Here is a 230686-nt window from a genome sequence, read left to right on the forward strand (position 1 = left end):
CGAGCAGCGCCTGATGACGCTGACGCAGGGCTTGCCCGTTGTTGACGCGGTTATCGGTCACCCGTTTGCTGAGGTAACTGAGAAAAGGTTGCACGAATTCAGGCTGGTTCCTGTCCTGCGCCACGATGTTGGCATCCGGGCTGACATTGCCCAAGGCTGCATGGAAAGTCGCTGCAGAGATGCCCTTAGCCAGTGCTTCGATGCGCAACTCATCCAGCCATGCTGCAAACCCGGTCTGTGCCTGGGCGGTGTTCGCCAGCCCTGCCATCAGGGTTGCCAGTAGCAATAGCAGCCTGATCAGCGCACGCCATGTGGAACGTGCAGGCCACACTGGGTATGCGAAATAGGCCTTCAAGAAAGATGTGGGTTGCATGTGTGTCAGTCTGTGCCTGATTATACGACTAAGCTATTGTATCCATCCGGCGGCCTCGCCGGGTGTAGCGTCCATATTAGCCGCAAATCGCACGGAGACTGAGATGCATCGTTTGATTCCTGCTTTAGCCAGTCATGGCACCACCTTGTTGCTGGGCTTCGCCTTGGGGATCTACCTGCTGCCCATCCTCACCGCACCCGATTCCCCGGCTACGACCAGCCTGACGCAAGTGCAGCAGAGCGCGCGTTACACGGCCACACTGCGCCGTGATCTCAAAGGCAGCGATCCGCTGCATTGGGGCGAAGGGAAGTTGTATGTGAAGGACGATACCATCGCGCTGATGGGCAAGCTGGCGCCTGGCCCGGATTACAGGCTTTATTTATCGCCACACTTCGTGGATGACCGTACGGGCTTTCTGCGCCATAAAGCCGACATGGTACAGATCGGCCACATACGCACCTTCAACGATTTTCTCGTAGATGTTCCGCAAGGCATTGATGTTTCAAAATTTAATACGGTTATTGTCTGGTGCGAATCATTCGGTCAATTCATCACGGCTGCGCAGTATCAAGGCTTGCGCTAGCATCAAAGCCTGCACCAGGCCGCTCCCAGCGATTGAGGCCGCTTAAAAATCGCCTTTGCGTGCCTTGTCGATGATGTCGATGAGCACACGTTCCAGCTCCAGTGCCGCTTTTTGTGCACGTTCGGTCGGGTTCTTGATACTTTTGAGGTCGAAGCTGGGGCGATCCAGCGCCATATAAAGCAGGCCTTTGCTCTGGTAGATGGCGATGCGGCACGGGGCGAACACCACGAACTCAGGGTGGTCCAGCATGATCTCGGCGCCCAGACCCAGATTACAGAAAGCACGCACCTCCAGTGGCCCTTCCGGCGTCAGGCCACGCTGTTTCATGTGATCGCCAATAGGGAAATTGGCTGGATTGACGAAATTGTTGCCGTCCGCGTTGGTTTTAAGGCTGTCCACGACATCGTCATAACTTACGCCGGGCTCGACCGGCACGATGTAGACAGCGCTATTCTGATCTATGGGCGGTAGCGCAGCGGCGGCGTGCGCGCTTGCAGCAGCCCCGAATGACATCGCCAGTAGCGACGCGAGCAATACAGGGGTCATCGCTGCGAGAGTGTTGCCGAGTCTGGGCATGGTGCTAAGCCTCCATGGATGAACGGGTGCGCGTGGCTCAGGCTTCCATGGCCGCGATGACGGAACGTCGGTCCAGATGTGGAGCCAGTAGCTGGATGAAGCCGTACATATAGCCACGCAGGTAACCATCACGCCGCACGCCTATATAAGTCGTGCTGGGTGGAAAAAGCTTACTGGCATCCAGCATGGCCAGATTGCTGTCGCGCTCGGCATCATAAGCCATGTGCGCGACCAGCCCCACCCCCAGCCCCAGGCTGACATAAGTTTTGATCACGTCAGCGTCGATGGCGGTCAGCACCACATTGGGTTGCAGCCCCTGCTCACTGAACACACGGCTGACCAGCGAGCTGCCGGTAAAAGCAAAGTCATAGGTGATGAGCGGGTAGTCAGCGATCTTTTGCAAGGTCAGCGGCGTGTCATCGATGAGCGGGTGCCCGTGCGGTACCACCAGGCAGCGGTTCCACTGATAGCAGGGCAGGCATAACAGCTTGTCGTAACTGCTGATGGCTTCAGTGGCGATGCCGATATCAGCTTCGCCACTGGCCACTTGTTCCGCCACTTGGGTCGGATTGCCCTGATGCAGGTTGAGCTTCACCTGCGGGTAAAGCTCCATGAACGCTTTGACGGCTTTGGGCAGGCGATAGCGGGCCTGGGTGTGGGTAGTGGCGACCGTCAGGCTGCCGACTTCTTCACGCGTGAATTCTTCTCCCACGCGGCGGATGTTCTCCATTTCGTGCATCACGCGCTCGGCCATCTGCAAAATGGTCTTGCCGGGTTCGGTGAGGCCGGTCAGCCGCTTGCCATTGCGCTGGAAGATCTGCAGATTGAGCTCGTCCTCCAGCAGCTGGATCTGTTTGCTGACGCCGGGCTGTGAGGTGTGCAAGGCCTCTGCTGCCGTCGAGATGTTGAGTCCCTGGCGCGCCACTTCGCGGATATAGCGTAATTGATGCAATTTCATGCTGATGTTCCAACCCCGGTCATGTCACACCTTTATATAACAAAATTCACTACATGCATATCAAACTATTATTTAGATTATAAAGCGCCAACTGGTATATTGCGCGCCATATCAGTTTCAGCCAGCACACGCGAGCCGTCAACGGCAGCAAGGACAGTATGGAAATCGGTTATATCTTCTCCGGCCTGATGGTCGGCATCCTCGTCGGCATCACCGGTGTGGGTGGTGGCTCTTTGATGACCCCGCTATTGGTGTTTTTGTTCAATTTTTCGCCCGCGGTGGCGGTGGGTACCGACCTGTTGTTCGCTGCGCTCACCAAGACCGGCGGAGTGTGGGTGCATCATGGCAAACATGGCTCGGTGGACTGGAAGATCGTGCGTCACCTGGCCTACGGCAGCCTGCCGGCCGCTGGCCTCACCATCTGGCTGCTGCATGTGCTGGAAAAGAACAGCAAGGACATTTCCGGCCTGATCACCTTTAGTCTGGGGGTGGCGCTGATCCTGACCTCGATCGCCGTACTGATCCGCGCCTACCTGCAGCGCAATGCACCGGCGCTGACCGATGAAAGCAATGTGGGCCGGTTTGGTGACCGGCAATTGGGCGTTACCATCGCGGTCGGCTTTGTATTGGGGGCGCTGGTCACGCTGTCTTCAGTAGGTGCTGGCGCTCTTGGGACCGTCGCCCTGTTCTTCCTGTATCCACGCCTGCCCACGCTCAAAGTGGTGGGTACGGACCTGGCCCATGCGATCCCGCTGACCGCCCTGGCCGGAGCCGGTCACTGGGGTCTGGGAAATGTTGATTTTGTGCTGTTGGGCAGCCTGCTGATCGGCTCGCTGCCAGGTATTTGGCTGGGCAGCCATCTGAGCGCCCGGATTCCTGATAAAATATTGCGCCCGTTACTGGCACTGCTGCTATTGTTGATCGGGCTAAAATTTGTTTTGAAATAATGCGATAAGAATCGATACCCCACTCCATGTATAAATATGACGAAATTGACCAGGCCATCGTGAACGAACGTGTCGCGCAGTACCGCGACCAGACACGTCGTTATCTGGCTGGGGAACTCAGCGATGAAGAGTTCCGTCCTCTGCGCTTGCAGAATGGCCTCTACATCCAGCGCCATGCCCCCATGCTGCGCATCGCCATCCCCTACGGCACACTGGCCTCCTACCAGCTGCGCAAGCTGGCCGAGATCACCCGCCGCTATGACAGGGGCTATGGTCACTTCAGTACGCGCCAGAACCTGCAACTGAACTGGCCGCGCCTGGAAGACACCCCGGACATCCTCGCCGAACTGGCCACCGTGCAGATGCACGCCATCCAGACCTCAGGCAACTGCATACGCAACATCACCACCGACCAGTTCGCCGGCATCGCCCCGGACGAGATCATCGATCCACGCGCCGTGGCCGAGATCATGCGTCAGTGGAGCACCTTCCACCCCGAGTTCGCGCTGTTGCCGCGCAAATTCAAGATCGCGGTCTCCGGCAGCCAGCAGGACCGTGCCCTGGTGCAGGCGCACGACATCGGCCTGGAGTTCTTCTATGACGCCGATCACAAGATGGCGATCAAGGTATGGGTAGGTGGCGGCCTGGGCCGCACGCCTATCCTGGGTACCGTGATCAACGAGCAGCTGGAATGGCAGCATGTGCTGACCTATTGCGAAGCCATCATCCGTGTTTACAACCTGCATGGCCGTCGTGACAACTCTTACAAGGCGCGCATCAAGATCCTCGTCAAGGCACTGGGCATTGACGAGTTCCGCCGTCAGGTGGATGCGGAGTGGGCCCACCTCAAGGATGGCCCCAACACCATCACCGAGGCCGAGCTGGAGCGCGTTGCGCACCACTTCACACGCATGCCGTATGACACCCTGCCCGCTCACGATGCCAGCTTCGACGCCGCCATCGCCAGCAATCCGGCCTTTGCTGCCTGGGTGAAGCGTTGCGTGCATGCGCACCGTGAACCGGGCTACCGCGCTGTGACACTGTCGCTCAAGCCACATGGCGTGGCACCGGGCGATGCCACCACCGAGCAGATGCAAGTGGTGGCCGACCTGGCCGACCGTTACAGCTTCAATGAGTTGCGTGTGTCGCATGAACAGAACCTGATCCTCACCGACGTGCGCCTCGGCGACCTGTATGCCTTGTGGGAAAACGCACGTGCGCATGGCCTGGCCACACCTAACATCGGCTTGCTCACCGACATCATCTGCTGCCCCGGTGGCGATTTCTGCTCGCTGGCCAATGCCAAGAGCATTCCCATCGCAGAAGCCATCCAGCGTCAGTTCGACAATCTGGATTACCTCCATGACATCGGCGATCTGGAACTCAACATCTCGGGCTGCATGAACGCTTGCGGACATCACCATATCGGTCATATCGGCATCCTGGGTGTGGATAAGGACGGTTCCGAGTGGTACCAGGTCACCATAGGCGGCAAACAAGGTTCGGACGCCAGCCTGGGCACCGTGATCGGCCCTGCGTTCTCGGCAGACGAGATGCCCGGTGTGGTGCAGCGTCTGATCGATGTGTATATCGCGCAGCGCAGCGATGAAGAACGCTTCATCGACACCGTGCGCCGCATCGGCGTGGCCCCGTTCAAGGAATATGTCTACGCTGACAAGGCAGGCAAAAAGGAAGCGGCTCATGTCTAACGCCACGCCCAAACAACTGATCCATGGCAACCAGATCGTGGCCGACGAATGGACGCTGGTCAAACTGCCTGTGCTGGGCGAAGAAGTCGTGCGCAAGCAGGCTGGCAAGGTCGTGCTGTTCAAGCTGACCGGCGAGCCCGGCGCCAGCGCCGAACAGATCGCGGCTACCGAGATCCCGGCCAGCGGCAAGGTCATCGTACCGTTGTCGGTCTGGCTGGCCCGCAAAGCCGAATTGCAGGAGCGTCTGGCCAAAGGCGAGCTGGGGGTGTGGCTGGCTACGCACGAGGTCGTGGAAGCACTGGCTGCCGACCAGGCTGATCTGAACGTGTTTCCGCTGATCGCCGTGTTCGTCGAGCGCTTTGCCGATGGCCGTATCTTCTCCATCGGCAATCTGCTGCGTACACGTCATGCTTACAAGAATGAACTGCGTGCTTTTGGCGATGTGCTGCGCGACCAGTTGTTCTTCCTCAAGCGCTGCGGTTATGACAGCTACCTGATCCGTGCCGACCGTTCCGCAGAAGATGCGTTGGCCGGCCTGCAGGACTTTACCGAACCGTATCAGGGCGCTGTGGACCTCGCGGAGCCGGTGTGGCGCCGTCGTCAGCGTAACGGCGCAACGGCCTGAGCATGAGCGGCGAAGTCAGTATGTTGCGCCCTGCAGCCAGCAACCCGGCCATCCGTCCGGCGTTGACCGATGCGCTGCGCGGCAGCGTGGCGAGCAAGACGGCTGAACTGGTGGCGGCCTTGTCGAGCGCAGTCGACGAGTTCGGTACAGAGGCGCAGATCACCTTTGCCAACAGCCTGGGTGCAGAGGACATGGTGCTCACCGATGTGATCCTGCGCAATGCCCTGCCCATCGAGATCTTCTCGCTGGACACCGGCCGTTTGCCCGTGGAGACCTACGACCTGATCGCCGAGGTGGAAAGCAAGTACGACACCCGTCTCAAGCTGTTCTTCCCGCAATCGGCACCAGTCGAGCAGTATGTGCGCATGCACGGCATCAATGCCTTCTACACCTCGATCGAACTGCGCAAGGCCTGCTGCCACATGCGCAAGGTAGAGCCCTTGCAGCGCGCCCTTAAAGACAAGAAAGCCTGGATCACCGGCATGCGTGCGCAGCAGTCTGCAACGCGTACCGATCTGCCTGCGCGTGAGTACGACGCAGGCAATGGCCTGGAAAAACTCAATCCGCTGGCGCAGTGGAGCGAGCAGGAAGTCTGGGCCTATATCCACCTGCACGCGGTGCCTTATAACAAGCTGCACGAGCAGTTCTACCCCAGCATAGGGTGCGCGCCGTGCACGCGTGCCGTCGCGCTGGGCGAAGACATACGCGCTGGCCGCTGGTGGTGGGAAGACCCCACCTCCAAGGAATGCGGCCTGCACGTCAAGAAATCACCATAGAAACCGATATGACCACTCAAACAAAACAACCTTTATCGCATCTCGACTGGCTGGAAGCCGAGGCCATCCACATCCTGCGTGAAGTGGCTGGCCAGTGTTCCAACCCGGTATTGCTGTTCTCGGGCGGCAAGGATTCGCTGTGTATCCTGCGTCTGGCCGAAAAAGCCTTCCGTCCTGGCCGCTTCCCCTTCCCGCTGCTGCATATCGATACCGGCCACAACTATCAGGAAGTGATTAACTTCCGTGACCAGCGCGCAGCGGAACTGGGCGAACGTCTGATCGTGCGTTCGGTTGAAGACTCCATGAAACGTGGCACCGTGGTGCTGAAGTCGCCGGACGAACCACGCAACAAGCATCAGTCGGTCACCCTGCTGGAATCCATCGAGGAATTTGGTTTTGACTGCTGTATCGGTGGCGCACGTCGTGACGAAGAAAAAGCCCGTGCCAAGGAACGCATCATGAGTTTCCGTGACGAGTTCGGTCAGTGGGACCCGAAGAACCAGCGCCCCGAGCTATGGAACCTTTATAACGCGCGCAGCCACAAGGGCGAGAACATCCGCGCCTTCCCGATCTCCAACTGGACCGAGATGGACGTGTGGCAATACATCGAGCGTGAGAACCTGCAACTGCCCAGCATCTACTTCGCCCATCAGCGCGACGTGGTGATGCGCGGTGGCGCCATCGTACCGATCAATGTGCCGCTAGCCAGTGGCGAAGTGATCAACCAGCCCAAGGCCGGTGAAGAAGTCATCAACATGCAGGTGCGCTTCCGCACCGTGGGCGACATCACCTGCACCGCGCCGGTGATCAGTGATGCTGACAATGTTGAAAAGATCGTGCTCGAGACAGCCACCACCACCATCACCGAGCGTGGCGCAACGCGTCTGGATGACCAGACCTCGGATGCCTCGATGGAACAGCGCAAAAAAGAAGGTTACTTTTAAGATGTCCAATTTCGTACCACTCAATGATGTGCAAGCAGCACAGCACAACGACAGCCTGCTACGTTTCATGACCTGTGGCAGTGTCGATGACGGCAAGAGCACCCTCATCGGCCGCCTGCTGTTCGACACCAAGACCATTCTGGCTGACACGCTGACCCAGATCGAAAAGACCTCCAGAAAGCGCGGCATGGAAGCCGTGGACCTTTCGCTGCTCACCGACGGCCTGCAAGCCGAGCGCGAGCAAGGCATCACCATCGACGTGGCCTACCGCTACTTCAGTACCGGCACGCGCAAATACATCATCGCCGATGCGCCAGGTCACGAACAGTACACGCGCAACATGGTCACCGCTGCATCCACGGCCAATCTGGCCATCATCCTCATCGATGCACGCAAGGGTGTGCTCACGCAGACGCGCCGCCACTCTTTCCTGGCACATCTGGTCGGCATCCCGCATATCGTGGTGGCCGTCAACAAGATGGACCTGGTCAATTATGACCAGGCTGCCTATGACAAGATCTGTGCGGATTACCTGGCGTTCGCCACCGAGATCGGCCTACAGCGTGCGGGACACGACATCCAGTTCATCCCCATGTCAGCACTCAACGGCGACATGATCGTGGACCGTGGCGATGCCATGGACTGGTACCAGGGCCCGACCATGCTGGACATGCTGGAAGTGGCACCGACCGCGCACTCCGAGCGCGATGAACCGTTCCGCTTCCCGGTGCAGTTCGTGTGCCGTCCGCATGCATCGGATGATCCTGAGCTGCATGATTTCCGTGGCTTCATGGGCCGTGTGGAATCCGGTGATGTCAGCGTGGGTGACGCCGTGACCGTGCTGCCTGCTGGACATAGCTCCAAGGTGAAAGCCATCCTGCTCGGCGAACAGAGCCTCAGTACCGCCAGCACCGAACAATCCGTCACCCTGCTGCTGGAAGACGAGATCGACACCTCCCGTGGTGACATGATCGTCAAGAGCGATCAGACCCTGGAGCCGGTGAAGCAGATCGAAGCCATGGTGTGCTGGTTGTCGGAAACGCCGCTTTCCGCCGCACGCACCTACATCATTCGCCATACCACGCGCGAATCCAAGGCCAAGGTCGGCACCATCAGCTACAAGGTGGATGTCAACACACTGGAACAGCTGCCTGCGCAAGGCCTGGCCATGAACGACATCGCACGCATCAGCTTCCGCCTGGCACAGCCCCTGATGGTGGATGCCTACAGCGTGAACCGTGCCACGGGGGCGTTCATTGTGATCGATGAATCCACCAACAACACGGTTGGCGCCGGGATGATCATCTGAGTTTTTACCAGATCGCCAAAATTCATTAAAATAGCGCCCAGGCCAGCATGCGGCGTACGCCATTAGAGGAAAAACCATGACTTATGTAGTAACCGAGAACTGCATCCAATGCAAATACACCGACTGCGTGGACGTTTGCCCGGTGGATTGCTTTGTGGAAGGCCCTAACTTCCTCGCCATCAATCCGGATGAATGCATAGACTGCACGCTGTGCGTGGCGGAATGCCCGGCAGAAGCCATCTTTGCTGAAGATGATGTGCCGGCTGACCAGCAGGAATACATCGCGCTCAACGCGCGACTGGCGCAGTTGTGGCCCACGATCACCAGCCGCAAAGAGCCGTTGCCAGACGCCGATGCCATGAACGGCGCAGCAGGCAAGCGTGAGCTTCTGGTTGAATGATCGCACTGAAGCGGTTGATTATTAAATAATATCAAAATAAAAAAGGAGGCGAATGCCTCCTTTTTTACGCCTGCCGTACTGTACGGCTACCCGCCTTCAACCACTCAACGCTGCAGGAGAAACTTGCTCTGGCAGTGCATAGATGGCCGGCAGGTTGCGCCACCAGCCATAGACATCCATGCCGCAACCGAACACATAGCGATTGGGCACCTGCAGACCGACATGATCGGCCCGGATCGGCTTTTCATGCCCGAGCAACTTCTCGGCCAGCACCGCGATCACCACGCGACTCGCGCCCTGCTCCAGGCATTTCTCGCGTATGGCCGCCAGCGTATGGCCTTCATCGAGAATGTCATCGATGAGCACCACGGTGCGATCCTTGACGTGATGCGAGGGCAACACCTTCCATAACAAGGTCTGGCCCTGCGTCTGGTTGTGATAGCGACTGGCCTGCACGTAGTCGAACTCCAGCGGAAAATCCAGCAAGGGCAACAACTGTCCGGCCAGCACCACGGCGCCACCCATCACACACAACACCAGAGGCTGACTGTCGTGCAGTGACAGTTTGAGCGCAGCTGCCAGTTCGGCGATGGCCAGGCGCACGGCTGCCTCATCATGGATAAGGTCAGCGTGGGCCAGGTATTGCGCGGGAGGCAAGGTGGGGTCGAACAGCGTCATCGTCAGAGCACTGGGTTCACAGCATTCACAGCCCGGATTTCAGCGAGCGCATGTAGTGCATGAACTCATCGCCGATCTCGTCATGCTTCATCGCGAACTCCACGTTGGCCTGCACATACCCCAGCTTGCTGCCGCAATCATAGCGTTTGCCGTGGAAACGGTAGGCCAGCACCTGCTCATACTGCATGAGGGCTGCGATGCCGTCGGTAAGTTGCAATTCACCGCCCTTGCCCGGTTTGATGTTCTCCAGGCAATCGAAGATGCGTGGCGTCAGCACATAGCGCCCCACCACAGCCAGATTGGATGGCGCCTCTTCAGGCTTGGGTTTTTCCACGATGCTGTTGACCGTGAGCACGTCAGTGGAGACAGCGCTCGCGTCGACGATGCCATAGCTGGCGGTGTCCTCGGGCGCGACATCTTCCACCCCCAGCACACTGCTGCCCTTTTGCTGGTACAGCTCGACCATCTGCTGCATGGCAGGCGTTTGTGCATCGATCAGGTCATCTGCCAGGATCACCGAGAACGGCTCATTGCCGACCACGGATTTGGCAGTCAATACCGCATGCCCCAGGCCCAGTGCTTCCGCCTGACGCAGGTAGATGCAGGTCACGCCCTTGGGAATGATGCTGCGTATCATCTCCAGCATCTTGGTCTTGCCGCTGGCCTCCAGCATCGCTTCCAGCTCGAACGACTTATCGAAATGGTCCGGGATGGAGCGCTTGTTACGGCCGTTCACGAAGATCAGCTCCGTGGCACCGGCCGCGATGGCCTCTTCTACTGCGTACTGGATCAATGGCTTATCAACGATAGGCAGCATCTCCTTGGGGCTGGCTTTGGTGGCAGGCAGGAAACGCGTGCCCAGGCCAGCGACAGGAAATACGGCTTTGGTGATTTTCGACAATTTCATGGCTCCCTTGTTTTGTTATTCCAGTTGGATTGTAGTCGATTTACTTTGGGTGCTGCTGCTGAAGCGCATCACCAGGAACCGCCAGTATAACGTTTGATGTCACGCAACTGACGTTTGGTCGGGCGTCCGGCGCCGCGTTCACGTTGCGCATGGTCGGCTTCACGGGTGATAGCGGCTGCCTCGCGTTTTGCCACACTGGCGGCGGTTTCTTCGTAGAGCAAGGCCGCCTCAGGCGCGCCTCGCCGCTGGTTGGACAATGCGCGCACGGTGACCTCGATATCCATGTCCTTGTTGCGTATGGACAGTGTCATGCCGATGCGCATCTCGCGGGCCGGTTTGACACGGTCGCCATCGATATGCACTTTACCGCTGTCCACCGCGTCGGTGGCCAGACTGCGTGTCTTGAAGAAACGTGCTGCCCATAACCACTTGTCCAGGCGGCATTTGTTGTCTTCCTGATCGTTGTCTTTATCGGTTTTTTTCATGGTCGATCAGGGACTGAATGGCTGGCTGGATATTCATGGCGGGGCTCTGACTCAAGGCGTGAGCGCGACACGGTTGTGGTGGTGGTACTCACGCAGGCGCTGCAAAGTGTCGTGCGCCTGACGCAGCAAGGTGCCCTCGGCATAGTGACCATGTCCATCCGGCGCACCTATGGGCATGGGGCTCAGGCAGGCCAGACCGTCCAGCACATCGCGCATGCTGTACAGATGGAACTGGCCCGCCGCCACCGCTTGCTGCACTTCAGCATCCAGCACCAGATGGCCCAGATTGCTTTCCGGGATCAATACGCCCTGCTCTCCATCCAGGCCCAGTTGCTGGCACAAACGGAAATAGCCTTCGATCTTTTCATTGACGCCACCGATGGCCATCACATCGCCGTGCTGGTTCAGCGCGCCGGTCAGGGCCACGCCCTGACGCAGCGGCACGCACGCCAGTGCAGACAGCAAGGCATACAGCTCGGCACAGGAGGCAGAGTCGCCTTCCACACCGTGATATTCCTGCTCGAACACCAGGGCAGCATTGAGAGACAGCGGTGTCAGCGCCACAAACTGACTGGTCAGCCAGCTTTGCAGGATGAACAGGCCCTTGTCATGATTGGGCCCGGTCATCTCCACTTCCCGGTCGATGTTGATGATGCCGGCCGCACCTGCGCTGCAACGCGCCGAGATGCGCACCGGCGAACCGAAGCTGGTGTCACCCAGATCGATATGGGTGAGGCCATTGATCTGGCCGATGGCTTCACCAGTGACGCGGATCAGGATCTCGCCATCTGCGATGGCGTCACGAAAGCCCTGTTCAGGCAATGCCGAGCGCAACCTGCGCTGCTGCATGGCATCTGTCACATGGGCAGCCTGGATCTGTGGCGACTGCTGCTGTAGCGCGATAGCTGCGCTCTCGATCAGCCATTGCTGCAATTCGCCAAAATGCGTACTGAGGCGGCGCTGATCCTCTATCTTGCGGTGCATGGCTTGCAGCAACACGACGACGGCGCCCGTGCTGCAGGCAGGTAGTTGCAAGGCCTGGCAGCGTGCCCTCAACCAGGCAGCGACGGCACGGTAGTTATCCGCATTGGCCGGCATGCGTTCGCTGAAATCCACCTTGACCGGGAAGAAACCGGCCAGCTCCGGCAGGGTGTCGTGTAACTGATCACGCTCTTCTGCAGTGGCGATCAGCACGATCTTGACATCCAGAGGCAGCGGCTCGGGTTTCACTGCCAGTGCGCTGGCGTGTTGCCCGGAAACCGTCTCTTCCAGCTGGATACGACCATTGCGTAGCACACGCAGCAGGCGGCCCAGCAGGTTGTTGTCTGTATCAGCCAACAGGTCGCTCAGATGCAGCAGCAGCATGCCGCCATGCGCCCGCAACAGATTGCCTGCACGCAAACGCAGCACATCCGCCTGGTTTTCCGAGGCATCACAGCCACCGAACAGTGAGGCCAGGCTGGGATCATCGTCGTGCAGCACGGGCGCACCGCCGTTGCTGCATAGATAGCGTTGATCCACCAGCAGATTGGCGCGGTATCGGTTGAGGCAGACTTCAAGCTGGTTCTCGGGCTCACTGCTGAGGTGTAGCTGCTGCAGTTGATCCAGCAGATCCTGACGCAACTCGGCCAGCCAGCCCTCGAACGCTGCAGCTTGCAAGAGGTGGGCACTGTGCTCGCGCTTGAGTTGCGCGATACGCGCATCCAGCAAGGCGGCCACGGACTCCAGTGCACTGCTGCCAGGCCCGGCCTCTGCGACCGGCGTTTTCTCTGATCTGGCACCCGGTTCCATGCCTGCTGACGCTTCCTGCCATTGCCCCAGGATATGACGCGCCAATTCACGCGTCATCTGCTCCAGCCCGCTACGCAGCAGGGCGCCGCTGGCAGCCTGCATAGGCAGGGCCAGAGGTTTCTCAGGCGCAGAGAAATGATGCAGGTAGACCAGGTCTGCCGCAGCAGGCCAGTCGGCAGCGATGCGGCGCATGGCGCTCAGCATCAGCGAGGTGCGGCCACTGCCAGGCTCCCCTTCCACCAGCAGGTGCATGCCAGGCTGGCGCAACTGCAGGCCGAATTCGGCCGCTTGCCAGGCGCCTGGCTGCCCTATCCAGGTGCTGTTGTCTGCAGGCGTGTCCGCTGGCTCCAGCCAGGCCGGATCGATGGCCACACTCAATTGTTCCGCTGCCAATCTGTTCAGCATGTGTAGTCCTATTGTGACTGCCAGCGCTGTTTGGCACTGTCATCGCTGCTACGGGCTTCGACCCAGCGCTCGCCACTTGCGCTGGCTTCCTTCTTCCAGAACGGGGCTTCGGTCTTGAGGTAATCCATGATGAACTCACAGGCCGAGAAAGCATCGCCACGATGTGGGCTGGTGGTGACCACCAGCACGATCTGGTCCTGCGCCTGCAGACAGCCATAACGGTGGATGACCAGGGCGTCATGCAGTGCCCAGCGCGTGGCAGCCTGCTGCACGATGGCCTGCAAGACTTTTTCGGTCATGCCCGGGTAATGTTCCAGCGTCAGCGTGGAGACTTCGGCACCCTCGTTGATGTCACGCACTTGACCGATGAAGGCCACCACTGCGCCGGTGTCGCGACGGGAAAGACGCAGACGGCTGATCTCTGCGCCCGCATCAAAATCCTCAAGCTGAACGCGCACTTCCACGCTCAACCCCCTGTCACAGGTGGAAAAAATGCCACCTCGTCGCCCGCCTTGATGACCGCCTCGGTGCCAACCAGCGCATGATTGATGGCCGCACGTATCGCTTGCTGCCCGGAGAACATGGTCTGCCAGGCATCGCCCCGGCTGGCCAGATGCTGCATCAGGGCGGCGACAGTATCCACACCTTCGGGCAGCTGCAATTCCTCGGTGGAATATTTCAAAGATTCTTTTAGACGGGCGAAATAGAGGACGGTGATCTGCATGTGGGGCGGCTTTAAGCTGGTCGTGATGGGGAGATTAGTCGTTATCGCTATCGCTGAGTGGTAGCGCCGGCGTGATGCCATGGCTTTCCAGCTCCACACGCTCGATGCGCGCAAAACGGTCGGTGATCTTGCGGCTGCTGATGTGCACGTCTTCCACATCCTTGCTGGCCTGCTGGATATGCGTGGCCAGCTTCTTCATGCGCTCGTCGAAGCGCGCAAAGTCCTTGCCCAGCTTGCCCAGCTCGTCCTGGATGATATGCACCTGCTTGCGCGTCTCGGTATCTTTCAACACCGCACGTGCCGTGTTCAGCACGGCCATCAAGGTGGTGGGCGACACGATCCAGACCCGTTTGACCTGTGCGTATTCGACCAGATCTCGGTGGTGCGCGTGGATCTCGGCGAACACCGCCTCGGCTGGCAGGAACATGACGGCGCCGTCCGAAGTCACGTTGGGGATGATGTACTTGCTGGCGATGTCGTCGATATGCTTGCGTACGCCGCTCTTGAACACGGCAGCGCTGGCTTTTTCCGCGCCCTCCAGGAACATGGCTTCGTAATTCTCCAGCGGGAATTTCGAATCCACCGCCACCAGACCGGTCGGTTCCGGCAGTTTGAGCACGCAATCGGCACGCGTGTTGTTGGGGAATGTGTACTGGAACTCAAAGGCGTTCTCCGGTAGCAGGTTGCGCACCAAGCCTTCCAGCTGTACTTCGCCAAATGCGCCACGTGAACGCTTGTCGCCCAGCAACTCCTGCAGACTGACCACGTTGGTGGCCAGGCCGTCGATCTTCTTCTGCGCTTCATCAATCTTGGTCAGGTGCGTCATCACATTCAGGAAGGTCTCGTTGGTCTTCTTGAAGCCCTCGTCCAGGCGCTCCGACACCTTGCCACTGATCTGTTCCAGACGCTCTTCCACCACCTTGGTCAGCACTTCGATGCGCTGGCTGATCTGCTGGATGGCGTTGCCCATGGTGGTCTGGATCAGCGCCTGCTCGGCCTTGCCCTGCTCGGCCAGGGTGATGTGCAGCTTTTCCAGTATGTTTTCACGTGTCTGCGCCAGACTTTGCCCTTGCGACATCTGCAAAGCCTGCATGGCTTCGCGCGTCTGGGTCAGCTCCTGAGTCACCGACAGCCGCAGGCGCTCGTTGCTGTCCAGCACGGCCTGATTCAAGCGGTCGCCCAGTTTGTTGAGGCCATCGTTCAGGTCACGCAACATGGCTAGGTGACGTTGTTCCAGCTGCTGCATCAACAGCGTGTCATTGTCGTTGCGACGCAGCAGCTTCCAGGCCAGCCAGGCCACGGTCAGCAGGTTGACGCTGACGATCAGGAGTAACATAGTTTGGGTCATATAGAGCCAAATTATACCGCACGGCGGCCACGCTCACCGCAGTGCCGTATGCCCAGCGAACAGGCTAACTTCAAATCATGGCCTGTTTGTGCCAAACTCGCCCATGATCGACTTGATCTCAAGGGTGAGGATGCCGTGACCAAACTGAAACTGCTCATCGGCCAATGGCTGGCCAATTTCACGCGACGGCTGCAGAACAACTTTTATCTCTACCTCGCCGCGCTGCTCACCGTGTTCGTCCTGCTGGACGCCAGCGTGTTCCATGTGGGCGAGAACATGCGTCAAAAAGCCTTCGATTTCATGGTGCGGCATCGCGTGGTGGCGCCTGCCCCGGATCAAGACATCGTCATCATCGACATCAACGAGGCCAGCCTGGCCGCCATGGCCAAGGAATATGGGCGCTGGCCATGGCCACGCCAGGTGTTCGGCGAATTCGTGGAGAACATACAGACCCAGCAGCCACGCGCCATCGTGTTCGATGTGCTGTTCAGCGATGCCGACCTGTTCAACCCGGATAGCGATGCCTATTTCAATGAGGTCATCGCGGGCACCGACAATACCTACTTCCCGTTTCTGCGCTTGCCCGAAGCACATGACAAGCTCAGCCAGGTCCGGCCCGGCATGATCCCCGGCCTGCACGAGGCCGTGCCTGGCCAGTCAGACCCCAATGCCACCATCGCCGTGGTGCTGCCGCACTTTGATGCGGCGGTGCAATCCGGGCGGCTGGGCACACACAACATCTACCCGGACAGGGACGGCATCGTGCGCGAATACCGCCTCTACCGTGATGATTACGGCTGGCGGCTGCCTTCACTGCCTATGACGGTAGGTCTTGGGCTGGCCTACCCGCTACCGGATGTGGACAAGGTGTTGCTGAACTGGCGCGGCAAGCCGTTCAGTTATCAGTACGCCACCTTCAGCGACGTGTTCCAGGACATGGCCAGCAAGGTCAAGCAGCGCCCAGCCGAAGAGTTCAAGGACAAGATCGTCATCATCGGCTCCACCGCTGCCAGCCTGGGAGACATCAAGGCCACTGCCATGGATAAGACATTTCCGGGCGTGGAGATCCTCGCCACGGCCATCGACAATGTCAAACATGACGACTATCTGTGGGTGTTGCGCGGCAGCCTGCCCTATGTGCTGATCAGCTTGCTGCTGATCTGGCTGACCACGCTGGCGTTCTATATCAATATGGACCGCGACAAACTCACCAAGCTGTTCTCGGGCACGCAGATCGGCCTGCTGGTGCTGTCCTACATCGGCATCAACCTGGCCGATGCCTATCTGGATTTCACCGGGCCCATCGCCTGGGCAGTGATGTATTTCAGTGTGGCCAAGATCTACGCACTGGCCAACGACCGCGCCTTGCAGCGCTGGCTGGCGTATGGCGTCAAGGCGGGGGCCGGTACCACCCATGCGCAGCTGATGCCGGTCATCGTCGAGAGCCGGGAGCCCTTGGGCGATGCGCTGCTCAAAAAACTCAAGCGCAAGATCGAGCTGGCCAGCCGCACCCCGTGCAATGTGGATATCATCAAAACAGCGCAAAGTGGCATCTGGGGCCTGTTCGGTGACATGGTCCTGGTGAGCTGGACTTATGCCGAGACCGAGGCGGCCTACGCTGCCCAGGCAAAACAGGACGCCAGCCAGCTGGCGGCACAATTGTCGGTGCTGGTCGCCAGCCTGGGTTTGCCAACCGACACCCTGGTGCGTCATGCCATACACGACTGCACGCTGGCCGGGGAACAGACCGCCAGCCAGTGGCGCACCCTGTTCGCACAGGCCATCATCCGCCTGGAACATGATGAAACCCCGCTGAATGCCAGTACCACAGCCTCACCAGCGTAAGAACTCAAAAGGAGCAACCATGGATATGCGAACTTTGCTGGGCCTCGCCCTGCTACTGCCGATGCTGGCAGTGGCCGCCGAGACCGGTACCGCACTCAAGGACGACAGTCTGCGTGCCGAACCCTACGCCGATGCCAGGCTGAGCGGGAAATTCACGCGCGGCGAAAAACTGGAGATCACCGGCAAGCAAGGGGCCTGGCTCAAGGTCAAGACCGCCAAGTCCACCGGCTGGGTACGCTTGCTGTCCGTCAAACGTGGCAGCAGCACAGCGGGCAGCAGCGCAACCGGCGTGCTCAATGTGGCCAGCGGTCGCGCTGGCACCGGCCAGGTGGTATCCACTACCGGGGTACGCGGCCTGAGCGCCGAGGAACTGAAGGCCGCCAGCTACAACGCGGCGGAAGTACAGCTGCTGGAAAGTTACACCGTCACTCAGACACAAGCGCAGCAATTCGCCGTCAGCGGCAAGCTCGGTGCGATCGAGTTCAAGGGCCTGGCGGCCAGCAAGGAGGCAGAATGAAACCCCGTCACGCACTATTGCTGAGCACACTGCTTTGCTCTGGTCTCGCGGTGAGCAGCCAGGCGCACGCTTTTGATCTGGGTAATGCGCTCAAGGACGCCGTCAAACAACAGACTGGCGGTGCAGCCACGGCTGGCAGTGAAGTGCAGACTCCGGCAGGCAGCGCTGCCACGCAAACCAGCTTCAACTGGAAGAGCCCTTCCGCTGAAGAGGAGATGGCGCTGGGTCGCCAGCTTGCCGGCAACCTGCTGGGTGCTGCGCCGCTAGTCAAGGACGCCAAGTTGCAGGCCTATGTGAACCAGGTCGGCCGCTGGGTCGCGAGCCAAACCGACCGCCAGCAGCTGGCCTGGCATTTTGGGGTGATCGACAGTGACGACCTCAACGCCTTTGCCACGCCAGGCGGTTACATCCTGATCACCAAAGGCTTGTACCGTAAACTCGATAACGAAGCTCAGCTGGCTGGTGTGCTCGGACATGAGGTCGCGCATGTGGTGAAGAAACACCATCTCAAAGTGTTGCAAAAATCACAGCTGCTCAATCTGGGCGCCAGCGTCATCGGTGACAAGGTAGGCAAAGGCAATCAGACCATAGACAAGGTGATAGGCAGCGGTGCCGAGATGATGGCGCGTGGCCTGGATAAAGATGCCGAATATGAAGCAGACCGCGTGGGTGTGGCCCTCAGCGTGCGCGCTGGTTACGACGGCTATGGCCTGCCCGAGGTGCTGCAGACACTGGGGCAGGTCAATCAGAGCGACGACAGTGTGACCTTGCTGTTCAAAACACATCCGTCGCCGGAAGACCGGCTGACCCGGCTGGGGGACGCGATCGGCAGCCGCCTGGACGGCGTGAACGAGGGCAAGTTGCTGGCAGACCGTTTCTATCGCCTGCCCAAGTAAGATGGCAACTCTGCACCTGCTACTAGACGTGCTGCCAGTCGGGGTCTGATGCGTCATCATCACGCTTGCATTGCAAGTAACTAGCCGATTTGCGGATTTGTGTGGTACCTTGAATAAAAAATGAGCACAAGACAATCAAGTGCCAATTGTTGTGACTGTGGCGTTTGCCATGGTGTTTTGAGAATAATCCGGGGTTGATGCACTATTTATTAACATGCTGTTTATCAACACAATAGGAGTATTCAAATCATGATCGTCAAACGTTTGTTAAGTCTTTTCGTCGCAAGCTCCATCCTGTTCACCGGTAGCATACAGATCGCGCAAGCGGCCATGGTCAGCTCCGAGCAGGTTGCACAGTCTGCTGGCCTCGCCAGTGCCGAGCAGGACCGTGAGCGTATCTATGCGGCCTTGACACGTGAAGACGTGCGCAGCGAGCTCATCAAGCGCGGTGTGGATCCGCTGCAAGTCGAGCAACGCGTCGCGGCCCTGACCGATGAAGAAGCCAGCAAGATGGCGAACCAGATCGAAAACGCGCCTGCCGGCGGTATCATCGGCGCCATCGTGTTCATCTTCGTGTTGCTGCTGGTCACGGACATCCTCGGCTTCACCAAAGTCTACCCGTTCACACGTTCCATACGCTAAACCAAGCCGGGCCAGTATGTTGTTGCAGATCCGCACCCGCATACTGGCTTTTGCGTTTCTGCTGCTAGGCAGTTTACTGAGTGCTTGCGCTGCGCAAGGCGTGCGTGAAGTCACCCAGAATACCCAGTTACCCAGACAGCACGAGCTGACCGCAACTCCGTTCTTCCCGCAAGCACTTTACCAATGCGGCCCGGCTGCCCTCGCTACCACCTTGAATGCCATCGATATCAAGGTCAGCCCTGAACAATTGACGCCCGAAGTCTATATCCCCAGTCGTCAAGGCAGCCTGCAGGTCGAGATGCTGGCCGCTACACGCAGGCACGGCGCCGTGGCTTATGTGATCCCTGCCAGGCTGGAAGCCTTGCTCCACGAGATCAGCGCTGGCAATCCGGTGCTGGTGATGCAGAACCTGGGCTTGTCGTTCGCCCCTTCCTGGCATTACGCCGTGGCCATCGGCTATGACCTCAACAAGGAGCTGGTCTGGCTGCGTTCCGGCACGTTTGAGCGCTTTGAAATGACGCTAAGCGCCTTTGGGCGCACTTGGGCCAGAAGCCAGCACTGGGCCTTTGTTTCCCTGCCGCCGGGCCGACTGCCGGTCAGCATCGATGCCGATGCAGCGGCCAGAGCACTGGTCGCGTTTGAAAAGAACGCCCCCGCGAGCGCAGCAGAACAGGCTTATGCCGCGGCCGTGCAGCGCTGGCCGGAGCACCTCGTACTGCTGATGGGCCTGGGCAATAGCGCTTACCGCAACAAAGATCTGCACAAAGCACAGCAGGCCTTGTTGCAGGCCACACAGCATCACCCCGCCTCTGCTGCGGCACATAACAACCTGGCCACCGTGCTGCTGGAGCAAGGGCAAGGGCCACTCGCCAGGGCGCATGCCGAACAGGCATTGCAGCTGGCTGCACAGGACCCGGCGCTCAAACAACAGATTGAGCAGACGCTGGCGGACATCCAGACCAAGCTGGATGAGCTGGACGCGTCCAGCAAGTGAACTCCCAGTGAACTCTAAGTGAACTCCCAGTGAACTCTGCGCAGCGATGCAGTCATATCAATAAGCAGCGCTTTTATTACCAGGCTTGAACTGCTAATACGCTTGAACTGGTTTTAAGCTATTTCTGACGCCTTCTGTGTTTGAGCGTCTTGTCTCCCTCCGAATACTCACGCCACCGGCTGCCAGTTAGCCCGGTGTTTTGACAGACCTATTGTAAAAGTTAAAGGAACGACTGATGCAGATCACCCGTACCGCACTTGTGACCCCCCTTCTCACTGGACTCCTGTTTGGACTTTCCGCGTGTGGCGATGTCGCCCAGTTGCCTGTTTCCGCAGGCATAGGCCCTGACCCTACTTTGCCGCCGCCCAGACAGACGCTGATCCCCACCGTGAAGACCTCGCCTGCCGTGGGCTGGACCAGCGCTGCCCGACCTGCCGTGGCAGAAGGTCTGCAAGTCACGGCTTATGCCAGTGGCCTGGCCCACCCGCGCTGGCTGTACCGCTTGCCGAATGGCGATATGCTGGTGGCAGAAGGCACGGCGCCGCCCAAGGGCGATACCGGCTTCAGCATCAAGCGATGGGTAGCCAAAATGGTGATGAAGAATGTGGGTGCCAGTGTGGCCAGCCCGAACCGGATCACGCTGCTGCGGGATGCAGATGGCGATGGCAAGGCCGAGCTGCGCTCCACCTTGTTAGAGGGCCTGCACTCGCCGTTCGGCATGGCGTTGGTCGGCAATGACCTGTACGTGGCCAACGCCGACGCCATCGTGCGCTTCCCGTATCAGAGCGGTCAGACCCAGATCAGCGCAGCGGGTGAAAAAGTCATCGACCTGCCCGGCCTGCCACTCAACCATCACTGGACCAAGAACATCATCGCCAGCCAGGACGGCAGCAAACTGTATGCGACGGTAGGCTCCAACAGCAACATCGGCGAGAATGGCATGGACATCGAACAAGGCCGTGCCGCCATCTGGGAGATCGACCTGCAAAGCCGCGCGCATCGTATCTTTGCCTCAGGTCTGCGCAATCCCAACGGCATGATGTGGGAACCCCAGACCGGCAGCTTGTGGACGGTGGTCAATGAGCGCGACGAGATCGGCAGTGACCTGGTGCCGGATTACCTGACCTCGGTCAAGGATGGCGGCTTCTACGGCTGGCCCTACAGTTATTACGGCGATGTGGTGGATGAGCGCGTGAAACCGCAACAGCCGGAGCTGGTCGCCAAGGCCATCAAGCCGGATTATGCGCTGGGTGCGCACACCGCCTCACTGGGCCTGAGCTGGTCTGAAGGCGACAAGTTACCGCAACAATTTCGCAGCGGCGCCTTCATCGGCCAGCACGGCTCCTGGAACCGTAACCCGCAAAGTGGCTACAAGGTGATCTTTGTGCCCTTCAAGGACGGCAAACCAGCGGGTGAGCCGGTCGATGTGCTGACCAGTTTCCTCAGTGCGGACGGCAAGGCACAAGGGCGGCCGGTCGGCGTGGCCTTCGATGCGCATGGCGCCTTGCTGGTGGCAGATGACGTGGGCAAGACCATCTGGCACGTCACTGCCAAAACAAACTAAGGTTGGCGAGCTTAAGCTCGGCCATCTTAAGCTCGACCAGCTGCGGCACTCCTCCCGGAGGATGCAGCTGGCCAGACCTGCCTAGCTGAACACCTGATGCCACAAGGCCTGCACGGCCTTGACGTGCAGGTCCACGTCCTGCCTGGGCAACTGCGCTTTGCTTTGCCCCTGCAGGCGGATGGCATGCTGCAAACGCCTGTATTCGATATAGGCATCGGCCACCTGTTGCGCCAGCTTCGCCTCCACCAGACCCAGCTCCGCCATGCGTTTAAGCAGCGCGACATTACCAATATTTTCAGTCAATTGCGGCAATTTATTCGCGTGCTTCAGCACCAGATACTGCACCATGAACTCCACATCGATGATGCCGCCACGGTCATGCTTCAGATCGAACAGTTTGGAGGCGTTAGGATGGCCCGCGTGCATCTTTTCGCGCATGTCGACCACCGCCTGTTTCAACCCGGCCGGTTCACGCGCTTGCCTCAATACGGCATCGCGGATCTGCTCGAAGCGGCGACCAATGGCCGCATCCCCGGCGACGAAACGCGCTCGCGTCAAGGCCTGATGCTCCCATAGCCAGGCTTTGTGGCGCTGGTAATCCTCGAACGCCTCCACCGTGCTGACCAGCAGGCCGCTGGCACCGTCCGGGCGCAGCGCCAGATCGGTTTCGTAAAGCATGCCGGCCGAGGTCAGGCTGTTGCACCAGTTATTGATACGCTGTGCGAAACGCGCATACACCTCACCGGCGCCGTCCGCGGCATCGTCGTACAGAAAGATGATGTCCAGATCCGAGGCGTAACCCAGCTCTCTGCCCCCCAGCTTGCCATAGCCTATGATGGCGAAGGCCGGCACATCGCGGTGTTTGCCGCGCAAGGTCGGCCAGATCACCGCCAATGTCGTTTGCAGAACGAGTTCCGCCAGTGCGCTCAGGTAATCAGACAGGGTACGCAAAGGCAACTCACCTGCCACATCCTTGACCGCAAAGCGGAATACCCAGGCATGCTTGAAATGGCGCATCACGTCCATCTGGCGTTCCACGTCGCCTTCCACCTCGCTCAAACGACGTTGCAGCTCGGCACGCATCAGGCTGAAATCGGGAGCGCTGTACAGGTTGCGGGTATCCAGCAGCTCATCGAGCAGGATGGGGTGCTGCGACAAGTACTGAACCAGCCAGGGGCTGGCCGCCGCCAGCTTGATGATCAAACCCAGCGCATCCGGATACTCTGCCAGCAAGGCCAGATAGCTGGCACGGCGGCAGATGTTCTCCAGCAGGTCACTCACACGTAGCAGCACCTGATCCGGCAAGGGTTGTGTGCCTGCCTGCTGGATCAACAGCGGCATCACACGATCCAGCCGCTGGCGGCTCAGCTCGGGCAGGCTGCGGTAGCGACTGCTGGCGCGCAAGCCCTGCAGCCGCTGGTAACTGACCGCCGCTTCCTGATAGCCCAGCGATTGCAGCAATGCCTGCGCAGCTGTCGCCTCCATCAGTCCCAGCCAGAGCTGGTTGGGGCCATGGTCGGCCGCCACCCTGGCTTCGGCGGGCTCGTCGAACAATTCATTGAAATGCTGCTGCACGCGCTGACGGTGCACATCCAGCGCTGCCCGCAAGGCTGGCCAGTCGGCATGGCCCATCGCCAGCGCGATGCGTGCCTGCCCTTCTGCATGCTTGGGCAGCTCCTGTGTCTGCGCATCTTCCACATACTGCAGGCGATGTTCCAGATTGCGCAAGTAGCAATAAGCCTCGCGTAGCTCGGTCACCACTTCAGCCGCAAGCAGCCCTTTTTGTTCCAGCAAGGGCAGCACCGCCAAGGTCGGCTTGATCTGCAGGCTGGCATCACTGCCGCCGCGGATCAACTGGAACACCTGGGCGATGAATTCCACTTCGCGTATGCCGCCTGGCCCCAGCTTGATGTTGTCGAACATGTCGCGGCGTGCCACGTCACGCTGGATCTGCAGTTTGAGGTCGCGCATGGAGGCGAACGCACCGTAATCCAGGTATTTGCGGAACACAAAGGGCTTGAGCAGCGTGGCCAATGCCTGCGGTGGGCCAGCCACGACACGCCCCTTGATCCAGGCATAGCGCTCCCATTCGCGCCCCAGGTTCTGGTAATAATCTTCCAGCATGGCCAGGCTGCAAGCCAGCGGCCCTTCCGAACCATATGGACGCAGGCGCATGTCCACACGGAACACAAAACCATCCACGGTGGTTTCGTCGATGGCGGCGATGAGCTTCTTGCCCAGGCGCGTGAAGAACTCGCTGTTGCTGATGGGTTTGGTGGCGTCCGTCTCACCGTCTTCTTCGAACGCAAAGATCAGGTCGATATCGGAGGAGACATTCAACTCGCCGCCGCCCAGCTTGCCCATGCCCACCACGATCAGTTGCTGTGGCTGCCCCGTTTCGCCGATGGGCTTGCCATAGACGGCTGTCGTCCATGGCATCAAATGCTGCAAAGCGTGTTGCACGCACACCTCGGCCAGCGCGCTGATCACCTGCATCACCTCGTTGAGGTCACCCAGCCCGTTCAAATCGCGCGCCATCAAGCTCAGCATCACACGCTGGCGTAACTTGCGCAGCGCACGTTTCAGCTCCACTTCATTGCTGACCGGGCATTGCGCCAGCCAGTCGCGCATGGCATCGGCATGCCAGGGTTGATGCAGGGTTTGCAGCAGCTCGGCGAGCAAGCTGGCATCGCTGTTAAGCAGACGCTGCGCATAGGGGCTACAGCGCACCAGATGCTGCAATCGGGCGATATCTGTATGCTCGGCAGCGCTGGTGTTCAGCAAGGTGTTCAGATCGGTCATGCGTGTATCCGGCGTTAGAGTCACGGTTGATTATATGCAGAAGTCGGGCTCCGGAATTGACTATTGCCCGTTTTGACAGCGCCTAGTTGTCAAATCAAATTCAGGTTAATGACTTTTTAGTAGTCGCTATCTGACCTGACAGATACCGATTTGACAGAAGTGACTGTCCGATTAAATCGGAACTACTACAAATAATAATAGAGTCAGGCACGATATTGAGGTTGCGTTGTTTCTCTGAATATCGTGCCTGACTCTATTATTGTTACGCGTAGATCTGCATTAGGCCATGCGCTCTTGTCCAATGCAATCAATATAAATATAATGATTGCGTTGATATCTTTAATTTATTGAGGCAATCATGGCTAGTGTTACTATAAGAAACCTGCCCGATGAAGTGCATCGCGCGCTTCGCGTACGGGCTGCCACACATGGGCGCAGCACAGAGGCCGAAATCCGCGACATTCTGGAAATGATCGTCAAACCGCCAGAACGCATCAAGCTCGGTTCGTTGCTGGCTTCCATCGCCCGCGAGGCGGGTGGCCTGACTGATGCTGAAGCCGAGGGCTTCAATCAGCTCCGTGACAAGATCCCGGCTGAACCAATGAGGTTTGAATGATTGTCCTGGATACCAACGTCATCTCCGAGCTATGGAAAGGCGAGCCAAATCCAAACGTGCTGGCCTGGATCGATGCGCAAACTGTTGAAACGCTCTACCTGTCTGCCATCACGGTAGCCGAGCTGCGTTTTGGTCTGGCAACAATGCCGGAAGGCAAGCGGCGCGCAATCTATCAAAAGCGCTTGGAACAAGAGGTTTTGCCGACGTTTGCGGGCAGAGTGCTGCCCTTTGACCTGGATGCTTCGCAGGCCTATGCCGACTTGATGACACGGGCGAAGGCAGCAGGGAAAGCCATCGGCAAGGAAGACGGCTATATCGCCGCCACGGCCTTTCTGGGGAAGCTCACGGTGGCCACTCGCGACACCAGCCCTTTTGAAGCAGCAGGGCTTAATGTCGTCAACCCTTGGACAGCTGCGATTTGACCCAGGCTAGCACCGCAACCCGGCGCGGCTAAATAGCCGCAGACTACCTGACATTAACTGCACATTGGTCAGGCTGCAGCATCCCCTGCTTAAGGTATCTACCAAACACTAGGTAAGAAAACTGACCTTATTATTACTCCTCAGCGTGCTTGGCAGCGCTGGTGTTCAGAGCGGCTGCAGCCTGCCCGCTGCTTTCGGGTAAAATGGCGTTTTGCCTTAAACCTACAGCATTCGACACCCTCATGAGCAGCCTTAACTCCGAAATACAGCGTCGTCGCACTTTCGCCATCATCTCGCACCCGGATGCGGGTAAAACCACCCTCACCGAAAAGCTGCTGTGGTTCGGCGGTGCGATCCAGGTGGCTGGTGAAGTGCGTGGCCGCAAGGCCGCACGCCACGCCACCTCGGACTGGATGGAGCTGGAAAAGCAGCGCGGTATCTCGGTCACCTCCTCGGTGATGCAGTTCCCCTACCGCGAACACATGATCAATCTGCTGGATACGCCGGGCCATGACGACTTTTCGGAAGACACCTACCGTACACTGACCGCGGTGGATTCGGCGGTGATGGTGATCGACTCGGTGAACGGCGTGGAAGCGCAGACCATCAAACTGCTGAATGTGTGCCGCATGCGCGACACGCCCATCGTCACCTTCATCAACAAGCTGGACCGTGAATCGCGTGCGCCCATCGAGCTGCTGGATGAGATCGAATCGGTACTCGGCATGCAATGCGCGCCGATGACCTGGCCTATCGGCATGGGCAAGAGCTTCCGTGGTGTTTACAACCTTTACACGGATAGCATTGCCTTCTTTGATCCGCATGCGGAAAAAGGCACGTCCGAGACCATCAAGGGGCTGGATAACCCACGCCTGGACGAACTGATCGGCCGTCAGGCCGACGAGCTGCGCGTGGACATCGAACTGGTACGCGGCGCTTCGCATGTGTTCGACAAGGATGACTACCTCAGCGGCAAACAGACGCCGGTCTACTTTGGCTCGGCCATCAACAACTTCGGCGTGCAATCCCTGCTGGATGCGGTGGTTGACCTCTCGCCTGCTCCACTGGCACGGCAGACCGCCACACGTCCGGTGGCACCGGACGAAGCCAGGTTCTCCGGCTTTGTGTTCAAGATCCAGGCCAATATGGACCCCAAGCACCGCGACCGCATCGCCTTTTTGCGCGTGTGCTCGGGCCGCTTCGAGCGTGGCATGAAGATCAAGCAGGTATCCACAGGCAAGCTGCTGTCCGTGAACAATGCCATCACCTTCATGGCACAGGACAGAACCACCATGGACGAAGCCTATTCGGGTGACATCATCGGCATCCCCAACCACGGCACCATCAAGCTGGGCGACACCTTCACCGAGAACGAAGCACTCAAGTTCATCGGCATCCCCTCCTTCGCGCCCGAATTCTTCCGCCGTGCACGTATCAAAAATCCGATGAAGATGAAGCAGTTGCAGCTTGGACTTAAACAACTGGCGGAAGAAGGTGCCACGCAACTGTTCCGCCCACTGCTATCCAACGACCTCATCCTGGGCGCAGTAGGCACGCTGCAGTTCGACGTGGTGGCGCACCGCCTGGAGCATGAATACAGCGTGGACGTGGTGTTCGAATCGTTCGACTGCTCAACAGCGCGCTGGCTGCGTGGCTCGGAAACCGACTTGAAAGCCATTGCCGACAAGTACGGCTTCAACGTGGCACTGGATGGCGCTGATGAGTATGTCTATCTGGCGCCTAACCGCGTCAACCTGCAGATGGCGCAGGAACGCTACCCGGATGTGAAGTTCTTGGAGACCCGCGAGATCTTCTAATCGCGAGATTTTGCCGGAATGTGGCGGACGGCTGAGGTGGGCACAGCACACTTGTCACTGCACTTGTCACTGCTGTTGCATTTCAGGACATCGGGTCAACAGCTTGATCTGCCATCAGTTGACTGATAGGTATGCACTGGACTAAACTTAGTCCGGTCATATCAATTGAAATCCTGCTATGTTAACCGTCAACATCCATGAAGCCAAAACCCAGCTCTCACGCTATGTAGACCAGGCTGCGGGTGGCGATGAGATCATCATCGCGCGCGCTGGCAAGCCCATCGCACGCCTGGGGCCATTAGATTCAGACCAAACCAAGCAACGCCTACTCGGCTTGGGTAAAGGTAAACACCAGTTGCCCGATGATTTTGATCGGCTGCATCAGGGTGAAATCCAGGCCATGTTTGAAGCCGCCTGAGCCACATGCCACAACAGACCTACCTGCTTGATACCAATATACTGTTATGTGCGCTCATTTCTCCTGAGCGCTTGAACGTAGAAATTCAACAAGGACTCATCGACAGTCAGAATGTTATCTACTTCAGCGCAGCAAGCATCTGGGAGATCGCCATCAAGGCTAGCCTAAACAAGGCCAACTTCGATTTTTCTGCTGCTGACATCCAGTATCTGGCGATAGAGACCGGTTTTACCGAATTACCCGTTCATGCGTCCCATACCTTGGTGCTTTCAACGCTGCCTTTGCATCACCGTGATCCATTTGACAGGTTGTTGATTTCCCAAGCGATGGCCTTGCCGGCCTACCTACTGACCAGCGATGCCCTGCTTGGCCAATACTCCGAGCTGGTAAAAATCACCACGATCAAATGAAGTTGGGTGGTGCACTTCAGGCTCCTGACAGATTCCTCTTGTTTTTGATGCGTCGTTTGTAGGCGACTGCCTACGCTTGACAGCGTTGACGTGAAAATTAGTAACAGCTTCTAACGTTAAAGCCCGCGTCTGCGGACTTTATTATGTTGCTATTGCGAAGCCGGGCTATGCGCAACTGCTTGTCACCCAAGTCAATATAGTTGCGCAGCCTGCTCCACCACCACTGCATACAGATCACGCGTTGAGGCCAGTGCTGCGGCCTGCATTTGCGTAGCGGGGACCACCACGCCTGCCTCTGTCTTGATGGCACGTGTCGCCGTCGCGTTGGCGACAACGGTAGCGACATAGCCCAGATTGAAGGCGCCATGTGCGGTGGAGTTGATGCACATGTGCGTCATGAATCCGGCCAACACCAGGCTGTTGACGCCCAGGGCTTTCAGTGTGGCATCCAGCTCGGTATGGATGAAGGCATTGGGATAATTCTTGGTGATGACGGTTTCACCCGCGACAGGCGCCACTTCATCCGAAATGGCGCCGATACGCGCAGTGATGTCATAGGGGCTGCCCACACCGCCATCATGTTGGATATGGATGACCGGCACGCTCAGTTCGCGCGCTTTTTGCAAGAGCAGTTGCGCCTGTTTCAGCGCTTCTTCCACGCCTTCCAGCTGCATGGTGCCTTCACGGTAGGTATTCTGGCAGTCGATCAGGATCAGCGCGCTGTCCTTCAGCTGGCCCGGCTGGTGACCGAGACCGACAACGTCACGCAAAGTAGTCAAACTCATGGGGTGTTCCTCCGTATGGATGGGCTGATGCCCGGTTTGTTGTTCGGGCTGCCTTGTATTGCTGGCCGCTTGCTGCCGTCACCTAGCCTGCGCTTTCCACCGGGATCTTTTCCAGTACCGCCCACTCTTCATCAGTGAACAGGCGCGAGCGGATCAGAAAATGCCGGCCCGTGCCCTGCTCCAGGGAGAACTGGCCGCCATGGCCGGCGATCGCGTCCAGCGTCATGTGGGTGTGCTCCCAGTATTGGAACTGGAATTTAGCCATGTAAAACGGCACGCCATGCACCTCCCCCACCTTCACATCAGACGAGCCCACCAGGAATTCACCGTTCTTCATGCACATGGGCGCGCTGCCTTCACAGCAGCCACCGGATTGATGGAACATGAGATCGCCGTGTTTGGCGCGCAGATCGTCGATCAGGGCCATGGCAGCCGGTGTTGCAGTGATGCGGGATATTTCCATGTAACACTCCTTGCAGGGATGGTAGCCTTAAAGATCAGCCAGACTAAAGAGGGGATGGTGTCCCTCGAATGAACAACAGGGGCGACATTGTCATCACACAATATCGCCCCTGTTCTGTTTGCATCACGCTTTGCAGCGTTTAGCGTCGCTTAGAAGAAGCCGAGCGCATTCGGGCTGTAGCTCACCAGCAGGTTCTTGGTTTGCTGGTAGTGATCCAGCATCATCTTGTGGTTCTCGCGGCCGATACCGGACTGCTTGTAACCACCGAACGCCGCGTGAGCGGGGTACAGATGGTAGCAATTGGTCCACACACGACCCGCCTGGATACCGCGACCCATGCGGAAGGCACGTGCACCGTCACGCGACCACACGCCAGCGCCCAGGCCGTACATGGTGTCGTTGGCGATAGCCAGTGCTTCGGCTTCGTCCTTGAAGGTGGTCACGGACAGCACCGGTCCGAAGATCTCTTCCTGGAAGATGCGCATCTTGTTGTGGCCCTTGAACACGGTGGGCTCGATGTAGTAACCCTTTTCCAGGCCGTTCAGCGTGGACTGAACACCGCCGGTCAGCAGCTCGGCGCCCTCTTCCTTGCCCAGGTTGATGTAGGACATGATGATCTCGACCTGCTCGCTGGAAGCCTGCGCACCTATCATGGTGGAACCGTCCAGCGGATTGCCCTGCTTGATGGCCTTCACACGTGCCAGTGCACGCTCCATGAACTTCTCGTAGATGGATTCCTGGATCAGTGCACGGCTAGGACAGGTACACACTTCGCCCTGGTTCAGCGCAAACAGTGCGAAGCCTTCCAGACACTTGTCGAAGTAGGCATCGTCAGCATCCATGATGTCTTCAAAGAAGATGTTGGGGGACTTGCCGCCCAGTTCAAGCGTGGATGGAATGAGGTTCTGCGAAGCGTACTGCATGATCAGGCGACCGACCGAGGTAGAGCCGGTAAACGCAATCTTGTTGATGCGTGAGCTGGTCGCCAGTGGCTTGCCAGCCTCCACACCGTGGCCGTTGACCACGTTGAGCACACCGGGTGGCAGCAGATGACCGATCAGCTCCAGCACGATCAGGATAGAGGCGGGGGTCTGCTCGGCCGGCTTCATCACCACGACGTTGCCCGCCGCCAGTGCAGGGGCCAGTTTCCAGGCCGCCATCAGGATAGGGAAGTTCCAGGGGATGATCTGCCCCACCACACCCAGCGGCTCGTGGAAGTGATAGGCCATGGTTTCGTGGTCGATCTCGCTGATACTGCCCTCTTGTGCACGGATGGCACCGGCAAAATAACGGAAGTGATCGATGGCCAGCGGGATGTCCGCATTCATGGTTTCGCGGATCGGCTTGCCGTTATCGATGGTTTCAGCGATGGCGATGGTCTCCAGATTCGCTTCCATGATGTCAGCGATCTTGAGCAGGATATTGGAACGGGTGGTAGTGGAGGTCTTGCCCCAGGCTTCACGGGCAGCATGGGCGGCATCGAGTGCCAGGTTGATGTCTTTCTCGTTGGAGCGGGCGATCTGACAGAACACTTCGCCATCGACAGGACTGATGTTGTCGAAATACTGACCATCGACCGGGGCCACCCATTTTCCGTTGATGTAGTTGTCGTATTTGGCCTTGTACGGCATCTTAGGGCTTAATTTTTTAAGGCTTTCCAGTCCCATTCTCATCTCCTAGTTGAATTCATTTTTTAATTGGTTCGCCACGGTCAGAAATTCAAGTCTTATATAAGACCGATATGAACAATAGGATATATCCACGGCAACAAATAATCAAATACATTGTGCAAAAAATAATTTCCGCTGCACCCACAATGACTTGGCACAACCTTGATCAGGGTTGCGCTCGCACGAAGCGGCTGATCTCCTCCAGTAGCGTGCTGTCGCCGCGCAATGGCTTGGCCAGACGCGCCACCATGTCGATATGGCCATAGTCCGCATATTCCACCAGCTGTACTGCATTGCCTTGCGCTTTCAACTTGGCCGCCATGCGGATGCTGTTGCGCGGCCACACCGTGCCATCCTTCATCCCCACCATCAACAGCATAGGCGGATGCGATTCGCCTACGAAGTTGATCGGCTGCGAACGCCATTGTTCCTCGGCTGCACCAAAAATGGTGTTCAGACGCTGGGTTTTAAGCGGTAGAAAATCATAAGGGCCCGCCAGTCCGATCGTGCCGCGTATCTGCTGGGTACGCATGTCCACCATGGCCAGGTAATCCGGGTTCACGCTCAGCATCACGGCGATGTGGGCACCGGCAGAATGCCCGGCCAGGAATAAACGCGCCGGGTCGCCGCCAAACTGCTGGATCCCGGTGCTGACCCATTTGGCCGCGAGCGCAGGGTCCTGCATAAAGGCCGGGAACAGCACATCGGGATAAACCCGGTAATCCGGGATGACCACGATAAACCCCTGCGAACTCAGCGCCTCACCGACAAATTTGTAATCTGCGCGCTCACCGGATTCCCAGCTGCCACCGTAATAGAACACCACCACGGGTGCAGGCGTTGCGGGGTCACGCTGTTTAGGGACATAGATATCCAGTTGCTGGCGCGGCAATGTGCCATAAGCCACCGTGCTGAGCTGATATGCACTGTCTGGAATGAGTGCGTTGAGTGTTTTGACTGGCGAGCAGCCTACGCCGGACGTGACGGCGATGGCCATCACCCCCAGCATGCGCTGTAAGGATTTTTTTACCGTCATGGGGCTACACTGCTGGAGTAAAGTATGCGCAGTTTAGCACTGACATGTTTTGGCTAGCACTGCGAAACAGGGTGAATCGCATAAATATATTGCGCGCTACTTTTTATCGGGAGCGCGTTATGAAGTGTGCTCTCCAGGTGGTTGGGAGTAGTGGCCTGCAATAGTGGATTGATTGTGTAGGACGCACCCACTCGCGGTGCGCCGAAAATTGATAAGGCGGACTGCCAAAGGCGAGTCCGCCTTATTTATTGTGCTAGATGACCAGCGGCTGCCTTTGCTGCAGCTTCACGTCTTCCAGTTTCACATCCACCGTGCCGATCTCGATGCCCAGCAATTTCAGCAAGGGATCGAGTAGCGTGGTCGCGATGGCCACCAGCAACGGGCGCACCAATGTGTTGACCACACCACCTACCAGGCCGAGCAGATCCAGCCCCAGCACAGAAACCGTGATGGCATTCTGCTGACCCAAGGCATTCGCCAGTCCACTACCCAGCTGCGAGTTACTCGACTGCAGCTGCGGCAGGTTGGCACGTATCGGATTATCCACCTCGAATGTCATGCTGGTGGCCGTGCCATTGGCGATGGGCAGATTGAGTGAAACCGTGGCCAGGCCGAGCAGCACACTGGCAGGCCCACTACCCGCATTATTGGTGAGGGTGAGCGCCGCCAGTCCAGGTTCTGCGTCGATTATCACTTCGGTACTGCTACCACCATTGGTACGGTTGATCGCTTGCAGGCTGGCACTCCCCTGCGCTACTTCCAGATTGAGTTTCAAGTCCAGCACGCCGACCACGAAAGCACCTGCTTCGGCACGTACCTGAGCGGTGCTGACCGTTGTACAAGCCAACCCTGTCAACCCGGCAGGCGGGCCTACCACTACTTTGGAAGGCTCGATGACACGCACCAGCGCATTGACGCCCACGATAGAGCCAATGTTGATGCCCAGCGGCACTGTGATGGCATTTTGACCATTGGCCACGAACACGGTTGTAGTGATCAGGGACAGCAGATTGATGCTGGCGTCGACCACCGCGTTGGGATCCGGGTGCGTGATGCTAAGCACATCGCCCACATTCAAATTAAGGTCCCGGTTCACTGCAGACACCAGGGCCTGCACATCCTCCGAAGCCAGCAGCGCCGCCTCACCAGATTGCGCTGCGGCGTAAGAGATCAGGTTAAGGAATTCACCTACGCTGGTATTCAGAGCCAACAAGTCTTTCACATTGCCTATGCTGCCATCGGCACGCACCAGGTCCAGCAGCTTGATATTGGTATCCGCGAGGCCGCGATACGAGACCAGATCCAGATTGACATTGCCCCCCAGCACGCTAGTGAACAAGCCATTCAGCAGCGCTGACTGCTGGGTATCCAGCCGCAGGGTGCTGGTACCTACACTGAAGGTAGCCACTGGCGTATTAGCCAGTGACACGGCCACCGTCTGCAAGGTGATACGACGATTGAACAAGCCACCGGCTACGATACTGGCTGGCACGTCTTGTGTGAGGATCACTTGTACGGCCTGCGTACTGCCTCCGGGCGTGAAGGCACGTACCCCGCCGCTGGTCGAGCCCAGCAGCACACTGTTGGGGCTGGACGAGACACTACCACCGAAACCGTTGGCCGCTGCCGCCTGCTGAGCTGCTGCGATCACCTCGTCCATGCTACTGGCACAACCGATCTGGCGTGCCGCTTCTATGGCCGCGATGTCGGTTGCCGACTGCAGTTGGCGTTGCTGCATCCACAAGCGGCCGCTATCGAGCGCCAGCACGGCGAACAACACCAGCAGCGTCAACATGAGCACGCCCATGATGGCGGCAGCACCGGATTGACGCTGCCTGGATGTCTTGTTAGTTGGCCGCATTGTCAACAACGCCAGGCAGTCGGTACTGGGCCGGGATGGGGTGCGTGAAGCTCTTGAGGTAGCGTTCATTGATTCTCTCCATCACGGGGCCAGACAACTGCTGCGGTTTGTTGGAGGCGGCTTTGCCGCTGGTTTGCAGATCCAGCCATGCACGCGTTTGTACCTGCTCGTCCTTGGCATAGAAATCGTCGGCTTGAGCAAGCGTCATCAAAGTGAGGCTGGCGGCCATCATCAGGGCCAATCGGGTCATCGTTTTCATCATTCAATACTCCATTGCAAGGTGGTGGAAAGGATGCCAGTGCAGACCGTACCGCCCTGACATTCCGTGTTCTGATATTGCACGGTCTTTTCCGGCAGACTGGCGATGCGGGTCGGTGCTACAGCCTGTGCTGGATTGTTTGCTGGCATCTGCGCTGCCGCGGTTTTCTGGGTGGCAGGCATCAAGCGGCTCAGTTGCTCGGCATCCACGCCGTAGATCTCGGAAAAACGCCTGGCTTTTTCATAATGGCCCTGCTCTATCATCAGGCTGAGCAGATTGTTGACGGCCAGGCTGTTGTTTCTATCCAGCTCGATGGCGGTCAGGTATTCCTGCAGCGCGCGCTGCTTGTTACCACTTTTCATCAAGGCATAACCAAAATCACCACGGATCACGCTGTCGATGGGCGCCAGACTGGCCGCTCTGCTCAGGTATTTGGCAGACTCGGCATGCTGATTCTGCTGACTCAGCACCAGACCGATCCCCTGATAGGCATACGCCGCTACGCAACTCCCCAGCAGTTGCTGATAGAGCGCAGTGGCTTGTACCAGGCTGCCCACCTGGCGCAAGCTGTTGGCACGCAGCAGATCAGCACGCGGCGACTTGATGGCCGCGGCGTCCAGGAACGCGATGGCGGCATAGGATTTACGGTCCTGCAGCACCTGGGCGATCATATCCAGCTTGCTGTTGTCCTCAGGCTTTAATACTTCACACGCCTGGATACGGCCAGCGGGTTCCGGAAGCGTACTGGCCACTTCTGCGCTGGCCTCGGTGGCTGCCTTGGTAGGGACGACCGGGCCGCCCAGCGGCGCTGCCTGCAAGGTGTTGCTGAGCAGCAGTGCGCTGAAACCGGCTAACGTTTTAGTGAACTTCATTGCCATCTCCTTAGATTGTGCCTAGTGCCTTGACCAGTGACATGAAGCCTGGGCCAGCGATCAGCAGCAACAGCGCCGGGAACATGAAGATCACCATGACCATGGTCATCTTCGCCGACAGCTTGCTGACATACTCGCGCAGGTCACTCATCTGGCGTTCTTGCATCATGGTCGTGTAGTTGGCCAGCGAATCACGTACATTGCCGCCATACTGGGTGACCTGGCGCAACATGGCGACGGTATCGCTCAATTCATCCAGGGCGATGGCCTCTGCCATCTTGGACAATGCCTCGCCTCTGTCCTGACCTGCCATGATGCGTGCAATCACCTTTTGCAATTCCTGTGCCATGTTGGGCACGAGGTCTGTCCCCTCTTCTGCACACACCCGCAAGGCATGCTCCAACGACAAGCCGGAGTCGAACAGCATGCGCAGCATATGCAGCAGCGGCACCAGTTCACTACGGATCGCCTTCAATCTGGTTCTGGCGCGAACCACCAGCAGCCGCTTCAAACCCAGATAAGCTGCGGCAAAGCCGAGCAAAGGGTAGGAGGACTGGGTCAGCAGCGAACTGCCGGTGGGCACCAGAAGCAGCCAGGCCAACAAGGCCATGACCGGTGGCAGCAACAATAAAGCGCTGCGAAAAATAAAACGGATACGTTCGCTGCCCCAACCGGCCTGCATCAACAAGTGACCAATTTCGTCATCTTTGGACGAAGCTGATACCTCCAGCTTGTTGAGCATCCAGTCCAGGCTCATGGGCCAGCGGGATGGATTGAGATGAAAACTGTCGTCCACGTTGCGGCGGAACACGTCTTCGAAGCGTTGCGACACCTGACGCGATTTGTGGGCTGCACGGTCCAGCACCAGCAAGGCCAGCGCGCACAGTACGCAGATGGAAACACCCCAGAGCAATGGATTCATGATGCGGTCCTATACACTTTTCAACATACGCCAGAACACAAAGATGCCCGTCAGCTGTAACCCCAGCGCAGACCAGAACACATAGATACCCGTCGGGTCTTTCAGCATGCCGTCCAGGTAAGCCGGATTCATCAGGTGGATATAGCCCACGATGGAGATCGGGATCAGCGACAACACCCAGGCCGACACCTTGGTCTGGCCGGTCATGCTGGCCAGTTCGCGTGCAGCCTGTTCACGCTGACGTATCATCAGCATGATGCTTTTCAGCAGGTCCTTGGCCGAGGTGCCGTACATATTGCTGATGCGGATGGCCAGCGCCACCAGACCCAGTTCATGCTGGGCATGCAGCTTGGCAGCGTCCTGCAGGGATTCGGTGAAGCTGGCACCCAGATCAGTAGCACGGATCACCGGCAGCAGTACGTCCCGCAAAGGGATAGGCGTCTCGTCCACTACGGCGCGGATCGCGCCTTCCACGCTGCGGCCAGTGCCCAGGCTGCGCAGCACCTGGTCGATGAAGGCCGGTATCTGCGCCAGCATCTGCTGGCGACGGCGTTGCAAACGCACATAAGGGATCACGAAACCGAGCACGAACACGCCAGCTAGCAAGGCCAGCAGCGCCATCGGCCCGTCCAGCAACAGCTGGGTGACCGCCACCAGCAAGGTCAGCAACAGCAAGGCCAGCAATTTATGCTGGGCGCCGGGTTCGAAACCCAGGTAGATGGATACCTTCAGATGCATCTCTTCGGCGAAGCTGCGCTGCGCCACACTGCCATCCGCCATGGTCACGTCTTTAGGCAGGGCCAGCGTGAACTGGTCCATCATCTTCTGGCGCAAGCGCTGCTTTTCGCTGATATGCAGGAACATGAATGCCGCGATCAGCATCATGGCGGCAACGCCCAGGAATAGCATGAAGATCATGATATCGCCCTCACCATGCCATGCAGCTTGGCCTTGCTGGGGGTGACCGGGTAGCTGATGAAGCGGTCGGCCTCGGCGTCGTAGCCGTACAGCTCGTTGATCACGAAACGGTCATCGCGCAGGCCGACGATCTCGGCGATGGAAGTGATCTTGCGTTTACCGTTGGGCAGGCGCGAAATCTGGATCACCACTTCGATCGCTGCCGCGATCATCTTGCGCAGCGTGACTTCTGCGCCCTGAAACCCCGCCAGGCCGGCCAGCATCTCGATACGCAGCAGAGCGTCGGTGGGGCTGTTGGCGTGCACGGTACTCATGCAACCATCGTGGCCGGTGTTCATGGCCTGCAGCATGTCCATCACTTCCTTGCTGCGCACCTCACCCAGGATGATGCGGTCAGGGCGCATACGCAGCGCATTACGCACCAGCTCGTGGGCGGTGATCTCGCCCTGCCCTTCGGTGTTGGCCGGACGGGTTTCCAGACGCACCACATGGTCATGGTCCAGCTTGAGTTCTGCGGCATCCTCGATAGTGACGATGCGCTCGTCTTCAGGAATGGCGCGGCTCAGCATGTTGAGCAAGGTGGTCTTGCCAGCACCCGTGCCGCCACTGATGATGACATTGACACGGCGGCGCGAGGCTTCTTCCAGGAAATCACGGATATTGCGGTCCATGCTGCCGAACGAGATCAGGTCGTCCGAGGTGATCGGGTCCTTGCGGAACTTCCGGATCGACATGCAAGGGCCGTTGAGTGCCAGCGGCGGGATGATGGCATTGAGGCGGCTGCCATCCGGCAGGCGCGCATCCACGGTCGGACTGGCTTCGTCGATACGACGACCCAGCGGTGCCAGGATGCGACGGATCACGCGCAGCACATGCTCATCGTCGATGAAGCGCAGCTGGCTGCGCTCCAGTTTGCCAAAGCGCTCGACGTAGATGTGGCGCGCACCATTGACCAGGATATCGTTGATGTTGTCATCGCGGATCAGGCTTTCCAGCGGGCCATAGCCGGCCAGCTCGTCTATCATCTCCTCGGCCAGCATCTCCAGGTCATAGGCACTGACCACCAGGCCCTTGGTGACCACATAGTCGCGCACCTTGCCGTTGACGTAGGCCGCGATCTGCAAGCGCGACATGTCGAACAGCTCTATCCTGTCCTGTTCGATCTCGGTGATGAGATGGTTGTGCAGGATGAACTTGATGTCCTGATAATGATCGGCCGATTTAAGCTCGTAACCGAAATTCGATAATTGCAGTGCCATGGGAATGTCCTCGCCTGTGCCAGTCGAAATTAACGGTAACGTGCAATCATTTGCGTCAGGCGTTCCAGCCCGCTGCTCTTGCGAGCTGGCTGGCGGCCACTCAGCACAGCCGTCAATTCACGCAAGCTGGTCAGATAGGGGTCGTTGGGGGCCGTGACGAACATGCTTTCGCCGGAATTGGTCGCCGTGAGGCGGGCCATGCCTGAAGGCGGCATGGTGGCCAGCAGTGGCAGGTCGAACGATTGCGAGATGCTGTCGCAGTCCGGCAGCAGGCTGGGCAGGTAACGGTCCACCACCAGGCCGGCGTTCTGCAGCTGTACCTTGTTTTCGCGCAACTGCTTGAGCAGTTCAAAGTTCTTCTTGCAGCTGGGCAGGCTCTGCTCGGCCAGCATGATGGTGTTGTCCACATTGGCCAGCACCACGGAAAGGAAATCCAGGCGGGTCACCGCACCGACGTTGATGACGATCTGCGAGAAATAACGACGCATGGTGCGCAGCATCATGTAGATATCCGCAGAGGTGAACTGCACGTCCTGCCCGCCCTCTTCCGGCATGGCCAACACCGCCAGACCGGATTTGTGCTTGCTGAAGCCGGTCTGGATCAGCGTGGCGTCCAGGCGACGCAGATTGCGCAACGCGTCCAGGAAGCTGTATTTGGTGGAAAGCCCCATGTACAGCGTGCATTCGGAATGCGGGATACCCAGATCGATCAGCAAGGTCGGCTCCTGCTGCTGCATGGCGATGGCCAGATGCGCAGCCAGGAAAGGCGCGTCGTTGTTGGGACGAGCACTGATGATGGCGGTGATCTTGCCAGCCACTTCGTCTTTCGGAGTGGCAGAGACGCCATCCCGGTTGAATTGGCGGCCCAATACGGCCAGCAGCTCGCTGGAGCGCATGCCCATCTTGATGAAGTCACGCACACCGGCCCGCATGATCGCCAGCAACAGGTTCTCGTCGGCTGCCTTGGCGATGGCCAGGACCGGCAAGGAGGGGCGGTTGGCGACCAGGCTTTCGATCAGCGACAACTCCACACGCAGGTCCTTGGGCGACAGATCGGTGACCGTGCTGCCGGTGCGTGTGTCCTGCGACTGCAGGTGGATCAGCACCGCATGCGCACTCGCGGCATCGACAAGTTGTGTGATACGTTCAATATCGTTCGTATCTACCTGAATAATATTGGCTGTGTCGGCACACACTTCATTCAGCCAATCCTGGCAAGGCTGATTGCTGCTGACCAGTACATAGTTTTTCTTGACGTTCATGGCTTACCTCGACATTCCGCTGGTGGTGGCTTCAGGGATGCCGCTTCCGGAGAAGAAGAAATCGCTGAAGGATGGTTTGTAATCGTGATAGGCCTTGCCTGGCAGATCTGGCAACTTGGCATCGGCCGCGATAGGACGGATCAGGCGTGGGGTCACCACCATCAGCAGCTCCTTGTCTTCACGGTCGAAGCGCTTGGAGGTGAAGAAGGCGCCGATGACCGGGATACTGCCCAGGCCCGGGAACTTGTCCAGATTGTTGATGGTGTTACGGCTGACCATGCCGCTGATGACGAAGCTTTCGCCATTGCCCAGCGATACGCTGGTATCGGTACGGCGTACACGCAGGCCGGGTACCGAGACACCGCCGGTTTGTACCGCATTGGCAAAGTCCAGCTCACTCACCTCTGGGGATACCTTGAGGTAGATGCGCTCGTTATCGAGCACGGTAGGTGTCAGCATCAGACGTACGCCGTATTCTTTGTACTGGATGGTGATGGCGCTATCGCTGCCTGCACCGCGACGGATAGGCACCGGGAATTCACCACCGGCCAGGAAGGTCGCCGTCTGGCCGGAGATGGCAGACAAGGAAGGTTCGGCCAGCGTGTAAGCAAACCCGTTCGATTCCAGGATACTCAAGGTGCCCAGCAAGCCGGAGCCGAAGTTACCCAGTGCCACGTTAAAGGCGTTCAGTACCGGCAGAAAGCCGGAAGCGCTCTGGAACGAGAAGCCGTCTGCCGTGGAGCTCACGCTGTTCAGGTTGCCAGGGGCAGACACGGCCAGTGTGCGGTTACCGGAGTTACGACCTGCGAACAGACCGAAGCGCATCACGTTCTTGCGGCTGACTTCCACCACTTTGATGTCGATCTGCACATGGCTGTCAAAATCGGCTTTACTGGCGTTCAGCGTCGCGGCCGGGTCCTGCTTGAGCGCTTGCAGTGCCAGCGCATGGCTGTCCAGGGAACTCGCAGAACCGGTCAGGGCAACCGATTTGCCTGCGGCTGCCACATCCAGCAGCGGATCCACCGTGGTGGTTTCCAGCGCTTCTTTCTCCAGGTTCACCGGGCGTTGCACATTCAGTTGCAGGATATGGCTGGGCTGGGCCGATTTGCTGTCATCCCATAGTTTGACTTCGGTGCTACCCAGGCCCTTGCCGGTGATCATCAGACTGCCGGGCGAGGTGATGGTGACGCTGGCCACTGCCGGGTCGGACACCGCCACGCGGCGCAGTGACTTGCCGTGCTGGTAGATCTGTTGCTGGCCGACATCGATATCCAGTTTTTCATTGGCACTGGCATCGAAGGCCATCAGGGTGGCTGCGGTCAACAATGTGACCAGCAGCGCGGTCCGCATCCAGCTGCCCGGATGCAAGGTTTGGACGTTGGTGTTATGGGTGTTCATCTTAGTTTTCCTTGAAACTGATGGTTTCGGTTTTGTCGCCGCTGTGCAGGATCACCTGGGTGCTTTTTTGCACAGGCTTTCTTGCCGGGCTGGAGGCCAGCTTGCTGGGGCCAGGTGCTGCCACCACGGCTTTCTTGCCGTCCGCAGCGGCCAGTTCAGCCAGGCTGATCTGACGACTATCCACGGTCGCTTCCAGCGGTGTTGGCGGCTCGGCACCGCGCAGTGCCAGGCGCAGCGAACCGGTATTGGCAGCCAGCATCAGGCGTGTCATGTCGAATTCCTTGACGGCCAGCACGGCGGAGCGACTGGCGGCACCGGACTTCTCATTGGAGCGCTCGCTGGATTTGGGCTTGCCTGCGCTGAGCGCATCGTCCTGTCCCAGCAAGCTGTTCTGTTCGGTATTTTCAGTGGTTTCTGACTGGGCTGTGGCTTGCAGATCCGGGCCATAACTCAACACCCGTACGTCCTGCAGCACCACTTGCGCATTGGTTTGCTTGACCGCCTTGTCGGTCTTGTTCTCTGCTTCCAGGAACAGCAGCACATCCACATGGTCACCGGGCTTGATATGGCCACCCACGCCGACCACCTCGTCCACCTTGATGGCAATGCCACGCTCACCCGGCTTGAGCATCTCTGCAGCAGGACCCAGGTCCGGCAGCTGACTGGTCAGCACCGGCGACCCTGCTTCGATCTGGGCGATGGTCATCTTGCCTATCAGTTGCGACTTGCTGGAAAACGTCATCAGGTTCTTTTGCTCCACCATGCGCACCGACAGATCGGTTTCCTTGAGCACTTCACCGGCAGGGATGGTCTGCTCGACCACCACCTGCGGATAGGTCATGGGCGGTGCTTTGACGATGACAGGCTCGGCTGGACGTTCGCTGAGACGCAGGCCGAACCAGCCGGCAGCAACCGCACCGATGACCAGCAGCAGTGCGACGATTCTTAGAAAATTGACAGTCATGTTGAGATTCTCGCTATCAGATAAAAATGTGAACTAGAACAACCGTAGAACGGCGGTTCCACGAAGTTGGCTAGGCAAAGGCAGCATGGGGCGACCATTCGGCAGATTGAAACTTGGGAGGATGGGCTGGCCGCTGTAGTCTGCATATTCCACGCGCACGGTCAGCACATTGGCGGTCACATCCACTTGCACACGGGAGTTACCAGCGCCTAATACTTTTTGTTTGATGCCGTCAGGCAGCCACACCAGGCTGTTGCCCACGGTGGTACGCACTTGCGGAATGACGCCAGCACTGATGTATTCACTGTCGCTGGGGAATGCCAAAGGATCGACAGCGATCGCTGCCCGGGCACCCTCTTCAGAAGCATGAGCGAACGAGGCTTGTAGCAGGAACATCAGGGAATAATTGATGATGGCGTAGAACAAGGTGAAGATCAGCAGGAAGATGATGGCGAATTCGATCGCCACTGCGCCACGCTGACTCTTGGCTAGCCCTGCCCGCCTGTTACTTTGATTATCTGCTTTGCGCATGATCAACTTCCCAGCCACTTTCCGCTCAAAATAAGCAGTACCAACAACACACATATCAAGCCGGCAATGATGGCGAACTGAAGTGCACTGACGGGGGTTCTGTTGATACTGCGCCGCACTGCACTTTGTTTGATACGTTGCCACATCCGACCTGCCCTTTAACTCATTACGAGTGGACATAGGCAAGCTCTGTGCCAATGGGGAATTTCGATGCTGAGTGTGGCTGAAAAGCCTGATCTGGCGCGGTTTCAAGCCGCAAACGCCGACGAATGCAGTGGTCTGCGTAGATGGCCGTAATCATCCGGCTCGCTGACGCGACTGGTCAGCGCAGGACCAGCGGTGTCAGCTGGTCATCGATATGACAAAAACTGTCACTTGATGCACAAAGCGGTCAGCCCTGATTCCACTTTGGCCCGCTTGAGCCTGCCTGGTGAGATGGGGGGGATGGTGCTGGCAGTCTCATCTGCGCGATGAGTTAAGCCATAAGTGAAAACAGGTGTCATCGCAAACAGCTGTGGCACGTTAGCTGCATCTATTGCTTGATGCCATGTGTGGTATGTGCGAACTGCCTACGCCAGCCAACTGTCATGAGGGTTTCATGACATCGCCACATGCCAGCGGCAAGCTGTGCGCAGTTTTTTGATTGAATGATGTGAATCATTTCCACAGAAACGAATCACAGACAGCACTGAATATCCTTCAGTGTGACATTTGAATTCCCAAAAGGAGTGTTTTGATGCAAGCCATGCTACATCCGGTCGATAACAGCAGATTGACCGACCTGCGTTCCCAACTGATTGCCGAACAACATGCGGCCACTGCGCTGATCGAACTGGCGCTGATGAAAGAATCCAAGTTGAAGGAATCAAACGACCAGGCCGAACGTCAGCGGCTGGTCAGCAGCATCACCGCTTTTTGCGATTGCGTCTGAGTCAGCGCTCTGAGCCAGCGCTAAACCGCAACAACTGGCAGAGCCAGTCATTTCATGCGCTGACGGCAAGTTGCCATCAAACCAGCCAGCGCCGGTTTGACAGCATGCGAGCCTTAGCGTGATTTAATTAGTTTGATTTAATTAACGTGATTTAAGCTGTTCCGTCAGATGGGGTGCCAGCAACTGGATCATCTGCGCGAACACCCTGGGGTTGGCGGCCACGATGTTGCCGGTCTCCAGCCAGCCTTCGTTACCTTCAAAGTCACCCACCATGCCACCGGCCTCCTGGATCAGCAGACCACCTGCTGCCACGTCCCATTTGGACAGGCCGATCTCCCAGAAACCGTCATACCAACCGGCAGCCACATAGGCCAGATCAAGCGCCGCAGCACCAGGGCGACGCAGGCCAGCGGTTTTTTTGACCATGTCCTTGAACATGCCCAGATACGCCTCCAGATGCGTGAAGTCACGGAATGGCAGACCGGTGCCGATCAGCGAATCCTGTAGCTTGGCGCGATTGCTGACGCGGATACGTCGGTCGTTGAGGAAGGCGCCACGGCCCTTGGTGGCCGTGAACAGATCGTTACGGTTCGGATCGTAGACCACGGCCTGGGTCAGCTGACCCTGTTGTTGCAGCGCGATGGAGATACAGTATTGCGGCAGGCCATGCAGGAAATTGGTGGTGCCATCCAGTGGATCGATGATCCAGACGTTGTCGGCATGCACATTGGTGTCGCCACTCTCCTCACCGATGAAACCATGATCAGGATAGGCATCCTTGAGGGTCTCGATAATGGCGGCTTCGGCCGCATGATCGACCTCGGTGACGAAGTCGTTATAGGTCTTGCTGCGGATCTGCAGCGCGCCGATGTCCTGGGAAGCGCGGTTGATGATGGTGCCTGCGCGGCGGGCTGCCTTGACGGCGTTGGTCAGTATGGGATGCATGTGGGGTTCCGCTATTGCCCGGCCGATTCGGCGGGCGCGATTGAAAGAACTGCTAAAATGCTATTTTAATGGCTAACGTCCCGACCTCCAAATATCATGTCACTTGAAGCTCAGCCGCTAGTTCGGCCGCTAGACCAGTTGCGTATTGTACTGTGTCAAACCAGCCACCCCGGCAATATCGGCGCTGCCGCGCGCGCCATGAAAACCATGGGCATTCACCAGCTCTACCTGGTGAAACCGGAAGCCTTTCCGCACGAGCATGCCACCGCCATGGCCACCGGCGCTGCGGATCTGCTGCAGACCGCCATCGTGTGCGACAGCCTGGAACAAGCCTTGAATGGCTGCGCGCTGGCCATCGGCCTGAGTGCACGCAAGCGCCAGTTATCGCACGAATTGTTGCCTGCTCGCGAGGCTGCACAACGTGCCTGCTCGATTGCGGCCCAAGGTCAACAAGTGGCACTGGTGTTCGGTACCGAGATGAGCGGCCTGTCCAACGACGAACTGGACCATTGTCAGCTGCTGGCCATGATCCCGACCAACCCGGCGTTCTCCTCACTGAATCTGGCCGCCGCCGTACAGGTGCTGTGCTATGAGCTGCGCATGAGTGCCGGGCTGTCCACCGTGACGCCAGCTGTTGCCAATCCGCTGGCGACCAGCGATGAGCTGGAAGGCTTTTACACACACCTGGAGCAAACCCTGATCAAGATCGGATTCTTCGACCCGAACGATCCCAAGAAACTCAGGCAGCGCATCCGCCGCATCTATGCGCGCGCGCAGCTGGAAAAAGAAGAAGTGAATATCCTGCGCGGCATATTGAAGCTCACGCAGAACCCCAGGCCACCGGAGGGCCTCTAAGCCTTATGTTTAAACTGATCAGCGAAGATATTTCGATTGTATTCGAGCGTGACCCTGCCGCGCGCACGCGCTGGGAGATCATCACCACCTACCCCGGCGTGCATGCCCTGCTCATGCACCGCCTGTCGCACTGGCTGTGGCGCCAGCGCCTGTACTGGCTGGCACGCTTCAGTTCACACTTCGCGCGCTGGGTGACCGGCATCGAGATCCATCCAGGCGCCAGCATAGGCCGTCGCGTGTTCATCGACCACGGCATGGGAGTGGTGATTGGCGAAACCGCCATCATCCATGACGACTGCACGCTGTACCACGGCGTCACGCTGGGCGGCACCTCCTGGAACAAAGGCAAGCGCCACCCCACGCTGGAACAAGGCGTGGTGATAGGCGCAGGCGCCAAAGTACTTGGCCCCATCACCATAGGCGCAGGCGCCAAGATCGGCTCCAACGCGGTGGTGGTCAAGGATGTACCGGCAGGCGCCACTGCAGTCGGCATTCCGGCACGCATCCTGGAAGATCAGGACAAGCATAAACAACGTGATGACATGGCCGAGAAGATCGGCTTCTCCGCCTATGCGGTCAGCGACAATATGAACGACCCGATGACCAAGGCCATCCACGCCCTGCTCGACCACGCCGCCAGACAGGACGAGAAGCTGCAGGCCATGACCGAACAACTGGCCAAACTGGGCGCTGACGTGGCCACGGATGTCGAAGTCGGCAAGGCTTTCGATGTGAACTACCTCAACAAAATAGTTGACTAAAGTGTTAGGGTATTTTAGAATCCAGTTCTTATTTTAGGCACTGAAACCCGCGCCAGATCTGCAGTTCCAAGCAATGGTCGAAGCTGGTTCTACCGCCTGAACACTTTAGGAAAACGAATGCGTTTAACCACCAAAGGCCGCTTTGCCGTAACGGCCATGCTCGACTTGGCCCTGCACGACGCTGACAAGCCCGTGACCCTGGCTGGTGTGAGCGAGCGCCAGAGCATTTCGCTTTCCTATCTGGAACAATTATTCAGCCGTCTGCGTCGTGGTGGTCTGGTCAAAAGCGTGCGCGGCCCGGGTGGTGGTTACCGCCTGGCCAAACTTCCCCACGAGATCACCGTGTCGCAGATCATCGCTGCTGTCGATGAACTCATCGACGCCACGCAGTGCGGTGGCGAACAGAACTGCCATGACCACAAGCGCTGCATGACCCATGAACTGTGGGCCAGCCTCAATCACAAGATCCTCGAATACCTTTCCGGCGTGTCGCTGGCCGACCTGGTCGCCACGCAGCGCGAAGGCAGGAAGATCACCATGACGGCCCGCGCCTGCGCGCCCGGCAGCAAAGCCGCTGCTCAGGCACATGACGCCACAAGCAATGTAGCCGCCACCATCGATGCGCACATCGCCGCTGCCTGAGTCCATGAGCGCCACCAACCACTATTTCGATCACAACGGCACAACGCCACTGGATGCGCGGGTGCTGGAAGCGATGCTGCCGTTCCTGAGCCAGCAACACGGTAATGCCACCAGTCGCCACGCCTATGGACGCGGTGCTCGTCATGCCATCGACCAGGCCAGAGCGCAGGTCGCGCAGGCTGCCGGTGCGCATCCGTCGCAAGTGATCTTTACCGCCGGTGGCACCGAGGCCAACAATCTGGCCATCACCGGCATCAGCCAGGCAGCAGGCATTGGCCATATCGCCATCAGCAGCATCGAGCACCCCTGTGTAACCCGCCCTGCCGAAGCGATGCAGGCACGTGGCTGGGCATTGAGCCGGGTGCCTGTGGATGCGGATGGCAACATCACGGCAGCGGCGGTGCAGTCGGTACTCAACGCTGCGCAAAACCAGCATAGCTTGCTACTGTCCGTGATGCTGGCCAACAACGAGACTGGCGTGATCCAGGATATCGCCGCCATCGCGGAGACCGCACGTAGCCACGGTGTGGCGGTGCATACGGATGCCGTGCAGGCACTGGGCAAGATCAAGGTGGATTTCGCCGCACTGAACGTGCATGCCATGACCTTGTCTTCACACAAGGTCAACGGTCCGCAAGGCGCAGGCGCCCTGATCGTGGATAAACGCATCGATATCCAGCCGGTACTGCTGGGTGGCGGTCAGGAAAAAGGCTTGCGCAGCGGCACCGAGAACCTCGCCGCCATCGTCGGCTTCGGCGCTGCCTGCGAACTGGTCAGTGCCGAATTGTTGCAACGCACCGCGCGCTTGCGCCAGATGCGCGAGCAGCTGGAAACCGGGCTCGCCAGCCTGGGTGCACAGTTGTTCGGCGCCGCTGCCGAACGCCTGCCTAATACCAGCTTCTTTGCCGTACCAGAGATCGACGGCGAAACGCTGGTGATGGCGCTGGACCGCAAAGGCTTTGCGGTGGCCAGTGGCTCCGCCTGTTCCAGCGACAGCGGCGAACCCAGCCATGTGCTGCTGGCCATGGGTGTACAGCCTGACCTGGCGCGTGGCGCCGTGCGCGTCAGCCTGGGCGTGAACAACACCACAGAACACATCACCGCGTTCCTGCACACCTTGCAGAGCGAAGTGAACCGACTTAAAAGACTAACTGCGATTGCAGTCTGAGGAAAAGCAATGAGCGTACATACCCCGATCTACCTGGACTACTCTGCGACTACGCCTATCGACCAACGTGTGGCCGAGAAGATGATTCCGTTCCTGACCGAACACTTCGGCAACCCGGCTTCGCGCAGCCACAGCTTCGGCTGGACCGCAGAAAAAGCCGTGGAGAACGCACGTGACGAAGTGGCCAAGCTGGTCAATGCCGACCCGCGCGAGATCGTCTGGACCTCCGGCGCCACCGAATCCAATAACCTCGCCATCAAGGGCGCGGCCAATTTCTACAGCGGCAAGGGCAAGCACATCATCACCGTGCAAACCGAGCACAAGGCGGTCATCGACGCGGTGCGCGAGCTGGAACGTGTCGGCTTCGAAGCCACTTATTTGCAACCGGAAGCAGACGGCCTGGTCGATCTGGAAAAGTTCAAGGCCGCCATCCGTCCAGACACCGTACTGGCCTCGGTAATGATGGTGAATAACGAGATCGGCGTCATCCAGGACATCGAAGCGATCGGCAAGCTCTGCCGTGAGCATGGCGTGATCTTCCACGTGGATGCGGCACAAGCCACCGGCAAGGTCGCCATCGACCTGGAAAAGCTGCCAGTCGACCTGATGAGTTTCTCCGCACACAAGACATACGGCCCCAAAGGCGTGGGCGCACTGTATGTACGCCGCAAGCCGCGTATCCGTATCGAGGCACAGATGCACGGTGGCGGCCATGAACGTGGCATGCGCTCCGGCACCCTGCCCGTGCACCAGATCGTCGGCATGGGCGAAGCGTTCCGTATCGCACGTGAAGAGATGGAGCTTGAGAACGCACGGATCCGCCGCCTGCGTGACCGCCTGCTGAACGGCCTGCTGGAGATCGAGGAAGTCTATGTCAATGGCGACCTCAAGCAACGCGTGCCGCACAACCTCAACATCAGCTTCAACTATGTCGAAGGCGAATCGCTGATCATGGCGGTCAAGGACATTGCCGTATCCTCCGGTTCGGCCTGCACCTCGGCCAGCCTGGAACCCTCCTATGTGCTGCGCGCACTGGGCCGCTCCGACGAACTGGCGCACAGCTCGATCCGCTTCTCCATCGGCCGCTTCACCACCGAAGAAGATGTGGACTACACCATAGACCTGATGAAGAGCAAGATCGGCAAGCTGCGCGAACTGTCGCCGCTGTGGGAAATGTATCAGGACGGCATAGACTTGAATTCCGTCCAATGGGCAGCACACTAATTAAAATGCCGTGAAAAATGAAAAGTGAAAAGTGAAAGGCGAAACCCATGCGGTTTACATTTCACGTTTCACATTTCACATTTCACTGCGACTGAATAAGGAGCATCAAAATGGCATATTCCGACAAAGTACTGGATCACTACGAGAACCCACGTAACGTGGGCTCCCTGGACAAGAACGACCCGCACGTGGGGACCGGCATGGTGGGCGCACCGGCTTGCGGCGACGTGATGAAGTTGCAGATCAAGGTCAACGACGCTGGCATCATCGAAGATGCCAAGTTCAAGACCTATGGCTGCGGCTCGGCGATCGCATCCAGTTCGCTGGTGACCGAATGGCTGAAGGGCAAGTCTCTGGATCAGGCCGCCGAGATCAAGAATTCCGCCATCGCGGAAGAGCTGGCGCTGCCGCCGGTCAAGATCCACTGCTCCGTGCTGGCAGAAGATGCCATCAAGGCAGCCGTTGCTGACCTCAAGTCCAAACAACCTAGCTCGACTCAAGCCAGCAATCAAGCCACCAAGGAAGCTGTATAAGCAATGGCCATCACGCTGACTGAAACTGCTGCCAGCCGCGTACGCAAGTTCCTCGACAACCGGGGCAAAGGCATAGGCCTGCGCCTGGGCGTCAAGACCACCGGTTGTTCGGGCATGGCCTACACGCTGGAGTTCGTGGACGAACTGCATGAAGAAGACCTCGCATTCGAAAGCCATGGCGTGAAGGTCATCATCGACCCCAAGAGCCTGGTCTATATCGACGGCACCGAGCTGGACTTCACCAAGGAAGGCCTCAACGAAGGCTTCAAGTTCAACAATCCGAACGTGAAGGGTGAATGTGGTTGCGGTGAAAGTTTCACCGTCTAGCACGGTGTACCCTGCCCGCGTCGCCTATGTCACCACGTCCTGCCCAGAACCACTTTGCGCTGTTTGACCTGCCTGCGCGCTTCGCCATCGATCTGGATGCGCTGAACCAGCGCTACCGACTGATCCAGGCAGAAGTGCACCCGGATCGCCATGCCTCCAGCCCGCCTGCCGAGCGCCTGCGCTCCATGCAACTGGCCACGCAGGCCAACACCGCCTACCAGACGCTGAAACAGCCGACAGCACGTGCGCGTTACCTGCTGCAGCTGCATGACATCGATACCGAAGAAGAGCGCAACACCGCCATGCCGGCGGATTTTCTGATGCAGCAGATGGAATGGCGTGAAGCCATAGAAGAGGCTGATGCAGATGCGGATATAGCAGCGCTGGACAGCCTGCTAAACGAGATCAAAGCCACCGGCAAGCAATGGCAGCAAGACTTGCAGCATGCCCTGGATGTAGCGCAGGACTGGCCGGCCGCTGCTGCCATCGTGCGCAAACTGAGTTTTACCGACAAGCTGCAGGACGAGATCCTGCACGCCATCTCCAGACACGAAGACTGAACCCTCATGGCCCTGTTACAAATCGCCGAACCCGGCATGAGCGCCGCCCCGCACCAGCACCGACTCGCCATAGGCATCGATCTGGGCACCACCAATTCGCTGGTCGCCACCGTGCGCAGTGGCATGAGCACCGTGCTGCATGACGAACAGGGCCACGCCCTGCTACCTTCGGTCGTGCATTACCGCCCGGATGGCGAGGTCAGCGTGGGCTATCCTGCGCAGGCGCAACAAAGCCTGGACCCCAATAACACCATCGTCTCCGCCAAACGCTTCATGGGACGCGGCCTCAAGGACATCGGCATCACCACCCACCTGCCCTACCGCTTTGTGGATGCACCCGGCATGGTGCAGCTGGAAACCCGGGCGGGCATCAAGAGCCCGGTGGAGATCTCGGCCGAGATCCTGCGCACCCTGAAAGCCCGCGCCGAAAAAGCCCTGGGTGGCGAGCTGACCGGCGCTGTGATCACGGTGCCTGCCTATTTCGACGATGCACAACGCCAGGCCACCAAGGACGCGGCGCGTCTGGCTGGCCTGACCGTCTTGCGCCTGCTCAATGAACCCACGGCAGCGGCTGTCGCCTACGGCCTCGACAATGCATCCGAAGGCGTCTATGTCATCTATGACCTGGGCGGCGGCACGTTCGATATTTCCATTCTGCGTCTGTCGCGTGGCGTGTTCGAAGTGCTGGCCACCAATGGCGATTCTGCCCTGGGTGGCGATGACTTCGATCAGCGCATCTATTGCTGGATCCTGGAACAGGCCAGGCTCGCGCCGTTGAGCGCGGCTGACACGCGTTTGCTGCTGACCAAGGCACGCGAAGCCAAGGAATGGCTCACCGATCATGCCGAAGCCCGCATCACCAGCCTGCTTGGCAGCGGCGATGTGATCGACCTCACGCTGGACAGTACCACCCTGAGCGTGCTGACGCGCCAGCTGATCGCCAAGACACTCAGCCCCACCCGCAAGGCATTGCGCGATGCCGGCCTGGAAGTCAGTGACATCAAGGGCGTGGTGATGGTGGGTGGTGCCACGCGCATGCCGCAAGTGCGTCAGGCGGTGGCGGAGTTCTTCGGCCAGGCGCCTCTTACCAATCTGGACCCGGACAAGGTGGTGGCGCTGGGCGCTGCCATCCAGGCCAATATGCTGGCCGGCAACCGCAGTGACGATGACCTGCTGCTGCTGGATGTGATCCCGCTGTCGCTGGGCCTGGAAACCATGGGTGGCCTGGCTGAGCGCATCATTCCGCGCAACGCTACCATCCCCGTGGCGCGGGCGCAGGATTTCACCACGTACAAAGACGGCCAGACCGCCATGAGCATCCACGTGGTGCAAGGCGAGCGCGAACTGGTGTCGGACTGCCGCTCGCTGGCGCGCTTCGAGTTGCGTGGCATTCCGCCCATGGCCGCCGGTGCGGCACGCATACGTGTCACCTTCCAGGTCGATGCCGATGGCTTGCTGTCGGTGACGGCACGCGAACAAGGCAGCGGCGTGGAGGCCAATATCGTGGTCAAACCGTCTTATGGTCTGGATGAAGACCAGATCACCGAGATGCTGCGCGCTTCCTTCGGCTCCGCCGAACAGGACAAGCAGGCGCGGGCCTTGCGTGAAGTGCAGGTGGATGCACAGCGCCTCATCGAAGCCATCAGCGCCGCGCTGCAAAAAGACGGCGCCACACTGCTCACGCCACAACAACAACACCAGATCGAAACCGCCGTGGCCACGCTGCATCGCCTGAGCCAGGGCGAAGACGCCGATGCCATCAAGGCCGCCAGTGACGCGCTCAACCATGCGACCGAAGCCTTCGCTGCGCTGCGCATGGACGCTTCGGTGAAACAGGCGCTGGCCGGCCAACACCTCAACACATTGGAACTCTAGTCATGCCGCAAATTATCGTGTTGCCTCACGTCGAACTCTGTCCGGACGGCGCAGCCTTTGAAGCCACCGCCGGTTTATCCATCTGCGAGAACCTGCTGGAGCAGGACATCGACATCGACCACGCCTGTGACCGGGTGTGTGCCTGCACCACCTGCCATGTCATCGTGCGCGAAGGCTACACCAGCCTGCCGGCAGCGGAAGATCAGGAAGAAGACCTGCTCGACAAGGCCTGGGGCCTGGAGCCCAACTCCCGTCTCTCCTGTCAGGCCATCGTGCAGCAGGCCGATCTGGTGGTGGAGATCCCCCGCTACTCCATCAACATGGCCAAAGAAGGTAAAGGCTAAGCCAACCTCGGGCGACAAGCCCGGCAGCCTGCATAAACAAAAAGCCAGCGTGGTCTCTTGTGGAGGCCAGCTGGCTTTTTTTCGCCTTGGATGAAAGCGGTAAACGTAATTACAAAACGGTAGCGCTATTACTAGGCGTCAACGCTGTTACATGGCAGCGACGACCTGATCGCCCATTTCGGAACAGGACACACGCGTCATGCCAGGCTCAAAGATGTCGCCGGTGCGGTAACCAGCGGCCAGTACTTTCTTGACCGCATTCTCGATACGCACAGCGGCAGCTTCGTTGTTAAAGGTGTAACGCATCATCATCGCGGCAGACAGGATGGTGGCCAGTGGGTTGGCCAGGTTCTTGCCGGCGATGTCCGGTGCGGAACCATGCGAAGGCTCGTACAAGCCCTTCTTGGATTCGTTCAGCGATGCAGAGGCCAGCATGCCGATGGAACCGGTCAGCATGGACGCTTCGTCGGACAGGATGTCACCGAAGATGTTGCCGGTGACCATCACATCGAACTGCTTGGGGTTGCGGATCAGCTGCATGGCGGCGTTGTCCACGTACATGTGGCTGAGCTCCACTTCCGGGTATTCCTTGGCCACGTCGATGACGATCTCTTTCCAGAACTCGGTGGTTTCCAGCACATTGGCCTTGTCCACGGAACACAGTTTCTTCTGGCGCTTCATGGCGATGCCGAACGCCACGTGGGCGATGCGGCGCACTTCGGCTTCGGTGTAGACCATGGTGTTAAAGCCTTCACGCTCGCCGTTTTCGTTGACACGCATGCCACGTGGCTGACCGAAGTACACGTCACCGGTCAGTTCACGCACGATCATGATGTCCAGGCCCGCCACCACTTCCGGCTTCAGTGTGGACGCATTGGCCAGCTCCGGGAACAGCACGGCAGGACGCAGGTTGGCGAACAGACCCAGATCCTTGCGGATGGCCAGCAGGCCGCGTTCGGGGCGCAGCGGACGGTCCAGCGTGTCGTATTGCGGGCCGCCAACGGCACCCAGCAGTACGGCATCGGCTTCACGGCAGATCTTCTGTGTGAATTCCGGATACGGATGGCCGTAGGCGTCATAGCCTGCGCCGCCCAGTGGCGCTTCCACGAACTCCATGTCCAGGCCTTCAGCGCGCAACACATCCAGCACGCGGATCGCCTGCGTCATGATTTCCGGGCCGATGCCATCACCTGGCAGAACTGCAATCTTCATTTTCAATTCCTTCAATTATCGAATCAATTGTAGGGCGCAATAACCAGAGGGCATTGCGCCGTGTTGTCCTTATTGAGCGTCATGCGGCGCAATGCGCTGCGCTTATTGACGCCCTACTAATCAGGCAAACAACCAGGGCTGCGCTGTCTTGTGTTTAGCCTCAAACGCCTTGATCTCGTCAGCATGCTGCAAGGTCAGGCCGATCTCGTCCAGACCATTCAGCAAGCAATGCTTGCGGTGCGGCGTGATGTCGAACTTGAACGAGGCGCCAGACGGTAAGGTCACGGTCTGCGATTCCAGATCGACATTGAGCTTGTAGCCTTCGTTGGCGAAGCATTCAGCGAACAGCTGATCCACCGTCTCTGCCGAAGCAACGATAGGCAGGATGCCGTTCTTGTAGCAGTTGCCAAAGAAGATGTCGGCGAACGAAGGTGCGATCACCACGCGGAAGCCGTAGTCGTCGATGGCCCAGGGCGCGTGTTCGCGGCTGGAGCCGCAACCGAAGTTGTCGCGTGCCAGCAGCACTTGCGCGCCTTGATAACGTGGCTGGTTCAGCACGAAGTCCTTGTTGAGTGGACGCGTGCTGCAATCCATGCCGGGCTCGCCGTAGTTGGTGTAACGCCATTCATCGAACAGGTAAGGGCCGAAGCCGGTGCGCTTGATCGACTTCAGGAACTGTTTGGGGATGATCGCGTCGGTGTCGATGTTGGCGCGGTCTACCGGGCAAACCAGCCCATGTACTTGCGTAAATGCTTTCATGTCGGTTCCTTTCTTATACCTGCTTGTCTTATGCCTGGCTGCGGATATCGACGAAGTGACCGGCAATGGCGGCAGCGGCTGCCATTTCCGGGCTAACCAGGTGAGTACGCCCACCCGGACCCTGACGGCCTTCAAAGTTACGGTTGGAGGTGGAGGCACAGCGCTCGCCTGGTGCCAGACGGTCGGCGTTCATGGCCAGACACATGGAGCAACCAGGTTCACGCCACTCGAAACCGGCTTCCGTGAAGATCTTGTCCAGACCTTCTTCTTCGGCCTGGCGCTTGACCTGACCAGAGCCTGGTACCACCAGTGCCAGCGCGATGCTGCTGGCGACCTTGCGGCCCTTGATCACACCAGCGGCGGCACGCAAGTCCTCGATACGCGAGTTGGTGCAGGAGCCGATGAAGACCTTGTCCAGTTTGATGTCGCTGATCGGCATGTTGGCGGTGAGGCCCATGTACTTGAGCGCATTCTCGATGCTGGTGCGCTTGGTCGGGTCGGTTTCCTTGCTCGGGTCCGGCACGGTGGCGCCTATAGGCAGCACTTGCTCGGGCGAGGTGCCCCAGGTCACTTGTGGCTGGATATCGGCGCCATTGATCTCGACCACGGCGTCGAACACGGCATCTGCATCGGAATGCAGCGTCTTCCAGTACTCAACCGCAGCGTCCCAGTTCGCGCCCTTGGGTGCATGGGTACGGCCCTTGAGGTAGGCGGCGGTCTTGTCGTCTGCCGCCACCATGCCAGAACGTGCACCGGCCTCGATGGCCAGGTTGCACACCGTCATACGGCCTTCCATGGACAGACCGCGGATCACCGAACCTGCATATTCGATGGCATAGCCGGTACCGCCTGCGGTGCCGATACGGCCGATCACGGCCAGCGCCACATCCTTGGCGGTCACGCCAGCACCCAGCACACCGTCGATCTTGACCAGCATGCTCCTGGCCTTTTTGGCGATCAGCGTCTGCGTGGCAAGCACGTGTTCCACTTCCGAGGTGCCGATGCCATGCGCAAGCGCACCGAACGCGCCATGCGTGGAGGTATGGCTGTCGCCGCACACCACGGTCATGCCGGGCAAGGTGGTTCCGTTCTCGGGGCCGATCACGTGGATGATGCCCTGATTCACGTTCTTGAACGGGAAGTAGACCAGCGCACCGAATTCCTTGATGTTGCTGTCCAGGGTTTCCACCTGCAGACGCGACACCGGGTCTTCGATGCCCTTGTCCCAGTCCTTGGTCGGCGTGTTGTGGTCGGGGTTGGCCACCACCGAACTGTCGCGCCACAGTTTGCGGCCCGCCAGACGCATGCCTTCAAAGGCCTGCGGGCTGGTCACTTCGTGCACCAGATGACGGTCGATGTACAGCAGACAGGTGCCATCCGATTCTTCGCGCACCACATGGGAATCCCACAATTTGTCGTAAAGCGTTTTACCAGCCATGACAACTCCTATTAAAAACATATACTTGAACACACTCTCTACAGCAAAACATCTGCCATAGCAGCATCACAGGCGCACAGCATAACCAAGTATGAATACCCTTACAATAATAGCGTTTATACTAGTACTGGAATTAACACCCTGAGAGCATCATGGATACCCGACGCAAAGAACTAGGCGACTTCCTGCAGGTATTGCGGCAACGTTGCGCACCGCAGGATTTCGGCTTTCCGGCAGGCAGCCGACGCCGCACGCAAGGCCTGCGCCGCGAGGAAGTGGCGCAACTGGCCAGCATCAGTCCCACCTGGTACACCTGGATAGAACAAGGACGTGAAGTCAACGTGTCTGCCGAGGTGCTGGACCGCCTGGCGCAGGTGCTGAAACTCACGCGCTCGGAACGCGATTATCTGTTCGAGATGGCAGACAGGCGCGATCCGGCCGGTAGCAGCCATGACGAGCTGGATGAAGCACCGCAGATCCTGGTGGCCATGCTGGCGGACATGCAGATCCCGGCTTACCTGATGGGTCGCACCTGGGACCTGCTGGCCTGGAACACACAGGCAGCCATGCTGTTTACAGGCTGGCTGGATGTGGTGGACCAGCAAAGCCCGCAACGCCCCAACCTGCTGCGCTTCGTCTTTCTGCTACCCGAAGCGCGAATATTGGTGGATCAATGGGAGGTGCGTGCCAAACGCATCGTGGCGGAATTCCGCGCAGACTGTCGCAGCCGCCTGGAAGAACCGGCCCTGCAACGTCTGGTGAATGAACTGACCCAAAGCAGCCCGGAATTCGCGCTGTTCTGGCAACAGCACGATGTGCTGGAACGCCAGGGTGGCGAACGGGGCTTTCATCACCCGCAGCTAGGCGACATCACCTTCCAGCAGTTCACCTTGCACCCCGTGGATCAGGAGCAACTGAAACTGGTATTGCTGAAGCCCATGAATTGCTGAAGCCCATGAATTGCTGAAGCCCATGAATTGCTGAAGCCCATGAATTGCTGAAGCCCATGAATTGCTGAAGCCCATGGACCACAGCCGGGATTGACGCCGCTGGCAAACAACTGACGCAGGCTCAGGCCGTAAGCGCCTGCCGCTCCTGATCACGCACCAGCTTGTATTCGATGGAGTCGATCAGCGCGCGCCAGGAAGCATCGATGATGTCTGTGGATACGCCTATGGTGGTCCAGCCTTCGAACTGGTCACGCGATTCGATCAGCACGCGCACCTTGGCGGCAGAAGCCTGGTCGGAATCCAGCACGCGCACCTTGTAATCGGTGAGCTTGATGTCCTTGATGGCAGGGTAGAAACGCTCCAGCGCACGGCGCACGGCTTTGTCCAGCGCATTGACCGGGCCGTCGCCTTCGGCTGCCGTGATCTCCTGCTGGCCATCCACGGAGATCTTGATGGTGACCGAGGAGTTCATGCGGTTGAGCGCGGGCTCGTGGATATTGACCTTGTATTCATGCAGGTCGAAGAACGGTTGATGCTTGCCCAGCAGCTTGCGCACCAACAACTGGAACGAGCTTTCTGCGGTTTCGAACTGATAGCCTTCGTGTTCCAGCTCTTTCAGTTTTTCCAGCACCAGCTTGGTCTCGTCCGAATCCTTGCCCAGCGTAGGGTCTACACGGTGCATGCGTGCCAGCAAGGCGCTGCGGCCCGCCACTTCCGACACCAGGATATGGCGCGCATTGCCTACCAGTTCCGGGTTGATATGCTCGTAGGAGATGGGGTTCTTGGTGACCGCATCGATGTGCATGCCGCCCTTGTGCGCAAAGGCATCATTGCCTACATAGGCCGCCTTCTCGTTGAAGGTGGCGTTGGCGATCTCGCTGACGTAACGCGCGGTCGAGGTCAGCGTGGCCATGCTTTCAGGCGGGATGCAGGGCAGCCCCAGCTTGAGTTGTACATTGGGGATAATGGCGCAGAGATTGGCGTTGCCACAGCGCTCGCCTATGCCGTTGATGGTGCCCTGTACCTGACGCGCACCGGCTTGCACCGCCGCCACCGAGTTGGCCACGGCCATCTCGGAATCGTTGTGGCAGTGGATGCCGATCTGCACCTTGGGGAAACGCGCCACCACTGCCGCTGTGATGGCATGGATCTCGCTGGAAAACGTGCCCCCGTTGGTATCGCACAAGCACAGTGCATCAGCGCCCGCGCTGGCGGCGGCCTGCAGACTCTGCATGGCGTAATCGGCATTGGCTTTGTAGCCATCGAAAAAGTGTTCGGCATCGAACACCACTTCCTTGCCGTGCCCTTTCAGGAAGGCGATAGTATCCGCGATCATGGCCAGGTTCTCTTCCAGCGTGGTGCGCAGGATGTCGGTGACCTGATAATCCCAGCTCTTGCCGAAGATGGCCACAGCGGGCGTGTTGGCAGCCAGCAGGGAGCGCAGGTTGTTGTCGGACTCGACCGCCGCTTTGACCTTGCGTGTGCTGCCAAAGGCGATGATCCTGGCATGTTTGAGTTTGAGCTCGCCTATGCGCTGGAAGAACTCCATGTCCTTGGGGTTGGAGCCCGGGTTGCCTGCCTCGATATAGCTGATGCCAAGCTGGTCCAGGCGCTGGACGATCTTCAGCTTGTCTTCGACCGAGAAGGAGATGCCCTGCGCTTGCGCACCATCACGCAGCGTGGAATCGTAGGCAAACATTTGAGGCACAAAAGGCGAATCAGACATGGCACATCAACAATATTGAGCTTAATCAGCCATTTTACCTCAGCCGGGCGGCACACGCGAACCAGCTCTCGCTGTTCCCAGAGCGGCCGGGCAATAGCCTGAGCAAAGCCCAGAGCAAAGGCCATTCACTGGCCAGAGCAAAGGCCAGAGCCAAAACCAGAGCTAAGCCCAGTCAGCCAATACCAGCTTGCCTATGGTCTGACCGGCCTCCAGCTGGGCGTGCGCGGCACGCAGGTTCGCAGCATTGATGGGCCGCATCACCTGATTCAGCGTGCTTTTCAGCGTGCCGGCATCGATCAGGCTGGCCACTTCCTGCAGGATCGCGTGCTGCTGTTGCATGTCCTCGGTGCGGTACATGGCACGCGTGAACATGAACTCCCAGACGAAGCTGGCGCTCTTGCTCTTCAGCAGATCCAGATTGACTGGCTGTGCTGTTTCCACGATGGAACACAGATGCCCCTGCGGCTTGATGAGCTCGGCCATGACCGGGAAATAAGCATCGGTGTCATTGTTGCACAGGATGTAATCCACCCAGGGAAAGCCCAGGGCGGCCAGCTGATCGGCCAGCGATGCGCGGTGATCCACCACATGCTGAGCGCCCAGTTCGCGCACCCACAGAGCGGACTCAGGCCGCGAGGCGGTGGCGATCACCGTCAGTCCGGCCACCTGGCGGGCAAGCTGGATGGCGATGGACCCCACCCCACCGGCCGCGCCTATGATCAGGATGGTCTTGCCCGCATTGACCGCTGGATCGCGCGCGATGGGCAGCCGATCGAACAAGGCCTCCCAGGCGGTGATCGCCGTCAAAGGCAACGCCGCCGCCTGTTCGACCGATAATGTGGATGGACGACGGCCCACCAGGCGTTCGTCCATGAGCTGATATTCGGCATTGCAGCCGGGACGGGTGATATCGCCCGCGTAATAGACCGCATCCCCCACCTCGAACAAATGGCATTCCGGGCCGGTCGCCACCACCACCCCGGCCGCATCCCAGCCCAGCACACGCGGCGTGGATTCCACCTTGTCCTTGGGCTTGCGCACTTTGGTGTCCACCGGGTTGACCGCGATGGCCTGCACTTGCACCAGCAGGTCACGACCAGTGGCAACCGGCATGGGCAACTCGATATCGAGCAAAGCATCGGGATCGGTGATGGGCAGGTAACGCTTTAGACCAACAGCTTTCATGTATAGAACTCCAGAAGAGATGCAGACGCACTGCGTGAAAGGGGGAGGAACTCACAGTGCGCCCGCAGATCAGGGCCCATGGCAAGCACCCTGATCAAAACCGTGAATGTGCCATATATGGCGCGTAACAGCATGTCGCCAGCCAGGCTAGACAGTTCATATTATAGACAGCATATAGACAGCCCATGATCGGTACCCGGCAAATCGGACACCGACCATGCTTGATTCATAATGATAGGCAAGCGCTACAGCAAAAAAGTTTCCCGGCTGGACTTGTGCTGCAAACCGGAGGCCCTCTGCACCAACGTTGGCATTCAGCCTAGCCTCGGCTGATGCGGCTTGTTATACCGGCATGGTTTGCGCATCGCCGGCTGTCCTGCGGATCTTGAACCAGATCGCATACATCGCCGGCAGGAACACCAGAGTCAGGACCGTCCCGGCAAGGGTACCACCGATCAAGGTGTAAGCCAGCGTCCCCCAGAACACCGATTGGGTGAGCGGGATAAACGCCAGAACGGCAGCGAGCGCGGTCAGGATGACCGGGCGGGTACGCTGCACGGTTGCCTCAACGACCGCATCAAACGGCGCCAAACCGGCCTTCTGGTTGTCACTTATCTGGCCGATCAGGATCAGGGTGTTGCGCATCAGAATGCCGGACAGCGCGATCAGACCGACCAGTGCGTTGATGCCGAACGGCTGCTGGAACACCAGCAAGGTGGGCACCACACCGATCAGTCCCAGCGGCGCGGTAGCGAACACCATGGTCATCGCTGAAATCGATCTGACCTGGAAGATGATGATGACCAGCGTCAGCACGATCATGATGGGGAGCAGCGGCGCGATGGCACGATTGGCCTTGCCCGATTCCTCGATCGAACCGCCCTCCTCGATACGGTAACCAACTGGCAGTTGGGCGATGATGGGCTGCAGCGCCTTCAACACAGTGGTGGATACGTCCGGCGGCTGTAATCCTTCGGCGATATCGCCACGCACGGTGATCGTGGGAGTACGGTCTCGCCGACGCAATAACGGGTCTTCCATGCGCACCTCTACGCTGCCCAGTTGCGACAAGGGAATCCGCTGACCGCTGCTGCCCACCAGCGTGAAGTCGGCGATCCTGCCCGGCTCCAGCCGGGTATCGCCAGCAGAACGGGCGGTGACCTGCACCGAGCGGATGTCCTCGCGCAGCTCCGTGATCGGGATACCACTCAACAGGAACTGAAGCTGTTGGGCCACATCGCTGGAACTGAGACCCAAGCTCTGCAGCCGGTCCTGATCCAGGGAAAGATGCAGTGCAGGCACACGCTCGCCCCAGTCGGTGTTGACCGTTCGCATCTGCGCGGAGGCTTGCATGACACCACGCACTTGCTCAGCGATGTCACGCAACTTGTCCGGGTCCGGCCCCATGACACGGAAGGCCACAGGAAATGGCGAAGGCGGGCCGAATACGATCTGGGTCACGCGCACCCGCGCTTCAGGCGCCAGACCATCGGCCACCGCCTGCCTAAGCCTGAACTTGAGGGCCTCCCTTTCCTCGTCATTGCGGGTAAGGACCACGATTTTGGCGAACGATGGATCAGGCAATTCGGGTGACATCGCCAGGAAAAAGCGTGGTGCACCCTGACCGATGTAAGAGGTCACGATTCTGGCCTCCTGCTGCTTCGCAAGCCAGGCCTCAAGCTTGGCCGTTGCGGCACTGGTCTGCTGGATTGCAGTGCCATAGGGCATCTGCACTTCGACCAGCACCTCCGGCCGGTCCGAGGTGGGGAAGAACTGCTTGTTGACGGCCCCCATGCCCAATAAGGCGATCACGAAAGCAGCGATCACGCTCGCCGCGACCAGCCACTTGCGCCGGATCACCCAGCCCAGCAGCCGACGGAAACGCTGGTAGTTCGGTGTGGTGTAGATGGCCCCATGTCCGCCCGCGTGATGGTCGTGACTGGGCAGCAGCTTCACTCCCATGTAAGGGGTGAACACGACGGCAACAATCCATGACGCGATCAAGGCGATGCCGACGATCCAGAACATATTGCTGGTGTACTCGCCAGCGGTTGATTTTGCGAAGCCGTTCGGCATGAAGCCGATGGCCGTCACCAGCGTTCCGGCCAGCATGGGCGCAGCCGTATGGCTCCATGCGTACGCAGCCGCCTGAATGCGATCATAACCATCCGCCATCTTCACCACCATCATCTCGATGGCAATAATGGCGTCGTCGACCAGCAAGCCCAGGGCCAGGATCAAGGAACCCAGCGTGATACGGTCGAAGTTCATGCCGCTCGCTGCCATGATGATGAAGACCACGGCCAGCGTCAGGGGAACTGCAGCCGACACCACGATACCGGCGCGCCACCCCATGCTGAGAAAGCCAACCAGCATGACCACACCCAGGGCCACCAGAAACTTGACCATGAACTCGCCGACAGCAGAGTCGATATTGACCGACTGATCCGTCACTTTGGACAGGCTCATGCCCAGCGGCATCGCGGCGTTAATCGAGGCCGCTTCCGCCTCCAGCGCCTTGCCCAAGTCTAGCCCGTTCCAGCCTTCACGCATGACCACGCCGAGCAGCAAGCTCGGTTCGCCATTATTGCGGATCAAAAAAGTGGCCGGATCTTCGTAGCCTCGCTTCACGTCGGCCAGGTCGCCCAGCTTCAGCGTCCGGCCCTTCGCCTCAACCGGCGTATTGCGGATCGCCTCCAGGTCATCTATGGCCCCCTCCAGCCGGATAAAGACTTGCGGGCCCTTGGCTTCGATCGAACCCGCGGGCGTCATCACATTACGACTATTGAGCGCGGCGAACAGCTCGCGTGGCGACACGCCGAGGGTGGCGAGACGGTCATGGGAGAACTCGACGAAGATCCGCTCGGCCTGCTCGCCGATGATGTTCACCTTTTTGACGCCAGATACGTGCAGCAATCGCTGACGTATGGTCTCCGCGTCGCGGACCAAGTGCCGATGAGGTTCGCCAATGGCTTTCAAGGCATAGAGGGCAAAGGTCACGTCAGCATATTCGTCATTCACCATGGGGCCGATGACGCCGCGTGGCAGCTTGCTGGTCTCGTCATCGAGTTTCTTGCGCGCCTGATAGAACTGCTCGGGCACCTCGGCGGGTGGCGCGCTATCGAGCAGGTACACCGTCGTGAACGCGAGGCCGGGGCGCGTGAAGGTTTCGGTGCGGTCATACCAGCGCAGCTCCTGCATGCGCTTTTCCAGTGGCTCGGCTACCAGGTCCTGCATCTCTTTGGCGGTCGCGCCAGGCCAGGCGGTGATCACCGTCATCTGCTTGATGGTGAACGCCGGGTCCTCGGCCCGGCCCAGCGTCAGGAAAGCCACCAGACCAGCGATGAAAATCGCCACCATCAAAAACAAGGTGACCGAACGCTCGCGTACGGCTAACGCGGAAAGGTTGAAGGCGCTCATGGCCGTACTCCATCAGCTGCGCTGATACTGGCTGCGCTGATAGTTTGCTTCGTTGCATCGTCAGCCAGTCGCACCTGCTCACCTTCGTTCAGCAGATGTGCACCGAGCACAACGATGCGATCTCCCGCCGCAACGCCGCTGTCCAGGACAGCCGTTTCGCTGGTCAGACTGGCCACCTTTACAGCGCGCCAGGTCACACGATGGTCACCTGCCGTAATCAGCCAGACGCCTGGCCCTTTGCCTGAGTCGAAAATGGCACCGAGTGGCACTTGCAGCGCCGAGCTTGCGTGCATGGATGGCAGTTGCACTGCAACGGTGGATCCCAGCGGGGCATCCGCCAGACGCCCTTCCAGTACGTAGCGCGCCTCAAAGGTACGCGTCTGCGGGTTGGCGGCATCAGACAGCTGACGCAACTTCGCCATGCCGTCCAGTCCACTGCCATAGAGTGCCGCGCGCGCCGCCGATCCGACCGCCGGGCGCAGCGCTTCAGGGAGATTGATGAGCGCTTCGCGGCGTCCGGCATGCGCCAACCGGATGACCACTTGACCGGCAGCAACCACCTGGCCGGGTTCAGCCAAGGTCTCGACGATCACCCCATCGGCATCGGCAAGCAGCACGGTATAGGCATTTTCATTCCGGGCGACCTCGGCGCGTGCCTGTGCAGCCCGCAACTCTGCACTTGCCGACTCAGCGGCGGCTTTGATCTTGTCGTAGCTGGAAGCCGATACCGCCCCCGTTGCAACCAGGTCGCGGAAGCGCACCTCGTCCTCGGCGGTCTGATAAGCGCGCGCCATTGCCGCAGAAACGGCCTCCTCGTAGGCGCGTGTCGCAAGCTGCAAATCCGTGGGGTCGATGCGCATGAGCGGCTGGCCACGCTTGATGGTCTGTCCGGTATCGACCAGGCGCTCCATCACCTTACCGGGAACGCGGAAACCCAGATCACTCTGCACGCGTGGCGCAATGATGCCAGTGAAAGTGCGTTCACCCTGATCGGCAGCCATCACCAGGCCTGTCCTGACAAGGGGAATTTGCGTGCGCGGATCGCTGGACGAACTGGCGTCACCACATGCTGCCAGGCTGATGGGCAACACAGCGGCCACGATGAGTGAAGGAATAGTACGGCGCAGAAGCATGGCAACCTCCATGAACATGAAGGCCCCATCTTCTATCTAGTGACCAATTATGTCAATAGTCACATTTCATCTAAGCTACGATCTAGGGTGCCAGACTACGCAGCACCAGGTTGGACAACTGGGTGGGCGCGTCGTCGACGAGGTCGAGGTTGTGTTGCAGCAAGAGCGGATTCACGTAGGGGTGCATGACGAGATAGATAACATGCACGGTCTCGTCCAGCGGTGTCTTGCGCTCGAACTCGCCTGCCTGTCGGCCTTCCCGAATGATCTCGACCAGGGTTTGACGGATACGCTGTCCGTAGGCGATCGCCGATGGCCAGCCTTCACCGGCAGAATTTGCAGCGATGTCATACAGCTTGCGGTCATTGAAGAACAGACTCACGCTCGTTGTTACCAACGTTTTGAATAATATACGTAATTTTTCTGTAGGCGTGCTGGCACCAGCGAGCGCTTCATCGACAGCAGCGACCACGGTATCCAGGGTGGCAGCGCAGATAGCCTCACCGATCGCCTGTTTAGAGTCGAAAAATTTATAGATATAGGCTTTTGAAAAGCCGATCGCCTTGGCCAGGTCGGAGACCGTCGTCTTGTCATAACCATAGCGGCTGAAGTGCTCGCCAGCCGCCAGAACAATCTGCTCGCGCACACTGTGATCGGCAGGGCCACGTACCTGTGGAAGGGAAGATTCGATTTCATTCATAGCCAAGACAATACCGTGTCACAAGGCACTTGACAACAAGTGACCATTTTAGGTTATAGTCACATCAACAATTCAATGCCTAAGGACATGCATGTTCACTCATCCTCACTTGCTGGCGCTGCTGCTGAGTGGCAGCATCCTGACCGGCTGCACCGTTGGCCCCGACTACCGGCCACCCGATGTCGCACTGACATCTCCCTTTCTCGGGCAAGAACATGTCCACCTGCGCCAGGTTCAGCGCCAGGCCGACCTCGCCGTGTGGTGGGCCGCTTTCGATGACCCCCTGCTGACCCGCTTCATCTCGCTGGCGCTAGAACAGAATCTGGACATTGCACAGGCAGTGTCCAGGGTCACCCAGTCGCGTGCGGCATTACGCTACGCCGATGCAGCACTGCTGCCGGCGGGTGGCCTCAGCGCAAGCGCGGCGCGTGCACGCCAGTCGCTGGAGACTCCACTCGGGCAGGTGCTCAACGCCACGCCCGGCTATGATCGCAACGGTAGCCTGTACGAGGCCAATCTTGGCGCCAGCTGGGAAATCGATGTGTTTGGTGGCCTGCAGCGAGGCCGGGAAGCGTCACGCGCCGCTTATCAGGCATCCGCAGCAGGCGCAGTGGCGACACGTCTGGCCGTTGCCGCGCAGACCGCCGATGTGTATGTCACCATCCGGGGCTTGCAGACGCGCCTCTCCATCGCCAAGCAGCAAGCGGACACCCGCCGCCAATTGCTGGCGCTGGTCCGGCTGCAGTACGAGAAAGGCATCGCCGCTGAACTGCAGATAAACCAGGCCGATGCTGCATTGACCCAGGTCGAGGCGCAGATCCCCGCCCTGCAAGCCAGCCTGGACTCCGCAATGAATGCGCTCGATGTACTGCTGGGCGCTCGGCCGGGAACCTACCGCACTGAGCTGACCACAGCGGCCCCTGTCCCTGTCGCGCCTGGTCTGACCCAGAGCGGCAGCCCTGCCGAGATGATTCGGCGCCGACCAGACCTCATCGTCGCTGAGCGCCGCTTGGCGGCAGCCAATGCGCGCATCGGCATGGCGATTTCAGAGTATTACCCCAAATTCTCACTGGCCGCACTGCTAGGTAGCGCTACCACCATGGGCACTGGCAATCTGTTCAGCGGAGCTGCCAGCCAAGCGCAGGGCGTGCTCGGTCTGCGCTGGCGTTTATTTGATTTTGGCCGCGTCGACGCTCAAATCGCTGTCGCACGTGGACAGGAGTCGGAAGTGTTGGCGGCGTATCGACTGGCGGTACTGCGCGCTGCTGAAGATGTCGAGAACGCCTTTTCCACCTTGCTCAATCGGGAGGCACAGGTCGCTATCCTGATGCGGGGTGAATCGTCACTCGCCCGGGCCCGTGCCAACGCGTCTGCCGCTTACCAGGCCGGTGCCCTCAGCCTGATCGAGGTGCTTGATGCCGACAGCAATCTGCTGCAGATGCGTGACGGCAAGGCTCAGGCACAAACCGAGGTAGCACGCGCTGCAATTGCTTCCTTCCGGGCCTTGGGCGGCGGCTGGGATGCCAGCCAGGCAAGCCGCACTCCGCTCCCCGACACACTCTCCACCAACCATCAAAGGGAATAAAAATGAACACAAGCAAGCACTCATGGGTACTCATCACAGGCGCATCAAGTGGCCTGGGCGAAGAATTCGCCCGTCAATATGCCGCACAAGGCCATGCACTGGTTCTGGTGGCGCGTAGACTGGAACGGCTGCAAGCGATCGCCGAGACACTGCGCCGTGAATACCGCATCGAGGTCGTGGTGGAACAGGTCGATCTTGCGGAGATCACCGCTATCACACAGCTGCATCAGCGCCTCCAGCAACGGGGTATCGCCATCGATATTCTGATCAACAACGCCGGCCATGGGCTGCAAGGCCCCTTCGTCAGTAGCGCGCTGGAGGCAACATTGGGGATGGTGCAGCTGGATATCGCGGGTCTGACGGCGATCACTCACCTGTTTGCCAAGGACATGCAAGCGCGCGGACATGGAAAAATCCTGCTGGTCGCCAGCCTGCTGGCTTATCAGGGCGTGCAGAATTTTGCTGTCTATGCCGCCGCCAAGGCCTACGTACTGCGTCTGGGTGAGGCGCTGCATCGGGAACTGAAGCGCGATGGCGTCACCATCACCACGCTTTGCCCCGGCATGACCGATACCGGCTTTGCTGCCGCAGCCCAGCAAAAGCTGACACCTGCATTGAAGCTGCTGATGATGCAGCCTGCGCCGGTGGTCCGCGCCGGGATCCGTGCCTTGCAGGCTGGCCGCATCAGTGTCGTACCAGGCTTGCCGAACAAAGGGCTGGTGATCCTCACCTGGGCCACACCACGCTGGCTGCACCAGGCCTTTTTGTCACATGCGATGAACGGCTGAATACACTGGTCTGGCGCTGGTCATCAGATCAAGCAAAAGGTGGGACACTGCACGCTGGTCCCACCTTGTTATTGACGCCTGCAACCGGGCAGCGCTGGACGAGCAGCGCGACCGGGTTGATGAAGGGCCTGGCATCAATCCTCGCTGCCACCCGCCGAACTTGGCGTTGCCGCGATCTTGTGAATGGCCAGATCCGCGCCCAGGTATTCGTCTTCTGCGTCCATGCGGATACCGACGATGATTTTCAGCACGCCGTACACGATGAAGCCCCCTGCCACCGCCACCACGATGCCGAGGCCAGTACCTATCAGTTGCGAGGTCAGGCTCACACCCCCCATGCCACCCAGTGTAGTGGCGCCGAAGATGCCCGCGGCGATGCCGCCCCAGGCGCCACACAGACCGTGCAAAGGCCATACCCCCAGCACATCGTCGATCTTCCAGCGGTTCTGCGTCAGCGTGAACGCCCAGACGAACAAGGCACCCGCCACCAGGCCGGTAGCCAGCGCACCCAGCGGATGCATCACGTCCGAACCGGCACACACGGCCACCAGACCGGCCAATGGGCCATTGTGCACAAAGCCCGGGTCGTTCTTGCCGAACAGCAAGGCGGCCAGCGTACCGCCTACCAGCGCCATCAGCGAGTTCATGGCGACCAAGCCGGTGATGCCGGTGATGGATTGTGCGGACATCACATTAAAACCGAACCAGCCCACGGTCAGGATCCAGGCACCCAGCGCCAGGAACGGGATATTGGATGGCGGGAAGGCATGCAGACGGCCGTCCTTGCCATAGCGGCCAGCACGCGCACCGAGCAGCATCACTGCCGCCAGCGCGATCCAGCCGCCCATGGCATGCACCACCACCGAACCGGCAAAGTCATGGAAACTCGCACCGTAGGTGGCTTTGAGCCAGTCCTGCAAACCGAGCTGACCGTTCCAGACGATGCCTTCGAAGAAAGGATAGACGAAGCCGACCAGCAGGAAGGTGGCGGCAAGTTGCGGGTTGAACTTGGCGCGTTCTGCGATACCACCCGAGACGATGGCCGGAATGGCCGCCGCAAAGGTCAGCAGAAAGAAGAACTTGACCAGGTCATAGCCGTTCTTGGCAGAAAGCGCTTCCGCCCCCTGCAGAAAGCCGATGCCATAAGCGATGCTGTAACCGATGAAAAAATAGGCGATGGTGGAGATGGAAAAATCCACCATGATCTTGACCAGCGCATTGACCTGATTCTTGCGCCGGACGGTACCGACTTCCAGAAAAGCAAACCCTGCGTGCATGGCAAGCACCATAATGGCACCCAACAGCACAAAAAGGACATCTCCCCCCGATTGCAATGCTTCCATGTTGACTCCTCCAAAGCGTGATTTGATATTTTTATGGTGTTCTGTTCATCACAAGGTGAACAAAAAGTGGCATTACGCGTGCAAAAAGCAGGCCAGTCTTCACTTTGTTGATTCAAAAAGCCTTTTTTAACACCGACTCTCTATTTTGCACATATATTGTGCGCTACATAGTGCAACGCACTTTCATGGTGCACATTGCAAGTATGGCATGAACCGCTATGCACACCATGCCGGATCAGTATCCGCCTCAGTGTTCAGGACGCCACAGGCGCCTTTCTCGCCACCGCGTACCCGGCCGCTGCCCAGGCGTCGATCCCGCCCGCCAGTGGCCGCACCTTGTAATAGCCATTGTTCATGAACGCTTTGGCGACCTTGGCAGCGGTGACTTCATTCGGACAGGAGCAATACAGGATGATGTGCTGTTCGGGGTCGATATCCTCGCCCAGCTGATCCAGTTGGTCGACGCCAATGAAGCGCGCGCCGGGGATCCAGCCTTCCTCGGCCTGCAAAGCAGAACGCGTGTCGATGATGACTGGGTTCATGCCGCCTTCTATCATTTCGTTCAAGGCGCTTACGCTGATGCGTGCCATGCGCAACTCTTTAAGGAAGCGATAGCGTTCCCACCATTTCCTGGCGATGAACACGGCCAAAGCCAAGCCCAACAGCATCGCTCCCCATTTGCCCATGGCTACCAGCATGTCCAGCAGCTCGTTGATGGCCGTGTCGAACACTGAACCCAGCAGGATGGCAGAACCCGCCCAGATGGCCGCACCCAGCGCATCGAACAGGATGAACACCCACAGCCGGGTGCCTAAAGCGCCCGCCAGCGCCCCGGCGATGGAAGCAAAGCCGGGCACGAACTTGCAGAACAACAGTGAAGATGGACCAACCTTGAGGTACAGGGATTCGGTCTGCCGAACGCAGGAATCCGGCGACAAGGAGATGCGGCATAGCTTGCCCAACACCCTGCGGCCGATGCGGCGACCAGCGAAGAACCAGAACATATCCGCCAGCAACGCGCCCAGCATGGCCGTGCACAACAGCCCTGCAGCGGAGAAGTCAGCGGTGCTGGCCATGGCACCGGTGACCAGCAGCATGGGGTATGCCGGGATGGGCAGGCCGATCTGCTCCAGGAACACATTGAGAAAGACGATGATGAGTCCAAATTGCTCGAGCAACTGCAGGAATTCGTTCATTGCGCATTCTTGATGTGGGAGGCAGGTAGCTAAGGTCTCAATAATCCTGGCTAACGTCAATAGTGGGTATAGCGTCGCAGGCAGCGCGCCTGTAGCCGCTAAACAAGCAGCGAACCAGACAGCATGAAAACAGCAAAGCCCGCAGGCAGACTTGAATTCAGACCATATCGCCGCAAGTTGTGGCAAAGCCCCACAATCTTTATGATGTGGCTCCCACTCAGCCTTGCAGCAGAACAGCCCCCGCTATGGAAATCTACCTGATCATCGCCTTAGCCCTGACCGCCTTGTACTGGATGGATAGCATCGCCAGCCGCGACAATGCCGTGATACTGGGCAAGGAGCTGGCGGCACGCTACAGCCTGCAGCTTCTGGACGAAACCGTGGCCTGTAACAAATTGCGCCTGGGCCGCAACAGCCGTGGCCATGTACAGCTGCAACGCACCTATCAATTCGAGCTCAGCGCCAACGGCACGGACCGCATGGCTTGCGAGCTGACGCTGCTGGGCCGCCAGCTGCACAGCTGGCACATCCCGCCCTATCTGGAGCAGGTCCACTGAATGTATCGCGGCCGCTTTGCACCCTCGCCTAGCGGGCCACTGCATTTCGGCTCGCTGGTGGCCGCCACCGCAAGCTACCTGGAAGCGCGCACGCAGGGCGGCGAGTGGCTGGTACGCATGGAAGACCTGGACACGCCGCGCGTGGTCAGCGGCGCAGCCGATGACATCCTGCGCACGCTGGAAGCCTACGGTTTCAGCTGGGATGGTCCTGTGATGTACCAGAGTCAGCGCAACGACGCCTATCAGGCTGCGCTAGCCAGCTTGCAGGCGCAAGGTCTGGTGTATCCATGCGGCTGTAGCCGCAAAGAGATCGCCGACTCCGTCACACTGCATTCAGCACTTCAAGGTCATTCAGTGCTCCAAGGTATAGAAGGTCTGGTCTATCCGGGCACCTGCCGCCACGGCCTGCCTGCAGGCAAGCAGGCGCGTGCCTGGCGTGTGCTGACCGATAGCCGCGCTATCCAGTTCGTGGACGCCGTTCAGGGCCTGCAGTCGCAGCGACTGGACACGGCCATCGGCGATTTTGTGCTGAAGCGCGCTGATGGCTTGTATGCCTATCAACTGGCGGTGGTGGTGGACGACGCGGAACAGCAGATCAGCCATGTGCTGCGCGGTGCGGATCTGCTGGACTCCACGGCACGCCAGCGTTACCTGCAACAGCTGCTGGGCTTAAGTCAGGTGCACTATGCGCATGTGCCCGTCGCCAGCAATGCAGCGGGTGAAAAGCTCAGCAAACAGACCCTGGCGAGCCCGCTGGATACCAGAAATGCGGGCACCACACTTTGGCACTGCCTGTGCTTTCTTGGCCAGCGGGTCCCGCAGGCGCTGCAATCCGCCCCCAGCGGGGAGTTGTGGCAATGGGCATTGACACACTGGAAGCTGGAACAGGTGGCTCGGCAACGCAGTATCAGGCTGGATACACACTAAATCAGCAGTCAAACGCTTGGCGCGCAATAATCTAGTTGAAAACTATTCGTATTTTCAATAAGATTTACATTTCCTTACATTAACAAGAGATGTGATCGTGCGCCGACCACCATTCAAACTACTTCCTGTTGCCGCTCTGATGAGCGGCATGTTCGTTTACAGCCCCTTACTCAGTGCAGAAGAAAAGCCTGCGGTCGAGACCAAAACCGGGACCGACAGCAAGGCGTCGGCTAAAGCAGCAGCGCCGCTGACCCTGCCCCAGGTGAATGTGGTCGGCGAACAACTCAAAATCACCGATGGTTATGCCACACGCTCCAGCAGCACCGCCACCAAGACCGACACGCCACTCATCGATACCCCGCAATCCATCAGCGTGATCACCCAGGATGTCATCAAGGATCAATCCATCCAGAGCGTCAGCGAAGCAGTACGCTATGTGCCCGGAGTGACCGCAGCCCAGGGCGAAGGTAACCGTGATGCACTGATCTTGCGCGGCAACGCCACCACAGGCGACCTGTTCGTGGATGGCATACGCGATGACGTGCAGACCTACCGCGACTTTTACAACACCGAGCGCATCGAAGTGCTGAAAGGCCCGAACGGCATGATCTTTGGTCGTGGCGGCGCAGGCGGGGTGATCAACCGCGTCACCAAGGAAGCGGGCTGGGACCCGATACGCGAGCTGTCGGTGAGCTATGGCGCCTATAATCAGAAGCGCACCAGCATTGATTTCAACGAAGCCATCAGCGACGATGTGGCCTTCCGTATCAATGGCGTGTACGAAAATTCGGACAGCTACCGGGACGGCGTCAATCTTGAGCGCTATGGCATCAACCCTACCCTGACCATCAAGGCCACGGAGCGCACCAAGATCGTTATCGGTGCCGAATACTTCAAGGACGACCGCGTGGCTGATCGCGGCGTGCCTTCCGTGAACGGTGCTGGCAACAATACGCTGGGCAACCGTCCATTCCGCATCGGCGACACCGACACCTTCTATGGCAACGCCAGACTGAGCCCGACCGAGACCGAGACCAACGCTTTCAATGCCATGATCGAGCATGTGTTCGACAACGGCACCATCCTGCGTAACCGCACGCGCTATGCCGACTACGACAAGTTCTACCAGAACGTATTCGCCCGCAGCGCCATCAACAACGCAGGTCAAGTGCAATTCGGCGCTTACCGCGACGAGACCGAACGCGAGAACCTGATCAACCAGACCGACCTGATCTTCTCTGCACACACCGGCAAGATCGAACACAAGCTGCTGGTAGGCATGGAACTGGGCCGTCAGGACACCGATAACCGCCGCTTCTCGCCGAATGCTGCCAACGACAATCTGCCGGGTTCGTTCACCTCGCCCACCTTCAGTGGCCCGATCAGCCTCAACAATCTGCGCATCAACCGCAGCAGCCAGGCGGATATCCTGGGCCTGTATGTGCAGGACCAGATCATTCTGTCACCCAAATGGCAAGCCATCGTCGGCCTGCGCTATGACCAGTTCGATGTGAAACACACCGACCTGACCAAAGCCAACGGTGACCCGACCCGCAGGTTCGACAGCAATGACGACCTGATCTCGCCACGCGCCGGCCTGATCTTCAAGCCCATGCAGAACACCTCGGTGTATGCCAACTACAGCCAGTCTTACGTACCACGCTCTGGCGACCAGTTAAGCGGCCTGACCTTTGCCAACAGCACGTTCGACCCGGAAAAGTTCATCAATCAGGAAGTGGGCGTGAAGTGGGACATACGCCCTGACCTGTCCGTGACGGCCGCCCTGTTCAAGCTGGATCGTGAAAAGATCGCCGCGGCTGACCCCAACAATCCGGGCCAGACCATCCTGCTGGACGGCCAGCAAACCAAGGGCCTGGAACTGGGCCTGGCCGGCCGCGTGACCAGCAAATGGAGCGTGTTCGGTGGCATCACCCTGCAGGACGGCGAGATCACCAAGCAACAAGGCACAGGCGCCGGGGCCATCCTCAAGGGCGCCGAGTTGCAACTGACCCCAGACCGCATGTTCTCGCTGTGGAACCGCTACGATTTCAACGAGACCTGGGGCGCCGCCATCGGCGTGATCAGCACCTCGGACCGTTTCGCCGCGACGCCGACCGCCAGCCAGAGCACCGTGCTGCCGGGCTACACGCGCTACGATGCGGCGATCTTCGCCAAAATCAATCCCAGGATGCGTTTGCAGCTCAATATCGAGAACCTGACCAACAAGGAATACGCGCTGTATTCCCACAATAACAACAACATCACCCCGGGCTCACCGATCACGGCGCGCGCCACCCTGATCGTCAACTTCTGATCGTCACGTTCAGATCGTCACGTTCGGATCGCTAGCCGCGCTGAAACGCGCAGTGATGCATCCTGGCAAAAGCACAGCCTAGCGGCTGTGCTTTTTTTATGGCCATCTTTCGTGTCCATCTTTCCACCTCCATCTTGCATACCCGTCACTTTTGGCCGTGCTGTGCGGCTGGCGATGCTATGATGCCGTTTTTTCCTCGCCCTGCCTCATGAACCGCATCGACCAACTGCAACGCTTTGTGTTTGAACATACCCCGATCCGGGGCAACCTGGTGCATCTGGACCAGACGATACAACATGCGCTGCAACACCATGAATACCCAGCCGTATTAAGAAGAACCATCAGCGAACTCATGGCCGCTGGCGCCCTGCTGGCGGCCACGCTCAAGATGCAAGGTGCTTTGGTGCTGCAGATCCAGGGCAGTGGGCCGTTGAAGCTGCTGGTGGTGGAGTGCAATGCAGACCTCAGCATGCGCGCCACGGCAAAATGGACAGAAGCCCTGCCCGATGACGCCGATTTTCGCAGCCTGATCGGCAATGGCCATTTCGTGATCACGCTGGACCCCAAGGATGGCAGCCAGAGTTATCAAGGCATCGTGCCGCTGGAAGGTGATAGCGTAAGCACCATGCTGGAACACTACATGCAGCGCTCCGAACAGATCGACACACGCATCTGGCTGACCGCAGACAGCCACAGCGCCGCCGGCATGCTGCTACAGAAGCTGCCGGATCAGCCGGAACAGGATCTGGACGCCTGGCAGCGCATCACCGTGCTGGCCGACAGTGCCACCGCGACCGAGCTGCTGACCCTGCCCGCCACCACGCTGCTGCATCGTCTGTTCCATCAGGAAACCGTGCGTTTGTTCGATGCGCAAGCCGTCAGCTTCCAGTGCAGCTGCTCGCGTGACAGCGTAGGCGACATGCTGCGCATGCTGGGGCAGGACGAGATCGCCTCCATCCTCAGCGAGCAGGAGCGCATCGAGATCCATTGTGATTTCTGCAATGCGCGTTATGAATTCGATGCGGTCGATGCCGGGCAACTATTCGTGCCCAAAAGCGTCATAGCTTCCAGTAGCGGACTGCACTGATCGCCCTAGCTCACCCACGCTCCAGCCCAGACAGCCATTTTGAAATCGCCCAACTTCAAATCCCCCATCTTCAAATCAATAGCGCGCTGGCTGCCCAAGCGCAGCGAGATCCTTGAATCGCGCTGGCTCAAATCGCACCGCCATCTGCTGCAAGACAGACGTTTGTGGCGTTTCGAGCGCCACTCGGTGGCCAAAGCCGCCGCGATCGGGGTGTTCATCGGCTTCATGATCCCGATCGCCCAGTTCATTGCTGCGGCGGCCACTGCGGTAGCCATGCGCGCCAATATCAGCATCGCCATGGCGGGCACGCTGGTCACCAACCCGCTGACCTTCCCGCCTGTTTACTGGCTGGCCTATAAAGTCGGTCTTTGGGTGCATGGCGGAAAACCACAGGTGGCAGAACCGGATGTGCTGTCGCACACCCTGGATGAAGCGCTGGTCGAAACCACCGGCAAAATGATATCGAGCATGGAGTGGCTGCATCAAGCCATGGACTGGCTGCAAGGTGCCGGCCTGCCGCTGGTGACCGGACTGGCCATCTTCGCTGTGGTGGGGGCCATCAGTGCCTATGTGCTGGTGCAACTCGGCTGGCATCTACGCATGCAGCTGCGCGGCATGGCACGCAGGAACCGCGTACAGAACCGAACGCCGCAGTGATGTCCGCGCTGTCAACCAGCGCGTTGCTATCGCCTTAACGCGCTTGCTGCCGCACGCGCTCGAACAGACAGATCGCTGTCGCTGCCGCCGCATTGAGAGACTCGATGCGACCCGGCATGGGGATGCTCACTTTGACACTGGCGCAGGCCATCAACGCAGGGCTCAGGCCTTTGCCCTCGTTACCGACCAGGAAGGCACTCGGCTGCCTCAGGTCCAGCGTGTATAGCGCAGCCCCATGCGGGCTGGTGGCCAGCACCTGGCCGTTGAACGCTGTCGCCAGCGCACACAAGTCTGCACGTTCCAGCAGGGGCAGCAGAAAATGCGCGCCCTGCCCACCACGCAGCACCTTGGCCGACCACACATCGGCACAGGCGGCCGACAGGTAGACGGCGTCCACGCCCGCTGCAGCGGCCGAGCGCAGAATGGCGCCCAGATTACCCGGATCCTGTATGTCTTCCAGCAACAGTGCGAACACCGGTTCAGCTGGCACCGGCAGGCGCGGTGTGACCGCCAGCGCGAGGATGCCGGTCGGCGTGGCCACCGGTGACAGTTCAGCGAACAAACCGGGCGGCAAATGCAGCTGCTCGACAGCGGGGTTGGCGTTCAGCGTATGTTGCGCATCCTCACTGCAGGCGCCATCCGCAACGATGAGCAAGTCCGGAACACCACCCTCGGCGACATAGGCATCGATGAGGTGGGCGCCATCCAGCAGGATACGGTCCTGCTCACGCCGGGCACGCGGCTGCTCCACCAGCTTTTTCAGCTGCTTGAACTGCGGATTGTCGCGCGAAGTGATCTGTTTCATGGCGTCATTTTGTCTGGCAGATAGCCAGATAGTTTAGCCCAAGCGTACTACGCTCACCAAACCCGTTGTATGCCTGACGGGCACTGCTGCCCGGGCATGATAAATTCAGGTGATCTGGCTGGAATTTGGCTAGAATTTGACTTGCTGGCAAGCTGCTGCCTGCCTGGGCTCATTGATAAACTGCGATTGATATAAGGACACCCATGTTCCTCACCCTGTTGCTGGTCACCTTGCTGGTTGCCGCCGGTATCTCCTGCCTGGTGGTGCGTCTGTTCGGCGCCTCCTGGGGCAGCATCCTCAGCCGCATCATAGACGACGCCATCAGCGATGCCTGGCTCAAATACCTGAAATTCGCCGTCATCATCATCGGCATCTCCTCCGGGGTGCGTATCCATGAACTGGAGAAGTACATCACGCCAGCACGCTGGGACAAGAACGCCGAACTGATCAAGCTGACCAGTGAGCGCTGGGTCATCGAGGTCTATCGCACCGTGATCGACACCCTGCAAGGCATCGCCTGGCTGCTGCTGGTGTTCTTCGTTTTTGCATTGATCGCCTATGTGATCGTGCGTTTCACCGAACAACGCCGCGCACCTTGACGCTGTTCGCTCCTTACATTGCAGCCCCGCATGGGCATGGACACCGTGTTGACTGATACACCCGCATTACCCCCCAACCCGCATGCAGATTCACTGCAGGCGCTCAACCAGCATATCGTCGATACCGGCTTTGCATTCGTGCCCGGCTGGCAGATGCGTGACTGGCTGGCGCCGGGGCAATTGACCGACTGGCCACAGTTCTCGGCCAGCTGGGACGACATGCCGCATGACACCTACATGGCCGATGGTGGCCGCTACCGGCGACGGCGGCATGCCACACTGAGCGCCACGGCGCATGGCATCCAGCTCGAACCCCATCAGCCGCATTACCAGAGCCTGGACTACAACCCGCTCAACGGCGGAGTGGTACGCCATTTCGCTGCCGTGGACACGGCAGTCGCTACCGGCAACACCATGCAGCAGGTGCTGACCTTCTGCCATCAGTTATTCAGTCAACTGGGCCAGCATACAGACTGGCATATCGAGGTGCATCAGTTCCGCATCGAGGCACGCCCGCAGGCGCAGGGCAAGCCCACGCCCGAAGGCATACACCGGGATGGCGTGGATTATGTGCTGGTGATGATGGTGCAGCGTCGCAACGTCTCCAGCGGCACCACCACCATGCATGACATGCAGCTGCGCGAGCTGGACAGCTTCACCCTCACCTCACCACTGGATTGTGCCATCGTTGATGATAAACGCTGCATGCACGGTGTCACCCCGGTTGAAGTCACCGACCCCGCACAGCCCGCTTACCGCGATGTGCTGGTGGTGACCTTCCGCAAGCGCTGAGGCCCGCCATGGCAAAACCACTCACCCTGGAAAAGATGCTGCACGTGCAGGGCTTTGGCGCCCGCAAGCTGTGCCGCATCCTCATCCATCAAGGCGAGGTCCGCGTCAACGGCCAGGTCTGCGACGACCCGGATGCCGTGTTTGACCTGAAGGACCTGCATTTCACCGTCGCGGGGGCAGACTGGCAATACCGCGAAAAAAGTTATCTGATGCTCAACAAGCCAGCCAACTACGAATGCTCGCACAAGCCGCAACACCACCCCAGCGTGTACAGCCTGCTGCCGCACCCGCTGGTGGCACGCGATGTGCAATGCATAGGCCGACTGGATGAAGACACCACCGGCCTGATCCTGCTGTCCGATGACGGCCAGTTCATCCACCGCATGAGCTCGCCCAAATGGAAGGTGCCAAAAGTGTATGCAGTCACCACCAAACATGTGGTTGACGACCATCAGATCAATGCTTTGCTGCAAGGTGTGAAACTTCTGGATGAAGAAGAGACCATCGCGGCCATGGCCTGCGAGCGCATCGCCGAGCGCCTGATCCACCTCACACTGGGCGAAGGCAAATACCATCAGGTGAAGCGCATGCTGGCCGCCGTGAGCAACCGCGTGGAAGCTCTGCATCGCATCAGCATAGGCCATCTGCAATTACCGGACGACCTGAAGCTGGGGGAATGGCGCTGGCTGGATGCGAACATGCTGGCCCAGCTTGAGTGGTACAAAGCACCAAATTGATTTATTTCACATCACTCAAAGTAAAATCAGGTTAAGCGAAGTTTTATAGTTGATTTCAGTGTTGAGCAATTATTCAATAAAGGGTGGTGAATAAATGGAAATGATCTTTTTTTGGTTAATTTTTTCATTAATTGTTGGCGTATACGCAAGCAATAAAGGGAGATCGGGAGTTGGATTTTTTGTTTTATCTCTAATTTTCAGCCCCATCCTAGGTTTATTTTTTGCGCTTGTAGCCAAAGACTTAAGCAAACCCAAAGAACCAACTTCCGAAACTCATAAAAAATGCCCTGATTGCAAAGAATTAGTTCTTATAGATGCTCGCATCTGCAAGCATTGCAGATGTAATTTTCAATCCGACCAGGAAGCGATTAAGGCTGTTACAGATAATTTGGTTACAACTTCTGAACTAAGTGAGTATGAAAAGTTAAAAAAGCATCTCGCAGAGTATGACGACACTAAATCCACTTAGAAAATTATTTAAATCAACTTTGTAAATTTAAGAATTTTGATTTTGAAATTCGTAGCCAACTCTTAACAACACAAGTTCTACCTATTTAATCAAATAAATAACAATCAACAACAATATCAAGGCAGCCAACTGCACCATAGCGATATAATACAGAGCCCGATAAAAGCGTAGCCGGTGCTCGGGCTTTTTCAACCAGTCATCGATGCGCATGACGCAAATACCCCCAGAAAACACCCCCCAGAAAACATCCCAAAGCTAGCAAACGCGCTTTACGGCAAGGTGCCGCGCGGCATGCCCTGTTGTAGCTCGAACAAGCGGATGTCCTTGCCATAGCTCATCATCAGTGGCTCCTGCCGGTGTCGCAGCAGCTTGGCTATCCTCGCGGTCTCGGCACGTGCATACGCGCCCCACTCGGTCACGCTGAGCTGGCGGTCCTGATCCTGATCGGCGGATCCACCGTCCATGGCCTTGAGCAAGGTGTGTGTGAACAGACCATTGTTGCGATAGCCATCCAGCGCCTCCTGGGTGGCGCTGGCCGAAGCGAACAGGTGCAAGCCCATATTGCGCGCCAGCACGCTGAAGCGTGCATCGTACAGGCCGCGCACCAGCCCCTGCACACCGCCAGCATGGCAGGTGTCCAGAATCACCAGCTGCCGGAACGCCTTGATACGCCGTGTGGCGTCCAGGATACGGTCTGCAGAGTACAGGCTGGAGGCATCAGCGCGTCCATCCCAGTCATGCAATACCAGGCCGTACTGGGAGGCGGCATCCAGTGTGCCGTGGCTGGCCAGGAACCAGACGAACACGTCCTGGGGTTTGGCTTGCTGCTGTATGGTCGTCAGCGCCTGCTCCACAGCACGGCGGTCCGCATGTTCATTGAGCAGCAACACGCCTGCCAGTCTGCCCGCAAAGCCAGTGCCCAGCTTTTGCTGGATGTATTGCGAGAAATCCTGCGCGTCCTTGGCGGCATACTGCAAGGCGGAAGCATGCTCGCTGTGCTTGAAATGGTCCACCCCCACCGCAAGCAGCCACAGCCTGGGGGCGGGCGTCTCGCCTTCTGCCTGCACACTCACCGACTGCGGCCGGCTGCTGAGATCGCCAGCCGCATTGCTTGCGATGACCGTGAACTGGTTATCACCGGGAACCAACTCCACTTGCACGCGGTAGTGCGCCTGCCTGTGCGGGCTGCGTGGCAAAGATTGCGCCTGCGCCTTGCTGATCTCGGTAATGCGCTGCAATGAGCGCGTGAGGGTCGCGTCGTCCATGCTGGGCAGGCCGGGTGTAGCGCTGCCTGCCTGCTGTGCAGCGACATGGGCGGGCGGCGCCTTGTTCGGTGCCTTGTTCAGCACCTCGACCAGTTTGCCGTTGTGCAGCACGCGCAGCTCACCCAGGCCGCCGCCCTGATCATGTGCCGAGATGGCCAGGCTCACAGACTGAGTGGCCAACTGAGTGGCCGACCGAGTCGTTGATTGCATGCCAGTCCGCCCCGATGGCGGCTTCAATAGCAGTGGCTGCAACTGCACTGCAGGTGCCGGCCTTTGCAGGGCGTCCTGCAGGGTGACAGTGATCAGGTCGTCGATCGCCTGCCTGTTCAACTGGCGCTGTACCAGATCGGGCCGGTAGAACACATCGTAGAACTGCGAGATACGGTAGACCTTGCCCTTGATGCGCACATTCAGCCAGCGGTCGCCATCGGCAGAGGCGGCAAAATAGCCCTGCGGCAGGATGGAGATCCATTCCGCATCGTCGAACTGGATCATGCGCACCACTTCGCTGCCGTCCTGCGCTTGCAGCAGGCGTATCGCGCCGTCGTCGCTGGCCAGCGCCAGCCGTTTATCCTGTTGCAGCCAGCTTAGCAGCCGGGGGGCCGGTTGCATCACCCCCAGGTCACGCAAGCGCTTCAGGCCATCAATGCCCCAGTGCAGGGTCGCCAGCTGACCAGCCGTGCTGGCCACGGCAAGCTGCCCGCCGCTGCGGCTCAAGGCCATGGCCCGGACAGGCCGGTCGGCAGCATCGAACGCCTTCATGTAAGCGGGGTCTGCGTTGCCTAAGCGCCATAGCATCACATCCGGATGACCACTGGTCACGGCGCTATCCCCACCAGCATGCACCAGCACACTGGCCGCCGTGATGCCCCTGGGTAAGGTCCAGCGTTGCAGCGATCGTCCGCTGCTGTGATCGAACACCTCCAGCACGCCTACATGTGCATCCTGGTAAGGCAAGCCCTGCAAGGTGCTGGATACCCACACACGATCGCCCGTGGGCGACAACGCCACCGCCAGCGCCTGCCCGGCGAGCGGCAACTGATGATCCAGCTGCCAGCGGGCTTGCATCGGTTTCGCTAATGTCTGTCCCGGCTGCGCCTCTACACCCTGCACCTCTATACCTTGCGCCTGCCTGGACAGCAGCGAGATGGCATGCACGGCGGCCTGCTGTTGCGTCCCTGCACTGGAAGACGCCACCACCATGCGCTGCCCGTCCTCGGTGAGTGCCGTGGCGGTGACCACGCGTGCCGGGCCCGCTGATATTTCTTCGCTCAGCACCTGATTGGGGTCGCCCTGCTCCTGCTCATAACTCAGGTGCAGGTACGCTGTCTCGTCCTGTGCATTGAGCGTGGCATGACGGATCAAACGCGGCTTGAGCGGTGCCACCGTGATGGTGTCCGGGAACAGCGGTGCAATAGAGCTGAACTCGCCTGCGGTGTTCACGCCCAGCGAGGTGGTCGGCCCCAGTTGCCAGTCGCTGGATGCCGCCAGACGGCCGGATTGCAGGTCCCAGACACTCAAATGCTGGGCATGGCGCCGGAAACCACGCTCCGAATACAACACACGGATGCGTTCTGCCTGCGCGTCCGTGAGCGGCTGACCAGAGGTGATTTCGTCAAACACTTGCTGGGCGGTCAGGTAACGGCTCTTCTGAACACGCACACGCCCCTCGGACACGGCCAGCCGGTTCTGCGCCTCGCTGGCCACCATCTGCCGTGCCGCCACGCCGCGACCTTCCAGCACGTGCTGTTGGACCCAGCTTGTCGCACTTTTTTGGTAGACACGCACCGCCTCGTCCCACAAGGCCAGTGCCAGCTGCTCGCCGCTGCGATCAAAACTGAGCTGCCCTTTAAGGAAAGGCGTACCCTGTGCGCCGCGCGTGTTGTAAAAAACCTGAGGCGGCGCATGATCCGTCAGCTTCCAGATACGTACCGCCTCATGGCGCTGTGTGGCGTTGAGGCCATGATCCAGCAACACTTGCAGATCCATCTGCGCAGCGCTCGCCAGGGTCTGGCCATCCGGCGAGAACGCCAGCGCGGCGACATTGCCCTCATGGCCTTCCAGACGCCGGATCAACTGTCCGTCACGGGCATCGACGACCCACACCGCATGTTCATTGCCACCAGCCAGACTGCCGGTCGAGAACGCCAGTTGTCGCCCATCCGGGCTGATCTGCAGACTGGACAGTGGGCCGCTGGCCTGATGCAGGGGCTGCACTTGCCGGCTGGCGAGGTCCACACGCAGCACCTGACCGCTACGCGTCCCCACCCAGGCCACACGCTGCTGTGCATCCATGGCCAGCGTGGTAGCCGCGCCATGTTGCGCGGCTGGCAGTGCGATCTTCATCAGCGGCTCACTGCTGACACCAGACCAGCGCCACAAGCCGTCCTGCTCGCCCAGCGACCAGACCCCTGCCGCGCCCAGCGTTGTTTTCAATGCCACGATCAGCCCGGCATGTCCCTGCCAGGTGCGTATGGTTTGGCCATCGTCATAACGGCTCAACACGATATCCTGTCCGCTGCTGGCCCCGCCGGCAGAATAGACATAGCCGCCGTCCGCACTGAAGTCCACCGCCAGGCACAGGCCGGTGTGACGCTGCAAGGTGCGGTATTGCAGGCCACTCTCCACATCCCAGGCGATCACCGTACCACCACCATCACAGCTGGCCAGGCGCTTGCCATCCGGCGAGAACGCCAGTGCCGTGCCGGACATGGCATGACCGGTCTGTACAAACACCTCGTGTGCTTCTTTCGTCACTGCAGGGGCTGGGCTGGCCGCCACTGACAGCCCGGCAAGTAACAGCAGCCGTACCATGTGCAGGTGCATGATTCAGATCCCGATGGCATGTAACAACAAGGCAAGCCCCGCCCAGGCGAGCATACTGCCCAGCATGGCCCAGCGTATCGCACCGGTCGCCAGGTACTGCACAGACTCGCGCTCGCTGTGCCTGAGGCGTCCCGGCCAGGCATACAGGCAAACCGGCAGCATGCCGCCCATGACCAGCACCCAGGCTTTGATGGAGCACAGCAGATAGGCCCACGGGTTCAAGGCCAGCAGCACGGCGTCCAGCAGCCCGGAATACGGCGTCTGATCCTGCAAGGTGGTGACCAGCATGGCAGTGAGCAGCACCGTGACCGAACCCAGCGCCGCCATGGCGAACGCCACCGCTGCATGCGCATACAGGCTGGGGATGGCCGGGAACGCCGCCGGGCCATAGCCCGCCAGTCTCAAACCCTCGAACCCACCGTCGCGCTGACGCTGGTGCAGATCACTCGCCAGCAAGGGTGCGGCATGCAGCAAGACGACCAGCGCCACCATCAGCGGGGCGATATGCAGTACCCAGCTTTGCCATAGCGTGGTGAGCGCCGTCAGGTGAGCGCTACCCAGCACGGATGCCAGGCTGTGGAACAGCACTACCGCGAAGATGGCCGCGCCCAGCAACACATACGGCAAGGCATGGCGATGAGCCTGGGCGTACACCTGCCAGAAATAGGCGCGTGGCAAAGGCAGACTGCAGGCAGCGCGCGCATGCCAGAGCAGTTTCAGTGTGCCCACAATTGCAGTCCCTCCTGCTCGGGTCGTTGGCTGGCCACTTGCTCCCATAGCAGGCGGGCATCATGGTGGTAACCGGCACGTTCCAGCTCGGCGGCCTGCATGACACGCATGGCCGCATCGGCCTCCCCGGTAAAATAGTCGGCATAACCTAGGTCTTCCGCAGCGAGCACCTCGAACTCCGCAGTTTTGACTGCGCCTGGCTTGCCCAACTCCTCCAGCACCCAGGTGTAACGGCCCGCTGGCAGCGGTGTAGCCAGGGCATGGCGGACATCCGTGGTGCTGACATCCAGCAAGGGGATCGCGTCATGCGCCGCCATCAACCGCACTCGGAAACTGCCACTGCCCTGCCAGCGCAGCGTCACGCGGTATGGCAGCACCTTCTCATCCACAGGGCCCAGCATGCGCAGCTGATCGTTGCTGCGCATCACCACCGCCCCCAGCGCCATGCGTTCCCGATGGGCCGGTTCGATGGCGGCCAGCGCCTGACCTGCGCCCTTGTTCGAGCTTAATGCCCGCGGTGGCGCACCACTGACGCTTTTAGGGGCATCCGTCGCCAGCATCAGGCGGGCCGGGCCGTCCACCTGCCAGCGCTGCGAAGTGCCCAGATACACCAGCTGCAACTGCGCCCCGGCGGCCAGCGTGATATCTGCCTGTGCTGGCAGATAATCCAGCATGCGCACCGGCTGGCTGGCACGGCCCTTTTGTTCACTCACGACCTTGCCTTTGGCATCCACCACCACGGCCAGATCCTGTGCCCAGCCCAGCACGGGCAGCATCAAGACCAATATCAAGACCGTTCTATTCAGTTGATCACGCATGATGCTCTCCTTATTCCCATACCAACTCGTGGTAGCTGGCCGCCGTACCGGTCTGGCCTATGCCCTTGAATGCCACGGCCTCACCGATGGCGCGGCTGACACGCACCGTCATGTCGCGGCCTTCGGGTGGCGCAGCGGCCAGCTGTTCGGCCTGCTCGATCGCCTGCCCCATCACCACGAAGGGATAAGCGCCGCGTATGCTCACCTGCCCACTCAGCAAGGGGCCGGCCGCCAAGCCCATGGAGACCTTGATGTGCAGACCTGCAGCCGTGATCGGGCGGCTCCACACCGCAAACGAGCGCTGCAGCTGCAGCGCCGCTTCCAGCGCAGCCTGTTCAGGCGCAGGCAATGGCACCGGGATACCGAACCAGGCCGACACCTCCTGACCGTGCAAGCGGTCCAGCATGCCACCGGCGTGCTCCACCGTGTCTTTCACGGCATCGTAGAACACCGCCAGCGCATCCAGCCGGTGTGCCTGACCGGACAGCGTACCGGCATCCTCCAGATGCAGCCGGATCACCAGCACGGCCCCCGCCGTCTGGCGCGGCACCAGCTCGGCACTGGGGGCGCTGGAACGGGAATGCAGGATGTTGTTGAGCATGGCCGGACTGACATGGCCTGCGAATGCCTGGGTCAGGCGCTTGCGGTGATGGGACAGACGGCGGCTCTCCAGCGCCTGGCGCGACACATAGGCGGTCTTGGCTGCCAGGATCATGCCAGCCGGCATCAGCACATGGCCCAGCCACAGCACATACAGGCAGGCGATGGGGATCAGCAGGAACAAGGACCAGTAAACGATGTTCTTCTTGAGCCCATAACCGAACCAGCACAGGCAACAGGCCACGATCAGCAGCCATTCCAATGGCTGTGACACCTGCTTGAGCAAGCCCTGGTTCAACAACGCGCGTAGCAGCTGGGCATGCACCATCACACCTGGGATACGGCTGTTATCGGGCTCTTGCGCAAACAGCGGGGCGGGTACTTTCAATCGGTCTTCCAGCGGCAGCACCAGCCCCACCAGCACCGGCTTGCCCTGGAACCAGTCACGCAGGCCATCCACATCGCCACGCTCAAACCTTGCCAGCACCTCGTGCATGGGGATGTAGTGCATGGCCGCACCGCGCCGGAAGTCGATGAGCCCATGACCACGCTCGGGCACTTGCAGGCGCTGTGCCATACGCGCCGCCAGCCCCTGATTGCGGCCCTGCGCCGAGCACAGCGAGGACTGCTGACGCCGCACCACGCCGTCCTCGTCCCAGCACAGCAAGGCAGACGCCAGCTGCCAGGGCTCCATCAGCGCAGTATAGCCAGCAAAGATAGGACGCGGACGCAGTTGCTCGTCCAGCGTCTGCGCGAACACCAGCGGCATGCGGTCACGTGCCTCCAGGATAGGCAGCATCAGGGCCCGGTCTATGCCCGGCACAACGGTCTCATAAGATTTGGCTGGCAGGACCACATCGACCCCCACCACACTGGGCTGCGCCTGCAGCAGCGCTTGCAGCAGACGCCCCAGGTGCGGATGCCACAAGGCGAACGGTTCCGGAAACTGCCTGAACGTGGCCTCATCGATGCCGATGACCACCACCTCGTTGGCCAGCGGCGGCGTGGACATGCGCCGCAGGGTACGCACCCCGGCATCGTACAAGCGCCATTCCGCACTCTGAAAACTGGCAATGGATTGCACGCTCAGAGCAAACGCACACAAGGCCAGAAAGACCAGGCCATGCACCCACAAGCCGCCTTTTAACAGCCATAACTCAAGTTTTTCGTATAAGGATGTGAATCGGGCAGGCATATCGGGTACGCGGTTCGCTTGATCCTAGCTGTTCAACGTAACTTGCCAGCCGCAGCACGTGCCCGTTCTGCGGCCTGACGGTATTGAGCGGCCTTGGCCACATCGCCTGCGGCGGCATGCGCCTCGGCAAGCAATTGCAGATCCAATGCGATACGCGGCGGCAGACCGAGCCGCTGGTCGATCGCTAACGCCTGCTCCGCTGCCAGGATGGCAGCCTGCGCCTGCTGCAACTTGAGCTCGGCCTGAGCCAGCACACGCAAGGCATTGGCCTGCTCGCGCGGCTTGTCTGCGGCCAGCAGACTGGCCTGACTGGCTTTATCCTTGCCCTCGACCCAGGCGCCGCGTGCAAGGGCGATGCGGGCTTGCAGCACGGTCAATGCGGCGTGGTCGGGGCAGCGGCTATGGCATTCCGTCTGCGCCTGCAGCGCAGCGGTAGCGGCGGCTTCGCTATCCCCTTGCGCCAGCCACAACGATGCTTTGCGCCCCAGCAACTGCGACCTGTCAGCAGCGCTTAATGCCAGATCCGTCGTCAGGGCCTGCTGCACGCATTGCATGGCCTCCTCGACCCGGCCAGATTCCGACAATGCACGACTCAGCCCCAGTACCGCCTGGGTGCGCTGCGGCAAGGCATACAAACCGTCATACAGCACGATGGCCTGCTGGAACTGCTGCACAGCGCGTTCCGGCTGCCCGAGTGCCAGCGCACGGCTGGCGGCATTGAAGCGCTGGTCTGCCTGCTGGTGCGTGGCACTGACAGGCGCGCCTTTGCTGGCACAAGCGGCAGCCAGCCACATCATTACCAACAGTACGCCCAGCAGGGTTGGCTTGACTCGCTGACTCATGGCGGACTCGCCTCGAAACTGTCCAGCCGGGGTGGCGCATCGACCTGGACCTGCAGCATGGTGCTGAACGGCCAGCTATGCCGCAGCCCGTCCGACATGACAGCGGCGTCTTCCGCCACATGCCGGCCTGCACGTAGGGCGGGTGGGATGTTCTGATTGAGTTCGCTCAGCAGCAGATTCACCTGCACACTGCTCTGCCTGGCCTGCCCCAACACTTCTTGCAGATCACCCAGCAGTTGGCCACGCTGTGCCGCGATGTCTTCGATCAGCGCGTTGGCATGGGCACTGCTCTGCCTGACGTTGGCGGTGGTGCTCTCCACGTTGCGCGCCACTTGCTGCGCCTGCTGGCGCAAGCCCGGCATGGCCTGCACGGCTTGCTGGGTGATGGCGCCGACATCGGTCAGGATGGGGTCTATCTTACTGAGCGTGCTGTTCATCTGATCCAGGGTCTTTTTGGCGGTGAGCAGCATGTCCTCCAGCTCCTGGCCAGTCTCCAGCATCAAGGTCTTGCCCGCCGACAAGCGGGTCTTTTCCTTGAGGTTGGGATAGAGGTCGATATGCTTGTTGGCGACCGGTGTATCGCGCCCCACTTTGGCGACAGTGTCGCTGCTCAACAGATTGAGACGCGCGGTCTCGATACGCAGCCTGGCGCGCACCGTCAGGTCGCTCTGCAACTCGACGGCATCCACCTCGCCGACCTGAAAGCCGCGCAGGCGCACCGGCGTGCCCAGGTTCACGCCTGCAGCCGCCTGCAGTTCGATATACACATGGCTACTGGGGGTGAACACGCCTTGCCGGTATGCGCTCAAGGCCATGAGCAGCAGCAGCGCCAGGCAGGCGATGATCCAGCCGGACTGGCTGCGCCATGTCGGGCTGGGCTCCAAACCTGAAGTTGGCTGCGCCTGGAGATGCGCTGGCATGGTCAAGGGATAACCTCCTCCTCGGCATGCGCTTCCAGCCATGCCAGCTGTCGCCAGGGGAATTGCTGGGCATAAGCCTGCTGGAACTGCGCCGCCTGCAAGCTGCCGATCGGCCAGTCACTGCGCTGCAACTGCAACACCCTGGGGTTGCAGAGCAGCGCCCGCGAGATCCAGATCTTGGCACGCTCGGTCGCTGACACCTGTTCCGGGAAGCTGTGTGCCAGTGAGGGCCAGTCTATAGGCGCGCCACAGCGCATGAACAGCTGGTCCAGCTGCTGTATAGCGACCGGGTTGGGAGGCGCATGACCTAAATGCGTGGCGATGAAAAGATTGTCCAGCAAGGACAGGTCGAACATCAGGCCGGGGCGCGCCAGGATGGTGTGTGCGTTCACAGGCCGCCCCGCGAGCAAGGAGAACGTTTCGGCATCAGGGCGTGGTGGGTCGTGCAGGAACACAGATGGCAATGAGCAGGCCCATAAGCAGGCCAACAAGTAGTGCCTGGCTGGATGAGCACGCAGGTGCGCGCTCCCCGGCTGGCTGGATACGGTAACAAGCAACCCTTCATTTCCAGCTCCCCCACTGAAAAGAAAGCATCTCTACGCGATATCAGGGGCGTAGGCCGCCTGCTCGCCATGCTGTTGTGCTACACCAACAATCTCATTGTTATCGGCAAAGCCGGGCGTCCCGCTCTGCCTGTCCCCCTGCTGGCCCGGCGATCACTGCCGCCTTGAGATGGCAACATCAGGATGACAAACCCGATAGTAACCCTGTTTTCTGCCAGCTTCCAGCGATGCGTGCAGGCGGCACAAGCCACCACCAGCCTATACTTGCTTTGTTTGCAGGAACAGCGTCATCCCAGAAACCTGCGCAGTACACTAGAATGCCGCTTGGACTTCACCTCTCAACACCTCCATGCAACGAAAGTGAGTTTTTATGGCCGTTGGTATCCTCGCCATCCTCGATGACATCGCCACCATTCTGGACGATGTCGCCACGCAAGCCGCTGCACCATTGAAAAAGACCGCAGGCATCATAGGCGACGATCTCGCCGTGAATGCCAACACCGTCAATGGCATCGCCTCGGAGCGCGAATGGCCGGTGGTGCTGTCCATCTTCCTGGGCTCGCTGGCCAACAAGATCGTGCTGGCGCCACTGATCGTGCTCATGAGTGTCTACCTGCCCTGGCTGATCACCCCCTTGCTGATACTGGGCGGCATCTACCTTTGCTACGAAGGCGGTGAAAAACTGTTCCACCGCAAGAGCAAAGAAGATAGGAACCATGAGGCGGACCTGAAAGTCGCGTTCCAGTTATCGGCGGATGACATGCTGAAGGTGGAACGCACCCGCATCCGCAGTGCCATCATGACCGACATCATCCTCAGCTTCGAGATCCTGATGATCATGCTGTCTGCATTGGGCGACATGGACGCGATGACTAAATTCTTCTACCTGCTGGGATTGGGCGTGCTGGTCACCGTGCTGATCTACGGCTTTGTGTATGGCCTGCTGCGCATGGACGACCTGGGGGCAAAGCTGGTGCAGGCAGCGGGCTGCATCCGCCAACGCATAGGCGGCTGGCTATTGAAAGCCATGCCCTGGACGATGCGCCTGCTGGGCATCGTCGGCGCTGCTGCCATGTTCGCGGTGGGGGGCGGGCTGATCAGCCATAACATCGAAATCGTTCACGAGCTTCTAGCAAAAGCGCATGCCTGGAACATCCCTGCCATGCTGACAGAAGCGGTGTTCGGTGTGATGGTGGGTGGGGTGATGGTGGTGCTGATGAAGCTTAAGAACTTAACGCGTTAATCATGATAGCTTAACTGCCAGACTGCAGGGATTGTTGGCCCTTCCCTGCTCGCGGACTCAAAAACTGGCCGGACTCAAAGACCGACCCTGACAATGTGATAGTGGAGCCGCATGCTCGAGCATATCACTTAGCAATAGCATCATTATTGGCATAAAATGATGCCAATTTCGATGCGCAAAGGACCAGGCATGCGTACAACGTTAACCATTGATGATGATTTGTTGGCTGAAGCGGTTCAGTTAAGCGGGATCAGCGAAAAGTCTGCTGTGTTACGCGAGGGATTAAAAGCCTTGATCGAACGCGAGAGTGCCAAGCGGCTGGCGCGCCTGGGCGGCTCCGAACCCGAGTTGACAGCCCCTGCGCGTCGCCAGCGTGATGCTGCGTGAACGTTCTGGCAGATACCTCAGTTTGGGTTGACCATCTGCGCGACGGCGATGCCGAGCTGGCTGTTCTGCTGCAGGCAGGGCGTGTGTGCTGTCACCCGATGATTTTGGGCGAACTGGCTTGTGGCAACTTGAAGAACCGTCATGAAGTACTTGGTCTGTTACGCAATCTCACTTCAGCCACCGAAGCCAAACATGAGGAAGTGTTGCAGCTGATTGAGCGTTACAGCTTGATGGGTAAAGGCATAAGCCTTGTGGATGTGCATTTGCTGGCGGCTTGCATGCTGACAGCCGAGACCAGGCTGTGGACTCGGGACAGGCGCCTGGCGAGTATTGCGCAAGCAATGGATTTGGGATTTATCGCGGCGCATTGAGTTGGATATATGCGCCTGAACGTTGCTGGCGGAAGCTCAGGGATTCGAACCCTGGATACCTTGCGGTATGCTAGTTTTCAAGACTAGTGCAATCGACCACTCTGCCAAGCTTCCGTGTTGCTAACGACAACTAACTTGAGTGATTCATACCACTCAGTCTTATTTCTTGCTAAATCAAGATCTCGACGATTTTCTCTTGCTACTGCCGAGTGGCAATCTCTCGACAGCGTCAAAAGGACGCGCATTCTATCATTTGCGCGTCAATATCGCATCAATCGTCCTCGACGATCATGCCCGGGAACAGCACATCGGTGAAACCGAAGCGACTGAGATCACGGATGCGCATCGGGTAGAGGACACCCTCCAGGTGGTCGCACTCGTGTTGCACCACGCGCGCGTGAAAACCACTCACCAGCCGGTCGATGGGCTTACCGTACTGGTCGAAGCCGGTGTAATGCAGGCGCGTGTAGCGCGGCACCACGCCACGCATGCCAGGCACGGATAAGCAACCTTCCCAGCCCTCTTCCATCAGCTCGCCCACCGGGTTCAGCACCGGGTTGATCAGCACGGTGTAAGGCACTTGTTCGGCATCCGGGTAGCGCGGGTTGGAACCCACGCCAAAGATCACCACGCGCAGGCTGACGCCGATCTGCGGGGCGGCGATGCCTGCCCCGTTCATGTGCGCCATGGTGTCCTGCATGTCCTGGATCAGCGCGTGCAGCTCTGGCGTGTCGTACTTGGCCACCGGGGCGGCTTTCTGCAGCAGCACCGGATCGCCCATGCGTAATACCTCTCTAATCGCCATGCATGGTCACCACGTGTTCGATCAATGTGCGTACGCGTTGCATGGTGCCTTCCAGCACCACGCCCACGTCTTCGTAGCGGATGCCATGCTGGCTGCTGCCGCGGCCGGCGGCATGGTTGGCCACCGGGCACAGGGCGGCGTAGCTGATCTCCAGCTCACGCGCCAGCGCGGCTTCCGGCATGCCGGTCATACCCACCATGGTGGCTCCATCACGTTCCAGCCGGTTGATCTCGGCGGCAGTTTCCAGACGCGGACCCTGCACGCAGGCATAGGTGCCGCCCATCACCACCGGCTCGCCGAGCTTGCGCGCGGCCAACTGCACCAGACGCCGCATGTTGGGGCAGTAAGGTTCGGTGAAATCGATGTGGCGTACCGGCAACTCCACGCCATCATGAAAACTGGTCTTGCGGCTGTGTGTGTAGTCGATGATCTGGTCTGGCACCGCGATGCTGCCGGGTGCCAGGTCTGCGTGTATCCCCCCCACCGTGGCGATCGCCACGATGTTGCACACGCCTTCGCTGTGCAGCGCCCACAGGTTGGCACGGTAGTTCACGGCATGCGGCGGGATAGTATGGCCACTGCCATGACGTGCCAGGAACACCACGGGGCGACCACCCACCTCGCCAAAGGTCAGTGGTGCGGAAGGCTCGCCATACGGGGTGCGTATGATCTGCCTGCGTGTCACCACCAAGTTGGCCAATTGCGTGAGTCCGGTACCGCCTATGATGCCCAGCATGAATCTTCCTTGAAAATACGCATGTTGATGAAAATACGCATGTTGATGTTAGCGAAACTCCAGCCCTGCGCCTGTTGGATGCCAGCGCACTGTGAGTAGGACGAGAGTGTAGCGCGAGCGCCTGCCTGTGCCCAGTGCAGCACTGCACGGTGTGGCATTTTCACCATCCCCCGTCACGCCCCCAAAACGGCTACCATAGCCTGCAACAGGCGTCCGGCGGGCTTTATGACCGCGATTTATGGCATACTGCAAGCCTCATGGAAGACCATCACACCCCCCAGCAGCAAAGCTTCACCCAGGCCATCAGTGCGCGCCTTGCACGCGATCATTACGAGAATTTCCCGGTGGCTTCCTTGCTGTTGCCACGCCGTTTGCGCGAACCGATCCAGCTGATCTACAGCTTTGCGCGTCAGGCGGATGACTTTGCCGACGAAGGCGATCTCAGCAACGAAGAGCGCCTGCAATTGCTGGATGGCTACCGCAACGAACTGGACCGCATCAAGGCAGGCCGCGAACCACATACTGCCCTGTTCGTGGCGCTGGGCGAGACCATAGAACAGCATCAACTGCCCTTGCAGCCTTTCTATGATCTGCTATCCGCCTTCAGTCAGGATGTCACCAAGCAGCGTTATGCTGATTTTGGTGAACTCATGTCGTATTGCCGCTGGTCTGCCAACCCGGTGGGACGCTTGTTGCTGCACCTGTATGGCGAGGCTACACCACGCAATATCGGCATGGCCGATGCTGTCTGTTCTTCATTGCAAATCATTAACTTCCTTCAGGATGTGAATGTCGATTACAAGAAAGGCCGCATCTACCTGCCGCAGGATGAACTGAAGAAATATGGTATCCAGGAACAGCAGATCGCGGAGGGCACGGTCACACCACAGTGGCGCATGCTGATGGAGTTCCAGATCCTGCGTGCCACCCGTCTGCTGCAGTCTGGCGCCCCGCTGGGCATGGCCCTGCCCGGCCGTATCGGCCTGGAGATGCGCACCATCATCGCGGGTGGTGAACGCATCCTGCACAAGCTGCACAAGACGCGTGGCGACATCTTCGCTGAGCGCCCTGTCCTGCAAACGCGTGACTGGGGTTATATGCTGTACCGCGCCATCCGCCGTAAATAACATGACACCACAAGCCTATTGCCAGGAAAAAGCCGCTGCCAGCGGCTCCAGTTTCTATTACAGTTTTTTGTTCCTGCCCAAACCCAGGCGCGAAGCCATCACGGCACTGTATGCCTTCTGCCGCGAGGTGGATGACATCGCCGATGAGTGCAGCGACGCCGCTATCGCCGCCAACAAGCTGGCCTGGTGGCGCAGCGAGATCGCCAACCTCTATGCAGGCAAGCCGCAGCACCCGGTCAGCAAAGCCCTGCAGCCTGCCATCGCCAGCTATGGCCTGGCCGAGGAGCATTTGCAGGAGATCATCGATGGCATGGGCATGGATCTGGAGCAGAACCGTTATGCCGATTTCAAATCACTGCAGCTGTACTGCTACCGCGTGGCCAGTGTGGTGGGCCTGCTGTCGGTCGCCATCTTCGGTTACAGCAACCGCCAGACCCTGAAATATGCGCATGACCTGGGCATGGCCTTCCAGCTGACCAATATCATCCGCGATGTGGGGGAAGATGCCCGTCGTGACCGCATCTACCTGCCGCAAGACGAACTGGCGCGTTTCGGTGTCAGCGAAGCGGATATCCTGCATGGCCGCCGCTCGGATGCGGTACGCGCGCTGCTTGAGTTCCAGATCGAACGCGCCGAGCACTATTACGACCGTGCCCTGCGCAACCTGCCAGCCGAGGACCAGCATGCCCAGCGCACCGGCCTCATCATGACCGCCATCTACCGCACGCTGCTGCGCGAGATACGCAAGGACGGCGCGGATCAGGTGCTGAATGCCCGCATCTCACTGACCCCGTTGCGTAAGCTGTGGCTGGCCTGGACCACCTGGCTGCGTTACTGATCAGCCCATTGCCGTGCCCGTCACCATGCTGATCACCATGAACACCCCCCCTGCATGAGCAAGCACCAGGACAGCATCGCCATCATAGGCGGCGGCTGTGCCGGGCTGACGGCGGCTTATCAGCTGGCGCAGCAAGGCGTGCCGGTCACGGTTTATGAAGCGGCCGCCCAGCTGGGTGGTCGTGCGCGCATGGTGCACTGGCAAGGTCTGGCGCTGGACAATGGTCAGCACATCCTGAGCGGGGCCTACAGCCACACCCTGCGCTTGCTCGCTGCCTTGAATGTGGATACCGACAGCGCGCTGCTGCGTCAGCCGCTGCAACTCAGCATCGCCGACCTGTCATTGCGCTGTCCTTCCTGGCTGCCAGCGCCATTCAACTTGTTGTATGGCGTGCTGGCTGCGCGCGGGTTGAGCTGGGCGTCGCGATTGGCGATACTCAGGCTGATGCGCCACCTGCAGCAACAGGGCTTCAAGCTGGAGACAGACCAGCCCCTGCTAGGCTGGCTGCAAGCGCAACATCAGCCCGCACAGTTGATCAACAAGCTGTGGGAGCCCTTGTGTCTGGCCATCATGAACACGCCCATCAGCATTGCCAGTGCGCAGGTGTTCGTGCATGTGTTGCGCGACTGCTTCAGTACATCTCCCCGCGCCAGCGACTTGCTGCTGCCACGTGTCGATCTGACGGCTTTATTGGCAGACCCGCTGGCGCATGCCATTGAAGCTGCCGGAGGCAAGGTACATCGTGCCCGCAAGGTGCTTCGCTTGCGGCGCGATCACGCCGGTCACTATGTGATCGGCACCGCACTGGGCGAGCAGCAGCATGCGCAGGTCATTATCGCTGTCGCCCCCTTCCATGTGCCGGAACTGCTTGCCGGGCTACCAGCGCTATCCGCCTGGTCCGGCCTGTGCGCGCAATTCGACTATCAGCCCATCTATACGGTGTATCTGCAATACCCGGAAAGCACCGTGCTTGCCGAACCCATGCAGGGGCTGCTGGATGGCGATGGTCAGTGGGTGTTCGACCGTGGCCAGCTCTACGGTCAGGCCGGCTTGCTGGCGGTGGTGATCAGTGCCAGCGGGCCGCATCAACGCCGGAGCCAGCCAGATCTGGCGCTGGCGGTACACCAGCAATTGCAGGAATTGCAGCCCGACCTGGCCGAGCCGCTGTGGAGCAAGGTGATCGCCGAGAAACGTGCCACCTACAGCTGCGTGCCCGGGCTGCAAGGTCCAGAGCCGCTGCCCGCACAGCATGGAGTGTTCCTTGCTGGGGATTATTGCGAGCCCGACTATCCTGCCACCATCGAAGCGGCCGTGCGTAGCGGCATGCGCACTGCACAACAGTTGATGGCACAGCGCGTGCACCGTCAACATAATGGAGAACCGCTATGAGTGCGTCCGTGATGGATTTCTTGCTGCACTGGGGCATCATGAGCTTCAGCCTGTGGGTCGCCAGCCGACTGTTCAAGGGGCTGACCTTTGACAGCGGCCCGGCCCTGCTGGTATCCGCCCTGCTGCTTGGCTTTGTGAACGCGGTGCTGCGCCCGCTGTTGCTGTTGCTGACCTTTCCGCTCACCTTGTTGAGCTTTGGCCTGTTCGCACTGGTGATCAACGCGCTGATGCTGATGCTGGTGGCCGCGCTGGTCAGTGGCTGCCGCGTGTCCGGCTTCTGGACCGCCTTCTTCGTCAGCATCTTCATCGCCGTGTTCAGCTTTGTGATCGAACTGCTGCTGCCCAGTCAGGGGGTGGCCATCATCCCCGCTGCCAATACCATCATGATATAAAAAAACCGAAGACCCTCGGGCCTCCGGCTTTCCTGTTCGGCGCTCAATCTCAGCGCCACATCCTGTTACAAGATCCTGTTACAAACCGCGACGCGAGAAGGTCAAGGTGGCGTTGGTGCCACCGAAACCGAAGCTGTTGGACAGCGCGGTCTGGATATTGGCGTTGTCGATGCGGCTACGCACGATGTTGAGGCCTTCCGCTACCGGATCCAGCGTGTCGATATTGGCAGAAGCGGCGATGAAGCCCGCTTCCATCATGATCAGCGTATAGATCGCCTCATTCACGCCCGCCGCACCCAGCGCATGGCCGGACAGGGACTTGGTCGAAGCGATGGCGGTCCTGCTGTCACCGAACACTTCGCGGATCGCTTCCAGCTCTTTGGTGTCGCCCACTGGCGTGCTGGTGCCGTGGGTGTTGATGTAATCCACCTCGCCGCTGATGCCTTCCAGCGCCAGACGCATGCAGCGCACCGCACCTTCGCCGCTGGGGGCCACCATGTCGTAGCCATCCGAGGTGGCGCCATAACCGACCACTTCGGCGTAGATCTTGGCACCACGCGCTTTGGCGTGTTCGTATTCTTCCAGCACCAGAATGCCGCCACCGCCGGAGATGACGAAACCGTCGCGGTTGGCGTCATAGGTACGCGATGCTTTTTCCGGGGTATCGTTGTATTTGCTGGACATGGCGCCCATGGCGTCGAACAGGTAGGACAAGCTCCAGTGCTCTTCCTCACCGCCGCCAGCGAACACGATGTCCTGCTTGCCGAGCTGGATCTGCTCCAGGCCAGCGCCGATGCAGTGCGCGCTGGTCGAACAGGCGGAGCTGATGCCGTAATTGACACCCTTGATCTTGGCACCGGTGGCCAGCGTGGCCACGATACCGCTGCACATCGCTTTGGTGACCATGTAGGGCCCGACCCGGCGTATGCCTTTCTCGGCCAGCACCTGGTTGCTTTCCTCTATGCTTTCGGTGGAGGGGCCACCGCCGCCGACGATGATGCCGGTGCGCACGTTGGAGACCAGCGACTCCGGCAATGCCGCATCGGCGATGGCCTGCTGCAGAGCCAGCCAGGCATAGGCATGGCCTTTGGCCATGAAGCGCATCAGCTTGCGGTCTATCAGCTCGCCGAGATCCAGGTTCTTGATGGAACCCGCCACCTGCGAGCGCATGCCCCGGTCAGCGTATTCCTGCTGGAAGGTGATGCCGGAACGGCCATGGTACAGGCTGTCCTGCACCTCTTGTTTGTTGTTGCCCAGGCTGGAGATGATCCCCATGCCGGTCACGACGACGCGACGCATTATCGTGCACTCCCCTCAGTCAATCGTTGCAGTAAGCAGGCTTGCTGCATTTTCTTAAAAGTTATCCGTACGCGTGAACAAGCCCACACGCAGGTCCTGCGCCACATAGATCTCGCGGCCATCCAGCTCCATGCGCGCATCGGCGATCCCCATCACCAGCTTGCGCATGATCACACGCTTCAGGTCGATCTGGTAGCGCACCAGTTTGCCGGTGGGCAACACCTGACCGGTGAACTTGACATCGCCAGCCCCTAGCGCACGACCACGACCAGGCCCGCCCATCCAGCCCAGATAGAAGCCGACCAACTGCCACATGGCATCCAGACCCAGGCAGCCCGGCATGACCGGATCACCTTCGAAATGACAGCCGAAGAACCACAGGTCAGGCTTCACGTCCAGCTCGGCCACGATCTGACCCTGACCATAGCGGCCACCGTCTTCCGTGATGCTCACGATGCGATCGAACATCAGCATTGGAGGCAAGGGCAACTGGGCATTGCCTGGACCGAACATTTCACCGCGCCCGCAGGCCAGCAATTCCTCGTAACTGTAACTATTCTGTTTTGCCATGAATTGACGCTTTTGCGAACCTGATGTGATAAGAGGTGGTATTTTCGCCGGAAACGGACTTTAACGAAAGCCCTGCTAAATCAATGCCTAAAAATTGGCACTGTTTTGTGCGCCAAGTTTGTGTATACAGATCTGTTTACACCACCCGTGAATGACGTTAATATCCAGCCGAGAGTTACATTTTATTTACAATTTCATCACAGGACTACTCCATGAGTGATCTTCAACTGGCCGACTGGCGTGCTCACGCGCTGAAACTGGAAACAGAAATCAACAAGGTGGTGGTGGGGCAACAAAACCCGATCCGTCTGATCACCACCGCCATCTTCGCACGTGGCCACGTACTGCTGGAAGGCGATGTAGGCGTGGGCAAGACCACGCTACTGCGTGCCTTCACGCGCGGCATCGGCGGTGGCTACCAGCGTATCGAAGGCACCATCGACCTGATGCCCAACGATCTGGTCTATCACACCTATCTGGGAGAAGACGGCAAGCCGCACGTGAGTCCTGGCCCGCTGCTGATGTCGGGAGAAAATCTCTCCGTGTTCTTTTTCAACGAGATCAACCGTGCCCGTCCGCAGGTGCACTCGCTGCTGCTGCGCGTGATGGCTGAACGCACACTCACCGCCTTCAATAAGGAGCACCATTTCCCGCACATGCTGGTGTTCGCTGACCGCAATCAGGTGGAAAAAGAAGAGACCTTCGAGATCCCGTCTGCGGCACGCGACCGCTTCATGATGGAGATCCCCATCGTGGTGCCCAATGATGACAGCATCATGGAAGCCCTGATGTTCGACACGCGTTTCCACAACGTCGATGCCCTGGTGGACACTGTCCCACATGACATCCTTAAGTACGACGATCTGAATGCCTTTTCCAGCGTGATCCAGGCCAGCGTCAGTGCCAGCGAAACACTGCGCCGCTACGCACTGCAACTGTGGCTGGCAACCCGCAAACCCACCGATTATGGTGTCAAGGTCAGTGGTGTGGACATGAACCGCCTGGTGCTGGCCGGTGCCAGCCCGCGTGGCATGAGCATGATGCTGCGTGCTGCGCGTGTGAACGCCTGGCTGAATGACCGCACGGCCGTCACCCCGGAAGACATCCATGCCGTGTTCCACGCCACCGTGGCGCACCGTGTGGTGTTCAGCCCGGTCTATGAGATCCGCCGCACCGAGATCGCACGCGACATGCTGAACGGCATCCTGCAAAACGTGGCAGCGCCCTAAGCCTTCACGATGTCCGATCACTTCAACATCAAGGAATTCAGCTACCACGTGGGCTGGCGCTCGCGTGGACGTCATCCCGGCCAGCATGCCAGCACGCTGCGTGGCATGGGCATGGAATTCCGTGGTCACAGCACCCTGCTCGCCTACCCGGACCCGCGTCGTATCGACATACGCCAGACCATACGCGACCCGATGGAACAGGTGTATGTGCGCATCTACAACCAGAAGAGCGCCATCCCGGTGTATGTGGTGTGTGACCTGTCCGGCTCGATGAATTTCGGTCATGGCCGCCGCAAACTGCAGCTGGCCGCCGAGATCGCCGAATCCATCGCGCAATCGGCCACCCACTCGTCCGACCCGTTCGGCTTCATCGGTTTCGACGATCAGGTACGCGAAGACTGGATCAGCATCGCCTCGGTGAAACCGCAACGCGCCTTCGAGCTCACCGAGCGCCTCAAGGACTACCATCCGCCTCAGCTAGCCGGCAACGGCCTGCTGGATGTGTACCGTTACCTGCCGCGCGAACGTGCGCTGATCTTCCTGATCTCGGACTTCCACATGCCGCTCAGTGACCTGCAGGAATCCTTGTCCATGCTGCTGAGGCACCACATCGTGCCCATGGTGCTGTGGGATCGCAGCGAGTACCTGAACATGCCGGAGTTCGGCATCACCAGCGTGGTCGATAGCGAGACCGGTGCCTTGCGGACCCTGTTCATGCGGCGTGCGCTCAAGCAGCGCATCATCGCGGGCTTCGAGCAACGCCGCGCCGACATTGACGCCATGTTCATGCGTTTCGACATGCCGCCGTTCTACGTGGAAAACCAGTTCGACGCCGATGCACTGACGGAATACTTCTATCAATTCGTTGCTCCCTGATTGACTGACATGACTAAACTGATATCGACCCTGTTCTGGCTGGCCTTGATGGCAGCTTCCGGCATGCTGCATGCCGAAGATGAGGAGATCACACCCGATGTTGAAGAGGGCGTGGTCAGCATCCGCATCACTGAACCCGCGCGCAAGGTGGGCTACACCGTGGGTGACATCCTGGCGCGTGACATCACGCTTGAGATCAAGCACCCTTACAAGCTGATCGACACTTCACTGCCCATCGTGGGCTACGAAAAGCGCTACAGAGGCCAGAAGATCGGCATCGACCTGAGCAGCATCCACCACGTCAAGACGGAACATGACGCCAGCACCACGCACCACATCAGACTGGCTTACCAGGTATTCACCAACAATGTGGTGGCCAAGCACGCGGCGCTGCCACAGGAGTACGTCAAACTGATCAAGGACGGCAAGGTGGTGAAGTACCGTATCCCGAGCTGGGATTTTGCCATCTCGCCACTGTCCATCTTCGGCGCCGTAAAGATCGAATATGACATGAGCCCGTTCCGCGGCCCGCTGCTGCTGCATGCCGAGCAAGAACAACAACGCTTGTATGCCTTTTCGGCAGTGCTGGCCGTCAGCCTGCTCGGCCTGCTCTACATCCTGGGCACACGCAGCTGGCTGCCGCGCATGGGACGTCCGTTCGCACGAGCTTACCGCGATCTGCGCAAGTTGGCCCAAACCCCGGCCCCAACAGCGCAGACCCTGCAACTGGCGGTATCACGCCTGCACAAGGCTTTCAACATCACCGCTGGACAAGGTGTGTTCGCTGACAACATCGACATGCTGATCGCCATGAAGCCCGGCTTCGCCATCGTGCGTGACGATATCGCCGTGTTCTTCCAGCTGTCACGCCAGGTGTTCTTCGAACCGGGCGCGAGCCACCAGGCCGGCAATGACCCGATGCAATGGCTGTTACAGTTCTGCCGTCGTTGCCGCGATTGTGAGCGCGGCCTGAAACCGGATACCCGCAAGCTTGCTCACAACCTTGCCCGCAACAAGGTGCAGGCATGAGTTTCACCACACCCTGGGTACTGTGGCTGCTGCCATTGTCCATCCTGCCGCTGATCCTGCAGCGCGCCCACACGCGCACCTATTCCTGGTTGCAGATGCTGCCTGCCGACCGTCTGTCAGACCTGACCGGCCTGTTGTTGAAAGCGATGGCGGTGCTGGGCCTGCTGGCGATCCTGCTGGGACTGGCGGGGCCACATACCGAAGCCCAGTATGTGGAACGCTTGGGAGTGGGCGCACAGATCGGCCTGGTGCTGGATCGCAGCGCCAGCATGGACGATCCGTTCTCGGGTGGCGTGAATGGCACGGTCGGAGAGACCAAATCTGCCGCAGCGGCACGGTTGATCACGCAATTCGTGAAGTCACGCCAGAACGACATGTTCGGCATGATCTCCTTCAGCAACTCGGCGATGTATGTGCTGCCGCTCAGCGAGAACCGCGATGCCATCGTGGCTGCCGTGCAGGCAACTGCGGGGAATGCCCTGTTCCAGACCAATATCGGCAGTGGCCTTACCAGCGTCGCCGGCCTGTATGACAAAGTGCCGGACAATGGCTCGCGCGCGGTCATCCTGCTGTCGGATGGCGCTGGCCGTATCGATGCCGCCACGCAGCAGAAGATCCGCGACTGGTTCGACCGCCTCAAGATAAATCTGTACTGGATCGTGTTGCGCCAGCCAGGCGGCATCAGTATCTTTGATGAGAACTTCAAACCGGAAGAAGACAAAGCGCTGCCACCACAGATCGAGTTACGCGACTTCTTCAATACGCTAAAAACGCAGTTCCGCGCGTATGAAGCGGAAGACCCGAAATCCCTGGAGCTTGCTGTCAACGACATCAACCAACGCGAGAAAAAACCGATCAAATACATGGAACAGATTCCCGGCAAGGATTACGCCGATGCCTGTTTCCTGCTGGCAGCGTTGATGATAAGCCTGCTGCTGGGTGTGAAATTTATGGAGATCAAGACATGGCGCTGAAATGGATGCCAAGCACGACCAAGCTGACCCTGGCCCTGACCGTGATCGCGGCACTGAGTGGCCTGGGCATGGCGTATGAACTGCAACGTATCGGTCAGGTGGAAGCTTTCAACAACGCCATCCGTGCGGCGAAGACGCCAGATACCGACAAACAGAGCTTCGAGGCCAAGTTTGCCGTCGCTTACTGGCTGGCCAAGAATGAACGCTACAAGGAAGCCACCCTGCTGTTCAACCAGCTGCTGGGCAAGGCCGACGCCAAACAGCGTGCCATCATCCAGCACAATCTGGGCAATATCTTCTTCCTGCGCGGGCTGGCCATCAACGGTTCCAATATGACCGTGCGTGATGAAGCCGAATACCTGCTCAATCAGGCCAAGAATGCCTATGTGCTGGCGTTGAAGACCGACAACAGCCACTGGGGCACACGCCACAATCTGGACCGTGTGCTGATCATGCTCCCCGGCACACCGACGCCAGGCGTGGGCGAATCGGATACACCCGGCCTGATCATGGGCGGCATTCCTGTCGGGTTGCCATAAACCATGCGCCTGACCCGACGGTTATTCAACTACCTGCGTCATCGCCTTGACGTGGCACTGCTGGCACTGGCACTGCTCCTGCTCATCGCGGCCCTGTTCAAGCCCACGGTGCCGGTCAAGCGTGACATCTACAGCTATATGCTGGTGGCCGATATCTCGCAAAGCATGAACGCGCCGGACATGCGCCTGGGCGGTAAAGACGTCAGCCGACTGGTGTACATGAAAGACATGATGCGTCGTGTGGTGGCATCCATGCCCTGCGGCACCAGTGTCAGTGTCTCGGTATTCGCGGGCGTGACCATCGCTGCCATGTATCAGCCGCTGGAAGTATGTGCCAATTATGCCAATATCCAGGACACCATCAGCAATATGGACTGGCGCATGGCCTGGTCTGGCAACAGCCGCATCCGCAGCACATTGCCTTCCATCGCACGCACCATACGCTCCTTCCCTGCGCCTGCGCAGGTGGTGCTGTTCACAGATGGCGAAGAAGCGCCGCGCCTGCATGCCTTCAATACCGAGAATCTGGAAAGCTTTCAGGGTGGCGCTGGCTGGCTGATCGTCGGCATAGGCAGTGACAAAGGCACGCCCATCCCCAAGCTGGATGAACAGAATCAGCTGATCGGTTTCTGGTCGAACGAAAGTTTCGCCTTGCAACCCGGTATTGCGCAGATCTCCGAATCCAACATTGGCACGCGTGACGACAATGTCGCGCTAGGTGAAACGGACCGCTATCAATCCAAGCTGGATGAAGAGTATCTGAAAACCCTGAGTGCGGAAGTGGAGGCCAGTTACGTGCGCGGCGACAACCTGCAAACCGTGCTCGCGGCGATGAAAGCTCAAAAACCGGCGCGTCGTGAAACAGCCGGGTTCGAGCTACGCTGGATACTGGCCGCACTGGCGGCACTGACCTTTGTGACCGCGTTTCTGCCACGCCACCCTGTCCAGACCCTGCGTGCAGCGTTGGCCAGTCGCTTGCGCAGGCGTGTGGTGACCAGCTGACGGTTAGTGCCCCATCAACCGCATTGCTGGCAGCAGCCTGCCAGCACGTCAGACTGGCTTGCTAAAGCGGCGCGAGGCTGGTTCAGCGAAGCGTACCCTCCAATGCAGGTAGACACGTAATCGCCTGTAGTGCTCTGTGCTGACACTGTCTGCACAGAGCAGCAGGGTGGAACAAGGCTGCCATGGCCAGCTGCCTGCCATGACACTAGCTGGATCTACCGCGTCTGAGTCCCGGTAATGCAGCAACACGAAGTAACGACCACTATAGCTACTGGGCAATAGCTGCAAGCGCGTCACCTGCCCGCCTGCTCTACGCCATAATGCACCACGCGCATCCAGCTGCAAGCCATTGCCTGCAGCACAAGCACGATGCTGCTGCCTGCAAACCCGTACTGTCGTCAGGCCTATCATCGCACTGCCCGCCAGGCTGCACCACAGGCTCCAGTCCAGCGTCCATAACACGATGATGCCCAGCGCTGCGATCAGTCGCTGACCACAGGCTAAACGCAGGCTAGGCTTGAAATCCAGCTGCAGCGGCCTCACGTTATACTGTGACATTGTTCACATCGCCTCTCTTTTTCTGGATTCCATCATGCAAGTCAACTGGCAGGATTTTCTTACCGCGCAAGGCATACTAGGGGCCGCTGACGATGAGCAGCGTAACTTCGGCGACATCGTGGCAGAGGTACAGGCCGCGGCCACTGGCAACGCCTTGTATGAACTGTCACATTTAGGCTTGCTACAGGTGGAAGGCGCAGATGCCACCGCTTTTCTGCAAGGCCAGTTCACCAACGATATCAAAGCACTGGATGGCAGCAACAGCCAGTTAGCGGGCTATTGCAACCCCAAAGGTCGCATGCTTGCGCTATTCACTGCTTTCGCACATCACGACCACCTGCACCTGCAACTGGACGGTCGCCTGCGGGAAGCCATCCTGAAGCGCTTGCGCATGTATGTGATGCGCAGCAAGGTCACCCTCACGGACGTCTCGGAAAGCGTGCTGCGTATCGCCGTCAGCGGTCCGGACAGCATTTCCGCACTGGAGCAGCTGTTTGGCAATGTGCCACAACAGCCAGGACAACTGGTCAGCCTGGAGCATGGCGCTGTGTTGCGGCTGGCAGGCGACATCCCCGCCTTCCAGATCTTCAGCGATGCCGAGCACATGCCCGCCATCTGGCAGGCGCTGGGCGCCACGCACCGCCCGGCAGGTCGTAATGCCTGGGAATGGCTGCAGATCCAGGCCGGCATCCCGGATGTGGTGCCGGCCACTCAGGAAGCCTTTGTGCCGCAGATGCTGAATCTGGACGCACTGGATGGCATCAGCCTGACCAAAGGCTGCTATACCGGTCAGGAGATCGTGGCACGCACGCATTATCTGGGTAAGGTCAAACGCCGCACGCTGCCCGCACATCTGGCCAGTGACAGCCGACCCATACCGGGAACTGCCGTTCAGGATGCGGCAGGGAATGAAGCGGGAATGGTGGTACGCAGCGCACGGGCGCCGCAGGGCGGCCATGACGTGCTGGTCGAGGTGCGACTGGAAGCGGTGGATGGCGGGCTTAGCCTGCAACAGCAAGCGCTCAGTCTGGGCACCCTGCCCTATGCTTTACCCAGCCGTGACTGATCGCTGAGCGACAAACCCGGCGATTCGCCGCCCTGTAGCTGGGTGGTGCGGGTTCATGGCGTGACTATGGTGTTAAGTCTATGCTGTTAAGCTATGGTGTATAGCGCTATGGTGTATAGCGCAGGCCGAATGACAGCCAGGCATCATCGCGCATACCATCCACGCGCTGCCCCACCGTGCTATCCAGCTGTAACAGTTGCGGGATCACGCTATAACGCAAGCCAGTCTGATAGAACCTGCCACCTCTATCATCGCCATACATCTCTGCCACGCCGCTCAGACGTGGTGTCAATGCCAGTTCCGCGCCGCTGCCCCAGGTGGCGCTGTGTCTGTCCGTCTCGCGGTCACGCAACACGCCCAGATTGAGATGGATCACCAGTGCATCGTCCATGAATGATGCCGAATACGGGATGTACAGATAGCGATTACCAAGCTGGTTAGGCCCAGGCGAGGCCTCCGGGTGCGAGATCACACCGGCGGCGATGCCGATGCCCCAACCATTCGGCTGCAACTCCCTGAACAAGGTCTTCAGCTGCAACACATAATCCGCCGTGGTGCCAGCTCCGTGTTGCCTGGACAAGCCAGTGCCCAAGGTCACTTCCAGATTGCCGCCAGGATTGCAGGCCGGTAGCGCCCACAGTTCGCTACTGTTCGAATACAGCCGCGTCCAGCTTTCAAGCTGGCAGCCACCGGCTCGGGTCAGGCGGGCATCGTCCGTGACGAATGGACGCGCCGCATGCGCGGACGCACTCAGCAGCAAGGCAATGGAGAAAAACAAGGAACGTAGCATAGGCGGGATTTAGCCGCAGCCAGATGACAGTTTCATGAAGCTGTCACCAAAGCCATTACCCTACCAGCATGACGAAGCTGTCTACGCTCACAAGGCCTGATTCGACTCAGGCGTTTTCCAGGCTTCGCTAAGGGACTACATTGGGCTAAGGAACTGCGCTGGCAGCCGGAGCACTTGCCGGTTTGGCAGGCTGATCCAACAGATACGATTCTGGCTGGGACAGCTGATAGAACACTTCGTCTTCCTTGACCATGCCCAACTCGCTACGCGCGCGCTCTTCAATCGCGGTATAGCCCTGCTTGAGGTCGCGCACCTCGGCATCCAGTGCCTCGTTGCGCGCCTTCAGCTTGTCATTCTTCTGCTGCTGTTCGGCGATCTGCTGATCCAGATCCCATACGCGTAGCCAGCCGCCTTTGCCCAGCCACAGTGGATACTGCAGCAGGGCGATCAGCAGCACAAAGATCAGCGACAGCGTACGCAAAACAATGCACGGTCAGGTTGAACGTTGGATGCCATCGATTGATATCAAGCGAGGTATTAACGCTTGATATTGTAGAACGCACCGATGCCAGCATAGCTACTGGCATCGCCCAGCTCTTCCTCGATACGCAGCAACTGGTTGTACTTGGCGATACGCTCGGAGCGGGACAAGGAACCGGTCTTGATCTGCAGTGCATTGGTGGCGACCGAGATATCGGCGATGGTGGTATCTTCGGTCTCGCCGGAACGGTGCGAGATCACCGAGGTGTAGCCCGCGCGCTTGGCGGTTTCGATAGTCTCGAAGGTCTCGGTCAGCGTACCGATCTGGTTCACCTTGATCAGCACGGAATTCCCTACCCCCTTCTGGATGCCTTCGCGCAGGATCTTGGCATTGGTCACGAACAGGTCGTCACCCACCAGTTGCACGCGCTTGCCCAGACGGTCGGTCAGCAGCTTCCAGCCATCCCAGTCATGCTCGCTCATGCCATCTTCGATGGAGATGATGGGGTATTTGTCTGCCCAGGCCGCCAGGTAATCCACGAATTGCGCAGAGGTCAGTTCACGGCCTTCGGATTCCAGTTGATACTTGCCGTCCTTGTAGAACTCGGAGCTGGCGCAATCCAGACCCAGGAAGATATCCACACCAGGCTCGTAGCCTGCATCGGTGATGGCTTCCAGGATGTACTGGATGGCGGATTCGTTGGATGGCAGGTCAGGCGCAAAACCGCCTTCGTCACCCACGGTGGTGGCCAGACCTTGCTTGTGCAGGATCTTCTTCAGTGCATGGAACACTTCGGCACCGGCGCGCAGTGCGTCACGGAAGGTAGGCAGGCCAGCCGGGATGATCATGAATTCCTGCATGTCCACGCTGTTTTCAGCGTGTGCGCCACCGTTGATGATGTTCATCATCGGGGTAGGCAATTGCATGGCACCGGAACCACCCAGATAACGGTACAGTGGCAGGCCGGTCTCTTCAGCCGCAGCGCGTGCGCAGGCCATGGACACCGCCAGGATGGCGTTGGCACCCAGACGCGCCTTGTTCTCGGTACCATCCAGCTCGATCAGGGTATTGTCGATGAAGGCTTGTTCTTCAACGTCGAGGCCAATGATGGCTTCCGCGATCTCGGTGTTGACGTTCTCAACGGCTTGCAGCACGCCCTTGCCCAGATAGCGGGATTTATCGCCGTCACGCAGCTCGACGGCTTCCTTGGTTCCGGTGGATGCACCGGAAGGCACAGCAGCACGGCCGATGACGCCGGATTCCAGTAACACATCGGCTTCTACGGTGGGGTTGCCGCGCGAATCCATGATCTCACGGGCGATAATGTCTACGATTGCACTCATGTTAGCTCCTACCCTGTTTTCTCTTGAAAATTAAAATAAATCGCTTGAAAGCATTACAACGTCTGCTCAATAAAACCCGCACGCTTGACCAGACGGTCAAGGTCGATCAGTACTTCCAGCAAGGCCTGCATCTTGGGTAAGGGCCAGGCATTCGGGCCATCCGACAATGCCTTGCTCGGGTCCGGATGGGTCTCCATGAAAATGCCAGCGATACCACTGGCTACCGCTGCACGTGCCAGCACCGGCACGAACTCGCGCTGACCACCACTCTTGTCGCCCTGCCCGCCCGGTTGCTGCACCGAATGCGTCGCATCGAACACGACAGGACAGTGGGTCTCGCGCATGATGGCCAGGCCACGCATGTCGGACACCAGGGTGTTATAACCGAAAGAAGCACCGCGTTCGCACACCATGATGGTATCCGCGCCACCATTGGCTTCCTTGGCTTTCTGCACCACGTTGCGCATGTCGCCTGGCGCCAGGAACTGGCCCTTCTTGATGTTCACTGGCTTGCCGGATTGCGCACAGGCGGTGATGAAATCGGTCTGACGGCACAGGAATGCCGGCGTCTGCAACACATCGACCACGGACGCCACTTCCGGCACTTGTTCTTCGGTATGCACATCGGTCAGGATAGGCACGCCGATCTGACGACGCACTTCATCCAGGATCTTCAGGCCTTCGCTCACCCCAAACCCCCGGAAGGTCTTGTTGGAGCTGCGATTGGCCTTGTCATACGAGGATTTATAGATGAAGTTGATGCCCAGCTTGCTGGTCATCTCTTTCAATTGGCCCGCCGTGTCGATCGCCATCTGCTGTGACTCGATCACACAAGGCCCGGCGATAAGGAATAAAGGCTGCTCCAGACCGACTTCAAAACCGCATAGCTTCATTTAAATGTTCTCCATGCCGGGCCAGGCTTGCCTGCGCGGTCGCACGTGCCGAGGCTCCGCGCTCCGGCTGCGCTACCCGAGATAAGGAATAAAGGCTGTTCCAGACCGACTTCAAAACCACATAGCTTCATTTAAATGTTCTCCATGCCGGGCCAGGCTTGCCTGCGCGGTCGCACGTGCCGAGGCTCAGCGCTCCGGCTGCGCTACCCGCGATCAGGAACACAGGCTGTTCCAGGCCGACTTCAAAACCGCATCGCTGCATTATTTGCTTCCTTTGGACTTGAGTGCGGCTTCCACATAGGCCTTGAACAGCGGGTGGCCGCTGCGCGGGTTAGAGGTGAACTCCGGGTGGAACTGGCAGGCCACGAACCAGGGGTGTACGTCCTGTGGCAGTTCTATCATCTCGCACAGCTCTTCGGTGGGCGTGCGCGCCGAGATCACCAGACCAGCCTGCTTGAGCTGTTCCACATAGTGATTGTTGACCTCATAACGGTGACGGTGACGTTCGTTGACGGCCTTGCCATAGATCTGCGCAGCCAGCGTATCCGGCTGGACCGGACAGCTTTGTGCACCCAGGCGCATGGTGCCACCCAGGTCAGAGTCTTCCGAACGCTTCTCGACCTTGCCGCTGGCGTCTTGCCATTCGGTGATCAGGCCGACCAGTGGGTGCGGGGTGTCTGCATTGAATTCGGTGCTGTTGGCATCGGTCAGGCCGGCCACGTTACGTGCGAACTCGATCACGGCCAGCTGCATGCCCAGGCAGATGCCCAGGTAAGGCTTTTTGCTTTCGCGCGCATAGCGGATCGCAGCCATCTTGCCTTCGGTACCGCGCTTGCCGAAACCACCGGGCACCAGGATGGCATCCATGGGCTTCAGGGCATCGGTGCCGTTCTGTTCGATATCCTCGGAATCCATGTAATGGATGCGTACCTTGGATTGGGTATGGATACCGGCGTGTATCAGCGCTTCGGTCAGCGATTTGTAGGATTCGGTCAGGTCGACATACTTGCCGACAAAGGCCACGTTCACTTCCTCACGGGGTGAAGCCAGGGTATCGACGATCTTCTTCCAGCTGGACAGGTCGGCCGCCTTGGCCAGAATGCCCAGCTTGTGACAGACGATCTCATCCAGCATCTGATCATGCAGCAGGCCGGGAATGGCATAGATGGAGCTGGCATCGATGGCCGAGATCACAGCCTCGGGCGCCACGTTGGTGAACAGTGCGATCTTGGCGCGTTCGTCATCCGGAATCGAGCGGTCGGCGCGGCACAGCAGGATATCCGGCTGGATACCGATCTCGCGCAACTCTTTCACCGAGTGCTGGGTAGGCTTGGTCTTGAGTTCGCCAGCGGTGGGGATCCACGGCAGCAACGTCAGATGGATGTAACAGGCATTGCCCTTGCCTTCGCGTATGCCCATCTGGCGGATGGCTTCCAGGAATGGCAGCGATTCGATATCACCTACCGTACCACCGACTTCGACGATGGCTACATCGGCGCCTTCGGCACCGCGCTTGATGTGATGCTGGATCTCGTCGGTGATGTGCGGGATGACCTGCACGGTCTTGCCCAGATATTCACCACGACGTTCTTTTTTGATCACGGTTTCGTAGATCTGGCCCGTGGTAAAGTTGTTGCGCTTGGCCATGCGTGCGCTGATGAAGCGCTCATAGTGGCCGAGGTCGAGATCGGTCTCGGCGCCGTCGTCGGTGACGAACACTTCACCGTGCTGGAACGGGCTCATGGTACCGGGGTCGACGTTGATATAAGGGTCGAGCTTGAGCATGGTGACTTTGATACCACGCGACTCGAGTATCGCCCCCAGACTGGCGGCGGCAATGCCCTTACCCAAGGAGGAAACCACCCCGCCTGTGACGAATACATATTTGGTCATGAATGAAACTTTATGGACGTTGCGGACGGGAGTAAATTTTACCCGAAACAGGGGGGAGCGACAATGAAGCGAGCCGACTATCTACCGCCTAAGTACCGCACATCCAGCACCATAAAACCTGCCTCGGTCGCTAGCCTGTTGATGCTGTTCGCTTTCTTCGCCGCGCGCGCCCAAGCGGCTGTCACCGTCGAAACCCTGGCATTGCAACGCGCCGACCAGCACACCATGCCCGCACGCGTCTATTCGCCTGCTGGCACCCGCTGTGAACGGCTTGCGCTGCTCTCGCCTGGGGCCGGTGGCGATGTAGAAGAGCTCGCCTACCTGGCCGACGGCCTGGCCAGGTCTGGTTGGCTGGCGCTAGTGATGGGCCATGAGGAAAGCGGCCCTGCCGCGCTCAAGCAACGCATCAAACAGGCTGGCCTCAAAGCCGGATTGCTGGCCTTGACCACGGATGCCGATGCCTACCGTTACCGCCTCATGGACATCGACACCGCACTGGCCTGGGCAAGCCAGCACTGCGGCCAGGCACCGCCGGACAGGGTGCTGATCGGCCACTCCATGGGCGCGGCCACCACCATGATGGAAGCTGGAGCAATCAACGCAATGGGCATCTCCGGCAAGAACCGCATGCAGGCTTATGTGGCGCTGTCGCCGCAGGGGCCGGGTAGTATCTTCCCGGAAAACGCCTGGGCACAGATCAACGCCCCCGTACTCAGCCTGACCGGCACCCGCGACGATGCGCTGGAAGGCGGCTGGCAATCACGCACCCTGCCCTACGCCAACATGCAGGCGGGCTGCAAATGGCTGGGGGTGATAGACGGCGCAACGCATATGCACTTTGCCGGGCGTGGTTTCTCGGGCAAGACCGAGCGGCTCACGCTGTCCAGCGTGCTGGCGTTTCTGCAGGCGCGTCAGGCGGATGGCCGTTGCAGCAACATGCCGTCTGCGCAAGGCATGCAATCCCAGTTCAAATAGCGACGCGCTTGCTCCCCAACCCGGCTTGAGTCAGGCAGGCATCAGGAAGACTTCCAACTACCGTAGCCCTGAAACTGCACATGCACGGCCTGCATCTCTGTAGCGCTGAGCAGATGCGGCTCACCGAGCTGCAAGGCACGCCAATACTGCTCGCACAGATTCTCGACCTCCACCGCCAGCGCCAGTGCCTGTGGCAGGCTGGCACCGACCGCGATCATGCCGTGGTTGGCCAACAAGCAGGCACGTCGCTCGCTCAACGCTGACAACGCAGCATCGGAAAGCGCTTGGGAACCGAACAATGCGTAAGGCGCACAACGGATGTCATCACCGCCAGCCACCGCGATCATGTAATGAAACGCAGGCACGTCCCGCCGCAGGCAGGCCAACGTGGTCGCAAAACTGGAGTGGGTGTGCACCACGGCATGCACTTCCGGGCGTGCCTGCAGAATGTCACGATGGAAGCGCCACTCGCTGGTGGGCTTGGCTTTGTCACTGCCATTGGATTTGCTGCTCACATTGCCCTGCATGTCCATCCACACCATGTCATGCGGGGTCATCAGCTCCACCGCCATGCCGCTGGGCGTGACCAGCATGCCGTGACCATCCCGCACGCTGACGTTGCCTGAGGTGCCGCGGTTGAGTCCGAGCTCGCTCAAGGCGCGCGTGACTTGCAATAATTGTTCGCGCAATTGACTCATGTCATACCTCACATCTGCAGTCCTGATGGTTTGTAAATGGCTAGCCCGAGACTGGGCTGGCTAGCGGTGGTGGGCATCATCATCTTGCGATTTTCAGAACAGCCGTTCAATCCATCAGCCATTAACCGGTTGCTCAAACAGTGCCACCAACTGAGCCGGACTGCACACGCCGCGTTCGGTGATGATACCGGTCACCAGTCGCGCTGGGGTCACATCGAATGCCGGGTTGGCGACCGCACTGCCCTCCGGCAGCAGGCTGACCCGTGCCAGCTCGCCATTATCCAGCCGTCCCTGCATAAAACCGACCTCGTCTGCATCGCGTTCCTCGATAGTGATGTCACGCTGCGCATCGACGATCTGCCAATCGATGGTGGGTGATGGCACCGCCACATAGAACGGCACCTGGTTGTCGTGCGCCGCCAGTGCCTTGAGGTAGGTACCGATCTTGTTGCAAACGTCGCCCGCGCCACTCACGCGATCCGCGCCAACGATCACCACATCCACCTGACCATGCTGCATCAGATGGCCACCGGCATTGTCGGTGATCACCGTGTGCGGCACGCCATGCTGCCCCAACTCCCAGGCGGTCAGGCTGGCGCCCTGATTGCGCGGACGTGTCTCGTCCACCCACACATGCACCTGCATGCCAGCCTCATGCGCCGCATACACAGGTGCCAGCGCGGTGCCCCAGTCCACCGTCGCCAGCCAGCCGGCATTGCAATGTGTGAGGATATTCAGCACGCCTGCAGACTGGCGCGTAACGGCGATCGCGCGCAGCAGGCCCAGGCCATGCGCAGCGATGGCCTTGTTCAGCGCCACATCCTCATCGCAGATGACGGCCGCTTCCTGCCAGGCTGCGTCACGTCGTTCTTGTACAGGCAAAGCCAGCAGATGCTGCAGCATGCGTTGCACCGCCCAGCGCAGGTTGACCGCCGTGGGCCGACTGGCCAGCAAAGCCTGGGCCGCCGCTGCAAGCGCCGCATCCTCTGCCGAGGCTTTGCTAGCCAACGCCATGCCGTATGCAGCAGAGGCGCCGATCAACGGCGCACCGCGTACCTGCATGGTGCGGATGGCATGGATCATCGCCTGCAGCGTAGTGATGCGCACGATGCGAAATTCATGCGGGAGAGAGGTCTGGTCTATGACCTCAACAGCCTGGATGTCGACAGCTTGGCCATCTGCCACAGGCCAAATGGTGCGAAAGGATTGTTGTTTGATGTTCACTATCAGTCACTTCATAAATTAGCGATTGGAGATGGCTGAATCCACCTTGAAAGTACAGATCCAGCGAGGCGCTTTAGCCGGCTCGTTCGCCTCCAGTGTAATACACCAGGCAAACCAGTCAGGATGAAACAATCAGTGCAGTTGAAAACATTTTCAAAGGAAATCCGCCAGTTCAATACGCGTCAATCACGCGATCACACCAACATGGCCGTTCAGGTCGATTAAGCACATCCACATTTTCTGTGGATATCTTTGTGAATGCTTGTGACTTAAATCGGTAACTATTGCTTTCAAAAGCATTTTTTAATAACGCTTAAATTTTAGGCGAAATAATTTAATTGATAATAATCAATGGATTAACAATATTTTTATTTGCATGGCAATTTATCTTCAACATTTAAAGTATTGCTTAAGCTCGTGTGCATAAACCATGCTGAATCCCAGGCTAGATCACGCCTCAAAGCCAGTCATAGTGTGCTTTTCAACCTTCATCAGGCTCGCGATGCACTTGTGGCCGTTTGTTGTTATCGCTTTACATGGCAGCAGCCAAACAATGTCCAAGGCCCTAGGTTCCGCTTAAGCAATTGCCCCGATGTGCAGATAACCGACTCGGCTTTTTAAAAGCCAGCGCGAAACAGCACACATGAATGCAGCCCTCTCGCGCACCTAGTTTGGGCTATGCCGGATTGTCAATGCATCCCGCAGCTGGACGATGAACATGTGGCGAAAGCATTTCAATGATCAGGACGGAACAGCGACCAGCTTCACCCAATGATGACTGACGCAGCTTGACCACCTGTGTCAGCCTGCCCCTTGAAACCGCATGCCAAGCACCAGGTCCGGCATGTTTTACATCAAGATCGCCTGCACGAACGCGCCACTCGCGGCTGAAGCTGGCATAAAGCATCTGCGCCAGGCCTTGCTGCCCATGATGAAGATCAGCGCGCCGGGGTTTGGGCTTAGGCCAAAATCAATCACAACAAGCATTGAGATTAAAAGTAATGGTGCGCAGATATTGCGTCGGTTTGCTATCCACAATTTCTGTGGATAACTTTGTGAATAATTGTGACTTGAAACTGTAACTCATGCTTTCAAAAGCATTTTTTATTTTCGCCTAATTTTTAATCTTGCTTTTAACTTATATAAAACAATGGCTTACTGTATGTCATTGGATTGCTATGGTTTTTTGAACAAAGTTAAAGTGATGCGTCAGGTGGTGTGTATAAGTCAGCTATTTTCGGCAGGGCAGAACAGGCGTTGGAGCCAGTCGTAGCAAGGATTTCAGCCAGATCGATTGCGCGCAAGGCGGCCAGGACAGCGGCGATTTCCGGAAGTTCCAGAGGGGCATTTCGGCCCGCTCTCCCCAGCCATGCAGGCGGGATATCCGGCGCATCCGTCTCCAGCACCAGGCTGTCCAGCGGCAGATTCTGCGCCAGCGCGCGTATGCGCAAGGCCTGCGGATAGGTCATGGCACCGCCAAAGCCCAGTTTGAAGCCTAGCTTGATGAAAGCCTCGGCCTGCTGCTGGCTGCCGTTGAAGGCATGGGCGATGCCACCACGCACCGGGTAGCGACGCAGGAACTTCAGCACCTCGTCCACGGCGCGCCGCACATGCAGGATCACCGGCAGGTCGTAGCGCTGTGCCAGTTTGAGCTGCTCCACAAAATAGTATTCCTGCTGCGCGCGGTTGTGCTGGGTGACGAAGAAATCCAGTCCGATCTCCCCTACGGCGACCACATGGCCTTCTGCCAGCCTGACGGCCAGTTGTTGCAGGTGTTCCGGCTGCGCTTTGTCCACGTACATGGGATGGATACCCAGTGCATGCACACAGCGCGGATGGCGCTGCGCGAGCGCGGTGACCGTATCGAAATTGGCGAACTCGACCGCAGGCACCACGATCAGGTCTACCCCGGCCGCGAGGGCTGCTGCGACCACCGCATCACGGTCATCATCGAATTCGGCAGCGTCCAGGTGGCAATGGGTATCGATCAGCATGATAGGAAGGATGAGGTAAGCCTGTCTGAACGGCTATCTGACACTAACTGGCAGGCCGTGGCACCGCGCGGATGCGGATATCAGGGGTCAGCATGGTCAGTTCCACAATATCGAGCGCCACGCCTTGCTGCATGTCGGTGAGATCTGGCATGGCGAACATGCCGCGCGCCCCGCTACCCATCAGCACGGGGGCGTAATACAGCAGGTATTCGTCGATGAGTTGCTGCTGCTGTAGGGCACCATTGAGGGTTTGGCCGGCTTCCACCAGCACTTCATTGATGCCACGCTGCGCCAGTGCCTGCAGCAACAGCGGCAGGCTGACATGGTCATCTTCACCCGCGAGTTGCAGCAACTCCACCCCAGGCAACTGCAGACTGGCGGCTTTGTTCGATGGATCGCGGGCATACACCAGCAATGTCGTGCTGCCACGCAGTATGCTGGCGCTGGGACGGATACGCAGCTGACCATCCACCACCACCCGCAAGGGCTGACGACCGATCTCCAACGTGCGTACGGTCATTTGCGGGTCGTCGTACAACACGGTATCCACACCGGTGAGGATCGCGCAGCTACGCGCCCGCCAGTGCTGCACATCAGCGCGTGCGGCGGCACTGGTGATCCACTGGCTCTGTCCATTGGCGAGCGCGGTACGCCCATCCAGGCTGGCCGCGATCTTGCTGCGCAGGAAGGGACGCTGACGTGTCATGCGCGAGATGAAGCCCGGGTTGAGCGCCTCGGCCTCGGCCTGCAGCAAACCGCAGCACACCTCGATATCAGCCGCGCGCAATGCCGCCAGCCCCTGCCCTGCCACCAGCGGATTGGGGTCCTGCATGGCGGCTACCACCCGGCTGACCCCGGCCGTGATCAGAGCCTGCGCGCAGGGTGGCGTGCGTCCATGGTGGCTGCAGGGCTCCAGCGTGACGTAGGCGGTGCTACCCACTGCCGCCGCACCCGCCTGCTGCAGGGCCAGCGCCTCGGCATGACCATGACCGGCACGCAGATGCGCAGCTTCTGCGATCACATGGCCGTGTTTGACCAGCACGCAGCCTACCCGCGGGTTCGGCGTGGTGGTGTACAGACCCTGCTGTGCCAATTGCAGCGCACGCGCCATGTGGCGCAGGTCGTCGTTATCAAAGATGGCAGTGCTGCTCATGGCGGGTCTTTAACATGGCGGGGCTTTAAAAGGTGTCAAGGCTGGCAGGTATCTCTGGCAAGTGCTAGCAAGCACATCGGCGATTGCTGGTCCTGGCGTCAGTGTTGGACGATACGTGCGCGTATCAAACGGTTCTCTGCATTGAACTGCAGACTGAGGCCGTGGGTGTCCCACAGGCAATGACCGAGGTCGTATTCGATCTGCTGGAAATCTTCCCAGGTGGGGCGCCCGAGGATGGCGGTCACCATCTCGCGCGGGATGCCAGGGCGCAACACACGGGTTTTGAGGTCGTAGGCCATGGCGCCACGGTAACAGCGCTGCGCATCCGAAGGCTGGGCAGTGATCCATTGCACCTGGTCGAACGGGCGGTCACCGAACACCCACCAGTCTTTCATGGCCCACCAACTGAAGAAGGCGATGGTGATCAGCACGGCGATCAGGGCCGAGATCACGCTGACCAGGCGTATCCACCGGAAACTGCTGTCTACCTCGTGCTGTGCTGCAGAGCTTTCAGGATCGGACGCCATGGCTGACCTTTCAGTCTTTACGCTTCAATCTTTACGTTTGGCGGGGAACCGCTCCGCATCGCGTTGCGGATGATCCAGGTCGCGGATGACATCGTGGAAATCATCCACATCCTGAAAGCTGCGGTACACCGAGGCAAAGCGGATGTAGGCCACTTTATCCATGAGTTTGAGCTCCTGCATCACACTCTCGCCCAAGTCGCGCGCCATCACTTCCCGTTCGCCCTTGGCCAGCAACTTTTGGGCGATGTGTTCGATGGCACGGTCTACATATTCGGTAGGCACCGGACGCTTATGCAGCGCACGCGAGAAGGAAAGCCGCAACTTGTCACGACTGAACTCCTCGCGATTGCCGTTCTGCTTCACCACTTGCGGCATGTGCAGATCGGCCGTTTCGTAGGTAGTGAAGCGCTTTTCACATTGCGCACAGCGACGGCGGCGGCGAATACTGTCGCCTTCATCGTTGACACGCGAATCGATGACCTGCGTGTCGTCGGCACCGCAGAAGGGGCATTTCATTGTTGAATTTCCGTGAAAGGTGTGGGGGAAACCGTGAAAGGTGAAACGTGAAACGTGAAATGTGAAAAACCATCGGGTAGTGACCTTTTCAACAATAGCTCCAATCCGACGGTTTTACGTTTCACGTTTTACTTTTTACCTTTCACAGCCTGTACGTTTCACTTTTCACTTTTCACTTTTCACTTTTCTCAGCCTTTATCCGTAAACCGGGAAACGGGCAGTCAGTGCATGCACCTTGGCCTTGGTCGCCGCAATGACGGCTTCGTCGGTCGGCTTGTCCAACACGTCGGCGATCAGGTTGGCGACCAGGCGCGCTTCTTCTTCCTTGAAACCACGCGTGGTGATGGCAGGCGAGCCGATGCGGATACCCGAGGTGACGAATGGGCTTTCCGGGTCGTTGGGGATGGCATTCTTGTTCACGGTGATATGCGCCAGACCCAGGTAGGCATCAGCGGCCTTGCCGGTCAGGCCCTTGGGGCGCAGGTCCACCAGGAACACATGCGACTCGGTGCGGCCGGAGATGATGCGCAGGCCACGCTGGGCCAGGGTCTCCGCCATCACGCTGGCGTTCTTGAGCACTTGTTCCTGATAGGTCTTGAACTCGGGTTGCAGTGCTTCCAGAAAGGCCGTGGCCTTGCCAGCGATGACATGCATCAGCGGGCCGCCCTGCAGCGAAGGGAACACATTGGAATTCAGCGATTTTTCGAACTCGGCCTTGGCCAGGATGATGCCGCCACGTGGGCCGCGCAGGGTCTTGTGCGTGGTGGAGGTGACGAAGTCAGCATGCGGCACCGGGTTCGGGTACACACCCGCCGCGATCAGGCCGGAGTAATGCGCCATGTCCACCATGAAATAAGCACCGACCTTCTTGGCGATCTCGGCCATGCGCGCCCAGTCGAAACGCAGCGCATACGCAGAAGCGCCACCGATCAGCAGCTTGGGCTTGGCTTCGATGGCGATACGCTCCATCTCGTCATAATCGATCTCTTCCTTGTCGTTCAGACCGTAGGCGACGATATTGAACAGCTTGCCGGACAGGTTGGCCGGGGAACCGTGCGTAAGGTGACCGCCATGGCCCAGGTTCATGCCCATGACGGTATCGCCTGGCTTGAGGATAGAGAAATACACGGCCTGATTCGCTTGTGAGCCGGAGTGCGGTTGCACATTGGCGTATTCAGCGCCGTAGAGCTTCTTTACGCGGTCAATGGCGAGCTGCTCGACCTGGTCGACGAACTCGCAGCCACCGTAAAAGCGCTTGCCTGGATAACCTTCTGCATACTTGTTGGTCAGTTGCGAGCCCTGCACCTGCATGACCGCCGGGCTGGTGTAGTTTTCCGAAGCGATCAGCTCGATGTGCTGATCCTGGCGGACACGCTCCGCCTCCACATAGCCCCACAGTTCCGGGTCTGCGATATTCAAGGTTTTTGCCACACTAAACATGTTTGATCATTCCAGGACTTGATAACGAACAAGATTTTAACACGCGGGACCGTTTCGCGTCGTGGTCGGCAACATCCTGCCGCTGGCTGACGCTTGGCTGAAAACAACCACCCAAAGTGGCGGTTATCACCCAATCACACGCATGCAAATTATCCATATAGTTGATTAAAAAAGGTTATTTTTCAGGCACGGCATTTGCTAATGTAGTAACAAGAGCTATCTCCGCGCTCTCCTCCCGCTGTCCGGATTCAGCCCGGCAGCGGGATCTTTCTTTCTAGCACGCACTCCGCCCGCCTGATCCTCAGCCCACACCAGCCCCGATACCTTGGCTTGCATGCCGAGTGCCGGGCTATAATCAGCTTCCGCAAGCTGATGACAAGCGCCACTGCGCGTGGTTGCAGCGCTCCGCAGTAAAATCGACACCAGAACGAACAAAAGCCGACATGGCAAAAAGGAAACGCAGATGAAATGGACCGACGTTCAACAGATCGCTGAAGCCCTCTACGACCAGCACCCGGATGTGGATCCAAGCACCATACGCTTCACCGACCTGCACAATTACGTGGTGGCGCTGGACGGTTTTGACGACGACCATAAGCGTGGTGGTGAAAAAGTGCTGGAAGCGATCCAGCAAGCCTGGATAGATGAAGCCTAAGCCAGGCACGGATCCGCACCACTAGCCCACTGCACATCGTTTCGCCCTGGCCACATGTCTGCGCCTGAGAACAAACTTCCTGAACATGCAGCGACTGTCAGCAAGCCTGTGGCGGGCCAGGCCACCGTCGACCAAGCTATAGTCGACCAGGCCATGGCCCATCAAGCCACGGCCAGCCATACGGAAGCCGCAAAGCCCGCTATCGCCGCCGAGATCTTCAAAGCGTATGACATCCGTGGCATCGTTGATAAAAGCCTGACCGTGGACAGCGTGATGCTGATCGGCCGCGCCATTGCCGCCGAGGCGCTCGCCATAGGCCAGCAGCGTCTGTGTGTCGCGTATGACGGTCGTCTTTCCGGGCCTAACCTTGCGGCGGCGCTGACGGCGGGGCTGCATGCCGGTGGCGTGGAGACCATACAACTCGGCATGCTCACCACGCCCATGCTGTATTTCGCCACCGAACATCTGGGCACTGGCGCTGGTGTGATGGTCACTGGCAGCCATAACCCGCCTGAATACAACGGCCTCAAGATCGTACTGGGGCATGAAGCCATTTCGGGGGCCACGATCCAGCGCCTGTATCAACGCATTCTGGATAATGCCCTGACCACGGGCGACGGCCAGGCCAGCCACACCAGCATCGCACCCGCTTACTACGCGCACATCAAGCACGATATCCAGCTAGCCAGGCCCATGAAGGTCGCCATCGACGCGGGCAACGGCGTGGCCGGCGCGTATGCGCAGGCCCTGTTCGAGGCGCTGGGCTGTCAAGTACAGGCTTTGTATTGCGAGGTGGACGGGCATTTCCCCAACCACCATCCCGACCCCTCGGTACCAGAAAACCTGCAGGATCTGATGCGTGCATTGGCCGAGGGCGATGCCGAGATCGGCCTGGCCTTCGACGGCGATGCTGATCGACTAGGCGTGGTCAGCAAATCGGGCGAGATCATCTACCCGGATCGCCAGTTGATGCTGTTCGCAGACGACATACTGCAACGCCAGCCCGATGCCAGCGTGGTGTTCGATGTGAAATGTACGCGCCTGCTGGCGCCGTGGATCGCGCAGCGTGGCGGCAGGCCGGTGATGTGGAAGACCGGTCACTCGCTCATGAAAGCCAAGATGCGTGAAACCGCTGCCGCCGTGGGTGGCGAGATGAGCGGACATCTGTTCTTCAACGACTGCAATGCGGCAGGTGAAGCACGCTGGTTCGGCTTTGACGATGGCCTGTATGCGGGTGCGCGTCTGCTGGAACTGCTCAGCCGTGACCCGGACAGCACCGCTCGGCTGATGGCCTTGCCCAACAGCCTGAGCACCCCGGAACTGCATATCGCCCTGCAGGAAGGTGAGCCGCACCGCCTGCTCGCCCAATTGCAGCAAAGAGCCCGCTTTACTGGCGCGACCGACATCATCCGCATCGACGGCCTGCGCGTGGAGTATGCGGATGGCTTTGGGCTGATGCGCGCCTCCAACACCACGCCCGTGATCGTGCTGCGCTTCGAAGCCGACAACCCGTCCGCGCTGGCCCGCATACAAAGCCAATTCCGCGCTGTGCTGACACAGGCAGCGCCAAGTGCGCAGCTGCCTTTTTAGGGCGATGGCACATCCGTCTGCAAGCCGTCCAACTCCGCCTTAAGGGCATAAAACATCATGTCACGTCACAATCTCATCGTCGCACTGATCTGGCTGGCACTGGCTGGCTTGATCTACTATCTGGTGGACAGCTTGATGCAGCCCAACAAGGCGGCGGCACTGGGTGCAGGCAGTGAAGTGGTGCTGCAGCGCGGGCCGGACGGTCACTACCGCGCCGAGGCCTACATCAACGGGCAAAAAGTCGACGTACTGGTGGACACCGGCGCCACTGGCGTGGCCATCTCGTCACGGCTGGCCGATCAATTGGGGCTGGAACGTCGCAATGCCATCCGCACCAGCACCGCCAACGGCACCGTCGTGGCTTATGCCACGCGGCTACAAAGCGTGAAGCTGGGTGGCATACAGGCCGACAATGTGGCGGCGGTGATCGCGCCCGGCCTGGATGGCGATGTGCTGCTGGGTATGTCGTTCCTGGCGCGCATGGACGTGCGCCTGTTCCGTGGCGAGATGACCATACGTCAAGTCGAAGAATGAGCAAGCCGCCTTTTACAGCTCCGCTTTTCACAGCATCTTCAAAATAAGTTGTAAGTAATCCCTCCATGCCGTGACTAAGTGTTGCGATCGCATCGTTTAACCGGTTAAAAAATTTCTTTTATTTTTAGGAGGTTATCATGCGCAATACTTTTACCAAGAGCACCATCATCACGGCAACCCTGTTATCCACCCTGGGCTTCGGCCTGCTGGCGACGGCTGCCCCCATGGTAGGCACCGGCGGCTACAACATCGAACTTAAAAAGCTCGGCATGATGAAGATGCTGGACGACAACGGTGACCACATGGTCACGCAGGCTGAATTCAACGGCTACTACGGCCATGTGTTCGATGAACTGGACGCCAACGGCAATGGCACGCTGGATGTGAACGAATGGACAGGCACCAAGGGCGCCAACGAGATCAGCCTGGGCACCGGCGGTTACAGTCGCGAGCTGCGCAAGACCGAGTTGATGGACATGGTGGACAGCAATGCCGACCACATCATCAGCAAGGCCGAGTTCACCAAGTTCCATCAATCCGTGTTCGCCACCATGGACAAGAACAGCGACAAGCAGATCAATCCGCAAGAATGGTTGTCGCGTCAGGTAGGCAGCTAGCCAACCGCGCATTTCCCGCAACACCCGATAAAAAAGGCCAGACATGCTGGCCTTTTTTATTTTTGCATCGGGTCAGGCTCATGGCGGCACGATCATCGCAGCATGATGCCTGACCGTGACCTCAAGTGATCACCGTCGGCTGCTCGCGTCCGCTGCGGGCATGCAGCTCAGAGACCTGGCCGGCGATCAGGATCATCTCGGACAAGGCATCCTGCGCGTCCAGACAGTGCCGTGCGGCATCCGGCTCATAGGCTTCCAGATACAGACGCACCGTGGCGCCATCGGTGCCAGTACCGGACAGGCGGAACACGATACGCGACCCGTCCGTGAACAGGAGACGGATGCCCTGCGCCTTGCTGATGCTGCCGTCGATGGGGTCGGTGTAGCTGAAGTCGTCGCAGCTCGCCACCTGATAAGAGCCCAAGGTGCTGCCGGGCAATGTACCGAACTGTGCACGCAGATGCTGCATGATGCCGTTGGCCGCCTCCGTCGGCAGCGCTTCGTAGTCATGACGTGAATACACATTACGCCCATATTCCGCCCAGTGGGCACGCACGATGGCTTCCACCGACTGCTGGCGTACCGCCACGATGTTCAGCCAGCACAACACTGCCCACAGACCGTCTTTCTCACGCACATGGCTGGAACCGGTGCCGAAGCTCTCTTCACCACACAAGGTCACTTTGCCCGCATCCATGAGGTTGCCAAAGAACTTCCAGCCAGTGGGTGTCTCGTAACAGGGGATATTCAGCGCCGCGGCCACGCGGTCCACCGCTGCACTGGTGGGCATGGAACGCGCCACACCGGCGATGCCGTTGCGGTAAGCCGGGATCAGCGTGGCATTGGCAGCGATGATGGCCAGGCTGTCCGAAGGCGTCACAAAGAAGCGCTGACCCAGGATCATGTTGCGATCGCCGTCACCATCGGAAGCGGCGCCGAAATCCGGTGCATGCTCGCCATAAACGATGTCCACCAACTCGTGCGCATAGGTGAGGTTGGGGTCAGGGTGACCACCACCGAAATCTTCCAGCGGCACCGCATTCATGACGCTATCGGCCGGGGCCCCCAATCGGTTCACCAGTATCTCGCGTGCATACGGGCCGTTCACCGCGTGCATGGCATCGAACTTGATGCGGAAGCCGGAAGCCAGCAACGCACGAATGGCAGAAAAATCAAATAACTCAGCCATCAGGTCGGCATAATCAGCCACGGCGTCGATCACTTCCACCTGCATATCACCCAGCTGGCTCAATCCCAGCACATCAAGGGCCACATCCGGAGCATCCAGTATGCGGTATTGGCTGATCTCGCGACTGCGCGCGTAGATCGCCTCGGTCACCTTCTCCGGTGCCGGGCCACCATTGGCGGTGTTGTACTTGATGCCAAAATCCTCGGCTGGGCCACCCGGATTATGGCTGGCCGATAGAATGATGCCGCCATAGGTGTTGAATTTACGGATGACACAGGAAGCGGCTGGCGTGGACAGAATGCCGCCCTGCCCCACCAGCACCTTGGCAAAGCCATGGGCGGCGGCCATCTTGAGGATGATCTGGATGGCCTCACGGTTGTAGTAACGGCCATCACCGCCCAGTGCCAGTGTGGCACCTGCTGGCACGTCTATACTATCGAAGATGCTCTGCACGAAATTTTGCAGATAATGCTGCTGCTGGAAATGTGGCACCTTCTTGCGCAGACCGGAAGTGCCGGGCTTCTGATCGGAAAAAGGCTGTGTGGGGATTGTCAGGATACTCATAGCGACGGCTCTTTCTGGTTCTCTATCGGTGCGTGTTCTCTACCAGCCCAGCCCGGCATGCAGCCTGGACGTTCTGGTTGACAGGTCGCCTGTTTGTCATGATAATGCGCGCCTCTGAAGCAAAACTTCAGGGGCGTCACCACTATATTTTACGATAAAATATAGGCGTGTATGGGAGATTAGCTCAGTTGGTAGAGCAGCGGACTCTTAATCCGTTTGTCCGGGGTTCAACCCCCCGATCTCCCACCAGTATTTACAAGGCCTGCAGCGATGCAGGCCTTTTTGTTTGTCTAAAATACTAGACAGCTGTCTAATATTCCGAGGTTTTGGCAACAGAATGACTAGCCATAACGATCAAGTACAGGCCACACTGAACAAGACTGTTCTAGTTCAGCCTATCAATTGCCCCACCATTTAATAAACCATATCGAGAAACATTCTGTGTAGTTGGGGTGTCGCTAAGGTTAGTATTAGTTAATTCGCATCTGTTAAGCGATACCCGTTCCTAGAACAAAGGTCAATTCATGAAATCCACACAGCTTTTTGCATTCACTTTGGGTGCCCTGCTCGCCCTCCCTGCGCTCGCTGCAGACAAGCTCCGGCCGGGCCAGTGGGAGGTGCTTATGAAGATGCAGGTCGCGGGCATGCCGGAGATCTCGGCGGAGCAGATCGCGCAGATGGAGCAGTTCGGGATCGCGATTCCGGATGCTGCTAAACCGCAGGTGTTTCAGCAATGCGTGACGCCGGAACAGACCGATCTGGACAAGCCGGATTTTTCCGGCATGGATGAAAGCTGCCAGATTCAGAACTACCAGCGTACGGCTAACAAGCTCACGGGCAACTTGAGTTGTAATGGCGAATTCAAGGCCAACGGCAATTTTGAGATGGTGCTGTTGAACGACACGACCTATCAGGGGCAATGGGTCATGACCGGCTCGGCGCCCGGCATAGGCGCTGTGGATCAGACCACCCGGGTGAACGGCAAATGGGTGAAAGCAAAATGTGACGCAGGGGTGCCCATCTACGGCAAGTGAATCCGGGGCTGGAGATCAGGGGCAGGCTTGCAATCATAATGATGAGGCATTGCTCAAGCATTCTACCTAGCGCTGACCAACATCTGTCACAAATGGACCATGCTTCTGCAAACTGGAAAGGCGGCCTCAATCGGTTTAGCATCACGTTAAAGGAGCGCATGCCAACCGCTAACCGCAAGCCCATTCAGATAAAATTCAGGACACACTCCGAAGAGTCACACGATGGAATATCTTAAAATTTTTCTTGTACCTCCATTGTTATTTATCTGGCTTATGCCTTTGATAATTGTCCTAATTGTCAACCCACAATTTTTGAAGACATTGCTGCTACTTTCAAAAACTCATATGAAATTCACTTCAGGAATACTGTTTTCAGTTGTGAGTGTGATTTCTTTGTCATTCTTCAAAGGCTCAAATAGCTCAACAATGACTTGGGTATTTATTAGCAGTAGCCTAATTAGCTTCTTGATTGCATTTATGGCGGTTAGATTCATTGTTGAATCAAAAGGGATTTTGAGATTAACAGGTCTGATTTCATTGGTTCCTGGATCTATCGTATTTTCAGCCGTGATGATTTCCTTGCTAGCTAACAAACATAGTCTGCTAACTTATCTACTATCACAGCTTACATCGACTTCAATTTCAGTTTCCATTGGCCTAAGTTATCTTTCAATGATTTATCTGCAATTTTTATCCGCCAATAAGTTCGAGCAACGCCCCGGCTGATCAGGTCAATTGTCCTGGCGGAATGCGTCATCCAGCGCGCCTGCCGCGTGCCGATTTGAACCGGTGAGCGGCAGCACCTCGGCTTCGCCATTCAGGTGACGCGACAGTATCTTGAAGGTGTCCAGATCGAACACCGGATCGGCTTTTCCAGACAGGATGTGCTCGATATCCGCTTCGTCACGCGCCGTGCCCAGGTAAGACCAGCGATCGATGATGTGCAACTCCTGTTTGCCAGCAAAGGTCTCGCGCACCGCCACCGCACCCGGATAAGGCCAGGTACGCACCTTGAGCTTGGCCAGTGCCTCCATGAGACGCAGGTCGTGCTGCAGCGCAGGCTCTTTGCCTACACAGACGCCACGGCATTTCTTGATCTGATAGCCGAAACACGGTGTGGATTTGCCGCGCGACGGCTTCTCCAGCCCGAGCTGAATCAGACACAGCCGATGCGCATCCGCCAGGTTGCGCAAGATCTCGATGGCCTGCCGCTGCGAGGTGAACATGCCGTACAAGTCAGCTGTGAGGGCAAAGTCGATGTCTGCGGCATAACGCAAGGCCAGCGTTTTATGTCCGTCTTCTCTGGTGAGCATCTGCCAGGTGCACAGGTCGTTCTCGCGGCGCAGCCGCTGGTTGTGCACGGGCTGCAGCGCTTTCACCAGCCGGGCTTCCAGCAACAGCGCGCCCAGCTCACCAGCCGTCTCATGCCATTCGATGTGTTTGATCTGTTGTGAGATGCGCAACTCTTTGGTGCTGCGATGATCGCCTGAAAAATGCGACAACACACGGCCACGCAGGCTATTGCTCTTGCCCACGTACAAGGGCATGACCTGTTTGCCTGTAGCCTGATCTCCGTTATGGCGGTCCCCATAAAAAAGGTAGACCCCGGGACTATCCGGGATGTCGTCGACCAGTCCTTCGGGCAGGTGCGGCGGCAGCGCCGGTTTGGCCATCACCTGGCGTATGGCGTCACGCAGCGTCTCCAGCGGGTGGTCACGCTGTATCCAGGCGAGGAAATCGACCAGCACGCGCGCATCGGTCATGGCGCGGTGCCGCGCAGCGGTCGTGATGCCCATGCGCTGGATCAGGCTGTCCAGGTTGTGTTTGAAATACTGCGGGTAGAGTCTGCGCGACAGACGCACTGTGCACAGCGTGTCAGCGCGGAAATGAACATCCATGCGCTTGAACGCATTCTTGATGAAGGCATAATCGAAGCGGGCGTTATGGGCGATGAAGATGCGCCCCTGCAGCCGCTGTTGCAGCTCCTCGGCGATATCCTCAAAACGCGGGGCGTCGGCCACCATGGCATTGCTGATGCCGGTGAGGCGCTCGATGAACTCAGAGATGCGCGTCTGCGGATTGATCAGCGTGCTCCACTCCTGCAGGCTGCCATCGGGCGAGATCTCGATCAGACCGATCTCGGTGATGCGATCCTGCTGCGGGCTGGCACCCGTGGTTTCCAAGTCGATACAGACGACGGGACGGTCGAACAACATGCTGATCCTGACGCAAATAGGTGCTAGATAAAGGCCGAGACGCCAGACGAAGCTAACGTTGGCAATGACGCGCGATAAAACCGGGAGTTCCATGGCATCATCATTGCCACAGCATCATAACAAAGCGGCGCCGTTTAGCAGCCAGCCGCTGCAAGCGGATTTGATCATTTCAGATTCGGAACTGAATCTGCGTTCCACACTCTTTAGCAACAGCCCATCCGATGATGGAATTCGCGCCTCAACCCTGAAAGAACGGAACGCCATGCACGCCAGTGACCACCCTCTACTGCCCAGACTACTCGGTTACGCCGGACTGCTGCCTTTCATCCTGACGGCGGGCATGGCGGCCTATGACCCCCACCATGGTGGTTTATGGCAAAACCTGCTCAATCAGTATGCTGCTGTGATACTGAGTTTTGTTGGGGCGATCTACTGGGGCCTGGCGATGGCGGCGCCGTTGAGCCGCGCGCAGCGCAACGGCATGCTGGTCTGGAGCGTGACGCCAGCCCTGCTGGCCTGGGTGGCGTTGTCACTACCCAGCCTGATGGGGGCCTTAGTGCTGGTGACTGGGTTTGCAGCGCAGCTGATATTTGAATACTGGCACAAAGCCTGGTTGTACCAATGGCGCTGGTACTGGCCGCTGCGTATGCAGCTGACCCTGATCGGCTGTATCGCCATCGCAGTCGGCAATGGGCTAAGGCTATAGCAACACAATACGCTGCGGTATGGCTTCAAGTCAGCGCTGCATCGGTCACCAAACCGCCGGTGCAGACTCAAGCTATAGGTTGACAATCAGCTATGCCAGATATCCACCAACTCACTCAGCACCACAAGGCAACCAGCATCACGCTGCTGCCACCATGCTGATACCGCCTGCCTATCGGCTTGATCTGCACTGCCGCGGTAAGCACGATAGATCAAACCGCCGTCGATCCAGCCAGCATAGGCCAGTCTGCGTGGCAGGATCACCTCGTCCAGCCAGGCTTCCATCAGCATATCCTGGGTGTCTTCATCGGGATGGCGGGGCCAGCTCAGCGTGAGTCGAAAACCCAGCTCACGGAACTCGTCCAAGTGCAGTTTTTTGCGTAAACGGCGGCTGCGCGACTTGCTCATCTCCATCCTCTCCTCATCACCAGCTCAATCGCAGGATGCCCCACAGCAGCAGGCCCATCTGCAACAGACTGATCAGCACACTGCCACCATGCAGCAAAGCGAATTGGCGCTTGTCATGCCGGTCTGAGGCGCGATTGATGGCGGGCGTCAGGAACAGGGAAAGCAGGAACAATACGGCACAAGCAAAGCCTATACCGGCGACAGTGGCGTCGGTGGCGATCAGGCCGGTGAGCAGCGATACCAGCCCCAGAATCAGGTAGTAGCGCGGGAAGAACTTGCGTACGAATGCGCCTGCATAGGTCGCAGACAAGGTAGAGAATAGCATGGGTGCGATGATGAGGCTGAAAAACACCATGACACTCAGTACTGCCACCATCATCAAAACACTCAACATCGCGTCACTCCAGTTCATTGACCACATCAATGACCATGACAGGATGCAGAAGATTCCATACGGCAGGCCGCGGGTGGCAAATAATCCCGCGCTCACTGCAGGCGCATCAGACTAGCGCTCAATCGAGCACAAACGCCTCGCACAAAGCGCTGAGCTGGCTGCCGAACACCGGCATCAGTTCGCTACGCTCGAACGGCGCGTTCTCGTCGGTGCCTGCCACCACGAACGCCACGGTGAGTTTGTCCAGGTCCTGGCGGTAATCCACCCAGTGCTCCTGCTCGGCTTCGGCGATCAGGTCGAACTTGCGGCTGCCAGCATCGATGATCTCCACCCATTCCTCGTCACTCAAACCCGCGAACAAGGTCTTGGCAATCACCACAGGCGCGCCTTCCACATCCGGCGTGATGCCCTCATTGCCCAGCGGCAACGCCAGGTAGGCGTAGATCAGCATGGCATAGGTTTGGTACACGCTGAGCATGTCAAAATGATCACGGCGCTCATCCGCCGGTGAACGGCCAGCCTGACGGATGGCCGTAAAAGTCAGGTAGCAGGCCAGATAGTTGGCGGCTTCCAGCGGATCGTAATCGTTGAGATCGGCACTGGCATTGCCGCCCGCTTCGGCGAGACAGGTGGCGTGCAGCAGGCTGAGACGTTGTGCGTAGGTCATTTCCATTACGTGGTTCCTTGATTCCAGTCAGTGGATGAGTTCAGTTCATGATAGCCGGTGCGGCCTGCGGACGCTCAATCGATGGCAGGCAGCGCTTCCAGTTGTTCGTGCAGGGTGAGCCAGTCCAGCTCGTCTGCTTCGATGCGTTCAGCCAGTTCGGCCTGGCGCTTGAGCAGAGCGGTCAGCGCTTGCTTGTCGCTATTCTGATACAGCGCCGGGTCGGCAAGTTGCGCGTCGAGCTGGCTTTTTTCCTGTTGGTGCCTGGCGAGCTGGGCTTCCACGCGCTCGATCTGCTTGATCAATGGCCGACGCTCCGCCAGGCGTGTCTGGCGTTCCGCCTTGCTGGCCGCACGCTCCTGTCTGGCCGGACTGGCGGCCTTGACCACCTCGGCCTGGCGCTGGGTGGCCAGCCAGTCACGGTAATCGTCCAGATCACCGTCAAAGGGCTGCGCGCTGCCGTCGCTGACCAGCATGAAGCGGTCACAGGTGGCACGCAGCAAAGCGCGATCATGTGAAACCAGCACCACCGCGCCTTCGTATTGCTGCAACGCCAGCGTCAGGGCATGGCGCATCTCCAGATCCAGATGGTTGGTCGGCTCGTCCAGCAGCAGCAGGTTGGGTTTGGTCCAGATCAGCAAGGCCAGCGCCAGACGGGATTTCTCGCCGCCCGAGAACGGCGCGCACGGGCTGATCACCATGTCGCCATTGAAGTCGAAGCCGCCCAGATAATTGCGGTGTTCCTGTTCACGCGTCAGCGGGTCCAGCCGCTGCATGTGCTGCAGCGGCGATTCATCCGGCCGCAGCTGCTCCAGCTGGTGCTGCGCGAAGTAACCGATGCGCAGCTCTTTGCCCTCGGTGCGCTTGCCCGCCAGCATGGGCAATTCACCCGCCAGCAGCTTGATCAGGGTGGATTTGCCGGCCCCATTACGACCCAGCAGCCCCAAGCGTTCACCCGGGCGCATGGTCAGCATGAGCTGCTGCAGCACCGTCTTGTCGGCGTAGCCGGTCGCCACCTGATCCAGCACCAGCAAGGGGTCAGACACGCCCAGCAATGGCAAAAAGCTGAAACTGAACGGGGAATCGATATGGGCAGCCGATACCGTTTCCATGCGTTCCAGCGCCTTGATGCGGCTCTGTGCCTGTCTGGCCTTGGTGGCCTGCACACGGAAGCGGTCGATATATTTTTGCAGGTGCGCGCGCTGACGCTCCTGGCGTTCGTACAGCGATTGCTGCTGCGCCAGACGTGCCGAGCGCTGACGCTCGAAATCGGAATATCCACCACGGTACAAGGTCAATTGCTGCTGCTCGATGTGCGCGATGTGATTGACGATGGCGTCGAGGAAATCGCGGTCATGCGAGATCAGCAGCAAGGTGCCGCGATAATCGCGCAGCCAGCCTTCCAGCCAGATCACGGCGTCCAGGTCCAGATGGTTGGTGGGCTCATCCAGCAGCAGCAGATCGGAACGGCACATCAGGGCACGCCCCAGATTGAGCCGCACGCGCCAGCCCCCGGAGAATTCGCTGACTGCACGGCTCATGTCTGCCTGACTGAAGCCCAGGCCATCAAGCAGGCTGGCAGCACGCGAGCGTGCCGCATAGCCGTCGATCTCGGCCAGATGCCCATGCAACTCACCCACCAGCGCACCATCATGAGCGGCTTCGGCCACCGCCAGGCGTTGTTCCAGCTGACGTAATTCTTCGTCGCCATCCAGCACGAACTCCAGCGCACTGGTGCTGAGTGCCGGGGTTTCCTGCGCCACATGCGCCACGACCCAATCCAGCGGGATATCCACATCGCCGACATCCGCATGCAACTCACCGCGCAACATGGCGAACAGGCTGGATTTGCCTGCGCCATTGGCGCCGGTCAAGCCGATGCGGTGGCCGGGGTGCCATTGCATATTGGCGGCGCTGATCAGGACTTTGACGCCGCGCAACAGACTGACATTTTTAAGCTGGATCAAAACAGGACTTTCGCTGGAAGCTGCAAGAATCGATGAGGCGGCTATTCTAGCTTAATCTTTGGCGCCCAACTGCTCGGGCCTGGTCATCCAGCTTGATCATTTAGCCTCTACAGCGATGGAAACATGCCATCAATAACGGCTGCGAATGAGGCAATCCAGTGCGGCCAAACGTCAGCAGCCTCTGCTGAACCTGCCTAGCGCTGCCGCAAGGCAGCATCGCACAGGCAGTCTGGCTGCAACTTTTAGCAGGGAAAGTTGCCGCACCAGCATATAATGTGATTTTGTAGGCGCTTGCTCGCTTACCTCGTCGTTGGTAAGGTTTTCGCTCTTCTTCGCTTGTATGGTTGCCTAGCTCACGCTATCTATGGTTAAAAAATCACTGCTCTGGTTTTATAGAGTCACACTCTTCACCTTGTGGACAGTGATCTTCGTGCTGGCTGGCAGCGTACTGGCCATGCGTTACCTGGTGCTACCCAATATCGATGACTACCGTGAGCGCATCGCCAGCGCAGTCACTGCAACGGTGGGCGAAACCGTCACCATAGGCGAGATCGATGCCAGCTGGAAAGGCCTCAACCCACACCTCAGCCTGCATGATGTGCAGCTCATCGACCGCCAGCAGCGCCCTGCCCTCACCCTGATCCGCGTCGAAGCCAGCCTGTCCTGGCTGAGCTTGCTGCTGTTGGAGCCACGCCTGTCGGAGCTGGCCGTGTACCAGCCCGAGCTCACCATACGCCGTGAAACCGATGGCCAGCTGTATGTGGCAGGCATCCATATGGGCGGCCCGGCCCGGCCGGAATTCGCCAACTGGCTGCTGCGCCAGTCGCGTATCGACGTGATCGATGCCCGCATGATCTGGCAGGACGATATGCGTAAAGCACCGCCGCTGGAGCTGAATCAGCTGCAGCTCACGCTGATCAATCCTGCCTGGGAAGGGCTGATCGGCCATCATAAATTCGGGCTGCGCGCCCTGCCTGCGGTCGCCTCGTCCAAACCCATAGACCTGCGCGGCAACTTCTACGGTCGCGACATCAGCCAGCTTGAGAACTGGCGTGGCACTTTATACGCGCGTGTGGAAAGCGCCGACATCGCGGTATGGAAGCAATGGCTGGATTACCCGCTGGACATCGTGCGCGGCACTGGTGTGGCCAAGCTGTGGCTGGACATAGACGAAGGCCGGATCGCCGCCATCAACAGCGATTTGGCGCTGCGCAATGTCAGCACGCGGCTCAGCGCGGACGGACAACCTGATGAGCAGACCTTGCAGCTGCGCGAGCTGGCAGGCCGGATCAGCCTGAAACGCGACACAGAGCAGGATATCTGGCAAGCCAGCCGCTTGCGCCTGTTGACGGACACCGGTGTCGATATGCGCGACGGCGAATTCAATCTGCAACGTGATCGCAACACCCGTTTGCTGTCCGGCTCACTGGCGCTGCAAAGCGTGGATCTGCAAGCCCTGCGCGCACTGGCCCGTCATCTGCCACTGGGCGAAGCGCCACGCAATGCGCTGACCGCGATGCAGCCTGCGGGCAAGCTGGAACAACTCAAACTCAGCTGGACAGATAGCGATGGCCGCAGCTTGCCCAAGGCTTATCAGCTGAGCACAGCCTTCTCTGACCTCAGCATGCAGGCCTATGCCAAGGTCCCTGGCTTTGACCAGCTGAGTGGCAGCCTGCAGGCGGATCAGGACGGCGGCACACTGGAACTGGACAGCACGCTTGCCACGCTGGACCTGCCCAATATCATGCGTAAACCCATCGCAGCCGACGTGCTGAATGGCGATATCAAATGGCGCGTGCAAACCGGCAAGACCACGGTGCTGGTCAACGACCTCAAGCTCGGCAACAGCCACAGCAGCGGCCGCATCAACGGCAGCTTCATCCGCACCCGTGATGCAAAGAACAGCAGCATGGATTTCAAAGCCAACTTTGCGCGTGCCGATGTGCGCTCGGTGAAGCATTATCTGCCGCATCTGGTCGGCCCGGTCACATCCAACTGGCTGGAGCAATCCCTGCAGGGCGGCGATGTGCGTGACATCAATGTCATCGTCAAAGGCAAGACCGCCGACTTCCCGTTTGTGGATGGAAAGCCCGGCTTGTTCAAGGTCAGCGCCAAGCTGAGCAATGGCACGCTGCAGTTCGCGGAATCCTGGCCCAGGCTGGAAGGCATCGCGCTGGACCTGCTATTCCAGGGGCGTAGCATGTTATTGACTGCCAGCAAGGGCCAGACCCTGGGGAATCAGGTACAACAGGCGCGCGTCAGCATCGACAACCTCAGCGACCATCATCCGGTGCTGAGCGTGGTCAGTCGCGGTTATGGGCCGGTCAGCGCAGGCGTGAATTACGTCAATCAGAGTCCGCTGGTCAACACCGTGCAGGGCTTCACACGCACCTTGCAGACCACTGGCGATGGCGTGCTGGACCTGGAGTTGCAGATCCCGCTCACCGACACCCACAACACCAGGGTCAAAGGCAGCTATCAGATCAGCAATGGCAGCATGGACAGCGATGCCATGCCGCCCATCACGCAACTGCAGGGCAAACTCCAGTTCACCGAGACTGGCATCAAGGCAGACAATGTGCAGGCCAGTGTGTATGGCGGGCCAGCACAATTCAACCTGGCATCGCAGCCCGGCGGCGTGGTGCATGTGGCCGCCCGCGGGCAGATCAATGACAGTGGCATCACGGCACTGACTGGCAGCGATCTGGGGCAATTCCTGAGCGGCAGCGCAGACTGGAACGCCGATATCCGGGTCGAGCATGCGCAAGCCAACATCGTGGTGAACTCCAGTTTGCGCGGCATCCAGTCACGCCTGCCTGCGCCGCTGAACAAATCTGCAGACGAGGTGATGCCGTTGCAGATCAACGTCCTGCCTGCCGAATCTCCACAGCAGCGTTACGATTTCACGCTCGCCAGCACACAAGCGCAAGCTATCGCTGGCAAGTTGCTGGTACATCCGCAGCAAGGCCTGGTGTCGGGCGACATCGCCATCAACCAGCCTGCCCAGTTACCCGTCAAGGATGGGCTGAGCATACGTGCGCAGTTGCAGGAGATGGATGTGGATGCCTGGCGCAAACTGGCACCAGGCAGGCATGCCAATGCAAGCACGGCAGCAAACACCACGCAGATGCCCCTGCTGCGCCACCTCGACATCAGCACCGATACGCTGGATGTGATGGACAAACGCCTGCATCAGGTGACGCTGCGTGCCGACACGGTCAATCAAGGCTGGAAGATCGCGCTCAATAGCCGCGAGATCAGTGGTGACATCGACTGGTCAGCGCCCAGCAACGGCAAGCTGACAGCACGCCTCAAATACCTGAGCCTGCCACCTAACGCGCCAGCCAAACTCACTGCCAGCCCCGACGCGGCCAGCACTAGCTCGGTCAGCAATAGCGCAGCCAGGCCTACCGAGAGCTATCCGGCGCTGGACATCCGTGCCGAAAGGTTCGACCTGCGTGACAAGCAATTGGGGATGCTGGAGCTGAACGCCAACCCGCGCGGTGAAGACTGGCATATCGAAAAATTGCGCATCAGCAACGCGGACAGCACGCTGACGGCAGACGGTGACTGGCGCAGCTGGTTGCGCAACCCGCAAACCAGACTCAACCTGAACTGGCAGATCAAGGACCTGGGCGCCACCCTGACGCGTTATGGCCACCCTGGAACCATACAGCACGGCAACGCGGACATCAGCGGGAAACTGCAATGGGCTGGCAGCCCGCATCAGTTCCAGCTCGCCAACCTGTCCGGCGAACTGCAACTCGACGCCAAGGAAGGCCAGATCCTCAAAGTGCAGCCTGGCGTGGGCCGACTGTTCAGCGTGCTCACGCTGCAGAACCTGCCACGTCGCCTGACCCTGGACTTCCGCGATGTGTTCAGCAGCGGCTTCACTTTCGACACCATCACCGCCAAGGTCAACATCATGGACGGCATCATGCGCAGCGACAATTTCCACATGGCCGGGCCTACCGCTGTGGTGGATATGCGCGGCAGTACCGATCTTGCCAACGAGACCCAGCACCTGTATATCAAGGTCACGCCGTTCATCGGTGACAGTCTGTCGCTGGCAGCGCTGGCTGGCGGCCCTATCGTGGGGGCAGCCGCATTTGTGGCGCAGAAGATCCTGCAGGACCCGCTCAACAAGCTGGCCGCTGACGAATATCAGATCATCGGCACCTGGGATAACCCCAAGGAAGTCGAAGATGAAAGCACGCCCAGCGTGACGCCGGCCTCACCGCTCACGCGCTGATATGAACCATGGCCGGGTGCAGGGCTCTACCAGCCAGCGCGTTAACGGAAACACCCGCCTTGCATGCCAGACATGGGGCCGGGCTGGAAGCGCGGGCAAGCTATCCTGTATGATTCATAGCGTTGTGGCATTACAGTGTTCTCAAAATAATGATAAATGAAGGTTGAAGCATGCCGATCAAATCACGCGCCAAAGTCGCCAAACCAAAACCAGCACCGGTTGCCGGTATCGTCAAGATCGCCGGTATCCAGATGGCCTCCGGGCCTTATGTGTCAGCCAATCTCAGTGAAGCCGAGCGGCTGATCGAGATCGCGGTCAATCAGGGTGCCAAGCTGATCGCCCTGCCTGAATATTTCGCCATCATGGGCTTGAAAGACACCGACAAGGTCGCGGTGCGTGAAAAAGAAGGCACTGGCCCGATCCAGCGCTTTTTGTCCAAGATCGCCAAGAAACACGAAGTCTGGATCATAGGCGGCAGCATCCCGCTGGAAGCCAACCTGCCGGGCAAGGTGCGCAACGCCTGCCTGGTCTACGACGACAAGGGCAAGCAGGTGGCGCGCTATGACAAGATCCATCTGTTCGGCCTGGATCTGGGCAATGAGCACTACCGTGAAGAAGCCACTATCGAAGCCGGTGACCAGGTGGTGGCGGTGCAGACGCCGTTCGGCAAGGTCGGCCTGTCCATCTGCTATGACCTGCGCTTCCCCGAGTTGTACCGCGCCATGGGCGAAGTGGACATCATGGTGGTGCCCTCCGCCTTCACCGAGACCACAGGCAAAGCACACTGGGAGACACTGATCCGTGCGCGCGCCATCGAGAACCAGGCCTATGTCCTGGCACCGGCACAAGGTGGTTATCACTTGTCTGGCCGCGAGACGCATGGCAACAGCATGGTGGTGGACCCTTGGGGCGTGGTACTGGATCGTCTGCCGCGTGGCTCGGGTGTCGTGATCGCCTCCATCAATGCCGGTTATCAGGCCAGCCTGCGTGCCAGCCTGCCTGCGCTGAAGCATCGTACCGTATTCAAGGTCTGATGCACGCTTGCCCGGCAGCCTGATGGCGGCCAGTGCTTGGTCTGTTCTTTGAGTCTGTTCTTTGAGTCTGCTCCAAGGCCTGGCTGACCTCGGCTCCCGGCGCGCCATCACAGCCGCGTTGCTTGAGACAGCGGCCTTGTTTGAGCCAGGACTCATGATTTTATCTATTGTTTAATACTATCAATGAAACTATATTGATAGTATTAAATCCATACATTAAGCATTCATAGCCATCAAGCATCTCTGCAAAACCCATGCAGTCAACCAGAGGAACACCCATGTCAGCCGATCGCCCTATCGTGAACAACAGCCCGCACTTCGATATAGCACAGGCCGCCCTGCTGGCGCCCGCTTCGCTGGATATCGCGGCACTGCAAGGCGTGCTGGGCAGCATCATGTCGCACAAGGTGGACTATGCCGACCTGTACTTCCAGTACACGCGCTCGGAAAGCTGGGGACTGGAAGAAGGCCAGGTCAAATCCGGCAATTTCAGCATAGACCAAGGTGTGGGCGTACGCGCGGTGAGCGGCGAGAAGACCGCCTTCGCCTATTCGGACGACATCAATCTGCATGCGCTGCAACAGGCCGCCAATGCCACGCGGGCCATCTCCAGCCTGGGCAATGCACAGACCGCACCCGGCATTGCACGTGCAACTCCGCGTCAGCTCTATCTGCCGCAGGACCCGATCGCCTCACTCAGCGCAGATGCCAAGGTGAGCCTGCTGGAGCGTCTGGAGCAATATGCACGCGCGCTCGATCCGCGCGTCACGCAGGTGATGGCCTCCATCGCGGGTGAGTATGATGTGGTGATGCTGGCCCGCCATGACGGAGTAATGGCCGCCGATGTGCGCCCACTGGTGCGCTTGTCCATACAGGTCATCGTCGAACACAACGGTAGACGCGAACAAGGCTCGGCCGGTGGTGGCGGCCGTTTCGACTACGGCTATTTCAGCGATGAGGTACTGCACGACTACGCACAGAAAGCCGTACACCAGGCACTGGTCAATCTGGAGGCACGCCCGGCCCCGGCTGGCAACATGACCGTGGTGCTCGGGTCCGGCTGGCCCGGCATCCTGCTACATGAGGCCATCGGCCATGGTCTGGAAGGCGATTTCAACCGCAAGGGCAGCTCGGCATTCAGCAACGCCATCGGTCAGCAGGTGGCCGCCAAGGGCGTGACCGTGGTGGATGATGGCACCATCGCGGATCGTCGCGGCTCGCTCAATATCGATGATGAGGGCAATCCCACACAACGCACGGTGCTGATCGAAGACGGTATCCTGCGTGGTTACATCCAGGACAGCCTCAATGCGCGCCTGATGGGCATGCCGGTCACCGGCAATGCGCGCCGCGAATCGTATGCCCACATCCCCATGCCGCGCATGACCAACACCTACATGCTGAATGGTGACAAAGCACCGGAAGAGATCATCAAGTCGGTGAAAAAAGGCCTGTATGCTGCCAACTTCGGCGGCGGACAGGTGGACATCACTAGCGGCAAGTTCGTGTTCTCGGCCGCAGAAGCCTGGATGATAGAGGATGGCAAACTGACCTACCCGGTCAAGGGCGCCACGCTGATCGGCAACGGTCCGGATGTGCTGAAGCGCGTGACCATGATAGGCAACGACATGGCGCTGGACTCGGGGGTGGGCACCTGTGGCAAGGAAGGCCAGAGCGTGCCGGTGGGCGTGGGCCAGCCCACGTTGCGCATCGACGGCCTCACCGTGGGCGGCACGGCCTGATAATGTCTGGAATGGCCTGCCAGGTCATTGACGCGCTGGATTGACGCGCTGGATTGACGCGCTAGATTGATAGCCGCAGAACGGTTTAGTATAAGGCCGGGGCTAGCCCCGGCCTGTTCAACTGATCGTCACCGTCAAGGAAAGGAAGTCATATGGCAGAAACCAGCGCAAGCAAACCCAACGTGGCCAAGCCCAAGGCAGAAGCCAAATCCAAGGCAGAAGCCAAGACCGCAGCCAAACCAGTAAAACCGGTCAGCGCCGTCAGCAAAAAAGCGGCGGCCCCAGTTGAAGTGACCGCGCCAGAGAGCAAGGCTAAAACCGCTGCTGTGCCCAAGCCTGAGTCTGCAGCCAAGCCGGAAAAGAAACCTTCGGGCAAGAAAGCCAGCGACAAGGCACCCAAAATCGGTGCCGAGGAGCGTTACCGCATGGTCGAAGTGGCCGCTTATTTCATTGCCGAGCGCGACAAATTCAAAGGCAGCCCGGTGGATTACTGGGTCGCTGCAGAAAACCAGATCAACAAGATCCTGGGCAAACGCTAAGCCTGCACACCCGATGGGCTTGCCACATAGCCGCGCCCTGCGGGCAGCGGCTATAATAGCGTTTTAGAACCACCAGTCACGGCACCACCTCATGCAGTCCAAGCTGCCGCAGCCGGCATCAGGCCAGTCCAAACGTATCGCAGCACTCCCGGCCGGGGCCGACAGCCTGTCACTGGCACAACTGGCCCGCGAACTGCATCAGCAGCAGCAAGCGCTGGTCATCATCACGGCAGGCGCGTTTGAAGCCCAGCGCCTGCTGGAAGAGCTGCCATGGTTCGCTCCCAAACTGCGCATCCACCTGCTGCCAGACTGGGAGACCCTGCCCTATGACCACTTTTCCCCGCACCCGGACCTGATCTCGGAGCGGCTGGCCACGCTGTACCAGATCAGCCAGAACAACTGCGATGTGATCCTGGTACCACTATCCACCACACTGCTGCGCCTGCCGCCACCGGCTTATCTGGCCGCGCATTCCTTCATGCTCAGCAAAGGCCAGCGCCTGGACCTGGAAGGCCTGCGTGTGCAATGCGCCTCGGCGGGTTATCACCATGTCAATCAGGTGATCAGTCCGGGCGAATTCAGCGTGCGCGGTGGCCTGGTGGATCTATTCCCCATGGGCAGCGCACTGCCCTACCGTCTGGACCTGTTCGACGACGAGATCGAAACCATACGCACCTTTGACGTGGATACCCAGCGCAGCCTGTACCCGGTGCCCGAGATCCGCCTGCTACCCGCGCGCGAATTCCCGCTGGATGAAAAAGGCATCGCCTGCTTCCGTCAGCAGTTCCGAGAGACCTTCGAAGGCGATCCATCACGCAGCCGCATTTATAAAGATGTCAGCAAGGGCATCGCCAGCGGCGGCATCGAGTGGTATCTGCCGCTGTTCTTCAGCGAGACCGCCACGCTGTTCGATTACCTGCCCGCGCAAAGCGTGCTGTGCCTGCATGGCGACCTCGATCTGGCGGCGCAGGCCTTCTGGCACGACGCCCAGTCACGTTACCGTCTGCTGGCGCACGACATTGAACGTCCCATCCTGCAGCCGGAACGCCTGCTGCTCAAAGCTGACGATTTCTTCACGCGCACGCAGCAGTACGCGCGTCTGCAATTCAGTGCCGACAAAGTAGAGAGCGGGCTGCCCGCGCTCGACATCGAGCGGCGTGCCGAAGAACCACTGCACAAACTGCGCAATTTCATCCGCCAGCAACGCCGGCGCGTGTTCATCACGGCCGAAAGCCTGGGCCGCCGTGAAACCATGCTGCAGCTGTTCCAGGAACATGGCCTGGAAGTCACCCTGGCCGACAACTGGGACACGCTGATCAAGACGGAAGACCATGTGATGCTGGGCGTTTCGCCTCTGCACAACGGCTTCATCAGCGATGATTTCGTACTGGTCACCGAAGCCGAGCTGTATGCCGCCACCGTGCGTCAGCAACGCCGCCGTGACAAAGAGCGCGCACGCAACACCGAAGGCATGCTCAAGGATTTGTCCGAGCTGCGTGAACACGACCCGGTGGTGCATGAACAACACGGCGTAGGCCGTTACCGCGGCCTCATCAATCTGGATTTTGGCGAAGGCGAGACCGAGTTCCTGCTGCTGGAATACGCCGGTGACGACAAGCTGTATGTGCCGGTGTCGCAATTGTTCCTGATCTCGCGCTATTCCGGCGGGCCACCGGAGTCGGCCCCGCTGCACCGCCTGGGCAGCGGCAATTGGGAAAAAGCCAAGAAGAAAGCACTCAAGCAGATCCGCGATACCGCCGCCGAATTGCTCAATCTATATGCCCAGCGCGCCGCACGGCGCGGCCATGCCTTCACGCTGTCGCTGCAGGATTACGAAGCCTTCGCCGATGGTTTTCCGTTCGAGGAAACCGCCGATCAGCTATCCGCGATCGAAGCAGTCATCCATGACATGCAGTCCGGCCGCCCCATGGACCGTCTGGTGTGCGGCGATGTGGGCTTTGGCAAGACCGAAGTGGCCCTGCGTGCCGCCTTCGTGGCCGTGATGGGCGGCCGTCAGGTGGCCGTGCTGGTGCCGACCACGCTGCTGGCCGAACAGCATTTCAACAACTTCAGTGACCGCTTCGCTGAATGGCCGATCAAGATCGCCGAGATCTCGCGCTTCCGCAGTGCCAAAGAGCAGACCGAGGCGATCAAGGGCCTGGAACAAGGCAATATCGACATCATCATCGGCACGCACCGCTTGATCCAGAAGGACGTCAAGTTCAAGAATCTGGGGCTGGTGATCCTGGATGAAGAGCACCGTTTCGGCGTGCGTCAGAAAGAGCAGCTGAAAGCCATGCGTGCCGAAGTGGACGTGCTCACGCTGACCGCCACGCCCATCCCGCGCACCCTGTCCATGGCCATGGAAGGCTTGCGCGAGTTTTCGGTGATCAGTACACCGCCGCAAAAACGGCTGGCCATCAAGACGTTCCACACCGACTATTCCGAAGGCATCATCCGCGAAGCGGCCATGCGTGAGTTCAAGCGTGGCGGCCAGGTGTATTTCCTGCACAACGAGGTGGACACCATCTTCGTGATGAAGGAAAAGCTGGAAAGGATACTGCCGGAAGCGCGCATCGCCATCGCCCATGGCCAGATGCGTGAACGCGAGCTGGAACATGTGATGCGCGACTTCTACCAGCAGCGCTCCAATCTGCTGCTGTGCACCACCATCATCGAGACCGGCATCGACGTGCCCACGGCCAACACCATCATCATGAACAAGGCCGATATGTTCGGTCTGGCGCAGCTGCATCAGTTGCGTGGCCGCGTGGGCCGCTCCCACCATCAGGCCTATGCTTACCTGCTGACCGACCCGGACCGCAAGATCACGCCACAGGCACAGAAGCGGCTGGATGCCATCCAGCTGCTGGAAGACCTGGGCGCGGGCTTCCACCTCGCCATGCACGATCTGGAGATCCGTGGCGCAGGCGAGCTACTGGGAGATTCACAATCGGGCGAGATGCAGGAGATCGGCTTTTCGCTGTATTCCGACATGCTGAGCCACGCCGTGAAGCAACTCAAGGCGGGCAAAGAGCCGGATATCTCCGCGCCTCTGGGGGTCACCACCGAGATCAATCTGCACACGCCCGCCTTGCTGCCCAATGATTACTGTCCGGATGTGCACGAGCGTCTGGTGCTGTACAAACGCCTGGCCAACTGCGAGGACGATGATGCACTGGACGAGTTGCAGGAAGAACTCATCGACCGCTTCGGACTGTTGCCACTGCAGGGCGATGCCTTGCTGGCCTGCCATCGTCTGCGCGTGGCCGCCAAAGCGCTGGGCATCATCAAGATCGACGCCAGCGATAGCGCGGTGCAACTGCAGTTCAACCCCAAGGCCGATCTGGACCCGAACAAACTCATCGCCCTGCTGCAACGCGACCGGCGCTGCCGCATGAACGGGCCGGACAAGCTGCGTATCACCGTGCAACTCGCCGGGATCCGTGACCGCAGCGACTTCATCCGCACCTTGTTGAAAGCACTGAGTTGACCGCCTACTGAGCGCCTGCCCGGACCGGCTTCGCGCCAGTCCGGGCAGAATTACCTCGCTTTTATTGGCTTGGCCCGTATAATGGCCGTTCCCTGCGTCTACCAATCAACGCAGCGGTCTCATGTTTACCCTGATCATCCGATCACTTATCCGTCTGCCTCGATTGGTGTTGCTGCTTGGCAAAGGCCGGCTCAAATTCCAAGCGTGGAGTTTTACATTGTCTACTGAAGTTAGCTTTGCCAGCCTTGGGCTGGCCGAACCCCTTTTGCGCGCGCTGTCTGACGCCGGTTATACCACCCCCACCCCGATACAAGCCAAAGCCATCCCGCTGGTACTCAGCGGTGGTGACCTGCTGGCTGGCGCACAGACCGGCACCGGCAAGACCGCCGGGTTCACCTTGCCAGTGTTGCACCTGCTGCAGCAGAAACCGGCCCAGAACAAAGCCGGTCAACCACGCTGCCTGATCCTGACCCCGACGCGTGAACTCGCCGCACAGGTGGAAGAGTCGGTCAAAACCTATGGCAAATACCTGCCGTTCAAATCCATGGTCATCTTCGGTGGTGTGGGCATCAACCCGCAGATCGACCGCCTGCGCAAATCACTGGATATCCTGGTGGCCACGCCTGGCCGCCTGCTGGATCACGCGGGCCAGAAGACCATAGACCTGTCTGCCGTGGAGATCCTGGTACTGGACGAAGCCGACCGCATGCTGGACATGGGCTTCATCCATGACATCAAAAAAGTGCTGGCACTGCTGCCTAAACAGCGTCAGAACCTGCTGTTCTCTGCCACCTTCTCGGACGAGATCAAGGAACTGGCCGACCGCCTGCTGCACAACCCGGGCTTTGTCGAAGTGGCACGCCGCAACACCGCGTCCGAACTGGTCGAGCAAAGCGTGCACATGGTGGCCCAGGGTCACAAGCGCGACCTGATGAGCCATCTGGTCAAGAGCAACGACTGGCAACAGGTGCTGGTATTCACACGTACCAAGCACGGCGCCAACCGCCTGGCTGAAAAACTGGTCAAGGACGGCATCGAAGCCGCGGCCATCCACGGCAACAAGAGCCAGAGCGCACGTACCAAAGCGCTGGCCCAGTTCAAGGACGGCTCGGTGCGCGTGCTGGTCGCCACCGACATCGCCGCACGCGGCCTGGACATCGACCAGCTGCCACAAGTGGTCAACTTCGAGCTGCCTAATGTGCCGGAAGATTATGTGCACCGCATCGGCCGTACCGGTCGTGCCGGCAGTTCCGGCTCCGCCGTTTCACTGGTGGATTCGGAAGAACTGAAACTGCTCAAGGACATCGAAAAACTGATCAAGCGCGAGATCCCGCGCGTGAAGCTGGAGGGCTTTGTACCTTCGGCCAAACCGGAAGTGGAAGCACCACGCCCACCGCTGCAGCGCCGCAATCAACCGCGCCAAGGTCAACAAAATCAAGCCCAACAACGTCAGGGCGAACCGCGCCAGGGACAGCGTCATCCGCTGGAGCGTGGTCAGTCGGAGCGCGTGCATCCAGAACGCACCCAGCCAGCACGCGGCACGCGCCCGCAGCGCGAAGGCCACCCGAATGATGGCAACCGTCGCAGCGGACAGCCCGGCAAAGGCCCGAATGCAGCGCAACGTCAGCCCGGCGCTGACAAGGCAAATGGTAACCGTGCATCACAGCCCGCCCAGACCAAGACCAGCAGCGTCATGTCGGAAGCCGCACGCCACCAGGCCATGCCACAACCGGCCCTGTTCTCACCTAGCCCGGTGCCACGACACAACCCGAACCGTAACCGCTCGCGATGACCATCTGGGTAGATGCTGACGCCTGTCCGGCCGTGATCAAGGAGATCCTGTTTCGCGCCGCCGAGCGTACGCAAACCCCCACGGTACTGGTCGCCAACCAGCTGCTGCGGGTGCCACCTTCGCAGTGGATACGTGCGTTTCAGGTACCGTCTGGCTTCGATGTGGCAGACCGGATGATCGTCGATGAACTGCAAGCTGGCGATCTGGTGGTCACTGCGGATATCCCGCTGGCCGCACAAGTGATTGCCAAGGGCGCTCATGCGCTCAACCCGCGTGGCGAGCGTTACAGCACCACCAATATCCAGGAGCGCTTGGCCATGCGTAACTTCATGGAAGAGTTACGCGGCAGTGGTGTGGAGACCGGTGGGCCAGCCGCGTTCAGCAACACTGACCGGCAGGCATTCGCTGCGGAACTGGATCGCTTTCTCGCGCATCATAGCTAAGCAATCTCACCCGCCTGACATAGAAAGTCGCTATGAAGACCTTGTTCCTGCGCTATTCCAGCCTGCCGTGCCTAAGCCTGCTGTGTCTGAGCCTGCTACTCGGCGCCTGTACCGGCACGCCCGAAGGCGTCAAAGTGGTTCAGCGTCTGGACCCCGACCAGTACCTGGGGAGCTGGTACGAGATCGCACGCCTGGACCACAGCTTTGAGCGTGGCCTGGAGAACGTCACCGCCACCTACAGCCTGCGCGAAGACGGCGGCATCAAAGTGGTGAACCGTGGCTATGACCCGGCTAAGAAAGAATGGCAGGAAGCGGTCGGCAAAGCCTATTTCATCGACGCGCCCAATGCGGACAAGACACGCACCGGCAAGCTCAAGGTGTCGTTCTTCGGCCCGTTCTACGGGGCGTACAACATCCTGCACCTGGACCAGCCTTACTATAATTATGTGATGGTGTGCGGGCCGGACAAGTCGTACTTCTGGATCCTGTCACGCACGCCGCAACTAGCTTACCCGATCAAGGCGCAGCTGATCGCAGAGGCCAGGGAGATGGGTTTTGATACACAAAAACTGATCTATGTGCCGCAACGTGGTGACCTCAGCGATTACAGCGCTGGCCGCCATGTCCGCCCTTGATTGCATTTTGGCCTGAGCCTAAGGCTTGAACCCATGGCTTGAGCTTACGACTGCATACCAAGTCTGACCGAATAATCTGCCACCCTGCTCCGCTGAGCAGGGTTCTGTTGAACCGCCCTCAAATGCACCCTCAAGTGCATTTTTTATTTTGTAGATGATGCTTTGCTGTTGCTGAGCTGGCTGTACTGGGCTGGACCTGGCTGGCACAGGCACGGAGAAAAAGATCATGTCCTGGTTGTTATTACTGTTAGCTGGTTTGTTCGAAGTGGGCTTCACGACCTGCCTGAAATTATCCGACGGTTTCACCCGCCTATGGCCAACGCTCGGCTTTGTGGTGTTCGCCGCCATCAGCTTCTGGCTACTGACACGCGCCACGGCCACCATCCCGCTGGGCACGGCGTATGCCGTGTGGACCGGCATAGGCGCGCTGGGCACGGTGATCGTCGGCATCGTCGCCTTTGGTGATCCCGCCGGCACCCTGCGCATGCTGTTCCTGCTGCTCTTGATTGCATCCATCATCGGGCTCAAACTAGTGTCATGAACGTTGAAACCTGGGAACTGCTGAGTTATGTGGTCACGGTGGTCGGCCTGCCGCTGGCCATCCTGACCTTTCTGATGGAGCAGCGCAAGGAACGCGAGAACGAGGAAGAAGAGGTCTATCAACTATTGTCGGACGCCTATACCGACTTCCTCAAACTGATGATGGCCAACCCGGATCTCAAGCTGCGCTCGCAATGCGAGATCACCGATCTCGACGAAGAGCAGCGTGAACGGGTGCGTGTGCTGTACGAGATCCTCATCTCCCTGTTCGAACGCGCCTATCTGCTGGCGTATGAACCGGACATGTCGGGCAAACAGCTGCGCCGCTGGCGCTCCTGGGAAGATTACATGCGCGAATGGTGCGAGCGCGAAGACTTCCGCAAACTGCTGCCCAAACTGTTGCAGGGCGAGGATCCGGATTTTTGTGCGCATATCCTGCTCATCGCCAAAAGCTGTCAGCCGACACGCACCTGAACACCTGACAGCTCAACAATCCGAACACTTCACGCACAAAAAACGGCGGCCTGGAGACCTAGACCGCCGTTCCTTTGTCACTGTGCGCCACCATGCGCGGGAATGGTTATTGAACGCTTATTTGACTGCCGTCACCTGATACCCCGCCTCACGCAAGCGCTCGACCAGGCCACCCTTGCCACCCAAATGTGAAGCGCCCACTGCGACGAAGACCGGTACTTCTTCCACCTGACGCGCGATGCGTTCCGCCATGCGCACATTGCGTTCGTCGATGAGTTTGAAACGCATCCTGTCCCACAATGCTGCTGGCAACATGTCGCCGGTGATCTTTTCGTTGCGCTTCAGTATGTTGTCGATATCGCCGGTCTTGTAGGCCTTGATCAAGGCCTCGAAATCACGCTGCTTGTCTTTCTGGCTACGCTTGAGCACGGCACGCAACATGACGATCTGTTCATCCATGCTGAAACTGTCCAGCACGCCGAAATGCTCGTCGGTATCCTCAAGGCCGAATACACGCTTGCCCTGCTGTTCTGCCTTGGCCATCAGTTTGGCATCCATGGAAAATGGCGTCTGTGGCTTGGGCAGGTCGAAGATCACCGCCAGCAGCCAGGGCTTCATGCGCAGCGCCGCCTCTGTGTGCATGGAATGGAAGTCTGCCAGCTCGCGCAGTTTGTCCACTTCGGCATCGTTTAAAAAACTGCTGACCATCTGATTGTCCTGCAACAGGAAGATGCCGGGGTCACGTGGTGGCAGGGTTTCGATCATGAACGCTTCGCTGCTGGCCAGGGCAGCATCCAGCCCCTTGGGAAGCGCATCCAGCCGTTTGTCATCGCTGTGCATGGTGCCAAACAGATAACTGGTCTTGCCATTCGCCGCTTCGACTTTCCACAACAGGCCAGTGTCTGCGGCCTGCGCCAGGCTGGCGATAAGCAATGCCAGTGCAGGCAATGCACCGTGCAGGCTGATACGGAACAGGGTGTGCATAAAGATTCCTTAGTAAGGGGTAACTGGAGCAATGTGTGAGCCGCGTACCTCGCCAGAATACCAACTAGCGGCCACTGCAGCCAACACGTGCTGATAGATTGCGTGCAAATAGACTGACTGGCCATGGCGAAGTTCTGACCGGCACAGGCCGATCCAGGCCGGGCATGCCAGATCGCCAGGCTATTGCGCCTAGCTGACGCCCTCACTTGTGGTGTATTGACCCCGGAAAGCCTTACTCTTAGCATCGATTGGCCATTCGCTATCGCACCTAAGTAAAGGAGCAGCTTATGCAATCCCCCCTTTCGAGTAAGCCCGTCATGTCTGGCGAACGCCTACTGGCAGCCGCCATATGAACAATATGCTGACTTCCGGCCAGACCCCATGGTTGCAGATCGTGCTGGTGATCCTGTTGGCCTCTGGTGCCGCGCTGGTCAACTACCCGCTCAGCAGCTACCGACCCACCCCTGAGAATAGCGTATTGCGGCATCAATCGATCCAGTCTGTCGATGCACGCTTATGGCAGGACCCGTTTGCCGCGATCCGCAGCGCGGAATCCAGATCAGCAAGAACCGCATGCGAGGCCAGCACCAAGGACGATTGCCCCGCAGATGCGGACATCGCGTGGCTATCCAGCTTGCGCAGCCAGTATGGTGATCAGCATGCCTTGACTCTGGGAGTGATGGTGTCCGGTGGGGCCGCTGTCGGCGACAACGAAGCCAGGCGACGCGCCCGGTATGCGGTGCTCTCCGCATTGCAGGTACAGGGATACTCGCCGGAGGATGCAGAACGCATCGGTCAGGTCAGGATAGCACCAGGCACGGCCCCCTCTTCCTGCAGCAGTGTACCGGCGAGCATACCGTTCGAGTGGCTGAGCCAGGATAACGCTGTCACAGCCAAGAAGATCCTGCTGCTGTGGCTGGATGAGCGTGCAATAAGCGAGACCCGCTTCAATGGTCAACAACTCGCCCCGGCCAACGCCAGCCTGTGCATCGCCAGCCTGCTGGCTGCCATAAGCCCGGAGCGCAATGCACTGATAGGCCCGGCTTCCTCCTCCATGCTGCTGCAGATGCTTAGCGACCTGAAACAGCCGTTAACGCCTGTATCGCCGGACGATGGAACCGCGCAACTGCCAATCAGCCAACTGGCGGTGTATTCCCCTTATGCCACCGTGGCACATGACCCCAGTGATCCCGCCTTGCACGCACGCGGATTTGCATTCCACCGCAATGTGTCCACGGACGATGTGCTGGCGGCCGTCATATTCAAGGAGTTGCATCTGCGCCGCATAGGCAAGGATTATGGCTTGAGCCCGCAGGCGCAGGCTGGTCATATCGCCCTCATCAGCCAGTGGGATACGCTGTACGCACGCCGCCTGCAACAAAGCTTCGAGGGTGACTCGCAATTTCAGACCCACCATTTTCGTTTCATGCGTGGTCTGGATGGGAAGCTGCATGACAGCAAGGAACCCACGCGCAGCGATGCAGCCAGCAGCAGGAACGGAACGCCAGACCCGGCCAGCATAGAACGTCCGGATGGTGATGCCCAGACCGATTACCTGCGCCGCATCAGTGCAGAGCTGGCCCAAAAAGACCGCCTGTTGCGCGCTGAATGCAGCCTGGGTAATCGCATACTCAAACAATGCGGCATTCGTGCCATTGGTATCCTGGCCAATGATTATTACGACAAGCTGTTGATCCTGCAGGCCTTGCGCAAGCAGTTTACAGAAGCCATTTTCTTCACTACCGACCTTGAAGCGGCGATGCTGCACCCCGCCGACAATCAACACACCCGCAATCTGCTGGTAGCGTCCAGTTTCGGTCTCGGCTTGCCCGGCATAGGGGGCTTGAGTCTGCAGGATGGTATCGCCCCATTCCGGGATAGTTATCAGACAGCGACCTTCCATGCGACACAACTGGCAGTGTGCAAGTCGCTGGCAATGCGCGATGCACGATGCGAATCTCTGAGCAATTTAAACCCTTCGGCACAGCTGTACGAGATCGGCTTGAACCAGGTCATTCCCCTGCAGACCGCAGCTGCGACTGCGGCAACAGACAGGCAATGGCCCTACTATCTGGGCTTGCTGATCGGCATCACGCTGTGGTGGGCATACCTGATCCGTTTCCCGGTAGCCATCAGCCAAGGTCAGGCCAGCCATCTGGACGGAGGCTACAAAGCCCGGTGGCAGACCATCAAACCAGCACTGCTATTGATTGGCAGCCTGGCGATCGTGCTACTTGCAGCGCGACTGATACAGCTGACCCATGAGCCACTGTACTGGCTGGAAGGCGTGAGTAGCTGGCCCAGCGAGCTACTGCGCATGCTTGCACTGATCGTGAGCTTGAGCTGCATGCTGCACTTACATCAGCGGATACGTGCCAATCAGGCGCTGCTGCACACACATTATTTTGCAGAGGATGCTGGTTGGGGTGAGCTCGACGACCCGCGCCAATACCGCGTCTGGCAAGCCTGGCAGCACTTCCGCCAGGCCAGCTTCGGCCGCGTGTTCAGACGCGCCTGCGTGCACACCACCCTGCTGATGTTCATCGGCATCTGTTTATTGCTGGCGCTGGGGCTGCCCAACACGCCAGTACGCGGCAACAGCGCCTACTACTTCAGCAATGCGCTTTATCTGATCAGCGCAGGCATGGTGATCCTGCTCATCTTCTGCGTGGCCAGCTACATCGCCAGCTGCGTGGAGCTGATCAAGGAGCTCAGTCAGGAAACACGCTGGCCGCTGCGGCAGCTGGAGAAGTTCCAGCTGCCGCAGGGGCAGGAATACCGCTTCGATGACTGGCTGGAGATCAGGATGATCGCCGAGCTGACCACACCGCTCAGCATGCTGGTGTTCTATCCCATTGCGCCACTGATGCTGCTACTGGCCTCACATAGCCAGCTGTTCGATGCCTGGGACTTCTCCCCGGCGTTCATCCTGTTGTTCGCGGTGGCATTCGGCCTGGTGTTGTTGCATGCCTGGTGGCTGCGCAATGCAGCGGAACGAGCCCGTCAGCGCGCCATCGACGGCCTCGAACTACAACTGTTGCAGCTGCATGGCATGCACACGCTGGACAACCGGCAGTCGCTGATCACGCAAGGCAACCTGATCATGAGCCGCATCGCCGCATACCGTAGCGGGGCTTTCGCCCCATTCTCGCAGCAAGCCAGTGTCCGGGCGGTGCTGTATGTGATTGGTGCCGTTTCCGGGCTCAAGCTGGCCGAATACATGACCGCTTTGAACATTTAGATCCATTACAAAACGGCTGCTTGCTGCATACAGCCTCTTACAAACCTCAGGGAGACAACATGCCATTGGAACAATTGATACTGGTTATCCTGCTTGGCGCCATGCTGGGTGCAGCTGGTCAATGTGTACGCGTCATCGCCGGCTTCAAGAAGCTGCATGGCAAGGCCGAACGTACCGGCACCTCGGTCAGTAAGCTGATCCAGCTGTCCGACCTGTACATCAGCCTGCTCATCGGCGCCGTCGCCGGTGTGCTTGGTGCGCTGTTACTATGGGAGGAGTTCCTCAACACCGATGGGCTGCAGCGCCAAACCGTATTCACACTGCTGGGCATGGGCTACGCGGGCTCCGATTTCATTGAGGCTTTCATTAAGAAATATGTGCCTGAATCGCCCTGACCCGCCTCAACGAAAACACTGGAAACATCGCTGCTCACCGCGCAAAATCCAGCAGTCAAGACTAGCCGCCAGAACAGGTAGACTAAAGGCTGGGAACCATGCCCTGTCATCAAAAATAAAGCGGGGTGGTGCATGGAAAAAACGCTGGATAATGTATATATTTGATACAGCGTTGCAAGCTTGATTATTTTTACCTTACCAGGGAGCCATCATGGCAGAAGATTTTATGAAAGACAGTAAAGAACGCGTTGCGCTTGACCTACTCAAGCTGATCGGAGAAAAGGAAGACTCCGATCCCAAGGCCGTTCGTGATCGCAGCTACTGGATCGCGCTTTATCACCATTGCTACCTCGCAGCCAACGGCGCTTCTCCCAAAGAGATCTTCGAGAAAAAATAAGCCAATTCCGCACCCATTAAAAAGCCTGCATCTGCAGGCTTTTTAATGGGTGAAGCTCGGTCTAACAGACGTCTCATTTACCGCGTGTGGGCGCACGCGCCGGGCTGCGGGCTGCAGTTTTGATTCTGGACCCGGTTCTGGCTGCAGCGGCAACCACAGGCTTGATCGGCTGCCAGGCCGGAACCAGATGCTTCTTGCCGTTACCGATCAGGTCGGCACGCCCCATCTTCTTGAGGGCTTCGCGCAACATGGGCCAGTTGTTGGGGTCATGGTAGCGGATGAAGGCTTTGTGCAAACGGCGTACGCCACCGGCTTTGGGGATGGGCACCTGTTCGCTGTCATGGGTGACCTTGCGCAGCGGGTTCTTGCCGGAGTGGTACATGGCCGTGGCCATCGCCATCGGTGTAGGCGTAAAGGTCTGCACCTGATCCAGCTTGAAATCGTATTTCTTTAGCCACAGCGCCAGGTTCAGCATGTCTTCATCGGTGGTGCCAGGGTGTGCCGCGATGAAGTACGGGATCAGGTATTGCTCCTTGCCTGCTTCTTTCGAGAATTTCTCGAACATGAGTTTGAACTCATCGTATGCGCTCATGCCCGGCTTCATCATCTTGGACAGCACATTGTCTTCGGAATGCTCGGGCGCGATCTTGAGGTAGCCGCCCACATGGTGCTGCACCAGTTCCTTGACGTATTCAGGCGAGGTCACGGCCAGGTCATAGCGCAGGCCGGAGCCGACCAGGATCTTCTTGACGCCCTTGATGGCGCGGGCCTTGCGATATAGCTGGATCAGGGCCGAATGATCGGTGTTGAGGTTCTCGCAAATGCCAGGATACACACAGGACAGCTTGCGGCAGGCCTGTTCTATGGTTTCCGATTTGCAGGCCATGCGGTACATATTCGCAGTGGGGCCGCCTAGGTCGGAGATCACGCCGGTGAAGCCTTCCACCTTGTCGCGGATCTCCACGATCTCGTTGAGGATGGATTCTTCCGAGCGGCTCTGGATGATGCGGCCTTCGTGCTCGGTGATGGAACAGAAGGTACAACCGCCGAAGCAGCCACGCATGATGTTGACCGAGAAGCGGATCATCTCCCAGGCCGGGATCCTGGCCGCGCCATAGGCTGGATGCGGCTTGCGCGCATAGGGCAGATCGTAGACGTAATCCATTTCCTTGGTGGTGAGCGGGATGGGTGGCGGGTTGAGCCACACTTCACGGTCGCCATGGCGCTGCACCAGCGCGCGCGCATTGCCAGGATTGGACTCGAGGTGCAGCACGCGCGAGGCATGCGCATACATCACCGGGTCCTGCGAGACTTCTTCATAAGCAGGCAAACGCACCACCTGCAATTCACGCGGCACCTTCTGCTTGCGCACGATCTGGATGGCACTGACGCCCGCAGGCAAGGCTGCGCTGGCGTCTATCTTGTCGTCCGTCTCGCAACTGGAACCGGCGCCCATCTTCATTTCATAGGGGTCTACATGCACATCGACCTTGCCCGGCCTGTCCATCTGCGTGGAAGCGACCTCCTGCCAGCCCTCCGGAATACGCTTGCGCAGATAAGCCGTGCCACGGATATCGGTGATCTCGCTGACCGGTTCGCCACGTGCGATACGGTGCGTGAGCTCCACCAGGGCGCGCTCGGCATTGCCGTACAACAGGATATCGGCCTTGGAATCGACCAGAATGGAGCGGCGTACCTTGTCCGACCAGTAATCATAGTGTGCGATGCGGCGCAAACTGGCTTCGATGCTACCGACCACCAAGGGCACATCGGGGTAGGCTTCGCGGCAGCGCTGGCTGTAGACCAGCACGGCACGATCCGGGCGTTTGCCCGCCGCAGCGCCCGGCGTGTAGGCATCGTCAGAACGTATCTTGCGGTCAGCCGTATAGCGGTTGACCATGGAATCCATATTGCCGGCGGTGATGCCGTAATACAGATTAGGTTTGCCCAGCGCCTTGAAGGCATCGGCAGACTGCCAGTCCGGCTGAGCGATGATGCCGACGCGGAAGCCCTGGGCTTCCAGCAAACGGCCGACCAGCGCCATGCCAAAGCTGGGATGGTCGATATAGGCGTCACCCGTGACCAGAATGATGTCGCAACTATCCCAGCCGAGCTGCTCCATTTCGGCGCGCGTCATCGGCAGCATGGCGGCGACGCCAAAGCGCTTGGCCCAGTAGGGGCGATAGGTATTGATTTGTCTCGGAGTTTCCATGAGGCGCGCATTCTACTATGTTTGCAGGATAAGCCCTAATCAATTGAATGCATGATGAAATCCAGCCTGACCGGCATTCCCGTGCATCGCCGCACCCAGCATGGGCAGGCACGGCACAAGACTCAATGGATACAGCATTCAATAAGATAATATAGGCAAACCTTATGCCTGTTTTGACACCATGATCCCTTGGCTTGCATCCGACGCCCCTTTCCCGCCACTAGAGCAGGCCCTGCAGGAACCCAACGGCCTGCTGGCCGCGAGTGCAGAACTGGATTGGCGGCGTCTGTTGCAGGCTTATCAGCGCGGCATCTTCCCGTGGTTCAATCCGGGCGAACCGGTGTTGTGGTGGAGTCCGGACCCACGCACGGTGCTCTACCCTCAGGAACTCAAGGTTTCGCGCTCGTTGAGGCAGCGCATGCGCAGGCAGGATCATGAGATCCGTTACAACACCGCGTTCGAGCGGGTCATTGCGGCCTGCGCCAGCACGCCGAGACCAGGGCAGCACGGCACCTGGATAGACCAGCAGATCATCCACGCCTATTCCGAACTGCACGCACGCGGTTATGCGCACAGCGCGGAGACCTGGATGGACGGAGAACTGGTCGGTGGCCTGTATGGCGTTAGCATAGGTAAAGTGTTCTATGGTGAATCCATGTTCCACCATGTCAGCGATGCCTCCAAACTGGCTTTCGTGCAGCTGGTGCAGGCGCTGCAGCAGGCTGGCTGTGGGCTGATCGACTGCCAGATGCACACCGCGCATCTACACCGCTTTGGTGCCAGGCCCATCCCGAGAACCCTGTTCGCACGGCAGCTGTCAGAATTGGTAGACTGTCACGTCGATTACCCCTTCTTCAACAGGAACCCCACACCCGGATCATGACGCTACCCGGCGAAAGCTCACTGCAACGCATCCAGTTCTACGCAAGTAGCAGCTATGCCTGTGGTTACCTGCCGGGCAAGCTGGCGCAGTCACTCATCGCCACACCGCACCACCTGATCGATAGCGCAGCCTACAGCGGGCTGATCCAGCTTGGGTTCAGACGCAGTGGCAAATTCGCATACCGTCCGCACTGCGAGCACTGCAATGCCTGCATCGCAGTCCGGCTGCCCGTCGCGGAGTTCAAGCCATCGCGTAGTCAGCGGCGCGCCTGGAAACAGCATCAATCCCTGAGCACCCGTATCCTGCCTCTGGAATTTCGTGAAGAGCATCATGCGCTGTATCAGCAATATCAACTGGCACGCCACAGTGATGCTGACCCGGCACAGAACAGCGCCGCCCAATACCGTGAATTCCTGGTGCAAAGCAATGTGCACAGCGTGATGGTGGAATTTCGCGACCAGGACAAGTTATGCATGGTCAGCGTAGTGGACGTCGTCGGCGATGGCCTCTCTGCGGTGTATACCTTTTATGACTGCAGTGATGTACGCAGCAGCTACGGCACCTTCAACGTGTTGTGGCTGAACGCCTGGTGCCAGGCACTGCAACTGCCTTACCTTTATCTGGGCTACTGGATCGCCGAGAGCCGGAAAATGGCCTATAAGCAGCAATTCCAGCCGCAGCAGGGGCTGATCGATGGCGAGTGGGCACCCTTGCGCATCGCACCCTCTGGCAAATAACCACAGGCCAGGCTTGCGCTACAGATCAAAGCAAGCGCAGCTTGTCCTACGAATCAAGCAAGCGCAGCTTGCGCTACAAACAAGGGCAACTAGGCTGGTTCAGAGGGAATCACCCTGTTTGCATCCAAGCTGCATAGCAATTTTCTGCATCAGTTTGAACTTTTTGCATCACAGTGATTCTTATCCACTGTCATCTCCGTTACAAACCGGCGTTCAAGGGCGAGGAAACTCGTGTTTGAGCGCCGATTTTGTTTCAGTGGCAGCAGCTTGACCTGGCAAGCTGCGCATGTGCACACTGCCAGAAACCAGCGGCTAGCATACGCCCAGTCTTGCCCTCGCTTGATCCACTTTAGCGCTCACGCTGCCTGCCCTGACCGGCAAAGCACCCATGTTACAATTGCCTCTTTTTATTTCGCGTGTGATCCCGTTGAACAAGATCGTTATCTTTGGTGTGGGGCTGATCGGCGGCTCGCTGGCCATCGCTATCCGGCAAGCACACCCTGCAGTCGAGATCGTCGGCCTGGGCCGCGATGGTGAGCTGTTGCATGCTGCGACCGAACTCGGCGTCATCGACCGCACGGCAGCTTCTATCGCGGAGGCCATGCAGGACGCCGATCTGGTGGTGATTGCCACGCCGGTGGCGCAGATACGCGCCATTTTGCAAGCCATCACGCCCCACCTGCAGGCGCATACCATCGTCACCGACGTGGGCAGCACCAAATCCGATGTATTGGCTTATGCACGACAGGCGCTCCCGGCCGACTACCGTGGCTTCGTCGCAGGCCATCCCATCGCTGGCGCAGAAAAAACCGGTGTCACGGCAGCACGTGACGGCTTGTTCCATCACAAGCATGTGGTGCTGACCCCTGATGCGCACACCAGTGCACAAGCATTACAGTCTGTGCAATCACTGTGGGAAAGCGCAGGCGCAAAGGTGGTGTGCATGAGCGCACAACAGCACGATGCGATCTTCGCAGCGGTCAGTCATTTGCCGCATCTACTCGCCTTCGCTCTGGTGAACGAACTGGCCAGTCGTGACAACCAGGTCGAGCTGTTCCGTTTTGCCGCCAGTGGCTTCCGTGATTTCACGCGCATCGCGGGCAGTTCGCCCGAAATGTGGCGTGATATCACGCTCGCCAACCGCAGCGCGCTGCTGGCCGAGCTGGACGCCTACCAAAAACAATTACGCCAATTGCAAACCCTGATCGAGCACCAGGACAGCGCGGGCCTGCTGGCCATGTTCGAACATGCCAGCCAGGCGCGCAACACCTGGGCAGAAAGCCTGCAGTCGCAATGAAACAACTCCATCTTGCCGCTGTGCATCAAGCACAAGGCAGCATCGCCCTGCCCGGCTCAAAGAGCATCTCCAACCGCATGCTGCTGCTGGCGGCCCTCGCCTCCGGCACCACCGAGATCCGCGACCTGCTGGTATCGGACGATACCGACCGCATGCTGGACGCGCTGAAATTGCTGGGTGTGCCACTGCATCATCAAAGCAAACATAGCTGGCAGGTCACCGGTGCCGATGGGCGATTCCCGGTGAAACAGGCAGCACTGTTCCTGGGCAACGCTGGGACCGTATTCCGTCCGCTGACAGCGGCACTCGCCTTCAGCGACGGTGATTATCAGCTGTCCGGTGTGGCGCGCATGCATGAACGCCCGATCGGGGATCTGGTCGATGCTTTGCGTCTGACCGGCGCTCACATCGACTATCTGCACAACCCGGGCTTTCCGCCATTGCACATCCGTCCGGGCAAGATCGTGTTCGATCAGCCAATACGCGTGCGTGGCGATGTGTCCAGCCAGTTCCTCACCGCCCTGCTGATGGCCCTGCCGCTGACCGGTCAGGACTGCACCATTGAAGTTGAGGGAGAACTGATCTCCAAACCTTATATCGAGATCACGCTGAACCTGATGGCACGCTTCGGCGTGCAGGTCAGCCGCGAAGGCTGGCAGCGCTTCCAGCTGCATGCTGGCAGCCGCTACACCAGCCCCGGCGTACTGCAGGTGGAAGGTGATGCATCCTCAGCCTCTTACTTCCTGGCCGCAGGCGCGATCGGTGGTGGCCCGGTACGCGTTACCGGGCTCAATGCGCAGAGCATACAGGGCGATGTACGTTTTGCCGATGCGCTGGCCTTGATGGGGGCGGATATTCGTTATGGTGACAACTGGATCACGGCCAGCGGCAATGGCAAGCCGCTGCGCCCCATCGACCTGGATTGCAACCACATCCCGGATGCTGCCATGACGCTGGCCATGCTGGCCTTGTTCGCGGATGGCACGTCCACCTTGCGCAATATCGCCAGCTGGCGCGTAAAAGAGACGGACCGGCTAACTGCCATGGCCACCGAACTGCGCAAGCTGGGCGCAGAGGTGGAAGAAGGTGCTGACTATATCCGTATCACACCACCCGCCAGATTGACGGCAGGCGCGGCTATCGACACCTACGACGACCACCGCATGGCCATGTGCTTTTCACTGGCCTCGCTGGGCAAGGTAGACGTCATCATCAATGACCCGGATTGTGTGGCGAAGACCTTCCCGGATTATTTCCAGCAATTGGGCACGCTGCTAAGCTGAGCTGTACGACTAAGCTAGGCAACTAAACCAGCCCACCCGACTTCAGCCGCATCACCGACAGGCCAGTCGCACCCAGGCCGCTGACTGCTAATGCACATGCCCCATGAAATTGATCTCGGCGGTATTTCCTTCTATACGCTGCCATATCTTTTCATGGAAAAAATACGCTACCGTGTTGAATGCGGGCTCCACGAGAGCGATCGCGCCACCGACCGCCACACTGCCAGTCATGACATAGCCTACGCTGAACGCAACGCTGAAGTGCACTGCCGCAAATGAAAGTGTTTTTGCCATGATGCTTCGCTCCTGTTGTCACAAATTAAATTAGAATGACGTCATCATGCCGGGGTTGGCTTGATTAATCTAATCAATTGTTTTAATTTTATCGATAGATAACAACAATCATGAACACAGCATCCATTACCGTGGTTGCCATTGACGGCCCGTCTGCGTCTGGCAAAGGCTCGGTTGCACAAAGGGTGGCAAAACATCTGGGTTACGGCTACCTGGATTCAGGGGCCTTGTACCGCATCGTTGCCCATGCCGCACAACAACAGAACGTCTCGTGGCAGGACGCCGAAGCATTGGCCGCGCTGGCGCGTGGTCTACATATCGAATTCCACGGCGAGGACGTCCTCGTCAATGGACAGGACGTAGGGGACGCCATCCGCAGTGAGGCCATGGGCAAAGGGGCCTCGGAAGTGGCCGTGCATGGCCCGCTACGCGCCGCCCTGCTGGATGTGCAGCACGATTTCCGTCAGGCACCTGGCCTGGTCGCCGATGGCCGTGACATGGCAACGGTGGTGTTCCCGGACGCCGCCATCAAGATATTCCTGACCGCTGCCGTGGAGATCCGCGCAGAGCGCCGTTACAAACAACTGCTGGCAAAAGGTGCAGCAGCAGACCTCTCCACCATACTGGAAGACCTCAAAGCCCGCGACGCACGCGACCAGCAGCGTGCCGCAGCGCCACTGGTGCAGGCAGAAGATGCCGTACTGCTGGACACCAGCGCCATCGATCTTGAGCAAAGTGTTGCGCAAGCGATTGAAATAGTAGCGAACATCAAAACTATTGCGCTATAATTACATTTCGAATTACCCCTTGATTTACAAGCGCTTGCGCCTTATTGGCAAGCCAAGCGTCCTGACTTGAATACGGGATGCACGTCGGCGCCGTGAGCACCTTACGCTCACGGTTTTTTTAATTGACCCGCTGCACGGCGGGATTATTTAGGTACTTTTTTAATGACTAACCTTTCAACCCCCTCCATGGAAAGCTTTGCCGCACTGTTTGAAGAGAGCCTTGAGCGTCAGGAAATGCGCTCCGGTGAAGTCATCACTGCAGAAGTGGTGTCCGTGGATTCCGATTTCGTCATCGTCAACGCCGGCCTCAAATCCGAGAGCGTGATCGCTGCCAGCGAGTTCCTGAACGACCGCGGCGAATTGGAAGTTAACGTTGGCGACTTCGTAAAAGTCTGCATCGAATCCCTGGAAGATGGCTATGGTTCCACCAAGCTGTCTCGCGAAAAGGCCAAGCGCCTGGCGGCATGGCTGGATCTGGAAGAAGCCATGAACGAAGCCCGTGTCATCAAGGGCATGGTCAATGGCCGCGTCAAGGGTGGCCTGACCGTGCTGGTAAACGGCATCCGTGCCTTCCTGCCCGGCTCCCTGGTTGACCTGCGTCCAGTCAAGGACACCACGCCTTACGAAAACAAGGAATGGGACTTCAAGGTCATCAAGCTGGATCGCAAGCGTAACAACGTGGTGGTTTCCCGTCGTGCCGTGCTGGAAGAAAGCATGGGCGCAGACCGCGAAGCACTGCTGGCCAACCTGAAGGAAGGCGCAGTGGTCAAGGGTATCGTCAAGAACATCACCGACTACGGCGCGTTCGTGGATCTGGGTGGTATCGACGGCCTGCTGCACATCACCGATCTGGCATGGCGCCGCGTCAAGCACCCATCCGAAGTGCTGACCGTAGGTGAAGAAGTTGAAGCCAAGATCCTGAAGTTCGATCAAGAGAAGAACCGCGTTTCCCTGGGCATCAAGCAACTGGGTGATGATCCATGGGTCGCACTGAGCCGCCGTTACCCAACCAGCACCCGCCTGTTCGGCAAGGTGACCAACCTGACCGACTACGGTGCGTTCGTTGAAATCGAGCCAGGTATCGAAGGTCTGGTCCACGTGTCCGAAATGGATTGGACCAACAAGAACGTGCATCCTGCCAAGATCGCCCAACTGGGTGACGAAGTAGAAGTCATGATCCTGGAGATCGACGAAGACCGCCGCCGCCTGTCCCTGGGCATGAAGCAATGCCAGGCTAACCCATGGGATGATTTTGCTGCTTCCCACAAGAAGGGTGACAAGGTCAGCGGTCAGATCAAGTCCATCACCGACTTCGGCGTGTTCATCGGCCTGCCTGGTGGCATCGATGGCCTGGTCCACCTGTCTGACCTGTCCTGGAACCAGACTGGCGAAGAAGCCATCCGCAACTTCAAGAAGGGCGACGAACTGTCCGCCATCGTGCTGAGCATCGATGTCGAGAAGGAGCGCATCTCCCTGGGCGTCAAGCAAATGGACAACGATCCATTCAATGCTTACACCACCGTCAACGACAAGGGCGCTGTCGTCAAGGGCACCGTCAAGGCTGTTGAAGAAAAGGGTGCCGTGATTCAGCTGGACGGCGAAGTTGAAGGTTATGTACGTGCTTCCGAAATCTCCAAGGAGAAGGTCACGGACGTCGCCAGCGTACTGAGCGTGGGCCAGGAGATCGAAGCACGCATCACCAACATCGACCGCAAGAGCCGCAGCATCAGCCTGTCCATCAAGGCCAAGGACCAAGCCGACGAAGCTGACGTCATGCAAAAGCTCAGCAATGAGGGTGCCGCTGGCACCACCAACCTGGGTGCACTGCTGAAAGCCAAGCTGGATGGCAAGAACAACGAGTAAGTTGTTCAAGAGTTAAAGGTCTCACCATGACAAAATCAGAGCTGATTGCCAATCTGGCAGCCCGATTTCCGCAACTGGTGGTCAAGGATGCCGAACTTTCGGTCAAAACCATCCTTGACGCCATGGCGGATAATCTGGCCACAGGTGAACGCATCGAGATCCGGGGTTTCGGTAGTTTCAGTCTGAACTACCGCCCCCCGCGTCTGGGCCGTAATCCCAAGACTGGCACCAAGGTGCAGGTACCCGAGAAGTATGTACCGCATTTCAAGGCCGGCAAGGAATTGCGCGAACGCGTCGATCTCGAATAAGCCTATGCACTTTGTGCAGCGGACGCAGTATTCGCCGCACAACCCCCTATAACGACAGCCTCTGTGCTGTCGTTTTTTTATGTCGGCCAGTTCACATCCCCAGTGATGAGCTACAGCCACGATTAACGTTAGCGCCCGGCTAAGGTAGAATCAGGGCATGCGAGCCACTTATCTGTTTTTCACCGCTGTCCTGTTCATCCTGCTGCTCGGCTTTGCGCTCAAAAATGCTGACCTGGTCGAACTGCAGTACTACCTGGGATTCAGCTGGCGCGCACCTTTGTCGCTGATGCTGTTGATCACCTTTGGTCTGGGCATCCTGTTCGGCATCGTCGCCTGTCTGACGCCGCTTATCCGCCAGCGCCGTCAACTGCTGGCCTACCAGCGCGAACTGAAATCCCTGCGCGGCGATAGCTGACGCTCACCCCGGAAAGAACCTCACATGGAATTCGAACTCTGGTGGCTACTGGTATTGCCACTGTTCTTTACGCTGGGATGGCTGGCGGCCCGCGTCGACATCAAGCAACTGCTGTCCGAATCCAGCCAGTTGCCAGCCGCTTATTTCAAGGGCCTCAATTTCCTGATCAGCGACCAGCATGACAAGGCCGTGGAAGCCTTCGTGGAAGCGGTGGAAGCCAACGCCGACTCCATCGAACTGCACTTCGCGCTAGGCAGCCTGTTCCGCAGGCGCGGTGAGGTGGATCGCGCCATCCACCTGCACCTGAGCCTGCTGGAACGCAAGGAACTGCCAGACCTGCAAAAACAAGCCGTGATCGCCGAACTGGCACAGGACTACCTCAAGGCAGGCCTGCTGGATCGTGCCGAAGAATTATATAAATCCCTGACCGACAGCCGCTACAAACAGCCTGCGCTGCGTGCGCTGCTGGAGATCTTCGTGCGTGAACGCGAGTGGGAACGCGCCATCGGCATCGCTACCGAGCTGGAACGCATGTCCGGCGTGCCCTTCCGCAAAGAGATCGCGCAGTACTACTGCGAACTGGCGGTAAAAGCCATCCTCAACAATGATAGCGACAGCGCACGCGCCAAGCTGCAACAGGCACTGTCGGCCAATGCCAACTGTGTGCGTGCCAATGTCATGCTGGGCGAAATCGCCGCCACGGCGGGCGAACACGAGCTGGCCATCTCGGCCTGGAAGCATATCGAATTCCAGCAGCCGGATTATCTGGGCCTGGTCGCCAACAAACTGATGGCCAGCTACCGCGCGCTGGGGCGCATGCAGGAAGGCCTCAATCTGCTCAATACCTACCTGCAAACCTACAAGACGCCCGCCCTGCGCAGCGTGCTGTATGAACTGACCCTGCTCGAACACGGCGCCGAAAGCGCAGCGCGACTGGCGCGTGACGAACTGGCCAAAAAACCCAGCCTGAAGACGCTGGACCAGCTATTGCAAGCACGCGCAGCGCTGGAACAGAGCGCAGACACGCATCTGATGCAGCAGACCGTGAAACTGGCACTGGGCAACCGCAATGCCTACTGCTGCAGCCAGTGCGGTTTCCGGGCGCGTCACTATCACTGGCAATGCCCGGCCTGCAACACCTGGGAATCCCTGCCCGCAGATCCGGAAGAAAGTAACACATGAGTCATGACCGCAAGATCGTCGTCGCGCTGGACTATGCGGATGCCGCCTCTGCGCTGGCACTGGCCAGTCAGCTCGACCCCCGCCTGTGCCGCGTCAAGGTCGGGAAAGAGCTGTTCACCGCCAGTGGCCCGCAGCTGATCGAGGCTTTGCATAAGCTGGGGCATCAGGTGTTTCTGGATCTGAAATTCCATGACATTCCGACCACGGCAGGCAAAGCCTGCGAAGCCGCCAGTCGGCTGGGCGTATGGATGCTGAATGTGCATGCCTCAGGCGGCATCGCCATGATGCAGGCGGCACGCGAAGGCGTATTGCGCAGTGGACAATCGCCATTGCTGATCGCAGTGACCGTGCTGACCAGCATGGATCAGGATGGATTGAAAGCGCTCGGCGTGCAGCGCAGCGTGGTGGAGCAGGTGGCGCACCTGGCGGGCATGACGCAACAGGCCGGGCTGGACGGCGTGGTGTGTTCGGCTCAGGAAGCAGCCATGCTGAGAGCACAGCATGATGCCGATTTCTGCCTGGTCACACCCGGCATACGTCCTGCCGATGCCAGCCTGGACGACCAGTCTCGCGTGGTCACGCCACAGCAAGCCTTGCGCAATGGCGCCAGCTATCTGGTGATCGGGCGGCCCATCACCAAGGCCGCCGACCCCTTGCTGGCACTGCAAACCATACAGGCCGGCATCGCCGCCTAGTCTGGTTCGGTCATCCCCGCCTGTGCGGGACTAGTCTAGCGTTCACTCCGTGTGATGGAACAACTGCGCTATCACTCGCTGGCTACACGCGTGCGTGCCAGCGGCGGATTGCTGGCAAAGTACTTCTTGATCCCCGACAGGATGGAGGCCGCCATTCTTTGCTGGTAAGCCGCATCGTTCAGCTTGCGCTCCTCTTCCGGGTTGCTGATGAACGCCGTTTCCACCAGGATGGACGGAATATCTGGTGATTTCAGCACCGCAAAACCGGCTTGTTCCACATGCGGTTTATGCAGGGTGTTGATCTCGCCGATGTGACCCAGCACGGATTTCCCCAGTTTCAGGCTGTCATTGATGGTGGCGGTCTGTGACAGATCCAGCAGGGTACGCGCCAGATAAGGGTCTTTCACATCCAGATTCACACCGCCTATCAGGTCCGATTCATTTTCCTTGTTGGCCAGATAGCGCGCCGACGCACTGGTGGCCCCGCGCTCAGACAAGGCAAACACCGATGAGCCACGCGCTTCCGGCCGTGTGAAGGCATCTGCGTGTATGGAAATGAACAGGTCTGCCCTGAGTTTGCGTGCCTTGACCACGCGGCCATGCAGCGGAATGAAGTAATCACCATCACGCGTCAGCACGGCACGCATATTGGGCTCGGCATCGATGAGCGCTTTGAGCTTTTTTGCGATCGCCAGCGTGATGTGCTTTTCATGCGTGCCGGTAGCACCACGCGCGCCCGGGTCTTCCCCACCATGCCCGGCATCCAGTGCGATGGTGATCAGCCGTGGATCGGTTTTGTTCTGCACTACCGGAGGCGTGACGGCAGGCGGGACGGAGGCAGGGACTTCGGCGGCTGGCGCAGCGTTGGCCACCGTGGGTTCAGTTGAGGCAGGAGTGCTGGCGACTTCCGCCGCAGCGGCTGCGTCCACACCAGCAGCAGGACCAAGGACAGGGTCCAGCACAGCGCCAGGACTGGTGGCACTGCCGCCCTTCTCCAGCTGCTGCAGCATGGCCATCAGAGGGTCGTGTTCAGGGTAGATATCCAGCACCAGCCTATGCTTGTATTCACCGGCTGGTGGCAATTGCGACAGCTGCGGCTTGATCTCGGCCTTCAGGTCGATGACCACACGCACCACGCCAGGCTTGAAGTTACCCAGACGGATCTGCTGGATATAAGGATCGTTCTGCTGGACTTTTTCAGGCAGGGATTTGAACACTGCATCCAGCTCCACACCGTCCAGATCCAGGACCAGACGCTCGGGATTGCTGAGGCGCGTCATGGTGTGACTGAGCGGCTGCGCAGCTTCCAGTGTGATGCGGGTGTAATCCGCGGCTGGCCAGACACGCGTCGCGATGAGCTTGTCTGCTGCAAACGCGGTGTGTTGCATCAGCAACAGCAGCAAGACAAGGATTCTAGTCATGGACAAATTCTGCCAGACATTGCCGGCCAGGACCAGAATTGGCGGTTAAACCAATTTCCCTGCCCTCGCCCTCCAAACTCAAGCTGACATCGATATCTGCGGCCGGCAGCAAGGCACTGGCGCGCTGCGGCCATTCCACCAGGCACAGGGACTGGGCATTGAAATAGTCGCGAAAGCCAGCCGATTCCCACTCTTCTGCGTCGTTGAAGCGGTACAGATCGAAATGGTAGACCGGCATGTCGGCGATCAGATAAGGTTCGACCAGCGTGTAGGTCGGGCTCTTGACCTTGCCAGCATGGCCGAGAGCGCCAAGCAGCGCCCGCACCAGCGTGGTCTTGCCGGCACCAAGGTCGCCATGCAGGTAGATGGTGAGGCCAGGGCGGACGATACGCGCCAGCGCTGCGCCCAGGGCCAGCGTGGCTGCTTCGTCCTTCAGAATACGTGTAAACTCTTGCGCCATATGGAGGATAACGACTTAATCCAGCTTGCAGCCGACATCAAACGCTGGGGCATTGCGCTCGGCTTCAGCCAGGTTGCGATTACGGACACCGATCTGTCTTTCGCGGAACAGCGGCACCAGGCGTGGACAGCCAAAGGCTACCATGGCGAGATGGATTATATGGTAAAACACGGCACCAAACGCACGCGGCCGGATGAATTGGTGCCGGGCACACGCCGCGTGATCTCGGTACGCATGGATTATCTGCCACCACAGGCACGTGACAGCCAGCAAGTACTGGACGACCGCTCACGCGCTTATATCTCGCGCTATGCACTGGGCCGCGATTACCACAAAGTGATGCGCGCGCGTCTGCAGAAACTGTGCGAGCGCATCAACAGCCAGATCGGCAGCTTTGCTTACCGGGTGTTCAGCGACAGTGCGCCGGTGCTGGAAGTCGAACTGGCCCAGAAAGCCGGCCTGGGTTGGCGCGGCAAACACACCTTGCTGCTTTCGCGCGAAGGCGGCTCCTGGTTCTTTCTGGGCGAGATCTACACCGATCTGCCACTGCCCATCGATACGCCTGGCCAGAACCATTGCGGCAGTTGCAACGCCTGCCTGGACGCATGCCCGACCGGCGCCATCGTGGCACCATACGAAGTGGACGCACGCCGCTGTATCTCCTACCTTACCATCGAGCTCAAAGGCAGCATCCCGGAAGCACTGCGCCCGTTGATCGGCAACCGTGTGTATGGCTGTGACGACTGCCAGCTATGCTGCCCCTGGAACAAATTCGCCAAACTCACGCCGCAGCAGGACTTTCAGGTGCGGCATGGGCTGGACGACGTGAGTCTGGTCCAGCTGTTCATGTGGGACGAGCCAGAGTTCAACAGCAAGATGGCCGGCAGTGCCATCTATCGCATCGGTTACCTGCAATGGCTGCGCAATCTGGCTGTGGGTCTGGGCAATGCCGAAACCACGCCAGAGGTCGTTTCTGCCCTGCAAAGCCGTGCGGATAGTGACGATGACACCCTGCGCGAACACGTGCGCTGGGCACTGGCTCAGCATCACACGAGACAAGCCGTCAACAGCCCGCTATAATCCGCCGCTTCAATTACTTAGGCCGCATTCCTTGTCCACTTCTGTGCTGTTCCGCCGCCTGACCTGGCTGCTGTTCGCAGGCTTGATCCTGTTCGTTGTATTCACCTTCGACCAGCACGGCATCAGCAACGATGAAGAGGTGCAACATGTGTATGGCCGTCTGCTGCTGGATTTCTACCGCTCCGGCTTCACCGACCTGTCCGCCTTCGATTACCGCAATCTGTATCTGTACGGCGGCCTGTTCGACCTGATCGCCGCCCTGCTGGAATGGTGGGGGCTGGTGTGGATCTGGGATCTGCGCCATCTGCTGTCCGCCGCCTTCGGCCTGCTCGGCATGGTGGCCAGTTACCGGCTGGCCAAACTGCTGGGTGGCGAGCCTGCCGGTTTTCTGGTGGTGCTATTGCTTGCCATCACCGGCGCCTGGTCGGGCGCCATGTTCACCCATACCAAGGACATCCCGTTCGCCGCCTGCATGATCTGGGCGCTGTATTACACGGTACGCCTGCTGATGGCATTGCCCAAACCGTCCATCGCGCTGAGCATCAAGCTGGGCGTCGCTGTGGGCCTGGCGCTGGGTCTGCGCATAGGTGGCGCTTTTGCGGTGATCTACCTGCTGCTGATGGTGCTGCTGGCAGGTGGCCTGATGACCAGCGGCTGGGCGGCGCGCTGGCGCTATTATGGCAATACCGTGCTGCATCTGCTGCCCGCAGGTCTCACTGCCCTGCTGCTGATGGCAGTTTGCTGGCCATGGTCGGTGATGGGCCCGGACCATCTGCTGCAAGCCGCGCGCGCCTTCTCGCATTTCAGCTTCAACATGCTCACCGTGCTGGATGGTGAAACCATGTCCATAGGGGCCGTGCCCAGGAGCTACCTGGCCGCCTATCTGGGCGTGCGCTTGCCCGAACTGTTCCTGCTGGGTTTGCTGCTGATCGTGATCGCGGCACTGCGCCAACGCAGGGCCATCCTGATAGCGCTGCGTCATGCCGATGCGCATACACTGGCCTGGCTGACCCTGGTCACTGGTGCGCTGTTCCCACTGCTGTTCATCCTGCTGGACCGCCCTGCGCTTTATAACGGTATCCGTCACTTCACCTTCATCCTGCCGCCATTGGCGATCTTGGCCGCACTGGGCCTGAGCCTGACCTGGCAGCAATTTCGTGGCAAATGGACACGCTTGACTGCAGCGCTGGTCGCCCTATTGCTGCTGGCCAACACCAGCGCCATGTTGTACCAGCTGCACCCGTATCAGTATGTTTACTACAATGGGCTCGCAGGCAGCTTCGCTGAAGCCGAAGATGACTGGGAAGGGGATTACTGGTCCAGCAGCCTGCGCGAGGCCAGCGAGGCGCTGGAGCACTATGTTCCGGACGACAGCCGTCCCGCCGCAACTCGCTACAAAGTCGCTGTGTGTGCCGAAGCCATCCAGGCCGACGCTTATCTGGATGGCCGTTTTCAGGTGACCACAGACTGGGTGGCCGCCGACTTTTTCATTTCCACCACCAGCATGCACTGCGACAAGGTACTGCAGGGCAAGGTGATCGCCGAGGTGGAGCGCATGGATACGCGACTCGCCGTGGTGAAGGACAGGCGCATGCTGACTGGCCTGCAACGCCGCCCACGCCCGGCGCCACGTTGATGCTGCTGTTGATCTTTACACCTAGCATGGGCTACCTTACTTCAGGAGTGATGACGCCATGGCAACCGTGAGTCTATCCAACAGGGAACAAAGCACACCGCACATCACCGTGATCGTGCCTGCCTACAATGAGCAACAGGCCATCGTTGCCACACTGACGCAGATCGCGTCACAGTTGCAGCAACTCAGCCCGCACTGGGACATCGTGGTGGTCGATGATGGCAGTCGTGACGAGACCGCAGATCGGGTGCGGGCACTTGGGCCTGAACATCGCGTCACACTGGTGCGCTTTTCGCGCAATTTCGGCAAGGAATATGCCATCAGCGCCGGTCTGCAACAGGCGCGTGGCCAGGTCACCATCTGCATGGACGCCGATGGCCAGCATTCCAGCAGCCTCGTGGCTGACATGCTGGAAAAATGGCGCGGCGGTTATGACATGGTGTATGCGGTGCGTCAGGACCGTCATGTGGAAAGCCGTTTCAAACGCTGGGGCAGCCGCCTGTTCTACCGCGCCATCAGCATGGGCGGGCAGATCGACATCCCGCGTGACGCGGGCGACTTCCGCCTCATGGACCGTTGTGTGGTCAAGGCGCTGCTATCCCTGCCCGAGCGCAACCGCTTCATGAAAGGCATGTACGCCTGGGTGGGCTACCGCTCGATCGGCATCCCGTACACCCCTTTGCCGCGCAGCCATGGCGAAAGTACCTTCTCCAAACTCAGGCTGATGCAACTGGCCTGGACCGGCATCACCAGCTTTTCGGTGATCCCGCTGCGACTGGCCAGCGCGGTAGGTGGCTTGCTGGCGCTGCTGGCCTTTGCGTATGGCATCGTGGTGGTGGTCGACAAGCTGTTTCTGAACGAGTCGGTGCCGGGCTGGCCTACGGTGGTCGCCAGTATCATGTTCTTTTCCGGGGTGCAATTGCTGTTCATCGGCATCCTGGGCGAGTACCTGGCACGCGTCTACGACGAAGTGAAAGGACGCCCCAGCTACATCGTCGCTGAAGTGTTCAGCCATCAGGAAGCGCAAACCGCGCTGCTGACCGGCGACCTTCAGCAGGCGCTGCACGCTGACCAGGCGGTGGGCGTGACGCCGTCGCTGCGCTGAGCGATGAGCGCACTCCATCATCTGGCCGAATGGCATACCAGCCCCAGCCCATGAACGACCACCTTCCCACGCCAGCCAGCATCTCCTGGTTCACCTTGGTCGGCATCGCCGCCGCCCTTGTGCACTATGTAGTGGCGGTAAGCCTGGAAGCCTGGCAGCTAACGCCGGGCTGGGCCAATGTGTGCGGCTTTGCGCTGGCGTTCCCGGTCAGTTATATCGGGCATCGCCGCTGGTCGTTCGCACAACAGACCGCATCGCACTGGCAGGCGCTGCCGCGCTTTCTGGCGGTTGCCATCGCAGGTTTCGCAGCCAATCAGTTATTGCTGATCAGCCTGCTACATGGCTACAGCTGGCTGCCGTTCTGGCTGGTGCTGGGCCTGGTGATGGTAGTGATCGCCGTCTCGACCTATGTGCTGAGCCGTTACTGGGCCTTCAAATGAAGGCCGCTGATTCGAATCAGGCACTCATGGCGATGCAAGCGCTGGTCATCAGCGCGGATGATTATGCTCAAAACGCTGCCATCGATGCTGGCATCCTGCGCCTGATCGCGCTGGGCAAGCTCAGCGCGACCTCCTGCCTGACGCTGAGCCCGCGCTGGCCGCAGGCGGCGCAGCAACTGGCGCAGTACCGCAGCCGGGCCGACGTTGGCCTGCATCTGGATTTCACCCAGTATGTGCAGCCTCTGCACATGCCTCTGGCACAACTGATACGCAGCAGTCTGCTGCGAAGATTACCGGCATCTGCCGTCCGCAACAGCATCCTCCAGCAACTGCAGCGCTTCGAGGATGCCACCGGCCATGCACCGGATTACATCGATGGGCACCAGCATGTGCATCAACTGCCGCAGATACGCACCGAGCTAGTGGCTATTTTGCAACAGCGCTATGCCAAGGAACATCGGCCATGGCTACGGCTGGCCCGTCCTGACTGGAAAGACGGGGTCAAAGCAGGGGTGATACGGCTGCTAGGCGCAGCGGCACTGGAACAGGCAGCGCAGCAAGCTGGCATCGCCTGCAGTCAGCGTTTGCTGGGCGTGTACGGATTCGGGCAGGCAAGCAGCTACCTGCCGCGCCTGCAGCGGGCGCTGGATCAGGCAAGCGATCAGAAGGGAACAAGGGGGCTGACAAACGGGCTGGTAGTGCTGATGTGCCATCCTGCCACCAGCGAGCAGGACGACCGCAACGACAGCATCCAGGCCGACCGCAGGCAGGAATACAACGACCTGCTGCACTATGACCTGGAAGCGGCGCTGGCGTCCCGTCAGCTCAGGCTGCTACGCGGGACAGATTACTTCAGGGTTTGACCGTTTTGGCAGGTGGCAGAATGTTGCAATCCTCAAAACCATAATTGCCACCGTTGTCATCCGGCTCGTAATACTTCTTGCGGAACGACAGGCGGCCGCGGCTATCACGCTTCATCAGTGCCAGACCGGTGCTTTGCTCCACATTCTTGCCATCACCCAGCTGGAAGCTGATGGCCAGGCGCGGACCGTCGGCTGCGGCTTGTCCATGATAGACCACGGAGTTGGGGGTTTCTACCGTATAGTGGTAAGCACCAAAGTCGCCGTAGCTGCTGACACGGTTCAAGCGCAGGCCCACGGTCACTTCGTAGTCACCCACTTTTTCGTTATAACCCTTGCAGGAGTAAGTGCCGCTGTAATTGCGTCCAGTGAAATCAGGCTTGGCCTGGGCTGCACTATTGGCCAGGATGGCCAGGGAGATGAACAGAAGGAATTTTTTCATGCATGGCTCTTCGTATGATTGGGTTTATTGTAACCCGTTTAGACGCTACAGATGCTTTATCAAGCATGCTGGATTATCATTATGGCTAGCTCACCCTTGTTTTTTCTTGATGCCCCGCGCACTTATGGCCTCCGCTTTTATGACCCCATCCTCAGTTTCATCTGCCCGCTGGCAGCGCTATGCCCTATTCAACCTGTTGCTGCTGATAGCGCTAGGAGCATGGTTGTATCTGCACAATCGCCCGGTCGAGCTACCAGGCTTGCCAGCCGGGATGCAAACCGGCTGCGTTTCTTACGCGCCTTATTATGGCAAGGATCAAACACCACTGCGGGCAGACACCTGGATCAGCCCGCAACAGATCGATGAGGATCTGGCCCTGTTGTCCAGACAGTTCCAGTGCGTGCGTACCTATTCTGTGGATCAAGGGCTGGAGCACGTACCGGAAGCAGCACAGCGGCTGGGCATGAAAGTGCTGCTGGGAGCCTGGATAGGTTGGGTAGACAGCAAGAACCGCCAGGAACTGAACAAGGCCATCGCCCTGGCGAACCGTTACCAGTCCACCGTCAGCGCACTCATCGTCGGCAATGAAGTGCTGCTACGTGGCGAGCAGACCCTGCCCGCCATGCAAAAATACCTTCACCATGCGCAGGAATCCACCTCAGTGCCGGTCACCTATGCCGATGTCTGGGAATACTGGTTACGCTATCCGGGCCTGGCGCCTTCGGTCGATTACATCACCGTGCATATCCTGCCTTACTGGGAAGACCATCCGCAATCCATAGACAACGCCATCCCGCACGCGCAGCAGGTCATGAACAAACTGGCTGTAAAGTTCGACAAGCCTTTGTTCGTAGGTGAGACCGGCTGGCCATCACGCGGTCGGCAACGTGGCGAATCCGTTCCCAGCCAGGTCAATCAGACGCGCTACCTGCGGGAATTCATCAGCACCGCCCACCAACAGGGCTGGCAATATAACCTGATCGAAGCCATAGACCAGCCTTGGAAACGTCACCTGGAAGGTACGGTAGGCGGGGAATGGGGTCTGTACGATAGCGCCCTGCAGCCCAAATTCACCCGCACTGGCAGTGTGGTGGAACGCGCAGACGGTGCCTGGCCAGCCATCTTCGCGGTCAGCGGCTTGCTGTTATGGTGTGGCATCGCGCGCCGCAAAGCGTTTGCTGGCTCCGCCATGCTGGCGATGGCCAGTCTGGGCGCCCTGACCGGCCTGGCGACCTGGGTGGGCGTGGATTATCTGCATACGGTCAGCCGCGACCTGTTCGAATGGCTGGTACTGGGCAGTCTGGGCATGCTGGCGCTCAGCATCAGCCTGCTGTTGCCACTCGGCGCGCAAGCATATACTCAAGCTCGCCAGTATCTGGGCACGGCTTTGCTGCTGTTGCTGGCGGCAGGCGCGATCACCGGCTGCTTCCTGGCTTTCGACGGGCGCTACCGTGACTTCCCGCTGTTCCTGTTCACGCTGCCGGCCTTGCAACTGGCACTGGGCGCGCGCTTGCTGGCCTTGCCACTGCGTCCAGCCAGTCGTTTGTATCTCTTCATCCACCTGCTCAGCATCACACTGGCAGCAGCCTGCGTCTTGCTTGACCCGCTTAATGACCATGCCTGGGCATGGGCTGCACTGGTGCTACTGCTGGCCACCGTAAGCTGGCCAGGCAAGCACAGCCCCACTTCATGATCTGTTTTAAAGAATCTACTCAATGACCACCAAGCCCTTACTCAAAGCATTTGTCTTTGCCCTGCTGGTAGCTGCGATCCATCTTGCGGTATGGGCGCTGGCCAACCGCGAATTGCCCATGATCAACGCCCCTTCCCTGGTCAACGGTTTTTCTTACAGCGGCTTCCAGATCACTCAGAGTCCACTGGAAAAAACCTACCCCAGCGCAGCAGAACTGCTGCAGGACTTGAAACTGCTGCGCCCATATACACGCGAGATCCGCACCTACAGCTCGCTGGATAACACCGAAGTCATCGCGTTGGCCAACACGCTGGATATGCAGGTGACCGCAGGCGCCTGGCTGAGTGGTGACGAACATGCCAATCAGCGCGAGATCGCGGCGCTGGTGGTCAAGACCCAGCAATACGACAACGTCAAGCGCGTCATCGTCGGCAACGAAGTGGTGCTACGCAATGACATGGAGATCGAGCAACTGATCACCTATCTGGACATGGTGCGTGGCCAGGTCAAGGTGCCGGTATCCACTGCAGAACCCTGGCATGTATGGCTCAAGAACCCGGAACTGGTCAAGCATGTGGACTACATCGCGGTGCATCTGCTGCCCTACCATGAAGGCCTGCCTGTAGACAAAGCGGTGGAATATGCGCTGAGCCGCTATCAGGAGCTACTGCAAACCTTCCCGCGCAAAAAGATCCTGATCAGCGAAGTGGGCTGGCCCAGCAAGGGGCCGTCCATAGGCGCATCCGTGGCTTCACAAGTGAACCAGGCGCTGTTCGTGCGCGAGTTCCTGGCCAAGACGGCGTACAAGAACTATGACTATTTCCTGATCGAAGCTTTCGACCAGCCATGGAAGATCAATATCGAAGGCTGGGCCGGGGCTTACTGGGGCATGTTCGATGCCGAGCGCAAACCCAAGTATTCGCTAAGTGGTGCCGTGCCCAAGGACACACGCTGGGAAGTGAAAGCCGCCTGGGCGACCGCGCTGGCTTTCCTGCCCATGATGTTCATCGCCTGGCGCTTCCGCCACTGGCGTCTGGGTGGCCGCCTGTCCATGGGCGTATTGCTGCAAGCTTGTATCACCACGCTGGTGGTGGCCTGGAACCTGCCCGGTGATTATTACTACACGCTGCGTGACATCGTCATTCTGATCGCGCTCATCATCGGCATGGGGCTGACCTCAGCGGTACTGATGACCTATGGTGTGGAATTCAGTGAAGTGCTGTTCAAGGGCGGCTGGCGCCGTGCATTCAAGCGTGCGGCCCCGGTACCGGTCGAGCAGCAGAAGTTCGTTTCCGTGCACCTGGCCTGTTACAACGAACCGCCGGAGATGGTGATCGCCACCATTGAAAGCCTGGTCAAACTGGACTACACGCATTACGAAGTGATCGTGGTGGACAACAACACCAAGGACGAAGCCAAGTGGAAGCCGGTGGAGGCTTATATGGCCGCCCTGCCCGATAACTTCAAGTTCTTCCACCTGCCCAAGTGGCCAGGTTTCAAGGCGGGCGCACTGAATTTCGCGCTCACCAAGACCGACCCACGCACCGAAGTGGTCGGTGTGGTCGATGCCGATTATGTGGTCACACCAGACTGGCTGGGCGCACTGGTGCCGCATTTCACATCGGCACAGGTCGCCGTGGTGCAAGCCCCGCAGGCCCACCGCGACTGGGAGAACAACTTCTTCCGGCGCATGTGCAACTGGGAGTTCGAGGGCTTCTTCCGTATCGGCATGCATCATCGGCATGAACGCAATGCACTGATCCAGCACGGCACCATGACACTGGTGCGCCATAACGCACTGGCCGAGAACGGCTGGTCGGAATGGTGCATCTGCGAAGACACCGAACTGGGCCTGCGTCTGCTGGAAGATGGTCATGAGCTGCGCTATGTGGACGAAACCTTCGGTCGCGGCCTGACGCCAGCCAACTTCAAGGCACTCAAGTCGCAACGTTTCCGCTGGGCGTTCGGTGCCATGCAGATCCTCAAGCATCATTTCCCCAAACTGATCGGCTATTCACCGCTGAGTTTTGGTCAGCGCTACCACTTCCTGACCGGCTGGTTCGGTTGGCTGGGCGATGCCTTGCAGCTGTTCTTCACGCTGGGCTCCATAGGCTGGACCATCGCCATGCTGGCCTTCCCCAAGGACTTCAGTCTGCCGGTGGCCATCATGCTCACGCCTATCCTGTGCTTCCTGCTGGTCAAGGGCGCCATGGGGCCTATCCTCTATCGTCGCACCATGAAGGAATGCGGCTGGAGCGATATCCTGGGTGCTTCCATCGCCAGCCTGGGGTTGTCGCATGCCATCGCGCGCGGCGTGCTGTCTGGCCTGATCCGCAAGGATGGCGTGTTCAAGGTGACCGCCAAGGGCAAGACCATAGGCAGCAAGCTGGGGCTGCTGATGCCGATCTGGGAAGAAACGCTGTTATTGCTGGGCCTGGCCAGTTGTAGCGCCGCCATGCTGATCACGCGCGGTGCCAACAATCTGGACGCTCAACTATGGGTCAGCATGCTGGCACTGCAGGGCTTGCCGTATATCAGCACCATCCTGTGCCAGATCATCGCTCAGTTCCCGGATCGTGCGCCTGCCAAAAAAGCAGCGCCTATGATGCCGGCCTGATCACCTGCGCTGGATAGCCGGATCTGCAGCTTGCCGCGTAGTACCGGGATCAGATCCGCATCCAGTCGCTGCTCGAAGCTGGCGCGCATCAACGGCCAGGCGGCACTCATGCCGCCACCGATGACGATGTGTGCCACGTCCACCACTTTGACGATATGCGCCAGCCCTTGTGCCAAAGCAGCGCCTGCCTGCGCATAGGCCGCCATGGCATGCACATCACCTGAGGTCGCACGCAAAGCGATGCTGTGTGCGTCCAGTTGCTGGCCTGTCGCTTCTGCATAGCTGATCGCGACGCCACTGGCGGAGGCATATTGCTCCATGCAGCCACGATTGCCACAACCGCACAGCCGACCATCCGGGACGATGATGAGATGGCCGATCTCCATCGAGACGCCATGTTCACCGGCCAGCACCTGCTGTGCGTAGACCAGTCCACCACCAACCCCGGTGCCCAGGCCCAGATAGATCAGGCCTGCCACCGGCAAAGGCATCAACTGGTATTCCCCATACGCCGCCGCCAGTGCGTCGTTATCCACGATCACGGAGCGGCCCACCGCCTCGGCCACATCGCCAGCCAGATCGACATGATGCAAACCGGGCAGATTGGGGGATTGGGCGACGAAGCCGGTATAAGGGTCGACAAAACCTGGAAAGCCGATGCCGATGGCGTCGATCTGCGGATACTGTTCCAGCATCTGCCGGATCAGGGTGGCGATGCTGTCCACGATCTGTTGCCAGGCCTGTTCAGGCTCCAGTTGTTTGCACAGCTGCGAGAAATCGGCCTGCATGCGCTGTTCGGCGACCACCTGCCTGCCCTGCACCACACCGATACGCAGATTGGTGCCGCCTATATCGATCCCTGCCAGCAACGCCATGTCAGGCCCCTGCTCAGGCTACATCGAGGCTGAGCTTGACCCCGTCTGCCAGCGCGTCCGCAGGCCATTGCAGGATCAGGGTGACCGCCTGCATGATCTTTTCAAAGCCGGCTTCGGATTGGGACACGCTGAAATGCGGATGGCTGTTGAGTTCGAACGGCACGCTGCTACGCAGCACCACACTGCCGCCCAGCACCTCATCTTCCAGACTCAATTGCTTGAGGCCCAGATAGCGCATGGCCTGGCCGAAACCACCCGGAATGTCGTTACCGATACGGAAACGTCCTGCCGGGCCGTCGCAGCTGGGCATGGCCAGGTTGATCTCGACCTTGAAAAAGCCGCTAGCCTCGACCAGTTTGGTGAAGCTGTACTCCACCACCAGCTGGTTCTTGTCCAGGCTGATCTTTTTTTGCACTTCGGCACTGCGTGCCGCGCATGCGAGTGAGGCCTTCAGTTCCAGCGCCGACTTGCTGGCGCCCGGTTTGCGGTAGGTGAGCGGTTTGACATGCCCCGCTTCACTGACCCAGGCATCGCAGAACATGTTCTTGCGCTGCGTATCCACCGCCATGTCGAGCTGGGTGATCTCGTGCTTGGACACCATGCGCTCATGCGGATTGGCGATGCCACCTGCCCCGTCATGGCCATGATCCGGCTGGGCGTTGACCTTGCGGTGATAATGTTCGGCCTGACGTGTCAGCGTGTCGGCAAAGTTGTGATGCAGCTTGTAACTGTCGAACTCGCACAGCGAGGCCGAACCGTCCAGACGCACCACCGCCTGTAACACGCCGTTCTGCAGGAACACTTCATCATGACCATCCAGATCCAGATCCAGGCTCACGCGCGCCGGGCGCTCCGTGACCTTGTCCAGCACGGCTTCCAGCTTGAGCATGGCGTTGTACAGGGCGCGGCGCAGATGTGGCAGATACAGGCCACCGAACAGGCCATGCCAGTAGGCATCATTGGCCTGACAATCGTACAGCGCGGTCAGCATCTGCTCGGTCTTTTTGTTATCAGGCAAGCCGTGATAGCGCATGGACAGCTGCAACATGCGCTTGTGCATCCAGTTGGATTCCGGGTAGCGCATAAAGAAATTGCGCCAGATACCGCCACGCACATACGGCTTGTTCATCTCGTAACGGTTGTTGTACTTCTCCTGCGCCACCAGATCGGCATAGTGATGCGCCGCTGGCACCGGTAGCGTCCATTCATTCATTTCGATGTAAGACGCGGTCGGCAGGTAGACCACACCGCGCGTACGCGCCATGGCGTGGTAATCGGAATAGCGCATGGGTTTGATGATGTCGGAGGCCAGCACGCCTTCGATGAAGTCACGTAGCCAGCCGCGCTCGTATACCCACTCATAGGTCTCGGGCCAGATGCCGAACTTCTCGATATCATCGAAGTAGATGGCGGCCGTTTGCTTGCTGTCATCTGCCAGACTCTCCAGGTAGCTGACCACTTCTGCGGCGGGCGAGAATGGCAGCCGATAGCGCAGCGCTTCGGAGATCGGGAACAGGTCCACGGTGCAACCGTCTTCTTCCGTCGTGTAATAGCCGCCCAGCACCTCGCTCGCTTTGCCGGTACACATGAAGTGGTAGTCATCCACGGTCACGTAACGCACACCGGACTTGGACAAGGCTGGCACCACGGTGGATTCCCACACCCGCTCGGTCAGCCAGGCCCCTTGTGGGCTCTGACCCAGATGTTGCTTGAGGTAGCTGGATAACTTGTTGATCTGGCCGACGCGGTCACGTGCCGGGATAGAGGCTAGCACTGGCTCGGTGAACCCGGCACCGAACAGTTCGGCCTGCTCGCGCTCCACCATCTCCTTGAGCAGGGCCATGTCCTCGGGGTAATGCTTGAGCATGTACTCCAGCAGCCAGCCGCTGATATGGATGGCAAAGCGGAAATCCGGGTATTGGTGCAGCACGCGCAGGAACGGGCCGTAACAACGCACATGGGCATCGTCCAGCACGCTTTCAAAATTACCGACCGGTTGATGTGCATGTACGCCCAGAAGTAATGCCACTGACTTTGCCACGATACCGCTCCCTGCAATAAAGGTTGATGATGCTTTGTTATTCGAATGCTTACGCTTGCGTTTCATGCACGGCCATCACCGCTGCAGCCATGGTCTGGTGCTTGCCGCGCGGTCAGTTTTCCTGGCCACGTCGCATGGTGCCGCCCATGGCCGGATCCCCACTGCCCACACTGATACGGCGATTGAGCACATCCGGCACCGGGAGTTTCAGCAAGCGATAAAGATTGCCAAGGTTCTGCCGGTACAGGCGGTCAAAACTGTCCACACTGATGGCCGAGTTGTAATCACCGAACCACCAGAACCAGTCTGAACCTTCACAGATGGCCAGCTGATGCTCGCAGGCGGCCTGCTCGGTTTCCGTTAGCGTACCTGCCTGCATCACTTTGTCGTACTGTTTCTTGGCTTTGCACAGCAGGTCCCAGCCCAGGTTCTTGTCGGGTGAGCCTATCCAGGTGCTGAAACTGCCATACACCCAGCTACCGGCCGCGATCGCGGGCAAGGTCTTGACCGGCAGCGCTTCGTTGGCTTTGCTGCGCGCGACCGTATCGCTGAAGGTGGTCATTTCGATATCGGGGTGCGTGCTCAGGGCCTCGTACAGTTCGGACAGGAAATAATGCCCGTTGTAAGGATAGTATTCCCAGGCGTTCTCACCATCCAGGATCACACTCACCACCGGCAGGCCTTCGCCATCGTAGCTGTCTCGGATGTTGTCCAGTGCCGCGATGAAGTCGTTGACGGCATCACGCGTGAACAGCTTGGAATATTCGAAACCGATCTTGTCCGACAACTGGTCGTCACGGAAGAAGCAGTAGATCTCGTGTTCGCCATCCGTGACCCGGTAAGGCTGATACAGGTATTGCTGACGTGGCGGCAGATCCAGGTTATTGAAGGATTTGTAGATACTATGGGCCAGCACGCCTTCGCCGCTGGCCGCCCATTTGACACCGTGCTCGGCCAGCAGGGTCAATGTCGCATGCGAGACAGCGCCTTCGGATGGCCACATGCCATCCGGCTCGCAGCCAAATCGTTTCAGATGACTGACTTGTGCCGACACTATGTGCGCACGTGCGCGGGCCTGACCGCCCGGATACTTGCCACATTGGGGCAAGGGCGCGAACGGCATGGCATCACGCGTGGATTTCAGGTCGATCAGCAAGGGCATGATGGGATGGTGATGCGGGGTGCTGGAGATCTCGATCTGACCGCGATGCTTGAGTTTTTTATAGCGCGGGATCAAGTCGGTGATCAATTCACCGATCAGCTTGAACAGCGCCTGACGCTCTTCGAGCGTGAAGTGGCTGCCCTTCTGCATCAAGGCCTGCACCAGGGTACTGGTCCTGCGCACACTCTCGCCGGTCCAGGCCAGGTGATACCACACCAGCAGGTCAGCGATGTAACGTGAAGACAGATAATCCAGTGCATGACCGCCCTGCGTCTCCACCGCCACATACAAGTTATACAGGCGCTGGTAATCAGCGAATGGCGTCAGCATCTTTTCGTGATTGCATTTGAAGCAGCTCTCCAGGATCAGGCGATGCTGCGCGGTGCTGATGTGCTTGAGATCGGGCTCTGCCAGCAGAGCCAGCAAGGGATCACGCATCTTGCCGGTGGCGAACTGGTCTGCATAATCTTCCAGCTGGTCCAGCAATACCGGCACGAAATTGAACGTGACGCGCGCGGCGGGCAGGTTTTCCAGATGCCAGGCCATGTCCGTGTAATCCTTCATGGCATGCAGGTAGGTCCAGGGCAGCACGTACTCGCCGCTGAGCGTGTCACGGTAATCCGGCTGGTGCATATGCCAGTAAAGATTGAGGTAGAGCTTGGGAGATGACGACTTCATGGAATGCCTTGTTGTATCGGGTTTGCGCGTCGGCATGTAATCCCCTGACTACCCGGCCACCAGGGCCGGGGGTTGCGCATGTCGATATGGATGAAAGTAATGCGGGGAGTCAGCGCGCGTAGTGCTGACCTTGCCCGAGCATTTCGGGAGTGACGAGTACGATGCCTTTTTCGGACACATAGAAGCGTTGTCTATCCAGTTCGTGATCGATGCCGATCTGCATGCCGTCCGGGATGCGGGCTCCCTTGTCGACCACCACCCGCTTCAAGGTGACATAGCGGCCTACATCCACATTGGGCAGGATCACCGAGCTTTCGATGCTGCTGTAACTGTTCACGCGTACATCCGAGAACAGCACTGAATCGGTGACACTGGAACCACTGATGATGCAACCACCAGACACCACGGAGTCGGTCGCGCGACCGCAGCGTTCAGGGTTATTGAACACGAACTTGGCCGGAGGCAGCTGCTCCTGATAGGTCCAGATCGGCCAGGTCTTGTCATACAGATTGAGCTCTGGCACCACCTTGGTCAATTCCATGTTCGCTTCCCAATAAGCATCTACCGTACCAACATCGCGCCAGTAGTAATTGCCATCGGTTGCACCCACGCAACTGTCAGTGAAACGATGCGCATAGACCCGGTATTTGCGGATCATATAAGGAATGATGTCCTGACCGAAGTCATGATTCGAGCGCGGGTCGTCGGCATCGCGGATCAGCTGTTCGTACAGGAACGAAGCATTGAACACATAGATGCCCATGCTGGCGAACGCCTGCTCCGGGTTGTCTGGCAAGGGTTTGGGGCTGACTGGCTTCTCGGCGAACTCGACCACGCGATCGTTCTCGTCCACGCCTATCACACCAAAGCCCTTGGCATCTTCCAGCGGCACATTGATGCATGCCACGGTCATGTCGGCCTTGTTGCGCACGTGCGCGGCCAGCATCTGGCCGTAATCCATCTTGTAGATATGGTCACCGGCCAGGATCAGCACATATTCCGCACCAATATTGCGCAGAATGTCCAGATTCTGGAACACCGCGTCTGCGGTCCCCTTGTACCACTCCTCCTGGATACGCTGCTGCGCCGGTAGCAATTCGACGAACTCATTGAACTCGCCACGCAGGAACCCCCAGCCACGCTGGATGTGTTGCATCAGGCTGTGCGATTTGTACTGGGTGACCACACCAATGCGGCGTACGCCGGAGTTCATGCAGTTGGAGAGTGGGAAATCGATGATGCGGAACTTACCGCCAAAAGGAACGGCGGGTTTGGCACGCCAGTCGGTCATGTTTTTGAGTCGACTACCCCGTCCGCCTGCCAGGATCAAGGCAACCGTGTTCTTGGTGAGGGCGCTGATAAACCGTGATGAATTTAAATCCTGCTGCATTTTTGCGCCTCCTGATTTATAGTTTGACATTCGATGTGATGTCTATTGAATCGCAATGTTATCCGGCGCTGTGATTCAAGGTTCACCGTTCAAACCGTGATTCAATTATAGACAGGATAATTGGACGCAATCCAGTAGAATTACGGCTTGCCAGCTAAAATAAAATTGAAGGCGCCCTTGTCCAAAAATAAACCAGATACACAGCTCGCGCTGATCCTCGACGCACGCCATCATGACCCTTTTGCCTACCTCGGTTCACACAGGCAGGACAAGTCGTTTGTATTTCGCGCCTTCCTCCCTTATGCAGACCGTGTCTGGCTGAAAACCAGCTCAGGCTGGGACCCTTTGTTACGCAGTCATGGTAACGGCCTGTATGTATGGCAGGGCGACATCGCCCCGCCCAGTCCCTGTCTGCTGCGCATCGAGCACGATGGCAGTGCCTATGAGCAATACGACCCCTATTCTTTCGGCTCCACCCTGACCGCAGATGAGCTGTATCTGCATGGTGAAGGGCGTTTATTGCAGGCATATAAAACGCTGGGTGCTCGCGTCAGCGAGCAGGACGGCGTCACTGGCGTGCGCTTCGCAGTTTGGGCGCCGAATGCCGAACGCGTTAGTGTGGTCGGCGACTTCAACCACTGGGATGGCCGCATGCACCCAATGCGTGCGCATGGCTCCAGCGGCCTGTGGGATATCTTCATTCCCGGCCTCAACGCACAAGCACTGTATAAGTACGAGGTGCGTAACCGCCACAGCGGCAATCTGGTCAGCAAGACCGATCCTTATGGTTTCAGCTTTGAACAGCGCCCTGGCACAGCAGCCAAGGTCACGGCGGCCAGTGCCCACCAATGGCAGGATCAAGCCTGGCTCAAGGCACGTGGTGAACGCGACTGGCTGCATGCCCCGTTCAACTGTTACGAAGTACACCTGGGCTCCTGGCGCCGCAACGAGGCTGGCCAGTTCCTCACCTACCGCGAGATGGCAGACCAACTGGTCAGCTATGTGCAAGGCCTGGGCTATACCCACGTCGAGTTGCTGCCCATCTCCGAACATCCGCTCAACGAATCCTGGGGCTATCAGACCACCGGCTATTTTGGCGTGACCAACCGCTTTGGCGACCCGGATGACCTGCGCCTGCTGATCGATGCCTTCCATCAGGCCAATATCGGTGTGATCCTGGACTGGGTGCCCGGCCACTTCCCCAAGGACGCCTGGGCGCTCGCCCGCTTCGACGGCACTGCGCTGTACGAGCATGAAGACCCGCGCCTGGGCGAGCATCAGGAGTGGGGCACCTACATCTTTAATTACGGCCGCAACGAAGTGCGCAACTTCCTGCTGGCCAATGCACATTACTGGCTGTCGGAATTCCACATTGACGGCCTGCGTGTCGATGCGGTGGCGTCCATGCTGTATCTGGACTATTCGCGCAAAGCCGGCGAATGGCTGCCCAACAAGTTCGGCGGACGCGAGAATCTGGACGCCATCGAGTTTCTCAAACAGCTCAATGTCATGGTGCATGACGAGTTCCCGGGCGCCCTGACCATCGCGGAAGAATCCACCTCCTGGCCCATGATCTCAAGGCCGGTGTATCTGGGCGGCTTGGGTTTCTCCATGAAATGGAACATGGGCTGGATGAACGACATCCTCAAATACATCGAGCATGACCCGGTGTACCGCCGCTATGAGCATGACAAGCTGACCTTTGGCCAATTGTATGCCTACAGCGAGAACTTCGTGCTGCCGTTCTCGCACGACGAAGTGGTGCATGGCAAGAAGTCGTTGCTGGACAAGATGCCGGGCGATGCCTGGCAGAAGTTCGCCAACCTGCGTCTGCTGACCACCTTGCAGATGACCACGCCGGGCAAAAAACTCAACTTCATGGGCAATGAATTCGGACAGGGCCGCGAATGGAACGTCAACAGCAGCCTGGACTGGCATCTGCTCGACGCACACTGGCATCAGGGCATGCAGCACGCCAGCCGCGACCTGAACCACTTGTACCGCACCATCCCCGCCCTGTACGAGCTGGATTTTGAGGGACAAGGTTTCGAATGGATCGATTGCCGTGACCACGACCAGTCCACCATCAGTTTTCAGCGCAAGGCACGCGATGGCAGTTTCATCGTGGTGGTGCTGAACTTTACGCCGGTGCTGCGCACCGGCTATCGTCTGGGTGTTCCCGTCCCGGGCGATTATGTTGAATTATTCAATAGTGACGCCAGTTATTATGGTGGCAGCAATCAAGGCAACGGCGCCGGACTGCGCAGCGAAGCGCACAGCTGGATGGGACATCCTCATTCACTGGTCGTCACATTGCCGCCATTGGCAGGCGTTATCCTGCAACGCAAACCCACACAGTAACCAGATCAACACCTTATACCGATAATGACGAACCCAACTACCTTCCCTATCTGGCAACAACTCGCCGAGCATCAAAAAGAAGTCTTCCCGCTGCACATGCGCGACCTGTTCAATCAGGACCCGCAACGTTTCGAGAAATTCTCGCTGGAGGTCGATGGCCTGCTGCTGGACTATTCCAAGCACCGCATCACCGCAGACACCCTGCCCAAGCTGTTCGAGCTGGCGCGCAACACCGAGGTCGAGCAATGGCGTGAACGCATGTTCAACGGTGAAAAGATCAACTTCACCGAGAAGCGTGCCGTACTGCATACCGCGCTGCGCAATCGCAGCAACACCCCGGTCATCGTCGATGGCAAGGACGTGATGCCGGAAGTGAACCGCGTGCTGGCTCAGATGCGCAGCTTCTCGGAGCAGGTACGCAATGGCGAATGGCTGGGCTATACCGGCAAAAAGATCACCGACGTGGTCAACATCGGCATCGGCGGCTCCGACCTGGGCCCGGTCATGGTGTGTGGCGCGCTCAAGCCCTACGCCAGCCCGGACCTGAATGCGCACTTCGTTTCCAATGTGGACGGTGCCCATCTGGCGCAGACGCTGGAACAATGCGACCCCGAGACCACGCTGTTCATCGTGGCCTCCAAGACCTTCACCACGCAGGAGACCATGACCAACGCACGTTCAGCGCGCAAGTGGTTCCTGGCAGCAGCAGGTGACGAGGCGCATGTGGCCAGGCATTTCGTAGCCTTGTCCACCAATGCCAAAGCGGTCAATGCCTTCGGTATCGACACCGCCAATATGTTCGAATTCTGGGACTGGGTGGGCGGCCGTTACTCGCTGTGGTCCGCCATCGGCCTGTCCATCGCGCTGTACGTGGGCATGGACAATTTCGAAGAACTGCTGGCCGGTGCGCATGATATGGACCAGCATTTCCGCACCGCGCCACTGGAACAGAACATGCCAGTGATCATGGCACTGTTAGGCGTCTGGTATAACAATTTCTTCCATACCGAAACCCAGGCCATCCTGCCTTATGACCAGGGCCTGTCCCGCTTCCCGGCTTATATGCAGCAAGCCGATATGGAAAGCAACGGCAAATTCGTCAACCGCGAAGGCAAGCGCATCCCTTACAGCACCGGCCCCATCATCTGGGGTGAAGCCGGCACCAACGGTCAGCATGCCTTCTATCAGCTGATCCATCAGGGCAACAAGTTGATCCCCTGCGATTTCCTCATGCCGATCCAGAGCCAATATGCGGCAGGCGATAACGGTGACCAGCATCACAAGATGCTGCTGGCCAACTTCTTTGCACAGACCAAAGCGCTGATGCAGGGCAAGACCTCGCTGGAAGTGAAGCATGAACTGGAAGCACTGGGCATGCATGCCGACGAGATCCGCGAACTGATGCCGCACCGCGTGTTCGGTGGCAACCGCCCCACCAGCTCCATTTTGTTCGACAAGCTCACACCACGCACGCTGGGCAAGCTGATCGCCCTGTACGAGCACAAGATCTTCGTGCAAGGCATCATCTGGCACATCAATTCCTACGACCAGTGGGGCGTGGAATTCGGCAAACAACTGGCGCAAGGCATCCTGCCTCAGCTGCAGGCCGGCGAAGTCGCCACCACGCATGACAGCTCCACCAACGGCCTGATCAATTTCAGCCGCCGCAGTGCCAGCTGACGCAAAGCCTTTTGCTACGAGACAGCAAGCCAGGGAAGCGCAAGACTGAACTGGTGACTGTCGAAAATAAAAAAGCCGGCGATGCCGGCTTTTCTGTTCTTCCAGTGATCCATTGCTCTAGTAATTCATTCCTTGAGTGACTTGGCCTTACTTCATGCCCAGACTGCCACTGGTCAGGGTATTCATCAGCACCGCACCGAACCGTTTGGCAAAACGATCCACCACGCCCTCACGCTGGGTGTAGTCGATGATGTCTTCCGCTTTGATCACTTCACGTGCCACATAATCCATATTGCCCAAGGCATCGGCCAGGCCCAGGCGGATACTGGTCTCACCGCTCCAGAACAGGCCGCTGAACATGTCATCGGTCTCATGCAGGCGATCACCGCGCCCTTCACGTACCACCTGGATGAACTGCTGATGCACTTCGTCCAGCATGGATTGCACATGCGCTTCATGTTCAGGCTTGATCGCAGAGAATGGATCCAGCAGCGCCTTGTTCTCGCCCGCCGTGAGCAGACGGCGCTCCACGCCCAGCTTTTCCATGGTGCCGGTAAAACCGAAACCATCCATGAGTACACCGATGGAGCCAACCACGCTGGCTTTGTCTACATAGATCTTGTCGGCTGCCGCCGCAATGTAGTAACCACCCGATGCGCACACGTCTTCCACCACGGCATAGACCGGAATGGCTGGGTACTGCTTGCGCAAGCGACGGATCTCGTTATTGATGATGCCCGCTTGTACCGGACTGCCGCCCGGACTGTTGATACGCAGGATCACGCCCTTGGTCTGCTGGCTGTCATAAGCAGAACGCAGGCTGGTCAGGATAAAATCGGCACTGGCCTCTTCACCGCTGGCGATGACGCCCTGGATATCAATCAGCGCGGTATGGCCATTGGTGGAGGTGCCGCTCAGGTCAACCAGATCCAGTGCGACGAACAGCAGCGCGAACAGGTACAGAAAGGTCAGCGATTTGAAGAACACGCCCCACTGGCGGGAACGGCGCTGCTCACGCACGGATTGACCCAGCAACTTCTCGATCAGCTCCTGCTGCCAGCTGGCAGGCGGGCTTTGCATACTCGCCGCTGCTTCAGGCTGCATGGTTTCGCCAGCTTCGTTCTTTCTTAACTCTTCATACATATCGTCATACTTTCTGATCGAGACTGCTTAGATTGATGAACACCTGCTGGCCCTGTTCGGTCACCTCCAGCTTGCGTAACGCTTTGCCCTGACATGGGCCCATCACACAGACACCGGTTTGTGGCTGGTACAGGGCACCGTGCGTGGCGCAGATCAGATGTTGCTGATCGCGGCTCAGGAACTCGCCTTCGTTCCAGTCCAGCTCCACCGGCAAATGCGCACACTGATTGATGTAAGCATGGACATTACCATCATAACGCAGGACAAAGCCGCTGACATGCGCACCCAGCTCAGGCAAGGCGAAGCGGACCCCGGTTCCCTTTTCCTGCAAATCCGTACTCAAGCAGATCAGGCGTTGTTGAGTAGCCATAAGCTCAGCTCGTCGAAGGTATGGGCTTCCCACACAGGATCAAATACCTGCAAGGCCGCCATCGGGTGGGCACCAAAGCCGACCGCAAGGCGCGCAACTGCGGCATTGTCGGCCATCTGCATGTCAAAACTGGTGTCGCCTATCATCAAGGTGCGTGCTGGCGGGACATCCAGTTCGTCCATGAGCTCCAGCAGCATCTGCGGATGCGGTTTGGAAAAGCACTCATCCACACAGCGCGTGGCATCCATAAAGCGGCCCAGACCACTGTTATGCAATGACGTATTGAGACCGTTGCGGCCCTTGCCTGTCGCCACCGCGAGCAGATGGCCACGCTGCTTCAAGGCTTCCACTGTTGCGTAAGCGCCTTCGAACAAGGCGGTCTGCTCATCACGCGCGTAATAATGGTAGCGGTAGCGTTCCACCAGCAGCTGGCGCTGTGCAGGCTGGATATCGGGAAGCAGCATGCTGATCGCCTCCTGCAGCCCCAGGCCGATGACACTGCGCGCCTCCGTCAGCGTGGGCACGGCCAGACCCGCGTCCTCCGCAGCTTCACGTATGCAGGCAGCGATCATGCCGGTGGAATCGGCCAGGGTACCGTCCCAGTCGAACACGATCAGGTCGAACTGGCGGCTCATGCCTTACCCGCTTTCAGCTTTTGCAGGAACTGGTCCAATTCTGCTGGCAAGGGCGCTGCCAGCCTGAGCTTTTCGCCACTTATCGGGTGTTTGAGGCTGGTATCGGCGGAATGCAGGAACATGCGCTTCAGGCCGCGCTGCTGCATCTGCTTATTGACGGCGAAATCCCCGTATTTGTCATCGCCCGCGATAGGAAATCCCAGATGCGCCAACTGCACACGCAGCTGGTGAGTGCGGCCGGTGACCAGCTGCGCTTCCAGCAGGCTGAATTCAGCGAACTGCTGACGCAGATGGAACACGGTCTCGGAATGCTGGCCATCCGGCTGCACCGACACGCGACGCTCGCCACTGGGCAGCACATATTTCTGCAGCGGCATGGTGACGCGTTTCTTCTGGTCCGGCCACACGCCATGCACCAGGATCAGATAACGTTTGTCGGTCTGGTTGTTGCGGATCGCCTCATGCAGGGCCACCAGCGCAGCACGCTTCTTGGCCAGCAACAGGATGCCGGAGGTTTCGCGGTCCAGCCTGTGCACCAGTTCCAGGAACTTGGCTTGCGGGCGTTCCAGCCGGAACTGTTCGATCACGCCACGGCTGATGCCACTGCCACCATGCACGGCCAGGCCGGCTGGCTTGTTGATGACCAGCAGTGCTTCATCCTCGAACAGGATGGTATGTTCCAGCCGGGCCGACACAGGCCCGGCGGACTGCATAGCCGGCTTGACAGCGGTACGCACCGGCGGGATACGCACCTGGTCATCCACGGCGAGCTTGTGGCTGGCCTCGACACGCTTGCTGTTGACGCGCACCTCGCCACTGCGCACGATACGGTAGATATGGCTCTTGGGAACCCCGCGCAGCAAGCGGGTGAGGAAGTTATCGACACGTTGCCCGGCACTGTTTTCATCGACGGCGACGTTATTGACGCTGGCCGGGTTGAGCGTATCGCCCCCCTCTTCCGCCACGTTTTTGACAGTTTTGCTTAAATTGACCATCTCACCTATACTACGCGGTATCGAAAAACCAGCGCGCCAACTAAATTCAATTAAAAATTTAACTGCGCTGACAAGCGCATAGCGCCTGCTCTTCGATAATAATTAAAGAATATTGCCTGAACAGATACGTTGGTTAATATCGCTCGCCAACAATATAAGTAGCGAAACTTGCATGACAACTAATGCGCTCTAGCCACCGCAGACGACTCGCAAAACTGCAGCGTGCGGCTTATTTAGCTGGAATACTGGATTTTAGCCGATAATCCCGGCTTGACCTAAACTAAACTTTTAACAGAATCAACGCGACACACAGCCCACAGATCCAGAGACATTTCGTTAACAAATTCAAGCCGATACCTCAAGACTGGTGCCGGATTAACAGTTTCCACTCAGACGCCGGGTAGATCCCCCGCCTTTGCAACGGTGGAAAATGACAACAAATGGTCAACTGTACATTGTGCTGACTGCAGCCAGATTCTGCGTTCGCAGGTCACGGCTTTGTCCGCCTGCTTAAGTTCCAGCCCGCCGTGCGTGCAGCCAAGCGCGCCGTAACACTGCCACCCCGCTAAGAGCGCGGGAGCACTCAATGAAACGCATGTTATTCAATGCGACGCAGTCGGAAGAACTGCGCGTCGCCATCGTCGATGGGCAAAAACTCATCGACCTCGATATCGAAACCGCCGGTCGCGAACAACGCAAAAGCAACATCTACAAAGGCGTCATCACCCGCATCGAACCTTCTCTGGAAGCGGCCTTCGTCAACTACGGCACCGACCGACACGGTTTTCTGCCTTTCAAGGAAGTCTCGCGCAGCTATTTCCAGAATGGCGCGGATGGCCGTTCCAGCATCAAGGAAGCCCTGCGCGAAGGCCAGGAGCTGATCGTTCAGGTCGACAAGGATGAGCGTGGCAACAAGGGCGCCGCCCTCACTACCTTCATCAGCCTGGCTGGCCGTTACCTGGTGCTGATGCCGAACAACCCGCGTGGTGGTGGCGTTTCCCGTCGTATCGAAGGTGAAGACCGCAACGAGCTGCGTGATGTGATGGCACAACTGGAGATCCCCAACGGCATGGGCATGATCGCCCGCACCGCTGGTATAGGCCGTAATCTGGAAGAACTGCAGTGGGATCTGAACTACCTGCTGCAATTGTGGACCGCCATCGAGAACGCCTCCACGCTGCAATCCGGCCCGTTCCTGATCTATCAGGAAGGCAGCCTGGTGATCCGTGCCATCCGTGACTATTTCCAGCCGGATATCGGCGAGATCCTCATTGATACGCCGGAGATCTACGAACAAGCCCTGCAGTTCATGAACCATGTGATGCCGGGCAATGTGTCCCGCGTCAAACTGTACCGTGATGAAGTACCGCTGTTCTCGCGCTTTCAGATCGAACATCAGATCGAGACCGCCTTCTCGCGTGAAGTGCGCCTGCCTTCCGGCGGCGCCATCGTCATCGACCATACCGAAGCGCTGGTATCCGTGGATGTGAACTCCGGCCGCGCCACCAAGGGTGCAGACATCGAACAGACCGCCTTCAACACCAACCTGGAAGCCGCTGATGAAGTGGCGCGCCAACTGCGCCTGCGTGACCTGGGCGGCCTGGTGGTGATCGACTTCATCGACATGGAAAACCAGCGCAATCAGCGCGAAGTCGAGAACCGTCTGCGTGATGCGCTGCATTACGACCGTGCCCGCGTACAGACCGGCAAGATCTCGCGCTTCGGCCTGCTGGAACTGTCGCGTCAGCGCCTGCGCCCCAGCCTGGGTGAGGGCAACCACATGCCATGCCCACGTTGTCATGGCACCGGCCACATACGCGGCATCGAATCCACCGCCCTGCACATCCTGCGCATCACCCAGGAAGAGGCGATGAAGGAAAACAGCGCCATCATCCAGGTACAACTGCCCGTTGAAGCAGCCACCTTTCTGCTCAACGAGAAGCGCGCCGAGATCCATGCCATCGAACAACGCATGGGCGTTGAAGTGGTGCTGATCCCCAACATCCATCTGGAAACCCCCAACTACAACATCGTGCGCATCAAGCAGGATGATGTGAATGGCGATACAGCGCGTGCCAGCTACGAGATGGTGGAAATGCCGTCCGAGACAGCCGCTGCTGCAAACGACAAGAAGGATGGCAAGCCCGTGCTGCGTCAGGAAGCGGCAGTCAAGGGAATCACCCCTGCCTCGCCTGCCCCTATCGCGACCGAGAAGCCAGTCGCAGCGCCGGTCGCAGCGCCTGCGCTGTCCATCTTCAGCCGCGTCAAGAAGTTCTTGTCCGGCCTGGTGACCACCACAGACAGTCCGGCCCCTGCCACCGCCAAGCGTAACGAATCACCCCGCGGTCAGGGTAATCGCCGTGGCAACCAGCCACGTCGCCCGGAGCAGCGTAACGAACAGCGCACTGAAGGCCGTGGTGAGCAGCGCAATGAAACGCGCGGCGAGCGTCAGCCCAATCAGCAACGCAACGAGCGGGTACAAGGCGAGCGCCCACAAGGTGAACGCGGCCCACGCCCGGAACGCGCAGCTTCCGAGCAAAACCGTCAGCCACGTCCACCACGTGAGCCGCGTGAAGCGCGCGAACCACGTGCAGAGCGTGAACCAAGAGCAGAAGCTAGAGCAGACCACGTAGAGCGCGAAAAGCCAGCAGCGAACGGCAACCGTGCTGAAGCGCCGGCCACAGGTGAAGCTGGCGAACAGCGCAGCCGTCGCAGTCGCGGCGGCCGCCGTGAACGTGGCCCGCGTGATCGCAACGAAAACGGCAACGTGAACCCGGCTGCAGAGGCAAGCGCTGCAGAGACCACACTCAACCAAAGCTCTGCCGACACATCCGTGGATATACTGGAACCGGTCCATGCTGTTGAAACCAGCCAGACCAGTGAGCCTAAACGCACACCCAAGCCAGCCAATCCACCTGTAGCCGAGACATCCAGCGTCGCTGATACAGAAGCGGCAGCACCTGTTGCCGTACGCGAAAGCGCCGCTCCAGTGCAGATGGAGATCGCCATGCCGGAAGCCAGCTCAGCGGCTACCGAGCCTGCCGCCGTGACTGAAGCTGCAGCACCGGATGCACCACAGGAAGTGGCGGCCACCGAGCGCAAACCGCGTCAACCACGTCGTCGCAAGCCAGCGGCAGAGACCAAGCTGCCTGATCTGGCGGCCAGCGGCCTGCAACTGGTGGAGACCAAGGCGGATGCCATCATTGCGCCAATAGTAGAGTCGATCGAACCAGCCAAGCCACGTGGTCCACGCAAGCCACCGGCATGGCAGCAACAAGCTGCTGAAACGGTAGACGAGCCACTGGTGATCGTGCAAACGCAGAAGTAAGCGCCGGCCGCACAGCCCGCTCGGGACGCAGCAAGCGACCAAACACAGAAGCCCCGCATGCGGGGCTTCTGTGTTTTCAGGGACATGCATTGCGCGCATGCCCTACGCTGCTTGCCCTACCAAGCATGCTTCCAGGGGACAGCTCACAGCTCACCTCAGCTGCACAAGGCACACACTAGCGTTGAGCGGAGTTAGGCACGTCAGCAGCAGCGGGCTAATGCTTGATGATCAAGCGCATGCAACAGGCCATCGCGGCAGCGGCATCCTTATGATTCAGCGCAGCGCGAAGACGGTAATAATCCACAGGCAGCTCCGCCCCGAAAGCATCGGCGATGGTCATCATCAGCTGGTTGCTGCGCTGCATATCGGCGCGTTCAATCGCCTCTTGCAACTCTCTCAATGCCGCTTGCAGGGCTGACGCATTCAATGCCTTGGCCGTGCGCTGCTGGTTCTGCTGCGTCAATAGCTCCACCAGTTGCAGCAATGATGGCTTGAAGGCGGCTACCATTTGTACCAGTTCCGAGAACAGTGCCTTTAATACGGTCTCAGAACTGCGGCGACTCTGATCTTCCACACTCGCTGCGCCGCTGGCCAGCCTGGTCAGCCCCAGGTTGGAAAAGCTGCCTTTCAGGCTGTGGCTCAGGAACTCCACCTGCTGCGGGGCATGCTGCGCCAATGCCGTCTTGATGCCCTCCATGCGTTCATCGAGGCTCTCCGTCAGCAGCATGAGCGCATGCAGATAGAAGCCTGCATCATCATTGAAACGCGGCAAGGTCGTGTCCATCTCGATGCCAAGTTCAGCAAACGCGACCAGCACTGCCACATCACTTGCAGACTTGGCGCCCTCCCCATCTTGCGTGACTTCAAGTGGGCGCTTGCCGGGCGGAAGGTTGCGCAAGATGGTGTTGACCAGCGTATCCAGATCGAAGGGTTTGGGCACATGGTCGTTCATGCCAGCCAGCGCACATGCCTGCTTGTCTGCGGGCAGCACATTGGCGGTCATGGCCAGGATAGGCAATTGCTGGCGCGAACGGTGCTCACGTATCAAACGCGTGGCGGTGATGCCATCCATGACCGGCATCTGCACATCCATCAACACCAGATCGAACGGCTGCTCATCGGCTTCTATCATGGTCAGCGCCTGCAGGCCGTTGCCTACGATGGTGACGTGTGCACCACGCCGCATCAGCAACGCTTCCACTACCTCCTGGCTACTCACGTTGTCCTCCACGACCAGCAGCCTGAGACCGAGCAGTGGCTTGGCTTGGGCGTTACGCTTGGCCGGGCGGCCGAGATGCGCTGGCAATTCGGCCCCTGAGGTCAGCAACTGATACAGCGCAACCACCGTCACCGGCTTGATCAGAAAACCTGCGACCGGCCTGGACTGCTGCTGCATACGTGCAGCCCACAGACTGCGATCATGCATGCTGCCAGTGACCATCAACAGCGTACCGTTGCCATTGATGGATTGCAGCCGCTGACATAGCTCCCAGCTATCCTGACCATCGAGACGGGCATCGACGATCAGTATCTGGTAAGGCTGTCCTTGCTGGTTCGCCTCGTGCATGTAGCGGAACGCCTGATCAGCATCGCCAGCCACTTGTGCCTGCATCCCCAGTGAACCGAGCTGGCGCAGCATGAGCTCGGCTGCACGTGGATGATCTTCAATCAGCAGCATGCGCTGGCCCTTGCGCTGGGCTATGGTCAGCGGCTCTGCCAGCGCCTGACCGACCTGCAAGGTCAAGGTGAAATAGAAGCGGCTGCCCTTGCCGGGCTCGCTATTGACATGCAGATCGGTGTGCATCAATTTCAGCAGGCGTTTACAGATCGCGAGGCCCAGGCCGGTGCCCCCGTAGTTGCGGCTGGTCGAGGCTTCTGCCTGACGGAAAGCCTCGAAGATCTCTTCGCGCTGCGCCTGGGTGATGCCGATACCGGTATCCACCACTTCGATACGCAGCGTGACAAAACCCACCTCGCGTATGATCAAGCGGATACGCAGCAGCACCTCGCCCTGGGCGGTGAACTTGATGGCGTTCCCCAACAGGTTGATCAGCACCTGCCGCAAGCGCAGGTCATCGCCTAGCAACTGGGCAGGGAGATGCTCATCGATATCGAACAGCAGCTCCAGTGGTTTGTCGCCCACACTGACCGCCACGATGGAACTGACCTCATGCAGCAGGCTCGCCATGCTGAAGGGGGCAATGTCCAGTTCAGCGCGGTCTGCCTCCAGTTTGGAGAAATCCAGGATATCGTTCACCACAGACAACAAGGTCCGGGTCGCCGCTTCGGCCTTGTTCACATGGTCCAGCTGCTCGACATTGAGCTCGCCCAGACGCAGCAACTGCAACATGCCCAGGATACCGTTCATGGGCGTGCGTATCTCGTGCGACATATTGGCCAGGAACTGGCTCTTGGCCAGCGTGGCCGCTTCGGCTTCTGCGCGCTTGTGTTCCAGCGCCTGATTGAGCTGCTCCAGCTGCAACTGTGCCTGCTTCATCGGCGTGATATCGGAGATCAACACATAGAAGCCATGCACCTGACCGTCCCGCTCGTCCGGGATGTAATTGACCTCGGCATGCGCCTGGACACCGTCCGGTTTGCGGATATCCATCTCGAAACGCTGTGGCTCGCCAGCGAGCGCCTTCTCGACAAAAGGTTTGACGCGGTTGTAGCGGTAAGTGCCCAGCACACGGCTGACATGATGGCCTTGCACTTCGGCGACGCGTTTACCAAACCAGTATTCATATTGTGAATTGGCAAAGCGGCTGATCAGATTGGCATCCCAGTAACCGACCAGGCTGGGAATGTTATCCGTGACGGAGCGCAGAAAACGCTCGCGGTGCTCGATCTCGTGCTTGCTTTCCTGCAATACCTGCTGCATCAACTGGCGCTGCTGTAATTCGCGGCGCGAAGAAAGATAAGCCACGATCAATGCCACGAAACTGAGCAGAAAGATCAAGCCGGACGTGATCAGTGCCGTGGTCTGGTGCTGGCGCTGCTCCTGACGTCGCATCGACAACAGCCCGATTTCCTCGTGCTTGATCATGTTCAAGCGTACTTCCATCTGCTGCGTGTACTGGTCAGCCTGGCTGGTGTACGAGTACAAACGACTGAGCAGATCCCCGCTGTCGCGCCTTAGCTGCAATTGTGACTCTGCCAGTGCGGCACGTTCTGTGAACAAGCGGCTCACTTGCAAGAAGCGCGCCGACTGCTGGGGGTTATATTCCAGCATAAGGGCGATGTCCGCCATCATCGAGGCGATGCGTTGCGGCACATCCTTGGCCACTTCGTAATATCGGGCGTCGCCGGTCAACAGATAGGAACGCACATCACCGCGATAATGCTCCAGCTCGGAGACCAGCGTCTGCAATTTCAGGATCACCTCATAGGTGTTCGCCACATCGTCACTGGAACGGTTGTTCCTGGCGATATTGGTCGCCACCGCGAGCACGCTGACCGCAAACACCGCCACCGCGATCCAGACCAGATGGCGGCGCAGATAATGGATGAACGCAGACATCCCTTTGTCACGCACCAACAGTATCAGTTGTGCGGTGGTCAGCATCAGAAAGCACAAGCTGGTATGCAAGGCGATAGCCGAGGAGTGGCCGAACACCATGAGATCGGCCCAACCAAAGATATAACCCAACAATGCCACGACGGGCAGGCCGTAGGCAAGCAACAATAAACTCTCGGACAAGTGACGCAATGCAGGCTGCCGAATGTAGCGCAGCTGGAACGCGCTGGTGAGCAACAGGAAATTGATGGCACTGTAGAACGACATGCGTCCAGGAAATGGGCTGTGCGTGTCCCCCACGGCCCCCGCTGGTTGAAACCACTGATCAATGCCGAAATCCACATCGAACAGGAACTGCAGCAGTGTAGCAAAGGCGATCAATCCCACTGTTTGCGCAAGCAAGGACTGGAGGCGCGGGTAGTGTCTATCATGTAGCAGCACGGTCAATGTGGCCAACAGTGCAAAGCAGATCGCCGTATTGATCTTCATGCTAACCAGGCCGGGGATCACACTTTTCATGATCTCGATGTGTAGATACCAACCCAGCAATACCGTTGACGCCAGCAACAGCGTCAATGCGGACAGCCATTTCACCAACGGGTGTGAACTATCGTTTTCCACCTGCTACTCCCCTTTTAGTGACGGACGACGCTGGTTTATATACAGGGCCTGCGCGACCTTGGTGCAGGCCTGCGCGCCATGCTCATGGCTTCTTTATCTCGAACTGCGTGTGAACATCGCTGACTTCGGCACCGTAGATCTGCACTTTCAGCTTCTTCACCTGGTCGCGGTAATCGGCCGCCTTTTCAAATTCCAGATTACGCGCACTGTCGTGCATGGCTTTTTCCAGCCGTTTCAGTTCTTTCAACAGCTGCTTTTCACTCAGCGCTTCAAAACTGGCCTGGTCCTGCGCTGCCTTGAGTTCGCGTTTGGCTTCGTCCTTGTCGTACACACCATCGATGATGTCCTTGATACGCTTGCTGACGCCTCGGGGCGTGATGCCATGCGCTGCATTGAACGCCATCTGCTTTTTGCGTCTGCGCTCGGTCTCGTCCATGGCCAGTTTCATCGAGCGCGTGATGCGGTTGGCATAGAAGATCACTTTGCCATTCAAGTTACGTGCGGCACGCCCGGCCGTCTGGATCAGCGAGCGTTCCGAACGCAGGAAACCTTCCTTGTCGGCATCCAGCACCGCGACCAGCGACACTTCGGGGATATCCAGCCCCTCACGCAGCAGGTTGATGCCCACCAGCACATCGAACTCCCCCAGACGCAGGTCACGGATGATCTCCACGCGTTCCACTGTATCGATATCGGAATGCAGATAGCGCACCTTGACCCCGTGCTCGGATAAATAATCGGTCAGGTCTTCTGCCATGCGCTTGGTGAGCGTGGTGGCCAGCACGCGTTCGCCGATATCCACACGCAGCTTGATCTCGGATAGCAGGTCATCCACCTGGGTGTCGGCAGGCTTGACGATGATCTCCGGGTCGATCAGGCCGGTCGGGCGCGCCACCTGCTCCACCACCTGCTGCTGATGCATGGCTTCGTATTCCGACGGTGTCGCCGACACAAACACGCATTGCCGCATGATGCGTTCGAACTCGTCGAACTTGAGTGGACGGTTATCCAGCGCCGAAGGCAGACGGAAGCCGTAATCAACCAGGTTCTCCTTGCGCGCGCGGTCACCCTTGTACATGGCGCCCACCTGCGGCACGGTGACATGGCTCTCGTCCAGGATCATCAAGGCATGCTGGGGCAGATAGTCGATCAGCGTGGGTGGTGCTTCGCCAGGCTGGCGGCCGGTCAGGTGGCGGCTGTAGTTCTCGATGCCCTTGCAGAAGCCGATCTCGTTGAGCATCTCCAGGTCGAAGCGCGTGCGCTGCTCGATACGCTGCGCTTCCACCAGCTTGTTGTTCTTGATGAAGAAATCCACCCGCTCGCGCAATTCCTGCTTGATGGTCTCCATGGCGCGTATGGTGGCTTCACGTGCCGTGACGTAATGGCTGGACGGGAAGATACGGAAATTGTGGATCTTGCTGAAGATCTGCCCGGTGAGCGGGTCGAACAGGGTGATGGCCTCGATCTCGTCATCGAACAGGCTGATGCGCACCGCGGTCTCGCTGTTTTCCGACGGGAACACATCGACCACATCGCCACGCACGCGGAAGGCGCCACGCGAAAAATCGAAATCGTTGCGGTCATACTGCATGGCCACCAGTTTGTTGACGATGTCGCGCTGCGCTATCTTCATGCCTTGATGGATGTGCAGCACCATGCCGTGGTATTCGCCTGGGTCACCGATACCATAGATGGCGGATACGGTCGCCACGATGACCGTGTCCTCACGCTCCAGCAGGGCTTTGGTAGCCGACAAGCGCATCTGCTCGATATGCTCGTTGATGCTGGAATCCTTCTCGATGAACAGGTCACGCGAAGGCACGTAGGCTTCAGGCTGGTAGTAATCGTAATAGGAGACGAAATACTCCACGGCATTATTGGGGAAGAATTCGCGGAATTCCGAATACAGCTGCGCTGCCAGCGTCTTGTTGGGTGCCATGACGATGGCCGGACGGCCGATCTGCGCGATCACATTGGCCATGGTGAAGGTCTTGCCGGAGCCGGTCACCCCCAGCAGGGTCTGATACTGCATGCCCTGGTTGATGCCGTATACCAGCTTCTCGATAGCCTGAGGCTGGTCGCCCGCAGGCGGGAACGGCTGATGTAACTGATATTTGCTGCCGGGGTAAGTGACGATCACGATGCCATTGCCAAAAAAGGGTGTCTGTCATTCTATCAGTGCGGGCTAGAACTTATGTAAGCTGCATCGTGTCATTGGTAGACAATAAGTTTGCTGATAAAACAAAATCGTATTCTTCTGGGGAAAACCATGCGCCACCTGCTGATCCTGTTGCTGACCTTCAGTGCATTACCCACTGCTCACGCTTATGACAAGGTCAAGTTACTGCAGTCGTTCTTTGGCACTGTGATGATACGTGGCTATAAACCAGACGGCGGCATGGCCTATGGCTCTGGGGTGGTGGTGGCCGAGAACAAGGTACTGACCAATTGCCATATCTTCCGTCAGACCAAACAGCCCTGGGTCTCGCAGGGCGAAGACTCTTACACGGTGAACTCGGTGCAGGCGGATCGTTGGCATGACCTGTGCCTGATGACCACCGCCGGACTGCCGGTAAAGCCGGTGGAGCTGGGTCGGTCAGCCGACATGAAAAAAGGCCAGCAAGTGGTGGCCATCGGTCATTCCAGCGGCGTGCCGAACGCACTCACCTCGCTGGGCAGCGTGAAATCCCTGTTCAAGCAACAAGAGGGCTTTATCGTCCGCAGCACAGCGCGCTTTGCACTTGGCGCGAGTGGTAGCGGCTTGTATGACGGAGACGGCAGACTGATAGGCATCAATACCTTCAAAACCACAGGCCGCATCGCCTACTTTTACGCTGTGCCGGTGGAATGGCTGGAGAGTCTGCAGAAACAACCAGTGGAAACGGTGTTCCCCATCGTCGGTCAGGCGTTCTGGGAAGACGATGAAGCCAACAAACCATTCTTCATGCAAGTGGCGGTGCCCGAGATCAATGGCGACTGGGCCAAGCTGGAGCAGGTGGCACGCGCCTGGATCAAGGCCGAGCCCAGCAACAGTGACGCCTGGTACGAACTGGGCAATGCACTGGAGAACATGAGCAAGCTGGACGAGGCAGAAACTGCCTACCGTAAATCCATCGCGCTGGAACCGCTCAATACGGATTCCCTGTTCCGCATCGGCGTGATCGCCTCCAATAAAGGTGACAAGAACGAGGTCAAGGCAGTGAATGTGGCTCTGCTTAAGATCGATGAAGATCTGGCGGCCGAATTCAGCAAAACGGTAGGTTGCAAAGGCAGTTGCGAGTAAGCACGCTGCGGCGGCACCTGCACCGCCGCCGCTATCGTAGTTGAGAGTTCCGCCGGATGGCTTTTATGCGTAAAATCACGCTTTTATCGCTATTCAGCAGGAAACGTCATTTTGGAATCGCCACAGTTCGGTCTCTCCGCCCTGGTACAGACCATCAAAGAATCACCTACACTGGCTGTGTCATCACGGGCCGCAAAACTCAAGTCTGAAGGCCGTGACATCATCGGATTAGGCGTAGGCGAGCCTGATTTCGATACCCCGCAGCACATCAAAGAGGCTGCCAAGCAGGCCATTGACAGCGGTTTCACCAAATACACACCGGTTTCCGGCATCCCCGGCCTCAAAAAAGCCATCGTCGCCAAGTTCAAGCGTGACAACGGTTTTGATTATGGCGTGAACGAAGTCATCGTCGGCGTAGGCGGCAAGCAGTGCATCTTCAATCTGGCACTGGCCGTGCTGAACCCGGGTGATGAAGTCATCGTGCCTGCCCCGTACTGGGTATCGTATGCGGACATCGCCATGGTGGCGGGCGCCAAGCCGGTCATCATCAACTGTGGCATCGAGCAGGGTTTCAAACTACTGCCTGCCCAGCTGGAAGCGGCGATCACGCCCAAGACCCGCATGTTCATGATCAACTCGCCTTCCAACCCGACGGGCTCGGTGTACAGCCTGGCCGAGTTGCAGGCGCTGGGCGAAGTGCTGAAGCGCCATCCGCAGGTGCTGGTAGCGACCGATGACATGTACGAACATGTGAACCTGAGCGGCGAGAAGTTTCACAATATCCTGAACGCTGCCCCTGAGCTGAAAGCGCGCTGTGTGGTGTTGAACGGCGTTTCCAAAGCCTATTCCATGACAGGTTGGCGTATCGGCTACGCTGCCGGGCCCGCGCATATCATCAAGGCCATGGAAGTGCTGCAATCGCAGTCCACCTCCAACCCGACCTCCATCTCGCAGGTGGCAGCACAAGCTGCGCTCGACGGTCCGCAACAGTGCATAGAGCCCATGCTGGTGGCTTTCCGGGCGCGCCATGACTACGTAGTGGACCGCTTCAACGCCATGCCTGGCCTGAAGTGCATCCGAGCGGGCGGCGCGTTCTACGCGTTCCCGGATGCGCGTGAGGCCATCGTGCGCTTGCATGCGGCGGGCAAGATCAGCGCGCCCAATGACCTGGCCTTGTCTGAGTATTTTCTGGAATCAGCGGGCGTTGCCGTGGTACCTGGCTCCGCTTTTGGTGCGGAAGGGTATTTCCGTATCTCCTTCGCCACCTCCATGGACAACCTGCGCAACGCGCTGGATCGCATCCAGTCCGCCTTGTCCTGACAGATCTGGCACGCCTGTTGCATCCACACGGATGACAGGCATGCCGATCCGGCTTGCCGCTGAAAACTGAGCTGACGGCCAAGCTTCGGCTGAGCTGATGACCAGGCTGACCGCCAACCTCACTTCTAAGCTGACCGTTGATTTGGGAGCGCGCGATGAACACGGACCTGACTCACCTGCATGGCATGCTGTTCGACCTGGATGGCGTGCTGTATACAGGCAGCACCCCCATTCCGGGTGCCATCGAAGCGGTCGCCCGCCTGCGCGGTAGCGGGCTGCCCTGCCGCTTCGTCACCAACACCAGCACCCTGTCGCTGCGCTCCCTGCAACACAAGCTCAGCGCGCTCGGCTTTGACATCCCCGCCTGTGAAATCGTCAGTGCACCACAAGCGGCGCTACGCTATCTGCAGGGCTTAAGCCATCCGGTATGCCGCCTGCTGATGGCAGACGACGTGAAGCAGGATTTCGCCGGGCTGGCGCAATCGGATCGCGACCCTGACTACATCCTCATCGGCGACATGGGCGAACGCTGGTCTTACAGCCTGCTCAACGAGGTGTTCAACAGCCTGATGCAGGGCGCCAAGCTGATCGCCATCCACAAGAACCGCTTCTGGCAGACCGAACACGGCTTGCAGCTGGATATCGGCGCCTTCATCCACGGTCTCGAATACGCCAGCGGACGCGAGGCCATGATCATAGGCAAACCCTCTGCCGATTTCTTCCGGATCGCCCTGCAGGATATGCAATTGCAGGCAACCAAGGTGGGGATGATAGGTGACGACATCGATTCGGACATCGGCGGTGCACAGCAAGCCGGCCTGGTCGGCATCCTGGTACGCACAGGCAAATACCGCGCCACCTACGCCGCTGCATCCAGCATCACACCTGATGCCATCATCGATTCGATCGCCGATCTGCCAGCACGGCTGGGGCGCCAGGCGCCGCTGTAGCAAGCTCAATCCTTGCTGCCGCCGAGGAGACCTTTCAAATTATCTACGGCACCAGCAGCTTTCACGCCCAGGCTGGTGCCCACCCCAGGCCCCATCAAGGCAGTGCCAGCCGCTGCACCCGCCAATGCCGCTTTGGTAGGAAACACAGTGGGCTGCGCCAGTGTGCCCGATATCTGCAAGGGGATGGCCACCAGACTCACACTGTGTTTCAGCGCCACCTGCATGACGCCATCCAGTGTTTTGTCCGGCATGATGGTGAGCTTGCCCTCCCCAGTCAACAAGCCGGAGGCGATCTTCAGCTGCCTGAACTGGTAACGCGCGCCAGCTGCATCAAGCTGCCCTGATAAACGGTCGAACTGTGTCTCGCCACCTTGCGCGCCCTGTTTCAACAACAGGCTGGCAGCACGCGCCAGATCCAGCCCGTACAATACTCCATCCTCCACACGAAACTGAACACCTGCCTTCAACGTCTGGGCCAGCAAACCAGGCTCGCTGGCACGCGCCGAGAGTTTTCCATCCGCGAACAGATGACCACTCAACCGCCGCTTGCCGCTGAGCAAAGTCACCGGCTGTTGCAAAGCCAGCTTATCCAGCTTGAATACACCGTCCAGTTGCCAAGGCCCGAGCCAGCTTAGCTTGCCCTCGGCGCTCAGCTGGCCTTGATACATGGCTGCACGCATGGACTGGATATGCAATGCCTGACCTTGCAGACGCAAACGCATGTTGAGCTGGTCCATCAGTAGCGGCGGCCCAAACGGCAAGACCCAATCCTTGGCTGCTGCGCTTATGGCATAACCATCTGCGTCCGGCTCCAGATCAATCTGTAGTTTGTTGTCCACGCTACGCAACTGTGCCGAGCGGAATGTGTTCAGTGCTGTAAGCGCGATATCGATATCCATCGTGGGTAGCACCATCTCGGGCCAGTCCAGCTTGACGCGCCGCAAAGACAGGTGGCCCAACTGCACTGCGGGCGAGCTGGTGCCAGTGGACGAGGTCGTCGAGGCCAGCATTTCGATAGCGCCAGGTTTGAGGCGGACATCCTCCACCATCACCCTGGCGACCATAAAACGGCCAGACAACAGGGGGAGCAAACTGGGCAATACCGCCAGCTGCTCCGCCATCAATGCATCGTCTGCCCCAACAACCAGGCGGCTGATCGTCAAGTGCGGCGTGGGCAGCAAACTCAGGCGCAAACTGCCTGCACGCACCGGCACTCCCAGACTTGCGGTCGCCTGCTGTTCCAGCCTGGGAATAAAACTGCCCAAGGGCATCAGCCATGGCAAGATCAATAGCATGCACAACAGCAGTGCCAACGCAAGCAGCGCGCGCATACATTTTTTCTTCATAATCGCCTCAGAGATGATTGACCAATCGGGCTTGAGTCATTATTATCACGCCTTCACCGATTCCTCGATAGCTCAGTCGGTAGAGCAACGGACTGTTAATCCGTGTGTCCCTGGTTCGAGCCCAGGTCGAGGAGCCAAATTATAAAAGCCCGCACATCACTGTGCGGGCTTTTTTGTTTGATGCTATGGAGGTAGAGCCCAACTGATTCAGCGCCATTCCATTTCAGCGCCATTCCATGGACCTGCCTTCCTCACTCGACAGCATCGCCGAACTCATCCGCAGAAAAGCGGTGACAGAAACCACGGCCAAAGGCCAGGTTTCAGGTGCTGATAAATCCACCCATACGCAAGCCCAGCGGGCACCGGCACAGAAGCCGACACCTGAAGCGCTCAAGCAAAGAATCGTCGGTCTGATCAGCGCGATCGATCAAGACGATGTGCGCAAAAAGCACAAAGTCGTCAGACTGTTTGTGGAGAACGTACTGACCTGGCAGTTTGGTGAAGAGCTCAGGAACGACCCAAGTTTCTCATCGCTGGTGGACGAAGTTGGAGCTGCGATGGAAGGTGAGGCTGGATTGGTGGATGAGCTGATGCGGATCGGAGAAAAAAAGTAGGTGCAGATCAGGTCGCCACTACTACAAATCAACCTCTTATTAAGATGTCCACCAAACGTGGGTAAGATCACTCTGAGCCCAAATATTCCCCCTGTTTGTGGCAACTCAACTCTCGTTTTTTACATACACCCAACCCGAAAGGCTATCCAGTTTATCCAATGGATGCATCGAAAAAATGCATTCATCGCTTGCGGTCTGAATCTCTCCACCGAACTGAGCCTCTAGCTCAGCGAGTGCACATGAACATAGGTCAATATCATCGTCCGTTGGTTGGCGAGAAAAATAATATCGAAGTTCTGCATGCCGTTTTGCTGAGTCCCATCCAACAGCTACTGAGACGACATGATCATTCACCAAATCTCTGATGGCATGTTTTGCGGAGGTTAGCAGCTGAGTCGTATCCATAATTTCACCATTGCTTGGGGTTGGCTGGAACGATATGTGTTCCCTTATTCCCAAAATGTACTGTTCCGTACTGCGTCGGGCCAACCACGGTACCGTTCTGCCAAAATTCGCCAATTGGCCTTCCGAAATCAGCGGTAACAGAATTGGGCCGGGTTTGCCGCAATATTGAGTACTCGCCCGCGTGCAATCCATCCAACAAGCCTTGGGGATCAACCGTTAGCGGGCTCCGGCCATCTCCAGGATTAATGTGGAGACTTTGTCGCGAACTCAGATTTGTTGGAATACCGAGGTCTTGAACGGCTTGCCGGTTAGCGGCAGCGGCCTCACTGGTCAGAACAGTGCGCCCTGCACTGTTTGCCGCAAGCCTGTCTACACTCCCTACCAAGCCAGCAGCACCTGAGCTTATTGTAGACACTAAACTCACGCCCTGGAATAAGGCAGCACCTCTTAATTCACTTCCCTCGATGCTGAAATTAGGGCTTGGTTTATGTAAGCCCATCACTTTCATTGCAACGATGCCTGGGTGCAGAGATGTCGCACTCTCGCTAACGTCATTGGCCGTGTTGTAAAGCGCTTTACCAAAGCCTGTTACCAGCCCACTAAAGGACATCGGCGGGTTGGTACGCCGCACTGCATCTTGGGCCGGTAGGAACACCCGTTCAACGCTATCTCCGAATTTCCTGCCTAAAGGCAGTCCGCCGTATGAAAACAATGCACCCATAACCTAAACCTATGAATTACCGTCGCGCATGCCACAAAAGCGTTACATACCTCTTCACGGTGAATTGCTTGCAACGTAAGGATAACGATTGCTTGGTGCGCAATATTGATTTGTTGCGTGAGGTGATTGCCAAGGTAAAAAAATCACATCCATTATCGTAACAATAGGGTCAGACACCATATCCCATTCATTAACACAAAGTTATCCACACCAACTGCCCTACTTGACCTTACATCAGCGCATGCTTTGATGCCAAGGCCTGCTCCGCCTTGATCACCAATATATTCCGGTACCCAGACTCAAAACATGCCCGTCAACTGCGCCAGTACTGCCTTCATAACTGAGCCGCAGATCCACCAGCGTGGACCATGCCCAGCGCACATCACTGCGCACTATCAGTAGCTCCTGCACACCCCGTTCCAGCCCCTGGCGCAATTCTATGTTGCCTTTCCAACTCACACGCTCAGAAAACCGATAGATGGCATCGGCTGAAGCTCTGGCGAACAGGGTACCTTGATCGTAGCGGTCCGCCTGGATGCCACCTCCCAGATAAGCTGCGACAAAGCTACGGCTGGATAGCTGTCGCCCCATCCCTGCATCCGCTTGAGCGCGTGCGACCAGGCAATCCAGACAGCCCACCTTGCCCTGCTCGGCACCGAACCTGACCTTCCAGGCAACGCCATCGTCTCTGGGCAAGCCGGAGATGCCGGGGTTAGCTGACTCCACACTCACGATATCCAGCTTGTGCAGCCTGAGCTGCCCTTCACGCGCCGTCAACTGGGTGTCGCCCATGGTCAGGGCTGCATTCCTGACATGACTGCCGTCGCCATCCAGCGCATCGTAATAGGCTGGCCGGATGCGGATACTGAGGGTGTCTCCTGCTTCACTGGCATGCATGATGCCCACCTGTACCCAGCTCGGTGGGCGACCAATATCCGGAGAAGTGACAGGGTGAGGCACTTCTGATTGCGCAAGTGGCGGCAAGGCAAACCGCATGGCAAGCGCCTTGATGTAATCCGGATGCTGGCTCTGGCCAGCTTGTGGGGCTTCGTTGGCGAACTGGTGATAATCCACGACACTATCGATGAGCTGATATCGGGCTTGCAAGGGCAAATCGTTAAAAGCCTCCGTTTGAGTATCCATCCCCTCAAGCACCATACGCTTCATGATGTGGCGCTGCTCTGGCGTGAGGCTCTGGAAGCGGGAATAGAAGCGCGCCTGCCGGGACGGGAAATAACGCACCTGCTTCAGGAGTGGCGCGCCTGCATAGCGGGCGGTGCCGATCTGCTGGGTGAGTGATTGTGGGATGGTATACGGGCGGGCTGTTGGGATGATCTCCAGGCCAGGCAAGAGCTGCAGGATCTCGGCCATGCGGTAGGCACAGTTCTGGCGAAAGAAATAATAGTTGTACCGCTTTCCCATCAGTTCCCAGGCATGGGCTGTCACGAACGCCACATCTTGGGCGGGCAGATCGAGCTCGAAATCCCACAGATCGCGATGTTCGTTCTCGCCGTAAGTGTTCTCATGAACATAGAAATCCACTTCGCTGAAGCCTGCTTCATATCCACCGAGGACAGCCTTGGCGATGTACACCGCTGGATTATCTCCACGCGTGTCGATCGCGCCGTAGTTGAGGGTCTTGTTCTGCAGTTGTGTGCTGCTGCCTGTTGTCGGACCATTGAATTTGATCAAGGTGTGACCATAATAAGAAGCAGGATTGCCAAGATAGCCGGTAGCAAGCACCACACTGATGGAGTTGACCGGGTACTCAGTGCGCCAGCGTTGCAAGGCAGGGCAATGCGCGGCCATATCAAAATCACTTTGTTGTTCTAATTGTTGCTCCAACCAGGCTACTCGCGCAGGAAAGCGGCAGCGTACGTGCTGGTCTGGGGTGACCTCTTCAGAGACCATCGCCGCCAGCGTGGCAGCAAGTTCTGCCCTTGCGTCGGTGTCGCCCTGTGCTGACAAAAAGAAGTCACCAGCGCGGATGGCACTGCGCATCGCGCCAGGCAAAGCCACCGGGCGTTCATAGTGCAGCAGCCGGAGCCAGACAGGTTCAGCCGACAACCGCGACTGGATTTCGATATCAACTGGGTCGGCGTGTGCAGAAACGACCACACCAAAAAAGGTCATGGCAAAAAGGAGGCGTAGGGGCATGAGCGGCTTCGAGCAAGTCAGTGAACATAAAAAAGCAGGCATGACGCCTGCTTTTCTTGATACAGCGTTAAAAATCAGACGCTGCAGTGCCTAGCAGCCGCTTTATTGATCACGTTGTAGAAATCAGAAGATTTCTCCAGGTGGGTTTTGCCTTGGTAGTCCGCGTTGGACAAGGCAGCACCCATCTCGCTACGTACAGCCTGGATGGCGTTCGACTGCTGAGCTTCACCACACTCCACCAGATTAAGCGCCGTCTTGAGGTGCATACCATCGCCAGCGGCTGATTCTTCGACCAGCTGGGTGTAGGTGTCACGAATGAACAGTGCCGTTTTGATGTTCTTGCCAGAGCAAGTCTCAGGCGATGCAGTTGCCGAGGTGATGGCAGTGGACCCCAGATCCCAGATCACGTTTGAGGTAACAGCAGCCCAGCCGGTATTGGAGAACAATGCAGCACCGATACCGCAGTCCGAATATGGGTTGGGGCCGGAGCCTGCTGGTTTGCTGGAATCTGCCTGCACATTCACAGACATGCCAAGAATGGCGGCGATCGCAAGTGTATTGAAAGTACGCAGTGCCATGGATATTTCCTTAAGAGTGATGGGTAACGCAAACGGGATTTGTAATACAAAGGCCAATATTGATAGCCACAACCATCGTATCTGCTTTGCATTTTTTGCGACTACACCTCTTAAGGGGTATAGCTTTGGTATTACTTTCAGACATGGCAGAAAAGTAATGAAAATTAAGGAAATTTACTTTGAACACAAACCAATTATGGCAAGCCTTTGGAACAAAGACTTAAGCTAGTGACGAAGCCGACCAACTTGAAAATCGCCTAATTCCTGAGCATCTGCACAGTCCACAAACCCAGCGCTGTCATCAGTAAAGAACCCAGCAAATGTCCCAGAATATGGGCCGCCGCCCATCCGTATTCCTGGCGCGAGAACAGGCCAATCGCTTCAGCAGAGAACGTGGAGAAGGTGGTAAGACCGCCCAGAAAACCAGTGGTGATCAACAGGCGTGCTTCCAAAGAAATGGCGGGGTTCAACGCGAACAAGCCGAGAGCGAGGCCGATCAGGTAAGCCCCCGTCAGGTTGGCGATCAGCGTACCCAGTGGCAAGCCGGGCAGCAGATGGTTCAGACTGTGGCTCAGCAGCCAGCGCAGCCAGGCGCCACAGGCGGCGCCTAGGCCAACTGCAGCAAATCCGCTCAGGTTCATGCGTGCTCCTTCGTTGTTCTCAAGCCAGGCTGACCAGCGATACAACCACGCCGGGCTTGCCTTGATTCGTCATGCGCTCGTCAGTATCATGAGGCCAGCCAAAAGATTCCCAAACTTTAGTGTGTATCCTGGAGAATCCGCAGCCGTCCTCCTCATTATAAAGACTTAAGCCTTGCGTATCCTATTTGTGAGTTCCGAAGCCTATCCGCTGATCAAAACCGGCGGTCTGGCCGATGTAAGCGGCTCTTTGCCTGCCGCACTGCAACAACGAGGCGTCGATGTACGCATTTTGATTCCCGGTTACCCTGCCGTGCTGGAAAAGCTGCAAAACAGCCGTCCCGTCGCCACTTTGCAGCATCTGCCACTGATAGGAACGGCCGAGCTGATCCTGGGCGAGATGCCGGATACCGGCGTGCCGGTGCTGGCGATCCAGTGTCCTGGTCTTTACCAGCGCGCAGGCGGGCCGTATATCGACGCAGGCGGTCGTGACTGGGAAGACAATCCACTACGCTTCGGCATTTTGTCGCGCATCGCGGCCCTGCTTGGCAGCCCGGACACTCCGCTGCAAGACTGGCAACCGGATATCGTACATTGCAATGACTGGCAGACCGGTCTGGTGCCTGCCTACATGCGTTTCATGCGCAAACCCTGCGCAAAATCACTGATCAGTTTGCATAACATGGCGTTCCAGGGCTGTTACCCGCCTAGCTGGGTGGAACGCCTGGGTCTGCCGGGTGAAAGCTATCAGATGGAAGGCCTGGAATATCACCAGCAGATGTCCTTCCTCAAGGCGGGTATCTTCTATGCTGATGGCATCAGCACGGTGAGCCCCAGCTATGCACGCGAGATCCAGACCGAGACCTTCGGTTTTGGTATGCAAGGCCTGCTGGCGAAACGCAGCCATGACATACGCGGCATCCTGAACGGCATCGAGACCGAGGAATGGAACCCCGCCAATGACCCGCATCTGGTCAACCCCTATGATGCCAACCACCTGGCCGCCAAGAAAACCGTCAAGAAAGCACTGCAGGCAGCGCAAGGCTTGCAGCAGGATGCACAAGCCCCTCTGCTGGGCGTGGTCAGCCGCCTGACCTACCAGAAGGGGCTGGACGTCTTCCTCAGCATCGCCGCGCCGCTGGTGGAACAAGGTTGTCAGATCGTGGTGCTGGGTGGCGGCGATGCTGGCATGGAAGCCGGGTTCCGTGACCTGGCCACGCGCTACCCGCAACGTGTCAGCGTGACCATAGGCTACAACGAACCCTTGTCGCACCAGATCATGGCCGGAGCGGATATGTTCATCATGCCGTCCCGTTTCGAACCCTGTGGCCTGAACCAGATGTATGGCCTGCGTTACGGCACGCCCCCCATCGTGACGCGTACCGGCGGTCTGGCAGACTCGGTGATCGACAGCAATGACACGACATTGGCCAACCATACTGCCAGCGGCTTCGTCATCGAGCATGCCGATGCAGGCCAGTTGCATGATGCCATCAACCGTGCTTGCGCTTACTACGCCGACAGCAAGACCTGGCGCAAGATACAGCGCAACGGCATGCGGCTTGATCTGGGCTGGGACCACAGTGCACAGGCTTATCTGGATCTGTATGCCCATTTGCTGCGCGACTAAAATGGACTAAGCATCGCCAGTGCTTGCTTGCCTAGCCCAAGTTTTGCTGGGGATGTAAGCCTAGGCCATGTTCAAAGCTAGCAGGTAATAAAAAACCCGCAAGGCGCACTGCGCTGCGGGTTTTTCCTTTTTGGGCTATTCGCTTTTTTGGGTTTTCACTTTTTTGTCACGGTTTCGTCACACTTGAAAGTTAAAGTGCGTTCATCGCTTGGCATAGAAGATGCTTATCTAACAGTGAGCTTTCTCCAAAGCTGTATTTCTCCTCCCCTCGGGTGCGTCTACCGCACCCCTTTTTTTAGCCGCAGATCATGTCCGCATGCGCGTGATGGCAGGTTCAATCCAGCTTGATAAAATGCTCGCGGTAATACTTAAGCTCTTCAATTGATTCATAAATATCAGCCAGCGCCTCATGCTTGCTGGCCTTTTTGAAGCCGGCATAGATCTGCGGCTTCCAGCGTCTGGCCAACTCCTTGAATACGCTCACATCCAGATTACGGTAATGGAAATATGCCTCCAGATCGGGCATGTAGCGTGCCATGAAACGTCGGTCCTGGCAGATGGAGTTGCCACACATGGGCGACTTGCCTGCAGGCACCCAAGGCTTGAGGAAGGCGATCATCTGCTCGGTGGCCGCCGCCTCGTCCAGTGTGGAGGCTTTGACCTTGTCGATCAGGCCGGAACGGCCATGTGTCCCCTTGTTCCAGGCATCCATGCCATCCAGCACGGCATCGCTTTGGTGCACCACCAGTACCGGGGATTCAGCCAGTACATTGAGCTGCGGGTCGGTGACCACCACGGCCAACTCGAGAATGCGGTCACTATCTGGCAGCAAACCACTCATTTCCATATCCAGCCAGATGAGATTGTCCTGTGACATCATGATTTCCATTAAAATGCGGTGAGGATGGGACGCCCGGTGAACCTTACGCCGAGCGCTGCTTCATAATGACAATAGTTTAACCGATAAAGTATAAAAACCATGGCATCCACCCTGACCACCGTCTTCATCGCCCTGCTCGTTCTGACCACGCTGACCCGCGTATGGCTGGGCCAGCGGCACATCCGCCACATCCAGTCGCACCGCAACCAAGTGCCTGCTGCCTTTGCTGACAGCATCAGCCTGGAAGCCCATCAAAAGGCTGCTGATTACTCTTCCGCCAAGACCAGCCTGGTCATCAGCGAAGCGGCTGCACAGGCACTGCTGTTGGCGCTGTTCACGGTTGGCGGCGGCCTGCAATGGCTGGATGAAAGCTGGCGCAGTGTGCTGGCTGAACCCGAGATGCTGCGCGGCGCACTGGTGATCGTTTCGGCACTGGTGATCAGCAGCCTGGTGGATCTGCCCTTCGATTACTACCGTTCCTTTGTGGTGGATGCACGTTTCGGCTTCAACAAGATGACACCGGCGATGTTCTTCTCCGACCTGGTCAAGCACAGCCTGGTAGGCGTGGTGCTGGGCGCACCGATCCTGGGCGCGGCCTTGTGGCTGATGCAAGGGGCTGGCGATTACTGGTGGTTGTACCTGTGGGTGGTATGGAGCGTATTCAACTTGCTGATGCTGGCCATCTACCCCACCTTCATCGCGCCGCTGTTCAACAAATTTTCGCCACTGACCGACCATACACTCAAAGCGCGCATCGAAAGCCTGCTCACCAAGTGTGGCTTCAAGTCGCAAGGGCTATTCGTCATGGACGGTTCGGCACGCAGCAGCCACGGCAATGCCTACTTCACCGGTTTCGGTGCCAGCAAGCGCGTGGTGTTCTTCGACACCTTGCTGGCGCGTCTGGATACTGACGAGATCGAAGCGGTGCTGGCACATGAGCTGGGTCACTTTCGTCATCGCCACGTGATCAAGCGCATCGCCATGATGTTCTTTGTGAGCTTTGTGGGCCTGGCCTTGCTGGGCTGGCTCAAGCAACAGGACTGGTTCTATACTGGCCTGGGAGTGGCACAAAGCAGCGACCATATGGCCCTGTTGCTGTTCCTGCTGGTCAGCCCGGTGTTCCTGTTCCTGCTGCGCCCGCTGATGGCAAGCTACTCACGCAAGAACGAGTTCGAAGCTGACGCTTACGCGGCAAAGCACGCAGATGCTGGGCATCTGATCCGTGCGCTGGTCAAGCTGTACCGTGACAATGCCTCCACACTCACGCCAGATCCGCTGCATTCCAACTTCTATGACTCGCATCCGCCAGCCAGCCTGCGTATCGCGAAATTGTTGAAGAAGGCCTGACAGCGAACGCGCGGCTCAACCGACAGCCACACTGAACAGGAGCTCCACCATGCAAAGAATTGCCCTGTTATTGACCTGCACGCTGTGCGCCAGCTTGGCACAGGCGACACCACTGTTCAGTGCGGGCGACCCGGTGACAGGCAAGGCCATGGTCGAAAAACAGTGCATCAGCTGTCATGCCGAGCGCTTTGGCGGCGATGGTTCTGCCATCTACACGCGCGAGCACAGACTAGTGAAAACCTCCGCTGGCTTGCTGACGCAGGTGCGCAACTGCAATACCAACCTGGGACTGAAGTGGTTCGATGATGAAGAACTGCATGTGACCCGCTACTTGAACGATCACTATTACAAATTCCAAAAGTAAGCCTTTGAGTACCTTGTCCGGCCTGGTGGTTGCTGCCTACGGCAAGCGGTATTCCGTGGAACTGCCGGACGGCAAGCGCATGAGTTGCGTGACGCGCGGCAAGAAGACCGACGTCGCCTGTGGCGACCAGGTCGATATCAAACGCACTGACCACAGCGAGGGCGTGGTGGAACACATCCATGAGCGACGTAGCCTGCTGTATCGCAGCAATGCATTTCGCACCAAGATGCTGGCGGCCAATGTCACGCAGATCGTGATCGTGCTGGCCACCACACCCAGCTTCTACGAATCGCTGCTCAACCGCTGTCTGATCGCAGCAGAAGCTGCCGGAATCCAGGCCTTGATCGTGCTCAACAAATGTGACCTGGCCGACAACAGCGCGGCGCTGCTGCAACTGGCCAACTACAGTGCGCTGGGTTACCGGGTGCAGGCGCTGTCGGCCAAGCAGGATATCGCCCCCTTGCTGCCCTGGCTGCAAGGCCATGTCAGCGTGCTGGTGGGACAATCCGGCATGGGCAAATCCACCATCGTCAACGCACTGCTGCCCGATCAAGGTGTGCGCACGCAGGAAGTGTCGGCGGTACTGGATAGCGGCAAGCACACCACCACAGCCGCCCACCTTTACCATCTCAACGCGGAGAGCGACCTGATCGACTCACCCGGCCTGCAGGAGTTCGGCCTGCATCATCTGGATGTCGAGCAACTGGAACAAGCTTTCATCGAATTCAGGCCGCATCTGGGCAAATGCCGGTTCAATAACTGCCGTCATGTGCATGAACCCGATTGCGCCATCCATGCCGCCGTGGCCAGCGGCCAGATCCAGCAGCAGCGGCTGGATTACTTCCAGGAACTGGTGCGCGAACTAGGCGGCGCCTGAGCTTAAGCACCATGAACCGCACTGCCTTCATCACCCATCCAGATACCTTGCTGCATGTCATGGACGGGCAGCATCCGGAATCCCCTGCCCGCATCACCGCCATCCGCGACCGTCTGCAACGGGACGGCCTGCTGTCCAAACTGCAGATCCATGAGGCACCCGCCGCCACGGATGCGCAGCTGACCCGCGTGCACACACCCGCTTATGTCCAGCACATTCGCCGCATCGCCCCCAAGGCTGGCCTGGTCAGGCTGGACCCGGACACCGCCATGGGCCCGATGTCACTGTCTGCCGTGCTGCACGCCGCTGGCGCCGCCGTGCTGGCTACCGACCTGGTCATGCAAGGCAAAGCGCACAATGCCTTCTGCTGTGTGCGCCCGCCCGGCCATCATGCCGGGCGCGAGACAGCGGCTGGCTTCTGCATCTTCAACGGCATTTCGGTAGGTGTGGCCCATGCACTGGCCGTGTACGGTCTGCAACGGGTGGCCATCATCGACTTCGATGTACACCACGGTGACGGCACTGAAGACATCTTCCGTGACGATGCGCGCGTGATGCTGTGCTCCACCTTCCAGCACCCGTTCTATCCGGGCAAAGGTGCCGATAGCCGTAGTGAGCGCATGATCAACGTGCCGCTCAAGGCTGAAACAGATGGCAGCGCCTTCCGGCAAGCGGTGACACGCGAGTTCGCGCCGGCACTGGCGCGCTTCAAGCCGCAGATGGTGTTCGTCTCCGCTGGCTTTGATGCACATGCCGATGACCCGCTGGCTCAGCTCGGCTTGCAGCGCGATGACTATGCCTGGGTGACTCGCTTCATTATGGAAATCGCGGCAAGCCATGCACAAGGCCGGGTGGTGTCGGTACTGGAGGGTGGCTACCGCCTGGAGGCACTGGCCGACTGCGCGACTGCGCATGTCAGCACACTGGCTGGCCTGTAACCGCTATAATCCTGCTATGCATATCACCACCCGTCTGGAATTCGATGCCGGTCATCGCATTCCCTGCCACAAGAGCCAGTGCCGCAACCTGCACGGGCACCGTTACGCCATCGAGATCACCCTGTCAGGTGACATCATCCAGCAGGAAGGTGCTTCCGAGAACGGCATGGTGATGGATTTCTCCGACGTGAAGGCGATCGCACGGCGTGCCGTGGTGGATATCTGGGATCACGCCTTCCTGGTGTACAAGGATGACCACACCGTACGTAGCTTCCTGGACACCTTGCCTGACCACAAGACCGTGGTCATGAACACGGTGCCAACAGCCGAGAACATGGCCGCTGAAGCGTTCCGTATCCTGCAGGTGGAGTATCAGGACACCTACGGTAACCACCTCAAACTGGAACGTGTGCGCTTGTATGAAACGCCCAATAGCTGGGCAGATGCACTGGCATCAGGCTGTACTGTTTGACCAAACCAAACTGATCAAATCAAGCTGATTAAACCAAACTGATCAAACGAGGTTAATCCGAGCATCACGCGAGATCGAGCTGCTCGATTCTCGCGGCCAGCACAGCGGTCGCCGTGCTTCAGCACGTAGCCGCTGCACCTTGCAGGCGAGCCCGCCATTAGCCAAGCAACAGCCCAAGCAACACGCCTAACAGAAAGATCCCCACATAACGGCTGCGGCTGTCTCTGCTGGCAGCAGGCTGAGCTGAAGTCACCTCGGCGCTGGGTTGCTCGGCTTCCCAGCGCGCCACGATCTGGCGCGCCTGTTCATAATCGGCATCATGCACGCCCACTTGCACCAGATCATGGGCCTGCAGATCCCCCACCCCGCCCTGCAGGAACTCGCCCGAGATGGAGGCAGGGATATGCTCCAGCTCCAGCAGGTGCTTGATCATATGCGCTTCAAGCGCATGTGCTGCCCGGAATACCGTTTTCACGGGGCTGTATCCAGCGACAATCGCGACATCACCTCCTGCAACGCCTGTTGCCAATCGGGCAAGGCCAGGTCAAAGCATTGCCTGAGTTTGCTGTTATCCAGACAGGAGTTGTGTGGTCGTTGCGCAGCAACCGGATAGTCACGCGCAGCAATGGGTAGAATGGCCACTGGCTTTAATTTCAGCGCAGGCCAGCCCTGCATGCTCTGCAAGCTTGCATAATGCGTGACGATGGCACGGGCATAGTCATGCCAACTGGTCGCGCCTGCACAGGTCAGATGATAAATACCGCTGTGTGAACTACACCATGGCTGCCGCAGCATTTGCACGGTAGCAGCACTGATGGCCAGCGTGGAAGTCGGCGCGCCGATCTGATCGGCCACCACGTTCAACTGCTCGCGTGCGCGTGCCAGTCGCAGTATCGTGTGCAGAAAGTTCTGGCCAACCGGGCCATAGACCCAACTGGTGCGCAAGATCAGATGATGCGCGCCTGCAGCCTGGATCGCCTGCTCGCCGGCCAGTTTACTGGCACCATAAACGTTAAGCGGGCCAGTGCTGTCCGTCTCTACATAGGCATAGTCCTGCTTGCCATCGAACACATAATCGGTGGAGTAATGCACCAGCAGCGCCCCCAGTTCTGCCGCCGCCTGCGCCAGCACGCCAGGGGCCGTCGCATTGACAGCCCAGGCAAGGTCACGCTCGGTCTCGGCTTTGTCTACTGCGGTGTACGCGGCCGCATTCACGATCACAGTCGGCTGTAAGCGCTTGATACAGGCCCGTATCGCAGCGCTGTCAGTCAGGTCGAGCTGCGCATGCTGGAAGGCATGCACTTCGCCCAGCATGGCCAAGTCCGATTGCAGCTGGCGACCCAGCTGCCCCTGGGCACCGGTCAGCAGGATACGTACAGCTTGTTGCGCACTCAATCGAACAGTTCCGCCTGCGCCATCAGCATGCCCTGCTCGTCCTTGGCTGATAACACAGGCATTGCACTCAAGGGCCAGTCTATACCGATCGCAGGATCATTCCAGCGCAAGCTGCGTTCATGGTCTGGCGCATAGTAATCCGTGGTCTTGTACTGCACTTCCGCACTTTCGGACAACACCAAAAAACCATGTGCTAATCCGGGCGGGATCCACAACATCTGCTTGTTTTCAGCAGACAAGTTCACACCGTACCACTGGCCAAAACTGGGAGAAGCGCGCCGCAGATCGACGGCCACATCGAATACTTCACCTTGGGTTGCTCGCACCAGCTTACCCTGCGGCTGACGAATTTGATAATGCAGGCCACGCAATACATGCTGTGCAGAGCGCGAATGGTTATCCTGCACAAACGTTGCCGTGACACCCGTGGCCTCAGCGAAGGCACGCTGGTTGAAACTTTCGTAGAAGAAGCCCCGCGCATCACCGAACACGCGCGGTGTGATGAGCAATACCCCGGGCAGTGAAGTTTGAGTAATCTGCATCAAAACACACGCTCATGCAGAATTTGCAGCAGATACTCGCCGTAACCGCTCTTGAGATAGGGCTGAGCAATACGCTCCAGAGTTTGGGCATCAATAAAACCCATGCGGTAAGCCACTTCTTCCGGGCAGGCGATCTTCAACCCCTGACGTTTCTCGATGGTCTCGATGAATAGAGAAGCCTGCAGCAAGGATTCGTGCGTACCGGTGTCCAGCCAGGCCATGCCGCGCCCCATGACCTCCACACGCAACGCATTCCTGGAAAGATAATGCTGATTGATGTCGGTGATCTCGTATTCATCGCGTGCCGAAGGTTTGAGACTGGCCGCGATATCTACAACATGCTTGTCATAGAAATACAGACCGGTGACGGCATACCGTGACTTGGGCTTCTGCGGCTTCTCTTCCAGACTGATAGCCTTGCCAGCCGCATCGAATTCCACCACGCCATAACGCTGTGGGTCATTGACCGGGTAAGCGAATACGGTAGCGCCATTGGCGCGCTCGACCGCAGCCTGTGCCATGTTGGCCAGTTCGTGGCCATAGAAGATGTTATCCCCCAACACCAGCGCGCAACCGTCATCACCGATAAAGTCCTTGCCGATCACGAATGCCTGAGCGATGCCTTGTGGCTGCTCCTGAACTGCATACTGGATGGACATGCCCCACTTGCTACCGTCTTCCAGCAGTTGGGCAAAGCGCGGTGTGTCTTGCGGGGTGGAGATGACCAGCACCTCGCGTATCCCGGCCAGCATCAGGGCTGACAACGGGTAGTAGATCATCGGCTTGTCGTAGATGGGCAGCAGTTGCTTGGAGACCGCCTGAGTGACCGGGTATAGCCGGGTGCCGGAGCCTCCGGCGAGTACGATGCCTTTCATGCAGGCTCCTTGTTACGCTGCGCGTAGTTGGTTTCCAGCCATTGCCGGTATGCGCCCGAGGTGATGTTGTCTGTCCAGTCCTGATTGGCGAGATACCAGGCCACAGTCTTGCGCATGCCGGATTCGAAATCTTCGGCGGGCTGCCAGCCCAGCTCCTGCTGGATCTTGCTGGCATCGATGGCATAGCGTCTGTCATGTCCGGGACGATCCGGGACAAAGGTGATCAGGTCGCGGTAGCTGTGTGCCGCAGGCTGCAAGGTATCGAGGATGTCGCACAAGGTATGCACTACCTGCAGGTTGGTCTTTTCGTTGCAACCACCGATGTTGTAAGTCTCGCCCACACGCCCAGCCGCCAGCACACGGCGGATGGCACTGCAATGATCGTTCACATACAACCAGTCACGCACATTGCCACCATCCCCGTAGATGGGCAGTGGTTTGCCAGCCAGCGCATTATGGATGACCAGCGGGATCAGTTTTTCCGGGAACTGATAAGCGCCATAGTTATTGGAGCAATTAGTGGTCAGCACCGGCAAGCCATAGGTATGGTGATAAGCGCGCACCAAGTGGTCAGACGCAGCCTTGGATGCCGAATATGGACTGTTGGGCGCGTAGGCGGTGGTTTCACTGAATGCCGGGTCATCCACGTCCAGTGATCCGTAGACCTCGTCCGTGGAGACATGCAGATAACGGAATGCGTCACGATCAGCTGCGGACAACCGAGCCCAGTAGGCACGGGTAGCTTCCAGCAACTGGAAGGTGCCCACCACGTTGGTCTGGATAAAATCAGCCGGCCCATGGATGGAGCGATCCACATGGCTTTCGGCAGCAAAGTGCACGATGGCCGATGGCTGATGCTCGGCCAGCAGGGCATCGACCAAGGCACGGTCAGCGATATCGCCCTGCACGAACACATGCTGAGCGTGGTCTTTCAGACTACGCAGATTGTCCAGATTGCCGGCATAAGTGAGCTTATCGAGATTGACCACCGTACCGAGACCCGCCTGCAACCAGGCGATGACGAAGTTGGCACCGATAAACCCTGCCCCACCGGTGACCAGAATAACGTTGTTATTCATTTTTATTGTTGTTCCTTAACAGTATCTGCCATCACTTCCACCCAGATACATGGCGAGCCTTTGGACAAACCCTGCAGATAAGCCGCATGCTCAGCCAGCTCTTCCGCGCTGGCGTGCAATACCCGCAAAGGGCCGCGCTGTACAGGCATGTCACTATGGTCGAGCTGGCTGACCTGATCGTCCAGCTCCATCATCAGACTTTCCTGACCACGCGTCATGGCCATGTACACATCGGCCAGCAGTTCGGCATCCAGCAGCGCGCCGTGCAGGGTACGTTTGGAGTTGTCGATGCCGTAATGCCGGCATAGTGCATCCAGGTTGTTGCGCTGACCCGGACGCATGTCCTTGGCCATGCGCAGGGTGTCGATCACGCCGTTACAGACGGTCTGTACTTCAGGGCGTTCCAGACGGCCCAGTTCCATGTTCAGGAAACCCAGATCGAAAGGCGCGTTGTGGATGATGAGTTCGGCGCCCGCGATGAAATCCAGAAACTCATCCACCACGTCCGGGAAGCGTGGCTTGTCCTGCAGAAACTCGAGGCTGATGCCGTGCACGTTCTGCGCACCTTCGTCGATCTCGCGGTCCGGGTTGAGGTAAACGTGGTAATGGTTGTTAGTCAGACGGCGATTGACCAGCTCCACTGCCGCGATCTCGATGATGCGGTGCCCCTGGTTGGGGTACAGGCCGGTGGTTTCCGTGTCGAGGAATATCTGCCTCATGCGCTCACGCTCCGGCCATGTTTCATCACTTGCTCCACGCCGCGATTGGCCAGCGCATCGGCTCGTTCGTTGCCGACATTGCCGGCATGGCCCTTGACCCAGATCCATTCGATGTCGTGTGCGGGCACCAGCGCATCCAGCTGCTTCCACAGATCGTCGTTCTTGACCGGTTTCTTGTCGCTGGTCTTCCAGCCACGCTGTTTCCAGCCGTGGATCCAGACGCTGATGCCTTGCTGCACATACACCGAGTCGGTGTAGAGACGCACATGGGCTGGACGTTTCAGGGCTTCCAGCGCACGGATCACCGCAGTGAGTTCCATGCGGTTGTTGGTGGTCAGCACTTCGCCGCCGCACAGTTCCTTTTCATGGCCGTCGGTCTGCAACCAGGCACCCCAACCACCCGGACCCGGATTGCCTTTGCATGCGCCGTCGGCATAAATCTCGATCACTTTTTCTGTCATGTTACTCGTCAGGTTCCGCATTTCTTTGATGGTCCAGCCGGGGCGATGGGGTTGCCACCAGGCCAGCTTTCAGTTTGCTTTTTTGCCATTGTGGGCGTATCACCCGCATGCCCAGCACACGTTTTTTGGCGACTATACAATAAATCCCGCCCATCATCGGCCAGCATCGTGGCCCCGCTCTGTCCATCCATGCAAAACGTTGCCGCCATAAGGGGCTGGCCAGCGGAGGTGCATGTTGGGCCATGCGCACGGAAACCAGCTCCAGCCCCAGCAAGGCCAGCCAGTCCTTGATACGCAGCAAGCTGAAGAAATTGCCCTGCCATGGGTAGCCCTGGCGGCGCGCCAGCAAACGGCGCACGCCCCACAGGCTGAGCGGGTTGAAGCCAGTGAGTACCAGATGGCCTTCCGGCACCAGGATGCGCTCACATTCACGCAACGTTTGCTGAGGTTCGGCGCTGAAATCGAGCGCATGAGGCAACAGCAACAAGTCCACGCTGTTGTTCAGGAACGGGAGCTGGCTTTCCAGCAGGCGTACTTCACCCGCATGTACATCGGCCCGAACACGGAACGGCATGCGCGCATTGCGCAGCAGGTCCAACTCCAGCATGCCGATCTGCACGGCATTAAAGCCGAACACATCGGCCACAGCCTCATCGAACAGGGCCAGCTCGCGCTGTCTGAGATGCGCACCCAGCGGGGTCGCCAACCATTGTTTTGCCTGTGTGTGGGTTGACATTTATCAGCTAACAGCCAACCATGTTTGAATGCTTGATGTACATGCCATTCCCGCTTTTCAGGACAATTATCTGTGGTTGCTGCACCGTGCTGGCCATGCGGTGGTGGTGGACCCAGGCGACGCAGCTCCGGTGAATGCAGCGCTGCAGACCATGCATCTCAAGCTGGCCGCCATCCTGGTCACCCATCACCACGCGGATCATATCGGCGGTGTGGCGCAACTGGCTGAGCAACATGCGGCCCGCGTCTACGCACCGGCACGCGAACATTACACGTTCGCGCACGCCGCGGTGAAGGAAGGCGCGCAGGTCAGGTTGCCCGAGATCGGGCTGGACTTGCAAGTGATGGAACTGCCGGGTCACACGCTGGGGCATGTAGCTTATTATGGCGCAAATATGCTGTTCTGTGGCGACACCCTGTTCAGTGCAGGCTGTGGTCGTCTGTTTGAAGGCACACCAGCGCAAATGTTGAATTCCTTGCAGCGTCTGGCTGCCTTGCCCGCCGAGACCGTCGTGTATTGCACGCATGAATACACAGAACACAATCTGCGCTTCGCCCGCAGCCTGGAACCCGATAACGCTACGCTGGAACGACGCCAGCAGGATGTCGCCAGCCTCAGGCTGCTAGGCCTGCCCAGCTTGCCCTCCAGCATAGGCCTGGAACTGGCCATCAACCCCTTCCTGCGCTGTGACCAGCCAGCTATCCAGAGCGCTGCCGCCGCCCTGGCCACTCAAGCCCCAGCCCTGCAAGCGATTGCGCCACAACAGCACGCAGACACGGTGCTGGCCACCTTCACCGCCATCCGGGCATTACGTAACCGCTACTAGCGGCTATAACAGGCGGCATAAAGGGCCCAGTGCGCTTGCACCTGATGGCGGCATTCGCTACCATCGGACGCTGATACAAAAAGGGCTGCCTGAGGATGAATCACCGAACTGCGACGACACGCCTGCCTGCTGTGCTGCTGACGTGCCTGCTCGCCTGCCCGGCCTGGGCCGAGCCTGACAGCCCGGCTGCAGTCAGCCCCGCTACCGGCATGAGTAATGCAGCGGGCATCCAGATCCGCCTCATCGAAGAACCACCTGCCAACGCCAATGACGACTGGCAGATCACCCCCAGCATAGACCAGGTACCGCAGGAGATCAGCACGGTTGCGCCTGTGCCGCCCGCTGCCAGTAGCGCTTCCAAAGCCAGCAATGACATCGCGATCGGCACCAAACTGGTCACCAGCAGCGAGGATATGGATCTGTGGCAACGCATCCGCTCCGGCTATGCCCTGCCCGCCCTTAGCTCGCCTTACACGCAGAAGCACGAATCCTGGTATGCCACGCGCCCTGACTATGTCGCGCGCATGGTGGAGCGCAGCCAGAAATACCTGTATCACATCGTGGAAGAAGTAGAAAAGCGCGGCATGCCGTCCGAGATCGCTTTGCTGCCCATGATAGAAAGTGCCTATAACCCGCAAGCCTACTCACGTAGCCATGCCGCAGGCATCTGGCAGTTCATCCCGTCCACCGGCAAGAATTTCGGCCTGCAGCAGAACTGGTGGGTGGATAAACGCCGCGACATCACCGCCGCCACGGATGCCGCACTGACCTACCTGCAAAAGCTGCATCTGATGTTCGGCACCTGGGATCTGGCGCTGGCCGCCTACAACGCCGGTGAAGGCACGGTGAGCCGCGCCATCGAATACAACCGCAAGCGCGGTCTGCCCACCGATTATGCCAGCCTCAACCTGTCTGACGAGACACGCAACTACGTGCCCAAACTGATGGCGATCAAGAACATCATGACCACGCCGGAAAAATACGGCATGCAGTTACGGTCCATCGACAACTCGCCCTACTTCACCAGCGTGGATGCACCGATTCGCATCGATGCCAAAGTCGCGGCCAAACTGGCCGGCATCAGCGAGGACGAATTCACTGCCCTGAACCCTGAATACAAGCGCCCGCTGCTGACCGGCTCCGGCAGCGATCATCAGTTGCTGTTACCCATAGACGCGGCTGACCTGTTCACGCAGAACCTCGCCAACTATGAGCAGCCGCTGGTGAGCTGGCAGTCTTATCCCGCCAGGCGCGGCGAGCGTCTACAAGAGATCGCGCAGCGTTTTGGCGTGAGTGTGGAGGCGCTCAAACAAGCTAACCAGCTAAGCAGCAAAAGCAAGACCGTGCTGAGCGCAGGCCCGCTGCTTATCCCCTCCGCCAGTCTGGAAGCAGGCGACGATATCATGCGTGAAGCAAGCAGCTACAGCGCGCTCGAGGTAGCCAAGGAACCTGTCGCGAAAAACAGCGTCACAGCGCAGGCCTCAGCGCGCAAGCGCTACAAGGTGAAGAGTGGCGACAGCCTGTTCAAGATCGCACAAGACCACGCAACCACGACACAACAGATCATGCTTGATAACCAATTGCGCAATGCACAGATCAAACCGGGGCAATGGCTGACCATCGCCACTGCGTCTGGCGATGCTGTCAACAGCAAACAGAAATACAGCGACGCGCCCGTCAGCAGCAAACCTGCTGCCAAAAGCAAAGGTCAGCGCCTGTACATCGTCAAGCAGGGTGACACCCTGTCCAGCATCGCGCGCAAATTCGACGTTGCCAGTGCAGACCTCAAACGCTGGAACAAGCTCAGCAGTTCACGTATCAAGCCAGGACACACCTTGGTGATCCTGGAACCCGCAGAAGCCTGATCGGACCTATCGCAGATGCGCAGCCACTCCACCTCTTCCGTATGCGCCCTGCTCGCGCTCAGCCTGTTGCTGAATGCCTGCGGTCAACCCGAGACCAGCCCGAAAACCGATCTGGACCGGCCTTACCCCTCCGAAGCCGGCGGCACCCAGATCGATGCCATGCCCGCCGAGCCCAGCGGCCTGATCGCCATGATCGCGGGCGAATCTGCGGCCTCTGCCGTTGCCTCCAACCTGTTCAACAGCCTGCTCAAATACGACAAGAATCTGGAACTGGTGGGAGAGCTGGCGCAATCCTGGCAGATCTCCGACGATCAAAAGACCATCACCTTCACGCTCAAGCCGGACATGAAATGGTCGGACGGCAAGCCATTGACCAGTGCCGATGTGCTGTTCACCTGGAAAGTGGTCACTGACGAGAACACGCGCACCCCGTATGGTGCGGATTACAAACTGGTGAAACAGGCCGAGACCCCGGATGCGCTCACCTTCCGCGTCAGCTACGAGCAACCCTATGCACCGGCACTGGACACCTGGGCCGGCCTGCAGATCCTGCCCAAACACCTGCTCGAGGGTCAGGACATCAACACCACCGCCTTTGCGCGCAAACCGGTGGGCAGCCATTACTACCAGCTGCAGGAATGGCGGAATGGCGAGCGTATCGCGCTGACGCGCAACCCGAATGCCACACAAGGCCAGGCCAATGTCGAACGGCTGGTATCGCGTTTCATCCCGGATGCGGCTTCGCAGTTCCTGGAGCTGCTGGCTGACAACATCGACCTGATGAACCTGAACCCGATCCAGTATGCGCGCATCGTGCCGGCCCGGCCCGAGCTGCAGCAGAAGCTGGGGCTGTACAAAGAGCTGGGCAACAGCTACACCTATATGGGCTTCAATCTCAAGCACAAACCGTTTGATGACATCCGCGTGCGCCAGGCCATCAACTACGCCATCGACAAGCAGGAGATCATAGACGGCGTGTTGCTGGGCCTGGGTGAGCCGGTGGCCTCGCCATACAAGCCGGGCACGCGCTGGAGCAATCCTGCCCTCAAACCCTACCCTTATGACGTGGCACGTGCGCTCAGCCTGCTCAAGGAGGCCGGTTATCAGGACCATGATGGTGACGGCATCCTGGACCGCGACGGCAAACCGCTCAGCTTCGAGATCCTCACCAACCAGAACAAGCAGCGCGAGATGGCGGCGGTACTGATCCAGCGCAGGCTCAAGGAGATCGGCATCGATGCCAGCATCCGCGTGCTGGAATGGGCCAGCTTCGTCGGCCGCTACATCAAGACCGGGGATTTTGATGTGGTGGTGCTGGGCTGGAGCCTGTCCCTGGACCCGGATCAGTACGGCATCTGGCACTCCTCACAACAACAGCCTGGGCAGTTCAATTTCATCGGCTACAACAACCCGCGTGTGGACGAACTGCTGGAGCGTGGCCGGTTCGAGCTGGACCCGGACAAGCGCCAGACCATCTATCACGAGTTCGCCAGCCTGCTGCTGCAGGACAGCCCCATCGTCTACCTGTTTGCTGGCTACGGTCTGCCTGCCATCCACAAACGCATCAAGGGCATCGACAACCCGGCACCGCCAGCCGGCATAGGTCACAACTCCTATGAGTGGTACATCCCCCGACCATTGCGTCGCAACGAGATCGCAGTGGAATAAGCCATGATCAAATACCTGCTCAAACGTCTGTTCTGGATGGTGCCGCTGCTGGTGGGCATCAGCCTGGTGTCCTTCCTGATCATGCACCTGGCGCCGGGTGACATCACCACCACCGAAGCCGGGTTCAACCCCAAGGCCAGCGAAGAATCGCGCCAGAAACTGCGCGAGATCTACAACCTCGACAAGCCCATCACCGTGCAGTATGGCCTGTGGCTGAACCGCATGGCCACGCTGGATTTCGGCACCTCCTTCGCCAGCCACCAGCGCCCGGTGTTCTGGGAAAAGACCGACCCGCAAGGCAATGTCAGCAAAGGCCTGATACAGGAAGCCTTGCCCATCACCCTGCTCATCAATGTATTGAGCCTGACCGTCATCATCGCAGTGGCACTACCGCTGGGTATCGTGTCGGCGTTGACACAGAACCGGCCACCAGACCGCGCCATCACGCTGTTCGTGTTCATCGGCTTTGCCATCCCCGGCTTCTGGCTGGCACTGGTACTGATGTACTGGACCGGCGTGGTCAACAGCTGGCTACCCATCTCCGGCCTGCACAGCCTGCAGTACGACCAGATGCACTGGCTGGGCAAGGTCGCCGACACCCTCAGGCATCTGGCGCTGCCCGTGTTCATCTCCAGCCTGAGTGGGCTGGCCGGTATCGCCCTGTTCGTACGTAACGGCATGCTGGATGTGCTGCATCAGGACTACATCACCACAGCGCGCGCCAAAGGCCTGCCCGAGAACACCGTGGTGTATCGCCATGCCTTGCGCAACGCTCTACTGCCCTTGATCACCATCTTCGGCTTGTCCATCCCGGGCCTGATCGGCGGGTCGGTCATTGCAGAATCCATCTTTGCCATCCCCGGCATGGGCAAGCTGTTCTATGACGCCGTGCTGATGCGGGATTTCCCGGTCATCATGGGCATCCTCACCATAGGCTCGGCACTGACGCTGCTGGGCAATCTGCTGGCCGACCTGGCTTATGCCTGGGCTGACCCGCGTGTACGTCGTGGAGTGTTGAAATGATGCGCCGCCTGTTCAAGCACCCGGCACTGGCCAATCCGCTCGCCATGGTGGGCTTCATCATCATCACCAGCATCATGCTGCTGGCCCTGCTGGCTCCGTTGATTGCCCCGTATGACCCGAATGCCATCGACGTAAAGGCCATCCTGCTGGAACCCTCCGCTGCGCACTGGATGGGCACGGATGGCCTGGGCCGTGACGTGTTCTCGCGCATGTTGTACGGCGCACGCATCTCCCTGCTGGTCGGCATCGTCGCAGTGGGCATCGCTACTGGCATCGGCATCGTGCTGGGTGCGCTGTCAGGCTACTACCGGGGCTGGATGGATGTAGTCATCATGCGCCTGGTGGACGTGATGCTGTCCATCCCGACCTTCTTTCTGATCCTCGCGGTGATCGCCTTCCTGACGCCGTCCATCTGGAACATCATGATCGTCATCGGCCTGACTTCCTGGATGGGCGTGACGCGGCTGGTGCGCGCCGAATTCCTCAGCCTGCGCGAGCGCGAATTCGTCATGGCGTCGCAGACCTTGGGCGCCAAGGACGGCCGCCTGATCTTTCTGCACCTGTTGCCCAACAGCCTGACACCGGTGATCGTCAGCTCGGTGCTAGGTGTAGCCAGCGCCGTACTGGTGGAATCCGGTCTGAGCTTCCTGGGCCTGGGTGTGCAGGCGCCGCAAGCCTCCTGGGGCAACATCCTCACCGATGGCAAGGAGTACATCCAGTTTGCCTGGTGGTTGTCGCTGTTCCCGGGCCTGGCCATCCTGATCACGGTGTTGGGTTATAATCTGCTCGGTGAAGGCCTGCGCGACGCGCTGGACCCACGCACTGCTGGCAATCAGGCCAGATAACGATTCGACACATCCAACATACATAAAACGTGACGCCAGCCGTGCGATCACGCCTCAGGAAGGACACATTCATGGGATTTCTCGCCGGAAAACGCGCACTCATCGTCGGCTTGCTCAGCGACCGCTCCATCGCCTACGGTATCGCCGAAGCCATGCGCCGCGAAGGTGCTGAACTGGCATTCACCTACCAGATGGACCGCTTTCAGGAGCGCGTCACCAAGCTGGCTGCCAATTTCGATTCCTCCATCATCCTGCCCTGTGACGTCGCCGACGACGCGCAGATCGACAACCTGTTCGTCGAACTCGGCAAACACTGGGATGGCCTGGACATCATCATCCACTCGGTCGCCTTCGTTCCCAAGGTGGCACTGGATGGCGACTACCTGGATTCGGTCACGCGTGAATATTTCCGTGTGGCGCATGACGTCAGCTCCTACAGCTTCGCCGCACTGGCCAAGGCTGGCCTGCCCATGATGGAAGGCCGAAACGGCAGCATGCTCACCGTGAGCTATCTGGGTGCAGAACGCAGCCTGCCCAACTACAACGTCATGGGCCTGGCCAAAGCCAGCCTGGAAGCCGGCGTACGTTACATGGCACAAAGCCTGGGTCCCAAGGGCATCCGGGTCAATGCCGTATCGGCTGGCCCGATCAAGACCCTGGCGGCTTCCGGTATCAGTGGTTTCGACAAGATCCTGGGGTTCAACGAGAAGCACGCACCACTGCGTCGCAACGTCACCATCGAAGAAGTCGGCAATACCGCCGCGTTCCTGAGCAGTGACCTGGCCTCCGGCATCACCGGCGAGATCACCTATGTGGATGGTGGCATGAATACCACGGTCGCGGCTGTGGTAGGTTGATGGTCATTACGGTGCTGGCCTGAGCTCAGGCCAGCACTTGAAAACAAAAAACGGCACCGCGCGGTGCCGTTTTTATTGATGGCCGCCAGGCAGGGTGGAAGCGCTTTGGCAATCCGCCGGAGCAGGCTTTCAGGTGGCCAGCATGCACTGGTCATTGTGCTTCTTATGGAATTTCGTTACTTGCGGAATTTCGTCACGGCGCACCGCAGGCGGGTGCGCCCTGCCACTACCATGACGACTACCAGCAGTACCTGTCATTCGCGCATATGCCTGAACGGGCTAGCCAGACCGACCATCTCAGACCACCAGATGCGTCATTCCGGCGCAGGCCGGAATCCAGGCAAGCGAGCTGAACCGGGAGGCTGAATCGAGTTACTGAATCAGTCAAGGTAGGGCGGACTCGCTTTAGCAGTAAGCCGAATAAAGCGGCTACACGCGGCGCACGATAGACAACGTACTTACATGCGTCACACACAACAAAAATGGCACCCTGAGGTGCCATTTTTGTTATTCACTCAAGCCAGTTTTCAACTAGCTCTATTTTTTAGCCAGCTCTCATTTTTATCTAGCCCGGGCTATCCCGCAGGATAGCGGCATCAAGGCTGCACAGGGTCGAGCAGCTTGGTGTTGATCTTCACATCGGTCTTTTTGCGCAGTGAACTGACGTAAGCCGCGACATATTCAGCCGACAAGGCCGCTTGCAGTTCCAGCTCTGCTGTCTTGTTCTCCGTGGCATCATCGCCCAGCTCGCTGGTCACCGATTGCACCTGCATGAGCAGATAGCCCTTGTTGCCATCCACCGCGCCGCCATAAGCAGGCAGCTTGGACGCGTCCAGCTTGAACAGATGCGACATGGCCAGGTCGGACAAGCCCTGTGCTTCCTTGCGGGTGATGGTCACTGGCGGGATCCATTCCAGCTCGTCATGTGCCTTGCCATTCTTGAGATCTGCCAGGATAGCCTCGCCCTTTTCCTTGGCCAATTTCTTGGCTTGCTCCAGCTTGAGGAACTCCTCGATACCCGCTTTCACTTCTTCAAAACTGCGCGCCGCCGCTGGCTTGTATTCCAGCACACGGGCAGACACCAGCGTGTTCGGGCCGATCTCGATCGCTTCGGTATTGCGCTTGTCTTTCAGCACATCATCGCTGAACACTTGCTGCATCAGCTTTTCGCTCTTGAAGAACTTGGAACCGTCATTGCGGGTCAGCCAGTCCGAGCTCTGGATCTGCAGACCAAAGGCTTCAGCCGCCGGCTGCAGGCTGGAAGATTGCTCATACACCATATTGCTGAAGTTCTCGGCCTGCTCCGCGAATTTGGCCAGTGCCTTCTGATACAGCAGTTCGGCGCGGATATTGAGTTTCACATCGTCATAGCTTTGCGACTGGCCGCTGATCTCGGTGAGTTTGATGATATGAAAACCGAATTCGGATTCGACCAGATCACTGATCGCGCCCGGTTTCATGGTGAACACGGCCTCATCAAAGGCCTTGACCATGGTGCCACGCGAGAACAGGCCCAGATCGCCGCCCTTTTCTGCGGAGCCCGGGTCTTGCGAGAACTTCACTGCCAGCTCTTCGAACTTGGCCGGGTTGGCCTTGACTTGTGCCAGCACATCTTCTGCCTGCTCACGCGCCTTTTTCTTGTCAGCTTCACTGGCGCTCACGCCGAAACCGATCAGGATATGGCTGGCACGGCGCTGTTCATCGCCCTGGAATTTGGCCGCGTTCTCGTCAAAAAAGCGGCGCATCTCGTCGTCCGTGACTTTCATGCTGGCGATCAGCGTGTTGGCTGACAGCATGGTGAACTCCAGCTTCACTTGCTCAGGCACGCGGAAGCGGTCTTTATGTTCGTCGTAATACTTTTGCACGTCTTCAGCAGTGACCTTCACTTGCGGCAGGAAATCCGCGGCATTGATCTCGGTGACGCTGACATCACGCTGCTGATACACGGTCTTCAGGGTTTGCTGTGCCAGCGTGGTGGGGATGAACGCCAGCGCCGCAATGCCATCACGTGCCTGGCCGACCAGCAGGTCGTTACGCATGCCCTGCTCGAAACGGCTGGGGGTCAGACCATTCTGGCGCAGGATGCTGTCGTAGATCTCTTGCGAGAATTTCTCGTCACGCTGGAATTCCGGCATGCCGCTGATGTACTGACTCAGGGCCTCGTCGCTCATGTAGAAGCCGGCTTTGCTGATCTCGGCACTCAACAGCTTGCTGTTGATCAAACGGTCCAGCACCGCCTGCTTGGTGGCCGGGTCATCCAGCATGGCCTGATCCACTTGCTGACCTTCGGCCTGCATCTGGCTGCGCAGGTTCTGCATGGCGTTGCTGTATTCCTGCGCGGTCACCGTCTGCTTGCCTACTTCGGCGACTGCCACGCCGGAACCTGCTCCGGTCAGGTAGGAGTCGATACCAAACAGTGCGAACGGAATGGTGATGGCAGCCAGAATGGCCTTGGCCAACCAGCCTTTGGTATGTTCACGAATTGCTTCCAACATAAAAATACTCTCTCGGTTGAATGACAGCGTTTACGAGCAAAAAAACGTCCAGAATATACTACAGATCGCCGCCTTACGACAGCAAATCACCGTAGTTGTTGCATGCTGGCGCTGTCTTAGACCCTGCTCGCCATGCCGTCATTGCCCACCCGCAGCGCTGGCCCCTCAGCCAGAAGTTCTAGCGCAACTTGCTGCTGGCAAGGGCCAGGCCCGCTTTGGCTTCGGCACGCCGGCCAGCATCGGCATCCTCACGACCCGCCCGATCTGCCGCCGCCAATGCCTTGTTGTAATGCTGCACGGCCAGTGCATAGTCGCCCTGCGCAGCCAGGAAATCCGCATAGAAATAATTAGGGTCTATGCCGTCCGGGTTCATCTGCAGGGATTTTTCCAGATAAGCACGCGCTTTCTTCTTGTCGCCGAATCCGATAGGCCAGC

At 58.8% G+C, this 230686-nt stretch carries 215 protein-coding genes and 3 tRNA genes (2 of these 218 cut by a window edge); 116 read left to right on the forward strand and 102 right to left on the reverse strand.

Translation table 11 applies throughout. From position 1 onward, the window contains the following. Window positions 1-268, reverse strand: the 5' end (the start) of a protein-coding gene (locus tag ED236_RS01075) for a lytic murein transglycosylase (protein ID WP_205125621.1). The gene continues 953 nt to the left of window position 1, outside the view; only the first 268 of its 1221 coding nucleotides appear in the window; the start codon lies at window positions 266-268; the stop codon falls past the left edge of the window. A gap of 208 nt (window positions 269-476) precedes the next feature. On the opposite strand from ED236_RS01075, the gene ED236_RS01080 reads away from it, so the two are divergent. Continuing rightward, on the forward strand, window positions 477-956 hold the full coding sequence (locus ED236_RS01080; protein ID WP_123236096.1) for a DM13 domain-containing protein: 480 nt from the start codon (window positions 477-479) through the stop codon (window positions 954-956). A gap of 42 nt (window positions 957-998) precedes the next feature. Here the strand turns inward: ED236_RS01080 and ED236_RS01085 are convergent, their stop codons facing one another. Continuing rightward, on the reverse strand, window positions 999-1532 hold the full coding sequence (locus ED236_RS01085) for a DUF302 domain-containing protein (RefSeq protein ID WP_420820400.1): 534 nt from the start codon (window positions 1530-1532) through the stop codon (window positions 999-1001). Window positions 1533-1569: 37 nt separating this feature from the next. Further along, a complete protein-coding gene (cysB, locus tag ED236_RS01090; protein ID WP_123236098.1) occupies window positions 1570-2490 on the reverse strand; it encodes an HTH-type transcriptional regulator CysB in 921 nt (306 codons plus the stop codon). A gap of 158 nt (window positions 2491-2648) precedes the next feature. Here cysB and ED236_RS01095 point away from each other — a divergent pair, with 158 nt between their 5' ends. The 7 genes from ED236_RS01095 to fdxA all read left to right on the forward strand — a co-directional run bounded on the left by ED236_RS01095 (window position 2649) and on the right by fdxA (window position 9200). Beyond that, window positions 2649-3437: a sulfite exporter TauE/SafE family protein gene (locus ED236_RS01095; protein WP_123236099.1), complete on the forward strand. Its 789-nt coding sequence runs from the start codon at window positions 2649-2651 to the stop codon at window positions 3435-3437. Between the two features lie 26 nt (window positions 3438-3463). Next, window positions 3464-5146 carry a nitrite/sulfite reductase gene (locus ED236_RS01100; RefSeq protein WP_123236100.1) on the forward strand — a complete coding sequence of 561 codons (1683 nt, stop codon included), beginning with the start codon at window positions 3464-3466 and terminating at the stop codon, window positions 5144-5146. Further along, window positions 5139-5771, forward strand: coding sequence for a DUF934 domain-containing protein (locus tag ED236_RS01105; protein WP_123236101.1), 633 nt, complete (start codon window positions 5139-5141; stop codon window positions 5769-5771). The genes ED236_RS01100 and ED236_RS01105 overlap by 8 nt, the downstream gene beginning before the upstream one ends. Before the next feature lie 2 nt (window positions 5772-5773). After that, the gene (locus tag ED236_RS01110) at window positions 5774-6547 is read left to right on the forward strand and encodes a phosphoadenylyl-sulfate reductase (RefSeq protein WP_123236102.1); all 774 of its coding nucleotides are present in this window, start codon (window positions 5774-5776) and stop codon (window positions 6545-6547) included. An 8-nt stretch (window positions 6548-6555) separates the two neighbouring features. Next, entirely contained in the window at window positions 6556-7491 is a 936-nt protein-coding gene (cysD, locus tag ED236_RS01115; RefSeq protein WP_123236103.1) for a sulfate adenylyltransferase subunit CysD, read from the forward strand. 1 nt (window position 7492) lies between these two features. Then, entirely contained in the window at window positions 7493-8800 is a 1308-nt protein-coding gene (cysN, locus tag ED236_RS01120; RefSeq protein ID WP_123236104.1) for a sulfate adenylyltransferase subunit CysN, read from the forward strand. Between the two features lie 76 nt (window positions 8801-8876). Beyond that, window positions 8877-9200, forward strand: coding sequence for a ferredoxin FdxA (gene fdxA, locus ED236_RS01125; RefSeq protein ID WP_123236105.1), 324 nt, complete (start codon window positions 8877-8879; stop codon window positions 9198-9200). 96 nt (window positions 9201-9296) lie between these two features. On the opposite strand, the gene ED236_RS01130 is transcribed toward fdxA, so the two are convergent. From ED236_RS01130 to ED236_RS01160, 7 genes are all read right to left on the reverse strand, one after another. Continuing rightward, window positions 9297-9878 carry a hypoxanthine-guanine phosphoribosyltransferase gene (locus tag ED236_RS01130; RefSeq protein WP_123236106.1) on the reverse strand — a complete coding sequence of 194 codons (582 nt, stop codon included), beginning with the start codon at window positions 9876-9878 and terminating at the stop codon, window positions 9297-9299. Between the two features lie 25 nt (window positions 9879-9903). Further along, a complete protein-coding gene (gene galU, locus ED236_RS01135) occupies window positions 9904-10779 on the reverse strand; it encodes a UTP--glucose-1-phosphate uridylyltransferase GalU (protein WP_123236565.1) in 876 nt (291 codons plus the stop codon). A 74-nt stretch (window positions 10780-10853) separates the two neighbouring features. Further along, window positions 10854-11270, reverse strand: coding sequence for an RNA-binding S4 domain-containing protein (locus tag ED236_RS01140; protein WP_123236107.1), 417 nt, complete (start codon window positions 11268-11270; stop codon window positions 10854-10856). Window positions 11271-11321: 51 nt separating this feature from the next. After that, window positions 11322-13466, reverse strand: a complete 2145-nt coding sequence (locus ED236_RS01145) for an AAA family ATPase (protein WP_123236108.1) — start codon at window positions 13464-13466, stop codon at window positions 11322-11324. A gap of 8 nt (window positions 13467-13474) precedes the next feature. After that, complete coding sequence (gene moaE / locus ED236_RS01150; RefSeq protein ID WP_123236566.1) at window positions 13475-13930, reverse strand: molybdopterin synthase catalytic subunit MoaE; 456 nt, start codon at window positions 13928-13930, stop codon at window positions 13475-13477. Window positions 13931-13932: 2 nt separating this feature from the next. Then, complete coding sequence (gene moaD / locus ED236_RS01155) at window positions 13933-14190, reverse strand: molybdopterin converting factor subunit 1 (protein ID WP_123236109.1); 258 nt, start codon at window positions 14188-14190, stop codon at window positions 13933-13935. Window positions 14191-14224: 34 nt separating this feature from the next. Then, on the reverse strand, window positions 14225-15538 hold the full coding sequence (locus ED236_RS01160) for a DNA recombination protein RmuC (protein ID WP_123236110.1): 1314 nt from the start codon (window positions 15536-15538) through the stop codon (window positions 14225-14227). A gap of 135 nt (window positions 15539-15673) precedes the next feature. Here ED236_RS01160 and ED236_RS01165 point away from each other — a divergent pair, with 135 nt between their 5' ends. The 6 genes from ED236_RS01165 to ED236_RS01190 all read left to right on the forward strand — a co-directional run bounded on the left by ED236_RS01165 (window position 15674) and on the right by ED236_RS01190 (window position 21996). Then, on the forward strand, window positions 15674-17383 hold the full coding sequence (locus ED236_RS01165; RefSeq protein ID WP_123236567.1) for a CHASE2 domain-containing protein: 1710 nt from the start codon (window positions 15674-15676) through the stop codon (window positions 17381-17383). Between the two features lie 19 nt (window positions 17384-17402). After that, window positions 17403-17900 carry an SH3 domain-containing protein gene (locus ED236_RS01170; protein WP_420820401.1) on the forward strand — a complete coding sequence of 166 codons (498 nt, stop codon included), beginning with the start codon at window positions 17403-17405 and terminating at the stop codon, window positions 17898-17900. Next, window positions 17897-18796, forward strand: a complete 900-nt coding sequence (locus tag ED236_RS01175; protein ID WP_123236111.1) for a M48 family metallopeptidase — start codon at window positions 17897-17899, stop codon at window positions 18794-18796. Before ED236_RS01170 ends, ED236_RS01175 begins: the two co-directional genes overlap by 4 nt. 249 nt (window positions 18797-19045) lie before the next feature. After that, window positions 19046-19438 carry a PA2779 family protein gene (locus ED236_RS01180; RefSeq protein WP_240031977.1) on the forward strand — a complete coding sequence of 131 codons (393 nt, stop codon included), beginning with the start codon at window positions 19046-19048 and terminating at the stop codon, window positions 19436-19438. Between the two features lie 16 nt (window positions 19439-19454). Continuing rightward, window positions 19455-20432 carry a PA2778 family cysteine peptidase gene (locus ED236_RS01185; protein WP_123236113.1) on the forward strand — a complete coding sequence of 326 codons (978 nt, stop codon included), beginning with the start codon at window positions 19455-19457 and terminating at the stop codon, window positions 20430-20432. 235 nt (window positions 20433-20667) lie between these two features. Then, entirely contained in the window at window positions 20668-21996 is a 1329-nt protein-coding gene (locus tag ED236_RS01190; protein ID WP_123236114.1) for a PQQ-dependent sugar dehydrogenase, read from the forward strand. Between the two features lie 81 nt (window positions 21997-22077). Here ED236_RS01190 and glnE read toward each other — a convergent pair whose 3' ends face one another. Further along, window positions 22078-24798: a bifunctional [glutamate--ammonia ligase]-adenylyl-L-tyrosine phosphorylase/[glutamate--ammonia-ligase] adenylyltransferase gene (gene glnE / locus ED236_RS01195; RefSeq protein ID WP_123236115.1), complete on the reverse strand. Its 2721-nt coding sequence runs from the start codon at window positions 24796-24798 to the stop codon at window positions 22078-22080. Window positions 24799-25156: 358 nt separating this feature from the next. Between glnE and ED236_RS01200 the strand changes: the two genes are divergently transcribed. The 5 genes from ED236_RS01200 (at window position 25157) to ED236_RS01220 (ending at window position 28481) form a co-directional block, all read left to right on the forward strand. Then, the gene (locus tag ED236_RS01200) at window positions 25157-25414 is read left to right on the forward strand and encodes a FitA-like ribbon-helix-helix domain-containing protein (protein ID WP_123236116.1); all 258 of its coding nucleotides are present in this window, start codon (window positions 25157-25159) and stop codon (window positions 25412-25414) included. Further along, a complete protein-coding gene (locus tag ED236_RS01205; RefSeq protein WP_123236117.1) occupies window positions 25411-25836 on the forward strand; it encodes a type II toxin-antitoxin system VapC family toxin in 426 nt (141 codons plus the stop codon). Before ED236_RS01200 ends, ED236_RS01205 begins: the two co-directional genes overlap by 4 nt. A gap of 242 nt (window positions 25837-26078) precedes the next feature. After that, window positions 26079-27653 carry a peptide chain release factor 3 gene (locus ED236_RS01210; RefSeq protein WP_123236118.1) on the forward strand — a complete coding sequence of 525 codons (1575 nt, stop codon included), beginning with the start codon at window positions 26079-26081 and terminating at the stop codon, window positions 27651-27653. A 178-nt stretch (window positions 27654-27831) separates the two neighbouring features. Continuing rightward, window positions 27832-28071 (forward strand): type II toxin-antitoxin system Phd/YefM family antitoxin, encoded by a 240-nt coding sequence (locus ED236_RS01215; RefSeq protein ID WP_123236119.1) that lies wholly within the window; start codon window positions 27832-27834, stop codon window positions 28069-28071. Window positions 28072-28076: 5 nt separating this feature from the next. Continuing rightward, window positions 28077-28481, forward strand: a complete 405-nt coding sequence (locus tag ED236_RS01220) for a type II toxin-antitoxin system VapC family toxin (RefSeq protein ID WP_123236120.1) — start codon at window positions 28077-28079, stop codon at window positions 28479-28481. Between the two features lie 191 nt (window positions 28482-28672). On the opposite strand, the gene ED236_RS01225 is transcribed toward ED236_RS01220, so the two are convergent. The 14 genes from ED236_RS01225 to ED236_RS01290 all read right to left on the reverse strand — a co-directional run bounded on the left by ED236_RS01225 (window position 28673) and on the right by ED236_RS01290 (window position 42681). Beyond that, window positions 28673-29266, reverse strand: coding sequence for a cysteine hydrolase family protein (locus ED236_RS01225; protein ID WP_123236121.1), 594 nt, complete (start codon window positions 29264-29266; stop codon window positions 28673-28675). A gap of 82 nt (window positions 29267-29348) precedes the next feature. After that, window positions 29349-29729, reverse strand: a complete 381-nt coding sequence (locus tag ED236_RS01230; RefSeq protein WP_123236122.1) for a DUF779 domain-containing protein — start codon at window positions 29727-29729, stop codon at window positions 29349-29351. Window positions 29730-29878: 149 nt separating this feature from the next. Then, window positions 29879-31396, reverse strand: coding sequence for an aldehyde dehydrogenase (gene adh, locus ED236_RS01235; protein WP_123236123.1), 1518 nt, complete (start codon window positions 31394-31396; stop codon window positions 29879-29881). 169 nt (window positions 31397-31565) lie between these two features. Then, window positions 31566-32435 (reverse strand): alpha/beta hydrolase, encoded by an 870-nt coding sequence (locus tag ED236_RS01240; RefSeq protein ID WP_123236124.1) that lies wholly within the window; start codon window positions 32433-32435, stop codon window positions 31566-31568. Window positions 32436-32688: 253 nt separating this feature from the next. Further along, window positions 32689-34296 carry a TadG family pilus assembly protein gene (locus tag ED236_RS01245; protein ID WP_123236125.1) on the reverse strand — a complete coding sequence of 536 codons (1608 nt, stop codon included), beginning with the start codon at window positions 34294-34296 and terminating at the stop codon, window positions 32689-32691. After that, window positions 34283-34558, reverse strand: a complete 276-nt coding sequence (locus ED236_RS01250) for a DUF3613 domain-containing protein (RefSeq protein ID WP_123236126.1) — start codon at window positions 34556-34558, stop codon at window positions 34283-34285. Before ED236_RS01250 ends, ED236_RS01245 begins: the two co-directional genes overlap by 14 nt. Continuing rightward, the gene (locus ED236_RS01255; protein WP_162299562.1) at window positions 34555-35427 is read right to left on the reverse strand and encodes a tetratricopeptide repeat protein; all 873 of its coding nucleotides are present in this window, start codon (window positions 35425-35427) and stop codon (window positions 34555-34557) included. Before ED236_RS01255 ends, ED236_RS01250 begins: the two co-directional genes overlap by 4 nt. A gap of 10 nt (window positions 35428-35437) precedes the next feature. Continuing rightward, window positions 35438-36349, reverse strand: a complete 912-nt coding sequence (locus ED236_RS01260; RefSeq protein WP_123236128.1) for a type II secretion system F family protein — start codon at window positions 36347-36349, stop codon at window positions 35438-35440. Window positions 36350-36358: 9 nt separating this feature from the next. Continuing rightward, window positions 36359-37267: a type II secretion system F family protein gene (locus ED236_RS01265; RefSeq protein ID WP_123236129.1), complete on the reverse strand. Its 909-nt coding sequence runs from the start codon at window positions 37265-37267 to the stop codon at window positions 36359-36361. Further along, window positions 37264-38526 (reverse strand): TadA family conjugal transfer-associated ATPase, encoded by a 1263-nt coding sequence (locus tag ED236_RS01270; protein WP_123236130.1) that lies wholly within the window; start codon window positions 38524-38526, stop codon window positions 37264-37266. The genes ED236_RS01265 and ED236_RS01270 overlap by 4 nt, the downstream gene beginning before the upstream one ends. Window positions 38527-38555: 29 nt before the next feature. Beyond that, window positions 38556-39788: a CpaE/TadZ family protein gene (locus ED236_RS01275; RefSeq protein WP_123236131.1), complete on the reverse strand. Its 1233-nt coding sequence runs from the start codon at window positions 39786-39788 to the stop codon at window positions 38556-38558. A 3-nt stretch (window positions 39789-39791) separates the two neighbouring features. Beyond that, window positions 39792-41186, reverse strand: a complete 1395-nt coding sequence (locus ED236_RS01280) for a type II and III secretion system protein family protein (protein ID WP_240031978.1) — start codon at window positions 41184-41186, stop codon at window positions 39792-39794. Window position 41187: 1 nt separating this feature from the next. Next, window positions 41188-42150 carry a Flp pilus assembly protein CpaB gene (gene cpaB / locus ED236_RS01285; RefSeq protein ID WP_123236132.1) on the reverse strand — a complete coding sequence of 321 codons (963 nt, stop codon included), beginning with the start codon at window positions 42148-42150 and terminating at the stop codon, window positions 41188-41190. 33 nt (window positions 42151-42183) lie between these two features. Continuing rightward, window positions 42184-42681: a TadE/TadG family type IV pilus assembly protein gene (locus ED236_RS01290; RefSeq protein WP_123236570.1), complete on the reverse strand. Its 498-nt coding sequence runs from the start codon at window positions 42679-42681 to the stop codon at window positions 42184-42186. Between the two features lie 736 nt (window positions 42682-43417). On the opposite strand from ED236_RS01290, the gene ED236_RS01295 reads away from it, so the two are divergent. Further along, window positions 43418-43612 carry a hypothetical protein gene (locus ED236_RS01295; RefSeq protein WP_123236133.1) on the forward strand — a complete coding sequence of 65 codons (195 nt, stop codon included), beginning with the start codon at window positions 43418-43420 and terminating at the stop codon, window positions 43610-43612. A gap of 141 nt (window positions 43613-43753) precedes the next feature. Here ED236_RS01295 and ED236_RS01300 read toward each other — a convergent pair whose 3' ends face one another. Next, on the reverse strand, window positions 43754-44557 hold the full coding sequence (locus ED236_RS01300; protein WP_123236134.1) for an inositol monophosphatase family protein: 804 nt from the start codon (window positions 44555-44557) through the stop codon (window positions 43754-43756). Between the two features lie 96 nt (window positions 44558-44653). Here ED236_RS01300 and ED236_RS01305 point away from each other — a divergent pair, with 96 nt between their 5' ends. The 10 genes from ED236_RS01305 (at window position 44654) to fdx (ending at window position 52846) form a co-directional block, all read left to right on the forward strand. Continuing rightward, window positions 44654-45412: an RNA methyltransferase gene (locus ED236_RS01305; protein ID WP_123236135.1), complete on the forward strand. Its 759-nt coding sequence runs from the start codon at window positions 44654-44656 to the stop codon at window positions 45410-45412. Window positions 45413-45417: 5 nt separating this feature from the next. After that, window positions 45418-46173 (forward strand): serine O-acetyltransferase, encoded by a 756-nt coding sequence (gene cysE / locus ED236_RS01310; protein ID WP_123236136.1) that lies wholly within the window; start codon window positions 45418-45420, stop codon window positions 46171-46173. A gap of 117 nt (window positions 46174-46290) precedes the next feature. Next, window positions 46291-46815, forward strand: a complete 525-nt coding sequence (gene iscR / locus ED236_RS01315; RefSeq protein ID WP_123236137.1) for a Fe-S cluster assembly transcriptional regulator IscR — start codon at window positions 46291-46293, stop codon at window positions 46813-46815. A gap of 4 nt (window positions 46816-46819) precedes the next feature. Continuing rightward, on the forward strand, window positions 46820-47983 hold the full coding sequence (locus tag ED236_RS01320) for a cysteine desulfurase family protein (protein ID WP_123236571.1): 1164 nt from the start codon (window positions 46820-46822) through the stop codon (window positions 47981-47983). Window positions 47984-47992: 9 nt separating this feature from the next. Next, entirely contained in the window at window positions 47993-49207 is a 1215-nt protein-coding gene (locus ED236_RS01325; protein ID WP_123236138.1) for an IscS subfamily cysteine desulfurase, read from the forward strand. 110 nt (window positions 49208-49317) lie between these two features. Further along, entirely contained in the window at window positions 49318-49740 is a 423-nt protein-coding gene (gene iscU / locus ED236_RS01330) for a Fe-S cluster assembly scaffold IscU (protein ID WP_123236139.1), read from the forward strand. Between the two features lie 3 nt (window positions 49741-49743). Next, window positions 49744-50067, forward strand: coding sequence for an iron-sulfur cluster assembly protein IscA (gene iscA / locus ED236_RS01335; protein WP_123236140.1), 324 nt, complete (start codon window positions 49744-49746; stop codon window positions 50065-50067). A gap of 26 nt (window positions 50068-50093) precedes the next feature. Next, window positions 50094-50627, forward strand: a complete 534-nt coding sequence (gene hscB / locus ED236_RS01340; RefSeq protein ID WP_123236141.1) for a Fe-S protein assembly co-chaperone HscB — start codon at window positions 50094-50096, stop codon at window positions 50625-50627. Window positions 50628-50633: 6 nt separating this feature from the next. Continuing rightward, window positions 50634-52502, forward strand: coding sequence for a Fe-S protein assembly chaperone HscA (gene hscA, locus ED236_RS01345; protein ID WP_123236142.1), 1869 nt, complete (start codon window positions 50634-50636; stop codon window positions 52500-52502). A 2-nt stretch (window positions 52503-52504) separates the two neighbouring features. After that, window positions 52505-52846 carry an ISC system 2Fe-2S type ferredoxin gene (fdx, locus tag ED236_RS01350; protein ID WP_123236143.1) on the forward strand — a complete coding sequence of 114 codons (342 nt, stop codon included), beginning with the start codon at window positions 52505-52507 and terminating at the stop codon, window positions 52844-52846. 147 nt (window positions 52847-52993) lie between these two features. Here fdx and leuB read toward each other — a convergent pair whose 3' ends face one another. The 3 genes from leuB to leuC form a co-directional block, all read right to left on the reverse strand. Continuing rightward, window positions 52994-54058: a 3-isopropylmalate dehydrogenase gene (leuB, locus tag ED236_RS01355; RefSeq protein WP_123236144.1), complete on the reverse strand. Its 1065-nt coding sequence runs from the start codon at window positions 54056-54058 to the stop codon at window positions 52994-52996. A 120-nt stretch (window positions 54059-54178) separates the two neighbouring features. Continuing rightward, window positions 54179-54817: a 3-isopropylmalate dehydratase small subunit gene (leuD, locus tag ED236_RS01360; RefSeq protein ID WP_123236145.1), complete on the reverse strand. Its 639-nt coding sequence runs from the start codon at window positions 54815-54817 to the stop codon at window positions 54179-54181. 28 nt (window positions 54818-54845) lie between these two features. Beyond that, entirely contained in the window at window positions 54846-56255 is a 1410-nt protein-coding gene (leuC, locus tag ED236_RS01365) for a 3-isopropylmalate dehydratase large subunit (RefSeq protein ID WP_123236146.1), read from the reverse strand. Window positions 56256-56407: 152 nt separating this feature from the next. Here leuC and ED236_RS01370 point away from each other — a divergent pair, with 152 nt between their 5' ends. Beyond that, window positions 56408-57205, forward strand: coding sequence for a helix-turn-helix transcriptional regulator (locus ED236_RS01370; RefSeq protein ID WP_123236147.1), 798 nt, complete (start codon window positions 56408-56410; stop codon window positions 57203-57205). A gap of 121 nt (window positions 57206-57326) precedes the next feature. Here ED236_RS01370 and cimA read toward each other — a convergent pair whose 3' ends face one another. The 5 genes from cimA to ED236_RS01395 all read right to left on the reverse strand — a co-directional run bounded on the left by cimA (window position 57327) and on the right by ED236_RS01395 (window position 65369). Further along, complete coding sequence (gene cimA, locus ED236_RS01375; RefSeq protein ID WP_240031979.1) at window positions 57327-58904, reverse strand: citramalate synthase; 1578 nt, start codon at window positions 58902-58904, stop codon at window positions 57327-57329. 189 nt (window positions 58905-59093) lie between these two features. Next, entirely contained in the window at window positions 59094-60116 is a 1023-nt protein-coding gene (locus ED236_RS01380) for a zinc-binding alcohol dehydrogenase family protein (RefSeq protein WP_123236149.1), read from the reverse strand. A 342-nt stretch (window positions 60117-60458) separates the two neighbouring features. Next, window positions 60459-63536, reverse strand: a complete 3078-nt coding sequence (locus tag ED236_RS01385; RefSeq protein WP_123236150.1) for an efflux RND transporter permease subunit — start codon at window positions 63534-63536, stop codon at window positions 60459-60461. Next, on the reverse strand, window positions 63533-64669 hold the full coding sequence (locus ED236_RS01390; protein ID WP_123236572.1) for an efflux RND transporter periplasmic adaptor subunit: 1137 nt from the start codon (window positions 64667-64669) through the stop codon (window positions 63533-63535). The genes ED236_RS01385 and ED236_RS01390 overlap by 4 nt, the downstream gene beginning before the upstream one ends. An 82-nt stretch (window positions 64670-64751) precedes the next feature. Beyond that, a complete protein-coding gene (locus ED236_RS01395) occupies window positions 64752-65369 on the reverse strand; it encodes a TetR/AcrR family transcriptional regulator (protein ID WP_123236151.1) in 618 nt (205 codons plus the stop codon). A gap of 91 nt (window positions 65370-65460) precedes the next feature. Here ED236_RS01395 and ED236_RS01400 point away from each other — a divergent pair, with 91 nt between their 5' ends. Together ED236_RS01400 and ED236_RS01405 are read left to right on the forward strand one after the other, a co-directional pair. Further along, window positions 65461-66954, forward strand: coding sequence for an efflux transporter outer membrane subunit (locus ED236_RS01400; RefSeq protein ID WP_123236152.1), 1494 nt, complete (start codon window positions 65461-65463; stop codon window positions 66952-66954). 2 nt (window positions 66955-66956) lie between these two features. Then, the gene (locus tag ED236_RS01405; RefSeq protein ID WP_123236153.1) at window positions 66957-67742 is read left to right on the forward strand and encodes an SDR family NAD(P)-dependent oxidoreductase; all 786 of its coding nucleotides are present in this window, start codon (window positions 66957-66959) and stop codon (window positions 67740-67742) included. A 134-nt stretch (window positions 67743-67876) separates the two neighbouring features. Here ED236_RS01405 and ED236_RS01410 read toward each other — a convergent pair whose 3' ends face one another. Together ED236_RS01410 and ED236_RS01415 are read right to left on the reverse strand one after the other, a co-directional pair. Then, entirely contained in the window at window positions 67877-69085 is a 1209-nt protein-coding gene (locus tag ED236_RS01410; protein WP_123236154.1) for an ammonium transporter, read from the reverse strand. 254 nt (window positions 69086-69339) lie between these two features. Further along, window positions 69340-70281, reverse strand: coding sequence for a rhodanese-like domain-containing protein (locus ED236_RS01415; protein WP_123236155.1), 942 nt, complete (start codon window positions 70279-70281; stop codon window positions 69340-69342). 245 nt (window positions 70282-70526) lie between these two features. Between ED236_RS01415 and ED236_RS01420 the strand changes: the two genes are divergently transcribed. The 5 genes from ED236_RS01420 (at window position 70527) to ED236_RS01440 (ending at window position 75823) form a co-directional block, all read left to right on the forward strand. Next, entirely contained in the window at window positions 70527-70838 is a 312-nt protein-coding gene (locus ED236_RS01420) for a DUF3301 domain-containing protein (protein WP_123236156.1), read from the forward strand. Next, window positions 70839-71765: a tRNA glutamyl-Q(34) synthetase GluQRS gene (gene gluQRS, locus ED236_RS01425; protein WP_123236157.1), complete on the forward strand. Its 927-nt coding sequence runs from the start codon at window positions 70839-70841 to the stop codon at window positions 71763-71765. Window positions 71766-71913: 148 nt separating this feature from the next. Further along, a complete protein-coding gene (locus ED236_RS01430) occupies window positions 71914-74079 on the forward strand; it encodes a TonB-dependent receptor (protein WP_240031980.1) in 2166 nt (721 codons plus the stop codon). 208 nt (window positions 74080-74287) lie between these two features. Further along, window positions 74288-75166, forward strand: coding sequence for an Hsp33 family molecular chaperone HslO (hslO, locus tag ED236_RS01435; RefSeq protein ID WP_123236159.1), 879 nt, complete (start codon window positions 74288-74290; stop codon window positions 75164-75166). 39 nt (window positions 75167-75205) lie between these two features. Then, complete coding sequence (locus ED236_RS01440; protein ID WP_205125622.1) at window positions 75206-75823, forward strand: DUF2062 domain-containing protein; 618 nt, start codon at window positions 75206-75208, stop codon at window positions 75821-75823. A gap of 34 nt (window positions 75824-75857) precedes the next feature. On the opposite strand, the gene ED236_RS01445 is transcribed toward ED236_RS01440, so the two are convergent. Then, complete coding sequence (locus ED236_RS01445; protein ID WP_123236160.1) at window positions 75858-76628, reverse strand: TrmH family RNA methyltransferase; 771 nt, start codon at window positions 76626-76628, stop codon at window positions 75858-75860. Window positions 76629-76831: 203 nt separating this feature from the next. Here ED236_RS01445 and ED236_RS01450 point away from each other — a divergent pair, with 203 nt between their 5' ends. From ED236_RS01450 to ED236_RS12330, 4 genes are all read left to right on the forward strand, one after another. After that, window positions 76832-77227 carry a hypothetical protein gene (locus ED236_RS01450; protein ID WP_123236161.1) on the forward strand — a complete coding sequence of 132 codons (396 nt, stop codon included), beginning with the start codon at window positions 76832-76834 and terminating at the stop codon, window positions 77225-77227. Between the two features lie 30 nt (window positions 77228-77257). Next, a complete protein-coding gene (locus tag ED236_RS01455; protein WP_338053134.1) occupies window positions 77258-78019 on the forward strand; it encodes a 2OG-Fe dioxygenase family protein in 762 nt (253 codons plus the stop codon). A gap of 8 nt (window positions 78020-78027) precedes the next feature. After that, window positions 78028-78756 carry a pseudouridine synthase gene (locus ED236_RS01460; protein WP_123236162.1) on the forward strand — a complete coding sequence of 243 codons (729 nt, stop codon included), beginning with the start codon at window positions 78028-78030 and terminating at the stop codon, window positions 78754-78756. 94 nt (window positions 78757-78850) lie between these two features. After that, window positions 78851-79225, forward strand: coding sequence for a hypothetical protein (locus ED236_RS12330; RefSeq protein ID WP_148042224.1), 375 nt, complete (start codon window positions 78851-78853; stop codon window positions 79223-79225). Window positions 79226-79494: 269 nt separating this feature from the next. Here ED236_RS12330 and ED236_RS01465 read toward each other — a convergent pair whose 3' ends face one another. From ED236_RS01465 to ED236_RS01495, 7 genes are read right to left on the reverse strand one after another with little or no spacing between them, the layout of a single operon-like run. Then, window positions 79495-83316, reverse strand: coding sequence for a caspase family protein (locus ED236_RS01465; protein WP_123236163.1), 3822 nt, complete (start codon window positions 83314-83316; stop codon window positions 79495-79497). Between the two features lie 3 nt (window positions 83317-83319). Continuing rightward, complete coding sequence (locus ED236_RS01470; RefSeq protein WP_162299563.1) at window positions 83320-84045, reverse strand: ABC transporter permease; 726 nt, start codon at window positions 84043-84045, stop codon at window positions 83320-83322. Next, window positions 84033-84863: a hypothetical protein gene (locus tag ED236_RS01475; RefSeq protein WP_123236165.1), complete on the reverse strand. Its 831-nt coding sequence runs from the start codon at window positions 84861-84863 to the stop codon at window positions 84033-84035. The genes ED236_RS01470 and ED236_RS01475 overlap by 13 nt, the downstream gene beginning before the upstream one ends. A 10-nt stretch (window positions 84864-84873) precedes the next feature. Next, complete coding sequence (locus ED236_RS01480) at window positions 84874-86658, reverse strand: CHASE2 domain-containing protein (protein ID WP_123236166.1); 1785 nt, start codon at window positions 86656-86658, stop codon at window positions 84874-84876. Window positions 86659-86690: 32 nt separating this feature from the next. Beyond that, the gene (locus ED236_RS01485; protein WP_148042225.1) at window positions 86691-87500 is read right to left on the reverse strand and encodes a tetratricopeptide repeat protein; all 810 of its coding nucleotides are present in this window, start codon (window positions 87498-87500) and stop codon (window positions 86691-86693) included. Beyond that, a complete protein-coding gene (locus ED236_RS01490) occupies window positions 87497-88420 on the reverse strand; it encodes an MlaD family protein (protein ID WP_162299564.1) in 924 nt (307 codons plus the stop codon). Before ED236_RS01490 ends, ED236_RS01485 begins: the two co-directional genes overlap by 4 nt. A gap of 2 nt (window positions 88421-88422) precedes the next feature. Next, the gene (locus ED236_RS01495) at window positions 88423-88812 is read right to left on the reverse strand and encodes a hypothetical protein (RefSeq protein ID WP_148042226.1); all 390 of its coding nucleotides are present in this window, start codon (window positions 88810-88812) and stop codon (window positions 88423-88425) included. A 541-nt stretch (window positions 88813-89353) separates the two neighbouring features. Here ED236_RS01495 and ED236_RS01500 point away from each other — a divergent pair. From ED236_RS01500 to ED236_RS01510, 3 genes are all read left to right on the forward strand, one after another. Continuing rightward, complete coding sequence (locus ED236_RS01500; protein WP_123236170.1) at window positions 89354-90226, forward strand: DUF808 family protein; 873 nt, start codon at window positions 89354-89356, stop codon at window positions 90224-90226. 189 nt (window positions 90227-90415) lie between these two features. After that, on the forward strand, window positions 90416-90613 hold the full coding sequence (locus tag ED236_RS01505; protein WP_123236575.1) for a type II toxin-antitoxin system VapB family antitoxin: 198 nt from the start codon (window positions 90416-90418) through the stop codon (window positions 90611-90613). Then, window positions 90610-90984: a type II toxin-antitoxin system VapC family toxin gene (locus tag ED236_RS01510; protein WP_123236171.1), complete on the forward strand. Its 375-nt coding sequence runs from the start codon at window positions 90610-90612 to the stop codon at window positions 90982-90984. Before ED236_RS01505 ends, ED236_RS01510 begins: the two co-directional genes overlap by 4 nt. Window positions 90985-91010: 26 nt before the next feature. Here the strand turns inward: ED236_RS01510 and ED236_RS01515 are convergent. The 3 genes from ED236_RS01515 to ED236_RS01525 form a co-directional block, all read right to left on the reverse strand. Continuing rightward, window positions 91011-91098: transfer RNA gene (locus tag ED236_RS01515), tRNA-Ser, on the reverse strand. Window positions 91099-91255: 157 nt separating this feature from the next. Beyond that, window positions 91256-91789, reverse strand: a complete 534-nt coding sequence (gene def, locus ED236_RS01520; RefSeq protein ID WP_123236172.1) for a peptide deformylase — start codon at window positions 91787-91789, stop codon at window positions 91256-91258. Then, a complete protein-coding gene (locus ED236_RS01525) occupies window positions 91779-92525 on the reverse strand; it encodes an S-methyl-5'-thioinosine phosphorylase (RefSeq protein ID WP_123236173.1) in 747 nt (248 codons plus the stop codon). The genes def and ED236_RS01525 overlap by 11 nt, the downstream gene beginning before the upstream one ends. Before the next feature lie 257 nt (window positions 92526-92782). On the opposite strand from ED236_RS01525, the gene hpnC reads away from it, so the two are divergent. Genes hpnC through ED236_RS01545 form a run of 4 tightly spaced genes read left to right on the forward strand, consistent with a single transcriptional unit; the run spans window position 92783 to window position 96271 of the window. Continuing rightward, window positions 92783-93652: a squalene synthase HpnC gene (gene hpnC / locus ED236_RS01530; RefSeq protein ID WP_123236174.1), complete on the forward strand. Its 870-nt coding sequence runs from the start codon at window positions 92783-92785 to the stop codon at window positions 93650-93652. A gap of 1 nt (window position 93653) precedes the next feature. Then, on the forward strand, window positions 93654-94490 hold the full coding sequence (gene hpnD / locus ED236_RS01535; protein WP_123236175.1) for a presqualene diphosphate synthase HpnD: 837 nt from the start codon (window positions 93654-93656) through the stop codon (window positions 94488-94490). A gap of 54 nt (window positions 94491-94544) precedes the next feature. Further along, window positions 94545-95879 (forward strand): hydroxysqualene dehydroxylase HpnE, encoded by a 1335-nt coding sequence (gene hpnE, locus ED236_RS01540; RefSeq protein ID WP_123236176.1) that lies wholly within the window; start codon window positions 94545-94547, stop codon window positions 95877-95879. Then, window positions 95876-96271 carry a phage holin family protein gene (locus ED236_RS01545; protein ID WP_123236177.1) on the forward strand — a complete coding sequence of 132 codons (396 nt, stop codon included), beginning with the start codon at window positions 95876-95878 and terminating at the stop codon, window positions 96269-96271. Before hpnE ends, ED236_RS01545 begins: the two co-directional genes overlap by 4 nt. A 78-nt stretch (window positions 96272-96349) precedes the next feature. On the opposite strand, the gene fabB is transcribed toward ED236_RS01545, so the two are convergent. Together fabB and fabA are read right to left on the reverse strand one after the other, a co-directional pair. Beyond that, window positions 96350-97570 carry a beta-ketoacyl-ACP synthase I gene (fabB, locus tag ED236_RS01550; protein ID WP_123236178.1) on the reverse strand — a complete coding sequence of 407 codons (1221 nt, stop codon included), beginning with the start codon at window positions 97568-97570 and terminating at the stop codon, window positions 96350-96352. A gap of 54 nt (window positions 97571-97624) precedes the next feature. After that, window positions 97625-98140, reverse strand: a complete 516-nt coding sequence (gene fabA, locus ED236_RS01555; protein ID WP_123236179.1) for a 3-hydroxyacyl-[acyl-carrier-protein] dehydratase FabA — start codon at window positions 98138-98140, stop codon at window positions 97625-97627. Between the two features lie 212 nt (window positions 98141-98352). Between fabA and ED236_RS01560 the strand changes: the two genes are divergently transcribed. From ED236_RS01560 to ED236_RS01585, 6 genes are read left to right on the forward strand one after another with little or no spacing between them, the layout of a single operon-like run. Next, complete coding sequence (locus ED236_RS01560) at window positions 98353-99369, forward strand: AAA family ATPase (RefSeq protein ID WP_123236180.1); 1017 nt, start codon at window positions 98353-98355, stop codon at window positions 99367-99369. Between the two features lie 9 nt (window positions 99370-99378). Next, window positions 99379-100245, forward strand: coding sequence for a DUF58 domain-containing protein (locus ED236_RS01565; RefSeq protein ID WP_123236181.1), 867 nt, complete (start codon window positions 99379-99381; stop codon window positions 100243-100245). Window positions 100246-100254: 9 nt separating this feature from the next. Then, entirely contained in the window at window positions 100255-101274 is a 1020-nt protein-coding gene (locus ED236_RS01570) for a hypothetical protein (RefSeq protein WP_193726047.1), read from the forward strand. Then, a complete protein-coding gene (locus ED236_RS01575) occupies window positions 101271-102248 on the forward strand; it encodes a vWA domain-containing protein (RefSeq protein WP_123236182.1) in 978 nt (325 codons plus the stop codon). Before ED236_RS01570 ends, ED236_RS01575 begins: the two co-directional genes overlap by 4 nt. After that, a complete protein-coding gene (locus ED236_RS01580; protein WP_123236183.1) occupies window positions 102239-102787 on the forward strand; it encodes a tetratricopeptide repeat protein in 549 nt (182 codons plus the stop codon). Before ED236_RS01575 ends, ED236_RS01580 begins: the two co-directional genes overlap by 10 nt. Before the next feature lie 3 nt (window positions 102788-102790). Next, complete coding sequence (locus ED236_RS01585; protein ID WP_123236184.1) at window positions 102791-103789, forward strand: vWA domain-containing protein; 999 nt, start codon at window positions 102791-102793, stop codon at window positions 103787-103789. A 48-nt stretch (window positions 103790-103837) separates the two neighbouring features. On the opposite strand, the gene ED236_RS01590 is transcribed toward ED236_RS01585, so the two are convergent. Further along, entirely contained in the window at window positions 103838-104347 is a 510-nt protein-coding gene (locus ED236_RS01590) for a protein YgfX (RefSeq protein ID WP_123236185.1), read from the reverse strand. A 34-nt stretch (window positions 104348-104381) separates the two neighbouring features. Between ED236_RS01590 and ygfZ the strand changes: the two genes are divergently transcribed. Then, a complete protein-coding gene (gene ygfZ, locus ED236_RS01595; protein WP_123236186.1) occupies window positions 104382-105413 on the forward strand; it encodes a CAF17-like 4Fe-4S cluster assembly/insertion protein YgfZ in 1032 nt (343 codons plus the stop codon). A gap of 106 nt (window positions 105414-105519) precedes the next feature. Here the strand turns inward: ygfZ and ED236_RS01600 are convergent, their stop codons facing one another. The 5 genes from ED236_RS01600 to ED236_RS01620 form a co-directional block, all read right to left on the reverse strand. Next, window positions 105520-106203 carry a hypothetical protein gene (locus ED236_RS01600; RefSeq protein WP_123236187.1) on the reverse strand — a complete coding sequence of 228 codons (684 nt, stop codon included), beginning with the start codon at window positions 106201-106203 and terminating at the stop codon, window positions 105520-105522. A 145-nt stretch (window positions 106204-106348) separates the two neighbouring features. Continuing rightward, complete coding sequence (ftsB, locus tag ED236_RS01605) at window positions 106349-106684, reverse strand: cell division protein FtsB (RefSeq protein ID WP_123236188.1); 336 nt, start codon at window positions 106682-106684, stop codon at window positions 106349-106351. 56 nt (window positions 106685-106740) lie between these two features. Continuing rightward, window positions 106741-108027, reverse strand: coding sequence for a phosphopyruvate hydratase (eno, locus tag ED236_RS01610; protein WP_123236189.1), 1287 nt, complete (start codon window positions 108025-108027; stop codon window positions 106741-106743). A 53-nt stretch (window positions 108028-108080) separates the two neighbouring features. Beyond that, entirely contained in the window at window positions 108081-108920 is an 840-nt protein-coding gene (kdsA, locus tag ED236_RS01615) for a 3-deoxy-8-phosphooctulonate synthase (RefSeq protein WP_123236190.1), read from the reverse strand. A gap of 261 nt (window positions 108921-109181) precedes the next feature. Further along, on the reverse strand, window positions 109182-110813 hold the full coding sequence (locus ED236_RS01620) for a CTP synthase (RefSeq protein ID WP_123236191.1): 1632 nt from the start codon (window positions 110811-110813) through the stop codon (window positions 109182-109184). Between the two features lie 63 nt (window positions 110814-110876). On the opposite strand from ED236_RS01620, the gene ED236_RS01625 reads away from it, so the two are divergent. Next, window positions 110877-111788: an alpha/beta hydrolase family protein gene (locus tag ED236_RS01625; RefSeq protein ID WP_148042227.1), complete on the forward strand. Its 912-nt coding sequence runs from the start codon at window positions 110877-110879 to the stop codon at window positions 111786-111788. Between the two features lie 41 nt (window positions 111789-111829). Here ED236_RS01625 and ED236_RS01630 read toward each other — a convergent pair whose 3' ends face one another. Continuing rightward, the gene (locus ED236_RS01630) at window positions 111830-112486 is read right to left on the reverse strand and encodes a class II aldolase/adducin family protein (protein ID WP_123236193.1); all 657 of its coding nucleotides are present in this window, start codon (window positions 112484-112486) and stop codon (window positions 111830-111832) included. Window positions 112487-112600: 114 nt separating this feature from the next. Further along, on the reverse strand, window positions 112601-113710 hold the full coding sequence (gene mtnA, locus ED236_RS01635) for an S-methyl-5-thioribose-1-phosphate isomerase (protein ID WP_123236194.1): 1110 nt from the start codon (window positions 113708-113710) through the stop codon (window positions 112601-112603). Window positions 113711-114554: 844 nt separating this feature from the next. Between mtnA and ED236_RS12480 the strand changes: the two genes are divergently transcribed. Beyond that, a complete protein-coding gene (locus ED236_RS12480; protein ID WP_162299565.1) occupies window positions 114555-114761 on the forward strand; it encodes a hypothetical protein in 207 nt (68 codons plus the stop codon). Window positions 114762-114906: 145 nt separating this feature from the next. On the opposite strand, the gene ED236_RS01645 is transcribed toward ED236_RS12480, so the two are convergent. From ED236_RS01645 to glyA, 5 genes are all read right to left on the reverse strand, one after another. Further along, entirely contained in the window at window positions 114907-115704 is a 798-nt protein-coding gene (locus ED236_RS01645; protein ID WP_123236196.1) for a TatD family hydrolase, read from the reverse strand. Window positions 115705-115747: 43 nt separating this feature from the next. Next, entirely contained in the window at window positions 115748-116857 is a 1110-nt protein-coding gene (gene ribD / locus ED236_RS01650) for a bifunctional diaminohydroxyphosphoribosylaminopyrimidine deaminase/5-amino-6-(5-phosphoribosylamino)uracil reductase RibD (RefSeq protein ID WP_123236197.1), read from the reverse strand. Window positions 116858-116955: 98 nt separating this feature from the next. Then, window positions 116956-117384, reverse strand: a complete 429-nt coding sequence (locus ED236_RS01655) for a hypothetical protein (RefSeq protein ID WP_240031982.1) — start codon at window positions 117382-117384, stop codon at window positions 116956-116958. A 24-nt stretch (window positions 117385-117408) separates the two neighbouring features. Further along, complete coding sequence (nrdR, locus tag ED236_RS01660; protein ID WP_123236198.1) at window positions 117409-117900, reverse strand: transcriptional regulator NrdR; 492 nt, start codon at window positions 117898-117900, stop codon at window positions 117409-117411. A gap of 195 nt (window positions 117901-118095) precedes the next feature. Further along, on the reverse strand, window positions 118096-119340 hold the full coding sequence (glyA, locus tag ED236_RS01665; protein WP_123236199.1) for a serine hydroxymethyltransferase: 1245 nt from the start codon (window positions 119338-119340) through the stop codon (window positions 118096-118098). 463 nt (window positions 119341-119803) lie between these two features. On the opposite strand from glyA, the gene iscX reads away from it, so the two are divergent. The 4 genes from iscX to ED236_RS01685 all read left to right on the forward strand — a co-directional run bounded on the left by iscX (window position 119804) and on the right by ED236_RS01685 (window position 122736). After that, window positions 119804-119995: a Fe-S cluster assembly protein IscX gene (gene iscX / locus ED236_RS01670; RefSeq protein ID WP_123236200.1), complete on the forward strand. Its 192-nt coding sequence runs from the start codon at window positions 119804-119806 to the stop codon at window positions 119993-119995. 153 nt (window positions 119996-120148) lie between these two features. Next, window positions 120149-121585, forward strand: coding sequence for a phosphomannomutase/phosphoglucomutase (locus tag ED236_RS01675; RefSeq protein ID WP_123236578.1), 1437 nt, complete (start codon window positions 120149-120151; stop codon window positions 121583-121585). Between the two features lie 57 nt (window positions 121586-121642). Next, window positions 121643-122119 carry a retropepsin-like aspartic protease family protein gene (locus ED236_RS01680; protein WP_123236201.1) on the forward strand — a complete coding sequence of 159 codons (477 nt, stop codon included), beginning with the start codon at window positions 121643-121645 and terminating at the stop codon, window positions 122117-122119. A 137-nt stretch (window positions 122120-122256) separates the two neighbouring features. After that, on the forward strand, window positions 122257-122736 hold the full coding sequence (locus ED236_RS01685) for an EF-hand domain-containing protein (RefSeq protein WP_123236202.1): 480 nt from the start codon (window positions 122257-122259) through the stop codon (window positions 122734-122736). Window positions 122737-122857: 121 nt separating this feature from the next. Here ED236_RS01685 and ED236_RS01690 read toward each other — a convergent pair whose 3' ends face one another. Next, window positions 122858-124489, reverse strand: coding sequence for an alpha-D-glucose phosphate-specific phosphoglucomutase (locus tag ED236_RS01690; protein ID WP_123236203.1), 1632 nt, complete (start codon window positions 124487-124489; stop codon window positions 122858-122860). A gap of 173 nt (window positions 124490-124662) precedes the next feature. On the opposite strand from ED236_RS01690, the gene ED236_RS01695 reads away from it, so the two are divergent. Together ED236_RS01695 and ED236_RS01700 are read left to right on the forward strand one after the other, a co-directional pair. Then, a tRNA-Lys gene (locus ED236_RS01695) sits at window positions 124663-124738 on the forward strand. Between the two features lie 275 nt (window positions 124739-125013). After that, window positions 125014-125523, forward strand: a complete 510-nt coding sequence (locus tag ED236_RS01700) for a DUF3617 domain-containing protein (protein ID WP_123236204.1) — start codon at window positions 125014-125016, stop codon at window positions 125521-125523. Window positions 125524-125864: 341 nt separating this feature from the next. On the opposite strand, the gene ED236_RS12335 is transcribed toward ED236_RS01700, so the two are convergent. Both ED236_RS12335 and ED236_RS01705 read right to left on the reverse strand, forming a co-directional pair. Further along, complete coding sequence (locus ED236_RS12335) at window positions 125865-126116, reverse strand: hypothetical protein (RefSeq protein WP_148042228.1); 252 nt, start codon at window positions 126114-126116, stop codon at window positions 125865-125867. Window positions 126117-126254: 138 nt separating this feature from the next. Then, entirely contained in the window at window positions 126255-127739 is a 1485-nt protein-coding gene (locus tag ED236_RS01705) for a 3'-5' exonuclease family protein (RefSeq protein WP_123236205.1), read from the reverse strand. 262 nt (window positions 127740-128001) lie between these two features. On the opposite strand from ED236_RS01705, the gene ED236_RS01710 reads away from it, so the two are divergent. After that, window positions 128002-128445: a DUF3429 domain-containing protein gene (locus ED236_RS01710; protein WP_123236579.1), complete on the forward strand. Its 444-nt coding sequence runs from the start codon at window positions 128002-128004 to the stop codon at window positions 128443-128445. Window positions 128446-128531: 86 nt separating this feature from the next. On the opposite strand, the gene ED236_RS01715 is transcribed toward ED236_RS01710, so the two are convergent. From ED236_RS01715 to ED236_RS01730, 4 genes are all read right to left on the reverse strand, one after another. Continuing rightward, window positions 128532-128852 (reverse strand): YggL 50S ribosome-binding family protein, encoded by a 321-nt coding sequence (locus tag ED236_RS01715; protein ID WP_162299567.1) that lies wholly within the window; start codon window positions 128850-128852, stop codon window positions 128532-128534. Between the two features lie 16 nt (window positions 128853-128868). Continuing rightward, on the reverse strand, window positions 128869-129246 hold the full coding sequence (locus ED236_RS01720) for a DUF4149 domain-containing protein (RefSeq protein ID WP_148042229.1): 378 nt from the start codon (window positions 129244-129246) through the stop codon (window positions 128869-128871). A gap of 118 nt (window positions 129247-129364) precedes the next feature. Further along, window positions 129365-129919 (reverse strand): hypothetical protein, encoded by a 555-nt coding sequence (locus tag ED236_RS01725; RefSeq protein ID WP_240031983.1) that lies wholly within the window; start codon window positions 129917-129919, stop codon window positions 129365-129367. A gap of 68 nt (window positions 129920-129987) precedes the next feature. Further along, window positions 129988-131877, reverse strand: coding sequence for an ATP-binding cassette domain-containing protein (locus ED236_RS01730; protein ID WP_123236208.1), 1890 nt, complete (start codon window positions 131875-131877; stop codon window positions 129988-129990). Window positions 131878-132241: 364 nt separating this feature from the next. Here ED236_RS01730 and ED236_RS01735 point away from each other — a divergent pair, with 364 nt between their 5' ends. The 10 genes from ED236_RS01735 (at window position 132242) to ED236_RS01780 (ending at window position 146821) form a co-directional block, all read left to right on the forward strand. After that, on the forward strand, window positions 132242-136129 hold the full coding sequence (locus tag ED236_RS01735; RefSeq protein ID WP_123236209.1) for a YhdP family protein: 3888 nt from the start codon (window positions 132242-132244) through the stop codon (window positions 136127-136129). 170 nt (window positions 136130-136299) lie between these two features. Beyond that, window positions 136300-137163: a carbon-nitrogen hydrolase family protein gene (locus tag ED236_RS01740; RefSeq protein WP_123236210.1), complete on the forward strand. Its 864-nt coding sequence runs from the start codon at window positions 136300-136302 to the stop codon at window positions 137161-137163. A 278-nt stretch (window positions 137164-137441) separates the two neighbouring features. Next, window positions 137442-138905, forward strand: a complete 1464-nt coding sequence (tldD, locus tag ED236_RS01745) for a metalloprotease TldD (protein ID WP_123236211.1) — start codon at window positions 137442-137444, stop codon at window positions 138903-138905. A 152-nt stretch (window positions 138906-139057) separates the two neighbouring features. Further along, a complete protein-coding gene (locus tag ED236_RS01750; protein ID WP_123236212.1) occupies window positions 139058-139444 on the forward strand; it encodes a DUF2934 domain-containing protein in 387 nt (128 codons plus the stop codon). A 91-nt stretch (window positions 139445-139535) separates the two neighbouring features. Continuing rightward, on the forward strand, window positions 139536-142937 hold the full coding sequence (gene mfd, locus ED236_RS01755; RefSeq protein WP_123236213.1) for a transcription-repair coupling factor: 3402 nt from the start codon (window positions 139536-139538) through the stop codon (window positions 142935-142937). A gap of 217 nt (window positions 142938-143154) precedes the next feature. After that, complete coding sequence (locus ED236_RS01760; RefSeq protein WP_240031984.1) at window positions 143155-144729, forward strand: DEAD/DEAH box helicase; 1575 nt, start codon at window positions 143155-143157, stop codon at window positions 144727-144729. Next, entirely contained in the window at window positions 144726-145172 is a 447-nt protein-coding gene (locus tag ED236_RS01765) for a YaiI/YqxD family protein (protein WP_123236215.1), read from the forward strand. The genes ED236_RS01760 and ED236_RS01765 overlap by 4 nt, the downstream gene beginning before the upstream one ends. Window positions 145173-145204: 32 nt before the next feature. After that, a complete protein-coding gene (locus ED236_RS01770; RefSeq protein WP_123236216.1) occupies window positions 145205-145807 on the forward strand; it encodes a lipocalin family protein in 603 nt (200 codons plus the stop codon). A gap of 226 nt (window positions 145808-146033) precedes the next feature. Then, complete coding sequence (locus ED236_RS01775) at window positions 146034-146348, forward strand: DMT family transporter (RefSeq protein ID WP_123236217.1); 315 nt, start codon at window positions 146034-146036, stop codon at window positions 146346-146348. Continuing rightward, window positions 146345-146821, forward strand: coding sequence for a hypothetical protein (locus ED236_RS01780; protein ID WP_123236218.1), 477 nt, complete (start codon window positions 146345-146347; stop codon window positions 146819-146821). The genes ED236_RS01775 and ED236_RS01780 overlap by 4 nt, the downstream gene beginning before the upstream one ends. Window positions 146822-146938: 117 nt before the next feature. Here ED236_RS01780 and ED236_RS01785 read toward each other — a convergent pair whose 3' ends face one another. After that, complete coding sequence (locus tag ED236_RS01785; protein ID WP_123236219.1) at window positions 146939-147805, reverse strand: TraB/GumN family protein; 867 nt, start codon at window positions 147803-147805, stop codon at window positions 146939-146941. 349 nt (window positions 147806-148154) lie between these two features. Here ED236_RS01785 and ED236_RS01790 point away from each other — a divergent pair, with 349 nt between their 5' ends. From ED236_RS01790 to ED236_RS01800, 3 genes are all read left to right on the forward strand, one after another. After that, window positions 148155-151046 carry a hypothetical protein gene (locus tag ED236_RS01790; protein ID WP_123236220.1) on the forward strand — a complete coding sequence of 964 codons (2892 nt, stop codon included), beginning with the start codon at window positions 148155-148157 and terminating at the stop codon, window positions 151044-151046. A gap of 59 nt (window positions 151047-151105) precedes the next feature. Beyond that, window positions 151106-151441: a hypothetical protein gene (locus ED236_RS01795; RefSeq protein ID WP_123236221.1), complete on the forward strand. Its 336-nt coding sequence runs from the start codon at window positions 151106-151108 to the stop codon at window positions 151439-151441. Window positions 151442-151652: 211 nt separating this feature from the next. Beyond that, complete coding sequence (locus ED236_RS01800) at window positions 151653-151838, forward strand: hypothetical protein (RefSeq protein ID WP_123236222.1); 186 nt, start codon at window positions 151653-151655, stop codon at window positions 151836-151838. A 73-nt stretch (window positions 151839-151911) separates the two neighbouring features. Here the strand turns inward: ED236_RS01800 and ED236_RS01805 are convergent, their stop codons facing one another. Then, window positions 151912-154050: a YgiQ family radical SAM protein gene (locus ED236_RS01805; RefSeq protein WP_123236223.1), complete on the reverse strand. Its 2139-nt coding sequence runs from the start codon at window positions 154048-154050 to the stop codon at window positions 151912-151914. A gap of 181 nt (window positions 154051-154231) precedes the next feature. Here ED236_RS01805 and aat point away from each other — a divergent pair, with 181 nt between their 5' ends. From aat to aroA, 4 genes are all read left to right on the forward strand, one after another. Next, entirely contained in the window at window positions 154232-154933 is a 702-nt protein-coding gene (aat, locus tag ED236_RS01810; protein ID WP_123236224.1) for a leucyl/phenylalanyl-tRNA--protein transferase, read from the forward strand. Continuing rightward, on the forward strand, window positions 154930-155670 hold the full coding sequence (locus ED236_RS01815; RefSeq protein ID WP_123236225.1) for an arginyltransferase: 741 nt from the start codon (window positions 154930-154932) through the stop codon (window positions 155668-155670). Before aat ends, ED236_RS01815 begins: the two co-directional genes overlap by 4 nt. Before the next feature lie 388 nt (window positions 155671-156058). Continuing rightward, window positions 156059-156967 (forward strand): prephenate dehydrogenase, encoded by a 909-nt coding sequence (locus tag ED236_RS01820; RefSeq protein WP_240031985.1) that lies wholly within the window; start codon window positions 156059-156061, stop codon window positions 156965-156967. Beyond that, on the forward strand, window positions 156964-158250 hold the full coding sequence (aroA, locus tag ED236_RS01825; RefSeq protein WP_123236226.1) for a 3-phosphoshikimate 1-carboxyvinyltransferase: 1287 nt from the start codon (window positions 156964-156966) through the stop codon (window positions 158248-158250). Before ED236_RS01820 ends, aroA begins: the two co-directional genes overlap by 4 nt. A gap of 87 nt (window positions 158251-158337) precedes the next feature. Here the strand turns inward: aroA and ED236_RS01830 are convergent, their stop codons facing one another. Continuing rightward, the gene (locus tag ED236_RS01830) at window positions 158338-158544 is read right to left on the reverse strand and encodes a DUF2061 domain-containing protein (RefSeq protein WP_123236227.1); all 207 of its coding nucleotides are present in this window, start codon (window positions 158542-158544) and stop codon (window positions 158338-158340) included. Window positions 158545-158654: 110 nt separating this feature from the next. Here ED236_RS01830 and cmk point away from each other — a divergent pair, with 110 nt between their 5' ends. From cmk to pyrF, 6 genes are all read left to right on the forward strand, one after another. Further along, window positions 158655-159332 carry a (d)CMP kinase gene (gene cmk, locus ED236_RS01835; RefSeq protein ID WP_123236228.1) on the forward strand — a complete coding sequence of 226 codons (678 nt, stop codon included), beginning with the start codon at window positions 158655-158657 and terminating at the stop codon, window positions 159330-159332. Between the two features lie 162 nt (window positions 159333-159494). After that, the gene (gene rpsA / locus ED236_RS01840; RefSeq protein WP_123236229.1) at window positions 159495-161195 is read left to right on the forward strand and encodes a 30S ribosomal protein S1; all 1701 of its coding nucleotides are present in this window, start codon (window positions 159495-159497) and stop codon (window positions 161193-161195) included. 26 nt (window positions 161196-161221) lie between these two features. After that, entirely contained in the window at window positions 161222-161503 is a 282-nt protein-coding gene (locus ED236_RS01845; RefSeq protein ID WP_123236230.1) for an integration host factor subunit beta, read from the forward strand. 157 nt (window positions 161504-161660) lie between these two features. Further along, window positions 161661-161918 (forward strand): LapA family protein, encoded by a 258-nt coding sequence (locus ED236_RS01850; RefSeq protein WP_123236231.1) that lies wholly within the window; start codon window positions 161661-161663, stop codon window positions 161916-161918. A 24-nt stretch (window positions 161919-161942) separates the two neighbouring features. Continuing rightward, window positions 161943-163100: a lipopolysaccharide assembly protein LapB gene (lapB, locus tag ED236_RS01855; RefSeq protein ID WP_123236232.1), complete on the forward strand. Its 1158-nt coding sequence runs from the start codon at window positions 161943-161945 to the stop codon at window positions 163098-163100. Then, window positions 163097-163795: an orotidine-5'-phosphate decarboxylase gene (pyrF, locus tag ED236_RS01860; RefSeq protein ID WP_123236233.1), complete on the forward strand. Its 699-nt coding sequence runs from the start codon at window positions 163097-163099 to the stop codon at window positions 163793-163795. Before lapB ends, pyrF begins: the two co-directional genes overlap by 4 nt. Before the next feature lie 71 nt (window positions 163796-163866). Here pyrF and ED236_RS01865 read toward each other — a convergent pair whose 3' ends face one another. Together ED236_RS01865 and tsaE are read right to left on the reverse strand one after the other, a co-directional pair. Continuing rightward, window positions 163867-165216, reverse strand: a complete 1350-nt coding sequence (locus tag ED236_RS01865) for an N-acetylmuramoyl-L-alanine amidase (protein WP_123236234.1) — start codon at window positions 165214-165216, stop codon at window positions 163867-163869. After that, window positions 165209-165676, reverse strand: coding sequence for a tRNA (adenosine(37)-N6)-threonylcarbamoyltransferase complex ATPase subunit type 1 TsaE (gene tsaE, locus ED236_RS01870; RefSeq protein ID WP_240031986.1), 468 nt, complete (start codon window positions 165674-165676; stop codon window positions 165209-165211). Before tsaE ends, ED236_RS01865 begins: the two co-directional genes overlap by 8 nt. Between tsaE and queG the strand changes: the two genes are divergently transcribed. Genes queG through ED236_RS01895 form a run of 5 tightly spaced genes read left to right on the forward strand, consistent with a single transcriptional unit; the run spans window position 165677 to window position 170800 of the window. Next, entirely contained in the window at window positions 165677-166756 is a 1080-nt protein-coding gene (gene queG / locus ED236_RS01875) for a tRNA epoxyqueuosine(34) reductase QueG (RefSeq protein ID WP_240031987.1), read from the forward strand. Between the two features lie 31 nt (window positions 166757-166787). Next, window positions 166788-168392 carry an ArnT family glycosyltransferase gene (locus tag ED236_RS01880; protein WP_240031988.1) on the forward strand — a complete coding sequence of 535 codons (1605 nt, stop codon included), beginning with the start codon at window positions 166788-166790 and terminating at the stop codon, window positions 168390-168392. 58 nt (window positions 168393-168450) lie between these two features. Continuing rightward, window positions 168451-169497, forward strand: a complete 1047-nt coding sequence (locus ED236_RS01885; protein ID WP_123236236.1) for a glycosyltransferase family 2 protein — start codon at window positions 168451-168453, stop codon at window positions 169495-169497. Between the two features lie 50 nt (window positions 169498-169547). Beyond that, complete coding sequence (locus tag ED236_RS01890; protein ID WP_123236237.1) at window positions 169548-169937, forward strand: GtrA family protein; 390 nt, start codon at window positions 169548-169550, stop codon at window positions 169935-169937. A 26-nt stretch (window positions 169938-169963) separates the two neighbouring features. Then, on the forward strand, window positions 169964-170800 hold the full coding sequence (locus ED236_RS01895) for a ChbG/HpnK family deacetylase (RefSeq protein ID WP_162299568.1): 837 nt from the start codon (window positions 169964-169966) through the stop codon (window positions 170798-170800). On the opposite strand, the gene ED236_RS01900 is transcribed toward ED236_RS01895, so the two are convergent. After that, window positions 170790-171239 carry a hypothetical protein gene (locus tag ED236_RS01900; RefSeq protein WP_123236239.1) on the reverse strand — a complete coding sequence of 150 codons (450 nt, stop codon included), beginning with the start codon at window positions 171237-171239 and terminating at the stop codon, window positions 170790-170792. The two genes, ED236_RS01895 and ED236_RS01900, sit on opposite strands and share 11 nt — an antisense overlap. A gap of 223 nt (window positions 171240-171462) precedes the next feature. Here ED236_RS01900 and ED236_RS01905 point away from each other — a divergent pair, with 223 nt between their 5' ends. Then, window positions 171463-172932, forward strand: a complete 1470-nt coding sequence (locus ED236_RS01905; RefSeq protein WP_240031989.1) for a glycoside hydrolase family 17 protein — start codon at window positions 171463-171465, stop codon at window positions 172930-172932. Window positions 172933-172954: 22 nt separating this feature from the next. Beyond that, window positions 172955-175549 (forward strand): glycosyltransferase, encoded by a 2595-nt coding sequence (locus tag ED236_RS01910; protein ID WP_123236240.1) that lies wholly within the window; start codon window positions 172955-172957, stop codon window positions 175547-175549. On the opposite strand, the gene ED236_RS01915 is transcribed toward ED236_RS01910, so the two are convergent. From ED236_RS01915 to glgC, 4 genes are all read right to left on the reverse strand, one after another. Further along, window positions 175495-176424, reverse strand: coding sequence for an ROK family protein (locus ED236_RS01915; protein WP_123236241.1), 930 nt, complete (start codon window positions 176422-176424; stop codon window positions 175495-175497). The genes ED236_RS01910 and ED236_RS01915 overlap by 55 nt on opposite strands. Before the next feature lie 13 nt (window positions 176425-176437). Then, a complete protein-coding gene (locus ED236_RS01920; protein WP_123236585.1) occupies window positions 176438-178465 on the reverse strand; it encodes an alpha-amylase/4-alpha-glucanotransferase domain-containing protein in 2028 nt (675 codons plus the stop codon). 112 nt (window positions 178466-178577) lie between these two features. Beyond that, a complete protein-coding gene (locus ED236_RS01925) occupies window positions 178578-180305 on the reverse strand; it encodes a glycoside hydrolase family 57 protein (protein ID WP_123236242.1) in 1728 nt (575 codons plus the stop codon). A 109-nt stretch (window positions 180306-180414) separates the two neighbouring features. Continuing rightward, window positions 180415-181695: a glucose-1-phosphate adenylyltransferase gene (glgC, locus tag ED236_RS01930; RefSeq protein ID WP_123236243.1), complete on the reverse strand. Its 1281-nt coding sequence runs from the start codon at window positions 181693-181695 to the stop codon at window positions 180415-180417. Window positions 181696-181872: 177 nt separating this feature from the next. On the opposite strand from glgC, the gene glgB reads away from it, so the two are divergent. After that, window positions 181873-184056: a 1,4-alpha-glucan branching protein GlgB gene (gene glgB, locus ED236_RS01935; RefSeq protein WP_123236244.1), complete on the forward strand. Its 2184-nt coding sequence runs from the start codon at window positions 181873-181875 to the stop codon at window positions 184054-184056. A 24-nt stretch (window positions 184057-184080) separates the two neighbouring features. Continuing rightward, window positions 184081-185736, forward strand: a complete 1656-nt coding sequence (gene pgi / locus ED236_RS01940; RefSeq protein WP_123236245.1) for a glucose-6-phosphate isomerase — start codon at window positions 184081-184083, stop codon at window positions 185734-185736. A gap of 147 nt (window positions 185737-185883) precedes the next feature. Here the strand turns inward: pgi and ED236_RS01945 are convergent, their stop codons facing one another. The 4 genes from ED236_RS01945 to ED236_RS01960 form a co-directional block, all read right to left on the reverse strand. Continuing rightward, window positions 185884-186816, reverse strand: a complete 933-nt coding sequence (locus ED236_RS01945; protein WP_123236586.1) for a S49 family peptidase — start codon at window positions 186814-186816, stop codon at window positions 185884-185886. A 67-nt stretch (window positions 186817-186883) separates the two neighbouring features. Further along, a complete protein-coding gene (locus tag ED236_RS01950) occupies window positions 186884-187249 on the reverse strand; it encodes a Rieske (2Fe-2S) protein (protein ID WP_123236246.1) in 366 nt (121 codons plus the stop codon). Next, on the reverse strand, window positions 187228-187884 hold the full coding sequence (locus ED236_RS01955; protein ID WP_123236247.1) for an HAD-IA family hydrolase: 657 nt from the start codon (window positions 187882-187884) through the stop codon (window positions 187228-187230). The genes ED236_RS01950 and ED236_RS01955 overlap by 22 nt, the downstream gene beginning before the upstream one ends. Beyond that, window positions 187881-188879, reverse strand: a complete 999-nt coding sequence (locus ED236_RS01960) for an RluA family pseudouridine synthase (protein WP_123236248.1) — start codon at window positions 188877-188879, stop codon at window positions 187881-187883. Before ED236_RS01960 ends, ED236_RS01955 begins: the two co-directional genes overlap by 4 nt. A 586-nt stretch (window positions 188880-189465) precedes the next feature. Here ED236_RS01960 and ED236_RS01965 point away from each other — a divergent pair. After that, window positions 189466-192207, forward strand: coding sequence for an Rne/Rng family ribonuclease (locus ED236_RS01965; protein ID WP_123236249.1), 2742 nt, complete (start codon window positions 189466-189468; stop codon window positions 192205-192207). 214 nt (window positions 192208-192421) lie between these two features. Here the strand turns inward: ED236_RS01965 and ED236_RS01970 are convergent, their stop codons facing one another. Together ED236_RS01970 and uvrB are read right to left on the reverse strand one after the other, a co-directional pair. After that, window positions 192422-196345, reverse strand: coding sequence for a hybrid sensor histidine kinase/response regulator (locus ED236_RS01970; protein WP_148042230.1), 3924 nt, complete (start codon window positions 196343-196345; stop codon window positions 192422-192424). 82 nt (window positions 196346-196427) lie between these two features. Next, the gene (uvrB, locus tag ED236_RS01975) at window positions 196428-198485 is read right to left on the reverse strand and encodes an excinuclease ABC subunit UvrB (protein ID WP_123236251.1); all 2058 of its coding nucleotides are present in this window, start codon (window positions 198483-198485) and stop codon (window positions 196428-196430) included. Window positions 198486-198614: 129 nt separating this feature from the next. Here uvrB and ED236_RS01980 point away from each other — a divergent pair, with 129 nt between their 5' ends. The 3 genes from ED236_RS01980 (at window position 198615) to ED236_RS01990 (ending at window position 201898) form a co-directional block, all read left to right on the forward strand. Then, window positions 198615-199628: a trypsin-like peptidase domain-containing protein gene (locus ED236_RS01980; RefSeq protein ID WP_123236252.1), complete on the forward strand. Its 1014-nt coding sequence runs from the start codon at window positions 198615-198617 to the stop codon at window positions 199626-199628. A gap of 111 nt (window positions 199629-199739) precedes the next feature. Further along, complete coding sequence (locus tag ED236_RS01985) at window positions 199740-200948, forward strand: pyridoxal phosphate-dependent aminotransferase (protein WP_123236253.1); 1209 nt, start codon at window positions 199740-199742, stop codon at window positions 200946-200948. Between the two features lie 155 nt (window positions 200949-201103). After that, window positions 201104-201898, forward strand: coding sequence for a TIGR01458 family HAD-type hydrolase (locus ED236_RS01990; RefSeq protein ID WP_123236254.1), 795 nt, complete (start codon window positions 201104-201106; stop codon window positions 201896-201898). A 5-nt stretch (window positions 201899-201903) separates the two neighbouring features. On the opposite strand, the gene ED236_RS01995 is transcribed toward ED236_RS01990, so the two are convergent. Then, a complete protein-coding gene (locus tag ED236_RS01995; RefSeq protein ID WP_162299569.1) occupies window positions 201904-203229 on the reverse strand; it encodes an AsmA-like C-terminal region-containing protein in 1326 nt (441 codons plus the stop codon). Window positions 203230-203305: 76 nt separating this feature from the next. On the opposite strand from ED236_RS01995, the gene ED236_RS02000 reads away from it, so the two are divergent. Together ED236_RS02000 and ED236_RS02005 are read left to right on the forward strand one after the other, a co-directional pair. Beyond that, window positions 203306-203381, forward strand: a tRNA-Asn gene (locus tag ED236_RS02000). Window positions 203382-203480: 99 nt separating this feature from the next. Continuing rightward, window positions 203481-203858, forward strand: a complete 378-nt coding sequence (locus ED236_RS02005; protein ID WP_123236256.1) for a hypothetical protein — start codon at window positions 203481-203483, stop codon at window positions 203856-203858. Window positions 203859-203963: 105 nt separating this feature from the next. Here the strand turns inward: ED236_RS02005 and ED236_RS12820 are convergent, their stop codons facing one another. The 4 genes from ED236_RS12820 to ED236_RS02020 all read right to left on the reverse strand — a co-directional run bounded on the left by ED236_RS12820 (window position 203964) and on the right by ED236_RS02020 (window position 207719). Continuing rightward, entirely contained in the window at window positions 203964-204263 is a 300-nt protein-coding gene (locus tag ED236_RS12820) for a MafI2 family immunity protein (RefSeq protein ID WP_476704264.1), read from the reverse strand. 4 nt (window positions 204264-204267) lie between these two features. Beyond that, entirely contained in the window at window positions 204268-204984 is a 717-nt protein-coding gene (locus ED236_RS02010; RefSeq protein ID WP_123236257.1) for a polymorphic toxin type 50 domain-containing protein, read from the reverse strand. Window positions 204985-205257: 273 nt separating this feature from the next. Beyond that, a complete protein-coding gene (locus ED236_RS02015; RefSeq protein WP_162299570.1) occupies window positions 205258-207141 on the reverse strand; it encodes an Lnb N-terminal periplasmic domain-containing protein in 1884 nt (627 codons plus the stop codon). A gap of 74 nt (window positions 207142-207215) precedes the next feature. Beyond that, window positions 207216-207719, reverse strand: coding sequence for a DUF3015 family protein (locus tag ED236_RS02020; RefSeq protein WP_205125623.1), 504 nt, complete (start codon window positions 207717-207719; stop codon window positions 207216-207218). Here ED236_RS02020 and ED236_RS02025 point away from each other — a divergent pair. Beyond that, the gene (locus ED236_RS02025; protein ID WP_123236259.1) at window positions 207718-207948 is read left to right on the forward strand and encodes a hypothetical protein; all 231 of its coding nucleotides are present in this window, start codon (window positions 207718-207720) and stop codon (window positions 207946-207948) included. The genes ED236_RS02020 and ED236_RS02025 overlap by 2 nt on opposite strands. Window positions 207949-207976: 28 nt before the next feature. On the opposite strand, the gene crcB is transcribed toward ED236_RS02025, so the two are convergent. Further along, window positions 207977-208360 (reverse strand): fluoride efflux transporter CrcB, encoded by a 384-nt coding sequence (crcB, locus tag ED236_RS02030; protein ID WP_123236260.1) that lies wholly within the window; start codon window positions 208358-208360, stop codon window positions 207977-207979. A gap of 172 nt (window positions 208361-208532) precedes the next feature. Here crcB and glgA point away from each other — a divergent pair, with 172 nt between their 5' ends. Next, window positions 208533-209987: a glycogen synthase GlgA gene (gene glgA, locus ED236_RS02035; RefSeq protein WP_123236261.1), complete on the forward strand. Its 1455-nt coding sequence runs from the start codon at window positions 208533-208535 to the stop codon at window positions 209985-209987. 334 nt (window positions 209988-210321) lie between these two features. On the opposite strand, the gene orn is transcribed toward glgA, so the two are convergent. After that, window positions 210322-210864, reverse strand: a complete 543-nt coding sequence (gene orn / locus ED236_RS02040) for an oligoribonuclease (RefSeq protein ID WP_193726048.1) — start codon at window positions 210862-210864, stop codon at window positions 210322-210324. A gap of 102 nt (window positions 210865-210966) precedes the next feature. Between orn and ED236_RS02045 the strand changes: the two genes are divergently transcribed. From ED236_RS02045 to queD, 5 genes are read left to right on the forward strand one after another with little or no spacing between them, the layout of a single operon-like run. Further along, window positions 210967-212214: a M48 family metallopeptidase gene (locus ED236_RS02045; RefSeq protein WP_123236263.1), complete on the forward strand. Its 1248-nt coding sequence runs from the start codon at window positions 210967-210969 to the stop codon at window positions 212212-212214. Between the two features lie 49 nt (window positions 212215-212263). Beyond that, on the forward strand, window positions 212264-212578 hold the full coding sequence (locus ED236_RS02050) for a cytochrome c (protein ID WP_123236264.1): 315 nt from the start codon (window positions 212264-212266) through the stop codon (window positions 212576-212578). Between the two features lie 13 nt (window positions 212579-212591). Beyond that, on the forward strand, window positions 212592-213455 hold the full coding sequence (rsgA, locus tag ED236_RS02055; protein WP_240032023.1) for a ribosome small subunit-dependent GTPase A: 864 nt from the start codon (window positions 212592-212594) through the stop codon (window positions 213453-213455). An 11-nt stretch (window positions 213456-213466) separates the two neighbouring features. Then, window positions 213467-214393: a histone deacetylase family protein gene (locus ED236_RS02060; protein WP_123236265.1), complete on the forward strand. Its 927-nt coding sequence runs from the start codon at window positions 213467-213469 to the stop codon at window positions 214391-214393. A gap of 16 nt (window positions 214394-214409) precedes the next feature. After that, window positions 214410-214865, forward strand: coding sequence for a 6-carboxytetrahydropterin synthase QueD (gene queD, locus ED236_RS02065; protein WP_123236589.1), 456 nt, complete (start codon window positions 214410-214412; stop codon window positions 214863-214865). 157 nt (window positions 214866-215022) lie between these two features. Here queD and ED236_RS02070 read toward each other — a convergent pair whose 3' ends face one another. Genes ED236_RS02070 through ED236_RS02105 form a run of 8 tightly spaced genes read right to left on the reverse strand, consistent with a single transcriptional unit; the run spans window position 215023 to window position 220672 of the window. Next, on the reverse strand, window positions 215023-215340 hold the full coding sequence (locus tag ED236_RS02070) for a putative signal transducing protein (protein ID WP_123236266.1): 318 nt from the start codon (window positions 215338-215340) through the stop codon (window positions 215023-215025). After that, window positions 215337-216260 carry a dTDP-4-dehydrorhamnose reductase gene (rfbD, locus tag ED236_RS02075; protein WP_123236267.1) on the reverse strand — a complete coding sequence of 308 codons (924 nt, stop codon included), beginning with the start codon at window positions 216258-216260 and terminating at the stop codon, window positions 215337-215339. The genes ED236_RS02070 and rfbD overlap by 4 nt, the downstream gene beginning before the upstream one ends. Next, the gene (gene rfbC, locus ED236_RS02080; protein ID WP_123236268.1) at window positions 216257-216802 is read right to left on the reverse strand and encodes a dTDP-4-dehydrorhamnose 3,5-epimerase; all 546 of its coding nucleotides are present in this window, start codon (window positions 216800-216802) and stop codon (window positions 216257-216259) included. Before rfbC ends, rfbD begins: the two co-directional genes overlap by 4 nt. After that, window positions 216802-217677, reverse strand: a complete 876-nt coding sequence (gene rfbA / locus ED236_RS02085) for a glucose-1-phosphate thymidylyltransferase RfbA (protein WP_123236269.1) — start codon at window positions 217675-217677, stop codon at window positions 216802-216804. Before rfbA ends, rfbC begins: the two co-directional genes overlap by 1 nt. Then, window positions 217674-218756 carry a dTDP-glucose 4,6-dehydratase gene (gene rfbB / locus ED236_RS02090; RefSeq protein WP_123236270.1) on the reverse strand — a complete coding sequence of 361 codons (1083 nt, stop codon included), beginning with the start codon at window positions 218754-218756 and terminating at the stop codon, window positions 217674-217676. The genes rfbA and rfbB overlap by 4 nt, the downstream gene beginning before the upstream one ends. A gap of 2 nt (window positions 218757-218758) precedes the next feature. Next, entirely contained in the window at window positions 218759-219475 is a 717-nt protein-coding gene (gene dnaQ, locus ED236_RS02095; protein WP_123236271.1) for a DNA polymerase III subunit epsilon, read from the reverse strand. Further along, on the reverse strand, window positions 219472-219936 hold the full coding sequence (gene rnhA, locus ED236_RS02100; RefSeq protein WP_123236272.1) for a ribonuclease HI: 465 nt from the start codon (window positions 219934-219936) through the stop codon (window positions 219472-219474). Before rnhA ends, dnaQ begins: the two co-directional genes overlap by 4 nt. Window position 219937: 1 nt before the next feature. Then, a complete protein-coding gene (locus ED236_RS02105) occupies window positions 219938-220672 on the reverse strand; it encodes a class I SAM-dependent methyltransferase (RefSeq protein ID WP_123236273.1) in 735 nt (244 codons plus the stop codon). Between the two features lie 28 nt (window positions 220673-220700). Here ED236_RS02105 and gloB point away from each other — a divergent pair, with 28 nt between their 5' ends. From gloB to ED236_RS02135, 6 genes are all read left to right on the forward strand, one after another. Then, window positions 220701-221498 carry a hydroxyacylglutathione hydrolase gene (gloB, locus tag ED236_RS02110; RefSeq protein WP_123236274.1) on the forward strand — a complete coding sequence of 266 codons (798 nt, stop codon included), beginning with the start codon at window positions 220701-220703 and terminating at the stop codon, window positions 221496-221498. 95 nt (window positions 221499-221593) lie between these two features. Beyond that, window positions 221594-223363: a LysM peptidoglycan-binding domain-containing protein gene (locus tag ED236_RS02115; RefSeq protein WP_123236275.1), complete on the forward strand. Its 1770-nt coding sequence runs from the start codon at window positions 221594-221596 to the stop codon at window positions 223361-223363. 15 nt (window positions 223364-223378) lie between these two features. After that, entirely contained in the window at window positions 223379-225031 is a 1653-nt protein-coding gene (locus tag ED236_RS02120) for a peptide-binding protein (RefSeq protein WP_123236276.1), read from the forward strand. 3 nt (window positions 225032-225034) lie between these two features. Continuing rightward, window positions 225035-226054, forward strand: a complete 1020-nt coding sequence (locus ED236_RS02125) for an ABC transporter permease (RefSeq protein ID WP_123236277.1) — start codon at window positions 225035-225037, stop codon at window positions 226052-226054. Continuing rightward, window positions 226054-226899: an ABC transporter permease gene (locus ED236_RS02130; RefSeq protein WP_123236590.1), complete on the forward strand. Its 846-nt coding sequence runs from the start codon at window positions 226054-226056 to the stop codon at window positions 226897-226899. Before ED236_RS02125 ends, ED236_RS02130 begins: the two co-directional genes overlap by 1 nt. Before the next feature lie 71 nt (window positions 226900-226970). Then, window positions 226971-227756 (forward strand): enoyl-ACP reductase FabI, encoded by a 786-nt coding sequence (locus ED236_RS02135; RefSeq protein ID WP_123236278.1) that lies wholly within the window; start codon window positions 226971-226973, stop codon window positions 227754-227756. 596 nt (window positions 227757-228352) lie between these two features. Here the strand turns inward: ED236_RS02135 and ED236_RS02140 are convergent. Next, entirely contained in the window at window positions 228353-230251 is a 1899-nt protein-coding gene (locus tag ED236_RS02140; protein WP_123236279.1) for a SurA N-terminal domain-containing protein, read from the reverse strand. A 178-nt stretch (window positions 230252-230429) separates the two neighbouring features. Further along, window positions 230430-230686, reverse strand: partial view of a tetratricopeptide repeat protein gene (locus tag ED236_RS02145; RefSeq protein WP_193726049.1) — the 3' end only. 403 nt of this gene lie beyond the right edge of the window; the window shows 257 of its 660 coding nt (coding positions 404-660); its start codon lies beyond the right edge, outside the window; it ends in the stop codon at window positions 230430-230432.

Origin of the sequence: Pseudomethylobacillus aquaticus, assembly GCF_003730115.1 — a bacterium.
Taxonomy (GTDB): Bacteria; Pseudomonadota; Gammaproteobacteria; order Burkholderiales; family Methylophilaceae; genus Pseudomethylobacillus; species Pseudomethylobacillus aquaticus.

Coding starts and splice junctions, on each gene's coding strand:
- ED236_RS01080 (WP_123236096.1), top strand. CDS start 477: ATGCATCGTTTGATTCCTGCTTTAGCCAGTCATGGCACCACCTTGTTG.
- ED236_RS01085 (WP_420820400.1), bottom strand. CDS start 1,532: ATGCCCAGACTCGGCAACACTCTCGCAGCGATGACCCCTGTATTGCTC.
- cysB (WP_123236098.1), bottom strand. CDS start 2,490: ATGAAATTGCATCAATTACGCTATATCCGCGAAGTGGCGCGCCAGGGA.
- ED236_RS01095 (WP_123236099.1), top strand. CDS start 2,649: ATGGAAATCGGTTATATCTTCTCCGGCCTGATGGTCGGCATCCTCGTC.
- ED236_RS01100 (WP_123236100.1), top strand. CDS start 3,464: ATGTATAAATATGACGAAATTGACCAGGCCATCGTGAACGAACGTGTC.
- ED236_RS01105 (WP_123236101.1), top strand. CDS start 5,139: ATGTCTAACGCCACGCCCAAACAACTGATCCATGGCAACCAGATCGTG.
- ED236_RS01110 (WP_123236102.1), top strand. CDS start 5,774: ATGAGCGGCGAAGTCAGTATGTTGCGCCCTGCAGCCAGCAACCCGGCC.
- cysD (WP_123236103.1), top strand. CDS start 6,556: ATGACCACTCAAACAAAACAACCTTTATCGCATCTCGACTGGCTGGAA.
- cysN (WP_123236104.1), top strand. CDS start 7,493: ATGTCCAATTTCGTACCACTCAATGATGTGCAAGCAGCACAGCACAAC.
- fdxA (WP_123236105.1), top strand. CDS start 8,877: ATGACTTATGTAGTAACCGAGAACTGCATCCAATGCAAATACACCGAC.
- ED236_RS01130 (WP_123236106.1), bottom strand. CDS start 9,878: ATGACGCTGTTCGACCCCACCTTGCCTCCCGCGCAATACCTGGCCCAC.
- ED236_RS01140 (WP_123236107.1), bottom strand. CDS start 11,270: ATGAAAAAAACCGATAAAGACAACGATCAGGAAGACAACAAATGCCGC.
- ED236_RS01145 (WP_123236108.1), bottom strand. CDS start 13,466: ATGCTGAACAGATTGGCAGCGGAACAATTGAGTGTGGCCATCGATCCG.
- moaD (WP_123236109.1), bottom strand. CDS start 14,190: ATGCAGATCACCGTCCTCTATTTCGCCCGTCTAAAAGAATCTTTGAAA.
- ED236_RS01160 (WP_123236110.1), bottom strand. CDS start 15,538: ATGACCCAAACTATGTTACTCCTGATCGTCAGCGTCAACCTGCTGACC.
- ED236_RS01170 (WP_420820401.1), top strand. CDS start 17,403: ATGGATATGCGAACTTTGCTGGGCCTCGCCCTGCTACTGCCGATGCTG.
- ED236_RS01175 (WP_123236111.1), top strand. CDS start 17,897: ATGAAACCCCGTCACGCACTATTGCTGAGCACACTGCTTTGCTCTGGT.
- ED236_RS01180 (WP_240031977.1), top strand. CDS start 19,046: ATGATCGTCAAACGTTTGTTAAGTCTTTTCGTCGCAAGCTCCATCCTG.
- ED236_RS01185 (WP_123236113.1), top strand. CDS start 19,455: ATGTTGTTGCAGATCCGCACCCGCATACTGGCTTTTGCGTTTCTGCTG.
- ED236_RS01190 (WP_123236114.1), top strand. CDS start 20,668: ATGCAGATCACCCGTACCGCACTTGTGACCCCCCTTCTCACTGGACTC.
- glnE (WP_123236115.1), bottom strand. CDS start 24,798: ATGACCGATCTGAACACCTTGCTGAACACCAGCGCTGCCGAGCATACA.
- ED236_RS01200 (WP_123236116.1), top strand. CDS start 25,157: ATGGCTAGTGTTACTATAAGAAACCTGCCCGATGAAGTGCATCGCGCG.
- ED236_RS01205 (WP_123236117.1), top strand. CDS start 25,411: ATGATTGTCCTGGATACCAACGTCATCTCCGAGCTATGGAAAGGCGAG.
- ED236_RS01210 (WP_123236118.1), top strand. CDS start 26,079: ATGAGCAGCCTTAACTCCGAAATACAGCGTCGTCGCACTTTCGCCATC.
- ED236_RS01215 (WP_123236119.1), top strand. CDS start 27,832: ATGTTAACCGTCAACATCCATGAAGCCAAAACCCAGCTCTCACGCTAT.
- ED236_RS01220 (WP_123236120.1), top strand. CDS start 28,077: ATGCCACAACAGACCTACCTGCTTGATACCAATATACTGTTATGTGCG.
- ED236_RS01225 (WP_123236121.1), bottom strand. CDS start 29,266: ATGAGTTTGACTACTTTGCGTGACGTTGTCGGTCTCGGTCACCAGCCG.
- ED236_RS01230 (WP_123236122.1), bottom strand. CDS start 29,729: ATGGAAATATCCCGCATCACTGCAACACCGGCTGCCATGGCCCTGATC.
- adh (WP_123236123.1), bottom strand. CDS start 31,396: ATGGGACTGGAAAGCCTTAAAAAATTAAGCCCTAAGATGCCGTACAAG.
- ED236_RS01240 (WP_123236124.1), bottom strand. CDS start 32,435: ATGACGGTAAAAAAATCCTTACAGCGCATGCTGGGGGTGATGGCCATC.
- ED236_RS01245 (WP_123236125.1), bottom strand. CDS start 34,296: ATGCGGCCAACTAACAAGACATCCAGGCAGCGTCAATCCGGTGCTGCC.
- ED236_RS01250 (WP_123236126.1), bottom strand. CDS start 34,558: ATGATGAAAACGATGACCCGATTGGCCCTGATGATGGCCGCCAGCCTC.
- ED236_RS01255 (WP_162299562.1), bottom strand. CDS start 35,427: ATGAAGTTCACTAAAACGTTAGCCGGTTTCAGCGCACTGCTGCTCAGC.
- ED236_RS01260 (WP_123236128.1), bottom strand. CDS start 36,349: ATGAATCCATTGCTCTGGGGTGTTTCCATCTGCGTACTGTGCGCGCTG.
- ED236_RS01265 (WP_123236129.1), bottom strand. CDS start 37,267: ATGATCTTCATGCTATTCCTGGGCGTTGCCGCCATGATGCTGATCGCG.
- ED236_RS01270 (WP_123236130.1), bottom strand. CDS start 38,526: ATGGCACTGCAATTATCGAATTTCGGTTACGAGCTTAAATCGGCCGAT.
- ED236_RS01275 (WP_123236131.1), bottom strand. CDS start 39,788: ATGAACGTCAAGAAAAACTATGTACTGGTCAGCAGCAATCAGCCTTGC.
- ED236_RS01280 (WP_240031978.1), bottom strand. CDS start 41,186: ATGAACACCCATAACACCAACGTCCAAACCTTGCATCCGGGCAGCTGG.
- cpaB (WP_123236132.1), bottom strand. CDS start 42,150: ATGACTGTCAATTTTCTAAGAATCGTCGCACTGCTGCTGGTCATCGGT.
- ED236_RS01290 (WP_123236570.1), bottom strand. CDS start 42,681: ATGCGCAAAGCAGATAATCAAAGTAACAGGCGGGCAGGGCTAGCCAAG.
- ED236_RS01295 (WP_123236133.1), top strand. CDS start 43,418: ATGCAAGCCATGCTACATCCGGTCGATAACAGCAGATTGACCGACCTG.
- ED236_RS01300 (WP_123236134.1), bottom strand. CDS start 44,557: ATGCATCCCATACTGACCAACGCCGTCAAGGCAGCCCGCCGCGCAGGC.
- ED236_RS01305 (WP_123236135.1), top strand. CDS start 44,654: ATGTCACTTGAAGCTCAGCCGCTAGTTCGGCCGCTAGACCAGTTGCGT.
- cysE (WP_123236136.1), top strand. CDS start 45,418: ATGTTTAAACTGATCAGCGAAGATATTTCGATTGTATTCGAGCGTGAC.
- iscR (WP_123236137.1), top strand. CDS start 46,291: ATGCGTTTAACCACCAAAGGCCGCTTTGCCGTAACGGCCATGCTCGAC.
- ED236_RS01320 (WP_123236571.1), top strand. CDS start 46,820: ATGAGCGCCACCAACCACTATTTCGATCACAACGGCACAACGCCACTG.
- ED236_RS01325 (WP_123236138.1), top strand. CDS start 47,993: ATGAGCGTACATACCCCGATCTACCTGGACTACTCTGCGACTACGCCT.
- iscU (WP_123236139.1), top strand. CDS start 49,318: ATGGCATATTCCGACAAAGTACTGGATCACTACGAGAACCCACGTAAC.
- iscA (WP_123236140.1), top strand. CDS start 49,744: ATGGCCATCACGCTGACTGAAACTGCTGCCAGCCGCGTACGCAAGTTC.
- hscB (WP_123236141.1), top strand. CDS start 50,094: ATGTCACCACGTCCTGCCCAGAACCACTTTGCGCTGTTTGACCTGCCT.
- hscA (WP_123236142.1), top strand. CDS start 50,634: ATGGCCCTGTTACAAATCGCCGAACCCGGCATGAGCGCCGCCCCGCAC.
- fdx (WP_123236143.1), top strand. CDS start 52,505: ATGCCGCAAATTATCGTGTTGCCTCACGTCGAACTCTGTCCGGACGGC.
- leuB (WP_123236144.1), bottom strand. CDS start 54,058: ATGAAGATTGCAGTTCTGCCAGGTGATGGCATCGGCCCGGAAATCATG.
- leuD (WP_123236145.1), bottom strand. CDS start 54,817: ATGAAAGCATTTACGCAAGTACATGGGCTGGTTTGCCCGGTAGACCGC.
- leuC (WP_123236146.1), bottom strand. CDS start 56,255: ATGGCTGGTAAAACGCTTTACGACAAATTGTGGGATTCCCATGTGGTG.
- ED236_RS01370 (WP_123236147.1), top strand. CDS start 56,408: ATGGATACCCGACGCAAAGAACTAGGCGACTTCCTGCAGGTATTGCGG.
- cimA (WP_240031979.1), bottom strand. CDS start 58,904: ATGTTTGCCTACGATTCCACGCTGCGTGATGGTGCGCAAGCGCAGGGC.
- ED236_RS01380 (WP_123236149.1), bottom strand. CDS start 60,116: ATGAAAGCTGTTGGTCTAAAGCGTTACCTGCCCATCACCGATCCCGAT.
- ED236_RS01385 (WP_123236150.1), bottom strand. CDS start 63,536: ATGAGCGCCTTCAACCTTTCCGCGTTAGCCGTACGCGAGCGTTCGGTC.
- ED236_RS01390 (WP_123236572.1), bottom strand. CDS start 64,669: ATGCTTCTGCGCCGTACTATTCCTTCACTCATCGTGGCCGCTGTGTTG.
- ED236_RS01395 (WP_123236151.1), bottom strand. CDS start 65,369: ATGAATGAAATCGAATCTTCCCTTCCACAGGTACGTGGCCCTGCCGAT.
- ED236_RS01400 (WP_123236152.1), top strand. CDS start 65,461: ATGTTCACTCATCCTCACTTGCTGGCGCTGCTGCTGAGTGGCAGCATC.
- ED236_RS01405 (WP_123236153.1), top strand. CDS start 66,957: ATGAACACAAGCAAGCACTCATGGGTACTCATCACAGGCGCATCAAGT.
- ED236_RS01410 (WP_123236154.1), bottom strand. CDS start 69,085: ATGGAAGCATTGCAATCGGGGGGAGATGTCCTTTTTGTGCTGTTGGGT.
- ED236_RS01415 (WP_123236155.1), bottom strand. CDS start 70,281: ATGAACGAATTCCTGCAGTTGCTCGAGCAATTTGGACTCATCATCGTC.
- ED236_RS01420 (WP_123236156.1), top strand. CDS start 70,527: ATGGAAATCTACCTGATCATCGCCTTAGCCCTGACCGCCTTGTACTGG.
- gluQRS (WP_123236157.1), top strand. CDS start 70,839: ATGTATCGCGGCCGCTTTGCACCCTCGCCTAGCGGGCCACTGCATTTC.
- ED236_RS01430 (WP_240031980.1), top strand. CDS start 71,914: ATGTTCGTTTACAGCCCCTTACTCAGTGCAGAAGAAAAGCCTGCGGTC.
- hslO (WP_123236159.1), top strand. CDS start 74,288: ATGAACCGCATCGACCAACTGCAACGCTTTGTGTTTGAACATACCCCG.
- ED236_RS01445 (WP_123236160.1), bottom strand. CDS start 76,628: ATGAAACAGATCACTTCGCGCGACAATCCGCAGTTCAAGCAGCTGAAA.
- ED236_RS01450 (WP_123236161.1), top strand. CDS start 76,832: ATGTTCCTCACCCTGTTGCTGGTCACCTTGCTGGTTGCCGCCGGTATC.
- ED236_RS01455 (WP_338053134.1), top strand. CDS start 77,258: ATGGGCATGGACACCGTGTTGACTGATACACCCGCATTACCCCCCAAC.
- ED236_RS01460 (WP_123236162.1), top strand. CDS start 78,028: ATGGCAAAACCACTCACCCTGGAAAAGATGCTGCACGTGCAGGGCTTT.
- ED236_RS12330 (WP_148042224.1), top strand. CDS start 78,851: ATGGAAATGATCTTTTTTTGGTTAATTTTTTCATTAATTGTTGGCGTA.
- ED236_RS01465 (WP_123236163.1), bottom strand. CDS start 83,316: ATGCACCTGCACATGGTACGGCTGCTGTTACTTGCCGGGCTGTCAGTG.
- ED236_RS01475 (WP_123236165.1), bottom strand. CDS start 84,863: ATGCGTGATCAACTGAATAGAACGGTCTTGATATTGGTCTTGATGCTG.
- ED236_RS01480 (WP_123236166.1), bottom strand. CDS start 86,658: ATGCCTGCCCGATTCACATCCTTATACGAAAAACTTGAGTTATGGCTG.
- ED236_RS01485 (WP_148042225.1), bottom strand. CDS start 87,500: ATGAGTCAGCGAGTCAAGCCAACCCTGCTGGGCGTACTGTTGGTAATG.
- ED236_RS01490 (WP_162299564.1), bottom strand. CDS start 88,420: ATGCCAGCGCATCTCCAGGCGCAGCCAACTTCAGGTTTGGAGCCCAGC.
- ED236_RS01500 (WP_123236170.1), top strand. CDS start 89,354: ATGGCCGTTGGTATCCTCGCCATCCTCGATGACATCGCCACCATTCTG.
- ED236_RS01505 (WP_123236575.1), top strand. CDS start 90,416: ATGCGTACAACGTTAACCATTGATGATGATTTGTTGGCTGAAGCGGTT.
- def (WP_123236172.1), bottom strand. CDS start 91,789: ATGGCGATTAGAGAGGTATTACGCATGGGCGATCCGGTGCTGCTGCAG.
- ED236_RS01525 (WP_123236173.1), bottom strand. CDS start 92,525: ATGCTGGGCATCATAGGCGGTACCGGACTCACGCAATTGGCCAACTTG.
- hpnC (WP_123236174.1), top strand. CDS start 92,783: ATGGAAGACCATCACACCCCCCAGCAGCAAAGCTTCACCCAGGCCATC.
- hpnD (WP_123236175.1), top strand. CDS start 93,654: ATGACACCACAAGCCTATTGCCAGGAAAAAGCCGCTGCCAGCGGCTCC.
- hpnE (WP_123236176.1), top strand. CDS start 94,545: ATGAGCAAGCACCAGGACAGCATCGCCATCATAGGCGGCGGCTGTGCC.
- ED236_RS01545 (WP_123236177.1), top strand. CDS start 95,876: ATGAGTGCGTCCGTGATGGATTTCTTGCTGCACTGGGGCATCATGAGC.
- fabB (WP_123236178.1), bottom strand. CDS start 97,570: ATGCGTCGCGTCGTCGTGACCGGCATGGGGATCATCTCCAGCCTGGGC.
- fabA (WP_123236179.1), bottom strand. CDS start 98,140: ATGGCAAAACAGAATAGTTACAGTTACGAGGAATTGCTGGCCTGCGGG.
- ED236_RS01560 (WP_123236180.1), top strand. CDS start 98,353: ATGAGTGATCTTCAACTGGCCGACTGGCGTGCTCACGCGCTGAAACTG.
- ED236_RS01565 (WP_123236181.1), top strand. CDS start 99,379: ATGTCCGATCACTTCAACATCAAGGAATTCAGCTACCACGTGGGCTGG.
- ED236_RS01570 (WP_193726047.1), top strand. CDS start 100,255: ATGACTAAACTGATATCGACCCTGTTCTGGCTGGCCTTGATGGCAGCT.
- ED236_RS01575 (WP_123236182.1), top strand. CDS start 101,271: ATGAGTTTCACCACACCCTGGGTACTGTGGCTGCTGCCATTGTCCATC.
- ED236_RS01580 (WP_123236183.1), top strand. CDS start 102,239: ATGGCGCTGAAATGGATGCCAAGCACGACCAAGCTGACCCTGGCCCTG.
- ED236_RS01585 (WP_123236184.1), top strand. CDS start 102,791: ATGCGCCTGACCCGACGGTTATTCAACTACCTGCGTCATCGCCTTGAC.
- ED236_RS01590 (WP_123236185.1), bottom strand. CDS start 104,347: ATGTCACAGTATAACGTGAGGCCGCTGCAGCTGGATTTCAAGCCTAGC.
- ygfZ (WP_123236186.1), top strand. CDS start 104,382: ATGCAAGTCAACTGGCAGGATTTTCTTACCGCGCAAGGCATACTAGGG.
- ED236_RS01600 (WP_123236187.1), bottom strand. CDS start 106,203: ATGCTACGTTCCTTGTTTTTCTCCATTGCCTTGCTGCTGAGTGCGTCC.
- eno (WP_123236189.1), bottom strand. CDS start 108,027: ATGAGTGCAATCGTAGACATTATCGCCCGTGAGATCATGGATTCGCGC.
- kdsA (WP_123236190.1), bottom strand. CDS start 108,920: ATGAAGCTATGCGGTTTTGAAGTCGGTCTGGAGCAGCCTTTATTCCTT.
- ED236_RS01620 (WP_123236191.1), bottom strand. CDS start 110,813: ATGACCAAATATGTATTCGTCACAGGCGGGGTGGTTTCCTCCTTGGGT.
- ED236_RS01625 (WP_148042227.1), top strand. CDS start 110,877: ATGAAGCGAGCCGACTATCTACCGCCTAAGTACCGCACATCCAGCACC.
- ED236_RS01630 (WP_123236193.1), bottom strand. CDS start 112,486: ATGAGTCAATTGCGCGAACAATTATTGCAAGTCACGCGCGCCTTGAGC.
- ED236_RS12480 (WP_162299565.1), top strand. CDS start 114,555: ATGTTTTACATCAAGATCGCCTGCACGAACGCGCCACTCGCGGCTGAA.
- ED236_RS01645 (WP_123236196.1), bottom strand. CDS start 115,704: ATGCTGATCGATACCCATTGCCACCTGGACGCTGCCGAATTCGATGAT.
- ribD (WP_123236197.1), bottom strand. CDS start 116,857: ATGAGCAGCACTGCCATCTTTGATAACGACGACCTGCGCCACATGGCG.
- ED236_RS01655 (WP_240031982.1), bottom strand. CDS start 117,384: ATGGCGTCCGATCCTGAAAGCTCTGCAGCACAGCACGAGGTAGACAGC.
- nrdR (WP_123236198.1), bottom strand. CDS start 117,900: ATGAAATGCCCCTTCTGCGGTGCCGACGACACGCAGGTCATCGATTCG.
- glyA (WP_123236199.1), bottom strand. CDS start 119,340: ATGTTTAGTGTGGCAAAAACCTTGAATATCGCAGACCCGGAACTGTGG.
- iscX (WP_123236200.1), top strand. CDS start 119,804: ATGAAATGGACCGACGTTCAACAGATCGCTGAAGCCCTCTACGACCAG.
- ED236_RS01675 (WP_123236578.1), top strand. CDS start 120,149: ATGGCCCATCAAGCCACGGCCAGCCATACGGAAGCCGCAAAGCCCGCT.
- ED236_RS01680 (WP_123236201.1), top strand. CDS start 121,643: ATGTCACGTCACAATCTCATCGTCGCACTGATCTGGCTGGCACTGGCT.
- ED236_RS01685 (WP_123236202.1), top strand. CDS start 122,257: ATGCGCAATACTTTTACCAAGAGCACCATCATCACGGCAACCCTGTTA.
- ED236_RS01690 (WP_123236203.1), bottom strand. CDS start 124,489: ATGAGTATCCTGACAATCCCCACACAGCCTTTTTCCGATCAGAAGCCC.
- ED236_RS01700 (WP_123236204.1), top strand. CDS start 125,014: ATGAAATCCACACAGCTTTTTGCATTCACTTTGGGTGCCCTGCTCGCC.
- ED236_RS01705 (WP_123236205.1), bottom strand. CDS start 127,739: ATGTTGTTCGACCGTCCCGTCGTCTGTATCGACTTGGAAACCACGGGT.
- ED236_RS01710 (WP_123236579.1), top strand. CDS start 128,002: ATGCACGCCAGTGACCACCCTCTACTGCCCAGACTACTCGGTTACGCC.
- ED236_RS01715 (WP_162299567.1), bottom strand. CDS start 128,852: ATGAGCAAGTCGCGCAGCCGCCGTTTACGCAAAAAACTGCACTTGGAC.
- ED236_RS01720 (WP_148042229.1), bottom strand. CDS start 129,246: ATGTTGAGTGTTTTGATGATGGTGGCAGTACTGAGTGTCATGGTGTTT.
- ED236_RS01725 (WP_240031983.1), bottom strand. CDS start 129,919: ATGGAAATGACCTACGCACAACGTCTCAGCCTGCTGCACGCCACCTGT.
- ED236_RS01735 (WP_123236209.1), top strand. CDS start 132,242: ATGGTTAAAAAATCACTGCTCTGGTTTTATAGAGTCACACTCTTCACC.
- ED236_RS01740 (WP_123236210.1), top strand. CDS start 136,300: ATGCCGATCAAATCACGCGCCAAAGTCGCCAAACCAAAACCAGCACCG.
- tldD (WP_123236211.1), top strand. CDS start 137,442: ATGTCAGCCGATCGCCCTATCGTGAACAACAGCCCGCACTTCGATATA.
- ED236_RS01750 (WP_123236212.1), top strand. CDS start 139,058: ATGGCAGAAACCAGCGCAAGCAAACCCAACGTGGCCAAGCCCAAGGCA.
- mfd (WP_123236213.1), top strand. CDS start 139,536: ATGCAGTCCAAGCTGCCGCAGCCGGCATCAGGCCAGTCCAAACGTATC.
- ED236_RS01765 (WP_123236215.1), top strand. CDS start 144,726: ATGACCATCTGGGTAGATGCTGACGCCTGTCCGGCCGTGATCAAGGAG.
- ED236_RS01770 (WP_123236216.1), top strand. CDS start 145,205: ATGAAGACCTTGTTCCTGCGCTATTCCAGCCTGCCGTGCCTAAGCCTG.
- ED236_RS01775 (WP_123236217.1), top strand. CDS start 146,034: ATGTCCTGGTTGTTATTACTGTTAGCTGGTTTGTTCGAAGTGGGCTTC.
- ED236_RS01780 (WP_123236218.1), top strand. CDS start 146,345: ATGAACGTTGAAACCTGGGAACTGCTGAGTTATGTGGTCACGGTGGTC.
- ED236_RS01785 (WP_123236219.1), bottom strand. CDS start 147,805: ATGCACACCCTGTTCCGTATCAGCCTGCACGGTGCATTGCCTGCACTG.
- ED236_RS01790 (WP_123236220.1), top strand. CDS start 148,155: ATGAACAATATGCTGACTTCCGGCCAGACCCCATGGTTGCAGATCGTG.
- ED236_RS01795 (WP_123236221.1), top strand. CDS start 151,106: ATGCCATTGGAACAATTGATACTGGTTATCCTGCTTGGCGCCATGCTG.
- ED236_RS01800 (WP_123236222.1), top strand. CDS start 151,653: ATGGCAGAAGATTTTATGAAAGACAGTAAAGAACGCGTTGCGCTTGAC.
- ED236_RS01805 (WP_123236223.1), bottom strand. CDS start 154,050: ATGGAAACTCCGAGACAAATCAATACCTATCGCCCCTACTGGGCCAAG.
- aat (WP_123236224.1), top strand. CDS start 154,232: ATGATCCCTTGGCTTGCATCCGACGCCCCTTTCCCGCCACTAGAGCAG.
- ED236_RS01815 (WP_123236225.1), top strand. CDS start 154,930: ATGACGCTACCCGGCGAAAGCTCACTGCAACGCATCCAGTTCTACGCA.
- ED236_RS01820 (WP_240031985.1), top strand. CDS start 156,059: ATGTTACAATTGCCTCTTTTTATTTCGCGTGTGATCCCGTTGAACAAG.
- aroA (WP_123236226.1), top strand. CDS start 156,964: ATGAAACAACTCCATCTTGCCGCTGTGCATCAAGCACAAGGCAGCATC.
- ED236_RS01830 (WP_123236227.1), bottom strand. CDS start 158,544: ATGGCAAAAACACTTTCATTTGCGGCAGTGCACTTCAGCGTTGCGTTC.
- cmk (WP_123236228.1), top strand. CDS start 158,655: ATGAACACAGCATCCATTACCGTGGTTGCCATTGACGGCCCGTCTGCG.
- rpsA (WP_123236229.1), top strand. CDS start 159,495: ATGACTAACCTTTCAACCCCCTCCATGGAAAGCTTTGCCGCACTGTTT.
- ED236_RS01845 (WP_123236230.1), top strand. CDS start 161,222: ATGACAAAATCAGAGCTGATTGCCAATCTGGCAGCCCGATTTCCGCAA.
- ED236_RS01850 (WP_123236231.1), top strand. CDS start 161,661: ATGCGAGCCACTTATCTGTTTTTCACCGCTGTCCTGTTCATCCTGCTG.
- lapB (WP_123236232.1), top strand. CDS start 161,943: ATGGAATTCGAACTCTGGTGGCTACTGGTATTGCCACTGTTCTTTACG.
- pyrF (WP_123236233.1), top strand. CDS start 163,097: ATGAGTCATGACCGCAAGATCGTCGTCGCGCTGGACTATGCGGATGCC.
- ED236_RS01865 (WP_123236234.1), bottom strand. CDS start 165,216: ATGACTAGAATCCTTGTCTTGCTGCTGTTGCTGATGCAACACACCGCG.
- tsaE (WP_240031986.1), bottom strand. CDS start 165,676: ATGGCGCAAGAGTTTACACGTATTCTGAAGGACGAAGCAGCCACGCTG.
- queG (WP_240031987.1), top strand. CDS start 165,677: ATGGAGGATAACGACTTAATCCAGCTTGCAGCCGACATCAAACGCTGG.
- ED236_RS01885 (WP_123236236.1), top strand. CDS start 168,451: ATGGCAACCGTGAGTCTATCCAACAGGGAACAAAGCACACCGCACATC.
- ED236_RS01890 (WP_123236237.1), top strand. CDS start 169,548: ATGAACGACCACCTTCCCACGCCAGCCAGCATCTCCTGGTTCACCTTG.
- ED236_RS01895 (WP_162299568.1), top strand. CDS start 169,964: ATGGCGATGCAAGCGCTGGTCATCAGCGCGGATGATTATGCTCAAAAC.
- ED236_RS01900 (WP_123236239.1), bottom strand. CDS start 171,239: ATGAAAAAATTCCTTCTGTTCATCTCCCTGGCCATCCTGGCCAATAGT.
- ED236_RS01910 (WP_123236240.1), top strand. CDS start 172,955: ATGACCACCAAGCCCTTACTCAAAGCATTTGTCTTTGCCCTGCTGGTA.
- ED236_RS01915 (WP_123236241.1), bottom strand. CDS start 176,424: ATGGCGTTGCTGGCAGGGATCGATATAGGCGGCACCAATCTGCGTATC.
- ED236_RS01925 (WP_123236242.1), bottom strand. CDS start 180,305: ATGAAGTCGTCATCTCCCAAGCTCTACCTCAATCTTTACTGGCATATG.
- glgC (WP_123236243.1), bottom strand. CDS start 181,695: ATGCAGCAGGATTTAAATTCATCACGGTTTATCAGCGCCCTCACCAAG.
- pgi (WP_123236245.1), top strand. CDS start 184,081: ATGACGAACCCAACTACCTTCCCTATCTGGCAACAACTCGCCGAGCAT.
- ED236_RS01945 (WP_123236586.1), bottom strand. CDS start 186,816: ATGCAAAGCCCGCCTGCCAGCTGGCAGCAGGAGCTGATCGAGAAGTTG.
- ED236_RS01950 (WP_123236246.1), bottom strand. CDS start 187,249: ATGGCTACTCAACAACGCCTGATCTGCTTGAGTACGGATTTGCAGGAA.
- ED236_RS01955 (WP_123236247.1), bottom strand. CDS start 187,884: ATGAGCCGCCAGTTCGACCTGATCGTGTTCGACTGGGACGGTACCCTG.
- ED236_RS01960 (WP_123236248.1), bottom strand. CDS start 188,879: ATGGTCAATTTAAGCAAAACTGTCAAAAACGTGGCGGAAGAGGGGGGC.
- ED236_RS01965 (WP_123236249.1), top strand. CDS start 189,466: ATGAAACGCATGTTATTCAATGCGACGCAGTCGGAAGAACTGCGCGTC.
- ED236_RS01980 (WP_123236252.1), top strand. CDS start 198,615: ATGCGCCACCTGCTGATCCTGTTGCTGACCTTCAGTGCATTACCCACT.
- ED236_RS01990 (WP_123236254.1), top strand. CDS start 201,104: ATGAACACGGACCTGACTCACCTGCATGGCATGCTGTTCGACCTGGAT.
- ED236_RS01995 (WP_162299569.1), bottom strand. CDS start 203,229: ATGCGCGCGCTGCTTGCGTTGGCACTGCTGTTGTGCATGCTATTGATC.
- ED236_RS02005 (WP_123236256.1), top strand. CDS start 203,481: ATGGACCTGCCTTCCTCACTCGACAGCATCGCCGAACTCATCCGCAGA.
- ED236_RS12820 (WP_476704264.1), bottom strand. CDS start 204,263: ATGGATACGACTCAGCTGCTAACCTCCGCAAAACATGCCATCAGAGAT.
- ED236_RS02010 (WP_123236257.1), bottom strand. CDS start 204,984: ATGGGTGCATTGTTTTCATACGGCGGACTGCCTTTAGGCAGGAAATTC.
- ED236_RS02015 (WP_162299570.1), bottom strand. CDS start 207,141: ATGCCCCTACGCCTCCTTTTTGCCATGACCTTTTTTGGTGTGGTCGTT.
- ED236_RS02025 (WP_123236259.1), top strand. CDS start 207,718: ATGGATATTTCCTTAAGAGTGATGGGTAACGCAAACGGGATTTGTAAT.
- ED236_RS02020 (WP_205125623.1), bottom strand. CDS start 207,719: ATGGCACTGCGTACTTTCAATACACTTGCGATCGCCGCCATTCTTGGC.
- crcB (WP_123236260.1), bottom strand. CDS start 208,360: ATGAACCTGAGCGGATTTGCTGCAGTTGGCCTAGGCGCCGCCTGTGGC.
- orn (WP_193726048.1), bottom strand. CDS start 210,864: ATGTCACAGGACAATCTCATCTGGCTGGATATGGAAATGAGTGGTTTG.
- ED236_RS02045 (WP_123236263.1), top strand. CDS start 210,967: ATGGCATCCACCCTGACCACCGTCTTCATCGCCCTGCTCGTTCTGACC.
- ED236_RS02050 (WP_123236264.1), top strand. CDS start 212,264: ATGCAAAGAATTGCCCTGTTATTGACCTGCACGCTGTGCGCCAGCTTG.
- ED236_RS02060 (WP_123236265.1), top strand. CDS start 213,467: ATGAACCGCACTGCCTTCATCACCCATCCAGATACCTTGCTGCATGTC.
- queD (WP_123236589.1), top strand. CDS start 214,410: ATGCATATCACCACCCGTCTGGAATTCGATGCCGGTCATCGCATTCCC.
- rfbC (WP_123236268.1), bottom strand. CDS start 216,802: ATGCAGATTACTCAAACTTCACTGCCCGGGGTATTGCTCATCACACCG.
- rfbA (WP_123236269.1), bottom strand. CDS start 217,677: ATGAAAGGCATCGTACTCGCCGGAGGCTCCGGCACCCGGCTATACCCG.
- rfbB (WP_123236270.1), bottom strand. CDS start 218,756: ATGAATAACAACGTTATTCTGGTCACCGGTGGGGCAGGGTTTATCGGT.
- dnaQ (WP_123236271.1), bottom strand. CDS start 219,475: ATGAGGCAGATATTCCTCGACACGGAAACCACCGGCCTGTACCCCAAC.
- rnhA (WP_123236272.1), bottom strand. CDS start 219,936: ATGACAGAAAAAGTGATCGAGATTTATGCCGACGGCGCATGCAAAGGC.
- ED236_RS02105 (WP_123236273.1), bottom strand. CDS start 220,672: ATGTCAACCCACACACAGGCAAAACAATGGTTGGCGACCCCGCTGGGT.
- gloB (WP_123236274.1), top strand. CDS start 220,701: ATGCTTGATGTACATGCCATTCCCGCTTTTCAGGACAATTATCTGTGG.
- ED236_RS02115 (WP_123236275.1), top strand. CDS start 221,594: ATGAATCACCGAACTGCGACGACACGCCTGCCTGCTGTGCTGCTGACG.
- ED236_RS02120 (WP_123236276.1), top strand. CDS start 223,379: ATGCGCAGCCACTCCACCTCTTCCGTATGCGCCCTGCTCGCGCTCAGC.
- ED236_RS02125 (WP_123236277.1), top strand. CDS start 225,035: ATGATCAAATACCTGCTCAAACGTCTGTTCTGGATGGTGCCGCTGCTG.
- ED236_RS02130 (WP_123236590.1), top strand. CDS start 226,054: ATGCGCCGCCTGTTCAAGCACCCGGCACTGGCCAATCCGCTCGCCATG.
- ED236_RS02135 (WP_123236278.1), top strand. CDS start 226,971: ATGGGATTTCTCGCCGGAAAACGCGCACTCATCGTCGGCTTGCTCAGC.
- ED236_RS02140 (WP_123236279.1), bottom strand. CDS start 230,251: ATGTTGGAAGCAATTCGTGAACATACCAAAGGCTGGTTGGCCAAGGCC.